General features: G+C 48.8%; 191 protein-coding genes, 4 tRNA genes and 5 pseudogenes (2 of these 200 only partly in view). 71 read left to right on the top strand and 129 right to left on the bottom strand.

All coding sequences use genetic code 11. The features are described 5' to 3' along the window. The 3 genes from nrfD (SHEWANA3_RS03350) to SHEWANA3_RS23875 all read left to right on the top strand — a co-directional run. A protein-coding gene (nrfD, locus tag SHEWANA3_RS03350) for an NrfD/PsrC family molybdoenzyme membrane anchor subunit (RefSeq protein WP_011715817.1) crosses the window boundary here: on the top strand, positions 1 to 839 show its 3' portion. It extends 256 nt beyond the left edge of the window; the window shows 839 of its 1,095 coding nt (coding positions 257-1,095); its start codon lies off the left edge, out of view; the stop codon is at positions 837 to 839. Between the two features lie 62 nt (positions 840 to 901). Further along, positions 902 to 4,009 (top strand): tetrathionate reductase subunit A, encoded by a 3,108-nt coding sequence (locus SHEWANA3_RS03345; RefSeq protein WP_011715816.1) that lies wholly within the window; start codon positions 902 to 904, stop codon positions 4,007 to 4,009. A gap of 291 nt (positions 4,010 to 4,300) precedes the next feature. Beyond that, complete coding sequence (locus SHEWANA3_RS23875) at positions 4,301 to 5,599, top strand: PAS domain-containing methyl-accepting chemotaxis protein (protein ID WP_011715815.1); 1,299 nt, start codon at positions 4,301 to 4,303, stop codon at positions 5,597 to 5,599. Between the two features lie 317 nt (positions 5,600 to 5,916). Here the strand turns inward: SHEWANA3_RS23875 and SHEWANA3_RS03335 are convergent, their stop codons facing one another. Next, a complete protein-coding gene (locus SHEWANA3_RS03335) occupies positions 5,917 to 6,618 on the bottom strand; it encodes a DUF3581 domain-containing protein (RefSeq protein WP_011715814.1) in 702 nt (233 codons plus the stop codon). Positions 6,619 to 6,877: 259 nt separating this feature from the next. Here SHEWANA3_RS03335 and SHEWANA3_RS03330 point away from each other — a divergent pair. Further along, positions 6,878 to 9,060, top strand: a pseudogene (locus SHEWANA3_RS03330) (TonB-dependent receptor). Between the two features lie 68 nt (positions 9,061 to 9,128). Here the strand turns inward: SHEWANA3_RS03330 and SHEWANA3_RS03325 are convergent. From SHEWANA3_RS03325 to SHEWANA3_RS03270, 11 genes and pseudogenes are all read right to left on the bottom strand, one after another. Beyond that, positions 9,129 to 9,359 (bottom strand): hypothetical protein, encoded by a 231-nt coding sequence (locus SHEWANA3_RS03325; RefSeq protein ID WP_011715813.1) that lies wholly within the window; start codon positions 9,357 to 9,359, stop codon positions 9,129 to 9,131. Between the two features lie 118 nt (positions 9,360 to 9,477). After that, on the bottom strand, positions 9,478 to 9,888 hold the full coding sequence (locus SHEWANA3_RS03320; RefSeq protein WP_011621427.1) for a DUF2391 family protein: 411 nt from the start codon (positions 9,886 to 9,888) through the stop codon (positions 9,478 to 9,480). Positions 9,889 to 10,438: 550 nt separating this feature from the next. Further along, positions 10,439 to 11,200, bottom strand: a complete 762-nt coding sequence (locus SHEWANA3_RS03315; protein WP_011715812.1) for a hypothetical protein — start codon at positions 11,198 to 11,200, stop codon at positions 10,439 to 10,441. Positions 11,201 to 11,290: 90 nt separating this feature from the next. Next, positions 11,291 to 12,781 carry an SIR2 family protein gene (locus SHEWANA3_RS03310; RefSeq protein WP_011715811.1) on the bottom strand — a complete coding sequence of 497 codons (1,491 nt, stop codon included), beginning with the start codon at positions 12,779 to 12,781 and terminating at the stop codon, positions 11,291 to 11,293. Positions 12,782 to 12,850: 69 nt separating this feature from the next. Continuing rightward, entirely contained in the window at positions 12,851 to 13,165 is a 315-nt protein-coding gene (locus tag SHEWANA3_RS03305) for a hypothetical protein (protein ID WP_244096595.1), read from the bottom strand. Positions 13,166 to 13,986: 821 nt separating this feature from the next. After that, on the bottom strand, positions 13,987 to 14,424 hold the full coding sequence (locus SHEWANA3_RS03295; RefSeq protein WP_011715810.1) for a hypothetical protein: 438 nt from the start codon (positions 14,422 to 14,424) through the stop codon (positions 13,987 to 13,989). A gap of 170 nt (positions 14,425 to 14,594) precedes the next feature. After that, positions 14,595 to 14,873 (bottom strand): peptidylprolyl isomerase, encoded by a 279-nt coding sequence (locus tag SHEWANA3_RS03290; protein WP_011627235.1) that lies wholly within the window; start codon positions 14,871 to 14,873, stop codon positions 14,595 to 14,597. Positions 14,874 to 14,950: 77 nt separating this feature from the next. After that, positions 14,951 to 17,245 (bottom strand): penicillin-binding protein 1B, encoded by a 2,295-nt coding sequence (mrcB, locus tag SHEWANA3_RS03285; RefSeq protein ID WP_011715809.1) that lies wholly within the window; start codon positions 17,243 to 17,245, stop codon positions 14,951 to 14,953. 77 nt (positions 17,246 to 17,322) lie between these two features. Continuing rightward, entirely contained in the window at positions 17,323 to 19,830 is a 2,508-nt protein-coding gene (gene hrpB / locus SHEWANA3_RS03280; RefSeq protein ID WP_011715808.1) for an ATP-dependent helicase HrpB, read from the bottom strand. Positions 19,831 to 20,214: 384 nt separating this feature from the next. Continuing rightward, positions 20,215 to 20,559: pseudogene (locus SHEWANA3_RS23945) on the bottom strand (TonB-dependent copper receptor); the annotation flags it as partial. Between the two features lie 205 nt (positions 20,560 to 20,764). Beyond that, positions 20,765 to 22,951, bottom strand: coding sequence for an EAL domain-containing protein (locus SHEWANA3_RS03270; protein ID WP_011715806.1), 2,187 nt, complete (start codon positions 22,949 to 22,951; stop codon positions 20,765 to 20,767). Between the two features lie 170 nt (positions 22,952 to 23,121). On the opposite strand from SHEWANA3_RS03270, the gene thpR reads away from it, so the two are divergent. Next, entirely contained in the window at positions 23,122 to 23,694 is a 573-nt protein-coding gene (gene thpR, locus SHEWANA3_RS03265) for an RNA 2',3'-cyclic phosphodiesterase (RefSeq protein ID WP_011715805.1), read from the top strand. Between the two features lie 120 nt (positions 23,695 to 23,814). Here thpR and SHEWANA3_RS03260 read toward each other — a convergent pair whose 3' ends face one another. Next, positions 23,815 to 24,594 carry a tetratricopeptide repeat protein gene (locus SHEWANA3_RS03260; protein WP_011715804.1) on the bottom strand — a complete coding sequence of 260 codons (780 nt, stop codon included), beginning with the start codon at positions 24,592 to 24,594 and terminating at the stop codon, positions 23,815 to 23,817. A 422-nt stretch (positions 24,595 to 25,016) separates the two neighbouring features. Between SHEWANA3_RS03260 and crp the strand changes: the two genes are divergently transcribed. The 4 genes from crp (at position 25,017) to SHEWANA3_RS03240 (ending at position 28,062) form a co-directional block, all read left to right on the top strand. Further along, positions 25,017 to 25,652 carry a cAMP-activated global transcriptional regulator CRP gene (crp, locus tag SHEWANA3_RS03255; RefSeq protein WP_011070954.1) on the top strand — a complete coding sequence of 212 codons (636 nt, stop codon included), beginning with the start codon at positions 25,017 to 25,019 and terminating at the stop codon, positions 25,650 to 25,652. 82 nt (positions 25,653 to 25,734) lie between these two features. Continuing rightward, a complete protein-coding gene (locus SHEWANA3_RS03250; protein WP_011621417.1) occupies positions 25,735 to 26,082 on the top strand; it encodes a hypothetical protein in 348 nt (115 codons plus the stop codon). Next, a complete protein-coding gene (locus SHEWANA3_RS03245) occupies positions 26,063 to 26,737 on the top strand; it encodes a response regulator transcription factor (RefSeq protein ID WP_011715803.1) in 675 nt (224 codons plus the stop codon). The genes SHEWANA3_RS03250 and SHEWANA3_RS03245 overlap by 20 nt, the downstream gene beginning before the upstream one ends. Further along, complete coding sequence (locus SHEWANA3_RS03240) at positions 26,734 to 28,062, top strand: ATP-binding protein (RefSeq protein WP_011715802.1); 1,329 nt, start codon at positions 26,734 to 26,736, stop codon at positions 28,060 to 28,062. Before SHEWANA3_RS03245 ends, SHEWANA3_RS03240 begins: the two co-directional genes overlap by 4 nt. Positions 28,063 to 28,201: 139 nt before the next feature. On the opposite strand, the gene SHEWANA3_RS03235 is transcribed toward SHEWANA3_RS03240, so the two are convergent. The 28 genes from SHEWANA3_RS03235 to orn all read right to left on the bottom strand — a co-directional run bounded on the left by SHEWANA3_RS03235 (position 28,202) and on the right by orn (position 55,849). Next, positions 28,202 to 29,005 (bottom strand): DUF1338 domain-containing protein, encoded by an 804-nt coding sequence (locus SHEWANA3_RS03235; protein ID WP_011715801.1) that lies wholly within the window; start codon positions 29,003 to 29,005, stop codon positions 28,202 to 28,204. A gap of 164 nt (positions 29,006 to 29,169) precedes the next feature. Next, on the bottom strand, positions 29,170 to 30,633 hold the full coding sequence (astD, locus tag SHEWANA3_RS03230) for a succinylglutamate-semialdehyde dehydrogenase (RefSeq protein WP_011715800.1): 1,464 nt from the start codon (positions 30,631 to 30,633) through the stop codon (positions 29,170 to 29,172). Positions 30,634 to 30,642: 9 nt separating this feature from the next. Beyond that, on the bottom strand, positions 30,643 to 31,662 hold the full coding sequence (gene astA / locus SHEWANA3_RS03225; protein WP_011621412.1) for an arginine N-succinyltransferase: 1,020 nt from the start codon (positions 31,660 to 31,662) through the stop codon (positions 30,643 to 30,645). A 127-nt stretch (positions 31,663 to 31,789) separates the two neighbouring features. Next, positions 31,790 to 33,007 (bottom strand): aspartate aminotransferase family protein, encoded by a 1,218-nt coding sequence (locus tag SHEWANA3_RS03220; RefSeq protein ID WP_011621411.1) that lies wholly within the window; start codon positions 33,005 to 33,007, stop codon positions 31,790 to 31,792. Positions 33,008 to 33,315: 308 nt separating this feature from the next. Then, complete coding sequence (locus tag SHEWANA3_RS03215; RefSeq protein WP_011715799.1) at positions 33,316 to 34,227, bottom strand: alpha/beta hydrolase; 912 nt, start codon at positions 34,225 to 34,227, stop codon at positions 33,316 to 33,318. Between the two features lie 55 nt (positions 34,228 to 34,282). Beyond that, entirely contained in the window at positions 34,283 to 35,428 is a 1,146-nt protein-coding gene (locus SHEWANA3_RS03210) for an HDOD domain-containing protein (RefSeq protein ID WP_011621409.1), read from the bottom strand. Between the two features lie 199 nt (positions 35,429 to 35,627). Further along, on the bottom strand, positions 35,628 to 38,108 hold the full coding sequence (locus SHEWANA3_RS03205; protein ID WP_011715798.1) for a prolyl oligopeptidase family serine peptidase: 2,481 nt from the start codon (positions 38,106 to 38,108) through the stop codon (positions 35,628 to 35,630). A gap of 455 nt (positions 38,109 to 38,563) precedes the next feature. Next, a complete protein-coding gene (locus SHEWANA3_RS03200; protein ID WP_011715797.1) occupies positions 38,564 to 39,139 on the bottom strand; it encodes an aminodeoxychorismate/anthranilate synthase component II in 576 nt (191 codons plus the stop codon). A 155-nt stretch (positions 39,140 to 39,294) separates the two neighbouring features. Continuing rightward, positions 39,295 to 39,732 (bottom strand): ClpXP protease specificity-enhancing factor, encoded by a 438-nt coding sequence (locus tag SHEWANA3_RS03195; RefSeq protein ID WP_011715796.1) that lies wholly within the window; start codon positions 39,730 to 39,732, stop codon positions 39,295 to 39,297. Continuing rightward, the gene (sspA, locus tag SHEWANA3_RS03190; RefSeq protein WP_011715795.1) at positions 39,732 to 40,361 is read right to left on the bottom strand and encodes a stringent starvation protein SspA; all 630 of its coding nucleotides are present in this window, start codon (positions 40,359 to 40,361) and stop codon (positions 39,732 to 39,734) included. The genes SHEWANA3_RS03195 and sspA overlap by 1 nt, the downstream gene beginning before the upstream one ends. A gap of 96 nt (positions 40,362 to 40,457) precedes the next feature. Continuing rightward, a complete protein-coding gene (locus tag SHEWANA3_RS03185) occupies positions 40,458 to 41,156 on the bottom strand; it encodes a cytochrome c1 (protein ID WP_011715794.1) in 699 nt (232 codons plus the stop codon). Continuing rightward, positions 41,156 to 42,370, bottom strand: coding sequence for a cytochrome bc complex cytochrome b subunit (locus SHEWANA3_RS03180; RefSeq protein WP_011715793.1), 1,215 nt, complete (start codon positions 42,368 to 42,370; stop codon positions 41,156 to 41,158). The genes SHEWANA3_RS03185 and SHEWANA3_RS03180 overlap by 1 nt, the downstream gene beginning before the upstream one ends. Beyond that, positions 42,370 to 42,960, bottom strand: a complete 591-nt coding sequence (gene petA, locus SHEWANA3_RS03175; RefSeq protein ID WP_011715792.1) for a ubiquinol-cytochrome c reductase iron-sulfur subunit — start codon at positions 42,958 to 42,960, stop codon at positions 42,370 to 42,372. The genes SHEWANA3_RS03180 and petA overlap by 1 nt, the downstream gene beginning before the upstream one ends. 368 nt (positions 42,961 to 43,328) lie before the next feature. Continuing rightward, positions 43,329 to 44,222, bottom strand: coding sequence for a protease modulator HflC (gene hflC, locus SHEWANA3_RS03170; RefSeq protein WP_011715791.1), 894 nt, complete (start codon positions 44,220 to 44,222; stop codon positions 43,329 to 43,331). A gap of 3 nt (positions 44,223 to 44,225) precedes the next feature. Next, on the bottom strand, positions 44,226 to 45,371 hold the full coding sequence (gene hflK / locus SHEWANA3_RS03165) for an FtsH protease activity modulator HflK (protein ID WP_011715790.1): 1,146 nt from the start codon (positions 45,369 to 45,371) through the stop codon (positions 44,226 to 44,228). A 36-nt stretch (positions 45,372 to 45,407) separates the two neighbouring features. Continuing rightward, positions 45,408 to 46,715: a ribosome rescue GTPase HflX gene (gene hflX / locus SHEWANA3_RS03160; RefSeq protein WP_011715789.1), complete on the bottom strand. Its 1,308-nt coding sequence runs from the start codon at positions 46,713 to 46,715 to the stop codon at positions 45,408 to 45,410. A gap of 23 nt (positions 46,716 to 46,738) precedes the next feature. Beyond that, positions 46,739 to 47,011, bottom strand: a complete 273-nt coding sequence (hfq, locus tag SHEWANA3_RS03155; RefSeq protein WP_011070934.1) for an RNA chaperone Hfq — start codon at positions 47,009 to 47,011, stop codon at positions 46,739 to 46,741. Positions 47,012 to 47,103: 92 nt separating this feature from the next. Further along, the gene (gene miaA / locus SHEWANA3_RS03150) at positions 47,104 to 48,030 is read right to left on the bottom strand and encodes a tRNA (adenosine(37)-N6)-dimethylallyltransferase MiaA (protein ID WP_041412536.1); all 927 of its coding nucleotides are present in this window, start codon (positions 48,028 to 48,030) and stop codon (positions 47,104 to 47,106) included. Continuing rightward, positions 48,023 to 49,969: a DNA mismatch repair endonuclease MutL gene (gene mutL, locus SHEWANA3_RS03145; protein ID WP_011715787.1), complete on the bottom strand. Its 1,947-nt coding sequence runs from the start codon at positions 49,967 to 49,969 to the stop codon at positions 48,023 to 48,025. Before mutL ends, miaA begins: the two co-directional genes overlap by 8 nt. Before the next feature lie 13 nt (positions 49,970 to 49,982). Continuing rightward, complete coding sequence (locus SHEWANA3_RS03140) at positions 49,983 to 51,374, bottom strand: N-acetylmuramoyl-L-alanine amidase (protein WP_011715786.1); 1,392 nt, start codon at positions 51,372 to 51,374, stop codon at positions 49,983 to 49,985. 8 nt (positions 51,375 to 51,382) lie between these two features. After that, positions 51,383 to 51,841 (bottom strand): tRNA (adenosine(37)-N6)-threonylcarbamoyltransferase complex ATPase subunit type 1 TsaE, encoded by a 459-nt coding sequence (tsaE, locus tag SHEWANA3_RS03135; RefSeq protein WP_011621395.1) that lies wholly within the window; start codon positions 51,839 to 51,841, stop codon positions 51,383 to 51,385. 79 nt (positions 51,842 to 51,920) lie between these two features. After that, positions 51,921 to 53,420 (bottom strand): bifunctional ADP-dependent NAD(P)H-hydrate dehydratase/NAD(P)H-hydrate epimerase, encoded by a 1,500-nt coding sequence (locus SHEWANA3_RS03130; RefSeq protein ID WP_011715785.1) that lies wholly within the window; start codon positions 53,418 to 53,420, stop codon positions 51,921 to 51,923. Between the two features lie 244 nt (positions 53,421 to 53,664). Then, on the bottom strand, positions 53,665 to 54,120 hold the full coding sequence (locus SHEWANA3_RS03125) for a hypothetical protein (RefSeq protein WP_011621393.1): 456 nt from the start codon (positions 54,118 to 54,120) through the stop codon (positions 53,665 to 53,667). A 562-nt stretch (positions 54,121 to 54,682) separates the two neighbouring features. Then, a tRNA-Gly gene (locus SHEWANA3_RS03115) sits at positions 54,683 to 54,758 on the bottom strand. Positions 54,759 to 54,802: 44 nt separating this feature from the next. Next, positions 54,803 to 54,878, bottom strand: a tRNA-Gly gene (locus SHEWANA3_RS03110). Between the two features lie 123 nt (positions 54,879 to 55,001). Continuing rightward, positions 55,002 to 55,077 (bottom strand) — tRNA-Gly (locus SHEWANA3_RS03105). A gap of 33 nt (positions 55,078 to 55,110) precedes the next feature. Beyond that, positions 55,111 to 55,186, bottom strand: a tRNA-Gly gene (locus SHEWANA3_RS03100). 117 nt (positions 55,187 to 55,303) lie between these two features. Continuing rightward, the gene (orn, locus tag SHEWANA3_RS03095) at positions 55,304 to 55,849 is read right to left on the bottom strand and encodes an oligoribonuclease (RefSeq protein ID WP_011715784.1); all 546 of its coding nucleotides are present in this window, start codon (positions 55,847 to 55,849) and stop codon (positions 55,304 to 55,306) included. 112 nt (positions 55,850 to 55,961) lie between these two features. Here orn and rsgA point away from each other — a divergent pair, with 112 nt between their 5' ends. The 5 genes from rsgA to SHEWANA3_RS03070 all read left to right on the top strand — a co-directional run bounded on the left by rsgA (position 55,962) and on the right by SHEWANA3_RS03070 (position 62,894). After that, the gene (gene rsgA, locus SHEWANA3_RS03090; protein ID WP_011715783.1) at positions 55,962 to 57,026 is read left to right on the top strand and encodes a small ribosomal subunit biogenesis GTPase RsgA; all 1,065 of its coding nucleotides are present in this window, start codon (positions 55,962 to 55,964) and stop codon (positions 57,024 to 57,026) included. Between the two features lie 80 nt (positions 57,027 to 57,106). Then, positions 57,107 to 57,985 (top strand): archaetidylserine decarboxylase, encoded by an 879-nt coding sequence (gene asd, locus SHEWANA3_RS03085; protein WP_011715782.1) that lies wholly within the window; start codon positions 57,107 to 57,109, stop codon positions 57,983 to 57,985. A 14-nt stretch (positions 57,986 to 57,999) separates the two neighbouring features. Further along, positions 58,000 to 58,884 (top strand): DMT family transporter, encoded by an 885-nt coding sequence (locus SHEWANA3_RS03080; protein ID WP_011715781.1) that lies wholly within the window; start codon positions 58,000 to 58,002, stop codon positions 58,882 to 58,884. 68 nt (positions 58,885 to 58,952) lie between these two features. Continuing rightward, entirely contained in the window at positions 58,953 to 62,156 is a 3,204-nt protein-coding gene (locus SHEWANA3_RS03075) for a mechanosensitive ion channel domain-containing protein (RefSeq protein ID WP_011715780.1), read from the top strand. Positions 62,157 to 62,171: 15 nt separating this feature from the next. Beyond that, positions 62,172 to 62,894, top strand: a complete 723-nt coding sequence (locus SHEWANA3_RS03070) for a glycerophosphodiester phosphodiesterase (RefSeq protein WP_011715779.1) — start codon at positions 62,172 to 62,174, stop codon at positions 62,892 to 62,894. 23 nt (positions 62,895 to 62,917) lie between these two features. On the opposite strand, the gene SHEWANA3_RS03065 is transcribed toward SHEWANA3_RS03070, so the two are convergent. Further along, the gene (locus SHEWANA3_RS03065) at positions 62,918 to 63,253 is read right to left on the bottom strand and encodes a DUF3392 domain-containing protein (protein WP_011621386.1); all 336 of its coding nucleotides are present in this window, start codon (positions 63,251 to 63,253) and stop codon (positions 62,918 to 62,920) included. A 90-nt stretch (positions 63,254 to 63,343) separates the two neighbouring features. On the opposite strand from SHEWANA3_RS03065, the gene SHEWANA3_RS03060 reads away from it, so the two are divergent. Further along, positions 63,344 to 64,276, top strand: a complete 933-nt coding sequence (locus tag SHEWANA3_RS03060; protein WP_011715778.1) for a D-2-hydroxyacid dehydrogenase — start codon at positions 63,344 to 63,346, stop codon at positions 64,274 to 64,276. A gap of 144 nt (positions 64,277 to 64,420) precedes the next feature. Here SHEWANA3_RS03060 and SHEWANA3_RS03055 read toward each other — a convergent pair whose 3' ends face one another. Then, positions 64,421 to 65,995 (bottom strand): PAS domain-containing methyl-accepting chemotaxis protein, encoded by a 1,575-nt coding sequence (locus SHEWANA3_RS03055; RefSeq protein WP_011715777.1) that lies wholly within the window; start codon positions 65,993 to 65,995, stop codon positions 64,421 to 64,423. A gap of 248 nt (positions 65,996 to 66,243) precedes the next feature. Here SHEWANA3_RS03055 and SHEWANA3_RS03050 point away from each other — a divergent pair, with 248 nt between their 5' ends. Further along, on the top strand, positions 66,244 to 66,435 hold the full coding sequence (locus tag SHEWANA3_RS03050) for a bacterioferritin-associated ferredoxin (protein ID WP_011715776.1): 192 nt from the start codon (positions 66,244 to 66,246) through the stop codon (positions 66,433 to 66,435). A gap of 199 nt (positions 66,436 to 66,634) precedes the next feature. On the opposite strand, the gene SHEWANA3_RS03045 is transcribed toward SHEWANA3_RS03050, so the two are convergent. Both SHEWANA3_RS03045 and SHEWANA3_RS03040 read right to left on the bottom strand, forming a co-directional pair. After that, positions 66,635 to 67,291, bottom strand: coding sequence for a thiopurine S-methyltransferase (locus SHEWANA3_RS03045; protein ID WP_011715775.1), 657 nt, complete (start codon positions 67,289 to 67,291; stop codon positions 66,635 to 66,637). Between the two features lie 107 nt (positions 67,292 to 67,398). Beyond that, positions 67,399 to 67,737, bottom strand: coding sequence for a hypothetical protein (locus SHEWANA3_RS03040; RefSeq protein WP_011715774.1), 339 nt, complete (start codon positions 67,735 to 67,737; stop codon positions 67,399 to 67,401). A gap of 247 nt (positions 67,738 to 67,984) precedes the next feature. Between SHEWANA3_RS03040 and SHEWANA3_RS03035 the strand changes: the two genes are divergently transcribed. Next, positions 67,985 to 69,793 (top strand): protein kinase, encoded by a 1,809-nt coding sequence (locus SHEWANA3_RS03035; protein ID WP_011715773.1) that lies wholly within the window; start codon positions 67,985 to 67,987, stop codon positions 69,791 to 69,793. A gap of 40 nt (positions 69,794 to 69,833) precedes the next feature. Here the strand turns inward: SHEWANA3_RS03035 and SHEWANA3_RS03030 are convergent, their stop codons facing one another. The 3 genes from SHEWANA3_RS03030 to SHEWANA3_RS03020 all read right to left on the bottom strand — a co-directional run bounded on the left by SHEWANA3_RS03030 (position 69,834) and on the right by SHEWANA3_RS03020 (position 77,644). Continuing rightward, positions 69,834 to 72,236, bottom strand: a complete 2,403-nt coding sequence (locus SHEWANA3_RS03030) for a zinc-dependent metalloprotease (protein WP_011715772.1) — start codon at positions 72,234 to 72,236, stop codon at positions 69,834 to 69,836. Positions 72,237 to 72,318: 82 nt separating this feature from the next. After that, positions 72,319 to 76,029 (bottom strand): response regulator, encoded by a 3,711-nt coding sequence (locus tag SHEWANA3_RS03025; RefSeq protein WP_011715771.1) that lies wholly within the window; start codon positions 76,027 to 76,029, stop codon positions 72,319 to 72,321. A 220-nt stretch (positions 76,030 to 76,249) separates the two neighbouring features. Next, positions 76,250 to 77,644: a PhoH family protein gene (locus SHEWANA3_RS03020; RefSeq protein WP_011627270.1), complete on the bottom strand. Its 1,395-nt coding sequence runs from the start codon at positions 77,642 to 77,644 to the stop codon at positions 76,250 to 76,252. A gap of 402 nt (positions 77,645 to 78,046) precedes the next feature. Here SHEWANA3_RS03020 and rapA point away from each other — a divergent pair, with 402 nt between their 5' ends. Next, positions 78,047 to 80,953 carry an RNA polymerase-associated protein RapA gene (gene rapA, locus SHEWANA3_RS03015; protein WP_011715770.1) on the top strand — a complete coding sequence of 969 codons (2,907 nt, stop codon included), beginning with the start codon at positions 78,047 to 78,049 and terminating at the stop codon, positions 80,951 to 80,953. Between the two features lie 238 nt (positions 80,954 to 81,191). Beyond that, positions 81,192 to 82,151 carry a DUF3530 family protein gene (locus SHEWANA3_RS03010; protein WP_011715769.1) on the top strand — a complete coding sequence of 320 codons (960 nt, stop codon included), beginning with the start codon at positions 81,192 to 81,194 and terminating at the stop codon, positions 82,149 to 82,151. Positions 82,152 to 82,216: 65 nt separating this feature from the next. On the opposite strand, the gene SHEWANA3_RS03005 is transcribed toward SHEWANA3_RS03010, so the two are convergent. Further along, a complete protein-coding gene (locus SHEWANA3_RS03005; RefSeq protein WP_011715768.1) occupies positions 82,217 to 83,023 on the bottom strand; it encodes a crotonase/enoyl-CoA hydratase family protein in 807 nt (268 codons plus the stop codon). A gap of 558 nt (positions 83,024 to 83,581) precedes the next feature. On the opposite strand from SHEWANA3_RS03005, the gene SHEWANA3_RS03000 reads away from it, so the two are divergent. Continuing rightward, positions 83,582 to 84,577, top strand: a complete 996-nt coding sequence (locus SHEWANA3_RS03000; protein ID WP_011715767.1) for a response regulator — start codon at positions 83,582 to 83,584, stop codon at positions 84,575 to 84,577. An 18-nt stretch (positions 84,578 to 84,595) separates the two neighbouring features. Then, positions 84,596 to 85,570: a sensor domain-containing diguanylate cyclase gene (locus SHEWANA3_RS02995; RefSeq protein WP_011621373.1), complete on the top strand. Its 975-nt coding sequence runs from the start codon at positions 84,596 to 84,598 to the stop codon at positions 85,568 to 85,570. Positions 85,571 to 85,627: 57 nt separating this feature from the next. Here the strand turns inward: SHEWANA3_RS02995 and rraB are convergent, their stop codons facing one another. The 6 genes from rraB to SHEWANA3_RS02965 form a co-directional block, all read right to left on the bottom strand. Next, complete coding sequence (gene rraB, locus SHEWANA3_RS02990; RefSeq protein WP_011715766.1) at positions 85,628 to 86,035, bottom strand: ribonuclease E inhibitor RraB; 408 nt, start codon at positions 86,033 to 86,035, stop codon at positions 85,628 to 85,630. Positions 86,036 to 86,078: 43 nt separating this feature from the next. Next, the gene (locus tag SHEWANA3_RS02985; protein ID WP_041412535.1) at positions 86,079 to 86,822 is read right to left on the bottom strand and encodes a 1-acylglycerol-3-phosphate O-acyltransferase; all 744 of its coding nucleotides are present in this window, start codon (positions 86,820 to 86,822) and stop codon (positions 86,079 to 86,081) included. 195 nt (positions 86,823 to 87,017) lie between these two features. Then, positions 87,018 to 87,785, bottom strand: a complete 768-nt coding sequence (locus SHEWANA3_RS02980; protein ID WP_011715764.1) for a metal ABC transporter permease — start codon at positions 87,783 to 87,785, stop codon at positions 87,018 to 87,020. Between the two features lie 4 nt (positions 87,786 to 87,789). Beyond that, entirely contained in the window at positions 87,790 to 88,698 is a 909-nt protein-coding gene (locus SHEWANA3_RS02975) for a zinc ABC transporter substrate-binding protein (RefSeq protein WP_011621369.1), read from the bottom strand. Further along, the gene (locus tag SHEWANA3_RS02970) at positions 88,682 to 89,863 is read right to left on the bottom strand and encodes a membrane protein (protein WP_011715763.1); all 1,182 of its coding nucleotides are present in this window, start codon (positions 89,861 to 89,863) and stop codon (positions 88,682 to 88,684) included. The genes SHEWANA3_RS02975 and SHEWANA3_RS02970 overlap by 17 nt, the downstream gene beginning before the upstream one ends. Before the next feature lie 81 nt (positions 89,864 to 89,944). After that, positions 89,945 to 90,235: a hypothetical protein gene (locus SHEWANA3_RS02965; protein WP_011715762.1), complete on the bottom strand. Its 291-nt coding sequence runs from the start codon at positions 90,233 to 90,235 to the stop codon at positions 89,945 to 89,947. 255 nt (positions 90,236 to 90,490) lie between these two features. Between SHEWANA3_RS02965 and SHEWANA3_RS23865 the strand changes: the two genes are divergently transcribed. Then, positions 90,491 to 90,616 carry a hypothetical protein gene (locus SHEWANA3_RS23865; RefSeq protein WP_011621366.1) on the top strand — a complete coding sequence of 42 codons (126 nt, stop codon included), beginning with the start codon at positions 90,491 to 90,493 and terminating at the stop codon, positions 90,614 to 90,616. Positions 90,617 to 90,696: 80 nt separating this feature from the next. On the opposite strand, the gene SHEWANA3_RS02955 is transcribed toward SHEWANA3_RS23865, so the two are convergent. Then, positions 90,697 to 91,026, bottom strand: a complete 330-nt coding sequence (locus tag SHEWANA3_RS02955; RefSeq protein WP_011621365.1) for a hypothetical protein — start codon at positions 91,024 to 91,026, stop codon at positions 90,697 to 90,699. A 221-nt stretch (positions 91,027 to 91,247) separates the two neighbouring features. On the opposite strand from SHEWANA3_RS02955, the gene SHEWANA3_RS02950 reads away from it, so the two are divergent. Continuing rightward, the gene (locus SHEWANA3_RS02950) at positions 91,248 to 92,903 is read left to right on the top strand and encodes a mechanosensitive ion channel family protein (RefSeq protein WP_011715761.1); all 1,656 of its coding nucleotides are present in this window, start codon (positions 91,248 to 91,250) and stop codon (positions 92,901 to 92,903) included. Positions 92,904 to 92,982: 79 nt separating this feature from the next. Here the strand turns inward: SHEWANA3_RS02950 and SHEWANA3_RS02945 are convergent, their stop codons facing one another. After that, positions 92,983 to 94,695: a formate--tetrahydrofolate ligase gene (locus tag SHEWANA3_RS02945; protein WP_011715760.1), complete on the bottom strand. Its 1,713-nt coding sequence runs from the start codon at positions 94,693 to 94,695 to the stop codon at positions 92,983 to 92,985. 240 nt (positions 94,696 to 94,935) lie between these two features. On the opposite strand from SHEWANA3_RS02945, the gene SHEWANA3_RS02940 reads away from it, so the two are divergent. Continuing rightward, complete coding sequence (locus SHEWANA3_RS02940) at positions 94,936 to 95,826, top strand: aldo/keto reductase family oxidoreductase (protein WP_011715759.1); 891 nt, start codon at positions 94,936 to 94,938, stop codon at positions 95,824 to 95,826. Between the two features lie 54 nt (positions 95,827 to 95,880). Here SHEWANA3_RS02940 and SHEWANA3_RS02935 read toward each other — a convergent pair whose 3' ends face one another. Beyond that, on the bottom strand, positions 95,881 to 96,711 hold the full coding sequence (locus SHEWANA3_RS02935) for a MaoC/PaaZ C-terminal domain-containing protein (protein ID WP_084796712.1): 831 nt from the start codon (positions 96,709 to 96,711) through the stop codon (positions 95,881 to 95,883). A gap of 397 nt (positions 96,712 to 97,108) precedes the next feature. Between SHEWANA3_RS02935 and SHEWANA3_RS02930 the strand changes: the two genes are divergently transcribed. Continuing rightward, on the top strand, positions 97,109 to 97,894 hold the full coding sequence (locus SHEWANA3_RS02930) for a methyltransferase domain-containing protein (RefSeq protein ID WP_011715757.1): 786 nt from the start codon (positions 97,109 to 97,111) through the stop codon (positions 97,892 to 97,894). Between the two features lie 142 nt (positions 97,895 to 98,036). Here SHEWANA3_RS02930 and SHEWANA3_RS02925 read toward each other — a convergent pair whose 3' ends face one another. After that, positions 98,037 to 98,933: a TraB/GumN family protein gene (locus SHEWANA3_RS02925; RefSeq protein ID WP_011715756.1), complete on the bottom strand. Its 897-nt coding sequence runs from the start codon at positions 98,931 to 98,933 to the stop codon at positions 98,037 to 98,039. Positions 98,934 to 98,981: 48 nt separating this feature from the next. Between SHEWANA3_RS02925 and SHEWANA3_RS02920 the strand changes: the two genes are divergently transcribed. After that, positions 98,982 to 99,290, top strand: coding sequence for a hypothetical protein (locus SHEWANA3_RS02920; RefSeq protein WP_011715755.1), 309 nt, complete (start codon positions 98,982 to 98,984; stop codon positions 99,288 to 99,290). A 138-nt stretch (positions 99,291 to 99,428) separates the two neighbouring features. Next, entirely contained in the window at positions 99,429 to 101,183 is a 1,755-nt protein-coding gene (locus tag SHEWANA3_RS02915) for a GGDEF domain-containing protein (protein ID WP_011715754.1), read from the top strand. Between the two features lie 15 nt (positions 101,184 to 101,198). On the opposite strand, the gene SHEWANA3_RS02910 is transcribed toward SHEWANA3_RS02915, so the two are convergent. Continuing rightward, positions 101,199 to 101,723, bottom strand: coding sequence for a DUF3016 domain-containing protein (locus SHEWANA3_RS02910; protein ID WP_011715753.1), 525 nt, complete (start codon positions 101,721 to 101,723; stop codon positions 101,199 to 101,201). A gap of 272 nt (positions 101,724 to 101,995) precedes the next feature. Here SHEWANA3_RS02910 and SHEWANA3_RS02905 point away from each other — a divergent pair, with 272 nt between their 5' ends. Beyond that, the gene (locus SHEWANA3_RS02905; RefSeq protein WP_011715752.1) at positions 101,996 to 102,304 is read left to right on the top strand and encodes a hypothetical protein; all 309 of its coding nucleotides are present in this window, start codon (positions 101,996 to 101,998) and stop codon (positions 102,302 to 102,304) included. Between the two features lie 149 nt (positions 102,305 to 102,453). Next, on the top strand, positions 102,454 to 102,768 hold the full coding sequence (locus SHEWANA3_RS02900; protein ID WP_011715751.1) for a hypothetical protein: 315 nt from the start codon (positions 102,454 to 102,456) through the stop codon (positions 102,766 to 102,768). A gap of 6 nt (positions 102,769 to 102,774) precedes the next feature. Here SHEWANA3_RS02900 and SHEWANA3_RS02895 read toward each other — a convergent pair whose 3' ends face one another. Beyond that, the gene (locus SHEWANA3_RS02895) at positions 102,775 to 103,284 is read right to left on the bottom strand and encodes a DUF4240 domain-containing protein (protein ID WP_011715750.1); all 510 of its coding nucleotides are present in this window, start codon (positions 103,282 to 103,284) and stop codon (positions 102,775 to 102,777) included. A 124-nt stretch (positions 103,285 to 103,408) separates the two neighbouring features. Here SHEWANA3_RS02895 and SHEWANA3_RS02890 point away from each other — a divergent pair, with 124 nt between their 5' ends. The 4 genes and pseudogenes from SHEWANA3_RS02890 (at position 103,409) to SHEWANA3_RS02875 (ending at position 106,065) form a co-directional block, all read left to right on the top strand. Beyond that, entirely contained in the window at positions 103,409 to 103,792 is a 384-nt protein-coding gene (locus tag SHEWANA3_RS02890) for a hypothetical protein (RefSeq protein ID WP_041412923.1), read from the top strand. A 74-nt stretch (positions 103,793 to 103,866) separates the two neighbouring features. Then, positions 103,867 to 104,664: pseudogene (locus SHEWANA3_RS02885) on the top strand (response regulator). A gap of 146 nt (positions 104,665 to 104,810) precedes the next feature. Next, complete coding sequence (locus SHEWANA3_RS02880; protein WP_011715748.1) at positions 104,811 to 105,083, top strand: HU family DNA-binding protein; 273 nt, start codon at positions 104,811 to 104,813, stop codon at positions 105,081 to 105,083. Between the two features lie 289 nt (positions 105,084 to 105,372). Then, entirely contained in the window at positions 105,373 to 106,065 is a 693-nt protein-coding gene (locus tag SHEWANA3_RS02875) for a TorF family putative porin (protein ID WP_011715747.1), read from the top strand. 62 nt (positions 106,066 to 106,127) lie between these two features. Here SHEWANA3_RS02875 and rimK read toward each other — a convergent pair whose 3' ends face one another. From rimK to SHEWANA3_RS02855, 4 genes are all read right to left on the bottom strand, one after another. Continuing rightward, positions 106,128 to 107,033, bottom strand: coding sequence for a 30S ribosomal protein S6--L-glutamate ligase (rimK, locus tag SHEWANA3_RS02870; protein WP_011715746.1), 906 nt, complete (start codon positions 107,031 to 107,033; stop codon positions 106,128 to 106,130). A 166-nt stretch (positions 107,034 to 107,199) separates the two neighbouring features. Continuing rightward, on the bottom strand, positions 107,200 to 108,918 hold the full coding sequence (locus SHEWANA3_RS02865; protein ID WP_011715745.1) for a GGDEF domain-containing response regulator: 1,719 nt from the start codon (positions 108,916 to 108,918) through the stop codon (positions 107,200 to 107,202). 9 nt (positions 108,919 to 108,927) lie between these two features. Next, the gene (locus SHEWANA3_RS02860) at positions 108,928 to 109,362 is read right to left on the bottom strand and encodes a response regulator (protein ID WP_011715744.1); all 435 of its coding nucleotides are present in this window, start codon (positions 109,360 to 109,362) and stop codon (positions 108,928 to 108,930) included. Continuing rightward, complete coding sequence (locus tag SHEWANA3_RS02855) at positions 109,359 to 111,518, bottom strand: CHASE domain-containing protein (RefSeq protein WP_011715743.1); 2,160 nt, start codon at positions 111,516 to 111,518, stop codon at positions 109,359 to 109,361. Before SHEWANA3_RS02855 ends, SHEWANA3_RS02860 begins: the two co-directional genes overlap by 4 nt. Positions 111,519 to 111,833: 315 nt before the next feature. Between SHEWANA3_RS02855 and SHEWANA3_RS23425 the strand changes: the two genes are divergently transcribed. After that, positions 111,834 to 112,010 (top strand): hypothetical protein, encoded by a 177-nt coding sequence (locus SHEWANA3_RS23425; protein ID WP_011070882.1) that lies wholly within the window; start codon positions 111,834 to 111,836, stop codon positions 112,008 to 112,010. Positions 112,011 to 112,114: 104 nt separating this feature from the next. On the opposite strand, the gene SHEWANA3_RS02845 is transcribed toward SHEWANA3_RS23425, so the two are convergent. Continuing rightward, a complete protein-coding gene (locus SHEWANA3_RS02845; protein WP_011715742.1) occupies positions 112,115 to 113,077 on the bottom strand; it encodes a PDC sensor domain-containing protein in 963 nt (320 codons plus the stop codon). 280 nt (positions 113,078 to 113,357) lie between these two features. Between SHEWANA3_RS02845 and SHEWANA3_RS02840 the strand changes: the two genes are divergently transcribed. Next, positions 113,358 to 114,713 carry a flavohemoglobin expression-modulating QEGLA motif protein gene (locus tag SHEWANA3_RS02840; RefSeq protein ID WP_011715741.1) on the top strand — a complete coding sequence of 452 codons (1,356 nt, stop codon included), beginning with the start codon at positions 113,358 to 113,360 and terminating at the stop codon, positions 114,711 to 114,713. Between the two features lie 67 nt (positions 114,714 to 114,780). Here the strand turns inward: SHEWANA3_RS02840 and SHEWANA3_RS02835 are convergent, their stop codons facing one another. The 8 genes from SHEWANA3_RS02835 to SHEWANA3_RS02800 all read right to left on the bottom strand — a co-directional run bounded on the left by SHEWANA3_RS02835 (position 114,781) and on the right by SHEWANA3_RS02800 (position 122,584). Next, a complete protein-coding gene (locus tag SHEWANA3_RS02835) occupies positions 114,781 to 115,152 on the bottom strand; it encodes a hypothetical protein (RefSeq protein WP_166485343.1) in 372 nt (123 codons plus the stop codon). Between the two features lie 129 nt (positions 115,153 to 115,281). Continuing rightward, a complete protein-coding gene (locus tag SHEWANA3_RS02830) occupies positions 115,282 to 116,724 on the bottom strand; it encodes an MBL fold metallo-hydrolase (protein ID WP_011715739.1) in 1,443 nt (480 codons plus the stop codon). 118 nt (positions 116,725 to 116,842) lie between these two features. After that, the gene (locus SHEWANA3_RS02825) at positions 116,843 to 117,706 is read right to left on the bottom strand and encodes a DUF2927 domain-containing protein (protein ID WP_011715738.1); all 864 of its coding nucleotides are present in this window, start codon (positions 117,704 to 117,706) and stop codon (positions 116,843 to 116,845) included. A 4-nt stretch (positions 117,707 to 117,710) separates the two neighbouring features. Next, positions 117,711 to 118,979 (bottom strand): organoarsenical effux MFS transporter ArsJ, encoded by a 1,269-nt coding sequence (gene arsJ / locus SHEWANA3_RS02820; RefSeq protein ID WP_011715737.1) that lies wholly within the window; start codon positions 118,977 to 118,979, stop codon positions 117,711 to 117,713. Between the two features lie 9 nt (positions 118,980 to 118,988). Beyond that, a complete protein-coding gene (locus SHEWANA3_RS02815) occupies positions 118,989 to 120,002 on the bottom strand; it encodes an ArsJ-associated glyceraldehyde-3-phosphate dehydrogenase (protein ID WP_011715736.1) in 1,014 nt (337 codons plus the stop codon). Between the two features lie 65 nt (positions 120,003 to 120,067). Then, entirely contained in the window at positions 120,068 to 121,087 is a 1,020-nt protein-coding gene (gene arsB / locus SHEWANA3_RS02810) for an ACR3 family arsenite efflux transporter (RefSeq protein ID WP_011715735.1), read from the bottom strand. Between the two features lie 40 nt (positions 121,088 to 121,127). After that, the gene (locus SHEWANA3_RS02805; protein ID WP_011715734.1) at positions 121,128 to 121,472 is read right to left on the bottom strand and encodes a metalloregulator ArsR/SmtB family transcription factor; all 345 of its coding nucleotides are present in this window, start codon (positions 121,470 to 121,472) and stop codon (positions 121,128 to 121,130) included. A 500-nt stretch (positions 121,473 to 121,972) separates the two neighbouring features. Further along, positions 121,973 to 122,584, bottom strand: coding sequence for a LysE family translocator (locus SHEWANA3_RS02800; protein WP_011715733.1), 612 nt, complete (start codon positions 122,582 to 122,584; stop codon positions 121,973 to 121,975). A 99-nt stretch (positions 122,585 to 122,683) separates the two neighbouring features. Here SHEWANA3_RS02800 and SHEWANA3_RS02795 point away from each other — a divergent pair, with 99 nt between their 5' ends. Further along, a complete protein-coding gene (locus tag SHEWANA3_RS02795; protein ID WP_011715732.1) occupies positions 122,684 to 123,550 on the top strand; it encodes a LysR family transcriptional regulator in 867 nt (288 codons plus the stop codon). A 234-nt stretch (positions 123,551 to 123,784) separates the two neighbouring features. On the opposite strand, the gene SHEWANA3_RS02790 is transcribed toward SHEWANA3_RS02795, so the two are convergent. Continuing rightward, positions 123,785 to 124,618: a hypothetical protein gene (locus SHEWANA3_RS02790; RefSeq protein ID WP_041412534.1), complete on the bottom strand. Its 834-nt coding sequence runs from the start codon at positions 124,616 to 124,618 to the stop codon at positions 123,785 to 123,787. Positions 124,619 to 124,868: 250 nt separating this feature from the next. Next, positions 124,869 to 124,961: pseudogene (locus SHEWANA3_RS23120) on the bottom strand (radical SAM protein); the annotation flags it as partial. A 704-nt stretch (positions 124,962 to 125,665) separates the two neighbouring features. Between SHEWANA3_RS23120 and SHEWANA3_RS02785 the strand changes: the two are divergent. Beyond that, entirely contained in the window at positions 125,666 to 127,627 is a 1,962-nt protein-coding gene (locus SHEWANA3_RS02785) for an Ig-like domain-containing protein (RefSeq protein WP_011715730.1), read from the top strand. 60 nt (positions 127,628 to 127,687) lie between these two features. Here the strand turns inward: SHEWANA3_RS02785 and SHEWANA3_RS02780 are convergent, their stop codons facing one another. From SHEWANA3_RS02780 to SHEWANA3_RS02755, 6 genes are all read right to left on the bottom strand, one after another. Then, positions 127,688 to 129,403, bottom strand: a complete 1,716-nt coding sequence (locus SHEWANA3_RS02780; protein ID WP_041412533.1) for a hypothetical protein — start codon at positions 129,401 to 129,403, stop codon at positions 127,688 to 127,690. A 199-nt stretch (positions 129,404 to 129,602) separates the two neighbouring features. Beyond that, complete coding sequence (locus SHEWANA3_RS02775; protein WP_244096594.1) at positions 129,603 to 130,916, bottom strand: sigma-54 dependent transcriptional regulator; 1,314 nt, start codon at positions 130,914 to 130,916, stop codon at positions 129,603 to 129,605. 431 nt (positions 130,917 to 131,347) lie between these two features. Then, positions 131,348 to 131,674 carry a putative quinol monooxygenase gene (locus SHEWANA3_RS02770; RefSeq protein ID WP_011715727.1) on the bottom strand — a complete coding sequence of 109 codons (327 nt, stop codon included), beginning with the start codon at positions 131,672 to 131,674 and terminating at the stop codon, positions 131,348 to 131,350. Between the two features lie 43 nt (positions 131,675 to 131,717). After that, positions 131,718 to 132,191, bottom strand: a complete 474-nt coding sequence (locus SHEWANA3_RS02765; protein ID WP_011715726.1) for a GNAT family N-acetyltransferase — start codon at positions 132,189 to 132,191, stop codon at positions 131,718 to 131,720. A gap of 126 nt (positions 132,192 to 132,317) precedes the next feature. Further along, a complete protein-coding gene (locus SHEWANA3_RS02760) occupies positions 132,318 to 133,925 on the bottom strand; it encodes a DHA2 family efflux MFS transporter permease subunit (protein ID WP_011715725.1) in 1,608 nt (535 codons plus the stop codon). Between the two features lie 13 nt (positions 133,926 to 133,938). Further along, positions 133,939 to 134,994 (bottom strand): HlyD family secretion protein, encoded by a 1,056-nt coding sequence (locus SHEWANA3_RS02755; RefSeq protein ID WP_011715724.1) that lies wholly within the window; start codon positions 134,992 to 134,994, stop codon positions 133,939 to 133,941. A gap of 97 nt (positions 134,995 to 135,091) precedes the next feature. Here SHEWANA3_RS02755 and SHEWANA3_RS02750 point away from each other — a divergent pair, with 97 nt between their 5' ends. Then, positions 135,092 to 136,045, top strand: coding sequence for a LysR family transcriptional regulator (locus tag SHEWANA3_RS02750; RefSeq protein ID WP_011715723.1), 954 nt, complete (start codon positions 135,092 to 135,094; stop codon positions 136,043 to 136,045). 184 nt (positions 136,046 to 136,229) lie between these two features. Continuing rightward, positions 136,230 to 136,640 (top strand): large-conductance mechanosensitive channel protein MscL, encoded by a 411-nt coding sequence (gene mscL / locus SHEWANA3_RS02745; RefSeq protein WP_011715722.1) that lies wholly within the window; start codon positions 136,230 to 136,232, stop codon positions 136,638 to 136,640. A gap of 82 nt (positions 136,641 to 136,722) precedes the next feature. Here the strand turns inward: mscL and SHEWANA3_RS02740 are convergent, their stop codons facing one another. The 7 genes from SHEWANA3_RS02740 to SHEWANA3_RS02710 form a co-directional block, all read right to left on the bottom strand. Further along, entirely contained in the window at positions 136,723 to 137,046 is a 324-nt protein-coding gene (locus SHEWANA3_RS02740) for an antibiotic biosynthesis monooxygenase (RefSeq protein WP_011627310.1), read from the bottom strand. 129 nt (positions 137,047 to 137,175) lie between these two features. Further along, the gene (locus SHEWANA3_RS02735) at positions 137,176 to 140,388 is read right to left on the bottom strand and encodes an efflux RND transporter permease subunit (RefSeq protein ID WP_011715721.1); all 3,213 of its coding nucleotides are present in this window, start codon (positions 140,386 to 140,388) and stop codon (positions 137,176 to 137,178) included. Between the two features lie 77 nt (positions 140,389 to 140,465). After that, positions 140,466 to 141,746, bottom strand: coding sequence for an efflux RND transporter periplasmic adaptor subunit (locus SHEWANA3_RS02730; RefSeq protein WP_011715720.1), 1,281 nt, complete (start codon positions 141,744 to 141,746; stop codon positions 140,466 to 140,468). A 15-nt stretch (positions 141,747 to 141,761) separates the two neighbouring features. Further along, positions 141,762 to 143,132 carry a TolC family protein gene (locus SHEWANA3_RS02725; protein ID WP_011715719.1) on the bottom strand — a complete coding sequence of 457 codons (1,371 nt, stop codon included), beginning with the start codon at positions 143,130 to 143,132 and terminating at the stop codon, positions 141,762 to 141,764. A 208-nt stretch (positions 143,133 to 143,340) separates the two neighbouring features. Beyond that, positions 143,341 to 143,790 (bottom strand): hypothetical protein, encoded by a 450-nt coding sequence (locus SHEWANA3_RS02720; protein ID WP_011715718.1) that lies wholly within the window; start codon positions 143,788 to 143,790, stop codon positions 143,341 to 143,343. A gap of 164 nt (positions 143,791 to 143,954) precedes the next feature. Further along, positions 143,955 to 144,158 carry a DUF3012 domain-containing protein gene (locus tag SHEWANA3_RS02715; protein WP_011715717.1) on the bottom strand — a complete coding sequence of 68 codons (204 nt, stop codon included), beginning with the start codon at positions 144,156 to 144,158 and terminating at the stop codon, positions 143,955 to 143,957. Positions 144,159 to 144,194: 36 nt separating this feature from the next. Next, positions 144,195 to 144,560, bottom strand: a complete 366-nt coding sequence (locus tag SHEWANA3_RS02710; RefSeq protein WP_011621315.1) for an STAS/SEC14 domain-containing protein — start codon at positions 144,558 to 144,560, stop codon at positions 144,195 to 144,197. A 148-nt stretch (positions 144,561 to 144,708) separates the two neighbouring features. On the opposite strand from SHEWANA3_RS02710, the gene arfB reads away from it, so the two are divergent. The 4 genes from arfB (at position 144,709) to SHEWANA3_RS02690 (ending at position 146,852) form a co-directional block, all read left to right on the top strand. Continuing rightward, positions 144,709 to 145,122, top strand: a complete 414-nt coding sequence (gene arfB, locus SHEWANA3_RS02705) for an alternative ribosome rescue aminoacyl-tRNA hydrolase ArfB (protein ID WP_011621314.1) — start codon at positions 144,709 to 144,711, stop codon at positions 145,120 to 145,122. 101 nt (positions 145,123 to 145,223) lie between these two features. Next, a complete protein-coding gene (gene aroQ / locus SHEWANA3_RS02700; protein ID WP_011715716.1) occupies positions 145,224 to 145,658 on the top strand; it encodes a type II 3-dehydroquinate dehydratase in 435 nt (144 codons plus the stop codon). 33 nt (positions 145,659 to 145,691) lie between these two features. Beyond that, positions 145,692 to 146,147 (top strand): acetyl-CoA carboxylase biotin carboxyl carrier protein, encoded by a 456-nt coding sequence (accB, locus tag SHEWANA3_RS02695; protein ID WP_011715715.1) that lies wholly within the window; start codon positions 145,692 to 145,694, stop codon positions 146,145 to 146,147. A 27-nt stretch (positions 146,148 to 146,174) separates the two neighbouring features. Continuing rightward, the gene (locus tag SHEWANA3_RS02690; protein ID WP_011715714.1) at positions 146,175 to 146,852 is read left to right on the top strand and encodes an SDR family NAD(P)-dependent oxidoreductase; all 678 of its coding nucleotides are present in this window, start codon (positions 146,175 to 146,177) and stop codon (positions 146,850 to 146,852) included. 86 nt (positions 146,853 to 146,938) lie between these two features. Here SHEWANA3_RS02690 and SHEWANA3_RS02685 read toward each other — a convergent pair whose 3' ends face one another. Together SHEWANA3_RS02685 and SHEWANA3_RS02680 are read right to left on the bottom strand one after the other, a co-directional pair. Further along, the gene (locus SHEWANA3_RS02685; protein ID WP_011715713.1) at positions 146,939 to 148,156 is read right to left on the bottom strand and encodes an MFS transporter; all 1,218 of its coding nucleotides are present in this window, start codon (positions 148,154 to 148,156) and stop codon (positions 146,939 to 146,941) included. Between the two features lie 91 nt (positions 148,157 to 148,247). Continuing rightward, positions 148,248 to 149,018, bottom strand: coding sequence for a hypothetical protein (locus SHEWANA3_RS02680; RefSeq protein WP_011715712.1), 771 nt, complete (start codon positions 149,016 to 149,018; stop codon positions 148,248 to 148,250). Between the two features lie 158 nt (positions 149,019 to 149,176). Here SHEWANA3_RS02680 and ubiD point away from each other — a divergent pair, with 158 nt between their 5' ends. Further along, positions 149,177 to 150,658, top strand: a complete 1,482-nt coding sequence (gene ubiD / locus SHEWANA3_RS02675; protein ID WP_011627318.1) for a 4-hydroxy-3-polyprenylbenzoate decarboxylase — start codon at positions 149,177 to 149,179, stop codon at positions 150,656 to 150,658. A gap of 110 nt (positions 150,659 to 150,768) precedes the next feature. Then, positions 150,769 to 151,467 carry an NAD(P)H-flavin reductase gene (gene fre / locus SHEWANA3_RS02670; RefSeq protein ID WP_011715711.1) on the top strand — a complete coding sequence of 233 codons (699 nt, stop codon included), beginning with the start codon at positions 150,769 to 150,771 and terminating at the stop codon, positions 151,465 to 151,467. 267 nt (positions 151,468 to 151,734) lie between these two features. Here the strand turns inward: fre and SHEWANA3_RS02665 are convergent, their stop codons facing one another. From SHEWANA3_RS02665 to SHEWANA3_RS02645, 4 genes are all read right to left on the bottom strand, one after another. Further along, on the bottom strand, positions 151,735 to 152,649 hold the full coding sequence (locus SHEWANA3_RS02665) for a hypothetical protein (protein WP_011715710.1): 915 nt from the start codon (positions 152,647 to 152,649) through the stop codon (positions 151,735 to 151,737). A gap of 172 nt (positions 152,650 to 152,821) precedes the next feature. Then, a complete protein-coding gene (locus SHEWANA3_RS02655; RefSeq protein WP_041412529.1) occupies positions 152,822 to 153,229 on the bottom strand; it encodes a hypothetical protein in 408 nt (135 codons plus the stop codon). 675 nt (positions 153,230 to 153,904) lie between these two features. Further along, a complete protein-coding gene (locus SHEWANA3_RS02650; RefSeq protein ID WP_011715709.1) occupies positions 153,905 to 154,531 on the bottom strand; it encodes a flavin reductase family protein in 627 nt (208 codons plus the stop codon). Positions 154,532 to 154,680: 149 nt separating this feature from the next. Beyond that, a complete protein-coding gene (locus SHEWANA3_RS02645) occupies positions 154,681 to 159,627 on the bottom strand; it encodes a S8 family serine peptidase (RefSeq protein WP_011715708.1) in 4,947 nt (1,648 codons plus the stop codon). A 260-nt stretch (positions 159,628 to 159,887) separates the two neighbouring features. Between SHEWANA3_RS02645 and SHEWANA3_RS02640 the strand changes: the two genes are divergently transcribed. Continuing rightward, a complete protein-coding gene (locus tag SHEWANA3_RS02640) occupies positions 159,888 to 162,281 on the top strand; it encodes a fatty acid cis/trans isomerase (protein ID WP_011715707.1) in 2,394 nt (797 codons plus the stop codon). 41 nt (positions 162,282 to 162,322) lie between these two features. On the opposite strand, the gene SHEWANA3_RS02635 is transcribed toward SHEWANA3_RS02640, so the two are convergent. From SHEWANA3_RS02635 to sirA, 12 genes and pseudogenes are all read right to left on the bottom strand, one after another. Continuing rightward, on the bottom strand, positions 162,323 to 164,455 hold the full coding sequence (locus SHEWANA3_RS02635) for a M13 family metallopeptidase (protein ID WP_011715706.1): 2,133 nt from the start codon (positions 164,453 to 164,455) through the stop codon (positions 162,323 to 162,325). A 249-nt stretch (positions 164,456 to 164,704) separates the two neighbouring features. After that, positions 164,705 to 165,988 (bottom strand): winged helix-turn-helix domain-containing protein, encoded by a 1,284-nt coding sequence (locus SHEWANA3_RS02630; RefSeq protein WP_011715705.1) that lies wholly within the window; start codon positions 165,986 to 165,988, stop codon positions 164,705 to 164,707. Positions 165,989 to 166,201: 213 nt separating this feature from the next. Continuing rightward, the gene (locus SHEWANA3_RS02625) at positions 166,202 to 167,089 is read right to left on the bottom strand and encodes an ABC transporter permease (RefSeq protein ID WP_011715704.1); all 888 of its coding nucleotides are present in this window, start codon (positions 167,087 to 167,089) and stop codon (positions 166,202 to 166,204) included. Next, complete coding sequence (locus tag SHEWANA3_RS02620) at positions 167,086 to 168,132, bottom strand: ABC transporter ATP-binding protein (protein ID WP_011715703.1); 1,047 nt, start codon at positions 168,130 to 168,132, stop codon at positions 167,086 to 167,088. Before SHEWANA3_RS02620 ends, SHEWANA3_RS02625 begins: the two co-directional genes overlap by 4 nt. Then, positions 168,129 to 169,403 (bottom strand): nitrous oxide reductase family maturation protein NosD, encoded by a 1,275-nt coding sequence (gene nosD, locus SHEWANA3_RS02615; RefSeq protein ID WP_011715702.1) that lies wholly within the window; start codon positions 169,401 to 169,403, stop codon positions 168,129 to 168,131. Before nosD ends, SHEWANA3_RS02620 begins: the two co-directional genes overlap by 4 nt. A 9-nt stretch (positions 169,404 to 169,412) precedes the next feature. Further along, positions 169,413 to 169,884: pseudogene (locus tag SHEWANA3_RS02610) on the bottom strand (nitrous oxide reductase accessory protein NosL). Positions 169,885 to 170,003: 119 nt separating this feature from the next. Continuing rightward, entirely contained in the window at positions 170,004 to 170,951 is a 948-nt protein-coding gene (gene nrfD, locus SHEWANA3_RS02605; protein WP_011715701.1) for an NrfD/PsrC family molybdoenzyme membrane anchor subunit, read from the bottom strand. 2 nt (positions 170,952 to 170,953) lie between these two features. Beyond that, positions 170,954 to 171,661 (bottom strand): 4Fe-4S dicluster domain-containing protein, encoded by a 708-nt coding sequence (locus tag SHEWANA3_RS02600; RefSeq protein WP_011627331.1) that lies wholly within the window; start codon positions 171,659 to 171,661, stop codon positions 170,954 to 170,956. Between the two features lie 86 nt (positions 171,662 to 171,747). Further along, positions 171,748 to 172,422, bottom strand: coding sequence for a nitrite reductase (locus SHEWANA3_RS02595; RefSeq protein WP_011715700.1), 675 nt, complete (start codon positions 172,420 to 172,422; stop codon positions 171,748 to 171,750). Between the two features lie 64 nt (positions 172,423 to 172,486). After that, positions 172,487 to 173,266 carry an FKBP-type peptidyl-prolyl cis-trans isomerase gene (locus SHEWANA3_RS02590; RefSeq protein WP_011715699.1) on the bottom strand — a complete coding sequence of 260 codons (780 nt, stop codon included), beginning with the start codon at positions 173,264 to 173,266 and terminating at the stop codon, positions 172,487 to 172,489. Positions 173,267 to 173,359: 93 nt separating this feature from the next. Next, positions 173,360 to 173,803: a rhodanese-like domain-containing protein gene (locus SHEWANA3_RS02585; protein WP_011715698.1), complete on the bottom strand. Its 444-nt coding sequence runs from the start codon at positions 173,801 to 173,803 to the stop codon at positions 173,360 to 173,362. Positions 173,804 to 173,861: 58 nt separating this feature from the next. Continuing rightward, the gene (gene sirA / locus SHEWANA3_RS02580; protein WP_011715697.1) at positions 173,862 to 175,991 is read right to left on the bottom strand and encodes a dissimilatory sulfite reductase SirA; all 2,130 of its coding nucleotides are present in this window, start codon (positions 175,989 to 175,991) and stop codon (positions 173,862 to 173,864) included. Between the two features lie 515 nt (positions 175,992 to 176,506). Here sirA and SHEWANA3_RS02575 point away from each other — a divergent pair. The 4 genes from SHEWANA3_RS02575 (at position 176,507) to SHEWANA3_RS02560 (ending at position 180,430) form a co-directional block, all read left to right on the top strand. After that, positions 176,507 to 178,546: a heme lyase CcmF/NrfE family subunit gene (locus tag SHEWANA3_RS02575; RefSeq protein WP_011715696.1), complete on the top strand. Its 2,040-nt coding sequence runs from the start codon at positions 176,507 to 176,509 to the stop codon at positions 178,544 to 178,546. Beyond that, a complete protein-coding gene (locus SHEWANA3_RS02570; RefSeq protein WP_011715695.1) occupies positions 178,543 to 178,962 on the top strand; it encodes a cytochrome c-type biogenesis protein in 420 nt (139 codons plus the stop codon). Before SHEWANA3_RS02575 ends, SHEWANA3_RS02570 begins: the two co-directional genes overlap by 4 nt. Before the next feature lie 49 nt (positions 178,963 to 179,011). Continuing rightward, the gene (locus SHEWANA3_RS02565) at positions 179,012 to 179,596 is read left to right on the top strand and encodes a TlpA disulfide reductase family protein (RefSeq protein WP_011715694.1); all 585 of its coding nucleotides are present in this window, start codon (positions 179,012 to 179,014) and stop codon (positions 179,594 to 179,596) included. 255 nt (positions 179,597 to 179,851) lie between these two features. Beyond that, the gene (locus SHEWANA3_RS02560; RefSeq protein WP_011715693.1) at positions 179,852 to 180,430 is read left to right on the top strand and encodes a nucleoside triphosphate pyrophosphohydrolase family protein; all 579 of its coding nucleotides are present in this window, start codon (positions 179,852 to 179,854) and stop codon (positions 180,428 to 180,430) included. Between the two features lie 44 nt (positions 180,431 to 180,474). Here the strand turns inward: SHEWANA3_RS02560 and SHEWANA3_RS02555 are convergent, their stop codons facing one another. Further along, complete coding sequence (locus tag SHEWANA3_RS02555) at positions 180,475 to 180,702, bottom strand: helix-turn-helix transcriptional regulator (protein WP_039978987.1); 228 nt, start codon at positions 180,700 to 180,702, stop codon at positions 180,475 to 180,477. A 2-nt stretch (positions 180,703 to 180,704) separates the two neighbouring features. Further along, positions 180,705 to 181,223 carry a DUF2975 domain-containing protein gene (locus tag SHEWANA3_RS02550; protein ID WP_011715691.1) on the bottom strand — a complete coding sequence of 173 codons (519 nt, stop codon included), beginning with the start codon at positions 181,221 to 181,223 and terminating at the stop codon, positions 180,705 to 180,707. Positions 181,224 to 181,380: 157 nt separating this feature from the next. Here SHEWANA3_RS02550 and SHEWANA3_RS02545 point away from each other — a divergent pair, with 157 nt between their 5' ends. After that, positions 181,381 to 183,441 (top strand): prolyl oligopeptidase family serine peptidase, encoded by a 2,061-nt coding sequence (locus SHEWANA3_RS02545; RefSeq protein ID WP_011715690.1) that lies wholly within the window; start codon positions 181,381 to 181,383, stop codon positions 183,439 to 183,441. Positions 183,442 to 183,486: 45 nt separating this feature from the next. Here the strand turns inward: SHEWANA3_RS02545 and SHEWANA3_RS02540 are convergent, their stop codons facing one another. Both SHEWANA3_RS02540 and SHEWANA3_RS02535 read right to left on the bottom strand, forming a co-directional pair. Continuing rightward, positions 183,487 to 185,058 (bottom strand): response regulator, encoded by a 1,572-nt coding sequence (locus tag SHEWANA3_RS02540; protein WP_011715689.1) that lies wholly within the window; start codon positions 185,056 to 185,058, stop codon positions 183,487 to 183,489. Continuing rightward, entirely contained in the window at positions 185,049 to 190,109 is a 5,061-nt protein-coding gene (locus tag SHEWANA3_RS02535; protein ID WP_011715688.1) for a transporter substrate-binding domain-containing protein, read from the bottom strand. The genes SHEWANA3_RS02540 and SHEWANA3_RS02535 overlap by 10 nt, the downstream gene beginning before the upstream one ends. Before the next feature lie 556 nt (positions 190,110 to 190,665). On the opposite strand from SHEWANA3_RS02535, the gene SHEWANA3_RS02530 reads away from it, so the two are divergent. Next, the gene (locus SHEWANA3_RS02530) at positions 190,666 to 191,718 is read left to right on the top strand and encodes an HD domain-containing phosphohydrolase (RefSeq protein ID WP_011715687.1); all 1,053 of its coding nucleotides are present in this window, start codon (positions 190,666 to 190,668) and stop codon (positions 191,716 to 191,718) included. A 66-nt stretch (positions 191,719 to 191,784) separates the two neighbouring features. Next, positions 191,785 to 192,075: a helix-hairpin-helix domain-containing protein gene (locus tag SHEWANA3_RS02525; protein ID WP_011715686.1), complete on the top strand. Its 291-nt coding sequence runs from the start codon at positions 191,785 to 191,787 to the stop codon at positions 192,073 to 192,075. On the opposite strand, the gene SHEWANA3_RS02520 is transcribed toward SHEWANA3_RS02525, so the two are convergent. The 4 genes from SHEWANA3_RS02520 to SHEWANA3_RS02505 all read right to left on the bottom strand — a co-directional run bounded on the left by SHEWANA3_RS02520 (position 192,072) and on the right by SHEWANA3_RS02505 (position 196,910). Continuing rightward, positions 192,072 to 193,178, bottom strand: coding sequence for an AI-2E family transporter (locus SHEWANA3_RS02520; RefSeq protein WP_011715685.1), 1,107 nt, complete (start codon positions 193,176 to 193,178; stop codon positions 192,072 to 192,074). The two genes, SHEWANA3_RS02525 and SHEWANA3_RS02520, sit on opposite strands and share 4 nt — an antisense overlap. Before the next feature lie 215 nt (positions 193,179 to 193,393). Continuing rightward, positions 193,394 to 194,314 carry a redoxin family protein gene (locus tag SHEWANA3_RS02515; RefSeq protein WP_011715684.1) on the bottom strand — a complete coding sequence of 307 codons (921 nt, stop codon included), beginning with the start codon at positions 194,312 to 194,314 and terminating at the stop codon, positions 193,394 to 193,396. Between the two features lie 242 nt (positions 194,315 to 194,556). Continuing rightward, entirely contained in the window at positions 194,557 to 195,702 is a 1,146-nt protein-coding gene (locus tag SHEWANA3_RS02510; RefSeq protein ID WP_011715683.1) for a hypothetical protein, read from the bottom strand. 146 nt (positions 195,703 to 195,848) lie between these two features. Continuing rightward, entirely contained in the window at positions 195,849 to 196,910 is a 1,062-nt protein-coding gene (locus SHEWANA3_RS02505; protein ID WP_011715682.1) for a nitronate monooxygenase, read from the bottom strand. A 373-nt stretch (positions 196,911 to 197,283) separates the two neighbouring features. Here SHEWANA3_RS02505 and SHEWANA3_RS02500 point away from each other — a divergent pair, with 373 nt between their 5' ends. The 3 genes from SHEWANA3_RS02500 (at position 197,284) to SHEWANA3_RS02490 (ending at position 199,910) form a co-directional block, all read left to right on the top strand. Beyond that, positions 197,284 to 197,700, top strand: a complete 417-nt coding sequence (locus SHEWANA3_RS02500) for a DUF2541 family protein (RefSeq protein WP_011715681.1) — start codon at positions 197,284 to 197,286, stop codon at positions 197,698 to 197,700. Positions 197,701 to 197,803: 103 nt separating this feature from the next. After that, on the top strand, positions 197,804 to 199,417 hold the full coding sequence (locus tag SHEWANA3_RS02495; RefSeq protein ID WP_011715680.1) for an IS1634-like element ISShes12 family transposase: 1,614 nt from the start codon (positions 197,804 to 197,806) through the stop codon (positions 199,415 to 199,417). A gap of 121 nt (positions 199,418 to 199,538) precedes the next feature. Then, complete coding sequence (locus SHEWANA3_RS02490; protein WP_244096593.1) at positions 199,539 to 199,910, top strand: DUF4156 domain-containing protein; 372 nt, start codon at positions 199,539 to 199,541, stop codon at positions 199,908 to 199,910. Between the two features lie 86 nt (positions 199,911 to 199,996). Here SHEWANA3_RS02490 and ubiA read toward each other — a convergent pair whose 3' ends face one another. Both ubiA and uvrD read right to left on the bottom strand, forming a co-directional pair. Continuing rightward, positions 199,997 to 200,857, bottom strand: coding sequence for a 4-hydroxybenzoate octaprenyltransferase (ubiA, locus tag SHEWANA3_RS02485; protein WP_011715678.1), 861 nt, complete (start codon positions 200,855 to 200,857; stop codon positions 199,997 to 199,999). Between the two features lie 125 nt (positions 200,858 to 200,982). Beyond that, entirely contained in the window at positions 200,983 to 203,151 is a 2,169-nt protein-coding gene (gene uvrD / locus SHEWANA3_RS02480) for a DNA helicase II (RefSeq protein WP_011715677.1), read from the bottom strand. 171 nt (positions 203,152 to 203,322) lie between these two features. On the opposite strand from uvrD, the gene SHEWANA3_RS02475 reads away from it, so the two are divergent. From SHEWANA3_RS02475 to SHEWANA3_RS02450, 5 genes are all read left to right on the top strand, one after another. Continuing rightward, the gene (locus SHEWANA3_RS02475; RefSeq protein ID WP_011715676.1) at positions 203,323 to 204,243 is read left to right on the top strand and encodes a response regulator; all 921 of its coding nucleotides are present in this window, start codon (positions 203,323 to 203,325) and stop codon (positions 204,241 to 204,243) included. 243 nt (positions 204,244 to 204,486) lie between these two features. Next, positions 204,487 to 206,454: a hypothetical protein gene (locus SHEWANA3_RS02470; RefSeq protein ID WP_011715675.1), complete on the top strand. Its 1,968-nt coding sequence runs from the start codon at positions 204,487 to 204,489 to the stop codon at positions 206,452 to 206,454. A 602-nt stretch (positions 206,455 to 207,056) separates the two neighbouring features. Further along, the gene (locus tag SHEWANA3_RS02465) at positions 207,057 to 207,392 is read left to right on the top strand and encodes a hypothetical protein (RefSeq protein WP_041412527.1); all 336 of its coding nucleotides are present in this window, start codon (positions 207,057 to 207,059) and stop codon (positions 207,390 to 207,392) included. A 491-nt stretch (positions 207,393 to 207,883) separates the two neighbouring features. Further along, positions 207,884 to 208,456 carry a hypothetical protein gene (locus SHEWANA3_RS02455; protein ID WP_041412525.1) on the top strand — a complete coding sequence of 191 codons (573 nt, stop codon included), beginning with the start codon at positions 207,884 to 207,886 and terminating at the stop codon, positions 208,454 to 208,456. 655 nt (positions 208,457 to 209,111) lie between these two features. Continuing rightward, positions 209,112 to 209,450, top strand: coding sequence for a DUF2314 domain-containing protein (locus tag SHEWANA3_RS02450; protein ID WP_011715673.1), 339 nt, complete (start codon positions 209,112 to 209,114; stop codon positions 209,448 to 209,450). A 291-nt stretch (positions 209,451 to 209,741) separates the two neighbouring features. On the opposite strand, the gene SHEWANA3_RS02445 is transcribed toward SHEWANA3_RS02450, so the two are convergent. Genes SHEWANA3_RS02445 through SHEWANA3_RS02430 form a run of 4 tightly spaced genes read right to left on the bottom strand, consistent with a single transcriptional unit; the run spans position 209,742 to position 211,776 of the window. Then, positions 209,742 to 210,149 (bottom strand): NUDIX domain-containing protein, encoded by a 408-nt coding sequence (locus tag SHEWANA3_RS02445; RefSeq protein WP_011715672.1) that lies wholly within the window; start codon positions 210,147 to 210,149, stop codon positions 209,742 to 209,744. Positions 210,150 to 210,179: 30 nt separating this feature from the next. Continuing rightward, positions 210,180 to 211,058 (bottom strand): neutral zinc metallopeptidase, encoded by an 879-nt coding sequence (locus SHEWANA3_RS02440; RefSeq protein WP_011715671.1) that lies wholly within the window; start codon positions 211,056 to 211,058, stop codon positions 210,180 to 210,182. A gap of 47 nt (positions 211,059 to 211,105) precedes the next feature. Beyond that, positions 211,106 to 211,531 (bottom strand): hypothetical protein, encoded by a 426-nt coding sequence (locus tag SHEWANA3_RS02435; protein ID WP_011715670.1) that lies wholly within the window; start codon positions 211,529 to 211,531, stop codon positions 211,106 to 211,108. An 11-nt stretch (positions 211,532 to 211,542) separates the two neighbouring features. Next, a complete protein-coding gene (locus SHEWANA3_RS02430) occupies positions 211,543 to 211,776 on the bottom strand; it encodes a hypothetical protein (protein ID WP_011715669.1) in 234 nt (77 codons plus the stop codon). Positions 211,777 to 211,969: 193 nt separating this feature from the next. Here SHEWANA3_RS02430 and SHEWANA3_RS02425 point away from each other — a divergent pair, with 193 nt between their 5' ends. The 5 genes from SHEWANA3_RS02425 to SHEWANA3_RS02405 all read left to right on the top strand — a co-directional run bounded on the left by SHEWANA3_RS02425 (position 211,970) and on the right by SHEWANA3_RS02405 (position 217,921). After that, entirely contained in the window at positions 211,970 to 213,463 is a 1,494-nt protein-coding gene (locus SHEWANA3_RS02425) for a helicase HerA-like domain-containing protein (RefSeq protein ID WP_011715668.1), read from the top strand. A gap of 312 nt (positions 213,464 to 213,775) precedes the next feature. Then, positions 213,776 to 213,898: a hypothetical protein gene (locus tag SHEWANA3_RS23860; protein WP_039978852.1), complete on the top strand. Its 123-nt coding sequence runs from the start codon at positions 213,776 to 213,778 to the stop codon at positions 213,896 to 213,898. A gap of 493 nt (positions 213,899 to 214,391) precedes the next feature. Further along, positions 214,392 to 215,348, top strand: a complete 957-nt coding sequence (locus SHEWANA3_RS02415; protein WP_011627359.1) for a TAXI family TRAP transporter solute-binding subunit — start codon at positions 214,392 to 214,394, stop codon at positions 215,346 to 215,348. 107 nt (positions 215,349 to 215,455) lie between these two features. Then, the gene (locus SHEWANA3_RS02410; protein ID WP_011715666.1) at positions 215,456 to 217,489 is read left to right on the top strand and encodes a TRAP transporter permease; all 2,034 of its coding nucleotides are present in this window, start codon (positions 215,456 to 215,458) and stop codon (positions 217,487 to 217,489) included. A 33-nt stretch (positions 217,490 to 217,522) separates the two neighbouring features. Further along, positions 217,523 to 217,921 (top strand): DUF1850 domain-containing protein, encoded by a 399-nt coding sequence (locus SHEWANA3_RS02405; RefSeq protein ID WP_011715665.1) that lies wholly within the window; start codon positions 217,523 to 217,525, stop codon positions 217,919 to 217,921. 49 nt (positions 217,922 to 217,970) lie between these two features. Here SHEWANA3_RS02405 and SHEWANA3_RS02400 read toward each other — a convergent pair whose 3' ends face one another. After that, the gene (locus tag SHEWANA3_RS02400; protein ID WP_011715664.1) at positions 217,971 to 218,957 is read right to left on the bottom strand and encodes a sensor domain-containing diguanylate cyclase; all 987 of its coding nucleotides are present in this window, start codon (positions 218,955 to 218,957) and stop codon (positions 217,971 to 217,973) included. A 164-nt stretch (positions 218,958 to 219,121) separates the two neighbouring features. Then, the gene (locus SHEWANA3_RS02395) at positions 219,122 to 219,457 is read right to left on the bottom strand and encodes an FKBP-type peptidyl-prolyl cis-trans isomerase (RefSeq protein WP_011621259.1); all 336 of its coding nucleotides are present in this window, start codon (positions 219,455 to 219,457) and stop codon (positions 219,122 to 219,124) included. A 189-nt stretch (positions 219,458 to 219,646) separates the two neighbouring features. Between SHEWANA3_RS02395 and trxC the strand changes: the two genes are divergently transcribed. Continuing rightward, entirely contained in the window at positions 219,647 to 220,069 is a 423-nt protein-coding gene (gene trxC, locus SHEWANA3_RS02390; protein WP_011715663.1) for a thioredoxin TrxC, read from the top strand. A gap of 63 nt (positions 220,070 to 220,132) precedes the next feature. Here trxC and SHEWANA3_RS02385 read toward each other — a convergent pair whose 3' ends face one another. Continuing rightward, complete coding sequence (locus SHEWANA3_RS02385) at positions 220,133 to 221,533, bottom strand: DASS family sodium-coupled anion symporter (RefSeq protein ID WP_011715662.1); 1,401 nt, start codon at positions 221,531 to 221,533, stop codon at positions 220,133 to 220,135. Positions 221,534 to 222,187: 654 nt separating this feature from the next. On the opposite strand from SHEWANA3_RS02385, the gene SHEWANA3_RS02375 reads away from it, so the two are divergent. Both SHEWANA3_RS02375 and SHEWANA3_RS02370 read left to right on the top strand, forming a co-directional pair. Continuing rightward, on the top strand, positions 222,188 to 223,231 hold the full coding sequence (locus SHEWANA3_RS02375; protein ID WP_011715661.1) for a diguanylate cyclase: 1,044 nt from the start codon (positions 222,188 to 222,190) through the stop codon (positions 223,229 to 223,231). 219 nt (positions 223,232 to 223,450) lie between these two features. Next, entirely contained in the window at positions 223,451 to 224,623 is a 1,173-nt protein-coding gene (locus tag SHEWANA3_RS02370) for an MFS transporter (protein WP_011715660.1), read from the top strand. A 52-nt stretch (positions 224,624 to 224,675) separates the two neighbouring features. Here the strand turns inward: SHEWANA3_RS02370 and SHEWANA3_RS02365 are convergent, their stop codons facing one another. Genes SHEWANA3_RS02365 through SHEWANA3_RS02355 form a run of 3 tightly spaced genes read right to left on the bottom strand, consistent with a single transcriptional unit; the run spans position 224,676 to position 226,850 of the window. After that, on the bottom strand, positions 224,676 to 226,295 hold the full coding sequence (locus tag SHEWANA3_RS02365) for a PepSY-associated TM helix domain-containing protein (protein WP_011715659.1): 1,620 nt from the start codon (positions 226,293 to 226,295) through the stop codon (positions 224,676 to 224,678). A 6-nt stretch (positions 226,296 to 226,301) separates the two neighbouring features. Further along, entirely contained in the window at positions 226,302 to 226,592 is a 291-nt protein-coding gene (locus tag SHEWANA3_RS02360) for a hypothetical protein (protein WP_011715658.1), read from the bottom strand. A 3-nt stretch (positions 226,593 to 226,595) separates the two neighbouring features. After that, on the bottom strand, positions 226,596 to 226,850 hold the full coding sequence (locus SHEWANA3_RS02355) for a hypothetical protein (protein ID WP_011715657.1): 255 nt from the start codon (positions 226,848 to 226,850) through the stop codon (positions 226,596 to 226,598). A gap of 346 nt (positions 226,851 to 227,196) precedes the next feature. On the opposite strand from SHEWANA3_RS02355, the gene SHEWANA3_RS02350 reads away from it, so the two are divergent. Then, a complete protein-coding gene (locus SHEWANA3_RS02350; protein WP_011715656.1) occupies positions 227,197 to 228,084 on the top strand; it encodes an SPFH domain-containing protein in 888 nt (295 codons plus the stop codon). 107 nt (positions 228,085 to 228,191) lie between these two features. On the opposite strand, the gene SHEWANA3_RS02345 is transcribed toward SHEWANA3_RS02350, so the two are convergent. Continuing rightward, entirely contained in the window at positions 228,192 to 229,685 is a 1,494-nt protein-coding gene (locus SHEWANA3_RS02345) for a permease (protein ID WP_011715655.1), read from the bottom strand. Between the two features lie 2 nt (positions 229,686 to 229,687). Continuing rightward, positions 229,688 to 230,161, bottom strand: coding sequence for a Zn(2+)-responsive transcriptional regulator (zntR, locus tag SHEWANA3_RS02340; RefSeq protein WP_011715654.1), 474 nt, complete (start codon positions 230,159 to 230,161; stop codon positions 229,688 to 229,690). 336 nt (positions 230,162 to 230,497) lie between these two features. Here zntR and purH point away from each other — a divergent pair, with 336 nt between their 5' ends. Then, positions 230,498 to 230,686 carry the 5' portion of a bifunctional phosphoribosylaminoimidazolecarboxamide formyltransferase/IMP cyclohydrolase gene (gene purH / locus SHEWANA3_RS02335; RefSeq protein ID WP_011715653.1) on the top strand. It continues 1,410 nt past the right edge of the window, so only the first 189 of its 1,599 coding nucleotides appear in the window; its start codon is at positions 230,498 to 230,500; the stop codon falls past the right edge of the window.

Raw genomic sequence — 230,686 nt, 5'->3', positions numbered from 1 at the left:
TCAGACCGCATTCGTGGATGTGGTACGGCGCCTTTTTACTGCCGCTATTTTCGGGCACGAGTCTAGTGTTTGCTTGGCTGTTACTGCGCCAATACTTGCCAACTAAAGCCTCGACACCAGGGGAATCGTCCCAAGATTGGGTAAGGCGTATTGCCCAACTTATCCGCCTAGGAGACTGGGATAGTGATAAATGGATCAAGCCAATCGCACTGATTGCTAGCCTAAGCGCCTGCAGTATCGCGCTTTATACCGGAATGGAAACCATGGCGATCAAAGCACGGCCGCTCTGGCACACCTATTGGTTACCCCCATTGATGGCGACCAGTGCCCTACTCGCCGCCTGCGGCACTCTCGCCCTGCTCAATCGTGTTTTGCACGGTTATCAAGCCAGCACCCAAGACAGGTTGCTGCAATGGGTCAGGGCAAGCTTTGGTCTCTTCACCCTGTGTCTTATCGGCTGGGCCTTATTCGATAAAGGTTCGGCGCACGAAGCGGCGCTGTTATTAGACACCAGCCCAAGCTGGCAACTCGCCGCCATCTGGGTATTGGTCACCCTCGCTTTGCTAGCATTGGTATTGGCAGTACGCCGCCTCCCCTCGGTATTGATGTTAGTCGTCAGTTTAACGGCGGTGCATCTGGCATGGGGATTTCGCTGGATTGTACTTATCCAAGCGCAAACTGACCCTAAATACGGCGCGGGCACTTATTTCTATCAATTGCCATGGGGGCCAGAGGGCCTATTGGGTATCGCTGGCACCTTCGGCCTCTGGCTCGCACTGATGGTACTAGTGTCTGAATTTATTCGCTATCACCCCAACTCTGCCCGTCAGGCCTTGTGAGCCACAGCACTTTAATTAAGAGCATTGGCATTAAGAAAAGTTACCGCATTAAGGAGTCCGTAATGGATAAGAGTAAACGTCGTTTTATCAAAGGCGCAGCTGTGACGGGTGGCGTGGGATTATTTGCCGCAGGTTACAGCCATACCTTAGCGCAAATGGGCAAGGGGGTGGTGAATGGCAGTTCGGGCAAGACCACCCAAGATCCCATCCATGGCAATTCGCTAGCCCCTGAATATAAAGTGGATTTAACCTCAGGCCAGCTGATTGGCAACGATGAGCAACGCATCGCCAATACCATGTGTCTCGGCTGTTGGACCAAGTGTGGCGTGCGCGCCCGTATCGATAATAAGACCGATAAGATCCTCCGCATCAGCGGCAATCCCTATCATCCGCTCTCGGCGCGGGAACATATCGACTTCGATACGCCGATCAAAACCGCCTTTGTGGGCTTGAGTGCCTATCAGGAGCAGGGCTTACAGGGACGCTCAACCGCCTGCGCTCGTGGTAATGCCATGTTAGAACAATTAGATAGTCCCTATCGCGTCACCCAATGCCTTAAACGGGTCGGGCCGCGTGGTAGTGGTCAATGGCAAAGCATCAGTTTCGAGCAACTGCTGACCGAGGTCGTCGATGGCGGTGACTTATTTGGCGAAGGCCAAGTCGAAGGCTTAAGAGCCATTCGCGATATCAGCACACCACTCGATGCCAATAATCCTGAATATGGCCCCAAGGCTAACCAGCTATTGGTGTCGAACGCTTCGGATGAGGGCCGCGATGTCATCATTAAACGCTTTACCTTCAATAGTTTCGGTACACGAAATTTTGCCAACCACGGCGCCTATTGCGGCTTTACCTATCGCGCAGGTGCGGGTGCCCTGCTCGACGATTTAAAGAAATACGCTCACCTTAAACCCGATTGGGACAATAGCGAGTTTCTGCTGTTTATCGGTACCTCGCCGCAGCAATCGGGCAATCCTTTTAAACGCCAAGCGCGGCAGTTGGCCAACGCTCGGGTCGATGGGCGAGAATTCAGTTATGTGGTGGTGTCGCCCATGTTGCCCAACACCTCGAACCAACCCTGCGCGGGTAACAATACTTGGCTGCCCATTCGCCCCGCAACCGACTCCGCCCTTGCCATGGGCATGCTGCGCTGGATTATCGATAACCAGCGCTATGCCAGTGCATTTTTAACCGCGCCCAATGTCGAGGCGGCGAAAGCTGCGGGTTATCGAGGCTTTAGTAATGCCAGCTTCTTAATCATCAGCACGCCAAATCACCCCAGATACGGCCAATATTTGTATGCCAGTGATCTCGGCCTGCCCTTCGAAGGTAAAGCTTACGGCGAGCAAGACTCACCTCTGGTTGTCGATGCCGCTACTGGGCAGATCCTACCCGCCGGACAATGCGCCAAGGCGCAACTTGAGGTGGAGCAAAGCGTGAATACGCCAAAGGGCGATCTGAGGGTGAAATCGAGTTTTCAACTGCTCAGTGAAGCCGCGCGCAGCGTCGAGATGGCGGACTATGCCAAGGAGTGCGATATTAGCGAGGCGCAAATTGCCGCCCTCGCCCACAAATTCACGGATCACGGCACTAAGGCGGCGGTGATTTCCCACGGCGGCACTATGAGCGCCAACGGTTTTTACAGCGCATGGGCGATCATGATGCTTAACGCCATGATTGGTAACCTAAATCTTAAGGGCGGCGCAATGGCTAAGGGCGGTACTTTCCCCGCCTTTGGGGCTGGCCCAAGGTACAATTTGCAGGAGTTTGACGGCATGGTCGAACCTAAGGGCGTATTCCTTTCCCGCTCTAAGTTCCCCTACGAGAAAACCTCTGAATACCGCCGTAAAGTCGAGGCGGGTGAGTCGCCCTATCCGTCAAAGGAGCCTTGGTTCCCCATCTCATCGCCCCTGCTCGGTGAGCATTTGACTGCGGCGGTGCACGGTTATCCCTATCAACTCAAGGCGTGGATCAACCATATGGGTAACCCGATTTATGGTCAGGCGGGTCTCGGCGAAGCTATTGGTGCACAATTAAAAGACCCCAAAGTATTGCCGCTATTTATCAGCATCGACAGCTTTATCAATGAGACCTCGGCGCTGTCGGACTACATAGTGCCCGACACTTTAACCTATGAATCTTGGGGCTGGAGCGCCGCGTGGCACGGCACGCTCACTAAAGAAGCCACCGGGCGCTGGCCGATTGTCGAGCCGAGGGTCGCCAAAACCGCCGATGGCGATGTGATTTGTATGGAATCCTTCCTTAGCCAAGTGGCGATAAAGCTCAATCTGCCCGGCTTTGGCGCCAATGTGGTCAAGGCCGCAGATGGCAGTTTGCATCCCCTGATCCGCGCGGCCGATTTCTCGCTCTACGGCGCGGCGAACGTGGCCTACCTTGGAAAACCCGTTGCCGATATCAATGCCGAAGATATGTACTTCAGTGGTGTTGGGCGCATTCAAGCGGAACTCAATGCCAGACTCAAACCCGAAGAGGTCAAAAAAGTCAGTTACTTATTTGCCCGTGGCGGCCGCTTTGAGAATATCAGCGCGGGACGCGATGAGGCGGGCAACCCCAGCAAGGTTTGGCCAAAACCTTTAATGCTGTGGAACCCAGAGGTCGGCAGTCGGCGCAATAGCTTAAGCGGTGAATATATGAGCGGCTGTCCACGGCGTTATCATCCTGCGCTCGCCAACGGCACACCCTTGGAGCAAGCATTCAATAAGTCACAGTGGCCGCTGCTGATCAGCAGTTATAAGTCGCATACCATGAGTTCGATGAGCATAGGTTCGGATCGTTTGCGCCAAGTGCACCCCAATAATCCGGTGCGCATCAATGAGCAAACCGCCGCACGCCTTGGCATCAAGACCGGAGATACGGTCAAGATCAGCACGCCAAATGGCAGTGTGGTGGCCTTGGTGGAATGTGTGGCGGGCGTGCATCCCGACTGCATTGCCATCGAGCACGGTTATGGCCATAAGGAGTTAGGCGCGCGGGACATAGTCATCGATGATAAAAAGATTGCCGCCAATCCGCTGATCCGCGTCGGAGTCAATATGAACGACTTGAATCTGTTCGACCCAAGCCGCCATGGGCGCTATCCGCTGGTGGACTGGGCCAGCGGTGCATCGGCGCGGCAAGGACTGCCCGCCAAGATAGAGAAAATCGCTTAACCTAGGCTCGCCATCCAAGGCGCTTGCAGCGGCGCCTTGGATAAATAACCGGTCTTTGAAGCGCGACACATGCCGTTCTTTTTTATCCTCAGCGTGATCTTATTTTGACGATAATTGGTATCTATCTCACAGCATTAAGTTTCGTTGAAATACCTCTTACGAGTAAAATCATGGCTATAGTTACACTATATTGCACTATGCCGAACGCTAAGAGCCTAATGCTATGTGCCTATTGCTCAGCTTAGGCTATTAACGCCGTCTTTGAGTTAACCCACTCATCAGGAGTATTCAGTGTTTAATTCTTCACTACGTAAAGACCTCGCAGAAAGCGAAACCAAACGCAGGGAAGCCGAGGCCGTTGTCGATTCAATCAAGGCGAGTATCGCGACGATTGAGTTTACCCCCGATGGCATCATCCTCGATGCCAATCCCCTGTTTTTGAAGGCTGTAGGCTACTCACTGGACGAGATTGTCGGTAAACACCATAAATTATTTTGCGCCGAATACTATGTAAATACCTCGGAATATCAACAGTTTTGGCGCGAATTAAAGCAAGGACAGGCGAAGGAAGGCAAATTCCCCCGCGTACACAAGAATGGTCAAGAGATCTGGCTCAGGGCGACCTATTTCCCCATCAAGCTGGATGGCAAAATCACTAAGATCATGAAAACTGCGGCGGTGATCACCGAGGATAAATATCAGCTAGATGCTCAGGCGGCGCTGTTTAGCGCCCTGCAAAAATCCCAGGCGATCATCGAGTTCAGCCCCGAGGGCAATATCCTCAATGCCAATGCTAACTTCCTCAGAACCATGGGATATAGCAAGGAGCAACTCCAAGGCAAGCATCACCGCCTGTTCTGCTTCGATAACTTCTATCAGGATAATCCCCATTTTTGGGATGACCTGCGACGTGGGCAATACAAGAAAGGCCTATTCCAACGTAAAAATGCCTATGGGGATTCGATTTGGCTTGAGGCCGTCTACAACCCTGTGATGGATGATCACGGCAAAGTGGTAAAGGTAATCAAGTTTGCCAGCGACATAACCCAGAGAATTATCAAGAGCCATGCGATTCGGGATGCGGCCAATATCGCCCATGCCACCTCGCAGAGCACGGTTGAACAGGCTAACCGCGGCGTGCAGTTACTCGATGCGACGGTAAACACCTCAAACGCGATTGCGGCGCAGACCCATAAAACCACAGAGTCTATGTTGAAACTCAACGAGCAATCTCAAAGTATTCAAGCAATTGTGGCAACAATCAGTGCCATTGCCGATCAAACCAATCTACTGGCCCTCAACGCCGCCATCGAAGCTGCCCGCGCGGGCGAACAAGGCCGAGGCTTTGCCGTAGTGGCCGATGAGGTGCGCCAATTAGCGGCGAGAACCAGTAAATCGACCGGCGAAATCGCCGCTGTGGTCGATAAGAACAGCCAACTGACGGCCAGTGCCACCAGCATGATGAATGAGGTTGAGCGCATCGCCGAGGAAGGCAAACAGCAATTAGCGGAAGTCACCGCCGTGATGGGCGATATTCGCACCGGCGCGGAGAATGTCGCCGAGACAGTCTCGCAACTTTCTATTGATTAACCCATTCTGACCAAGCGTTAAGGGATAAGCGTGACGCTTAAGCTAAAGGCTAAATTGCATGGCTGAGCGAATAATTGAAGTGGGAAAACTGCGAAAGAAAGCGAGGTTCGCAGGCTTAAGCGGTTAGAAGGTTAAGTTAGAGAGCCAGCTAAACCCTTGGGATAATAGGCTTTAAAGCAATTGTAATCCCAAATGGTTTGAATTGAGTCTTAGCCGTTATCGGCGCCTTGGTTTTCCCTCGGCGCCTTACTTACCAAATCACTCAAGTCTTACTTAAAACAGGTCTTACTCGAAACAGGTCTGGCTCAAAATACCGCTTAAAAATCGGTTTTGCGCCCTTCATAGGCGGCACACATTTGTTGCATTTGCGTCTCTTCGTAGGGGCGCAGGCCACTCATGACTAAGGTTTTAATCCCTGTGCCAACGAGGGTATCGCCGCTATGCAGTTCAAAGTGCAGCGTCACATCGCCACGCTTACCATCAATTTTAAGCTCTTGTTGTACAAGCGATAACTTCACTTCCACAAAATCGAGGCTGGTTAAGTCGAATGACATGCTCTCGTAGATCACTAAGGGACGCTCGGGGTTAATCATCACTTGATGCTGTTTCATCAAAGGCACCAAGATATCGATAAAATTGTGTCCCGAAAACGCCACATAGTTGCGAATAAAGGATTCGGTTTGCGCGTCGCAACGACTCACATCGCCCTGACGACTCACCTGCAAATAGGTTTTCTCGCGGTTATCGCAAATCGAAAAACTGTCACTCACCTGCTCGGGAAATTGCAGCTCGACGCCATCACCGACCATGCCAGCAAAGGTAAACTTCATGTTCTGGCTTAAACCGTACTGGGTTAAGACGAGGGCAAACAGCAAGTCGCCGGGCACACAAAAGCGCTTAGCACCCACATCGTGGATAGGGTTAAAGTCTTGGGCGATTTTCTTGGCGAAGTCACTGGCTTGTTGTGCAGAAACAGAAATTGATTGATTTTGCTTAGAAAAATACGGCGATAGGAACATATAAACTCGATCTTAACTGGCTCAATATTGGGCGAATAACAAAGGTGCAACGAGTCTACCTCAGTTTCGGCATTTCACTCACCCGATGACTTATCCTCTTAGGGTAACGAACAAAGTAACATCTGACTTACATTTGTAAAGATAAAGAATTTTAAGTTGGTTTTAAGTTAACAAAACTAAGCTCCGCGGCCGCAAACGAGAACAATTCCTGTTTGCAAAAAAAATAAAGACAAGCACCATGTCCGATTCGGAGAGCCCAATGACCCAACTTAGCCCAATGCGCCTTAGCTTATTGGCCTGCGCATTAACTACCGCCTTCAATGCCCAAGCCAATTCGCCCACCCAAGCCCCCGCAAAAATAGAACAGATCAGTATTTTCGGCAGTAAAAATCCCCTCGATACCACCCCAGGTAGCGCCCATCAAATTACCGAAGCCGAATTAGAAACCTTTAAATATTCCGATATTATGCGCACCTTGGCCTCTGTGCCCGGCGTTTATATTCAAGAAGAAGATGGTTATGGTCTGCGCCCGAACATTGGTATGCGTGGCACGGGGCAAAATCGTTCTGAAAAGATTACCGTGATGGAAGATGGTGTTCTCGCAGCTCCCGCCCCCTATGCCTCCCCAGCGGCTTACTACTTCCCTCCTCAGGCAGAATGCAATCGGTTGAAATCCTTAAGGGAAGCTCAACGGTAAAATATGGCCCCCGCACCACGGGAGGGGTGATTAACATGCTGTCTCGGCAAATTCCTCAAGAGGCATTAGCCGGCAAAATTGATCTGGCCTTAGGCCAAGATGGCTTCGGTAAATTACACACCTATGCGGGCGGACAAGGCGAGCGCATTGGCGCTGTGGCCGAGATTTATCGCTATCAAGCCGATGGATTTAGGGAGATAAACACGGTCGGCGGCGACACTGGCTTTACTAAAAATGATGCCTTAGCCAAGGTCAGAGTTAACACCGACCGCACGGCCACATACCAGCAATCCCTTGAACTCAAATTGAAATTTGCCGATGAGACCTCTAACGAAACCTATATGGGTCTAACCGATGCGGATTATCAGGCCTCGCCCTATAGTCGCTATTCGGCCTCGCAAAAAGATCAGATGACCACAGAGCATAAGCAAGTACAGCTCAACCATATTATCGATTTTAGCGACACGCTAAGCCTTAGCAGCATTGGCTATTACAATGATTTTCATCGAAATTGGTATAAGGCCGACAAGGTTGGTGGTGAATCATTAAGTGGCAAAGGGATCCAAAATGCTGCCGACTTTGATGCGGGTCTGCTCTCTGAGCTTGAGGTCAATGTCAAAGCCAATAATCGCAGTTACCTCGCCCAAGGGATACAAACGGAACTCAATTGGTTACTCGGGGATCACGACCTCGCCTTTGGTCTTCGTTACCATGAAGATGAAATGGACAGATACCAATGGGCCGACAGTTATGCAATGGACGCCAACAGTGTCATGTTACGCACTAAGAGTGGTGTCCCGGGCACCGACTCTAACCGTGTCGATAGCGCCACGGCATTTGCGGCCTATGTACAAGATAAAATCAGCCTAGACGCGCTCACCATTACCGCCGGCCTGCGCTGGGAAGATGTCGAAACCCAACGCCGCGATTGGGGTAAGAAGAATCCGGGCCGCGAGGGAAATCCCGATAAACAGGTTGAAAGCCAGTTCAATGCGCTGCTGCCTTCGTTATCAGCAACTTACCAGATTAATGAGCAAGTATTACTTCTGGCTGGAGTACAAAAAGGCTTCTCGCCCGCCGCGCCCGGCAATGCTAAGGGACAAGAAGAACAAAGCTGGAACTATGAGGCTGGCGTTCGCTACCATCAAGATGCATTTAATGCAGAGTTAATCGGTTTCTATAGCGATTACAGTAACATGCACGGCAACTGCACGGCGGCGCAAGGTTGTGATGACACTAAACTCGACAATCAGTACAACGCAGGCGAAGTAGAAGTCAAAGGCCTCGAACTCAGCCTCGCCCACGAGTTTAATCGCGCCGGAGCGATGAGTTTTCCAGTCAAACTCGCCTACACCTACACGGATGCCGAGTTTGGCAATAGTTTCGAATCTGAGTTTGAAACTTGGGATAAGGTTGAAGCGGGTTACCAATTAACCTATCTACCTGAAAACCAATTGTATATTTCAGCAGGTGTGCAATCGCAAGACTGGCAAATCACAGTGGCGGCACGTTATACCGATGAGATGCGAACAAAAGCAGGTGCAGGCGCCATTCCCGCAGATGAAGTGATTGAGGCCAAAACCTTAGTGGACTTGTCGGCGCGTTACTTTGTCACCCACAGTCAGGAAGTGTACTTAACCGTAGACAACCTCTTAGATGAAACCTATATGACGACGCGAGTACACGGCTCTATTTTTGCCGGAAAACCTCAAACGATCACACTCGGTTACAGCTATAAATTTTAATCCCTCGTAAAACGAACAAGGGCAAACCCAGTTTGCCCTTGTAAATCATCTGTCTGCAATCACTGCGACTAAACTCGCTTAAATTCGCGCTTTAACTGAAAACTCTCGTCGGTCACCAGTTGTTCTAACACCTCAACCCGCTCGCGCAGCTTATCAAGCTCAATTCGTAACAGTTGGTTTTCGGCCTGAAGCTTAGTACTGACCGAATTGCCGCGCTCGCGGATCTTCATAATCGCGACTGTATATCCGCCGACAATGGCAAAAATAGGGATAAGTAATGCAAGCGTTGCTGCGTTCATAACGGGTCCTTTTCGAATTTATCTCTTAATCCAGTATGTGCAACATAACCTAAATGCACCAGTGACAAAAGTCATGAGTTGTCACTAAGCAGTTGAGCGGCTCTTTATCAAGTCCACGCTATTCCTTATCGAAACTATCCACCACAATCGCCCCCATAGAAGCCGGCATAGTAATCACGATAATCCGCTTAATGGAGGTCAAAGGGTCATCAATAAAGGGCAGCTTATCGAGGCAAAGGAGCACCAAACTCACCACACAGGCACTAATCAGATAGGCCATAACAATCCGAAAAATAAATACCGGCAGGCGGTGACGAATGTTTTGTTGGAACACACTCTGGTAAGTAAATACCCCTAGAAACAGCAGCGACAAACTCAATAACATCAGCAGATTCAGTAGCGGCAAGGTCTCCCCGAGTTGCCATGCCTCCTCCGAAAACCCAATAGGCACGGCAAGCGCAAAGGCGCCGACACAGACTTGAATCGCATCTTCGGTATTAAAACGGTAGGTATCAAAGTTAAAGCTCATCGCGCCTCCCTGTGATTTCACGGCACATCATCGCCGCACATCGAATAAGCAAATCATAACCCGTAAAATATCACCCATTGTTGCTACTTTGGCTGCGTTTTTAATGCGTCGGATAGTATCTTAAAGGCTACGATAGCATGGCTGCCAGAAGCAGCCTTGAGGTGGACTGTCGTCTCGCTAATCACCATGGTTCTCCTGTTTGGCATCGATGTCGCCTGTTTGTTTTGAAGGAACATTAGTAACTCGTTTGTGGACAGAAGAGTGTTAAATATTGAAAGACTTATATCATTGCTTAGTTATTGAATGCAGACCTTATTAACGGCGATCCATGGTATTTGCTCAACGACACGCAGCAAGTCCTTCCTTGGATGCTCGACCGCCCCGTCCATGGGGCGGACGGTCGTCTCGCTAATCACCATGGCTCACCTGTTTAGCATTAGCGTAGTCTGTAAGTTTTAAAGAAATACGAAGCATGCTTTGGGACAAAAGCGTGATAGCTCCTTTGCTCTAACTTTTCAGTTTCGGATTAAAATTTCTATGGAGATAACGCTCAGCTAACAGGCGCAGCGCTTTTTGCTGCGTCCTCGTTGAGCTGTTTGTTAAGAGCTGGTTCGTTGTACCTTACCAATTTAAAGTCTTCGGATTTTGAAATACAGATACTATTATCCTTTGAGGATAGGCTAAATAGCCTACTGCCTAACACACCAATGTACCGAAATTTCTCTTTCTCGGTGGATGAGCAGTAACCACTGCTAACCACATAGTAACCTGGCGCATCATGGTCCATTGCCACCTCACCATTTGAATACCCTTTACTGAATGATGCAGTAGGCAAGAAACAAAATATCGAAACAACAAAAACCCTTAAGTTTACAGGTATGCTTAGTAAATACTTATTGCTGAAGATAATGTATAAAAACAGGATTAGAGATACTAATGGATAAAGACCCCTTAAGCGCATGTACCCTGTCTCGGTTATTGCGGTATATGCCGAGCTACCTAAGCCTAGAAGAATCATTGAAACGCAGTAAAACTTAAAGAAATAGGTGAAACCTTTAAAGAAACCACCAGCTTCCATGTACTCATCATGTTGTTTTTTTGACATTGAGTTAACCCCATCCATTGCAGAGTAAGCCGCAAGGATACCTATGGCTGGGAGAGCTGGATAAACAGAAGCTTTCACTATCTCAGTTAGAGCTACGTAGGAAAGTATATTGATGTCGTACTTAATCCAAAATCCCCAGAGATAAGAAATCCCTGAGAATAAAGCCAGTCCATAGACAACTAATGTGAGGTTGATTTTTGTGCTCATAGTTTCCTATTAACGCGGGCTCTTAACGTTTGGTTAAGGGGCGGGCTTTAGCCCGTCCCAGCGAGCGGAGCGAGTGATTTGAACCATTTGTTAGATGCCTTTCCCAATGCTGTGGAGTATCTTAGGTATCTCATCATAAGATTCATACCAAATTACATTAACGCCCAATTCACGCATTACTTCTTCATTGAGACTATGGTGTCTATCCAGAAATCTTTTTGAAACTCCAGTCGGCGCACGAACAACATTTTTCCCATCATCTTTAGTGAACTTTTCCAAGCTCACTCGTGGTAGGAATGCAAAATGTTTAGGTCGATCAGTTGACTTTGCTGCGATTTCGAGAAGCCTTCTTAGGTTAGGATCGGTCAATGACAGCCCCACCATTAGGCAAGTTGTTTCCTTTAGACTTGCTAGTTGGACTAAGTTGGACCAGTGGTAGGCTTCACTATATATTTGGTGGTAACCTTCTTCAGAAAAAACAAGCGTTGTTCGATCAAGGTTGGAGTAGTTGGTGCGGTTTTCTGGAAGAAATCCATGTACATGATAGATAGGTAATTCTTCAGGTGCTGCCAGCTCAACTTCTTCAAAAATGCTTCTTATTGAGAGATTCCTAGCTTCTAACTCTCGCTCCATAAGATCGTCAAAGTTGTATGTTATTACAGATCTAACCTTGGCTCCTGTCCGGGTCGGGGTGCAAAGGCTTGCGATCTCTTTAATTAGTGGCGAACTGAGTGAGTATTGTTTGTTTCGTAATGAATAGAGTCGAGTCGTAACTGCTTGTATAAATTCTTTTTGCTCTTTCTCAGAGCCTGCGGAAAGCCCTTTCCTTATATATCTCGCCAGCATTAAAGCCGAAGGGCCATCAATTTGTCTTAGGCGCTTGACGATGCTTGCAACATGTTCGTTATCATGTGATTTGTCACTAAGATCTTCGTCAGTGAGCATGGATACGAAGAGGGAGTTCAGAAGTGTGTCCCAGTCGGGCAAGCCTGCGCTGCTTGAAACACCTGCACCGAGGACAAGCGAGAATCTTCCTGAGCGGTAGCTTTCACTTACTTCCAAAACAACTTGATCCCTCTTTTCTTTCCAGTCTTCTGGGTTGCGGGATACAGCCATTTGTAATCTAAGTGAAAAGAGTTTGCTAGCGAGCTTGTCAGCCGCCTGACTGTGTTTTTCGATAAGTTGCTCAAGTTCACTTTCGCCCCAAATAATTAGGCGACCTGCTGCTTTCTGTGTTAAGTGCTTGACATAATCGCTTTCCTTCGCCAATTGACGCAGTGCAACAATTAAAATGCCTTCCTCTTCACTCCGTCGGTAATTGAAGTGAGTTTTAAGAATCGACTCAAGCTTCTTAGGAGTAAGCGTTCGTGTAACTTCAATTGACAATGGGTGTTGTATTTGGCCAAAGCCTTTTGGGGCATAGGCATCCATTGGCGAATGGGGCGAACTCTGATCGGTAAAGACGACCTGACCATTACTTTCAGCCTCAACCTTCAATAGCTGAAGAACGAATGCCTCCAGCAAAAAATAGCCCTGTGAGCCATAGTCTGCTAATCGCTCTTCTAGGGAAGCAAGGTTCATCTAATTTTCTCCGAGAAGCATCTAACGTTCAAAGCAAGCGCGCGGCACGCGTCGCTTTGCCTTTGTTTGTTAAGTGTTTTTGTATAACCTTGACCATGAATTCCAGTCGTCCTCATTCCGTAAGTACACTAACAAAGATAGATGCTCCATTTCTTCAGGATACGGAACGGCTAACATTTCTTCCTTATAACTCCGATGATTCTTGGAGTAATTTGAGAACAGATTAGTCAGTACAACGCTCGCAACTTCTTTAGCATCATCGCTTGGTTTTCCATCAAAAATAAAGCGTGCGACCAAATCTTCACCATCAGGAGATAGCTCGAAAGAGACTGCCCTAAACGATGGTGCCACCTCACCAAGCAGCGCACTTTGGGCGTATAGCATTAACTTTATTTCGTGCACTGTTCGCATAGACACTTAACATTTTATTCGTGCGCATGCGCGTTTACCTCGTTGGACCAGTGAAAACGCGCACGGTTAACTATCTGTATGCAAAGAACTTATCAGCTTTCTGCCAAATACACCATCTGGAAAAACGCGCATGCGCGTTTTCCAAACCTATTAACTAAAATTCAGTTACTATATTCACCTGATTTTATAGCGTTTTATTTATTGCGGATGGAATTAGTGCGCACTGATTTTGCCTCAAAATCATACCAAAACACCTAAATTTAAATACGACTGTATACCCATACATTGTTAGCCGATTTCTGGTAAGGCCAAATATAGGCAAATAGATAAGAATATATATGGCAGCAGGTGTGGGAGTTTTCGGTTGAGCTAGAAAGCCGAAACAAGGAATGGGGCGTTAGCTTTTTTGCCAAATGGACAGTGCAATGGCCGTCAAAATTGCCATTGTTGCAACAGTGACCGTTGGCGACATGGCCGCTCTTTCACATCCATGTGAACGCGGCATTTACACTTCCATGTGTAGCAGATGTCGCCGTCGAGCCTATAGGGACACTTTTTGTTAAATAGAGGGGCGGCGTGTCACTGGGGAAACAATGGCAATTCATCCTAAACACTTGACGACAAACTTATCTCGCTTTGGGGTAAAAACGCGTTAGTTTTTACTCTAAGTCGTTGGCTTTAGCTTTAGACTTTTATGGATAACATCCACACTTAGGGGTAAGAATATGAGCCGTATTCGCCAAGCGGCCCCATATTTTGTCCCTGCGTTCGAAGGGAGCGACTAGATCAGATTGTTAGCTTTTCGCTGGTCCCAAATAATCAAACAAGCGGTTCCTTTGCTCTTTATTTAACGCGTAGTAACTAAACTCTATATGTTCGCCGTTAGCCTCTAATAGCTGTATTTGCTTTGGATACTGCGAGGTAACTTTATAGCCACAATATGAAGCTTTATCTATCTTCTGGACTTCTTCATAGGTCGAAACAAGAATTTTCTGGTCGTCTATTGTGATTGAAAATGAATCAATTTTTGAATTCCCAGTGTTGAAGATAAGTAACCATACGGGAATGAGAATATTCAAAGCTAGAAAAACAATAAACATCAGCAAAAAAGTATATTGGTCACTTTTTGAACCAACGATGGTGAGTAATCCTAATTGTGGGAGGAGAAATGTCAACGCAGTCTTATAGAGCCTGTCGAGAATGCTCTGCAAATTTGTTTGTTTTAAATCCATTTATACATACCAGAAGCTAACGTCTTATTAGTGCGTATGCGCGTTTATCCAGTCAGAACACAGGATACGCGCACTGTGAACTATTTTTTGAAAATAAGCGTTTAGATTGGTGTTGAGATGCAGCTTAATGCGTCGATAAGTAGCTTATTGACTCAATCAACGCAACCTGATTAAGTGCGATACAACACCTTCACTACATGCCAACCAAACTTGGTTTTAACGAGATGTGGCACTAATAGCTCACCGGAAAAGGCGACTTTATCGAACTGCGGCACCATTTGCCCACGCTTGAATTCACCGAGATCGCCGCCCTTTTTCGCCGACGGACATGAGGAATAGCGCTTGGCTAACGCGCCAAAATTCGCGCCTTTATTCAATTGCTTAATAATATCTTCCGCCTGCTCTTTGTGTTTAACAAGGATATGCACTGCGGCTGCGGTTTTATACATCTGGTACTCTCTTTTTAAAAGACAGCGGTGCCATTTTGCTGCACCGCTGTTATCGCTTTACCTATCAAGAATAAGTATTACTGACCTAAAATCTTCTGCCACCACTGCAACGGCTCACCGCAGTTTTTCGCAGGATTATAGGTACCTCTAAGGGCTGGCAATGCCTCGGTATTGCGGCATCCCGCCTCCTTAGCTTCACCGGTATCACGGTCAAAGTAACCTTGGATCACGCCCGTTGGCGGAATCGAGCGTAGCCCAATCGGTGGACGCTCCTTCAAGAAGGCTTGATACACCGCCATGGCGCCACTGCTACCGTAGAGGCTGGTCTTGCCGTTATCGTCGCGTCCGACCCAAATCGCCGCGACGTTACGCTCGTCAAAACCGGCGAACCAAGAGTCGCGGCTATCGTTACTGGTACCGGTTTTACCCGCCAGAGCAACGCCTGGGAAGGCATTACCTAAACGTGTTGCAGTCCCCGAGCGCACCACTTGCTGCATGGCATATTGCACCAAGAAATCAGTATCCGGCGTAATAGCTTGCTCCTTCGGTGAGCGGGTCACAGGTAACGGCTGATTGTGACTGTCCAGCACCGCCGTCACTGTGGTGAGTTTGCGATAGGCACCATAATCGGCCAGCGTCTGATAAACCTGTGCTACCATTAAGGGCGAGCCATTCACGGCGCCCAGTAGCATAGACGGATATTCGTTAAGCGGCTCTTGCCAGCCCGACTTAGCCAAGGTGGTTGCCACCGCATCCACCCCCACGGCAATCCCGAGGTTCACCGTAGGTACGTTCATCGACTTTTTCAGCGCCGTTAATAACGAGACTTGTCCACTAAACTTCTTATCAAAGTTCTGCGGTGACCAGGTTTTGCCCTGCTCATTCTTTAGGGTAATCGGCTGATCTTTAAGTGGCGAAGCCAAGGTAAACTGGCTATTCGGTGCCAAAGCGGTGGCGTACACAAATGGTTTGATGAGCGAGCCTATGGGTCTGCGGATCTCAACCGCGCGGTTATAGCCATCAAAGCCAGGCGTCTTATCACCCACCATAGCTGCGATACCGCCAGTGTATTTGTCCGTCACGACCATACCAATCTGCAACGACTTATTGCCTTTATCTAAGCTCTTAAAGGTTTGAGTCACGGCGATTTCGGCGGCTTCCTGCGCCATTGGATCGAGTGTGGTGTAAATCTTCACCCCAGATTGCTTTAATAACGCATCGCCATAACGCTCGTTAAGCTCTTGTTTAACCAAGGCATAGAACGCAGGTAATTTTTGATGCACTGGTTTATTGGGATTACGCAAGCCTAGTGGCGACTCTACCGCAACCTTGTATTGCGCAGTGCTCAGCTCACCCGACTCCATCAAGAGACGCAGTACTAAATCGCGACGCTCTTGGCTGCGCTCAGGATAACGCCATGGGTTGTAATAGGAAGGCCCCTTAATCGCCGCCACTAAAAACGCTTGCTGCGCCGTGGTTAGCTCGCCGATGGGTCGACCAAAATAGAACTGTGAAGCCAGCCCCATACCATGCACGGCGCGGGATTTATCTTGCCCCATATACACTTCGTTGAGGTAGGCCTCGAGGATTTCTTCCTTGCTGTAACGAAAATCGATAATCACCGCCATTAAAGCTTCGCGAATTTTACGCAGCAAAGAGCGCTCGCTCGAGAGGAAGAAGTTTTTCGCCAACTGCTGGGTCAGTGTCGAGCCGCCCTGTACGGTACGACCCGCACTGATATTCACAAAAGCGGCACGCAGAATCGCGAAGGGATTAACCCCGTGATGTTCGTAAAAACTGCGGTCTTCCACCAGCAGCAAGGCTTTTACAATCGCCTTAGGCATTTCTTCTGTGGGAACAAACAATCTGTCTTCGCCGTCACCCGCAATAATGCGGTCGAGCAAGACGGGTTCTAAATGGAATACCGCCAACTGGCGCTTATCTGACATACGTGCAATCGAGCTGATCCCATCGCTGTCGAAGCTAATCATCACTCGCTGCTCGGCCTGATCGCCCTCAGGATGTAAGAAGGGACGACGCCATAATTCGATTTTGGTGCTGGATGCAGAGAACTCACCCACCTCACGGGGATTGGCGACTTTGCGATAACCTAAGAGTTTGAGTTCGGCCATTAACTGTGGATGACTCACGGCAGCGCCGGGATATAAGGCCATCGAGCGGCTAAATACCTGCGCGGGTAAGTGCCATTTTTGCCCCTCAAACTTGCGGGCAATAATTTGATCGAGGTAAATACTGTAGAAGGTCACAACGGCTAGGCCGATTAAGGCTAGTTTCCAAGTGAGCGACCAAATTTGCCCAAACAGGCCACGGCTGCGCTTCGCTTTCGCTTTTTTTGTCGTCTTAGTTGTCATATCTACTTCATCATTTATGCGTTAACGGCATCAGTCACAGGCACAACACAAGGTTGTAAATCAAAGCAGTCTAAAGGCTATGACTGAGATAAACCTAAGGTTTTCTTCTTGGTAAATTTTGTGGGCTGCGTATTGGCAGGGTCGTCCGGCCACAGGTGTTTAGGATAACGCCCACGCATTTCTTTTTTCACTTCCACATAGGGCCCTTGCCAAAAACTGGCGAGATCCGCTGTTAGAGCCAAGGGGCGCTGCGCCGGTGACAGCAATTCCATCGTCACCTTAAGCTTACCTTGAGCCAGTAGCGGGCTGTCTGCCATGCCAAAGGTTTCCTGCAAACGTACCCGCAGCAAGGCTCGCCCCGAGGCATCGTACAATATCGGCGCGAAGGTGCCCGTGGCTAACGGCCATGAGGTGGGCAGCAGCGCATCGAGTGCCTGTTGCTGTGACCAAGTTAATTGGTTTACCAGCAAACTAAAGCAATCGAGTTTTTGTAATTGCGGCAGATTATTCACATTTTCAAGGTAGGGCGCCAGCCATGTTTCAAGGTTTGCCAGCAGCGCGGTGTCGCTCATATCCGGCCAATCGGCATTCGGATCTAAATCGCGCGCTAACTGTAATCGAGCCTGAAACTGCGCTAAGTTATCGTGCCAATTGAGGATTTGTAACCCCTGCTGGCGAATGTAACTCAGTAATGCCGCCACAATTTGGCCGCGATTCGGATTAGCAATAGCCTCTGATTTCAGTAAAATCTGCCCGACTTTGGTTTGGCGCTCGGCCACAGCGCGGCCTTTAGCTTCATCCCAGCCGCATTGGTCATAACGCTCCACCAACTCGGCCAACTCCTCATCGAACAGACTTGGCAATAATGGACTGGCGAGATAAATCCGCCCGGCATTCTTGCCTTCGGTTTCTTGATAATCTGCCACCACCAACCAAGGCGTTTGCGCTAAGGCATCTTCGGCGCTAAGCACCACGCCCGTTCCATTGGCCAATTGATACCCCTCAACGCCACGGGATTTGGCAATCCGGTCAGGATAAGCCAGCGCCAACAGCAAACCGGCATCCTGATGATGGGCATGGGAGGCGATGGCCACTAAATCGGCCTGAGTAAATTGCTTATCTAGCGCCAGCTTTTTAAGCCATTGTTTGGCTTGCTGCCCCGCACTGCCTTGGGTGGCAAAGTGCAAATAATTCATGATATCGGCGCCTTTGCGTGGCAATCCCCGCGCCTCTAAAATCCCCGCCAGTAAACAGGCTAAGGCCGCCAGTTGATGTTCATCGCGAGATTTAGCCACCAATAACATATGTGCGAGGCGCGGATGACACCCCAGCTCATAGGCCGCTTTGCCATGCGCAGTCAGCTTGTTGTGTTCATCGACCATGCCTAAACGCTGAAGCAGTTGCCAAGCTAATGCCTCATTTACCGTGGGCGGTGCAGTCAATAACAGTAAGTCGCTGAAGGATTTCGCGCCCCAGTAGGCACAGTCATGGGCCATGGCGACTAAGTCGGCTTGGCTAATTTCGGGTTCATCGGCCTTGAGCAGACGCTGATGCTCCTCTTGGCCCCATAAACGGATACACTCGCCCGCCGCCAAACGCCCCGCACGGCCAGCACGCTGGGTTGCCGAGGCTTGGCTGATGCGCTTAAGGCTTAAACGTGTCACCCCAGTTTTAGGATTAAAACTGGCTTGGCGTTTATAACCGCTGTCGATAACAAGGCCAATGCCCTCGATGGTCAAGCTCGACTCGGCCACGTTGGTGGAGAGCACAATTTTGCGCCTGCTGCTGTCGGCCTTTATCGCCCTGTCCTGTTCCTGCGCCGATAGCTCGCCATAGAGTGGGCACACCGCCACGTGACTGCTATCGAGGCGCTCTTCTAGATACTGCGCCACTCGGAGGATTTCGGCTTTACCGGGCAAAAACACTAAAATATCCTGTGGCCCCTTATCGCCTACGGATATCGCGGCATCGAGCACAACGCGGCTCAGATGATCGAGCCAATGCTGCTGCCCAGCAACGGGACGATATCGAATGTCGACCGGGAAACTGCGCCCTTCACTCTGTAGCAGGGCGGCATCGGGCATCAACTCGGCCAATGTCAGGCCAGATAAGGTTGCCGACATGGCGAGGATTTTTAAGTCATCCCGCAGCGAGCTTTGCACTTCGAGCGCCAAGGCTAAACCGAGATCTGTGGTCAAATGCCGCTCGTGGATCTCGTCGAAAATGATCATCTCGATGCCTGTTAATTCAGGATCTTGCTGGATCATGCGAGTTAAAATCCCTTCGGTGACAATCTCAAGTCGAGTTTCACCACTGACCTTTGACTCGCCGCGCACGCGATAACCTACCTCTTGCCCTACCGCCTGCTGCCGACAACTGGCAATAAATTGCGCCACGCTACGGGCAGCCACACGCCTGGGTTCCAGCATTAAAATCCGCCCAGAAATCTCAGGCCAATCCAGCATGGCTAAGGGCAATGCGGTCGATTTACCCGCACCCGTTGGCGCTTCGAGGATCACTTGCGCATGTTTCGCAAAGGCATCGCGCAGGGATGGCAATAAGGAATGAATGGGTAGATTGTTCAATGCAACAGTATCAACAGGGAAAAATGATGGGGAAGTTTAACATAGGCCTTAGGCAGTGTCCCTCCCGCGGCCTTAGCTTTGATACGTCGCAGTTTGGCATTGGCTTGCCTTAAAAATAACATCGCCCCGACAGCAAGACTCTCGGGGCGCCAATAGTACAAATAAGCCGAGTTAGAACTGATAGGTCAACTTAGCCCAGAGATTACGGCCCGGCTCGTTGACCCTAAACATGGCCTCACTGCCAGGCAGATCGTTCCCCGTACCCGCCTTACTCACATGCTCGGCATAGGCGGTATCAAACAGGTTTTCGACACCCAAAATTAAGGATAAATCCTTGTTATATGACCAAGAAGCATTGAGTGCCAAGGTACCAAAACCACTGCTCGCGCCATACACATGCTGACCATCATCGACTATGTTTAAGCGCGAGCCGCCCAGCCCCCGAAACATGGGATCGCCACCGGAGCCGCCCTTGCGGGTGATGTTAAATCCGGGGATAGAACGTAAAAATCCCGAGCCATCATAGGCAGGCAATGGCAAACGGTTCTGTTTAGGATCGCTCACTAGATGAACAGGCTGACGCATCACATCGCCAGATACCCGCAGATAATCATTACATTTTTTATCTTCACCACAATCGCTCGCCTCAGAAGACCAGCCTAATTGAGGTACAGCGGTGCCCAGCACACCCGCTAAAATAACGGCTAATTTGATAGGTTGATACTGCACGATATTCCCCTACATATTGTTTTTAATGATTTTTGTGGGGGTATTGTTGTTACTGGATAGGGAAGCGCAATCAAAACTCGGCTGGGCGCGACAATCTGTCGCAGCCCAAATGGCGAGGGATCACAATTAGATAAATAGTGGTAAATGAGTCGCTTAGCCGTTAAGAATTGCAGATTTGCGAAAACTCAGCGCAAGATAACCTAAGTTAGCGTAGCCAAGGTTCGGCCAAGCCAGAGGTTAAGGTCAGTAACGGCATAGGCTTGTTGATGGCATAACCTTGGGCATAATCCACGCCTAGGCTTTTTAACTTAGTGGCAATTTCGGTGGATTCAACAAACTCCGCCACCACATCGAAGCCCATATCTTGTCCTAACTGACAAATGGCTTTGATGATGGCTTGGTCAGCCTCGTCTTCGCAGAGATTAATCACAAACTGGCCGTCGATTTTGACATAATCCACGTTCAAGCGTTTAAGGTAGGCAAAGCTTGAAAATCCCGCGCCAAAATCATCCAACGCGAGTTGGCAGTTTAATGGCCTCAGCACTTCAATCAATTTAGTGGCCTGATCTAATTGGCTCACCGCGGCGGTTTCGGTGATCTCAATGCAGAGCTTATCCACCAGCTCAGGTTCAGTCATCAGGCGCATTTCGAGCCAATTCATAAACTCGCTGTCACCTAACGAGGTCGCCGACAGATTGACCGAGACCAACTCCAGCTGTTGCCAAATATCCAAATGGCTACTGCCCCACTTCAGCAGATTATCGATCACCCACAGGTCGACCTTAGCCGCCAAGTTATAACGCTCCGCCGCAGGGAGAAAGATCGCCGGCGAAACAATAGTGCCATTGGCCTGCACCATCCGCAGTAGCACCTCTAAATGCAGGCCGGATTCTTCGCGACTTAACGGGGCAATGCTTTGGAAATACAGCTCAAATTGATTTAGCGCGAGAGCGCTGACGATATCGACCGAGGCCATCATCTCGGTATAGAGGCGGGTCATTTTAGGATCTTTGGCACTGTACAAGTGCCAGCCATTGCGGCCCTTATCCTTGGCGAGACGACAGGCCGCATCAGCATGGCTCATCACGGTATAAATATCAGAGGCCGACCTATCGAACTTAGCTATCCCCATACTGACGCTGACATTGTGGCAGCGGTTTTCCCAGATAAATTCGTGAGTTGCTAACTGAGTACAAATCCGCTTAGCGATATGCTGCGCCGAATCCACATTGCAATAATGCATTAAAATCCCAAACTCATCGCCGCCCAAACGCGCGACAATATCGCCCTTACGCACCAATTGCTTGAGACGTAATGCAAGCTGGCACAGTAATTTATCACCGGCCTGATGGCCGCTCACATTGTTGATCACCTGAAACTGATCGACATCGATAAAGGCAACGCAGGTGGGCATCTCATCTTTGGTTTGCAGCAGATTTTCGAGTAAGGCCTCAAAATGCAACCGATTCGGTAAGCCAGTCAAAGCATCATAATTGGCATGGAAGGACAGCTCATCGGCGAGGCGATATTTTTCACTAACATCCTCGGCAATCATCACTAGGGTGTCTTTATTGCCGTGAATTTGGCTAAAGCTCAGCCTCAGCCAATCCAACTGCAGGTTAGATTTTAAGGGTAACTCACACCAGGCTTGCCCCAATACGCCTTCGCGCACCATGTGCAGCGTGTCGGTGAGCATGGCATGCTCCTCTTCGCGCACCATGCTAAATAAATCGTATCCATGCTGCACCGGCAGGGTTTGCAACGCGACTTTGTTCAGCATGGTCAGTTGATTCTGTTTATCGAGCAGGGCGCAGGCTAAAGGCAATTGATTAAAAACTTCGCGATATTTGTGCTCACTGGCCAACATATCGTGGGCAATACGGGTCAGTTCCATCGCCGAGCCAATCATCACGGCGGCATGTTGAAACTCCCGAATAAACTCCGCACTCCATTCACAGCATTCCGAGCAATTGACTGCGCCAAGGGCGATACGGGTTTCGCCAAACACCACTGGCGGTAACACCAATAGGCTTTTAACGTTCCAATCACGAAGTAACGCCCGCTCCGCTTGAGCCTCTGCGGGCAAGGTATCGACATCGGGAAGATTCAGCAGTGTGGGGGTTCTCACTAAGGAGCGAAAAAACGGCATACGCGCAAGCGGCCAGACCCGTGCCTGTTGGCCCTGGCTAAATTGCGGTTTTAAGTACAGATTACGGGTACGCAGATGGTCTAGGGCTAAACTGCCCGTCAGCACAAATACGCCATCACAATGCAACTGCAGCGTGATGGCCTCTAGGGCTTGATCAACATTTTGCTCTAGGGTTTCTAGCGGCGTTTCGCTAAAAATCGTCACTAATGCCTGTTGGAGTGGATTTGCTAAACCATCTGACATGAAAAGGGATTTCCTTACCTACAATTCCATTTAAGGTATTATTTCTACGCTGACCTCGGATAAACTCAAGTCATCGAAGTCCATCATGGGGACTACCGCAGAAATGTCTGTATTACCAAACAAAAGCATAGCTTAAGTTTGGCATTTGAGCAGCTGATGGAGATAAACAGGTGTTACAACGACTCTTCCTTGGGTTTGCCCCCACAAGCATACAGCGGCAACAACTGCTGCAATTGCAGCAAAGCTTGGCGCCACATTTAGCGCCACATGCTAAACCCGTCATCCAAAGCAATTTACACTTAACCCTCGCGTTTTTAGGACTCGCCAATCCGACTCAAGTGGCGCAGTTACTCGACGGTGTCGATAAGCTGGCTAAACCGAAATTCAGTGTCACGCTGGATAACATCGCCGTGTGGCCTAAGGCGCAGATCTGTTGTTTAAAGGGCGATAGCATTAGTCCTGAGTTAGCCCTCTTAGCATCTCAGGCACAGGATTTAGCCCAACAGTTACAATTGCACCTGAGTGAGCATCCGTTTCGGCCCCATATCAGCTTGTTTAGAAAGGCAAAGCCGTCAGGCATCTTGGCGAGTGAGCGAACGCTTAAGGAGTTGGTCCAGCAGAACGTCATCCAAGCTTCGATGCTTGAACTCACGCTCGCACCCGAGGAGCTGCACTTATATCTTTCCGCCAGTGGCAGACGCTGTGTGGAATATCAAATCTTACATTCTTGGCCGCTCGCATAAGCCCAATCCGCTAACGCGAATAAACGATGCACTAGAAGTAATCAGTAAAAATAATCCTTAAAAAACAATCAGCCCGAGCATGGCTCGGGCTGATAACAAGACAAGCAACCACAGACGAGGTTAATCGAGTAAACGCAAGGTCTCACGGTAAGCGCGCTTTTGCTCATAGCTGTGCAGGCGCTGCTGAAACTCGTCAGTCTTAGTGGCTTCGGCCGTCATCTTTAAGGCAGCTATCGCTTTTTGCTGGGTCGATACCGCGGCGCCAAAATCACCGACTTCGGCATAGGCGGCCGCCAAGTTATCGAGGTTGGTGGGATCGTTCTCGTTCACTTTCAGCAGCTGCAAGGATAATTCGAGCGCTTTATTACCATCGCGATATTCGGCTTCGGGGCAAGTCGCTAAAATCCACGCCACATTGCCAAGGGCAACATCATCCCCCACGCGGGTAAATTGCTCCACGGCTTTACCACAGTTACGCGCAATGCCATCGCCACCCGAGGCATAAATAAAGCCTAAACGGAACTGCGCCCAGCGATTACCACGCTCGCCCATATCCTTATACCAACGTTCGGCCACGGCTAAGTCACGCTTTACTAGCTGCCCCTCAAAGGAGAGATCCGCTAAGGTTTGCTGCGCCTTTTCGTGTTGCTGCTCGGCGGCAAGGGTCATCCAATGCAATCCGGTCGGCACTTCTTGCTGTACATAACGTCCAGAGAGAAACATCAGCCCCAGTAAAAATTGTGCGTCGGCATCGCCCTGCTCGGCCTGCACTTGAATGTGCACAAATTTACTTGCCGCAACTTCATTGGCTGGCTGTGGAATAGAAAATGCGTGCGCGGCAGCACTCATCCCTAGGGATAAAGTGAATCCGGCGCCTAAAACCCATTGTCTGTATTTCACCTGGTAACCTCTTTACGAAAAACAACCGCGCCCTCAAGTTAGCCTGAATTATTCCCATAAGTCGAGCCTAAATCGGCGTAATCGAACCTATATTAAATAGAAATAACCCTTAAGGGGCAGCAATTATCCCATTCCTTTGATTCATTAGTCGCAATTGAGGTTATTTTCTTCGCAAAAAACCTTAAAAGCCTTTATAAGATGTGATTAACTCTACAGAGTTAAGTGAATCCAGTGAGTTTGGCACCGATTTAGTTGACTAATATCACTAAAGTAGCAAAATAAGCTCTAATTTTAGGTGGTTAATTGCATTTATTCACTCATTCTAAACTAAGAGGTGTATCAAGTTTTTATGAGTGTAATTGACGTAAAATGCTTATTTAGAATATTCTTACTTTCGTTTTAATCAATCGAGGAACATCGACATGGCTCTGATTGGTAAGCCAAAACCAGACCCAACTTTGGAATGGTTTTTATCACACTGTCACATTCACAAGTATCCCGCTAAAAGCACCTTGATCCATGCTGGTGAAGACTCAGATACCCTTTATTACATCGTAAAAGGTTCTGTAGCGGTATTGATTAAAGATGAAGAAGGTAAGGAGATGATCCTTTCTTATCTTAATCAAGGCGACTTTATCGGTGAGTTAGGATTGTTCGAAGAACAAGCTGAACGTACTGCTTGGGTTCGTGCGAAACAAGCATGTGAAATTGCTGAAATCTCTTACAAGAAGTTCAAGCAATTAATTCAAGTTAACCCCGAAATTCTGATGAAGCTATCGGCTCAAATGGCATACCGCCTACAAAGCACTAGCCAGAAAGTGGGTAATTTAGCGTTCCTCGATGTGGCTGGCCGTATTGCCCAGACATTGTTGCACTTAGCTAAACAACCCGATGCCATGACTCACCCAGACGGCATGCAAATTAAGATCACTCGCCAAGAAATTGGTCAGATCGTCGGTTGCTCCCGCGAAACTGTCGGTCGTATCTTAAAGATGCTTGAAGAGCAAAATTTGATCCAAGCACACGGTAAAACCATCGTGGTATATGGTACCCGTTAAGATAGACTTCAGCTTGATTTAAGCCTGTTTCATTAAAGTGGCCTAGCATAAAATCTAGGCCATTTTTTATTGGGGAGCATAAATGAAACGGCTGTTTTTTATCTGTTTTTTCAGTCTGTTTACGCTGGTGCATCCAACAATAATTCACGCCGAACCGATTGAATTAGAACATTATCAAGCCAAGGCTTTAGTCAATTCCGGGCAAATTTTATCCCTCAATGGCACCCTTGCCGTGGTGAATCAATTTTGCCAAGGCGAACTAATTGACGCCCATCTCTATCAAGAAGATCATAAATGGCGCTATGATTTACAAATCAAAGTGCAACGCGGCCAAATAGTGAATCTGAGTATTGATGCCACCAATGGTCAACTCGAACACTCCACCGCACTACCGAGCGAATGTCGAAAACATGAAACTGCTACTCGTTGAAGATAATCCGATGTTGGTCTCCGAACTGGAGAAACAACTCAAACAGGCTGGCTACGTTACCGATATTACTGACAAAGCACTTGAAGCCGATTACCTCGTTAAAGAAACCCAATATGACTGCGTGATCTTAGATATTGGCCTCCCCGACGGCAATGGACTGGAATTACTCGAAGGTTGGCGTAATCAAGGCATTAGCACACCGGTTATTATGCTGACGGCTCGCAGCCAATGGCATGAAAAGGTCGAAGGCTTTAATGCCGGCGCCGATGATTATTTGGGTAAACCCTTCCATGCACAGGAATTACTCGCGCGTATCCAGGCGCTTATTCACCGCGCGCACGGCCGATTAAATAATCCGAGTAAACAGTTGAGCTATGGCGGTGTCACCTTAGACGAGGCCGAGCAGACAGTAAGCGTTGGTGAGCATTTATATGAGTTGACCGCCATGGAGTTCAGGCTGTTAAAAATCTTCCTCATGTCGCCTAAGAAGCTGTTATCTAAGGCACAACTGACGGACAAGCTCTATCAGTTTGACGATGAGAAAGAGAGTAACGTGGTTGAAGTTTACGTGACTCACCTGCGTAAAAAACTCGGCAAAACCGCGATTGAAACCCGCCGCGGCCAAGGTTATATCTTCCACGGCCTGACTGCATGATCTCCATTCGCACTAAGCTCAGTTTATGGTTAACGGGCTTATTAGTGTTAGGCACAGTGATTGGACTCATATTGTTTGAGTCCATGCTGCGCCAAGCGTTTCACGACTCCATTATCAACCGCTTAGAAGAAGATCTTGAGCACATCATGTTGGCGACCCATATCAACAATGGGGAGATCCATATCGATCAGAGCCAACTGTCGAGCTTCTATCGCCCGGCCTATTCGGGGCGTTATTTCCAGCTCAACCTGCCTAATGAAGTGATCCGCTCCCGCTCCCTGTGGGACATGCAGCTCGATATCGAACCTTTAGCGCCAAACCAGACCCGCGTCTGGCAGGCAAAAGGGCCGAAAAACAATGATATGCAGCTATTATCCCTAGGGCTAAACTCCAGCAGCGCCAATGTCACCGCAACCCTAACGGTAGCGCAGGATTTGAGTATCGGCCGACGCGTGTTTAGTGAGGTCTATGGCACTAAGCTTGGGATTAACCTCGCCATGTTGGTGGCTATGATCGCGGGGATATTCTTGATCCTGCGTCAATCCTTTAAACCGGTAAAACAGATCCAACATGCACTCTCCCGTCTACAGGAGGGCGAGATTAACGCCTTAGAGCTGAATAACATTCCGCCCGAAGTGCAACCGCTGGCTAAGACCTACAATGAGTTATTGGAATACACCGCCAAGCAAATTGAGCGCAGTCGCAATAACTTAGGCAACTTAAGCCATGGGCTAAAAACCCCATTGGCGGTGATGCAGCAACAGGTTGAAGCCTTGGGGCTGAAAGATCCCGATACCGCCATGGCGCTGCAACAACAGCTCGACGCTATCCATAAAATGGTCGAGCGTAAACTTGCGGCGGCGCGGATCACCGGCGATATGTTACCTGCCGCCCAGTTAGTGGTACCGAGGGATCTTCACAGCCTCGCCAATACCCTCAACAAAGTGCATAGAAGCAAAAGCATCGACTGCGACTTTGAGCTTGACCCTAGTATCCAGCGCCTGCCCATCCATAGGGAAGATGGTATGGAGCTCTTAGGGAATCTGCTCGATAACGCCTTTAAATGGGCGGGCAGCCAAGTCACGGTAAAACTGTGGAAGGAACAAAACAAGCTCTGCCTCAGTATAGATGATGATGGTCCAGGGGTTGCCGATGACGAACTCGATAAACTCACCCAAAGAGGCACGCGCCTCGATGAATCAGTTATGGGCCATGGCCTAGGGTTATCGATAGTGAAAGAAATTGCCGAGCAATATGGCATTGAGCTTAAGTTTAAGCACAGCAGCCACTTATCAGGCCTCAGTATTGAACTGGTCTTTAGCTAACGAGTGCTTAGCTAAGAGTGCTTAGCGAACAAGTATTGAGCTAACTATTTGCTCTGAGTGTTGCTCTAGTGCCACCAATAAAAACGCCATCTATCGATGGCGTTTTTGTTTAAGATGACTCAACAACTACCTTAATTCATTAGCCCTTTTTCGCGTTGGTGCTCTCAAAAATCTTATCGGCTGATGCAGCCACGAACCCAGTGTACAGCTCGCCATTCGCCTTGGGATAACGCAGGGCAAATTCATAGAAGCAGCTTGGGATCTCAACCGTTGCATCGCTAAATGCCACTGCGATTTTATCAGCCATGGTCGATGATTGTTCCAATAACACCTCTGGCGAACCTTTGATCTCGCCACCTGCACTATTCAGCACAAAGCCCGCTTGCTTAAGCGCATCATTCACAGACTCTAATGTCTCGAAGCCCTCGAGGTGATTGATAGAGACAGTGAAATGGTTCGCACGATAGCCAAAGGCCGCTACCCAAGCCGCATATTCGCTCTCTTCGAGCAGCGTCTCATAGGTCTTAGCATCCAGTGACCAATGGCGACCCGAATAGATAAAGTTATCTGCTTTAGTCGCCTCTTCATCCACTTGAGCAATCAAACCTTGGATAGTGCTTTGCAATGATGGGCTAAACTCTTCCACCAATAACTCAGAAATAAACACCTTTGGCTGAGTCGCATCTGGGTGCTCAAAATGCTTAGCCACCAGTTTTTTCTGTTCAAACTTATAATCACCACAAGCCACATAACCTAAAGAGGTAAAGTGTTCGGCCAATACGGCTAAATTCACCTTAGCGATGTTAAAAGTACGCAGGGCGATATGGTCGTTGATAATTGGCTTGCCGTGTCCGAGTAGCTCGTGCACCTTGGCCGCAGATGGGGTCATTTGAATATAGTCTTGCCAGAGAGCGGCAAATAACGCATTGATATCTGTGTGCATAAAAACTCCTTTTATTGTGCTGCGACTATAGTGCGTATTGTTTTGCCGCTCGCACTCAATGTAACGACCCTAGCCACTTGCTGCACAACGGCGCTCAGTAGCAGCCCAAGTAACGTTACTGCTTGTGATGAAAAAGGAAGAACCTAGGTTCTTCCTCAATGATGTCACTCTAAACTTAACCCTGGGCTTAGGCTTGCGGGTAAACTCACCGCATCCGCCTCAACGGAGGCAACGGGATAAGCACAGTAGTCGGCGGCATAAAATGCACTTGCCCTGTGATTACCCGAAGCCCCTACGCCGCCAAAAGGCGCTGCGCCAGAAGCTCCGGTGATCTGCTTGTTCCAATTCACAATACCAGCACGAATGCGGGCGAGGAAATACTCATAATCATCACGGCTATCGGCCAAGATACCCGCGGATAAACCATAACGGGTTTGGTTAGCCAGCTTAATCGCTTGGTCAAAATCGCTGTAGCGTACTAATTGCAGCAGTGGTCCGAAGTATTCCTCATCGGGTAACTCGCCCACCGCAGTCACATCGATAAGTCCGGGTGAGACTAAGCCCGTTCCCGCTTGCAGGTGGGAGAGTTCAACCAGTGACACGCCGCCTAAGTTCTGCAGGTTAGCCTGCGCTGCGACCATGCCTTTCGCCGCGGCTTCGGAAATCATTGAACCCATAAATGGCTGTGGCTGCGCGTTCCAAGGACCGACTTTAATCTGCTTCACCGCTTCAACTAGCTTGGCGACTAAGGCATCGCCCTGCTCACCTTGCTCAACATAGAGCCTACGTGCACAGGTACAACGCTGGCCAGATGAAATATAGGCCGATTGCAGAATATCGTGCACAGCCGCTTTAATATCGGCGACGCCTTTAATAATCAGCGGGTTATTACCGCCCATTTCTAAGGCGAGGATCTTACCCGGATGACCCGCATATTGCTGGTGCAACAGATGACCAGTGCGAGAACTACCGGTAAAGAACAGGCCGTCGAGTTGTGGGTGCGACGCCAGCGCCTTACCCGTGTCGACTTCACCTTGCACTAAGTTGATAACACCCGCAGGCAGACCCGCCTTTTCCCACAGAGAGACCATCAACTCGGCCACTTTAGGCGTCAATTCAGAGGGCTTAAACACCACGGTATTGCCCGCGAGCAGCGCTGGCACTATATGACCATTGGGTAAATGCCCTGGGAAATTGTAAGGCCCAAACACAGCAACCACACCGTGAGGCTTATGGCGCAGTACCGCGCGCCCTGCTGGCGTATCATTGGCCTCTGTGCCAGTACGCTTGTTATAAGCCGTTGCCGACAGGCCAATCTTACCAATCATGGCAGCGACTTCTGTCGCCGTTTCCCATTGAGGTTTACCGGTTTCCTGAGCGATCGTTTCGGCTAATTCAGCTTTGTTCGCTTCGAGTTGGCTGCGATAGGCTTCGACTATCTTTAAACGCCCATCAAAACCTAACATAAACCAATCGAACTGAGCTTCACGGGCGGCATCGACGGCGGCGTTGACTTGCTCAGCCGTCGCCGTTTGGCCGCGCCAAATGATTTCGCTATTTGCTGGGTTGCTAGAGGTCACATCATGACCCTTGCCAGCTTGCCACTGGCCTTTAATAAAATGTGTCATTTGCTATTCCTACATTGCCAAAATACGGATTTGATCGCCTTTTGCGAGTAACAAACCCTCGGCGAGTTCTGGACTAATTACCACCTGCTCAGTTTTGTCATCGACAGCAAGACAAGCGGAGGTCGCACGGTAATTGGCTAATTGAGTGTTAGAGACAATAAATTGCTTATCGGATTCAGGCATTTCACCAATATCTACGGTCAGCAGACGGCTCTCTCGCACGGCGCGGATATCCGTGAGACGGCACTCCACCGTTGGACCCCCATCGAAAATATCCACATAACCACGGCATCTAAAGCCTTCCGCCTGCAACAGACTCAAGGCAGGGCGCGTATTGGTGTGCACTTCGCCAATTACTTTTTGCGCTTCTTCGGGCAGCAAGCAAACATACACTGGGTTGCGGGGCATCATCTCCGCCATAAAGGCTTTTTTGCCAAGACCCGACAGGTAATCTGCCTGAATAAAATCAATGCCTAAGAAGTTTTTCTGCAACCAGCAGTAGAAGGGAGAATTGCCATCGGAATCGCTCACGCCACGCATTTCGGCAATCACTGTCTCACCAAAGCGTTTAGCGTGCTGCGCCAAAAACAGAAAACGGCTGCGGGACAACATCCGGCCATTGTTCCCTTTGCGATAACCTTCACGCAAAAACAGGGTACAAAGCTCGGCGGCGCCAGTGTAATCGTGGCACAGGGTTAAGGTTTCCACCTCGTTGCGAACTTCGATTTGCTCAGAATGATAGACCTCGGTCCCGAGGCGGTAGTGGTAGAAGGCATCTTCCATACCCACGGCGGCTTCAATGGCACAGGTACCGACCACTTCGCGGGTCGCGGTATCCTCGAGCACCATCAAATAGCCTTCATCGAAGGGCTTATCAATCACCTTAACGAATGAGGCTTCTGCACGGGCAATTTTATGCCTAAGCAAATCGGCATTGACTGGCAATGAGGTAAAGCCATGGCCAGATTCTTCGGCGATTTGATATAGAGATTCAAAATCGCCTGCCTGAATAGGACGTATGATTAACATCTTAGTGTCTCCTCACTTAAGCTTGCTGTGCAACAAGGCGCCTATCTTGAAAAAGACAGGATGGATGCACGCAAGTATTCCCTGACAAAAAAGGAGTGCGAATAAGATTCAGCACTCCTTTGGTCGCTTAGGCAGCAGCGATGCTCGCCACAGCACGCTCAAAACGTGCTAGGCCTTCTGCAATATCTGCCTCAGGGATCACCAGTGAAGGAGCAAAACGTACCACGTTAGCACCCGCCATCAGGCTCATTAAGCCTTCTGCAACAGACGCTACTAAAAAGTCACGTGAACGACCTTGGTACTGTTCGTTTAGAACCGCCCCTAACAGCAAGCCTTTACCGCGAATTTCAGAGAAAACATGATATTTTTCATTAATTTTGTTCAGACCATCGCGTAATAACTGCTCGCGATGTTTCACACCGTTCAAGACTTCTGGTGTGTTAACCACGTCTAATACCGCGTTACCGATAGCACAAGCTAATGGGTTACCACCGTAGGTTGAACCGTGAGTACCCACTTTCAGGTGCTCAGCAATTTCAGCGGTCGTCAGCATAGCTGCGATCGGGAAACCGCCGCCCAGCGCTTTAGCCGTGGTCAGGATATCCGGCACTATGTCGGTACCCATGTAAGCGTAGAGTTCACCAGTACGGCCAACACCAGTTTGTACTTCGTCGAAAATCACTAGTGCGTTGTGCTTGTTGGCCAGTTCGCGAACCGCTTTTAAGAATGCAGGATCGGCATCGATAATACCGCCCTCACCCTGCAGTGGCTCAAGCATAATGGCGCAGGTTTTATCCGACACGGCCGCTTCTAATGCCGCAACATCGTTATAAGGTAAGTGGGTGATGCTTTGTGGTTTTGGACCAAAACCATCTGAATAAGCCGCTTGACCGCCAACGCTCACGGTGAAGAAAGTACGACCGTGGAAGGCTTTATCGAAGGCGATGATTTCATCTTTCTCTACGCCGAATTTTTCTAAGGCGTAACGACGAGCTAATTTCAGTGCCGCTTCGTTGGCTTCGGCACCAGAGTTAGCAAAATACACACGCTCAGCAAACGTGCTGTTAACCAACTTAGTTGCAAGCTCAAGCGCTGGCTCGTTGGTCATCACGTTAGACAGGTGCCATAATTTTTCGCCTTGCGTTTTTAAGGCATTTACTAAGGCGGGATGACAGTGACCTAAGCAATTTACCGCGATACCGCCGGCAAAATCGATAAATTCGTTACCCTCTTGATCCCATACTCGACTTCCTTCGCCACGTACAGGGATTACGGCAGCAGGCGCATAGTTAGGCACCATAACCGCATCAAACTGGGCACGATTCAACTTCATATCAACGCTCATTCTTCTTCATCCTTTGTTTAAATGTAACGGCCTCGGGAGCCGTCTGAGTCCCCAACGTATCTTTATCTTGAGTTAGTGATACAGGGTATGCTTGTGTCTATTAATAGCCATTATTAGCGAAATTGTGATCAAAATACCAGTTTTTCACAAACAACATTCGCCATGCTTTGGGTCAAAGTGCATAAAGATTGTAGTTTAAGAACTATACAAGCGTTTACACCAGAGGCCTTTAGCATATTTAGTCAGAAAAAAAGTTATTTACCCCTATTTTTGCTAGCTATTCACTGAATATGAATAACTACACAATTTTAACGAATCAGCTGTGAAAGCACAAAATCTGCAATTTGTTCCCTCGCCTCAATCGCTTCTGGCAACAGATGGAACAGGGGAAAAACATGGGGCATGTTGTGATAAAAACGCGATTCTACCACACCACCACAGGCCTTAATTTGCATAACCAGTCGTTCTGAGTCCTGTAAAAGCAACTCGCGCGTACCGGCAATCACTAAGAGTGGCGGCAAGTCAGCCAAGTTCCCCTGCAAAGGCGAAACCCGTTCAGACATAGGATCCGCCCCAGCAAGATAAGCGCCGCGCAGCCGCAAAAGCGACTCAATGGTAAAGAACGGATCGTCCGCCCCTAAAATCAGCTCGGTATCGCCGGTAATGGCTAAATCAAGCGCGGGTGACAACAACACACAGGCTTTAGGCATGGGCAGATGGCGCTTTTTCAGTTCGAGCAGCAGACTCAAGGCTAAATTGCCGCCGGCGGAATCGCCCATCAACACCAGATTATCGCTGCCTTTCAACTCAATTAAGTGCAGGTAAGCCTCGAGCACATCGTCACAGGGCGCGGGATACGGATGCTCCGGCGCTAAACGATAATCTGGGATAAACGTATCGAGGCGACAACGCTCACTGATATCGGCCACCAGTCTTGCGTGGGCATGGGGAGTTTTAAAACAAAATCCGCCGCCTCGAATGTAAAACAGATTGCCCAAACGCGGTGTGTCATTCAGCAGCACATAATGCAACAGGGTAGAATGTTGCAAGGGAATCGAGGCCGTAACGAGTTTTTCGGGCCACGGCAGCCAGCGCTTATCCAGCTCTAATAAGCGTTGCCGTACTTGATTAAGGGGGAGTTTAGCCTTGCCACGGCTGATGGATGGCCGTGCCACATAAGATAAAATAGTATTTAATACAGATGCTTGCCAGCTTGGCATTTCCCGTCCTCCACATCAGTGCCGCAATAGGACACCGATGGGAACGGCGTGCAGATCACAGCAGATCCAACTTCCGATAATTCTGTGCTTTTAGGCGCAGCACTTCCTGTTCGCTCAGCTCGTAATAATCGAACATTAAGCGTTTTTCCTGCGGCTCGATTTGGCGCATCTCCTCGAGCAACAGCACCTTAGCATAACAATTCGCCCGTGCCACTATGGCAGCTGGCATAGAGAGTTCGCGGTAAGTTAAGGTTTGGTCTAGTTCCTTTAACAACAGGGTTAAGGGGCTATGCTCAAACTTCAGTAACTCCAATAGCTGCCAATTGAGTTTGTGCCCGTGAGCCAGCACTTGCTCAAATACCGCCTTGGCCGGAAACTCAGTGGCAATCACCGCATCATACACTTCTTTATCGCGACTCGAGCTGGCCTCGCGGATCCAATTGCCCCAAGTTTTATCAAATAAACGCGCGCTCAAGCTAAGCACAACCGAGGTGCCTAACTGATTCATTAATGCACCACTATAAACTAAGGCTGAGTCAGTATTATGAAGCTGTGCTAACGCATTCGCTGCTATTCCACTGACGATGCTATAGCGCCACAGCTTGCGGGTGGTCCAGAGTAACTTAGCGTTGCCACTGGGCAGCCAATTACGTAGGCAAAAATAAGGAATAATGGTGCGCAGGTTTTCGATGCCAATGTAATTCATCACTAATTTGATATCAGTGACGCGCACATCTGAACTTTGCGGGCGCCGTGCCCGAAATGCCGGGCTATTGACCATATTGGTTAAATCGCGGCATAACCAGCTCAAATTACTGATTAAAGGTCTTAACCGCGTCGCATCTAGGTTTTTGGCCAGCAATAGCTCGAGCAACAGGATCTGTGACTCGTTAATCTCCGACTTAGCCAGCACTAACTCTGGGGATGCCAGTTGATGCTCAATGGCATTATTGACTGTTTCGGTGAGTTGATTTGAGATGGCCTCAAAGACTTCACGGGCCTGAATTTGTTTGAGTAGCCGCGACAGAATCGCCTCTCGCTCGACATCGAGCTTATTGGCATCGGCTTCAAGCTCTCGGTCTAAATCATCCAATAAGGTAGGACCGGCCTTTTGCTTACCGAGAATAAGTTGCTGATAGAGCCTATGTTCTATCTCTATAATTTTGCCGGGTCTAACGCCGCCCGCTACCGATATCGCCACAGTTTATCTTTCCTATCTCGCCCGTGCTAAGTGGCGCGCATACGCTAAAATCGTTAAAAACATGACAATTTCAGCATATAGGTTAAATCTTGGCAATAAGCAAACCGCTTACTATTTAACAGTCCAGATTGGATTCACAGACGCTGAAATTCACACAACAAAAAGGCCTCATATTGAGGCCTTCATATTGTCGCGAGATTTACTTAAGCTCTTGTTCAAACAGCTTATAAATACGGCGATATTCGTCCAACCAGCTCGATGGCTGACGGAAACCATGGGGCTCAACCGGATAAATAGCCGTTTCGAACATAGGTTTTTCCAGCTCGATAAGATGCTGCACCATGCGCACGCTATCTTGGAAGAACACGTTGTCATCCATCACGCCACTCATGATCAGTAGCGGCTTAGTCAGACCTTGGGCATGCTCGATAGGCGAGCTACGCTCGTAGGCGATAGGGTCAACATCCGGTGTGTTTAAAATGTTGGAGGTGTATGGCGCGTTGTAATGTGCCCAATCCGCCACAGGGCGCAATGCCGCACCAGCTTGGAATAATTCCGGCTCAGTAAACAAGGACATAAAGGTTAAGAAGCCACCGTAAGAACCGCCATAAGTACCAACTCGCTTAATATCCACGTTGGCATTTTGGCCCATCCAAGTTACACCGTCTTTTAAGTCTTCAACTTCAGGGTGACCCATGTTGCGATAAATCGCCGTGCGCCAGTCGCGGCCATAGCCTTTAGAACCACGGTAATCCATGTCCATCACCACATAACCTTGTTGAGTCAGTAGGTTGTGGAACATAAACTCACGGAAGTAACCACTGAAACCATAATCGGCATTCTGTAAGTAGCCCGCACCATGGTTGAAGATAACGGCGGGGTATTTCTCGGCGCGGGATTTGTCGTAACCCTGCGGCAAATAAACCCGCGCATACACTTGGCCAGCGCCATGGTTTGAAGGAACTGCAACCACTTCAGGCGCTTGCCATGGATATTGCTTAAAGGCATCGCTGGTGTATGACGTGAGCTGTTTTAACTCACCGCCAATCGGCTGAACATACAGCTCATTCGGCTCTGTACGGCGAGACGCATTCAGCAGCAGCTTAGTGCCATCGGGGCTTAAACTGTAATCTAAGTTACCGTCCCACTGGGTTAATTGCTCATTTTTGCCCGAAGCGATATTCACACGATGAACATTGTAAATGCCAGGGTGGCTTTGGTTAGCCTTGTAGTAGATGTAGTTTGCATCGGGCGATAGAGTAATATCGCTCACCACAAACTTACCTTGAGTCAAGGCGCGGGGCTTTTCGCCACGGGCCTTGATATAAAGCTGGGAATAGCCTGTTTCTTCAGAGAGATAATACAGGGCGTCTGTTCCAGGTAACCAACCAAATTGGTTATAGTCGTAGTTCACCCAAGCATCATCATGGAGGCGGTGCTCGGTGATAAACTTGCCCTTTGCCAGATCGACACTGGCAATCCAGCGATCTTTGTTATCGGTCGCTTCGACCATCACCGCCAGCTTGTCCTCAGACTCATGCCATTGAATCGCACTTTGAGTCCAGCCCCAATCCTGCATCAGCTGGATTTTACGGGGAGCCTTAGTGCTTTGATACGACTCACCTTTTGCCTTGGCGTTTTCAGTCTTCACCTTAGCTAAAACGTCCTCATCGAAGCCTGTTAAGCCTTCGATAGTCACATCGATCTGTTTATGCTCATTGAGATCGAGCACCACAAAGCGTTGTCCCGGAGGCGTATCTTCTGCAACACGGGCGCGGACTGGTACAGGGTCGATATAGCCTTCGCTACCGAGGTAGTTTGGCATGATGTCGTGTTCACTGCTGCCGGTGTAGTTTTTATCGGTTAAGGCCACAAACAGATAGCGACCGTCTGGCGACAGACTCAGCTCAGACACCACCTCGGCATCACCGAGATACCAAGTGTTGGCGGCGAGGGTCGGATCGCTCTTTTGCAGCTCGTTCTTAAACTGTTCTTTGGCTTTGGCATTTTCTTGCTGCAGAGCAACATATTGAATGAGTCTGTGCTGCTGCTTGGCTAAGTAGCTGCTCGGCTCTTTCACGCCCTCGGGCGCTTTCGCCATTTTGATTTCAGCCAACTGCTCCACTAATCCACTGTCTTGATGGATTTGGAAAACATTATCCCCTTGCCAATAGGCGATATCGCCATTGTTGAGGTAACGCAGGCCACTGATCGCCGTGCGCTGGCGGGTAAGCTGGGTGATTTTGCCTGAGCTTAAATGCTTAACAAAAATATTGCCTTGATAGAGATAGGCCTTGTTGGCCTTAGCACTGTCTAACACACCAAATTGTTGGTCCGCCGCGTGTAGTTTATCGATGGCCAGTTCAACGGCGCGGCTGTCATTAATACCCTGCTGATAGTAATTCCGTAGCGGCGACGCGCTGGGTTGACGGGCAAAGAAAACACTCTGACTGTCATCGCTCCAGTAGGCTTCCTTGGCGAAAATCCCCATCCAATCGGGGTTCGCCATAATTTGGTTCAGCGTAAGGGATTGTGAAACTTGGGGAGGCAGAGCTAAAGGGACTTGATATGCCTGTGGTGTGGTCGCGGGAGTCGCCGTTTCAGTTGAGGTGGCGGCGCAACTCGTCAATACCGCAACGGCTAACGCACTTAAACCCAAATTTCGCATTACGCTGTTCATTCGTCCTTCCTTTTATTGTTATCGCAGCCCTAGCAACACTATGGAGTAGCCTCCAACGCGAGTGGGCAAGCGTCGTTTTGCGGCAGTTATATCACACTTGGACGACATATTTGCTTAAAAGGAGGAGAAATCTTGTAACAAAGCTTAGGGCGTGTTGACGTTTCGAGGTTGAATTTTGTTCGTTCTGGCAAGCTCATGCTCGCGAAACGAGGAATGAAGTGTAGTTATTCTACTCAAATGACGAGCTCCTCTTATGACCGGAAGTAAGCTCAAGGGCTTGCCAGACGACCCCTTCGGGCAGCATTTGGCGGACGTTTCTGCCGCGTTATCGTCCGTTTATGTAGAATAACTACACTACACGGACTTTGCCTTGCATAAACGCCCACCAAATTGCTGCAAAAACACCCCTGAAACGTCAACACGCCCTAGAGCTGAATAGATCTTTTGGATTTAATCTAAGCCGATTGCGACAAGAAATTTGCCAACAATTCATGGCCTTGCTCGGTCAAAATTGATTCGGGGTGAAATTGCACGCCAAAGAGTGGCAGCTGCTTATGGCTCATGGCCATGATTTCGCGACCATGGGTTGGGTCGTCAAACCAAGCGTCCAGCACAAATCCCTCAGGGATAGCATCGACCAGCAGTGAATGGTAGCGGGTGACAGTTAATGGCTGATTTAAGCCTTTAAACAGGCGCTCGCCAGTATGGCCAATTGTACTGACTTTGCCATGCATCACACGCTGCGCTCGCACAACCTTGGCGCCAAACACCTGCGCCATAGCTTGATGCCCTAAACACACACCCAGGATGGGTAAACGATCGGCAAAATGCTCAATCGCCGCGAGGGAAATCCCCGCCTCATTAGGCGAACAGGGGCCAGGAGAGATGACTAAATGGCTCGGTGCCAGCGCCTCGATTTCCGCTAAGCTGATTTCATCATTGCGTTTAACCACGATCTCTTGCCCTAACTGCTGAAAATACTGCACTAAGTTAAAGGTGAAAGAGTCGTAATTGTCGATCATTAGCAACATACAAAATCCATTGGCTCAAATGGTAAGTCGATGCACTCCACGGCTGAAATGCGGCGCAAATGCTACCACAGGCCTTTGCGCGGATTAAACTTTTATCCAATAAAAAGCCAGTCGATAGACTGGCTTTCAAGAGTATAGAACAGGGTGCAAGTAACCTATTTAACTAAGGTTAAATGACTGCGACGCTTAGGCGGCTCATCCGTTGGTTCGGTTGGCTTCTCGTTTGTCTCGATAACAGACAAGGTCGATTCGGCTTCTTCTTCGACTAAGTACGCATCTTCAATATCGAAGACAGTCCCTGCACCATTTTCACGGGCGTAAATGGCCACAATCGAGGCCATTGGCAATAATACCTGTTGAGGTACACCACCGAAACGCGCATTGAACTCCACAAATTCATTACCAATTTGCAAATTGCCCACCGCGCTGGCCGCGATATTTAATACGATCTGGCCATCCTTCACGTACTGCTGTGGTACTTGGGTGCCTTTCACAAAGGCATCCACGACAACGTGAGGCGTTAATTGGTTGTCCATCAACCAATCGTAGTAAGCCCTGAGTAAATAAGGACGATTTGGAGTCAACGCTTTCATTACATTCCCATGCGCATTTCGCGTTCAGCTTCAGTCAACGAAGCTTTAAATGATTCACGCTCGAAAATACGTGTCATGTAGGCTTTGATGTCTTTCGCTACGCGGCTGTCTAACTCGATACCTAATACAGGTAAACGCCATAATAATGGGCCGAGGTAGCAATCCGCTAAACCGAATTCTTCGCTCATAAAGTAAGGCATTTCACCAAATACTGGCGCGATTGAAAGTAAGCTTTCAGTCAGTTCTTTACGGGCCGCTTCGGCGCGATCGCCTTTGCGAATACGGTCAACGAGTGAATACCAGTCAGTATCGATGCGGTGCATCATCAAACGGCTTTGGCCGCGAGATACTGGGTAAACAGGCATCAACGGCGGATGAGGGAAACGTTCATCCAAGTATTCCATGATGATACGTGATTCATACAGAACGAGTTCACGATCTAATAAGGTTGGCACTGAGTTATAAGGATTTACTTCAAGTAAATCTTCAGGCATTTCGTTTGGGTCGACCTGTAAAACATCAACAGTAACCCCTTTCTCAGCTAACACGATACGCACTTGATGGCTATACAGATCATCAGCACCTGAAAACAGTGTCATGACAGAGCGTTTGTTGGCAGCAACAGCCATTGATACCCTCCAGAGTCGAAATAAAACAAAAGTAAACGAGGGGCAAAGCCCCCCGTTTACACTATGCGGATACTATATTTTACCCGTTATTGGTGCCTAGTGTACATCTTTCCAGTACTCTTTCTTCAAGAGGTAGGCCACAATAAAGAAGATAAACAGGAATCCAAGTACCCACCAACCTAAAGCTTGACGCTCTAACTTAACAGGTTCAGCCGAATAGACTAAGAAGCCAGTGATATCACGAACTGCTTGGTCATACTCTTCTGCATTTAACTTACCACCAGAGACCACAATAGTGCCATCTTCTTGCTTAACAGGTGTGCCTTGCAGTTCTTCAAGAACGTGTGGCATACCCACAGATGGGAAGACAGTGTTGTTTACGCCGAATGGACGGCTTGGGTCTTTGTAGAAGCCCTTGAGGTATGAATACACCCAATCTTCGCCACGAACACGTGCGACTAAGGTTAAGTCTGGTGGTGTTGCACCGAACCACTTAGCTGCATCTTTGTGTGGAATTGCGTTTTGCATCAGTTCACCGATTTTGGCATCGGTAAACATGTACTTGCTACGCATATCATCGGCTGAAATACCGATATCGTTCGCCACACGCTCATAGCGTTGATACTGAGTGCTGTGACAACCAGAGCAATAGTGTTGGAACATGTCCAGACCACGCTCTAAAGAAGCCTTATCATGCAGATCAACATTGGCTTTTTCTAAATGTACATTGTGTCCACTCGCGGCCATTGCCAGCGTCGGGATCAATGTAACTAATGCAATCAGTAATTTTTTCATTAGTGTGTCAACCTCGCTGGAACAGGCTTAGTTTTCTCATTTTTGCTGTATAACCACAGTAATAAGAAGTAGCCGAAATACGTCACAGTGAAGATACGTGCAACAATAGTCAGCTCTGGTGTTGCAGGTACAGCGCCTAAGTAACCTAAGACGATGAACGATACAGCGAACTGAGCGATGTTCAATTTGTGCAGCGTGCTGCGGTAGCGAATTGACTTCACTTTACAACGGTCTAACCAAGGCAATACGAACAGTACTGCAATCGACAGACCCATCATTACCACACCGCCCAATTTATCGGGAACAGCACGTAAGATGGCGTAGAACGGAGTGAAGTACCACACAGGTGCAATGTGCTCTGGGGTCTTCATTGGGTTAGCCGCTTCAAAGTTTGGCTTCTCAAGGAAGTAACCGCCGCCTTCTGGGATGAAGAACAGCACGTAACAGAACACGATCAGGAAGCCCGCAACACCCATAATGTCTTTAACTGTGTAGTATGGGTGGAATGGAATACCATCAACTGGCCAGCCATTCTCGTCTTTGTTCTTCTTGATTTCGATACCGTCTGGGTTGTTTGAACCCACTTCGTGCAGCGCGATTAAGTGTAAGAACACTAAAACCACTAACACTAATGGCAGTGCGATAACGTGCAGAGCGAAGAAACGGTTCAGTGTCGCGCCAGAGATCACGTAGTCACCACGGATCCACAGGGTTAAGTCATCACCGATAACAGGGATAGCACCGAACAGAGAAATAATTACCTGCGCGCCCCAGTAAGACATTTGTCCCCATGGTAGCAAGTAACCCATAAAGGCTTCAGCCATCAGCACGAGGAAAATCAACATACCGAATAGCCACAGCAGTTCTCTAGGTTTTTGATATGAACCGTAAATCAGACCACGGAACATATGTAAGTAGATCACCACGAAGAATGCAGACGCACCCGTTGAGTGCATATAACGCAATAACCAGCCGTACTCTACGTCACGCATGATGTATTCAACAGAGGCGAACGCACCTTCTGCTGTTGGTACATAGTTCATGGTCAACCAAATACCCGTCAGTAATTGGTTAACCAATACCAACATGGCTAATGAACCGAAGAAGTACCAGAAGTTAAAGTTAGTTGGCGTCGCATACTGACCCACGTGACGGTTATAAGTCGCCGTCATTGGGATACGCGCATCGATCCAATTAATTAAATTCTTAACCATTACGCCACTCCTTTATCTACACCGATGATAACGGTGCCATCATCAACGTATTGATGTGGAGGGATAACTAGGTTCAATGGAGCTGGAACGCCTTGGAATACGCGGCCCGCCATATCGAACTTAGAACCATGACATGGACAGAAGAAACCAGAAGTCACGCCTTGAACTTGCTCACCAAATGAATCTGGTAAATAAGTTGGTGAACATCCTAGGTGGGTACAAATACCGACGGCAATAAAATACTCTGGCTTAATAGAACGCAGAGGATTTGTTGCATATTCAGGTTGTTGCATTTCTGCAGACGCTGGATCTCTTAGCTTATCGTCGTGTGTTGGCAGTTCATTAATCACTGCTTCTGTGCGACGGACAACCCATACAGGTTTACCACGCCATTCAACACGGATCAGCTGACCTGGCTCAATTTTACTGATATTTACTTCTACCGGCGCACCTGCAGCTTTCGCCTTGGCACTCGGATTCCATGACTTGATGAAAGGAACCGCTACAGCGACGGCACCAGCACCACCTACTACGGCGGTTGCGGCTGTCAGGAATCTGCGACGTCCGGTATCGACTGGCGCATTGCTCATCCACTTATCTCCCAGAGGGTGTTGGAATTTTTGTTTTTCAAAGACTTTCTGCCACCTAGTTATCACCATGGGCAAAAATCGAAGTTTGAAGCGGGGCTCATTATAGCTAAAAATTAGAAGCAGATCATAGTGAAAACACTCAACTAAGTTAGGGAGATTGCGTGTTTTTTAAAAAATGGACAAAAAAAGCACAATTATTAAGCGATTTTAATCGTTTTGATATACTTTTTGAGCAAATGGACTGTGAGGTCGGCATAATCCATGCATTGCTAATATAACTCCAACTCCCATTTTGTCACTTTACATTTTCCTGCAGATAAAAAAATGGGCCCTGTTTTCAGGACCCATTTCAATACACTATTGATTGCTTACTTCTTAGGTGAAGTGCTCTTCATATATTTGAAGAACTCGCTATCAGGTTCTAATACCATGACGTCAGAGTTACCGGAGAAACTCGCACGGTAAGCATCTAAGCTACGTAAGAAGCTGAAAAACTCGGGATCTTTACTGTAAGCATCAGAATAAATTTTCGCGGCTTGCGCATCACCTTCACCGCGGATGGTTAAGGCTTTACGCTCGGCTTCGGCAATCTTCACGGTCACGTTGGCATCAATGGTCGCACGGATAATTTCAGACTGCTCTTTACCCTGTGCTCTATGCTCTTTAGCAACCGCTTGACGCTCGGCACGCATACGTTGGTAAATACTGTTACTCACGTTTGCAGGTAGGTTGATTTGCTTCACACGCACATCAACCACTTCAATACCTAAGTCTTTAGCGCTTTCAGAGGCGTTTTCTAACGCATCATTTTGCAGCTCATCGCGTTTACCAGAAACGATTTCTTTGATAGTGCGGCGACCAAACTCGGTACGTAAGTCGTTGTTGATCTTACGTTGTAGTAAGGTCTCGGCATTCGACTTAATACCACCGTTAGTGGAGAGGTAGTATTTTTCGAAGTCGAAAATACGCCACTTCACATAGGAGTCGACCATCAAATCTTTCTTCTCAGAGGTGACGAAACGATCCGCTGCACCATCTAAGGTTTGGATACGCGCATCGAGTAACTTCACTTTATCGATCACCGGCACTTTAAAGTGTATGCCAGGGGCGAAAACGCGGGTCACTGGTTTGCCGTCAACCTTGTCTTTAACGATTTCACCGAAACGCGCCACAATCGCACGTTCGCCTTCGTTAACCACCATCACAGATGACAGACCTATGCCTAATACGATGGCAATCAGAACAATACTTAATCTACCCATGGATTACTCCCTCCCTTGGCGAGCACGGTCCTCGCGAGAAGGGCGTCCACTCAAAGGCTCACCAATGCGAGTCGTTGACATAGATGAAGAATTGACGTTCTGCTGAGCCTTATGCTCAACCTCTGGCGTAGTCACAGGCTTCTCTTTCATTAACTTGTCTAAAGGCAAATACATTAAATTGCCATTGTTCTTCGCGTCGATCAGTACCTTGTTGGTATCTGTCATCACCTGTTGCATTGCATCGAGATACAAACGCTTGCGGGTCACTTCAGGTGCCGCTTGGTACTCAGGCAACAGTAACTCGAAACGAGCCACTTTACCGCGAGCTTCAAGAATTTCACGCTCTTTATAGGCATTCGCTTGTTGCGCCATACGCTCAACTTCACCGCGCGCTTTAGGCTCAACTTCACGGGCATAAGCTTCGGCTTCACGGATAAAGCGTTGTTCGTCTTCTTGTGCCGCAATCGCATCGTCGAAAGCATCTTTCACTTCTTCAGGTGGACGCGCAGGCAAAAAGTTAACGTCAACAATGGCTAAGCCTAATTTGTACGGCTCAATGATGCGCTCGAGTTCTTTCCAAGTATCGCGACGAATCGCATCACGACCCGTGGTCAGAATATCGTCCATCTTGTTGTGGCCGATAACATAACGCAGCGCACTGTCTGTGGCTTCGCGTAAGCTGGCATTCGCATCAACGGCACTGAACAGATAAGAATACGCATCAAGAATACGATACTGTACGTCCAGCTCGACCTTCACGACGTTTTCATCTGAGGTCAACATGCTGCCAGAAGCAGGAATGGAGCGAACAGATTGCACATCAACGGGATAAATCTGGTCTATAAACGTAGCCTTCCAATGCAGACCAGGTCCCACCTCACCAATGTGCTGACCAAAACGCAGCGCAACACCACGCTCAGCTTCTTTAATGGTGTAAAAACCCGAGAGTCCCCAAACAACAAAAGCGATGGCAAGAATGATGATTAAGCTGAACGAACTAAAGCTCTGGCCTGATGAGCCATTGCCTTTGCCGCCAAAGCGTTTTGAAAGATTACGAAAAACCTCATCAAGGTCTGGTGGTCCTTTGTCGTTACCACCTTTATTTCCCCAAGGATCATTACCCTTGTTACCGGGCTCGTTCCAAGCCATTTAGCACTCCATAAGTGGATGAAATAAATTAGATTATTAACAAACAGCCTTTTCTGTCGACGGATCGAAGATAAAGGTTTCTAACTCACCCTGACTCTGTTTAGCTAATCGGCGCCAATCGGCATCCGATAAACGAACAGACAAAATACAGTTCCCCAGATCGTCGTACTCTTTCTGCTGTATCGCATCCAGTCGATAAAACTGGCCAAGATAATGTCCAGCAGTAGCCGGAATCTTAAGTGTAAACTCATGAATGACTTCACCAATCAACTCGGTGATTGCCTTCAGGAGCAGATCAAATCCCAAACGTTTTTGTGCCGAAAGCCAGACGCGCACGGGCTTACCGTGTTCATCGTATTCGATGCGCGGCGTGACATCCTCAAGCAGGTCGATTTTATTACAAACGACCAACTGCATCACTTCGGCTGCATCGATATCTTCGAGCACGTTTTGCACCTGCTCGAAGTTATCCGCCATGTTTTCATCAGCACAATCAACGATATGCAGCAATAAATCCGCTTGACGCGTTTCCTGCAGTGTTGCCTTGAACGCGGCAACCAGATCGTGTGGTAAATGGCGAATAAAACCTACAGTGTCCGCTAAAATCACGGCACCGTCGGGCAGATCTAACTTTCTCAATGTGGGATCGAGTGTGGCAAATAGCTGGTCGGCTGCATAAACATCAGATGAGGTTAAGGCATTAAACAGCGTTGACTTGCCCGCGTTGGTATAACCCACTAATGAGACTGTTGGCATGTCACTACGCTTACGGGCGCGGCGACTCTGCTCACGTTGTTTATCAACACGCTCTAAGCGTTTATTGATATTTTTAATACGGCCCCTGAGCAAACGTCTATCGGTTTCTAGCTGGGTTTCACCCGGACCGCGTAAACCGATACCACCTTTTTGGCGCTCAAGGTGAGTCCAACCACGCACAAGACGCGTCGACATGTGGCGCAATTGCGCTAGCTCCACCTGTAACTTACCTTCATGGGTCCGAGCACGTTGAGCGAAAATATCCAAGATCAGCGTGGTTCGGTCCAATACACGGCACTGACACACCTGTTCAAGGTTTCGCTCTTGAGCAGGACTCAAGGCGTGATTGAAAATAACCACATTCGCCTCGGTCGCAGCCACTAATGCAGCTAACTCCTCGGCTTTACCAGAACCAATAAAAAACTTACGGTCTGGTGAGCGTCGACTTCCAGTAATGACCCCGACTGAGCGTGCTCCAGCTGACTCGACTAATAGCTGTAACTCGACTAAGTCTTCCCGGCGTTCCTCATCGGAAAAGTCGATATGGACAAGAACCGCTGTTTCTCCCGCCTCATAACGATCAAACAAGAAGCAAACTCCTCAATTAAAACTTATTCGCCACTTGGCATATCATCTTGCGCGCCATAACCGCCCTGGGCATTTTGATGGCCAGCAACGTTAAATGGACGAGCAGGTACTACGGTAGAAATAGCGTGTTTGTAAACCATTTGGCTCACTGTGTTTTTCAACAGAATGACAAACTGATCAAACGACTCTACCTGTCCTTGGAGTTTAATGCCGTTTACCAAGTAAATTGATACAGGAACGCGCTCGCGGCGTAGTGCGTTCAAAAATGGGTCTTGTAAAGATTGCCCCTTAGCCATTTTATTATTTCCTTTTTAATTTATATAAAAATAAATCGTTATCAGTGAAGTTTTTTGTTTAGTTTTAGTATTATACAGCAAGGGCTAATAAGCTAGCGGCATTGACGCATAAGTGTAACTAAATTCCCCTCAGCACCACTTTCAAGCCAATTCAACTCTGGCCAACTACGCAACCATGTTAATTGACGCTTGGCTAATTGCCTAGTAGCGGCAACGGCTTTTTCGACCATAGTATCATAGTCAAATTCACCATCGAGATACTGCCAACATTGTCGATATCCCACGCAACGCATTGAGGGCAAATCTAAATGTAGGTCACCTCTCGCTTTCAGCTGGGCGACTTCATCAATAAAACCTTGCTCTAACATTATCCGAAAACGCTGCCCGATTAACTCATGCAGCACTTTGCGCTCACGGGGCGCAATGGCAAATTGCACCACATCGTAGGGTAAAGGAGCCGACTTGGTTTGAGTTAACTCGGTCAGACTCTTACCGCTTATTCTATATACTTCTATCGCTCTTGAAAGCCTTTGTGGATCATTAGGATGAATTCTTTCTGCCGATACGGGATCTATCTCCCTTAATTGCTCGTGCAGTGCTTCCCATCCGTTTGCGTCCGCTTCGGCTTGGATCTCGGCCCGAATCGCCTCATCGGCACTCGGTAGCGGCGATAATCCTTCTAAAAGCGCCTTAAAGTACATCATGGTCCCGCCCACTAATACGGGGGTCTTTCCCATGCTAATAATCTGTTCAATCTCGCGCAGCGCATCGGCTCTAAAATCGGCGGCGGAGTAGCTCTCTGCCGGATCGCGGATGTCGATCAGTCGATGTGGACCTCGCGCTAATTCCTCGGCAGAGGGTTTAGCACTGCCGATGTCCATCCCGCGATAGATCAATGCTGAATCAACCGAGATAATCTCGCAATTATGCTTTTCGGCTAATTCGAGTGCTAAAGCGGTTTTTCCGGACGCCGTTGGTCCCATCAAAAAAACCACTTTTGGCTGTAATTCTTTATTCACTTGCTTGCTCTTCTAGCCACGATTGCCAAGGTAAGGATACTGCTTTATCGGCAATTTGCTGTCTTTTCTCTTCAGTTAACTGACAATAGGCCGCCCAAATATCCGCGGCCGAGGTAAATCCAGTCAAACTCTGCTCTGCCAGCCACACAGCCAATGCATTAGGTGCTGGCGCTTCAAAACGTAGCGATTGCAACCACTCGGGGATCACCTTCGCTAACTGGCTATCCCTGAGATATGGGGGCACTTTTTTAATTATCAACTGCTGATAGCGAATTGTTAGTTCTAATCCTAATTGCCGGATAAGTGTCTCATGTTCTTCAAGTAATGCAGGCCAATCCGTATCGGCGGCAATCGACACTGGCATCAGTAATGGCTGACCTATCAAACCCGTTGCCAGCTTTGTTTCAACCTCATGGCTACGGGTCGCTAACGCCACAGATTGAATCGGCAATAGACTCAAGTTTTGCCCTTGAGCCAACACCCAGTATTGACCATTGAGTATGGCGGGCATTGCAAGCACGGGTTGATACGGCTTGTCCTGCACGCTGTAGGATGGCGTTTGCAATAATTCGCCGTAACTGGCGATAGCCACCTTAGAAGGAAGCTCGGCTCGTGCTCGACTTTCCCCTGCCGAACCACTGCGTGACTCCCGCGGAACGGCCATACTGCCGTAGGCATTGCTCTGCACGCCAGCGTAAGGACGCGCGCTAGCAATATCCCGAGTACGCTCACCTAGCGGCGAATCGATTCGGCTTTCCCGTGACGTCTCGGCACGGGAAGTATCAACACGTGAAGCTTCATTCCAAGTTGAATGAGTTTTAGATTCAGGCGATTGCAGCTCGAAGGCATGATGCTCAGTTTGTGTCTGCGCCCCAGTTTCAGAGAGAGAGGCTTCATCCCTAATCTGTGGCGAGCTCGGCTCGAAAGGACGCTCAAAACCCAGCTCACCCGCTTCTTCGAGTGCCGATTGCAGTGCCTGCAGAATATAATCATGCACATAACGGCTCTGATGAAAGCGCACTTCGTGTTTCGCCGGATGCACGTTCACATCTACCTGATGGGGATCGATATCCAGCATCAACACATAACCCGGCTGTTCGACCTCGGCTTTTTGGGCAAATGCTTGGCGCACCGCATGATTGACTAAACGGTCGCGCACTAAGCGGCCATTCACATAAAAGTAATGGGTGTCGGTTAACACCGTTGACCAAGGCGACTGTAAATAACCACTTAAACGCAGGTCATCGTGTTGGCATTCGACCCGCAACGCCTCATCGGCAAACTGGCGCCCAGCAACCTGAGTCAATCGCTGTAAATACTGCGGCTCGTTCATCGCCGGACGACAGTTGCGCACGATTTTACCATTGTGAGTCAAGGTAAAGTGAATATCCCCACGCACTAATGCAATGCGTTTTAACCATTCATCGATATGGGTAAATTCGGTTTTATCGCTTTTTAGAAAACGTCTGCGGGCGGGCGTATTAAAAAACAGATCGACAACTTCAATAGTTGAACCAACAGGATGCGCGGCTGGCATCACCTTAACCGCCATATCGGCACCTTCGGCATAAGCCTGCCAAGCTTCCGTTTGCTCGGCCGTGCGCGAGGTCAAGGTTAAGCGGGATACAGAACTGATACTCGCCAATGCCTCACCACGAAAACCAAAACTAAGAATCGCTTCAAGGTCGTCAAGAGAGTGCAATTTCGAGGTAGCATGGCGCGACAAAGCCAAGGCCAGCTCATCCTTTGGGATCCCCGAACCATTGTCGCGGATCTTAATCAGCTTGCTGCCGCCCTTATCGATTTCGATATCGATACGCGTCGCCCCAGCATCTAGGCTGTTCTCGACAAGTTCCTTCACCACGGAAGCGGGCCGTTCGACCACTTCACCAGCGGCGATTTGGTTGGCTAGTTGCGGCGGAAGGATCTGGATCCCCATAGACTTCATCCTATTAACTCTCAGGAATAACGAGTGTTTGCCCGAGTTGTACCACATCCGTCTTCATGCCATTGGCGCGCTTAATGCTAGCCATAGGCACTTGATAACGCTGAGCAATCGCCGAAAGTGACTCGCCGCGGCTCACCTTGTGCTTGATATTTCCCGAGGAGGATTTCGCGCTCGAGCTGGCCGTTGTGCCGCCGCTATTACGCTTCGCGAGCAAGGTATCTGCCGGCGGGTTATTGTGGAAATAACGGCTAACGCCCTTATAGATAGCGGTTGCGATACTTTCCTGATGGCGACTGCTATTAAGTAACCTTTCTTCCTTCGGATTCGAAATAAATCCTGTCTCCACCAGAATAGAGGGAATATCGGGGGATTTTAATACCGCAAGGCTCGCAGACTCAGGGCGACTCTTATGCAGCTCAGTCACTGAACCGAGATCCTTGAGAATATCCCCAGCAACTGAGTGACCAATAGCCATCGAACTGTTCATGGACATGTCGAGCAGAGTCATTGCAAGATACTGTTCATTATCGGTATTTTGAATAATTTCCCCTGCACCACCTAAGAGTTCTGAGTGTTTCTCTTTTTGCTCTAACCAACGACCAATTTCACTGTTCGCGCGGCGCATCGACAATACCCACACAGACGCTCCTTTTGGCTGAGGCGAGGTAAAAGCATCGGCGTGGATAGAAATCAGTAAATCGGCCTTACTGTTACGGGCGAGCTCGGAGCGCTTGTTCAAATTCACAAAGTAATCGCCGGTACGGATCATCACTGCCCGCATACCCGGCGTGTCGTTGATCTTACTGGCCACTCTTTTTGCTATCTCCAGTGCCACTTTTTTCTCGTAAACACCTGAAGGGCCAATAGAACCAGGATCGTCACCACCATGGCCCGCATCAATCGCTACCACAATATCACGGGAGGATTGCGCCGATTGAGTAACCGTTTTAACGGGAGTCGAACTCACCACAGCTGTTGCCGTCGTTAAGGTTTTATCCTCAAGATCCACCACCAAACGATTACCATAGGGCGCCGTCTCGGGAAGGGAAAACAAGTTAGCATTTAATGGCTTAACAAGATCGATCACCAAACGTAAATCACCTTTAGTGGGTGATTTGCTGACGCGAACCCCTTTAACCAATTTACTGTTGTTATCGATATTTTTCAGGCTCAGTTTTGTCGACGCCTTTTTAAGGTCGACCACTAAACGATTGGGCCCATCGAGGGAAAAATAAGTGTAGTTTGGCGCTTCACTCAAATCGAACACCACACGGGTCGACTCGGGGGCAGCCCAAATACGCACGCCCTCAAGCTGGTTAGCAGCATGAGCTGCTACAGCAAAAAAAGCGCACAGAAAAAGAGTAATAGTCTGAAAGTAATGCTTATTTTTAGTCATCTTTGTTTTTATTTTATTGCGGCTAATAGCTTTTTACCTGATTCTGTTAAGGCTCGAATTTGGATTTCACGTCCTTGGTTAACATAATTTAAATGCAGGTGAATATCGGCATCGGGCAAGAGTCCATGACCTTTGTCGGGCCATTCCACAATGCACAGGCTGCTATCGGTAAAGTAATCACGGATCCCCATGAACTCGAGTTCTTCTGGATCGTTTAAACGATACAAATCAAAATGATAAACTTCGACACCGTCTAGCTCATAAGGTTCAACTAAAGTGTAGGTCGGGCTCTTTACCGCTCCTTTATGCCCCAATCCTTGGATTAACCCGCGGCTCAGAGTGGTTTTACCCGCCCCTAAATCCCCCGTCAAATACAGAGTCAAAGGCGCTTGAATATGGCGGGCCAATTTTTGCCCAACCGCAATAGTCTCGTCTTCGTTATTTAATTGAAAGGTTAACTCTGTCATTTCCGCTTTTATCACTGCTGTTATGGATGGAGGAGGCAACTTAAGCGCGGGAATGTCCTGCGCTTAAGTTTTACAGCGCCTAGAGTAAATCACTATTTACTAATTGGCGAATAAAAGGCATCAAATCGCTGGCTAACATGCCCCGCTCACCCTGCACTGCAGCCAGATCCGCCGCGCAGCCATGAACGACAACCCCAACAACGGTCGCCTGCATGTTATCCATTCCTTGAGCCATAAGTGCGCCTATAATACCAGATAACACATCGCCGCACCCACCACTCGCAAGCCCCGGATTTCCAACAGGTGCCACGACCATCTGTTTTCCATCAAAAATGACAGTACCCGCACCTTTTAGCAGCACCACGCCACCATATTTTTGCTGCAGGGCACGCACGGCAGCGAATCTATCCTGCTCAATATCGGCGACACTGCATCCTAAGAGCCGTGCAGCTTCCCCAGGATGGGGCGTGAGTACCCAGTTAGTTTGCCTGCGCGGTTCTTGACTCAATAGATTTAGAGCATCGGCATCGAGCACACAGGGTTTATCGCTTAAGCCCGCGGCTTTAAACAAGTTATAACCCCAATCGTGTTTTCCTAAACCGGGGCCAAGTACCACCACCTGTGCCCAACCTAGGCGCAGATAGACTTCCATATCAACCAGTTCACAGCCCCAAAACATCAATTCGGGGCGCGAGACATTCACTGTTAATTGATGTTCAGGCCTACTGATCACAGTCACCAATCCGGCGCCCGCACGTAAACAGGCTTCACTAGCGAGGCGAATGGCTCCCGCCATACCAAAGTCACCACCGATCAGCGTTACCTTACCCGATTGCCCCTTGTGGCTGTCCCGTGCTCTTGCGGCAAAATGGCTTTTTAACATTTCACCGCCGACTCGCGTTGCATTCTCAGCATCGAAAAAAGGCGTTAATCCCAGATCGGCAAAGGTCAAATGGCCACAGTGGTGTCTCGCCTTACTGGTCAAAAGCCCCTGCTTTAACCCTCCAAAGCACAGAGTGACATCCGCCATCACGGCGACGTAAAGGGCAACGCCAGTATCGGCAACGATCCCCGAAGGCAGATCTAAACTCAGCACCCAAGCCTCACTCTGATTGACGGCATGGATCAGTGCAGCAATATCCTCACGCACGGCGCCCTTCACTCCCGTGCCCAGTAGCCCATCGATAATGACTGGCGCCTGCTGTATCGCTTCGATATTGGGGGAATCGATAACACCGCCCTGGTTAAGATAGGCAGAAAGTGCATGCTCGAACTCTGCAGTGCCTTGTGTCTTGAGCAAATAAACCTTGACCTGATGTCCTGCTTCTAAGGCTAGGCGCGCGCAAACAAGCGCATCGGCGCCATTATTGCCGCTACCCGCTAATACCAGTAAAGGCATTCCTTCAAGCTGAGGATGCCGTTCACGCTGTTGAGTAAAACACTCAAATGCCGCCCGCCCAGCACGTTCAACTAATTGATATAAAGTGGTTTCCCCTTCTGAAACAGCGAGCAGTTCGGCGGCTCTCACCTGCTGCTGCGTATAAAGCGCTGTGGGTAAACTCGATAAATCTTGTGCCATAGAGAATCTCCTGCGCGACAAATAATCAAAAGGACTGCTCACCTAACACACCCTGTTATTGGTGAGAACCAAGCATTACTAGGTCAAATCAACCAATGAGATCAAGAAAGTAGCAAAAACCGCCCCAAAAAATTATGACGTAAATCAGTTGCCATGCAAAAAGCGTCCAAAGTGAAAAAGACTCATCCGGTAAAGACAACAAAGCCAGCATTGCGCTGGCTTTGAAAGGTCATTCGGCATCGGATTAGATATCATCCATCCGAATAGTGCTATGCACTAGACGTTGCTGCTGAGTTTTCTCTACCCGAATCAGACCCTCAAGTGCGGTGCGGGCATCTTCGGCAGTCGTTGAGTTAACGGTTTTTTCCAATAAGCCAATTAGTCGATTTTCTAAATCGAGGTGCAGATTCAGAACATCATCTTCAGTCATATTGGCGGGCAACATAGTGTCTTGGCAGCGCTTGGTAAAATCTTCAAATACAAAGTCTTTATACCAAGTATCTAATACTCTAACCGGCGCCTCATCCATATAATCGCGCAATTTTTCAGCCACATGTTTTTGATGAGACTCAAAATATTCCAGCATCATCTTCACGCGGGCAGAATCGGCCTGATTGTTCAGTCGGCCATAGAGTTGCGCCATATCTAAGCGGCAGTTCGCCACATACTCAAGTAAATCACGCAATTGTTGAATACGCATATAATGCACTCCAGTGTTAAGCCAACTACTTGGCGCTATTAACTTTGTCTGGATTCATTATGTAAGTAAAAGCGTTGCGAATATTTGAACAAGGTCATAATTTAACTTTCGCAACGCCATCTAATTTAGGAAATCTTGAAGAAACAAGGCGCAGATCACGCATTAACCTTGCTGTTTTATTTTTTACAAAATAGAAAACATCAGCGACAACAGCCGCAGAGCAGGCAAAGTGTGCCCATACTTAACCGCATTAGCATTAAAAATAACCGTGCAAACTAAGATTAATAGATTACAGCGATGAAAGTGCTAAAAAAGCGCTTGGAACAACCAAGAACGGAACAGACATGCGAAGCAGACAGAAGAGCAAAATAGCGCTACGTAAGTTGTGATATATCAGTTTGAAATGGAGAAGATTTTATGGGGAGACTTACGAGAAAAATTGGAGCAACATATCGGGTTCGAACCGATGACCTATACCTTGAAAAAGAAAGGTATCGCAATATTAAAACCACAACTGAGCTAATGCTAATTGAGAACTTGATTATGGGGAGATTCAGAAAATTGGAGCGACATATCGGGTTCGAACCGATGACCTATACCTTGGCAAGGTATCGCTCTACCAACTGAGCTAATGTCGCATAATTTTGTATTTAATGACTTGGTGAATCACTAAATTTTTATTTGGAGCGACATATCGGGTTCGAACCGATGACCTATACCTTGGCAAGGTATCGCTCTACCAACTGAGCTAATGTCGCATAATTATCGCTGTTACATCCGCTTTCAACATTCACAAAGGTATCGTCTATCAACCTTTATCAACTGAGCTAATGTCGCATAATTCTGTATTTAATGACTTGGTGAATCACTAAATTTTTATTTGGAGCGACATATCGGGTTCGAACCGATGACCTATACCTTGGCAAGGTATCGCTCTACCAACTGAGCTAATGTCGCATTTACATTTTAAGACTGTAACCGTCTGAAATTTGGAGCGACATATCGGGTTCGAACCGATGACCTATACCTTGGCAAGGTATCGCTCTACCAACTGAGCTAATGTCGCAATCACTAAATCACTTATATGAGCAGCGCTTCGTGTCCGCATCAAAAAGTTGAGGCCGCATTATATGAAAAATTTATGCGGCTGCAACCCCTTCTTGCAGATTTATCTGCTGATCGGTCAAATTTTAAATACTTTGCTGCGGTAATACTGTAATTCCGCGATCGACTCTTGGATATCTTGCAGCGCTTGGTGGGTATTTTGCTTTTTGAAACCCGCCATGGTTTCAGGGCTCCAACGCTTCACTAACTCTTTTACCGTGCTAACGTCGAGATTGCGATAATGGAAGTAGTCCTCCAGTTCGCGCATATAACGATTTAAGAAACGACGGTCCTGGCCCACGCTGTTACCACACATAGGCGAGGCGCCCTTAGGCACATATTGCTCTAAAAATGCGATGGTTTGTGCAACCGCTTGTGCTTCATTCATTTGGCTAGCACGCACTCTATCAATCAGACCCGATTCACCGTGGTGTTTTTGGTTCCAATCATCCATGGCCGCCAGCACATCATCCGATTGATGAATAGCAATCACAGGCCCCTGACCGATAATATTGAGTTCTTGGTCTGTTACTAAGGTAGCAATTTCAATGACTCTATCGACATCGGGTTCTAACCCTGTCATTTCGAGATCGATCCAAATGAGATTATTCGCGTCCGCCGCCATAATTCAGCCTTATCATGTCAGTTAGCCTAAATTCAGGCTTTTTTATTCAAGAGCGTGTATCATACTGCTTTTTTCAGACACAAAAAATCATCTAATTGACGAAGACAAATCAGTGAGTAAAAAGAAACCCCTAAGCCAAGGCCAATTACGCCGTATGCGCGCCAATCACGAGAAACGCCTCAATCGTGACAATGGTGATAAAAATGCGCCTGAGTTACAGGATAGCTCACTCGGCCCAGAACAGAGCGGAACCGTGATCTCCCGCTTTGGCCAACATGCCGATATTGAAACCGAAGATGGCCAAATCGTGCGCTGCAATATTCGCCGCACCATTAAGAGCTTAGTCACCGGCGATAAAGTGATTGTACGCCTCGCCATTGAAACCCAAGCCAACAGTGGTATTGCCGGCATTGTTGAGGCGGTACACCCAAGACGCTCTTCCCTCTCGCGCCCCGACTTATACGATGGCGTGAAAATTATCGCCTCGAATATCGACCAAATTTTGATTGTGTCTTCGGTATTGCCTAGCTTTACCACCCAGATTATCGACCGCTACTTAGTCGCAGCCGAAGACACGGATATTCCGCCGATCATCATTTTGAATAAAATCGATCTGCTAACGCCAGAAGAAGCCCCCGCCATCGAAGCCGCCTTAAAGCGCTACGAAGCTATCGGTTATCCCGTGTATAAGGTCAGCAGTAAATTAGGCGAAGGCTTAGATACCATTAAAGCCCTGCTGAAAGATAAAGTGAGCGTATTTGCTGGCCAGTCCGGTGTGGGTAAATCTTCACTGGTCAATGCCTTACTGCCCGAAGCCGAATTACTGGTGGGCGATGTCTCCGACAACTCAGGGCTGGGTCAACACACGACCACCACGGCTAAATTGCTGCATTTACCCAGCGGTGGTGATTTAATTGATTCCCCCGGCGTGCGCGAATTTGCCCTCTGGCACTTACCCGCCCAACGTGTCGGTTGGTGTTTTATCGAATTTAGAGACTTTTTAGGTGGCTGCAAATTCCGCGATTGTAAGCATGGCGATGATCCGGGCTGTGCCTTAAAAGCCGCTGTCGATGCGGGTAAAATTAGCGAAGATCGCTTTAATAACTACCATCGAATTATCGCAAGCCTAGATGAGCAGCGCCATGCACGGCATTTTCGTGCCCAAAGCGATGAATAACGAACGCCATCGTTTTGCATAAAATTAACGTAAAACAAGTCTCAACCTAAGTTGAGCAACATAAAGGAAAGGAACATAAATTGGATAAAGTTAAAATTGCGCTGCAGTACATGCTGCCAAAGCACCTGTTATCTCGCTTAGTCGGTAAACTTGCCGCTTCCGAAGCTGGCGCATTAACGACTGCCGCGATTAAATGGTTTATCAAACAATATAAAATCGATATGAGCGAAGCGGCTCAGAGCGAACCCGAAGCCTATAAAAGCTTCAACGACTTTTTTACCCGCGCACTTAAGCCCGGTATTCGCCCAATTAATACTGCGACCAACATCATGGTGCACCCGGTTGATGGTGCCGTTAGCCAACTCGGCCCCATCAAGGATGGTCGTATTTTCCAAGCTAAAGGCCATCACTATTCTTCACTCACCCTACTGGGCGACCAAGCCGAAGATGCTAAACGCTTCGAAGGTGGGGATTTTGCGACCATTTATCTCGCTCCCAAGGATTATCACCGCATCCATATGCCGATAAAGGGCACACTGTCAAAGATGACCTATGTACCGGGCGAACTGTTTTCCGTTAACCCCTTAACGGCTCGCCATGTACCAGGCCTGTTTGCTCGCAACGAACGTGTCGTGGCGATTTTTGAAACCGAACTTGGCCCGCTAGCCATGGTATTAGTGGGTGCGACCATTGTGGCTAGCATCGAAACCGTTTGGGCAGGCACTATTACGCCGCCAACGGGCAAGCAAGTCTTCACGTGGGAATACCCAACGGTAGGACCAGACGCCATTACTTTAGATAAAGGCGAAGAAATGGGCCGCTTCAAGCTTGGCAGTACCGTCGTCATGCTGTTTGCTAAAGATGCTATCGACACCTTCGCCGAAGGCGTTGAACCCGAAGCCGTAACGCGTATGGGTCAAGCCTTTGCAAATCTGAAAAATCAGGCGTCAGCCGACTAATTACGGCGACCCAATTGAGCCAGACTGCTAAACCTTCGGGATTAATCGAATTACACTTAGCTGTGCTGATGTTTGGCGGCACAGCTTTGTTTTCAAAGTTAATCCCCTTAAGCGCACTCGATATCACCTTCTTACGATGTGTGGTTGCAGCCTTGGTGTTGGCATTACTCATCAAATTCCGTGGTAAATACATAAGCCTTGCTAGCAAACAGGATTATCTGGTTGCTATCGGCTTAGGTGTGATAGTCAGCTTACACTGGGTCACCTACTTTGCCGCGATGCAACTCTCATCGGTCGCCATCGGCATGATTGCCTTCTTCACCTATCCGGTGATGACTGTCATTGCCGAGCCGTTATTAACAGGCAATAAAATCAAGCTGATGGATATTATCAGCGGTGTTTTAGTGCTGATAGGCGTGGTGCTATTGATCCCCGAAGCTAATCTTGGCAACGATACAACCCTAGGGATTGCGGTCGGGATTGTCTCGGCGATGCTATTTACCGCCCGTAACCTGCTGCAAAAACGCTATTTTTCCCAATATAGCGGCCCCCACGCCATGTTTTATCAGACCTTAGTGGCGGCAGTGTTTCTTATGCCTTGGCATCAAACCGAGTTACAGACTATCTCCCTCGAGACTTGGGGCTTGATAATACTGCTCGGAGTGGTGTTTACCGCCGCGCCCCATGCACTCTTCACCTCGGCATTACGCCAATTAAGCGCTAAAACTGTGGGCTTAGTCTCCTGCCTACAACCCTTCTACGGAGCCATGTTGGCATTAGTGATCTTAGGCGAAGCGTTGAATCTCAATACTCTGATAGGCGGAACCATCATAGTCGCCACCGCCATCTTCGAAACCCATCAATCGCACCAGTCACAACGGCGAAAAAAGAACGCTTGAAACATACCAATCTTGGCCTAAGTTGGCTAAGATGAGTGCGTCTTCCGCCCCTAATTGCTTTTGCTTATATGCCACGTATTTTATTGTTCGTTATTGCTTTTTTGTCTTTTTCTCTCCATGCCAATTCGCCACTGCAATTGGACAAGCGCCTTGGCCTAAACAACCAAAATCAGCAACAAAATATTAGCATTGACGATCAAATTGTTGAGCTTAAAAACAACATCGACAGACTGGCAGCGAATGCGAACAGTTTTCAGCAGGCGCAGCTCGATTTTGAAGAAAACAAAAAGGTCATCGACCACGGCTTAAAAGAGGCCGCTAAGCCCTTAAAGCTGGATAAAGCCACGGATCTCAACCAGCAAGCCTCGATGGCTTATTTACGACTGTCGGAATTAAAAGAGAGCGAAACCGCTTTAGGTAATCAAGTCAGCGAACTGTTACAACGCCACAATCTGCTGCCCTCCGTCATCGCCAACGCTAGACAGAATGTGCTGCAAAATAAGAAAACCGAATTAGCCCCGCTGGACACGCCAGCTGGCGAGTTACAGCAAACGCAACGGGTTTTCTTCGAGCAAAGCCTCGCCACCAATGAGGCCGAACTTGCCAGTAGCCAAAAGCGCATCGAACTCACCCAGCTACAGTTACAGTTGGTTCGCCAACAATTAAGCCAGCAAGAAGCCTTTATTGAAACCATCAATAAGGCGATGAATAAACAGCGTCAGCAACAAACCGATGCAACCTTGGCGAAGAATTTAGTCGATACCGCCAAGGTCGTGGATCCAGTGACCCGTAACATTGCCGACACTAACCAGATCTACGGCCAAAAACTCCAAACCTTAACCTTGCAAATCAACAACGTGGTTGAGCAGCAAGAGCAGGCCGAGCTGCAATATCAATCCCAGGCCAAACAGCTGGCGAATATCCAAGAGCAAATCACTTGGGTCAAAATGAACTCCGCCTTTGGCGAGCGTTTTTTGCAGATGCTGCAATCTCTGCCTAAGCCGCCAAACCATGAGAAGCTGCAAACGCTGATCGCCGATGCTCGCCTCGATAGGTACCACCTCGAGCAACAACAGGCACTTAACGAGCAAGAGTTAGAGCAGACCAACCTCTACAACGAGGGACAGATTAAACTGCTACGCTCACAACAGGCGCTGCTGACACAGTTGATGCAGAGTTATGACCAATATTTGAGTGAACTAGGCAAACTCAAAGTCAATTATCAGCAACTAAGTCAGCAGCATCTGACCTTAAAAAACACCCTCAACGAGCACCTGTTTTGGGTGCCCAACGCCGCGAGCATAAACAAACTCTGGCTCACCGACTTGCAGCGCAGCGCCCTGTGGTTAGTGCAAGAAGCGCAGTGGGGACAATTGGGTAAAGCCTGGCAGGAGCAGAATGACTATTGGTCATGGTGGATCATTCTGCTAGTGCTCTGCTTAGTGATCCAAGATTTAATCCGGCCTAAGTTCAAACGCTTACTCACCCACTATGTCACCTACGTGGGTAATGTGACGCAGGATAAATTTATCTACACCTTTAAATCCTTAGTCCTCAGCCTAGGTTATGCCCTGATCAAACCGCTACCCATAGTCGCGGCAGGGTGGATTTTCTATCAATCTGAACGTAACTTTGTGCAGGCCGTCGGCATGGGAATTTTAGCAATAGGATTAGTTTACCTATTGTATCGCTTGATTTTTATCCTCGCCCTCGACAAGGGGGTCTTAGTCGGTCACTTCAAACGCCCCTCAAAACTCATCCAAGCAGGTCAACTCAGGCTCAAACACTTTGTGTTTGTCGCCAGCCCGCTGCTCGGCATTATGGGCTTTACCGAAGTCCTCGACGCATCCCTTATCCGCAATAGCATTGGCCGCGGTGCATTTATCTGTTTTTGCGTGGTGTTATTCTTGTTATACAAGGATATCTTGGTGCTAAGCCGCCAGAATAGCGACACCCAGAAAGACGGCAAAAACAAACGCCTTATTCAAAAAATGCTCTGGGCATTGCTGATTTCAGTCCCACTGCTGAGTGCCGTACTGGCCTTTAGGGGTTACTACTTCACCGCCTTCCAAATGCTGTTGCAGTTACAACTGTCCATCGTATTGGGATTAAGTTTCCTGCTGCTTTATCAATTAATTAAACGTTGGATGCTCATCGAGCGCCGCCGCATTGCCTTCGATCGCGCCAAGGCCAAGCGGGCCGAACGGTTAGCGCAGCGGGAAAAGGGTGAGACTCACCATGTTTCTAGCGATGGCCTAGATACCTACGAAGAACCTGTCGTCGATCTTGAAACTATTTCGAGCCAGTCCCTCGGCTTAGTGCGCTCCCTATTGCTATTGGCGTTTTTAGCCAGCTTGATTGGCCTGTGGACGCAAACCCATACGGCGCTATTTTCCTTCTTAGATGGCATCACCCTCTGGACGACAAATACCAGCGTTAATGGTGTCGAGCAGCAGCTGCCTATCACCATGAAATCGCTGTTATTGGGCTTAGTCATCGTTGGTTTCTCACTGATGATTGCGACCAATTTACCCGGTCTGCTCGAGCTGATGATTCTACAACGGCTCGATTTAACACCCGGCACCGGCTTTGCCATCACTACGGTAAGCCGTTATTTAGTGGTGTTTTTAGGCCTGCTGATTGGCTTTTCGAATCTCGGGATGGAATGGTCAAAACTACAATGGTTGATTGCCGCCTTGTCACTGGGTCTAGGTTTTGGTTTGCAGGAGATTTTTGCCAACTTTATCTCGGGCCTGATTATTCTGTTCGAAAAACCAGTGCGTATTGGCGATACAGTGACGATCCGTGACTTAACGGGAACCGTGAGTAAAATCCAGATCCGCGCCACCACCATTATCGACTGGGACAGAAAGGAAATTATCATTCCGAACAAGGCCTTTATTACCGAGCAATTGATTAACTGGTCACTGTCCGACCCCATCACGAGGGTGATAGTGCATGTGTCGGTTGCCCGCGATTCTGATCCCGCCAAAGTCGAAGCAACGCTGTATCAAGCGGTGCAGGAATGCGAAGATGCGCTGCCTAATCCAGAGCCTGAAGTCTGGTTTGCGGGCTTTGGTAAACATACCCAAGATTACGAAGTGCGTGCCTATGCAAAAGAGATGTCGGCCCGTTGGCCGCTGCGCCACGACCTGCATAAACGCATTACCCGTAAGCTTAAAGAAAACAATTTAGAACTCGCCTATCCGCAAATGGAAATCCATCTTAAAAATGGCCAAACTCGCGATCAGGTCGGCATAATCCGCAGTTAATAGGACGAAAATCAGATGCTTATTTTTGCTCACCGTGGTGCCAGCGGTTATGTGGCGGAAAATACCTTAGCCGCCATGGCTAAGGCCATAGAGTTAGGCGCCACAGCCATTGAGCTGGATGTGCATAATGTTGAAGGTGAGTTAGTGGTATTTCACGACCGCAGACTCGACAGTAAAAGCTCGGGCCAAGGCATCATCCATTTGGTCAACAAAGGATATCTGGACACAGTCACAGTCAAAGGCGAGCCCATTCCCACCCTTTGGCAAGTGCTCGAACTGGTTGCTGGCCGCGCCACAATCAACATCGAACTGAAAGGGGTGAATACGGTAGCGCCGCTACTCACGCTTTATCCTAAAGCTATTACCGAACTGGGGTTCAGCGCGGAGCAATTGTTGATCTCATCCTTCAATCATCCCTATTTACAACAAGTTAAACAGGCGCTGCCACAGGCATTGGTGGCCCCCTTACTTGCCAGTATTCCCCTCGATGGTGCTGCGGTCGTGAGCGAGCTAAACGCCTATTCCCTGCATTTAGACGTGAGTTTTATCAGCAAGGCCCTAGTGGATGATGCCCATCATAGAGGTGCTAAGGTATATGTTTACACCGTCGATTATAGCGATGATATCCATGCCCTTCAGCAGTTGGGTGTCGATGGGATCTTTAGCAATTTCCCCGACCGCGCCATGCAGGCGCTGTTGCAACCCACGAATACGGATTACAGCGGCTACTTCGAATAATCCCTTGGCGCGGATTTAGCGGCTTAGGCTTGGCTATTTCGCTGCGCCCAATAGCCGATAAAAATAAACATGGCGACGATCAGCAAGAACATCCAATGGGATGGCATGGCAACGATTTGCCTTGCCACCCAAGGCGTAGCTTTGACGATCAGCAGTCCGTAGCCAAAGGCATTCACAATAATAAAAACAAAGGTTCGCAGGATAAACGAATGGCCAAGTAAATGCCGTCTGAGGATACGATTCACATCGGCTGAAAACACTAAAATCAAACACACGACCATGGCCGTGGCGATATCGAAGGACCAAGGACGAAGCATATTTCCTAAATGGCCAATAATGGCGACTAACTGATCAAACATAATCACTCAACCTAAAATGACGCTGCAAAATCAAAACAACTACAGCAGCGTATTGAAAAATAACGACAACCAAGCATAAAGGGAGACGACATGGGGCACAAGTTACTCTTACTGACCAAGGCGAATGAGCAGTATCGCCAGCTCATTGAGGCGCAGCAGTTGCCAGGGCTTGAGTTGCTCGATGATAATCCCGCGAATATTGCAGAGGCTAACATTTGGCTTGCCGAACCTAAGCTTGCCGCACCACTGGTGCCCCATGCCAAACAGCTAAAATGGCTGCAATCCAGTTTTGCAGGCATTGATGCCCTGATGGGCCCAAGAGCGAGAAAAGATTATCAACTCACTAACATTAAAGGTATTTTCGGCCCCTTGATGAGTGAGTATCTATTTGGTTATCTGCTCGCCCATGTGCGAGGACATCAGTTTTATCAAGCGCAGCAAAGGCAAAAATCTTGGCAAGTGCAAAGTGCTACGCGCGGCAGCTTGCAAGGGATGCGATTATTACTCTTAGGCACAGGCTCTATCGCCCAGCACGTGGCCAAGACAGCTAAGCACTTCGGCATGCATATTACTGGAATAAACCGCAGCGGCCGTGAGGTCGACGGCTTTGATTTGATCCAGCCGCTCTCGCAGCTCGGGCAATGCTTAAGCCAAAGCGATGTGGTAACCAATTTACTGCCAAGCACCCCTGAGACACGTTTGCTGCTAAATGCAGACATGCTCGCCACGCTCAAAGCCGATGCCATTTTAGTGAATGTGGGCCGTGGTGATGTGCTCGACCTCGATGCCCTCAATACCCAGTTGATTGCGCGTCCTGAACAACATGCCGTTCTCGATGTGTTCACGCAGGAGCCACTCCCTGCGAGTCATCCGATTTGGGAAAGACCCAACGCCATCATCACGCCCCATATCTCCGCGCCGAGTCATCCAGAACAAATCGTGCGTATTTTTAGCGACAACTATCGCCGCTATATTGCAGCCGAGCCGCTGCAAAATCAGGTCGATTTTATTCAGGGCTACTAGTTGGGATGAATAGTTAAAGATAACGAATCCCTACGGTCACTCAGGCAAAAACAAAAGGCAATCAGAGTACTGATTGCCTTTCGATTAAGCCACTATCCTAATTAAGTCACTATCTACTTAAGCCACTAACGATTGCGACAAAGGTTAGACTTTAAAACTGCGCTTTAAAAACTGTCCGACTAGCACAGTATGGGAGTTCATCTCGCCTATCACTTCATCATTAAGGCTCACCATTTCGCAACCCAGTTGATGGCTAGAATGGGTAAATTGCGACACATTCACCACACTGCGGTTCATCTCGTTCGCTACGCTCGATTGCTCCTCCACCGCACTGGCAATATGGTGGGTCATATCGGTAATGGTAGTGATCGCTTCACGTATGGTACGCAGCGCCGCGCCCGCAAGATCCGCCGTCGTAATACATTCGCCAGCCGCATCCACACCCTCTTGCATGCTGCGCACCGCCTTGTGAGTTCCTTGTTGTAACAGGTTGATCATAGTGTGGATTTCTTTGGTGGCATCATGAGTACGCTGCGCTAACGCCCGCACCTCATCGGCAACCACGGCAAAGCCCCGCCCCTGTTCGCCCGCCCGCGCCGCTTCAATCGCAGCGTTGAGCGCCAGTAAGTTCGTTTGCTCGGCAATACCTTGGATCACATCCAGCACTCTGCCTATATCCCGGCTATGCCCTTCTAACTCAGTGATCACCTGCGAGGTTTCCTGCAACTGCTGCGCCATTGCCTGAATCGACTGAATAGTACTGACAACGGTTTTATCGCCGTTGATTGTCTGCAGTGACGCCATCTGTGACGCACTCGCCGCATCGGCGCAATTTGAGGACATATCCCCTAGAGTTGCCGTCATCTGCTGCATGGCCGTGGCGACTTGTTCAATCTCGGCCAGTTGTGACTGGCTTGTCCCTTGAATTTCTTCACCTTTAGCCGCAGAGATTTTCGCTTGCTGACTGACGTTATCACAGGAATCGCGCGCGCGGCCGAGCACGGATTTAAGCTCTGAATTTTGCATTTGCAGCGCGAGATCGATAGCCCCTAAATCGTCGGATTGCCCCGTATAAATGTGTGCCATCAAAGGGTTGTCGTAGATTTTCTTCGCTTTAGCGACCAACGTCCGATAGCGGCCTAGGATCAGATTGCCGCCGATAAACAGCGCGAGTGCACTAATGGCGAGTCCCACAAATCCCACCACTCCAATCTGCAGCGCCAAATACAACATGGGCAATAGAGCAACCAAGACGAGCAATGCCAACTTAGTCGGCATCTCTAAGGTGCGTTTTAGCGCCTTAACTTGACCGTTTTTATTTAACTCGGCGTAGGCCGCTTCAGCTCTGTTGATCTGTTCACGGCTGGGTTTAGTACGTACCGACTGAAACTCGGCCACCTGACCATTCACCACAATCGGCGACACATAGGCATCGACCCAATAATGGTCACCATTGGCGCAGCGGTTTTTGACTATGCCTTTCCAGGGCTCACCCTTACGGATTGTTTTCCAAAGATCTTCAAAAGCTTGGGGTGGCATATCAGGGTGACGCACCATATTGTGGGGCAGGCCCAACATGCCACTGAGTTCATATCCCGCAACGGTACAAAATGAGGGATTGGCATAGGTAATATGACTTTTGGTGTCGGTCGTCGACAACAAAATCCAATCCGCTGGATAATCGTATTCCCGCTGTGTGACTGGTAAATTCTTTCTCATGATAACCCTTGGATTTATTGTGAATTTATTATTCCATCGTCCATGAGTTATCCATCCTTGATCGTGTCCAATGATCCATTACCGCTAAAATCATCTCTCCTTTTCCCGCCTCCAGAACTCTGAGCATAGCCTAGAAAATGTGCGATGAGTAACAAAATAGATAACCAACACAACAAGTACACCATTAGGATTGCATTTGATAAGCGTTTTCATTTAGAATTAGTTCAATTCGTTTTGGAGTCGAAAAAATGTACGTTTGTCTCTGCCATGCCATCACAGATACGCAAATCAAAAACGCGGTAAGTCAGGGCGACTCTAGCCTTGCTGACGTTAAAAAGCGTTTAGGCGTTGCCGATCAATGCGGTAAGTGCGCCAGAATGGCCGTACAAATTATTCAGAACCAATTAGAAATTGAACCTAATTACTACGAAGTGGCTTAACTTCGAGCCTCCTGCTCTTTTTCTGTCAAACTAAACCTGTATTTCAATTCTTGTTCCTTGAGCGAGGCACTCGCCTTAAAGGGACTACCGCAAATCTCAGCGCATACCCCTATTTTGCGATAATCTTATAACCCCTTAATGACACATCCCACTCAGCCAAAAAGCATAAATGCTTTGAGCTCAATGGGATGCAATCTGATTATCTGCGTCTTAATAGATAAGCTGCTTCATTCAGCCAAGGAACTTCTTTCTTAACAAACCTTGGGTTGTCCGCAAGCACGTCCTGACAATCCAAGAGTTGGATGTCAAAATCGTCACTTAAATGTGTCTCCACCCAAGTTGGTGACACCGCAAAAGGCGGCCCACTTAAGGCCTCTTGCGGGTAATCGAGTGTCACTAATAAACCTACGCTGCCCTGGGGCAATAACTGCGCTAATTGCTTGGCGTATTGCGCCCGCATGCTCTCGGGCCAAGCAATCAAGGCGGCGCGATCATAAAAACCACTAACCTTGCCCGTAATAGACGCGGGCAAAGTAAAGATATCACCTTGATATAAACTCACCTGCTCGGTGTGATAATGCTGATGTTCACCCAGCGCGCTTTGCTGCATAGGTAATTGGTTATCTTCGAAAAACTGCTGCACTGCGAGTTCATTTAACTCACAACCAATCACTTGATGCCCCTGCTCGGCTAAAAAGCACATATCTAAAGATTTGCCACACAGGGGAACAAAGACTTGGGCCCCGGCGGGCAATGCCAAGGTATGCCAATACTTTACGAGAAAGGGATTGATATCTTGCTGGTGAAAACCAATCAGCTGTTGCTGCCACTTCTCATGCCAAAAACCGGGTTCCATAGGTATATCTCAAATGACTAAAGTTATCCTTACTCTAATGGCATTCACGGGTGGATGCAAAATCTCAGATACCGTAAGTTAATCATAGAGATGTAAACAGTTAATGACTAAGCCAATGCCGTTTGTACCCGGCGCAGCCAAACGCAATTGTCACACTGGCATTGGCGGCGCGACAAATGGTGTGGGCTTAAGGAAGAGTCGATAAAGTCGACGGCAATCAGCAACTGCTGCTTAAGTTCGGCGACGGATTTTTGCTCGACGGCTACCAGCTCATCGTTCTGGTTCATCCAAATACATTCCATGCCCTGGTGGCAAGTGAGACACTGCTCATCGCGATCATTAAAAAATACCGCATGTGGACAATGGGTCACCTCCATTGACTGCAAAATTCGCTTACGCGGAAACTCTAACAACTCGATCAATAAAGCCTTATCTGGGGCGGGCATATGCCCTCCTTTCATCCACTTTGTCCACGGGAAATTTAACAAAAATGTATCCCATCCAATGTGCTTAAGATTACCTAGACTCCATACGATTTAACTTGATATAAATCAAAGTCAGCGACGAAATGATGGGATAGGTAAGCCCTAAAAATCACAAGTTTATCGCAGGCAACACCAGTCACAGCATCCAACGCCGATTTGCTTATCTGCCTCGCTTACTGTTTAAATAACCAAAACAAGGAGTCGCGCATTGCAAACACCCCAACTACAACATTTTTACATTTCCGAAGAGCAATCTATTTACTTGCTCAAAGCCAACGATGCCCGTAAGCACAAGGCATGGATCCGTTTATGTAAACAACAGTTAAGTAAGTTGGGTTATCGCGACATTGAGTTTATCGGTAAGGGCGCTTATGGCTTTGTGTTTGCAGGAATCAACCAAGCCGACGAAGCCCACGTATTTAAATTCTCAAGAATTAATCTGCCGCAGCATATTCAAGACCGTTTAGAGGAAGAAGCCTTTATGCTGTCCTTGCTCAAACACCCCAACATTCCGGGGGCGATCAAATTTGAGCGGGTTGGTAAACAAGGGATCTTAGTGATGGAGCGCGCAAAGGGTGAAGATCTCGAGCAGCTTTGCCGCCGCTTAGGCGCCCTGCCCCCAGCCATGGTGATGAGCATTGCCCGCCAACTGGCCGATATTCTCTACTATCTGCGCACGGGTAAGCCCTTAGTGCATGGCGACATAAAACCTTCAAACCTTGTCTATGATATTGAAAGTCAGCACTTATCCCTTATCGATTGGGGCTCAGCGGTATTTGCGCAACGGGATGAACATAACAAGGCCGTTGAAGACAATGTGATGACGCTGATGTCGAGCGATCAGCAGCACACTAATGCCCGCATGGGAGACGTGTATTTTATCGGTGAAGAGCAGCTAAATGGCGCGCTCTCCAGCCCGCGTTTCGACGAGCAAGGCGTGGCGGCGACCTTGTATGCCTTGGCCTCTGGACAGGCGAGTCGCTTCGGCGCACAGGTGATCCCGCCCACCAGCATAGGCTTACCCATGGAGTTGGCGCGCACCTTGGAAGGCATGCTCAGTAGCGATGCCGTGCAACGCAATCTGGCGGGGGATTATTTTCTCAAAAGCATGCGCCACAGCCATAGAATCCATTTACCCGAGCTGCCCAAAACCGAACTGCTGGGCGAAATCCCCGTTTGGGTGCAATCCCGCGAGAAAGATGTCGAAACCGTCAGTTACAGCTCGCGTAAATCCTTTTTAAAGGAACATAACGCGCAGGATCCCATCGCTAAGATGGATGACATTCAACTCGAAAAATACTATCGCAATTTCTTAGCCGGCATGGGCGATACCGAAAAGGGCTTTATCGCCGCCGTGGGTCGCCTCGGCCAATACCCCATAGTGGGCGGCCTTGCCATCCATTGGCAAGAAACCGGCGTGTTTATCGACTCCAACCTCGCCATTTACGATGCTAAACAAAAGAGTGCGCTCATCATCGCCGTCAATAATATGGTGACGCTCGCGCGGGGAATTAAGCGTATCGGGGTGTTTAAGGCCTGCTTCTTTAACGCTAGGGATACACTGCATATCGAGCGCGAAAACACCAGCGAACCCTTTGTCGCCAGCGCTGATTTGCAACTGCCCTTCGAGGTGGGTGATGTGCCGACCCTCGAAGATAAATCGCGGCTGCACTCTTACTTTGAAGACGGTAAGGACCCGGATGAGAACCTCGAACTACCGAGTGAAATCATGGAAGAATTGGCGCGTATCAACCAGATCCATCACACGGGCTGCATCATTTTTGAGGCCCTGCCGAATCACTTAAAGATCCACAGTTACTTAAAACTGCTCAACCCGCGCAAACAGGCGGCGTTTCGCGCCAGCCTCGACCGCATTTTGCATTATGTGGGTAAAATTCAAGGCCATGGGGTCTCGGGCTTTATGAAACTGCCCTATAAAAATACTCGCCGCTTTACCCATATTGAGCGTAAAGCCGAACATTTTTATCCTAGAAACCCAAAAGAAATAGGCGCATAACGAATCACCTCGTTAGCGCCTATGATGCTGAAAACTAAGCCTAGATAGGTGAACCCGGTGGCAGTTTCAAGGGGTTAGGGATCAGTTTGCTGTTGGCGTCAGTCAGCCCCGCACTCAGCCCCTGTTGCAACCAAGTATAGTGGGAGGCCACCTTGGCATTCGCGCGATTGGCTTTGGCTTTAAGCTGTTTCATCAGGAATTGAGCGCGTTCGTAAATAGCCGCCTTCACCTCTGCCGAGGTTTGTGGATCGTGATAGGCAGACAAGAGTTCATCAATCACCACCGCATTCACCCGCATCCACACACCTTCAATCAGAGCGAGTTTATCTTCTTGATAAAGGGTCGCGGCAAACAACTTATTGAGTAAGGTTTCGACCGAGAGCTGCTCATTATCCGCCATCGCCCCTTGGCTTACGCGATTTAAGCGCTGCGGCATCAGCATCTGACCCACTGTATGACGCGCTAACACTTCCGCCATGCCGAGGGGATCGCTCACTACCCCAAGCCCTGATTCGAAGGACTCCCGCGTCGCTTGATAATTACCCGCTTTAGGCACCAGCGTATCGAGTAAGGTTTGCGGAACCGTTAAGCTGGCCGCATCTAAGGTGCTGAGCAACGCATCGAGGGCCGACAATTGTAACTGCGGCGCGATATAGCTCCAGCGAGCGCCCTCGCCGACGGATAGATAGTTGTAGTCTGTACCGCCAATAAACTTACTGACCGCATCAATTTGGTAACGGCTAAGTAAATAGATAGGCACAAAGGTATCGGCTAATTCACCCTGTGGCTCACCCGGCAACAGTGCCGTGCTGCTAAAACCTTCGATGGCCTTAGCGCGAATACGGTTCAAATCCAGTAGCTGCGCGATAGGGTCATCACCGCTATCCCATAGGCTGGCATAGGCTTGGCTGGCATCTTTCTGGCGCGAATCGGCTTCGCCAATATAGCGCAGCCCTTTGCGGGCCACTTCGGCAAGCAACTGATTTTGCAGCGCCTGCTGAGCGGTGGCATCGCCTTCATCGCTATAGCCGTACGCGATAGCAAAGTTATCCCATGGTCCGACACCTACGCCATAAGGTGCAGATATATCAATGTCATTACCTTTCAGCAGGATCTTAGGATGGGGATAATCCATCACAGAGGCATCCTGATTAGTCGAGGCGGCAAAGTTATGGTCTAAGCCTAAAGTATGACCGACCTCATGGGCGGCGAGTTGGCGAATACGCGCTAAGGCTAAGTCATTAGCCGCTTGCTCGGCGGCGCTTCTATCACGCCAACCTGCGGTTAAGCCTTTGGCAATTAAGTAATCTTGACGCACACGCAAGCTACCTAAGGTCACTTGGCCTTTGATGATTTCACCGGTACGCGGATCGGTTAGCGCCGCGCCGTAGGACCATCCACGCGTAGCGCGGTGTACCCACTGGATCATGTTGTAGCGAATATCCTGCGGATCGGCATCGGGCGGCAAGAGTTCAACCTTAAAGCCGTTGATAAATCCCGCTTGGGTGAAGGCCGTTTCCCACCAGCGTGCGCCATCGAGTAGGGCCGAGCGGATAGGCTCAGGCACACCTGGGTCGAGGTAATAGGTGATGGGCTTGACTACTTCGCTCGGTGCCGGGCCAGGATTCACCTTTTGCAGGCGGTGGCGCAAAATAAACCGCTGCACCAATGGCGCCGAAAACGGCGTGGCATAGTCGCGATATTCATCGGATAAATAGCCGCTCATAGGATGATAAGCGCGGGGTTGATAGCCCTCATCGGGCAGCTCGACAAAGGAGTAGCGCATCCGCACCGACATTAAGGTGCCATCCGGCGTGACCTTAGCCACTTGCTCACCCGCCGCATCGGCTTTGAAGGTAAGCTGCACATCCACATCACTATTCTTTTCAAAAGATTTCACCCCAGCGGGTAAAATCGCCGAGCGGGTTAAATCGAGGCGATAATTCCCTTGTCCGCGATGCAGGAGAGCATCTGCGACCCCGTGCAGATCATTGAGTACCAACTCACTAATAGCCACCATCTCTGGCTTACCATCGAGTAACTTACCCTGCCACAATACCGAATCGGCAAAGGCCTCATCCACGGCGCGCTTTTCGGCGGCGTCTTGGGTATTAGCGCGATATTGGGTGTTTAGTTGCTTAAGTTGGATGTAGGGACCTTGGCGCTCAAACTGCACCATGCGGGTTTGACCTAATTGACCACGGTCAAGACCGATATCGTTAGAACCGACCCCTTCAGGCAAGCTAGTCACCAATAAAAAAGGCTGATTTAAACGGCTCACCTCGAGGTATAACTCACCCTCGCTTGGCTCATAGTAAAGATTAAGAAATCCCTTCGCGGCTTGGCTCTGCTTAACGACTTTAGTGCTCGGCAGATCCGCGGCGACGCTCAGCGCGGGTAAACCTAAGAGTAGGATGGCGAGGGCTAGGCTATGGGGTTTCATCTTTCCTCCGATTAGGCTGTCTACGTGGTCATGTTACACAAAACTAAACCACGCGGGGCCATCATTGGCCCCGGGCAAACAATTAATGATGATTATTCTTGTGTTTTATCCAATGCGATAAGGTTTCAAACAGTTCAGTTAACACTATCGGCTTAGTGATATGGGCATTCATCCCTGCCGCAAGACTCTTTTCTCGATCGCCCGACATCGCATGGGCTGTCATGGCGATAATAGGTAGCACATCGGCACTAAAGCGTTCACGCAGTGCCCGCGCCGCGGTTAAACCATCCATCACAGGCATTTGAATATCCATTAATACCGCATCAAAGGGGCGCGAGTCGATAATATCGAGGGCAATTTGTCCATTTCCTGCAACAACGACTTCGTATCCTGCGCTCTTTAGCAGCTCAGTCGCCACCTGTTGGTTGATAAAGTTATCTTCCACCAAGAGCACAAGCCCTGTATGTTCACCCTCTTCTACCGGCAGTTCATCAATAGGCTGCACCACATTGAGCCTTGGCTCATCGGCAAAGGCGGCGATAATCTCATCGAACAGACTCGATGCCTTAAAGGGCTTTTGCAACACGGCAAACACATTGGCACTGTCGACTTCGTGCTGTAAAGGTTCCGCCGCGTAGGCGGTCATCATGATGATAATGGGGCGTTTCGCGATGCGGCCTTCGGCCACCATGGTATCGATGGCGCTGATCACATCGCCACCATCCATCTCTGGCATCATCCAATCGAGCAACAATAAATCGATAGGATCCCGCGACAACTTATACAGCGCCTCGGCGCCGCTTGCAGCAGTATCCACCTCGAAGTGGAAATCCCGCATCAACGCCGAATAAATTTGCAGCGCCGTCGGGTTATCATCCACCACAAGTGTGCGTAAATTATTGAGTTTTTCAGGCACCACTAAGGGCTCAACCTTAGCCTCTTCGGCAATCTCAAAGCTGATGGTAAAGCTGAAGGTACTGCCGACGCCTAACTCACTCTGCACCTGCATCTTGCCGCCCATCATGGAGACCAAATGCTTACTGATCGATAAACCTAATCCCGTGCCACCGTACTTACGGGTCGTCGAACCATCGGCCTGGGCAAAGGCATCGAACAGTTTTTCCTGCTGATCTTTACTGATCCCAATACCCGTATCCCGCACCCAAAATTTTAAGGTAATTCGATGGTCGCGCTCGCCGACATCTTCGCAGCCCAGTTCAATTTCACCGGATTGGGTAAACTTCACTGCGTTCGATAACAGGTTGATCAGCACTTGGCCTAGACGCAGCGGGTCGCCCTTAAGAATGAGGCCTGCCGTCACTGGCGCATACAGTAATAACTCAACGCCTTGCTCCTGCGCCTTAAGCGCGTTGAGATCGAGGGCATGGTCGAGCACTTTATCCAGTGGGAACGGCACCCGCTCCAGCTCTAATTTACCCGCCTCAATCTTAGAGAAGTCGAGAATATCGTTAATAATCCGCAGTAATGACTGCGCCGAGAAACCAGCTTTTTCGAGATAATCCTTCTGCTGTGCCGTCAACGAAGTGCGCTGCGCTAACTGCAACATACCGATAATGGCGTTCATTGGCGTGCGGATTTCATGGCTCATATTCGCCAAGAATTCACTCTTATACAGGTTCGCCAGTTCCGCGTCCTGCTTCGCTTCAAGCAGCGCCACTTCGTTACTCTTATGGCGCGTGATGTCCTTATGGGTACCGACCATACGCTTAGGCTGACCATCGGCGGTAAATTCCACCACCCGACCGCGGGAAAGCACCCAGTGATAACTGCCATTTTTGCCTAAAATCCTAAACTCGATTTCGTAGGCATCGACAGGGTTTTCAAGATACTGATTACGGTACTCTTCAACTCGAATTCTATCGTCGGGGTGCGTCAACTGATCAATTGCCGACACTAACGCTGGGAATTCATTGGGTTTATAGCCCAGCATCGAATAATAGGATGGGTTGCAAATAATATGCTCCGAATCCAGATACCAGTCCCACAGACCGTCTTCTACCGCGTCCATCGCTAAATGGTAACGCTCCTCCGACAGGCGTAACTGCTCGGCGGACTCGTACTCACGCGTCACATCGCGCCACACAGCAATCAAGCCTTGCAGCTCGCCACGACGGTTATAGAAAGGCAGTTTAAGGGTATCGAGCAACACAGGTTTGCCCGCTAACTCAACCTTCTCTTGATAACGCAGCGGCGTGCGATCTTTTAAGATCTGCTCATCCTCGGCGCGAATACGAATGCCCATCTCCGGCGAGGTTAAATCCTCCGACGACAGACCAATCATCTCGCTTTCGGTGTAACCCAGCATCCGCTCGGCAGCCTTGTTACAGCCGAGGTAATTGCCTTCTTTATCTTTAAAGACAATGGCTTCTGGGATGGAGTCGAGTAAGGAGCGCAACAACGCATATTCCCGCTCGCGCCGTTCGGTCGCATCTTTTAAGCGCTCGGTGCGGCGTGCGACCAATTTGTCGAGTCGCTTATTCTGCTCGGCCAAATGATGGGTGTATTGCTTGTTTTCCTCAAAGATACGGCTCACCAGCAGGAACCAAGGTTCCCACCCCGGAGTGATTTTTTCCGGCGGTTTACGCGGCTCTTGGGAACAGCCCTCTAAGTGCGACAACAGGCGCGATGCGGGGCTCACGAAGGAGCGGCGCGTTTGCCAGTGCACTATGGTCACCAGCACCGACAGGGCGATGACGACGAGGATAAAGGTCAGCTGCAGTTTTTCGACCGAATCTTGGAACAGGTCGTCTTCATTCTGCAGATACAACAAGCGCCACGGCGCGTTATGCAGCGCGACCGAGTGAATATAGTAACCGTTGCGAATAATGCCTTCGTGGGCATCGAACAATTCAGACTCGGGGAGCGAATGCAGCTCAGACGGAATACGCTGGCTGATGTGATACACCCGATTGATATCAGAGCCATCGAAGTCACTGTGGGACAAAATATTGTTCTGCTGATCGAGTAGGATCACAGTCCCAGGCATTTTGAAGTACACCCGAATTTGCCGCGCCAATGAGGCCAAGGTCATGTCGAGGTTGATCGAGCCCATAAACTCATCATCGAGATAAACGGGCACACCTAAGGTGGTCAGCAAGCCTTTGCCCGTCGAATCGACATAGGCCTCACTCCAAAACACGCTGCGCTGCGGGTTCATCGCCGGGGTAGCGTATTGGAATTGTTTCTTATTGAGCAGCTCATCCCTAAAACGCTGGTCACCGTTGGTCCACGGGAAGTAGGACATCATCCGTTGGCGCGATAAATAATAAATCGCCGAGGCTTTAGGTGCCGCTTCTTTGGCGACGGGGAAAGACAGCGACAACTCGAACAGCATTTCCAGCTCTTGGTAGAACTTATCACTGCGACCATCGAGGGAACCCGCGCCCGTGATCCGCCCCATGTTGGTAAAAGGTTTACCGCCCTTGGCGTAGTTAGGCTCTAAGGTAAAATACTGACCACTCTCGTTAAATTTGCCGTATTGCGGTAAACGCTCCTTACGCACTAGCTCACCTAAGCGCAGGTGATCCACGGCCACATCCCGCAGACTCTTGACCGCGCGGATGCTCGACTCCAACAGCAAGTCGATTTGCAATACGTGACGCTCAACCTGCTCTTCGCGCTGCTCCATTTGCTGGGTTTTCTGGCGATCGAAAAACATCCACGCCGTCAGCAACGACAGGACAATCACGCCGATATAGGTATAAAAAACGGCGCGGTTATAGTTCTTTTGGATCGGCGATTTTAATTGGAGATCCGGCTCACTCGATTTCATCCACTACCCTTGATTGCAGCGCTTGATTTTAGCCATCGGTGGCAAAAGTGACTGAGTACATTTATGGCTTCATATATTAGCAGGAAGAAACCCCGAGTCGCATCAAATAATTGCCGTACGAAGGCTGTCAAAGTCTATGATTAGTTGCTTGAAAAATCATAGAAATGCGTAAAAACAAAGGTCCCACGAGTGAGACCTTTTGTAACAATAAAGTAAATAGCTAGAGATGTTCTTCGGCGTATTCGGCCAAGCGTGAACGCACCACCCCATTCAAGTACAGGTTGGCGCTGCCTTCAAAGTCTTTAAAGCGTTCAACAATGTAGGTTAACCCCGAGGTTACCGCGGTGAGATAGTTCGAATCGATCTGCGCTAAGTTACCGCAACAAATCAATTTTGTGCCTTCTCCCATCCGAGTGATCATGGTTTTGATCTGCGACGCCGTCAGGTTTTGACATTCATCCAAGAGCACGATGGAGTTTTGAATTGAACGGCCGCGCATAAAGTTGATCGACTTAAATTGGATATTCGCCTTCTCCATGATGTAGTTCAAACTGCCAGTAGGATTCACATCATTCTTATGCAGCACTTCTAAGGTATCGGTAATCGCCGCCAGCCATGGCATCATCTTCTCTTCTTCGGTGCCGGGTAAAAAGCCGATGGACTCGGCAATTTCTGGCGTATTACGAGTCACAATTACCTTATCGTAACGATTACGCTCCACCACCAGCTCCAATGCCGCCGCCATTGCTAATAAGGTTTTACCGCAACCGGCTGGCCCCGTTAAGATCACCAGATCGATATCGGGATCGAGCAGCGCCTGCAACGCCATACCTTGGTAAACATTCTTAGGTTTAACGCCCCACGCCTCGAGGTTTTTTAAGCGTTCGCGGCCCAGATCTAAAATATGCAGATGGGTATCGCTACGCTCGGTGACGCGGCCACAAAAATCAGATTCGGTATCAATCAGATACTGGTTTATGTAGAAGGGTTCGTTATCTAAATCTTTCAGTGGGACTTCGTGAATCGTATGTCGACCATGGCGCTCGGTGGATACCTTGTTTAAATGCTCCCAAAAATTCCCTTCGAATTGATAAAAGCCCTTGCTGAGGAAACGAATATCATCGATCAGCTGGTCGGTTCGATAATCCTCAACCAATTGAATGCCCGCGCCCTTGGCCTTAAGACGCATATTGATATCTTTGGTAACTAACACCACGGTACGTGGATGGTGGAGGTTTTGCAGGTGCAGAGCGGTATTGATAATGCGGTTATCGTTGCCATCCCCCGGCAGGGCGCCTAGGGTAAAATCGACAAGATGGTCAGGGAAAATAGACAGCGCCCCTATCGCATCGGCATGCCCTTCTCGACTCGGTAAAGGGACACCATTAATGATTTGTTCCGGTGTTGTATCACCGCCTAGGGTATCTTCCAGCGCCCGTATGGCGACCCTAGCATCCCGACTCACATCACTCTTTCGATCTTTAATCTGGTCTAGCTCTTCTAGCACTGTCATCGGAATGACCACATCGTGCTCTTTAAACGAATAGATCGCCAAAGGTTCATGTAGTAACACATTGGTATCCAGTACAAACAACTTTCTGTCGTCTTGTTCCATGGCGCCTCCAGAGTGCTCGATTGTTTTTATGCTACATCTCTTTCCCGGTGAGTGGATATGGCTCCTATGTCAGTTGGCGAGCTAAAGAATGATCTTAAAGTTCAAGCCTCTACTTAATAAAGACGGCTAGCGGCTTAAACTAATATTGGCACCATTCTCCCTGAATGCCAACCGAACGAACCTGTGTTTAAGTCGGTGACTCGAGGGCAGTGTAGGTCCCTCGATATGACAGTAGCATGACAAATCATCGTACGACTACAGAGAATTTTCTTCACTGTTCAATTTGTAATCTAGTGTGTGGGGAATTAGGCTCTAACGGGTGAGAGGGCGATTCAAATATCCCTAGTATTGATATAACATACGCGCCCTTTGTTAGAGTCCGCCCAGAGATGAGAATTTAAGATGCCGTTTGCCTTAGGACAACGTTGGATAAGTGATACCGAGTCAGAGCTTGGTTTAGGAACAGTCGTACAAGTTGAAGGCCGTATGGTCACAGTGTTATTCCCTGCGACTGGTGAGAACCGTATGTTCTCACGCAACGAAGCCCCCCTGACCCGTGTCATATACAACCCTGGCGATACGGTTGAAAGCCACGAAGGCTGGAGCCTCTCGGTTGAAGAACTCACCGAAAAAGACGGCCTCGTCGTCTACCACGGAATCCACAGCGAAACAGGTGAGAAAGTCAGCCTGCGCGAGACCCTGTTAAACCACAACATTCGCTTTAACAAACCGCAGGATCGCCTGTTTGCCGGCCAGATTGACCGCCTCGACCGTTTCGGTATTCGTTATCAATGCCAGTTACTGCGTCATCAACTGGCGACCTCAGATTTACTCGGCTTACAAGGTCCACGCGTCGGCCTTATCCCCCACCAGATGTGGATTGCCCATGAAGTGGGTCGTCGTTATGCGCCGCGTGTATTGCTGGCGGACGAAGTAGGTTTGGGTAAAACCATCGAAGCGGGTCTGATTATCCATCAACAACTGCTCACTGGCCGCGCCGAGCGAGTGCTGATTATTGTGCCGGATACCCTGCGCCATCAGTGGTTAGTGGAAATGCTGCGCCGCTTTAACCTGCGCTTCTCAGTATTTGATGAAGACCGTTGTGTCGAAGCCTTTGCCGACCATGACAATCCTTTCTACACCGAGCAGTTAGTGATTTGTTCCCTCGAATTACTGCGTAAAAAGAAACGTCTCGACCAAGCACTCGATGCCGACTGGGATCTGCTGGTCGTCGACGAGGCTCACCACTTAGAGTGGACCGAAGAAGCCCCTAGCCGTGCCTACCAAGTGGTTGAAGCATTAAGCGAAGTAGTGCCTGGCGTATTGTTATTAACAGCAACGCCAGACCAACTCGGCCATGAGAGCCACTTTGCGCGCCTGCGCCTACTCGACCCAGATCGTTTCTACGACTACGATGCCTTCCTCGCCGAAGAAAACAGCTACAAAGATGTCGCCGTTGCCGCCGAAGCCTTAGCGGGCGACGCAAAATTATCCGATGCCGCCATCAACAGCCTCACCGAATTACTCAGCGAGAAAGACATAGCGCCGAGCATTCGTTTAATTCAAGCCGAAGATATCGATAGCGAACTGCAACAAGCGGCTCGCAGCGAACTGCTGCAAGAGTTGCTCGACCGCCACGGCACAGGTCGCGTGCTGTATCGCAACAGCCGCGCCTCGGTAAAAGGTTTCCCGAAACGTATTTTCAACGCCTATCCCCATGCAATGCCTGAGCAGTATCTTACCGCGGCCCGCGTAAATGAGATGATGGGTGGCCGTAAGAGCTTAGAAGCGCAAGCGGCTCAAGCCCTAAGTCCTGAAAAACTCTACCAAGAATTTGAAGATAACAGCGCCAGTTGGTGGAAGTTCGATCCTCGCGTGGATTGGTTAATCGAGTTCTTAAAGTCGCACCGCAGCAAGAAAGTGTTGATCATCGCCAGTGGCGCCGATACCGCCCTGAGCTTAGAAGAAGCCCTGCGTACCCGTGAAGGCATTCAAGCTACCGTATTCCACGAAGGCATGTCGATCATCGAGCGCGACAAGGCGGGAGCCTACTTCGCCCAAGAAGAAGGCGGCGCCCAAGCGCTGATCTGTTCTGAAATCGGCTCCGAAGGTCGTAACTTCCAGTTCGCCAGCCACTTAGTGCTGTTCGATCTGCCATTGAACCCAGATTTATTAGAGCAACGTATCGGCCGTTTAGACCGTATCGGTCAAAAGAACGATATCCAAATTCACCTGCCTTATCTGCAAGATACGGCGCAGGAACGTCTGCTCAACTGGTATCACCAAGGTCTGAATGCCTTCGAGCTGACCTGTCCAAGTGGCCATGTGCTGTACAGTGAATTTGCCGAAGATCTGTTGAATGTTCTCGTCGGCGGGGATGAAGATGAGCTAACCAATCTGCTCAACCACACCCAAAGCCGTTACAAAGAACTGAAACACGCTATGGAGCAAGGCCGCGATAAGCTGCTGGAAATCAACTCCCACGGTGGCGATAAGGCTAAGGCGATTGTCGAACGTTTAGCCCAAAGCGATCAGGACACTAAGCTGATTGGTTCGGTGATCCGCTTGTGGGACATTATCGGTGTCGATCAAGAAGATAAAGGTGAGAACTCTATCATCCTGCGTCCAAGCGAACACATGATGTTCCCAACCTATCCGGGTCTGCATGAGGATGGCGTGACGGTCACCTTCGACCGTGATACCGCACTCTCCCGTGACGATATCGCCCTGATCACCCAAGAGCACCCGTTGGTGCAAACAGGCTTAGATCTGATCACCGGCTCTGACACAGGCACGACGAGCGTCGCGATTTTGAAAAACAAAGCCTTGCCCGCCGGCACCCTGTTCTTAGAACTGATCTACATGGCGGATGCTTCGGCGCCTAAATCGAGCCAGTTATATCGTTATCTGCCACCAACGCCTATCCGCGTACTGCTGGATAAAAACGGTAACGATTTGTCAGCTAAGGTGGATTACACCAGCTTTGACAAACAGTTAAGCGCGGTTAACCGCCATATTGGCAGCAAGTTAGTCACAGCATCCCAACCGATTCTGCATCCGTTATTTGCTAAGGGTGAAGAATATGCCCAAACCGCGGTGAACGAGTTAGTGGCACAGGCGCGTGAGAAAATGACCAGCCAACTGACGGGCGAATTAGACCGTTTAGAGTCTTTGAAAGCGGTTAACCCGAATATCCGTGAGGAAGAGTTGGAATACCTGCGTAATCAAATGCAGGAACTGAGCACTTACCTCGACGCAAGTCAGCTACAGCTCGACGCGATTCGTATGGTTTTGGTTAGCCATGTCTAATCCTCAATGACGGTAAGCAAGAGCCTCCTTAGGTTCGCTTAAGCGAATATGCAAACGCCCAGCAAATGCTGGGCGTTTTTATTTTGTCTTCACGATAAGTATGGCTGTAGGCTGGGCCTAGACACTGCTGTGCGCGGTCGCCGTCACGAGCTCAAGCAAAAATTGCTTCTGCTACGCCGCTTCAGGTTATACTCTAGCTAATTGAATTTATGAGACTACACAGGTGGTTATCAATTCTATGGCGCGTATTATCCCCTCGGTATTGAGCCTAGCCTTAGCTCTCGCCAGTGCGAGCTTATTCGCCGCCGATCCCAGCTCTCAAGCGCCAGACCCCAATACTCAGGCGCCAGAGACAACTCCCCAAAACGCCGAGACGAACCAATCTAGCAAAGCGCCCAATGGGCAAGCTGCGGCGAAAAGAGCGAGCAGTTATTTACCCGCGAGTGAGATCAAGCAGATCACCATAGATGATCAACCGCTCGAACTCTTAGTCCGTTCATGGGAAGGCCGCAAAAAACTCGGCGCCGCGATTATCTTACCCGCCACCAATGGCACCGCCGATGCGCCCGGATTAATGGCCTTTGTCAGACGTAATATCAATGCGGCCGGCTGGGCCAGTTTAAGCCTTACCCCGCCCACAGAGCCGCCTGCGCCTAACTTCGCCACTCCGGCGACCGAAGTGACCTCTGCGGGTTCGGCGCAGTTAAGCAGCCCTTCGAATAAACCGAGCCAAAAAGTGAAACCCGAGCAGAGCAATAAGCATCTGCTTGAACAGGAAGACTTTTTAGTCAAAAGCATGTCACAGCTCGACAGTGTAGGCACCGACTTCCCCGGTAAACGAGTGCTGATCACCGCCGATCAAAGTGCGGGATTATTGATAAGCCTATTAAGCCAAAAGAAAATTGCCGATCCAGATGTCTTAATCGTCATCAATCCCTACAGTGAAGATGAGACGCGTAACCAAGCCATCGCCGAGAAACTGGCCAAGCTCACTATGCCAATACTCGATATTCAATCACCCGATGGTCACCCCGCGTCGTTAGAAACGGCAGAGCAACGCAAAAGCCTCGCCGTTACCTTAGAGTCACCGAATTATCGGCAAACGACATTGGCATTAAATCTAGATAACGAGAGTGCATGGCAGAATTGTTTAAGCGCCATTAGGGGATTCGCCGCCCGTATGAGCGGCGCCAATTGAGGTGCAAGCTTTTCTAAAGCTTAAGTAATCCGTTGTTATGGTGTTATCTAGATAGAATGATGCTACTACCAACCCGATTGGCGATCTTGATAGGCTTTGTTGGGATCCTTTAGCTGACGAGTGGCTGCAATCGCGCGATTTTTCCCGAGTAACAGTCTCACTTGGCTCCACGACTCACGGCATAGGAGTGCACGAATCGACGCCGTCCAACTGCGGTTGATGCTCAACTTGATCGCCGCTGCGGCATCGGGGGAGGTATTGAGAAGCTCCTGAGCCAATTGCTGCGCGCTTAACATGGGGTTATCACTTAACTGAGTCACTAATCCCAAGTTTTTAGCTTCTTCACCCGACAACACTTTGGCCGTAAGACTGAGTAACATCGCCTGATCCTTGGGCATAATTTGCCTCAGCGCCACTAAGCCCGCCATGTCCGGCACTAGCCCCCATTTGGCTTCCATAATAGATAACTTGCTGTCTGGGCTCGCAATTCTAAAATCCGCACCTAAGGCGATTTGCATGCCGCCACCATAGCAGCAGCCTTCCAACACCGCAATTACTGGCACGGGTAAACGCTGCCAGCCAAGGGAGACTCTCTGCGCTAAATTGGCATTGCCTGGCAACCATTTAAACAACAATTTAAATGCCTGCATCGGTGCCGACATCACACTCTTTACGTCCAGCCCCGAGCTAAAATGGCCTCCGGCTCCAGATAAAATCACCAATCGAATACGCGAATTTGATTTAATACGTTTGATCGCTTTATCCAACTCGCTAAACATTAAATAATTAATTGCATTATATTTTTCTGGTCGATTGAGCTGTACATAAGCAATGCCATTCTCAATCGTTACTTGCACACAAGGCTCACTCATGAAATATTCCGTTACTGGTCAGGCCAGAACAAATGTTAACACGTTTGGAATAATTCACCAAAGGATGTAACATAAGGCTAATTTTTGACATGAGTCAAAATATTGTCAGCTGTCATTAAGTATTAGTGAGTGATTATGTTAGGCTCAGGTTGAAGCCTAATAACTTCAGAAGTGTGAACCCTTTATGTTCAATCATGGATGCAATTTGCACCTACTTATGAGTATTCATCTCTGAACATCAATCGCATTGAAGCGGCTCTTATCTACAAATATGTCAAACCGACTGTAGCCATCCTTTGGGTGAATTAAGCGTATAAATACTCGCAAAAACATACATTCTGTTTGCGATAAATAAACGAAATTCGATTGGATTATCCAAGGTCTTTTACCCTCAACGCTTAGGGTTAATTGGGTAAACAGATGGGATTAGTAAATAAAATCTATAGCTTACATATAGATGATATAAATCAAACTTGCCCGAAGAGCTTAATTCGTCATTCAAAGATTAAGAATTAGTGTTATCTTCAATAAATGGGCAAATAAGGATCTGTAGTCAGCATGACAATCTCTGTACTCATCTGTGACGATTCCGCCATGGCGCGCAAGCAAATGGCTCGTACCCTACCAAAAGAATGGGATGTCGAGATCACCTACGCCACCAATGGTGCCGAAGGCTTAGATGCGATTCGCGCAGGTAAAGGCGAAGTCGTCTTCCTCGATCTCAATATGCCAGTCATGGATGGTTACGAAGTGCTGCAGACCGTGCAGCAAAACGATCTCCCTGCGCTGATTATTGTGGTCTCGGGGGATATTCAGATCAAAGCCCATGAAAGGGTTAAAGCCCTAGGCGCATTGGATTTTATTCAAAAGCCCGTCAGTGCCGATGCCATCAGTAATATCCTGCAGGAATACGGCATCCTCACCTTAACGCAAAAAGATCAGGCGGAAGACACGCCGATGATCAAAGTTGATATGCGTGACGCCTGCCAAGAGATCGCCAACGTCGCCATGGGGCGCGCCGCCGATCTGTTAGCCAAGCTCCTCGATGTTTTTGTCCTCTTGCCTATCCCAAATGTGAACGTACTCGAAGTCAGCGAGCTGACGATGGCACTCAAAGCGACGGAAGAAAGCTCAACAGTATCAGCCCTCTGCCAAGGATTTATTGGCGCAGGCGTGGCGGGAGAAGCCCTGCTGCTATTCCACGATTCGAGCTTTCAAGACATGGCAAAACTCATGGGGCTGGCCAATCCCGAGGACATCAGCACTGAGATAGAAGTGTTGATCGACACTGGCAACGTATTGATTGGCGCCTTCCTGAACGGGATCTCAGAGCAGCTCGATATGAAGTTCAGCCAGGCTCACCCTGTGGTATTGGGCCGCCACTGTACGGTGAACGATCTCATCCATGATAACTCGGAAAAATGGCACAGAACCTTAGCAATGGAGATTAACTATCGTATTGAAAACCATAATGTTCAATGCGATTTGTTACTGCTATTTACCGAAGACTCTATTCCGACGCTCAGTTATAAGCTCGGTTACTTACTCGATTAATCAGTTGGATTTTACCTTATGTCAAACGATCAAAGCGCAATGAACGAACTCCATTGGCTTATCGATATGGTGCAAACCATCGAAGTGGGTCTAGTGGTATTAGATCGCGATTATAATATCCAACTGTGGAACGGCTTTATGGAAAACCATAGCGGCGTATCCCCTAATTCGATTAAAGGGCAAAACCTGTTCACCCGTTTTCCTGAGCTACCAGCGACTTGGTTAAAGCAAAAGATGGAATCGGTTTTTATGCTGAAAAATCGAGCCTTTATCAGCTGGGAACAAAGACCCTACGTGTTTCAGTTTAAAAACTACCGCCCCATTACCGGACGGGCCGATTTTATGTACCAGAACGTGACACTGTTGCCTCTGGCCTCATTAACCGGAAAAATAACCCATATCAGCGTGATTATTTATGATGTCACCGACATCGCCGTCAACAAGCTACAGCTCAAGGCCGCCAACGAGCAGTTAGAACGCCTCAGCCAGACCGATGGCCTGACACAGCTCCATAATCGCCGCCATTGGCAACAATGTTTAGAGCATGAGTTTGACCTCCACGCCCGTTATTCGGGGATGTCGAGCTTGGTCATGATTGACATAGACCATTTCAAAAGAATCAACGATACCTACGGCCATGTCGCGGGTGATAAGGTGATTCAGCATATCGCCCATATCCTAAGCCATTCATTAAGGGAGACCGATTGTGTCGGCCGCTATGGTGGTGAGGAGTTCGCTGTGGTCATGCCCAATACTTGTGGCGCCGATGCCCTCAACTTTACCGAGCGTTTGCGGGAAAGAATTGCCGACTCCACCATAGTGTACGAAGGGCTGAAGATAAAAGTCACAGTAAGCCTAGGCGTGTGTGAAATCGGCAAACATATCACCAGCAGCTCTGGCTGGATTTCTTGCTCAGACAAAGCCTTATACGAAGCCAAGCAAAAAGGACGTAACTGTAGCGTCCTGCACACCGCACAAACCAGTGGTTACTGAAACCAAAAAGCCCATCGATGATGGGCTTTTTGTTACTGAAATCTCAATGGTCGCGAATTAGTGCGGGAAACCGTCATCTTCTTCGTCGTCACCTTCTTCGTCGTCGATATCGTCACCAACGAAGTAAGTGCCCCAACCGTCGTAATCCACTTTTTGCTTAGCTGCGAGTTGCAGTAACTGCTCGGTCGCTTTATCCAATAAAGCCACTTCCAGCTTGTGGTAAGCGATAGCATCAAAACAGAAAATGACAGAGCCATCTTCCAGCTCCATCTCTTCGGCGTCGTTGACTTCAAAACCGAGTTTGAATGCATCAACGGCGGCTTTTTCTAAGCGGTCGAAGTTGCTAGATGAGAAATGGTGCTCAATGGTGTATTCCGCATCTGGCTCTGAGCCATCGTCAAGCAGGGCTTGCACTATGTCACGATTCTCGGCAAGTTGGGCTTTTAATTGACTTTCAATAGACATGGATTTGTCTCCGTTAAGGTAAAACTGGCTCAAATTGGCGCTATTATACGTCATCGCCTTCGAGAGTTTTACCCATTAATGTTGCCGCTTCACGATTTATCTCGTTAAATTTGGCTGACATAGTCTCATACACTTGAGCAGAAAAGGCCTTCACATCGGCTTTATCTAACCCTTCGGTCGGGATAGGCGCCATCATCTCAATGATCACCACCCCGTTATCCCAACGGTTTAAATTAATATGGCTCTGACAAGAGGCAAGCACTGGCACTATCGGCACCCCTGCGGCAATCGCCGTATGGAAGGCGCCAGCCTTAAAGGGGAGCAAACCGCGGCCACGTGAGCGGGTACCCTCGGGGAAAATCCACACAGATAAACGGTTCTGTTTAATCTTTTCGGCGGTTTTAGCCATGGTATCGAAGGCACTGTTGCGATTTTTTCTATCGATCAGAATATTGCCCGATAACCAGTAGATCTGCCCGAATAGCGGGATCCACACTAAGCTCTTTTTGCCTAAGCTGACGGTGCTTTTCGGCACGGCTTTAGTATGAGTGAACAGATCGAAGTTATTTTGATGGTTCCCTAAAAAGATATAAGGGCCATCCTGAATTTCTTTATGCCGACGCACTATGACTTTAAGCCCTAGAATAGGGGCGACGGATGAGAAGATCTTGGCGAACATATGTACATTGTCACGGTGACGGGGCCGCAACAAGCAGACCAACCCACCAAAAATAAACGCGAGTAACAATGACACAGCCAACAACACAGATCTGACGAGTAACAGCACGACATACTCCAAGGATGAAAGTGGCGACAGTATAGCCACCCAGCCCTAGGGACTCAATATAATGTTTACATCTGTAAGCTGAGTTGCTAACAATCCAAACAAAAGCCCATCGGTACTCGCGCAATCATGCACGACGATGGGCTTTTAAATCAATATCTAAGCTTAAACGACTAAGCGAAAAACCTAGTTTGCGACCTAGCGCACTGCCGCGGTTTTACTTAGGCCTAAACGGAAGACCAAGGCACTAAGGGCCAAAGTCGCGACAATCGCCGCGCCGCTCGGTAAGTCCAACGTTGCCGAAAGCACCAGCCCCAGCAAGTAACCCATAAGGCCGACCAGATAAGCGTAAAATAGGCCGTTCTTACCTTGGTACTTGTTGAGCGCAAGTGCTGGCAAAATGAGTGTGCTAAACACTAGATAGACCCCAACCAGCTCTACCGACAAGGTGATTACCAGTGCAAATAGCAGATAGAATCCCGCACCATTTAAGATCTGTGGCCGCAGAAAAATCACTGCTAACACAGCCGCATAAACCACGGTCGGCAACACTAATTGCGACCAACTCACCCAAAGGATCTGGCCCGACATCAATTGCTTTAACAGCTCAGCCCCGTGGGGATCGTTCGCCAGCAATAGCATGGCCGCCACCGCCGACAACACGTAAAAGCAACCTATCATCGCCTCTAGCTCACCCGCCATCCGCTTAGATAACCAAGCGATAAAACCCGCCCCCGCAAGGGCGAATAAGGCCGGCATCCACACATTAGAAAATGGCATCTCTTCTAACCTATGGTCCATGTGCGCCACAATCGCCCCCAACGCGGCGACTTGAGCAATGGCTAAATCGATAAAGATGATCCCACGCTTAAGCACTTGTTTGCCAAGTACAATATGCGTTGAAAGCACTAAGATCCCCGCCGCCAGTGCTGGCAGCAGGATCGACATCAGTTCCAGATCCAACATAGGCTTATTTCACCCCGTTTAAGAGGGCAATCGCGCTGTCGTAGAGGCTGAAGAGATCTTGACTCGCATCGTTGCCACCAACCGACATTGGCAACATAAGCACAGGTAGATTAGCCTTTTCACCCAACCACTTAGCACCACGCTCATCCTGATAGGACGCCACAACTACCGCCAGAATATCGCCCTGCTCGGCGCGGCTCAGCAAACTGGCTAAATGGCCGCTAGTCGGTGCCAGACCGGGTTTAGGCTCAAGATCAGCAGCTTGTTCAATCCCCAACCAGTTGAACAGATATCTAAAACTGGTGTGATAGGCGATGACCTTTTTGCCTTTTAACGCTTTAGCCTGCTCTTCCCAGCGGGGGACCGCCGCCTGCCAACGAGTACTAAAGTCCGCTAATGCCTTTTGGTAATTCGCCGCCTCGCTCGGGTCGAGTTGGCTCATCTTAGCGCTGAGCGCATTCGCGACGCTTAGCAAACGCGTCGGATCGAAGTGGATATGCGGATTTCCCTGAGCATGCACATCCCCCATGCTACGGTCCACACTCGCTAACTTATCTAAGGTATCGATTTGATCGGCGGCGAAAAACAGCCCCTGATCGGTAGAGCGAACCTTAGCGTTAGCCGACTTCATTTGCAGCATTGGCAGCCAACCGATTTCTAAATCGGCGCCCGCACAGACCACCAGATCCGCTTGGCGCATTTTGGCGATTAAACTCGGACGCGCCTGCACTTGATGCGGATCCTGTAAGGCCGTGGTTGCCGAATAAATGCTGGCGTTTGGAGCCAACTCTTTTGCCAATGCGGCATATTCGGGTTCACAGGCAAACACATTCAGCTCTGCATGGGCAAAACCTGAACAGGCGAAAGACAGGGCCGCTGCGGCCGCTTTAACAAAATTAGAATTGATGCGCACCGTGAGCCCCCAGAGACATAATGTATTGAACAGTGAAAACATTGTCGTCTTCGATTCCATCGAAGTTAGTTCCCTTCTGATTGGTGTACTGGAAACGTACCGTCGAGAAATGGCTCGAATGCCACGCCAGACTCACCTCAGATTCCTTTAACTTCTGTCCATGGAAATGATCGCCATGGAGCTCTTGGGTATCCACCTCGCCGTAACGCACACCCGCAGACCAGCTAGGCGTGAATTGATATACGCTGCTCAGATACCAACCTTGATGATAATCCTTGCTCGGCGCATCTTCGGGATGAAGGTCGCTCGGCACAAAGTCCGTCACACGGTAATACTCGCCGCTCAGGGTCAGGTTTTGGTATTTATAGTTGCCATTTGGCGCCCATTTATACACAAAATCAGCACCATAGGTGTTTTTACCTGTGTAAGATGCCGCATGGCTGTGGTCATGGCCTTCCTCGGCGGTTTCGTCTTCGTGTTCATCGCCCTCTTCATGGGCTGTGACTTGGCCATTTTCGTTACGTAGGTAACTTAAGCCCGCCTGCCATGAACTGTTATCACCTATGTCACCACCGATTTTGGTGTAAAAGGTGTATACGCCCACATTTTTAAACTCACGTTCGCCGTGTTCATCGGCGGCGCGCATGCTGTCGCCCTTGAAGGCTTCGGCGCCTAAGGTCCAATACAGATCCGTTGGCGCCACAAAGTTTAAGCGCACACCGTCGTCAAAGTAATGGCCACCAAAAAAAGCGCGGTAAGCAATAGGACGGTCGGTGAATGAATCCGTGTGTAAATGCTGGTTATTTAAATAACCGATATCCGATAAGAAACGTCCGCCACGGATTGAGAACCCCGCTGGCATCGCCATGGTTTGGATAAAGGCTTCTTCGAGATTAAGCTCAGTTTCACCGTCGTGCATCTCAACGACGGCAGTGACTTTGCCGTAGAACATGTCGTCAATGTTGGCGCTCATCGCCAGCTCAGTTTCACCTAAACCAAATCCTTCGGCGGTTTCAGCCAATGGACGCTCGGCCGTTTGATAATAGCCATTCAGCACTGCGCTGATAGCCGGATTGGTTAAACTTGAGTCAGCGGCAAATAACGTCGGTGAAGCAAATGCGCACGCCAAAGCCACCAAAGAAATTCGGTTGTTAAAAACAGTCATGATATCTCCAAAATACAACTAGCGCTCGATGACTCATCCAAGTCATCAAGAAATACAATAAGTTAAAATGTAAAAGTTGATTTAGCGGAGAGTAGGTGGCGCGCGGCTTAGGTAAACACTGACGTGTGTGGAGAAGCTAACGGGTAAGACAAATTCACAGACATCGAACCGCTGTACCGCTAAATCGAGCTTAAGCGGTTGGGTGAGCAGAATTTTATTCAGCTGATGTTGATGGAAGCACAGGGTACAGTGCGTCTTTGCCCCATCATCAAGGTGGGTCACACTATGGGCTGAGGCAACAAAAGACAGCAACACCAATACGGCGGCAAGCCATATCGAAATTGTGCGTCTTATGTGACTGTGCAGTCTCACTCAGTCGTCCCCATAGTAAAAAAGTGGCACAAGTTTAAGTCAGGCCACTAGCAAGTTGCAATAAGGTAATAGGCGCCCAATGCGTTACAAGATATTTACCATTGCAACTTTAGGATGAAAAACGCACAACAAAAAACCGGCTCAAGTTGGCAAAAAGAGTTATTTAAGATTAGCTTAAGTCAGTAAAACTATGATGTGCCCAGTGTAATACTGGCTAATAAGTCATTCTATTCAACCCAGCAAAAGGCAACCCAAATGCTAGCATTCTTTCGTGAAAACTTAGGATTAATCTTAGGGATAGTGATTTTCGGCGCAGTAATTTTGGGCGGGATTTATTACGTAGAACACTCACTCGAGAGCCAAGAGCAGGTTATCCAATAACTCAGCCCTAGCCTAAACCAAGTTGAGCCTGTGCGATAACCCCTGCGCGGCTCGACTCGGTTAATCTAACGCCCTCACCTCTAGCGATACTTTTGCCGTTGATCGCTATCGTCTTGCTTCTCTGGCGCCTCAATCGTTTGTAGTTGATCCATAAAATGGCTCACCAGCAGCAACATCACACAGAAGATCATCACAGGGATCAAAAAATGCCGCGTCGAGGCATCGAAATAACTGTATAAACCCGTCAGCACACTCGCATAAAAGCCAAATAATTTTAACTTCAACAGTTTAGGATTGTGTCCCAGCCAAGCTGAACAATGGGGACATTGCACTTGAGCGTGAAAGCCCTTTCCGCGCTGTTGGGTAATTTGGGCAATTTTGATTGACTGATGGCAATGGGAGCACAGCATTTAGAGTAGGTTCCTCGACATGGGGCGCTAAGTTTATCAGAATTTCCCGCCACTCAGTCGAACTAATTAGCGCAGTGGTTTCAAAACCTCACTCCCATAGCGAAAGCTGCAAACCAGCGCACAAATTTTATACTCAGATAGCATTTTATGCGGTTCTAATTTTACAGTATTTAGCGCAGCTCCTATTATGTACCTACCTATTTTTATTGAAGATAACGCCTATGCGCCGCTCACTCATATTCATGTTCGCTCTCAGCTTTCCCCTGCTATTGAGTACCGAGGTTTTCGCGACGGATGCAGCCGAACCCGTTGCCGCCACTCAAACCGCTACCGTCCCTAACGAAGCCCAAAACGAATTAATTACGCTAAAGTCAGCGATTAAAGAGGATATTGCGCGCTTATCCCAATCCCAAGGTGAGTTGCGCACCATTGTTGAATATCGCATTCAAAACAAGACATTGCAGTTACGCAATAAGATTAAAGTGCTGTTAGAAGATGAGAACTACGATAAAGCCTTTATGTTGGCATTGGTGCAAGAGCAGCTGACATTTAATCTTAAAATCAACGACTACTTCAATGATATTGTGACCAAGTTGTCCCATAAACTCGGCTCGGCGGATGATGAGTCGACCTTACTCGAAATCTCTAAACGTGAGCTCGATAAGGACAACAACTACAAACAACGACTCGAGACCTTAAACTGGCTCGGCCAAATGGGCGAAGATGTCGCAGCGCAGAAAGCGGAGCTGACCCAAATTCTCTTAAGTCGCGCCGATAACTTCGATAGCTTTGTCACTTTTACCCAGCAGCAGTTACAAAATGCAGTTAACGCCGCCACTAATGCCGGTAAAGATGTGACCGCCGCGCAAACCAGTCGCGTCATGCAGCTAAAGGACAGATTGGCGCTCAATAGCCAGAGCCTTAGCATAGATATCGACTTACTCGATGCGCTCGAGCAAAACACCGCCTCACTGAAAAAGACCCTGTTCAGTATCTCAGGCGATATCACCCAGGATGTCTTGAGTATCGATGTGGCCTCAAGCTTAGTCGAACAATGGCTGCATACGGCCAAAGAACAGTCCATCAACCATGGCCCGACTTTAGTCTTTAAGCTATTTATCTTCTGTATGATCCTGTTTGTCGCAAGCCTTGCGGGCAAACTGGCGAAGAAGATTGTGAGTAATACCGTTAGTAACTCTAAGTTAAATTTTAGTAAGTTACTGCAAGACTTCTTTACCTCGCTCTCGGGAAAAGCGGTCTTCACTATCGGTGTACTGATAGCCCTGTCCCAGCTTGGCATAGAGTTAGGCCCGTTATTGGCAGGCTTTGGTATCGCCGGTGTGATCATAGGTTTCGCCCTGCAGGATTCACTCTCGAACTTTGCCTCGGGCATGATGATTTTGATCTATCGTCCCTACGATGTGGGTGACTTGATTAGCGCGGCTGGTGTAACTGGTCGAGTTAGCCATATGAGCCTAGTCTCCACCACAATTAAAACCTTAGATAACCAAAGGCTTATTATTCCAAACAACAAGATTTGGGGTGATACCATTAACAATATTACCGCCGAGCACCAACGCCGCGTCGACATGACCTTCGGCATTGGCTATGGCGACAATATTGAGCACGCCGAAGCCGTGCTTAAGTCGATTGTGGAAGCGCATCCTAAGGTGCAAAAAATCCCTGCACCGCTCATTAAGCTGCACGTTTTAGGGGAGTCCTCGGTCGACTTTATCGTCCGTCCTTGGGCTAAACCCGAAGATTATTGGGATGTGTATTGGGATATTACCCGCGAAGTGAAAATGCGCTTCGATGCCGAGGGCATCAGCATTCCTTTCCCGCAGCGCGATGTACATATTTACCAAACCAGTAAATAACGCTTCGCCAAGGCGAGAAGTAAACAAAAGGCGCAATCCTAGATTGCGCCTTTTTCATGATATTCGAACTGCTAATCGATTAACCTAAACCGGTAATCTCACCATCGGCGCCGATATCAACCTTTAAATAGCCCGGAACTAATCCAAGTCCCGGCATAGTCATCACATTCCCCACCAGCGCGGTAATAAATCCGGCTCCAGCATTTAACACTAACTCGCGCACTGGCACGATAAAACCTTGCGGTACGCCTTTAAGTTGAGGGTCATGGCTAATGGATAAGGGTGTTTTTGCCATGCAGACGGGTAAATCGGCGTAGCCAAGGGCACTGAGTTCTTGTAATTGCAACTTAGCCGCCTCGGATAAACTCACCCCAGTAGCGCCATAGCCAACTTCGGCCAAGGTCGATAATTTCGCCTCAAGCGCCATTTCATCGGGATATAGCAGGGTAAACTCGCTTGGCTGCTCACAGGCGCGCATGACGGTTTGCGCCAAGGTCAGCGCCCCCGCCTCACCTTGGCTGAAAGCCTCGCTAAGCTCGCAGCCAAAGGCGGCAGTGCCCGCAACGGCTTCAATCAACCAGTTAAGCTCGGCATCCGTATCGGTTGCAAAGCGATTAATAGCCACCACAACGGGAATACCGTAACGCGCCACATTGTTGATATGCCAGTTTAAGTTGGCAAATCCCGCCTCGAGACGGGCTTGGTCGGGCGCATTGATATCCGCATCCGACGTCAAGCCGCTATTTGCCTTCAATGCCTTTAAGGTGGTCACTAACACCGCAGCGCTCGGGGCTAATCCAGACTGGCGCGCCTTGATATTACAAAATTTCTCAAACCCCATATCGGAGCCAAAACCACCTTCCGTTACCACAAAATCGGCCAATTTTAAGGCGATATCGTCGGCAATCACCGACGAGTTACCATGGGCAATATTGGCAAATGGCCCTGCGTGGATAAGACAAGGCGCACCGTTTAAAGTCTGCATCAAGGTAGGTTTTACCGCATCCGCCATGATCGCCGTCATCGCGCCGGCAACCCCAAGGTCTTCCGCGCTAATAGCCGCACCTTGACGATTGACTGCCAGCACAAGCTTGCCAATACGCGCGCGCATATCCGCCAGATTACGACTGAGTGCAAGAATCGCCATTAACTCAGAGGCAGCGGTAATATCAAAGCCAGAGGTGTAAGCTGGGCCATTATTTTCACCCAGCCCAACCTCTATTTCACGTAAACAGCGATCGTTATGGTCGACCACCCTATGCCAACGGATGCCATTAGGCGCTATATCCAGGTAATTCTGCCCAGACTGCGACTCAAATTCGGCCTTGCCTAAACGTGTTTCATGGTACAGCCGAGAGGCTATCGCCGCCGCGCCAAGATTATGGGCACTGCTGACGGCATGAATATCACCCGTTAGATGCAGATTCAGCTCCTGCATGGGCACCACTTGGGCGTAACCGCCACCAGCAGCGCCACCTTTCACCCCAAAAACCGGGCCCATACTGGGCTGTCGAATACAGGCGCACACCTTGTTACCGAGCGCTTTGAGGGATTGGGTTAAGCCAATGGTGGTGACGGTTTTGCCTTCGCCGTGGGGCGTAGGTGTCACGGCGGTGACAATGATCAGTTTGCCCTGTTGCTGCTCGGCTAAGCGCTGCTGCGCACGTAAATCGACCTTGGCTTTAGTCTTGCCAAAGAGCTGCATCTCATCGGGCAATAACCCAAACTCGGCGCCAAGCGCTGCGATATCTTTTAGGTGCGCACGGCGCGAAATATCCATATCGGTTAGCATGGGTCATCTCTCCCTTGGGTATTTTGGTATCCCCGCTCGGCATGCGAGCAAGAAATACAAAATAGGTATGCAAAATCGGTAAGTATCAGCAACGGCTGATTGAATATGGCGGATATTAGGTGATTAGCTTTAAGATATATAGCCATCGAAAGGGTTAATGAGCGATTCCTTAATCTGCATCAAATAAATCGACTCGGGTCCTTTCCCCTACAAAATTCAGATTCCCAAAAGAGAAACAACATGAGCGGATCCCCTTTTAGTTTTTCAGAGTTTGTTGCCGGCTTTTGGCGAATGCACAGTTGGCAAATGTCACCCGCCGAACGGCTTAACCTGATAGAACAATATATAGACCTAGGTGTGACCACTATGGATCACGCCGATATTTATGGCCAATACCAGTGCGAAACCCTGTTTGGCGAGGCGTTAGCGCTAAAACCCGCCTTAAGACAGCAGATGCAATTGGTCAGCAAATGTGGCATTAAGCCCGCCTTCGATTGTCGCCCAGAGCGCTACGTAAACCACTACGACACCTCCAAGGCACATATTATTGCCAGTGTGGAGCAATCACTAAAGCAGCTGAAAACCGATTATTTAGATCTGCTGCTGATCCACAGACCCGATCCTTTAATGGACGCCGATCAAGTGGCCGAAGCTTTTGCTGACTTAAAACAGGCGGGCAAAGTGCAACACTTTGGTGTATCTAACTTCACCAACACGCAGTTTTCATTATTGCAGTCGAGATTAGCTGAGCCCTTAGTCACCAATCAAATCGAAATTTCACCGCTAATAATGGCGAGTTTGCACGATGGTACTCTCGATTTATGTCAGGAGCGGCGCATTCGGCCTATGGCTTGGTCATGTTTGGGCGGCGGTAAGATCTTTGATAATAACCATCCACAGGCCATTCGCCTGCAACAAACCTTAGCGGTCATCGCCGATGAGATTGGTGCCCAAGATATCAGCCAAGTGATTTATGCCTGGGTACGGATGTTACCGAGTCGGCCCGTGCCGATTATCGGCAGTGGCAATATCGCGAGGATAAAAACGGCGGTGGCCGCACAGTCACTCACCCTAGACAGGCAGCAATGGTTTAGTATCTGGCAAGCATCAACCGGACGCAGCGTGCCTTAGCGCTGCAAACAACACCAACAAAAACGGCGCCTTAGGCGCCGTTACTCATCATGCTTAAAGCTGCACTTCACCACTGAGGTGCGGTCTACGACCTTTACTGTCACGCAGCTCAAACACCCACTTGTCTTGTGATTTTTCGTAACCAAATCCCACTTCTGCGGGCATCAGTAACGGTAGCTTAAAGGCCACATCGACCACGAAGGGACGCTCACCAATCTCAGGCATTAATTCCGCTAAACAGCGCGCCTTAGACCACATACCGTGGGCCAGCACACGGTCAAAACCGAAACGTTTGGACAGCACGGGATGCAGGTGGATCAGGTTATAGTCGCCTGATGCTTTGGCATAACGACGACCTAAATCTTCACTCAATTCCCATGATTGGGGTGAGTCCCAAGCCATCTCGAGCGCCTTAGGAGGACGAACGCGGCGGCCAGCGGTCTCGATACGATAGAGGTAAGTCGACAACGATTCCCACACCAGCTCTTCGCCCACAAAGGCCTTAGAGACAAATTCAAACTCTAATCCTGAATCGGTTTCACGGCTGGTCGTTAACGCGCATTCGAGGGAGAACACTTCATCGACTGTCGTCGGACGATAGACTTGAATACGGTTCTTTAAATGGATCATCCCCAGCAGCGGGAAAGTAATACCATCGTGGGTAAAAATCACCGCGTGTAGGCGAAATGCCATCACATACAAATAGGTTGGCGGTAATATTTTACCGTCGAAATTAAAGCCACACACTTGGGCATATTGGCTAACTTTGGCCTCGGACACTTGCACATTGGGCGCCGACACCTTGATATAAGGTAAGGGCTGTTGATCCCAACCGGGCTTACGACCAAAGAAAATCTTGCGATAAAGAGAAAACAGCGAGGGCATCGCGTTCAATTCAACACAATATGCATTATTCAAGTCTGAGTACCTTTTAATTAACTATCCCTACGCACGAATAACCAGAAATACCCCGTACAGATGCATAACATCTGAAAAATCAAAAAGCTCACGAGTGTAAAACAGGCAAAACTGTGTCTAAAAAGGGCTGATGCTGACTCACCGAATGGACAGCTAAAGAGTCAGGTTTATCGAAAACGGCGTGATTATACCCCAGCGGATAGAGTTCTGGATATCCCCAACTTTACTGTGATTTTTTATCCCATTAAAAATCAATATATTATAAAAACATGGTCCTGTATGACTTTGCCTTATCCACACTACGAGTGCGAAAATATTACGCCTGTGCGACACTATCGCCCCCAGTCTTTAACTTAGTTAACCCGTGCAAGATAAGAATTTCGATAAACTCGCGCAAAAATTCGCGAAGAACATTTATGGCACCCCTAAAGGTGAAATCCGTGCCGCCGTGTTATGGCGCGATCTCGCTCCCGCCTTGGCGCAATTTGGCGATAAAAAACTGCGGATTTTAGATGCGGGCGGCGGCTTTGGTTATTTCAGCCAAAAGCTGGCACGTCTGGGCCATGAAGTGGTGCTGTGCGATATTTCCGCTGAAATGCTTGCCCAAGCGAAAACACAAATCGATGCCAGCGACACGCCATTTGCTATCCGTTTAGTGCACGCGCCGATTCAGGCCCTCTCCGTCGCCGAACATGGCAGATTCGATCTTATCCTTTGCCATGCCGTAGTCGAATGGCTGGCCGATGCGAAAACCACCATGGAAGGCTTGCTGACCATGCTTAAGCCCAATGGGCTGTTTTCGCTGATGTTTTACAATAAAGAAGCGATGCGCTTCCATGCATTAGTGTCGGGTAATTTCGACTATGTTGCCGCCGATCTTAAGGTGAAGAAGAAGGTGCGCCTCACGCCCACGCACCCGCTTTATATTCATGATGTTAAACAATGGTTTGCCGAATGGAATATGGATCTGCTGCGCGAGTCGGGTGTGCGAGTCATTCACGACTATTTGAAAAAACATCAGCCAGCGGATTTTGACTATCAAAAGCTGCTGACGATGGAGCTCGAGTATTCCCAACGCGAGCCCTATATTTCGCTCGGTCGTTATGTGCATTTTCTGGGGCAAAGCGCCGCAACCGACACATCCGCATAAGCTCGCGAAACAATAAAGGACGCCAAGGCGTCCTTTATTGTTTCATCACCAGATGATTCGACCCTAGTTCTGTGCACTAAGTGTATTCAACCCCAGTGCGTTCAAATCCAGAATCCCCCCAATCATCCGTCATATAGCTATATCAGTCACATTGATCACGCCAACAGGCGGTTACGGTTGCGCCCTTCTGTTTAAGCAGTTGCACCACGCTTTTATCACCCACCACATGGCCAGCGCCCACCACCACAAATAGCGGTTCACTGGTGGCTTCTGCGGTCATTAACCTCATCATGCCATCGGCCATGACTTTATTGCGCTGCCAGAGAATTTTATCCAGCATCAGGGTGTCGCCCTCCCCGCCGAGCTGCTCCTGCATCAAAGTATCCAGCGCAGTTTCATCACCGGAGCGCCACGCCTCAACCAGTGAGAGTAGTTCGGCATCAGAGGCATTAATGGCTTCGCGCACCATAGACCACTGAACTTGGCTATCGAAGGAGGACAGTAATTGGAACTGCGACTCAGCCGTCTCTAGCTGATACACAGGCTTACCCGCACGGCCAAGCAACTGCATATCGACACCATAGTCGGTGCTAAAACCTAAGCTATTGTAGCGCAGTAGATTAAGTTGAGATGCCTGCAACCAAGGCGCAAAGGCTTGAATCGACTGGCATAGGCTTGCTTTGTCTTCACAATAGTGGCGCATCACCTCTATCGTTTGTTTGTCCCGGCTCTGCCAATCTAGCCCCTGTGCGTGAGTCGCCATACCATACTTTTGCAATAGGGCACGGCTGTCGATTTTATTGGTATCGATTTCAACCACCAATCCCTTGGACTTGGTAAATGCCGCTTCCACTTGCGCCGGCATAGGATAAAAATCGGCACGGCCGATATGAATCGAGCCCAAAAGGTAAGCGGATTTCCCCTGCCATTGCACCTGATAAAACGGCGGTTTATCCGTCTGTGCCGCCCAACCCGACGCACTGGTAAACATTGCGACGCCGCACAGCGCCAGTAATAGTCGCCATCGACTTGTTGCCATATCCTTTGCCCCTTATAATTCCTGCAAATTTTGCAATGAGACGCTGTTATGCCACACACTAAGGTTATAGAGCAACTGAAAGAAAATCTTCAAATCGCCTATCGCCAAGCCATAGACGCTGACGCTAAGTTAGATGAATTGAAAAAAGCGGGCCATGGGAAATTCACTAGCATCTTCACCGCCGAACAGGGCTTTATCGTGTCGAGCAACCGCTTTTTGCCCTATGTGCAAGAATTGGTGGACGACCTCACTAAGCTGCAACAACAGAGCAGCCTAGATCCCGCCGCACTGGAAACCTTAGTGCGCCAACTGGCCACCCTTCTCAAAACCCTGCACGCCTTCAAAAAGCAAAGCTAATTCAATAAACGCTGAAATATCATCAATTTCAGCGTTTGCTCTCATTTCCTGTACACGGGTTTTCGGCAAACAAAATTGTCATCATTTTGTCATTTCTAAGTCATAGACTCCGCAAACATTGTCGTGGGGGCTGAAGTAATGACGAGTTTAGATCTGGCAAAAGAGCTTGATAAGATAATCGCAAAGGGGGCTATCAGCCCACTTTTTCAGCCCATATTCAATATCTTGGAACACAAGATCCACGGATTTGAAGCGCTCAGCCGTGGGCCTGAGCATAGCCCGCTCTACTCACCCATTCCACTGTTTAAAACCGCGGAACATCAGGGTAAATTGAGCGAACTCGAGACACTCTGCCGCCGCATTTCGCTGGAGCAATTCAAACTACGCCAGTTCCAAGGCCGTTTGTTTATTAATATTTCCCCTAAGGCCCTACTCGGTCCCACTCATCCAAAGGGCATGACGCTGCAACTGCTACAGCAGCTGGGTATTTCACCGTCACAGGTGGTGATTGAGTTATCGGAGCAATATCCCGCAGACGATATCGACTTACTGAAATCTTGCCTGAATCACTATCGTAGCCAAGGTTTTATGACCGCTATCGATGACTTGGGAGCGGGTTATTCGGGTTTACGGCTCTGGTCTGAGTTATCGCCCGACTATGTAAAAATCGATCGCCACTTTATTCACCAAATCGATTCGACCCCGGTTAAACAAGAATTTGTGCGCTCGATTGTCGAACTGTGCCAGAGCCTCACCTGCAAAGTGATTGCCGAAGGGATTGAAACCCAAGAGGAACTCGCAGTACTCAAACAGCTAGGCATAGTCTATTGCCAAGGCTATTTACTCGGACGCCCCGAGGCGCAGCCGAGCCGCGCGATGAAAGCGACCTTAGTGCCGAATAATACTCAAGTGCAGCCCAGATACAGTGAATCCGCCGAAAGCCTCTGCACCAGCGCCATAACAGTGGTGCCGACACTCAAGCTTAAGCACTTAAGCGATACCTTTAGCTCTCAACCCGCCTTACAGGCCGTGGTAGTGGTGCAAGATCAACTGCCGCTAGGGATTATTAGTAGAGCGACTTTGCTGGAGCTTTTTAGCACGCCCTATGGTCGAGCCCTGCATGAAAACCACGCCGTCAGTGAAGTGATGGACCCGCAAGTGTTGCAGATTGAAGCCAACGAGCCCCTGTCGATCGTGAGCCAATTACTGACCTCGGAGAGCGCCAATACCGTCGCCCAGCAATTTATCATTCTGCGCCGTGGCAAGTTGCTCGGCATTGGCCACACTAAAGATTTGCTACAGCGGATCACCGAGCACAGGATCAAGATGGCAAGGCATGCCAATCCGTTAACGGATTTACCCGGTAATGTGCCTATTCAGGAAGAACTCAAACGCCTCAGAAACCAACAAAAGCCCTTCTACTTGGCCTATTTTGATCTCTGTCAGTTCAAGCCCTATAACGATATTTACGGTTTCTGCCGCGGCGATGAGGTGATCTGCGAGGTCGCCAATCTGTTAGTGAAATACAAGACGGACAACTGCTTTATCGGCCATGTCGGTGGCGATGACTTTGTGGTGATCAGCACCTGCGAGCAACTCATCGAGCGCTGCCAACGGATATTGACCGATTTTGAGGCCAACAAGTCGCTCTTTTATAGTGCAGAGCATTGGCAAGCCCAAGAAATGCTCGCCGATGACAGGCAAGGACAAGCCTGTTATCACAAGTTAATCAGCCTGTGTGTCGGCGTACTTACTCCCGCCCATACCTATAACTGCAATGAACATAGCCTATCGACCTTGAGTGCCAAGGCAAAAAAACAGGCAAAATCCGCGAGTAACGGATTTTGCCTGTTAGAAGAGAGAGACATAAGCCCCCAAGCATTGAGTGCCTAGGCTGGAATTATCAGCCTAGAGTTTCGGTGCAACGGTCTTTTTTAACCAATCACTTAGCATTTTGGTTTCATAGTTAAATGGCTTGTCATTTAACGGCTGAATGCCCGTCATAAAGCCCATATCGGAGAGCTTTTCATCCCCGGCGATGATGACTTTGTCATTTTCAAGCACTTGATAACTAAAGGTCATGCGCGGCGGATAGATCTCTTTGATCACCCGTAAATCATCGGCGGTTGCCCCAAAGGTTGGACGCATATCCCCGGCGAGATCGACATCGGTCACCGTCATCTCTAACTTTTGATTCGGTTTTAAGACTTTTGCCGCTTCTTTATTGATATTCGTAGTTAAAGTATCAAATAAACGCTGTTCATAACGGGACTGAATTTCGCCCGATGACTTAATATCACGGAAATCTTTTGGGTTTTGCCAAACAATCTTAACCACCCCATCTTCTGTCACTGGGTCGGTTTTCGCCTCGTCTGCGGCCCATACAGCACTGCAACTCAACACACTGGCGAGTAATAGGAACTGAACTTTCATATTTGCCTCCTAGGCCTCATTGTTTCTGCCATATACCGTACAAAATCTAACCTGAACTTCAGCTTAATGCAAAATCGTATTTATGACAGCATAGACTAAGTAAGCTTTTGTATAGATTGGTAAATAACTTAAGTTAGTCGCTATCAATCCGTATCTTTTTGTATCTTAACGCACCAAACGAGTGCAAAGTTATTAATTTGTGATCATTTAACGCGCATCTTACTTAAAAAAGTATTATCCTTCGCTCAATCTTTTATGACCACGACTCAAAAATGAAATTCCCCGTTGTACCCGTGTTTGTGTTAATCCTCTTTACATGCTTTGCCAGCGCCATTTGGTTTATCTCCTCGGGAGAGAAAGACACGCGCCCCGAAACTTGGTCATCCTTTATTTATACCCATGGTTATGATTCTGGGAAGTATAAGAAAATGGATAATTTCGACAGCTATGAAGCCTGTCGTGACTATGCCAAAGAGCAATCTTCCTTTTACGATAATGTGCCTTGGGAATGTGGTCTAAAGTGCGGCTTCGATTCCCGTAAACAGGGTTTTCAATGCCAAGAGATGCGAAACGAGCAGTAAGATAGCGGTTCAGCCAAGGTTCAAGATCCCTCCAGTATGCTTAATTTCTCAGCAATACCTTTGGTTTTGTTTGTCATGGATGCACGATGAAAGCCAAACGACGATTTAAAGACTAACCGATTATCGGTAATTTAAATTTGGAGTGATCTATGAAACTAACAACCGCAAAGCTACAACAACCTATGATGGCAAAGCTTGCCTTACTGACACTGCTCACCCTAGGCACACTCATCAGTTTACCTAGCCATGCCACCACCCTCAGCGCTGCGCAGCAGCAAGTGGTGAAATCGCACTTTGATAAACTGGCTCAGTCACAACAGCAGGCAGAAGAGCGCATGACTGAGCAGCTCGACCAAGACTTTAGCCGCGAATTAGTGGAGCAAGAGCATCAACTGATGCGCCAGACTTGCCCTCGCTACGGCATGACCTTCGATATCAGCCGCAATGCCTGCTTACGCTCGTAAGCCAAATTAAAACGGAAAACGCGCACTAAGCTCAGGATATTGCTGCTTTAAATCTTTGGGCTTAGTGCTAAATTTTTTACCCGCAGGTGTCGCCTTACCCGATGGCATAAAAGGCAACTCCTTACCCGTTCTGTCTTCAAATAGTTGACCCGCGATCAAGTCGTAATCTTCGATAAAAGGATAGGCATAGCCGTCTTTCTCGGGCCATGCTGATAACTGCGCCAAAGTGTCGGGATTGGCAATCACCGCCTCATAACGGTCCTGCCCAAGTGAGATCAGAAACGCGCGAAATTCAGCAAAGGCATAATCGGAATCACAGCCCGTGATGATATAAGCCGCTCCCCACACCGACCATAAGTAGCTTCGGCGCATCTGTTGGCCAAACAATTTATCGAAGGCTTTTAACTCTTCGTCACTCAGCGCTGCCAACTTTTGCTTTAATGCCTGCGCTAAAGATTCCTGGGATTGCGCTGGCTCACTGCGGGTCACTAAGTCCCAAAATTCTACGTCTGTCATCACTTAACCTAATATTGAATGCCCAAGCAAAGGCGTATTCTACATGATAATACGGTTATGCTGGACTCAGTTCGGGGCTTTTCCTACACTTGCTCCACTTAAAATAACCAATAAACCCAAGTCAATGCCTAAACGCCTTATTCTACTGATTGCCCTCTACACCCTCTTTGCCGTAGTCGCGCTACTGCGTGCCGTTACCACAGGTTCGTTCGATCTCTTTAGCTTAGGCGTTTTGCCAGTTTTGTTTGGCATACTCACTCAGGCGCCTTGGTCTAGCTTAGTGCTGAAAATTTATATTGGATTACAAACCTTAGGCCTGTCGGCATTGGGGATTACTGCGATTATCGCCTATCAAATTACCCCGCAGGACGTAAAAGTGGTGGTTGAAGGCCACAACATCCCTATGTTGCCCTTAGTCTTAAGCATCATTGCCTTGTTATCTGTGCAGTATTGGATAGCCTTTTCCCGCGTCAGCCATAATTATTTAACCGCAAAGGTAAAAGCATAAGCCTGTTTATTGCTAAGCCCTTGTTTATAGCCTAAGTTAACGGCTCCCTAAAAGACCTGATAAAGCCAGCCACTATGACTCATTTATCGCCCAGCGAACTCTCGATTCTCATTGTTGAGCCATCGGAAACCCAGCGCCGGATTATCATCAAGCGCTTATAGCAAGAAGGCATTATCAGCATTCAAAATGCGGCTGATTTGGCTCAAGCGAAAGAACTGATAGCCCGCCACAAACCAGATCTCATCGCCAGCGCCATGTATTTTGAAGATGGTACCGCGACCGAGTTTTTAAGCTACCTGCGCACCAACAGTGAATACAAAGACATTCAATTTATGTTGGTTTCGAGCGAATGCCGCCGTGAGCAATTGGAGATTTTTCGTCAGTCTGGCGTGGTCGCTATTCTGCCAAAGCCCTTTAATGCCGAACACTTAGGCAAGGCGTTGAATGCAACTATCGATTTACTCAGCCATGATGAGCTCGACCTAAGCCACTTCGATGTGCATGACGTGCGTGTACTCGTGGTTGATGACAGCCGCATGGCGCGCAATGTGATTAAACGTACTATTGGCAACCTGGGGATCAAGCAGATCACCGAAGCGGAAGATGGTGCTCAAGCCATTGAGTTAATGCGTAATAATATGTTTGACCTGATTATTACCGATTACAATATGCCCAGTGTCGATGGTCTAGCGCTCACCCAATTTATCCGTAATGAAAGCCAGCAATCCCATGTGCCTATCCTCATGGTGTCTTCGGAGGCAAATGATGCTCACTTGAGCAATGTCTCGCAGGCGGGTGTCAATGCGCTGTGTGATAAACCCTTCGAACCCAAATTGGTGAAGCAGCTCCTATATCAGTTGCTCGAAGAATAAAACCTAAGTCACGAACGGGGCAAATATTCTGCATTTTTGTTACTTATAGGACACAAGCCCGCAGCAAAGGGCTTTCCAACGGCTAAACCTTGTGGCATGTTAGGCACGCTGACTTAATAAATCTACGGAAAGAAGAGACAATAAAGATGAACAAAACTGAACTTATTGCCAAGATTGCAGAAAATGCCGATATCACTAAAGCTGAAGCAGCACGTGCATTGAAATCTTTCGAAGCAGCTATTACTGAATCAATGAAAAACGGTGACAAGATCTCTATCGTTGGATTTGGCTCTTTTGAAACCACGACTCGCGCAGCTCGTACTGGCCGTAACCCACAGACAGGTAAAGAAATCCAGATCGCTGAAGCCACTGTGCCTAAGTTTAAAGCGGGTAAAACCTTACGTGATAGTGTGAACTAATTCGCTCGACATCATTCTATAAAACGCCTCCTTTGTGGGGCGTTTTTTTTGCCCAGCGAAAAGCATGAAAGATGATTTTTTGCACAAATACAGTGCGCACACCGCTCCATTTTTGAGCATTTTTAAACATTTAATTAACAATGATTTTGTAACCATTTGTTTTTAATGATGTTCAAATAATGGCATGTGATTAGCAATTCCCTTATCAGAAAAAACCATGATGCACCAATGTCACCCGCTCGGTGGTGACATGAGTGAATCGATAAATAAGTCAATCGAGGGGATGAGAATGAGAAAATCACTGTACAGCGTTTTGGCATTATCGACGGGATTGTTACTAACCACCAACGCCTTTGCGGCGGTGTCCGGCAATATTGGCGGCACGTCTAACTATCTATGGCGCGGGGTCACTCAAACCAATGACTCGGTCGCAATCCAAGGAGGCATAGACTATAGCCATGACTCTGGATTCTATGCCGGCACTTGGGCATCGAATGTCGACTTTGGCGACGATACCAGCTATGAGTTGGATCTCTACGCAGGCTACGGCGGCAACATCACCGAAGACCTCAGCTACGATATTGGCTACCTTTACTATGCCTATCCCGATGCCGAAGGCAGCATCGATTTTGGTGAACTGCATGGCGCTATCACCTGGAAATGGTTTGAACTCAGTTACTCACAGGTGATCAATGCGGGTGATGATGTCGCAGCCGAGCCATTAGATAACAAGGACATGAGTTACCTTGCGGCCACGGCATCTTTCCCGCTGACGGATAAACTCAGCCTGTCTTTGCACTACGGCTACTCCAGTGGCGATGTGGTTGAATCTTGGTTTGGCGAAGATAACTACGCAGATTACAACGTTACTCTGAGTGCCGATACCAGCATGGGAACCGTGTCATTTATGGTGTCGGATACAGATCTGCAGGGTGATGATGCCAAGGTAGTTTTAGGCTATTCCTACGGCTTTGATTTATAAGATTAAGCACTAAATTAAGCGCGAGTAAAACAAAAACGCCGCGATAATCGCGGCGTTTTTTATTAGGCAATCACGGCGCGATTCGATTTACGCGCCGATACCATCTTCTCAATGTACTCTACGATGGGTTCAGTGACCGAAATCCCCGTGGTCTGCTCAATCCCTTCGATACCGGGCGCCGAATTCACCTCAAGGATCAACGGACCGCGATTCGAGCGTAAAATATCGACCCCAGCCACCACTAAGCCCATGGCTTTCACTGCGGCAACCGCCATCTTGCGCTCCGCAGGGGTGATTTTCACTTTCTCACCACAGCCACCTAAGTGCAGGTTAGAGCGAAAATCTCCTTCGGGTCCTTGGCGCTTCATCGAAGCCACCACTTTATCGCCGACCACAAAACAGCGAATGTCGCTACCGTTGGATTCCTTAATATATTCCTGCACCATGATATTGGCTTTCAGCCCTAAAAAGGCTTCGATCACGCTCTCGGCAGCGGTTTTGGTCTCGGCCAACACCACGCCAATTCCTTGTGTGCCTTCCAGCAACTTAATCACTAAGGGCGCGCCGCCCACCATGTTAATCAAATCGGGAATATCATTGGGTTTATTGGCAAATCCAGTAATAGGCATGCCTATGCCTTTGCGGGAAAGCAATTGCAGCGCGCGTAACTTGTCCCGTGAACGCGCGATTGAAATAGAGTCATTGGCGGCAAATACCCCCATCATTTCGAACTGGCGCACTACCGCGCAGCCATAAAAGGTCACGCTGGCGTGAATGCGCGGGATAATGGCATCGAACCCCGTTAATTCTTGGCCTTGGTAATGAATGCTCGGCTTGATGGAGTTGATATTCATGTAGCAATTCAAGGTATTAATAACCACAGCCTCATGACCACGGCTCTCGCAGGCCGCCACTAAACGTCGGGTGGAATACAACTCAGGGAACTGGGATAAGATACCTATTTTCATTGCCAAATGACCAAATTAAACACTGTGATTGAAGCTCTGAGCACACTGCATCAGAAAGGGGCGCTGATATTTGTCTATTGCTGAGTGTAAAGCAAGAAAATATTCCTCACCAGACGAAAACCTCGGCACTAGCCAAACGTAAGATAATCTTCACAATTTAGGGTCATTATTTTGTAAGTAGTGGAGTAATGTACTTGGCCTCAAATTCGCTCGCTTCTAAGGGCCGCGAAAATAAATACCCTTGGAGCACATTGCAATTTCGTGCGGTGCAAAACTCGGCTTGTTCAGCCGTTTCAATGCCTTCGGCAACCGATGTCACGTTAAAACCATAGGCGAAATTGAGTAATGCCGCGAGCAACCGCGTATCTTTGTCATCCTTATCGTAGGAGGCAATAAAGCTCTTATCAATTTTTAATACACTGATTGGAAAGAGCTTTATATGTTCTAGGGATGAAAAGCCTGTGCCGAAGTCATCGAGTGCGAATCGTACTCCAAGTTGCGCAATTCTATCGAGCACCTTGGCATGTTCATGGGGTTCTTCAATCAAGCTGTTTTCGGTAATCTCAAGCTCTAGCGCTTTCGCATCTAATCCCGTGACCTCGAGGGCATGGACAATTTTTTCATATAGATCAATGTGTCCAATTTGCGATGCCGACAAATTCACCGCAATGGTAAAGCTATGTCCAACGGGGGTTAGCCGCGTGAGCCATTCCTGCGCTTGACGACAGGCTTCGATAAGCACCCAGTCACCGATTTCTTCCATCAGACCAATTTCCTCTGCAATGGATAGGAATTGATCCGGTGCAATCAAACCATCTTGCGGATGCAACCAACGGATTAACGCCTCCATCCCTATCACTTGATGGGTTTGAGAATCTACTTGTGCCTGATAATAAACCTTGAATTCATTCTGCTTTAGCGCCATGCGCAAGCTGGACTCGATATGATTACGGTAACGAACTTCTTTATCTAAGGCCTCAGAATAAAACTGAATTTGGTTGCGCCCCATTTTTTTGGCGCGATACATGGCAATATCGGCGCATTTCATCAACTCAGAGCTATCGGAGGCGGCCTCATTATAAAAAGCCACGCCGATACTGGCGCCAATCATCACATCGTTTTCACCCAGGCAGAAAACCTCCTCAAAGGCCTTAAGCAGGCGATTGGCGACTATCATAGGGAAATATTTGTAGTCATTGTCGGTCACGAGTACTACAAACTCATCCCCACCTAAGCGGGCGATCACATCACCATCTCGCAGCACTGAGCTTAATCGCGAGGCGACTTTGACGAGTAAGATATCGCCAGTTTGATGACCTAAAGTATCATTAATTGCTTTAAAATCATCTAGATCGAGCAAAATAACTGCAAGAAAGTCATTGCTGCGTTTTGCTCTTGCGATGGCACGATTTAGGCACAGTTCAAACCCGTAGCGGTTCACTAATTTGGTTAGAGAATCATGCTCAGCCAACTCTTTGAGTTTTTGATGGCTATTTCTTAGGGCCAAGGCCATGGAGGAACGTTGTTTGGCGTAACGAATCGCACGGCTTAAGATCCGTGAATTGACTTCATCTTTTAACAGAAAATCCTGCGCGCCCAGCTCAATACAACGCTGCGCCAGTTTCTCATCCTCATAACGACTCAGCATCACCACCACAGTTTGGTCTTGAGTCATCGAATTGAGTTTGATCAGCACCTCTAAACCATTGGCATCGGGTAATAGATAATCCAACAAAATACCGTCGAAATGCCTTTCGAGAGCCAAGTTAAGGCCATCGAAAGCACAATTTGCCTCAACCACATTGAAGGCTAATTTGGACTGTCGCAGTGCCCGAATAATCGCAGTTCTATCGACTTCATCATCATCGATCAGTAGTAAATCCATATACACACCCTATACGGTTGGAAGCTCCACTATGCGCCAATAACCTTCCAACATATTGAAAATGTTGTTGAAACCATCCTTAATATCCGTTTTCACCATATAGCCTGCGACATGGTGACTATAAGCCTTCATCCGATCCTCATCGGTACTCGAAGTCGTGAGCATAAATACCACGGAGGAAGACAGGGTTGGGTCGGAGCGAATATGTTCAAGGAATTCAAACCCATTCATTCTGGGCATATTAAGATCGAGCAAAATGAGGTAGGAACCTTTTATCGCTTCGCTGTGGGTCAAAATACTTAATGCTTCTAGGCCATCTCGTGCACGTACTAAGGGGTTGAGCAATCTCAGTTGCTTCATCGCCCGCTGCACCGCCATATAATCCACATCATCGTCATCGACCAACAAAATCGTCACTTGTTTGTAGTTATTGGTGCTGCTCATATCCCCTCCTTGTTGACTATGCGCATCGGCCAGCTAAATCGAAAACAACAACCACGTCCCTCTGATTCTAGTTGAATTTTTCCACCAAGACTTTCTACCGTCTTTTTGACTAGCGACAAACCTAAACCGCTCCCCTCCACTTCATCCCTCGGCCTAAGCGTTTGGAACATCTCAAATACCTTGCCATGGTATTTAGTGGATATGCCTGGACCATCATCGATAACACTAAACCAGTAATGGGTGTTGGAGGCACTACACACCACTTTAATCACACCTTCAGCCTGATCATGGTGTTTAATCGCATTACTGAATAAATTCCTTATCACTAATTCGAGCAGAGTTTTTACGGTTTTAAATTGTGGGAAATTTCCTTCGAGCTCGAGGGAAAAGCCCTGCGGCGGTGCGACTAAGGCGAACATATCCTCAATCAGTTGCCGTGAATCGACATCGACAATCTCCGCATCGACTCGCCCAATCCGCGAAAACATCAGCAAACCATCGAGTAGCAACACCATACGTTGGATACGACTTTGGATTAACCCTAAGTATTTTTGAACGTTTTCGTCCATGTTCTCAGACAAATCTTCACTTAACCAACTCGTTAGCTGTTCAATACCCCGCAGTGGCGACTTAAGATCGTGAGAAGCGATATAAGCAAACTGGTCGAGTTCCTTGTTGATGCGCTCAAGTTCAGCCGTATGCTCAATCCTTTGCGCTTCGATCCGTTTACGCTCCGACACATTGTTTATCGTTGCCAGAATCGACACGCCATTGCTGAAGTGAATCGGTGTTAGCCCAACTTCAATCGCCAAGCGAGTCCCATCTTTGCAACAACCGAACAAGTCGTCCCGCAGTGACATGTTTTTCGCAATCGGTTGGGCGAGGTAACTGCCCATATGTTGCTGATGTATTTCCCTTAACCCCTCGGGTAATAACATATTGATTGAACGCCCGAGTAACTCATCCCGTGCGTAACCAAAGAGGCGTTCGGCATGGGTGTTCACTAAGGTGATAATGCCTTTTCTATCCACCATAAAGAGCGCACTAGGTGAAGCTTCAATCACGAGGCGGAAGCGTTTTTCATTGGCAATTAACTCTGCGGTTAACCTCGACTCTTGATAACGATTTCGCGCCATCGTCAGCACTGAGTAAAACAAGGCTAAGATAAACGCACTCCCAATAACCTGAAGCCACACACTTTGGGTTTGTTCCGCGCTTGAGATAAAGCGTGATTCAGAGGACACCTCTAAACGCCAAACTTGGCCTTCCATGGTTTCTAGCTGGGATTGATAAAACACATCATTTGTAGAGGGCAAGGCTTTATGGCTGCTAAACATCAGGCTCTCGTTGTTGGCCTCCATACCATCGTAAATCGCCAGTTTTAATCCCGAAAAACGTTTCCCCATAATGCCTTGCATCAGATCATTCATACGGAATGGGGCGTACACCACGCCGATGGCCTGTTGCTTACGTTCTTCCTCCGTCATCGGCTGACCGCGGTATAACGGGACATACATTAAAATACCGGCTTGCGCATCATCAGGGGTTTCTTGCACTAGAGTCACTTTACCCGATGCGGTGGGGAGCCCTGTGGCAATGGCGTGTAAGATGGCAGCCCTGCGGGTTGATTCGGAGCACATATCGAAGCCAAATGCCCGTTGATTGCGCCAGTCAAATGGTTCTAAGTACTTAATCGCACAATAGAGATCTCTGTCCCCAACAGGGGTCACTCTATAGTCATCGAATCCTTCCTCTTGCACTTCTTGAGTAAAAGCCTCCACAGTTGCAGGCGTTAAGAGTTGCGCAAAGCCTAAGCCTTGAATCCCGGGGTAATATTCGGATAAACGAGCATTAGAAACATAGAGTTGCCATTCACGGCGAGACACTCCATCCGAGGCGAGAAATAGTCCTACGCCGCCTCGTAATACCTGCTCATAGGCAGTCATACGACTGCTGACGGCACCAATAAGATCTTGAACATTATTGTTAAAACGCTCATCACCCCGATCTCGTAAATATTCTTCAAGCACATACCAAGAGAGCCCCATAAAAAAGACGGCGGCGAGTAACATCAACCAACTGGAGCTGATCACACTGGCATAAAAGCTTTTAGAGCTGTTGAAGTTGAAAGAATCAGGGAAACTATCCTTGTCCATACCCGCTAAATCCCTAGCATTGAAGAAGATTAAACACTGATCCAAGTGTTGTTGGTGTTTTAGGCAAATTCAAGTCTATCCGACTATTTAAGTAGGAATTAACTTAGAAAATAAAAATAATGAGTTATGCGCTAAATCACAAAATTCAGCGGTTGCTGAATGAGTACTAAAATAGCGTGACAATATGACAAGCTTACAGGGTCAATACCCCGCTTTACGGGAAGAAAATTTTACGTTCAGTCGTAAAATTTTTTGCTTTTCTGCCACACTCTTTTTAGATAGAAAGGCGTTAGGAACAACAATGAGGAATTCGTTATGGCTCATATTACTGAAGTCGTGCCCAACGATACTGAAATTGAGGCAATGACCACTCCAAGAAACAGCAAAGCAGCCGAGGCAATGCAACATAAGCGTGAGATAAAGAAACGCTTAGAAGATTACCTCGAACGCGCCGAGTTAAGACGTGCATTAGGAGATGACGACTTATTCTAAGCTTCCCGTTCCCTTAAGGCGTTAGGTTACTCAAAACCTGCGTTTTTCTAAAAGCCTCACCCAGCTCCTAGGGGCTGGGTGTACAGTTTACTATTATTTTGATATTACTTTTTGCCACTCTTATAGGCCTGAGTTTTGATCAGCAGCCATTCCGCTTTTGCCCCAAGATACACATAAGCCCCTAATCCGACTAATAAACCCACTACAGCAAGCATCATCCAAATCGCCGGCTCGATATATTGTTTCTCCCCCAGTGACGCCTTAAACATGGTCAATAAGGCCTCAATTGAAATGGCGATCAAAATCGTTGATACAAAGCGAGTGATGGTTCGGCGGGTGGAGCTATGACGAAAAATATCCTTATGCATTAATACTTCTTCCTCCAGAATTGTTTTCCCGAGGTCGAAGATCGCTAACGCTAAGGTCATAAAGATAATGATCCCAAAGGGTTGCAATGGGTCTTGCCCGACTTGCTCCACCACAAATAACCCATAAATATCCCTGAGCGCCGTCCATAGTAGCACCATCACCAGCACAAAAAGCCCTGCGACTATCACGCCATACACGGCTTTAAAGGCTGGTGTGACCCGCCGACGAGCACTGTCGCCCATCATAAATTCAATCATTCGCGTCAAATCCACATCGACGACTAGATAGCCCAGCTTTTGCTCCTGCTGCACAATCGCTAAGGAGGCCGATAAACATAAGTTCCCGCTGGCATTGGATAAATAAGGGCGAGTGATATTAACCCCATCAGACTCATCCCTATTGGTAAAATAGGGCCGTTGACTACGGTCGCGATTACCGCCAAGGGGCACTAACTTGATCTGCTGATCGACCACTGCGATATTTTGGCTAATTTGCACCCCTTGGGTATCGAGCAAATACATCAGCTCGACAAAGGGATAACTACCCGCAATACCCTTCATGGCCTTGATATCGACTTTTGGTTGGTGAAATAAGTCCGCATCGGCAATGCCCGTTAAAATAGACTCCATCAGCTCATGCACTGTGGCCTCATACTCGTGATAACGCTCAATCACACTCAAATAGCTCATTGCAGCCATAACTCTCTCCCATTGACGTTATCCGATTGTTCACACACGAAAAGCAGCTTTGATGCCAGCAAAATAAGTTAATGTTTAACAATGAGTTATGAGATTAAACCAACGCAGTCTCGCGCCAAAATAAGTCGCATTGCACCAAAATGATTCATTAAACCGATAACTTGTCAGTAATTTAATCGACAATATTCAATTGCTTGAAGGGAGAAACCTATAAATGCAGCGGCTTTACCGCTATGATTAAGCTAATTTTTATCGTCCAAGTCGCAACAGGATTACGGGAATGTCAGAGTCGTTAGCCCAGTATCAAGAAGATTTACGCCGCCTTTCCGATGAGCTTATCCGCATCCAAACGCCGATTAAAATTTTAGATGCCATCAAATGGCCACGGGAAATGGAAGAGCGTTTTCTCTCCAGTAAAGGCACGGTTCTGCCAGCGATTAGCCAAGATTTTTATCAAAAAATTGCCTTGCCCTTCGATCCCGTTAAAACTCAAGCCGAGCTGCTTGACCTAAAACAAGAAATCCATCGCCGTTTAGGTAAAAAAGACAAGCTGGGTAAGATCTTAGTTGCTAACGTCGATCAATATCGCCTGGTTGTCGATATGCTAGGCCATCGAGGAACACCCGTCTTTGGTCAGCTGAGCCAAGAACTCTACGGCAGCGCCAGCCACAGACTACATGGCGATCGCCACACCCTACGCCAATTGGGCGATAAACTCAGCTATATCTTCTCCCTGCCCGCCGCAAGGCATATGAATAAGCATCATCCCAAAATCATTAGCGCCCCCGAAGCCGTGAATGTGCTGAGCCAGCGATTGGAAAAATACTTCCACAGTGATGATATGCGGGTGCGCTTGAGTGACGGGATTGTGTCCGATGCTGCCGTGGGTGGCGATACGGTCAAACTCAACAGCAAAGCCATGTTCAGCGAGTCAGATCTCAATGTGTACGAAGTCCATGAAGGTTGGGTGCATGTGGGCACCACCCTCAATGGCCGTGCTCAGCCCCATGCTACTTGGCTTAGCGTCGGGTCTCCCCGTGTCGCAGCCACCCAAGAAGGGCTTGCCGTGTTACTCGAAATGCTCACCCTGAGTTCAAACCCAGGTCGTGCCCGCCGGATTAGCGACCGTGTCGCTGCGGTAGATATGGCGGAAAAGGGGGCGAACTTTATTGAAGTATTCAACTATTTTAGGGAATTAAATCTTAGCGCTAAGGACAGTTATCGGGTCACGCAAAGGGTGTTTCGTGGCGGCATGGTCGAAGGTGGCAGCTTTTTTACCAAAGACATTTCCTATGTGCGCGGCTATGTCGAAAACATCAACTTTATCCGCAGCGCCATCACATCGGGTTTACCCGAACTGATCCCTATGCTGTTTTTAGGCAAGCTGGCCATCGAAGACATTCCTGTACTCTATCAAGCTTGCCAAGAAGGGATTCTCACGCCACCTAAGTATTTACCGCCGATGTTCGACAACTTCAGCGGCCTGTATGCTTGGTTTGGTTTCGCCTCAGGATTAGCAGGAATCGATCTGAAAGGGGTGCAACGTCACTTCACCCGCTTATTTAAAGACGTCCCCAGTATCGACCCAAGCCTAGAGTTACTCGACGACACTGAATTTGATAATAACTCAGATTAAAATCCCATTCACATTGAAGGCTCACAAACAATGTGAGCCTTCAATGTTAAGACTGAGTTTTTAACGCTTAGTTTTCGATTTCGAACCCTTCGCCATTACACTCTAAATACTGCTGGCAAGCAGGATAGATCCCCTTACCACACTCGTAGAAAATAATCGCATTTCCACCTAACTTCTGCACTTGAAGCTTTAAATCCTTTTTCAAATCATCAATATCAACTTTTACCGTTGGGTCGATATCGCTTTTACAATAGGTTGCAGACACATCCCCCAATCCTACGTATTTATGTCGTGATAACTCCGCCATTGTGTACACTTCCACCGTACCTGCAATCGCATTATTTAACGCCACAGATCCGACATTGGTTCTAAACGTAGCCCCACTACATCCACCAAGCAAAAGAATACATACGAGCAAATAGCTTTTTCGATTTATCATTATTTCATTCCATTGAGCCTGTCTATCATAGCGAGATACGATAGCCATGAGTAAAAGTGTTTAAAGGTGTAATCCAAGCATAATTCAATGTCAATAATGCAGCAAAATTAGCTAATTAAGTTATCTTAGCTAGTTAGTCACCCAAACTAATTTGGGTAAGGCATTTAAATCCAACATATCGCCACGGGTGGCAATAGCCAGCGCTTTAGGTTTGGTTTTCGAGTCTTGATTCATCACAGCGACTAATCCCTGCTGCGCTTCGGGTTCGCCGTGAACAAGCACCAGGGGCGGCTGCGATTCAAAATGTCGATACCAACGTAATAACTCCGCCTGATCCGCATGGGCCGATAAGCCACCGACAGTATGCAATTTAGCGGCAACTTTAATGCTATTACCATGGATAGTCAGCTCCTCGACGCCATCGACTAAGGCACGTCCCGGCGTACCAAGTGCTTGATAGCCGCAGATAATCACATCACATTCTGGACGCCATAGATTGTGCTCTAAATGACTGCGGATGCGGCCACCGTTACACATGCCGCTGCCCGCAATAATGATCAATCCTTTGTGCACATCGTTAAGGGCGATAGACTCCTCAGTCGTTTGGATAAATTCTACATTAGACAATAACGGATGTTGCCCCGGATGCTGGCGCGTAAAGCGCTTAAAATCATCATCCATTAAGGGGTAGTTATTGACATACACCCGCGTCGCCTCAATCGCCATAGGACTATCGAGGCAGACTTTCCAGCGGGAGAGATCCCACTCTTTGGCATATAAATGAAATAGATATAAGAGCTCCTGCGCACGCCCAACAGAGAACGCTGGCAACAGAATATTGCCGTGGCTCTCGGTCACCGCCTTGGCGAAAATCGCCTTTAACTCGGCAAGCGTATCGGTCCAGCTGCGGTGAAAGCGATTACCGTAGGTGCTTTCCATTAACACTAAATCGGCGGTGTCGACTAAGGTGGGATTACGTAATATCGGCATGCCAGCACGGCCAAGATCGCCACTAAATACCAGTTTTTTCTGCGCTTTCCCCTCACCTAACCAAAGCTCCACCAGTGCCGAGCCTAAAATATGCCCCGCATCCGATAAGCAAATATCCACATGGGGAATAACCCGGGTGACTTGGCCATATTCCAGCGACACAAACTGAGTAATGGCCTGCTCCGCATCTTCCACGGTAAATAGCGGTTCTAGGGGGTCCAACTCATGCTTCGCACGCTTCTTATTGGTTCTTTCGGTATCGCGCACCTGCAACATGGCGGCATCTTTCAGCATGATGGCACACAGTTCAGCCGTCGCTTTATGGGTAAAAATCGGCCCGGTATAACCCGCCTTAACCAACAGAGGTAAACGGCCCGAATGATCAATATGGGCGTGACTCAAGACAACGGCTGAAATAGCAAGGGGATCGAAGCTAAAAGGTTCGTGATTACGTAACTCATCGGCCTTGCCGCCTTGAATGAGGCCGCAATCGAGCAGCATTTGCTTACCTGCCACTGTGAGTAAGTGGCACGAGCCAGTCACTTCCTCGGTCGCGCCCAAAAACTGCAATGTCATCTGCATAGCTTGCCTCCAGCATGTTTATCTCTTTTAAAGATAGACTATGCCCTTATTCCTAAAAGAAAAAGGAATAATTGGTAAAGCATGATCAAAGCCAACTTTCGATGTAAAACCTTGGGGATCAATAACCTAACAGAGGGTACAACTGGCCCTGACGAACCGCTTTATCGGCTTGCGTCAGTGTGCCATCCCGCTGCCATTGTTCGAGTTGTTTTTGCAATATAGGCAGCACTTCGGCGGCCGTCATGCCGGCATGAATATCCGCACTGTAGAGCAGTTTCAGCAAAATATAATCCAGCCCAGTGAGTAAATCCTGCGGTGTTTTATCGTTAAAAATAGAAGGAAATACTTTTACCGAATCATTGGGTAGGCCCAACACTTGGGTGATTTCTTCCACCACGCAGGCCACCAATTTGCCATGCATTTGCGCTTGGTCGACCGGGATAACCACCCAAGCGCGCTCAATCTCATTCTGGGAATTAAGCGCAAATTTCCCCATACAAACAGAGCCATGTATATTACTGGCCGCACTTGCCCCCATAAGACGCCTCACCACATCGGCCCATTGGGATTGACGGGTAAAGACTAAGTGTAAATTGGCCTCTTCGAGCGAATCCACCTTGGCAATACTGTAGCCGGTGATTTGTGCCAGATGGCTTAAATGCATCTGCACCAATTGTGCATGCAACCCATTATCACTCACTTGATGCTCGACAAAGACGCGCACGGGCTGACGCCATTTCCGTACTCGATGTTTATCTTTATCGTATTCATTTTTAAGGGCTATCTCATCAAAGGCTTGAATAATATAGGCGGGATTTTTCCAATCTCGAATAGGCTTTGGCGCGAGATTTGGTTTCTCAGCCAATGCGGAATTTGAAGCAGGTGTAACCGATGCTAAGAGCGGCGAAACAGCGAATAGCGAAGCCATGCAGACAAGGCAAATAGTTCTAACGCCCGGTAAACGCTTTCGCCAGCTCAACATCTTGCTATCCTTTGACTTGTCGAGGCAGCTTGATAGAGATCAGTGCCGTTATTGCAATAAAGGCCGTCGAAATCCACAAACAGGCCACCAGTCCATAACTCTGATACACCCAGCCCGAAAGCACAGTTCCCACTAAACGCCCCATGGCATTAGCCATATAATAGAACCCAACATCGAGGGATACCGCCTCTTCACTGGCGTAACTCACAATTAAATAGCTGTGCAGTGACGAGTTAATCGCAAACAGTCCGCCAAATAACATCAGCCCCAAGATCAGACTGAGCTGTGGTGAGAAATCCAGATACAAACTGAGTGCAATTAACGCGGGAACAAAAGCTAATAATGTCGACCAAACTAAGGCGGTATAACCGTCTGGGATGCGCTGCGAAGTGTTAGCTTCTGCCCTGCTCGCACCAGTGATCTTCGGAGCTAAGGTTTGCACTATGCCGTAAGCTATCACCCAGAGCGCCAAAAAGCCGCCCACGGCCCAATGATCCCAGTCCCATTGGCTCGCCAGATACACGGGCAAAGCCACCACAAACCACACATCCCTTGCGGCAAACAAAAACAGGCGCGCCGCCGAGAGAATATTCACGCTGCGACTCTTAGAAAAAATCTCGGTAAACTTAGGTTTGTTCTTCGCTTTCCCCAAATCTTTTTTCAGCAAGACCAGGCTCATTAACCACACTAGCGCAAGCACGGCCATCATGGCGGCAATCGCCATATTGAAACCCAATCCCGCCAGCAAGGCGCCACCGAGGAAAAATCCCGCCCCTTTAAGGGCATTTTTAGACCCGGTTAACAGGGCAACCCAATGGTAAAGCCTGCCCTGCTCCCCCTTTGGAACCAGCAATTTAATCGCGCTTTTTGCGCTCATCTTATTGAGATCTTTAGCAATGCCCGAAAGCGCCTGCGCCGCCATCACCCAGGGCACGCCCGCAAGCCACAATGGTAAACTGGCCGCAGGCACCAATAACATCCCTAATGCCAATACCTGCATACCAAGGCCTAGATTCATAGTGCGATTAAGCCCCAAGCGAGCGCCGAGATAACCGCCCACCAGATTGGTCACGACACCAAAAATCTCATAGAACAAGAACAACATCGCAATCGCGAATGGCGTATAACCGAGATCGTGAAAATGCAGCACCACCAACATCCGCAGCGCACCATCGGTTAAGGTAAAACTCCAATAATTGAAGGTGATCAGCAAATATTGCCGCACGGCAGCGGGCAATTGCATCAGTTGCTCAAATAGCTTGGCAGCAGGCACAGTGCTCTCCTAACGCGGCAAATCAAGCTGGCCGACTAAGCGGGCAAGCTCTGCCGTACGGTTGGCATATCCCCACTCATTGTCGTACCACACGTAGAGTTTTAGCTGAGTACCATTCACCACCATGGTCGAAAGCGCATCGACAATGCTCGAACGGGGATCGGTTTTATAATCAACCGACACTAATGGCCGCTCTTCATAACCTAAAATGCCCTTGAGTTCGCCTTCGGCGGCGGTTTGTAGCAGCATATTCACTTCCGCTTCGGTCACGCTGCGCTCAAGCTCAAAAACACAGTCGGTAAGAGATGCGTTAGCGAGCGGCACTCGTACGGCATGGCCATTCAGCTTACCCTTAAGCTCAGGGAATATATGGGTAATTGCCGTCGCACTGCCCGTGGTGGTGGGAATTAAACTTAACCCACAAGCGCGGGCGCGGCGCAGATCCTTGTGCGGTGCATCCAGAATCGTCTGGGTGTTGGTAATATCATGGATAGTGGTCATAGAACCATGCTTGATGCCAATCTGCTCATGGATCACTTTCACCACAGGCGCAAGACAGTTGGTAGTGCAGGAAGCCGCGGTCACAATCGGATGAATCGCCGGATCGTATAACTGATGATTCACTCCCATCACCACATTTAACACACCTTCCTCTTTGACTGGCGCCGTCACTACCACCCGCTTTACACCTTGATCTAAATAAGCTTGCAGTAAGGCTTTGGTTTTCATCACCCCAGAGGCTTCAATCACCACATCGCATCCCGACCAATCGGTCTCGGCAATCGTCTTATTACGTGTGGTGCGAATGGTTTTGTCTTGGATTTGAATACCATCCTGATTCGCCGTGACCGGATAACGCCAGCGACCGTGAACTGAATCGAACTCAAGCAAATGAGCCAAGGTAGCCGCATCCCCAGCGGGATCGTTGATCTGCACAAACTCAACATCATCCCATTCCCACGCCGCACGTAGAGCCAAACGTCCCATGCGCCCAAATCCATTAATCCCGATTTTAATTGCCATGATTTATAACTACCTAGTTAACTTTCAATTTATTGATTTTTAATATTATTTATTTTAAAAACAGATTAAGTCGTAAACCAATGACGGGTGCGATTGGCAAAGTACACTAAAGACAACATCACAGGCACTTCAACCAACACGCCCACCACGGTCGCCAGCGCGGCCCCCGAATGTAAGCCAAAGAGCGAAATCGCCACGGCCACGGCTAACTCAAAGAAGTTAGAAGAACCTATCATGCTCGCGGGCGCGGCAATCGCATGGGTCAGTTTGAGCTTTAACGCCAGCCAGTAAGTCAAGATAAAGATGCCATAGCTCTGAATAATCAATGGGATAGCGATTAATAGAATGTTCTGCGGTTGGCTAAGGATGGTCTTGGCCTGAAAGCCGAACAGCAGCACAACCGTCGCGAGTAGTCCTATTACAGACCAAGGTTTGAGTTTAGCCAATAACTGCGGCACGGCAGTGGCGTCATGACGAGCCTCTAAACGTTTACGGGTGAGCACTCCTGCGACTAAGGGCAATAAGACATACAACACCACAGATAGCAGCAGGGTTCCCCATGGCACTTGAATATCACTCACCCCCAGCAACAACGCAGAGAGCGGCGCAAACAAAAACACCATAATGATATCGTTAACAGAGACTTGCACTAAAGTGTAGTTAGGATCGCCCTTCGTCAGTTGGCTCCAGACAAACACCATGGCGGTGCAAGGGGCGACACCAAGGAGAATCATCCCCGCAATATATTCACCCGCCGTTTGCGGGTCGACCCAATCGGCAAACACCAGTTTAAAGAATAACCAGCCAAGTAAGGCCATGGTAAAGGGTTTAATCAGCCAGTTAATCGTCAGCGTTAGCAGTAATCCCTTCGGAGTTTTACTGACATTCTTGACTGCCGAAAAGTCAATTTGCACCATCATGGGGTAGATCATCACCCAGATAAATAACGCAATAATCAAATTCACATGGGCAAATTCAATCGCCGCAACGGCAGCAAATACATTTGGTGCGAGATTACCAAGCACAACCCCAGCGAGAATACTCAAGCCAACCCAGACACTTAAATAACGTTCAAAGATCCCCATAACGACCTCTACTTATCTAATAGCGAATCCATTTCTTAACTTAACAGCAAGCTTTCGCACGTTCGGGACGAGCTCCCATGCTGCACAGGTTTTGCATACTCTCAGCTAAAAACGCGCTGTTGGCCTCACAACTTTGCGCCAATACTTGCTGGCACCAAGCATTAAGCTCTGGATTAATTTGATAAAACACCCATTGTCCTTGGCGCCTATCGACTAAGATCCCTGCTTTTTTTAACTGCGCTAAATGCCGGGAGATCTTAGGTTGGATCTCCGACAGCGCGGCCATTAATTCACAGACGCACAGCTCCCCTTCCCGCTGGATCAGCAATAAACATTTCAGCCGAGTCTCATCGGCAAGAGCTTTAAAAAATGCGACGGGTTGCATCGAGTGCTCCCAAAATGATCAGATTACATATGGAATAAAGCATATATGAAAAAACATATATGTTAAGTAATTTTTTTGCAGTATTTAGATGGAGAGGACTGATTGAGCTGATCTTGAAGTGAAACTTTGTAGCCTGATAAAAATTGGAGATATCACTTATAGGCATGGAGCGACAGCACTCTTATCTCAATCCCTTTTGGGCCCTTGTTTCGCTAGCCATTATTGCGCTGTCCATTGGGTGGCTAGGTTTTTTCCTAAGTTTTCGCTTAACTTTTCTCTTAACCTTCCATTAACTTTGGCATAGCCTGCAAGTGGCATGGATTGCCTCAATATTCAGAGCAATCCATCCACAGTAGACATGTGACGATGGCGTAAGAGAATCCTAGCGAATATATCTTCTTCCCCTTAGGCGATCTCAAATTAACTGTGAATTTAAGTCAACTTTAGACCGAGTTAAAAACAGGACAAAAACCTATCGCCGTAGAGGGAAGAAATCAGCTTCAAGCGTTAGTTGATAATATTGCCCCAAAGGTAATCAGACCCACACCACAGGCCTGATTAATCCTATGACCAAACCGTTTCAATACTCGAGTGGCTTTGGCTGATGTCACTAAGTATGCGACGATGCAAAACCAGACCCCGTGTAACACTGCGATATAGACACCATAGCTGATGACGAATGCTAAGCCGTCACTATGGGATGAAATCAGCTGGCTAAATACACTTAAGAAGAAAATCATCGTTTTAGGATTCAGTACATTACATAAAAATCCTTGCATAATGTACTTTCGATTTTCTACCGGTTTAATAAGCGTAGTCCCGTAATCGAAGGTTAGCTTGGCACTCAATAAACCAGTGATCCCAAGATAGATTAAATACGCTGCCCCCACATATTTCACTAGGCTAAATAACCCGGCATTGTTGGCAATTAACTGACTTATCCCAATGATTGAATAGCTAATATGGACACAAACTCCCGCGCCAATTCCAAGGGCCGTTAACATCCCCGCTTTTCTGCCATACATGGCACTATTTTTAAAGACCAACACAAAATCGGCACCAGGGCTAACCACAATCAACAGCCCAAATATCACAATACTCAATAACTCCATTTCCGCTCCTCAGGGTTCATTAGCAAGCGGTAATTGTATCGAGTCGCTGGTGAGTTATAATCGAAAAGAAGGCACCAAAACAGTGAGAAAAAGTCACATATGAGACACTTAAAAGCATTCTATGTATTTCACATTACGGCCGAGTCCTCGAGTTACAGTCAGGCCGCAGAGAAATTGCATATCACTCACGGTGCGGTCAGTAAGCAAATAAAACTCTTGGAAAACCACTTATCGCAAATACTGTTTTATAAGCAAGGCCGAGGGATGTGCCTCACTCAAGAGGGGGAATTGCTTAAGCGCTACACAGATATTGCCTTTAACACCTTAGATAGTGGGGTAAAGCAGCTGACTCGAGAGGGCCATCATTACCTTGAGGTTTCCTGTGAACCCACACTCACCATGCGCTGGTTAATGCCGCGGTTAGCCAGTTTTTTCCAGCTAACGGGTATAGACGTTCGATTATCAACGGCTGGCGGGCCAGTCAAACTGGCGGGATCAGGATTATCTTTGGCCATTCGGCGAGACGATTTTCATATCCCCCCTGAATACAGCAAGCACAATTTAGTTAATGAGTGGGTTGGCCCAGTGTTTTCGCCTGAATATTGGCGTCAAATTCAGCAAAACTGGGGCGATATTGTCCTGCTGCATAGTGACTCCCGGCCGTCGGCATGGTCGGATTGGTCGCAGCGTTCGGGACACAATTTCTCAGCCAATAAGTCAAAATCCTTCGAGCATTTCTATTTCTGCCTGCAGGCGGCGGTTGATGGACTCGGAGGCGCCATAGGCTCGTATCCCCTGATTGTTGACGATCTAACAAGCGGCAGGCTCGTCGCGCCATTTGGCTTTATCCCATCAGGGCATAATTATGTGTTGTTGAGTCATACGGAAAAGCTTGGCAACAATGAATTAGCCTTCTTCAACTGGTTAGAAGAGACCCTCTCCTTATGCCAACCCGAAACAGCCTAGGCCACGAGGCTCGTATAAAATGAACTTACCGCTCCGAGTGGGAAGCCTAACCAATAGCTGCATCTCGATTGATGAGCTAAACACCTTTTTAGTCAGATCAATTCACTAAAAAGTATTTCTAATCACTTGTACCAATAGATAGGTTAATGTTCTCTCAGTTTGAATAGGAAAAGTGTTTCCCAAGTATATTTACAAGATTTTTGAACATACTGATACCAGAATCAATACCTGCTATTAGCCCATATATATATTTGAATAAAAACAGTAAGCAGACTTGTTAGTGAATGGCTCGGATATTGGATACCAATCACATAGAGTTGTAACATGCAAGTGGTTGCGATTTAAAGAGTTATTTCTAATAGATAAATTCGTATCAGACTTATTATAAATAACGATAAAAAAGTCCAAACTGCCTACATCGTTAAGAGTAACTGTCTCTAATCCTAACGCTACAAAATAATGTTCGTTAATTTCAACATCCCAAAATTTAAACCCTCTATAATTTAACGTTTTACTTTGAAAGCACCCTATATCTTTAAGGCTGGCATTGACTCTTTTTATAGTAAATTTTTTAATTTCAGAATTCTTTTCAAAAACTTCAGAATGAATTTCGAATTCAATACCATTCTCTATTAAATCAGATTTTTTACTTGCATCTATACATTGTCTAAATTTGTTGAGGAAAGATAAGAATTCATTTTTGTTTTGGCATCTATCTTTAATAATAGCTGATTGTAAAGGGAAGCCTGCGAATTGATCCCAAACCTCTCCAGTTTGAGCAAATTTTAAATCTCCAATAGTTTTCAAACTTCGCAGAAACTCAGATTTATACGTCTTATAGCTGACTGATTCCATAGCATTCTGTTGCTGAACCCGCCCCCATTTCTCATAACTATCTAGACTATAATATGGAGTTGATTCCATACACTTTTGAACAAGCGCTGGAGTGTTCCATCCTTGTTCACAAAGCCATTTCCCCCTATTGAAAAAATCTTTACTCAAAGGAAATACTGTATGGGAAATATTTATAACGCTTTGTTCTGGTATACTATTACCTATAGCATTCATTTCCATTCTTCCATGTATAAAAACTACCCCACTGCTTAGACATTTTTATCAGCGTAAAAGCATATCCAGCTTTATATACCATAGATTACTTTAATACATCCTAAAAAATTACCTCACTAGACTAAAGAGAAAATCGGCAGAACTAGGAGTCTAGTTCATTTTAGGTTGCACACACTTGTATGTTTGCAATCTTACAACCCTGCTGTTACTTCCATTTTTATACAAGATAGGAATCAGCTCCCAAAGGGAACTGATTCCTACTACAACAGTTAGTCACTTGCAGTATTAACAACTGCCATTCTGATGGCTGTCTAAATACAGGTTCAATGTAGTTAATTAACACTGCAAACTCCTGTTAAGATAGATAAATTAGACAATGACTTGATGCTAAATTTTCACATGGAGAGATTTGCGTACAGTGTAACCCCTCAGTACCAAAACACTTAAATAACGTTCAAAGAGCCTCATAACGACCTCTACTCACAAATTACATACTTGAGATTCACGAACAGCTCTATCGCGTTTGTAATAGTAGTTAAGAGAGAAAACGCTAATTGCCACTAACCGTTCTGCTTCTGCCTTGGATGAAGATGACTCAGTGTCGCACCATCACTTCTATCTGGCAGGACTAAGGTTTGCCACTTTTATCGACTTCAGCCAAACATCGCTAGCGAGTGACAAAAAACAGGTGTCAAAATTTAGACATTGCCATTTTTATTTGACTCACACCAATAACTGGCTGTTTCTGTATCCAAAAACATTTTTAACAATAAACTAACTGCTAAATGAATGAAAAACAGTCAAAATTCAGTCTGGTTTAACCAGTATATTTTTTGAACAATTTTATTTCTTTCATTTCAACGATATCAGCTTAAACCCGCATTATTACTGGGTTTCAGCCTATATACATTCATTTTTCTCTATCCTAGAATGCCCCCGCGAAACAGCTCAAAAGCTGTTTGCCTTGTTAAATGGAACTTATGTCCCCTAATTGAACGTTAGTGCCCATAAGTTTCACGTTTTGCCCTAAACCTGAAGAGATAAACAATGAAATACTCTGCCATGATGCTAAGCAGTTTACTGCTCACCAACACTGTCCTCGCTGCAGATATGCGTCCTTTTGAAGGCACGCTGTCCCTCGAGGTGGAAGATTTTCCGGAGCATGCCATTGAAACGTTTCGTCTCCACGGTAAACAAGGCGAGGTACATGATTTAGCCTTAGGAGCGACCCCTCGTTGGTTAAAACCCGGTCAAAGCGTCCGTGTGTTTGGCCATGCTAATGGCAAACAATTGCAGGTGAGTGATAGCAGCGTCAGCTTACTGCAAACCAATGAAACGACTTCTTCGGCTCAAACCGTCAACTCGGCCATAACACCTATCAGTGGCAACAGAAGCGTATTAGTGGCGGAAGTCAACTTTGCGATCAATCCGATCGTAAAACTGACTGAAGCCGAGATCCAAGATCTGTTGTTTAATCAATCTTCGGCCTTCTACGAAGAAAACTCCTATGGCGCAGTTTCCCTCTCGGGCGACACTACCAGCCCAGTTACTGTCGATGTGGATGTCTCTGTATGTAACACAGACGCCGTCGCCTTAGCCGCTGACCAAGAACTCAGTGCCCGTGGCTTTAATCTCAATAATTACGACCATGTTATGTACTTGATCCCGACTCACCCTAAGTGTACTTGGTCTGGTAAGGCCAATGTGGCAGGCAAGCGTAGTTGGATCAAACGAGTACAGTTATCCACGATTAACCATGAATTGGGGCACAACCTTGGCTTATTCCATGCCAATAAAAAGGATTGTGGTGCCGTTACCACAGCTGACAGCAGCCAATGCACTATCACTGAATATGGCGACTATCTCAGTGCAATGAGTGGTACTAATACACCTAAGCATTTCAATGCATTCCATAAGGAGCAATTAGGTTGGCTGAGTGGCGATCGCATCAAAACCGTCACTGCCGATTCTCGGGTGACCCTATCTCCCGTAGAGGCTGAGGGTAACTTCCCCCTGCTGTTAAAAATTCCCAATGGCCAAGATTCTTCAGGTAACGAGCTGTTTTACTATGTTGAATATCGCCAGCCAACCGGATTTGATAGCTCACTGGCCACCGAAGCTGCCGCTATGCTCAATGGCGTAAGATTACGTGAAGGCGCTAGCAACAATGCCGCTAGCAGCTTTTTGCTGGACCCAACACCAAACAGCAGCAGCTATGATTGGGATGACATCAGCTTGGCTCCAGGACAATCCTTTGAACAGCAAGGTGTCCGTATCGATGTCGTCGCATCAGACTCTTCCTCTGTCACGTTAGATGTAGTCATGCAAAACAGTACTGCTCAGTGTATCCGTGGCACTAGCAGCTTGACGGTACAAGCGGCTGTCTCACAATTGCAACAGGGGCAACAAGGTTCAGTCGATTTGCTGCTCACCAACAATGACAGTAGCGCCTGCCCAGAAACCACTTACAGCCTGACAACCCAAGCCGATGCGGGTTTATACGCAAACTTAGCAAACAACAGTGTGACACTTGCGCCACAAAGCAATCTGCATCTGACACTGTCGTTAGAAGCGCTGCAAGCAAGCGGTAGCAATACTTGGAAAGTGATTAGCAGCAACCAAACTAGCTCACAGCAAGCGGTGAGTTCAGGTAGCGTACTGTTAACTGCGGCAACCAGTAATACTGCGCCACTCGCTGTGAATGATGATTTCAACGATATCAGCGCGAGCACTGTACTGAATGTGCTGGCCAATGACAGCGATTTAGATGGTGACAGCCTGTTTATCAGTGGCACTACTCAAGGACTGAATGGAAAAGTGACTGTCAACGCTAATAATACCCTGACCTATGTGCCCTCTAAGCGCTTTAAAGGCAGTGATAGCTTTAGCTACACCGTGAGTGATGGCAAACTGACCGCAGTCGCAACTGTCACTATCAGCCCTAGCACCACAAGCGGCGGCACGACGGATACCAGCACAAGTACTGGTGGCAAAGGTAAAAATAGATAATATGAGCAAATAAAAAGGGCCGTAATGACGGCCCTTTTTGCTAATACACAACTCAGTTAACTATTCTTGCACGGGTAATGGACACAAGTCGCAGCTCGCGGTATCCGAGTTACCAATTGTCGCTAAATCGCCCGTATCGACCACAGGAGAAGTCGCCCTCGCCGTTGCGGTGTTAGACAAAGTACCGTCGGCACCTGTGGGTAATGTGCTTGGGAAGTAATGGCTTTGGGTTAACTCACAAACATTTCCCCCAAAGTTACCTTCCACTTCACCCGCCGTATTAGTACACATTAGGCTGTTACCATCGCAGCTATAACCCGAGCCGCAATCGTTGTTGGTCAAGCACTGTTTCGCAAAATCCAAACTGAATGTGGCATTTAAACTACTGTCCACAGAGTCGGTCAGAGAGACATCCAACGGTGCGTCCCCCGTGTTACAGACGGTAATGTCGTAGTCTTTTCGCAGAGCGACCAAACCGCTGTTTTCTGCCAATGATACGCTACAGTTTTTCACAATGGACAACATAGGACTCAACGCCAACGAATCGCAGGTTGCAGTGTAGGGATCGGCGCTAATGCTAGCAGAGCCAAAGCTCACACTGGCATCGACAGTGTTAGTACCACCATTCACATCAGAGATGTAATACCCTGTATAGGTCAGCATTTCGTTAGGAGCCCAACCATCAGCACCATTAGCAAACGCGCTCAAGGCTTGGCTAATGCTAAAGGCGGTACCGTTGCTAGGTGTATCGTTGATGGTGACAGTTTCACCGGCACCAATGCTACCGACCCCAGTATTAGTGAGTTGCAAAGTGTAATCGATACGGAATTGATTACTACCGGTCAGCTCAGTCGCACTACAGGTTTTCGAAATCGCAATACTACAGAGAGGGAAATCGCCACCCAAAAAGTCCTTCAATTGGGCGGTTTCAGAACGAGACGACCGGGTTTCAATCAAGAAGCTGCTAAAACAAGGGATCTCATTCACACCCGCAGCCAAGAAGGCTTGGGTTACATTCAAACGACCTTCGAAGAAGGATTCATAGGGATAAGTGTTAGGTATGCCCGCTTTGTTTTCATAGGGCCACAAACCATTGGCCACGCCAGCAAGTTCGGAGTTTTCATTGGTAATGGCGCAGGCAACGCCAGTATCACCTGCGGATAAACATTTGGCTCCGGCGTCGCCAGAGGCATAGAGCAGTTCTAAATGTTCAGAGACATCACCACCCGAATTCACCCAGCGCATCACTTGTACAAAGGGCACAGAGTTCGAATCCTGAGGGTATTCCATGATGATAAATAAGTCGTTTTCTTGGTGTTGTCCGGTAAATTTATTACCTGGGCCAGGGCCGACTTTATCTTGGAAGAACCAAAATCCCATAATAGCGTCACCATTGTTGGCATAACGCTCAGCACCAAAGTAAAACACTAAGTCATCACTACCACTGCCGTTATTAATAAAATAGGCAGCTGCATATCCATTGCGCAGGTCATCCTTATCGGGTACGGCACCGTCTTTGTACCACCATTCGGTCACATCTAAGGTGTCTTTCGAGCCCCCTTTCCAAAAAATCGTTTGTGGTGGCAAGTCGGCAATCACTCCTGTGGTGACATTCGCTGTACTGCTACCTAAGTTAATCGTTTGCCAATCATCGAGTGTAGTCTGTTTGACAATATTACCATCCAGCTCGACCTTATCTACCGTAGCCTGTACACCGTATACCATCAATGTGCAGACCCAAAGTAGAAGGGTACGAAACAATAATTTGAGTTTCATAACATTCTCCTCATTTCCTGTGGACGGAATCCCGCTGCACCCACCAACCTCTGCATATGCGCATTCCGGATTGTGAACATCTGCACTAAGCAAGCCACAAGCCAAAATTTAATGCATTGATATATAAGAAATTAAAAGAGATGACTGGATAAGATGTGTCACAGCGGTGAAGCAGACTGTCGCAGGATAAATAGACGGACTAAGGCACCTTGATCTGACACTTTTTCAGGAGTCGATAGAAGGTCGCTCTGGAGATATTTAATGAGCGGGCGGCGGCGGAAATATTATGTTTATGGTCGCTAATGGCTTTCAGTAATACTTCTGCCTCATGCTCTGCGCGGCAGCGCGCGAGATCTTGGCTGGTACGGTTTGCCGTGAGTGAATCTAGCCCTAACAACTGCGCAGTAATAATGCAGTCATCGGTTAAGACCATAGCCCGGCGGATCCGGTTACGCAGCTCCCGCACATTGCCCGGCCAATTGTAGTGTTTCATCGCACAGCGGGCCTCGTCACTAAAATGAAACTGAGTACAGTTGTCCGAATGTTCTAACAAGAATTGTTCGGCGAGCAGCATGACCTCGTCGCTATACTGTCTCAAACTTGGCACATGCAGGCGTAACACATTGATACGGTGATATAAATCTTCACGAAAGCGGCCTTCGTCAATCGCGGCCTCTAAATCCTGGTGGGAGGCAAATAACAAACGGCAATCCACTTTTATGGGCGCATTGCCGCCAATTCGCATAATGTGTTTATCATCCAAAAAGTGCAGTAAGTTGACCTGTAAGTCTAAGGGGAGATCGGCAATTTCATCTAAAAACAGTGTCCCACCATGGGCCTGCTCTAAATGACCGATATACCGTTTATCGGCGTCGGTAAAGGCGCCTTTCTCATGGCCAAAGAGGGTGGAATGGATAAGCCCTGTAGGCAGCGCGCCACAATTGACTGTGATAAATGGCCCTTCGTGCCTTTTAGATAAACTATGTAAGGTTTTAGCACATAGTCCTTTGCCAGAGCCCGTTTCACCGCTCAGTAATACGGTTTCATCCGACTGACTAAATTTATGCAGCCGCTGACGCAGCTGTTGCAATAAGGGATGCTCCCCCTTAATGGTCGTTAAAACCTTTGCAGGTCCCTTCCCTCCTTTCGATGGCGTCAACTGCGCCATGCCCCAAGCGTGTCCAAGGGTATCGGCAAAGCGATTCCAATCAAATGGGCGATGGTAATAATCAACAAAATTAGCGGCGCTGAGCCAGCTGCAATGCTGCTCCAAGGCGCTATCGGTAACGGCAATCCAATGCAAGGAGGGATATTCGGCTTGAATAATGGCAATTTCTTTCGCCAGCGCAGTTTGGTTAGTGTCGCTGATAAAGGCAATGGCGACGCGCAACTCATATTTTTGCAGCAATACTAAGGCTTCGGCCGCCGACACTGCTTTTACACAGTTCCAAGCCGCTTGTTTCAGTTCTTCACTACACTCCGGCAGACATTGCTCGGGGTCGAGTACTAACAACCACCGTTTCCAACGTGTTTCTGCGGGAGCAGGCTTACCGATTTCATCCATAGGAAGGGGTGGGAGATGAACCTATTACTAATCAAGTTTAGAAGGACAATGGCCTCCCGACAAACCTGACCAGCATGAGTTAACCGGCCTAAACGCAGTAATTGGCGGCGTTAAGCAGTAAGCTTAGCGACTTGATAGGCACAAAGCATGGTATGGGATTGAAAGGATTAATAAACCGCGATGACACAATCGATAATGCAAGTTGTAGCGCGCTGATAACACTTGGCAGTGAATAGTTTTTATCGAATAGAGATTAAGCCATCACCCCCTCCCCAGAGCACTTATGATTAGCTTGCAGTATCAAATCCACCTCGAATAAATCAACAAATTAAGGTTTTTGCTACTGCAAGCCTCTGCCGCTACGCGACTTAACCAGTGAGTTAAGCAATCACTTGATGATAAGTTTCCACATGGAAAGACTCGACTAACTCGGGCATCACCTGATGGAAATAATGCTGAATGGCATCCTTAGCGCAGTGCTCATCGAACGCGGCGATATCGACAAACTTCTCCACAAAAGTCACACGGCGCGGTTCATCACGGCTGACGTTGAGCTCATAACGGATGCAGCCCGCTTCGCGGCGCGTATCGGGGATCAGCGAAGCGAGCGCCGCAATCAAGGCCTCGGTTTTACCTTCTTTTGCTAAAAAGCTCGCGACGCAAACGAGTTGTTGTTGATTGATTTTATAGTCCGTAACTGTCGTCATTTGATTTCCTTAATAAGAGTAAATTCAGCTAGTTAAAACCAGATCACTTAGGCTGGTAGCGCATATCAATATGGGGAATACCATCTTCCAAATACATTTCGGAACAGGCGCTAAACCCGAGTTTTTGATAGAAGCTTTTCAGATAATCCTGAGCACCAATTTGGATCCCCGCAGCAGGCCAAGTGCTGAGCACCGATTCAATCGCCCGTTGCATCAAAGGCATTGCCAATCCTTTGCCTCGTCCAGCAGGAGACACGACGACTCGGCCAATACTGGCCTCGGGATAACTCAGCCCCGGAGGTAAAATGCGGGCATAGGTGAGTAACTCACCAGCGGGCGATAGGCCGAATAAATGCAGGGTTTCAGGGTGTCTATCTTTATCGTCAAGCTCTGGATAAGCACAGGCTTGCTCGACCACAAACACATCGACTCTCAGTTTGAGAATCTCATACAAAGTGTTAGCAGTTAATTGATTAAATTTAAGATTTTGCCACTCGACTGAATCTTGTATCGACATAAAAAGGCTCTGCGTACAACCGAAAAGAGCCCGAGTCTATCACAGGTCTACACATAAAAAAGCGCCTTAATCCTAGGGGAATTAAGGCGCAAGGGTTACGCATTGCGAAAACGAAATGAGTCAGTCTTATTCGATCACCGCATCGTGGGCGACTGGCCCTTGAGGTTTACGGATAAGCAGCACAGCCACCACGGCAATTAATAACATGGCACCCATAATCAAAAACACATCGTTATAGGCTTGAATATAGGCCTGCTGACTCATGGTTTGCCCTAATAGCACCTTGGCCTGCATGGAGGCGGTATAGGGATCCGAGCCGCCCTGTTGCAACATACTGGCGCTCTGATTCAAATAATCCTGCGCCTGTGTGCTGACCGCAGGCAGAGACTCCTTCACATGGGCCAAATGACTACGGGCCAAGTTATCGGTTAAGGTCGCCACCAGCGCGATACCAAAGGCGCCGCCTAAGTTACGCATCACGTTCAGCACGGTCGAAGCCGAAGGATTCTCATGGGGCTTTAAATGGGCCGTTGCTAACATACCAATGGGCACTAAGATAAAGGGCTGGCCTAAGGCGCGCACCACTTGGGAGGCGATCATCTGCGGCCCGGCGTAATCGGCGGTCATTTGGCTATTCATGTAATAACTGAGGGCAAACATAAAAAAGCCGAAGGCGGCTAAATAACGCCCGTCGAAACGTTGCATTAAACGTGGCACTAATGGCAATACCAACAGCTGCGGGAAGCCCATCCACATAATGACTTCACCGATTTCCAGCGGAGTGTAATCATGCACTTGGGATAAATAAAGTGGGATCAAATAGATAGCGCCAAAGAGTGCCATTCCCAGTAAAAAGTAAGCTATGGTCGAAAGCACAAAATCGCGTTTACCGAGCAGGCGTAAATTCACTAAAGGGTCTTTGCGCTTAAGCTGGATCCACACAAACAGCACTAAATTCACTGCGGCAATAATGGCGAGATTGCGGATCAAATCCGAGCCAAACCAATCCTTGCGGTTGCCTTCCTCAAGCACAACTTCGAGACAGCCCATGCCCAGCGCCATAGTGACAATGCCCGCTAAGTCGGCATTTTTCAGTTTGTCCCACACCACAGGGCGCTTTTCGAGGCCATAGGCCAGCATCGCCATCACCAGCAATCCGGGCGGCACGTTGATATAAAACAGGTAATGCCAACTAAAATGCTCAGTTAACCAACCACCTAAGGTTGGGCCAATCGAGGGCGCAAACGTCGCCGTCACCCCGAATAACGCCATCCCCACTGCACGTTTATTCTCGGGTAAAAATTCTAAGATCAACCGAAACGCCAGCGGGATCAGCGCGCCACCAAAGAAGCCCTGCAACGCCCGAAAGGCTATCATAGCCTCAAGGTTCCACGAAATCGAACACAGGATAGAGGCAAAGATAAAGGCAGCAGTGGTCCACAGCAGATAACGTCTGACCGAAAGCCCTGTGCTTAACCAGCCCGAGAGCGGAATCGCAATCATCTCGGCAACCAGATAAGCCGTTGAAATCCAACTGCCTTCCTCCAGTGTTGCGCCGAGGCTGCCTTGGATTTCCTTCATCGAGGCATTGGTGATTTGAATATCGAGGATCGCCATAAAGGCGCCAATCAAACCACCGAAAACGGCAATCCACGAACGGCGACTACCGCGCTCATATTCGCTCGGTATAGCCCCCGCGACTATAGCCTCAGGTGCCGCAGCAATTGTGCTCATGTTAACGACCTACTTAGCGACCGACGTTAGCAGCGATGGCTGTCGTCGGATGCGACGCAGTATCGACCTTGACCACAGCACTTAAACCGGGGACGACACGCGCCTCTTCTGCTGAGAGATCTAAACGGATCCGCACAGGGATACGTTGCACGATTTTAGTGAAGTTACCCGTGGCATTTTCGGCGGGCAGCAGACTAAATTTGGCTCCGGACGCCGGCGACAGACTATCGATAACACCTGTAAAGGTTTTGTCGGGAAACGCATCGAGACTGACCTGCACCGACTGTCCAGGTTGCATATGTTGGATTTGGGTTTCTTTAAAGTTCGCCGTGATCCACACAGCCCCATCCGGAACCAAACTGTAGAGTGCCTGGCCGGGCTGTACATACTGCCCCACCATAGCGCCGCGTTTACCAATCACCCCAGAGAAAGGCGCGGTCACGCGGGTATCATTAAGCTGAATTTTAGCCAGCTCCAATGCCGCATTCGACTGTTCAACCACAGAACCAGCCTGATTCAGCTGGGCATTAAATACAGCGAGCTCACGCTCTTTAGCCACTAACAGTGCCTTGGCTTCATCTAGCCCAGCGGCAGCGGAATCAAAACCTGCTTGTAATTGGTCGACATCGTCCTGTGAGCTGTAGTTGCTGACTTTTAACTTTTTAGCTCGGCTTAACTGTTGCTCGGCACGCAGTTTGTCGGCCTGCGCCGCCACCACGCCCGCACTCGCTTGGCTGATCAACGCGTGCTGCAATTCCACCTTAGCGGCTAAGGTTTGCATATCGGCCTTAGCACTGGCGAGTAACGCCTCGGCTTGGCTGACTTTAGCGCTAAACTGATTATCTTCAAGTTGCGCTAATAACTCGCCCTTGCGCACATGTTGGTTATCGGTCACATCGGATAACACCACATAACCTGGGACTTTCACGCTCACATGGGAGATATCGGCCTCGACATAGGCGTTGTCAGTGGTTTCGATAAAACGTACTTGCGTCCACCAGTAATAACCGCCACCCGCAACGGCGGCGAGCAATAGTGGAACGGCGATGATGAGTTTACTTTTGGACATGAATGACTCCTTGATTAGTGAGTGCTAGTGTACTACTGTCTCATCACGTTTATTAGATATCTAAAAATCAACCCACTGTTTCACAGGTGTAACAATCATGGATCTCAATCGTGTGCAGATATTTGCCCAAGTGGTCGAGCAAGGCAGCTTCACTGGCGCCGCTAAGGCCCTTGGTTTAACTAAGGCCACTGTCAGCCGCAAGATTGCCGAACTGGAGTCAGATACTGGTACCCAGTTGTTATTCCGAACGACCCGCGCCCTCAAACTCACCGAGGCAGGATCGAGTTACTACAATCGGATCAATAAGATCTTGAGCGATCTGCAGAGCGCCGAAAATCAACTCAGCGCCCATCAGCAATTGATTAAAGGCAACCTAAAAATAGTGTGCCCCATCGAATTAGGCCAATTGTTCCTCGGGCCTATCTTCGCCCAGTTTTTAACCCTTTATCCCGATATCACCATTGAGGCTGAGCTCACTAACCGTAAGGTGGATGTGATAGAAGAAGGTATCGATTTGTTATTCCAAATCGCCGACTCGAGCGATACTCGTTTGCAGAGTTATTCCTTAGTTAACGCCTACAAATCCTTGATGGCCAGCCCAAGTTATTTAGCCGAACACGGCACGCCAAAAGTGCCGCAGGACTTAGCCAAGCATAAAGCGATTCGCTTACAGTCGGCCCATATTGAAGGTGCGTGGAAGCTGTTTGATGGCCAGTCTTGGGTGGTGATTGAACCCGTCACCCAACTGACGGTAAACAATGTCACTATTGCCCGCGAAGCCGCCATTGCGGGGCTTGGCATTACGGCCGTGCCGTCGATTATTGCGCAAGAGGCGATAGAGAAAGGTTATTTAGTGCCACTCCTCGACGATTATCCTATGGTACAAACTAAAGTGGTGCTCAGCTATCCCAAACGAGCGTATTTGCCCCGCAAATACCGTGTCTTTATCGAGTTTATTTATACCGCCCTGTTCAAACGCTGGGGATCACAGGTACTAGAAGTGCCGGAATTTATTGGCCAGCAAGAACCCAATAACTCTCGTTCGACTTAACAATTGTAACCTTGCTGAGCTGAAATTAGCCGATAAAGGATAAATCCAGAATGTCAGAATTGCCTTAATCCTTAAGCCCCTATAAGCTTGGCAAGGTAACAGGCAGCAAAAGACCCTTAGGTTTTCCTGATACAGTTAACACAATAAAATTTAACATTTCATTTTTAATTTCGGAGGAAACCTAATGAGCTTAATTAAAGAGTTCAAGGCTTTTGCGTCCCGTGGCAATGTGATCGATATGGCGGTGGGTATTATCATCGGTGCCGCTTTTGGCAAGATAGTCTCATCCTTTGTAGCCGATATCATTATGCCGCCAATTGGGATCATCTTAGGGGGCGTGAATTTCAGCGATCTGAGCATAGTGTTGCAAGCCGCCCAGGGCGATGCGCCAGCGGTAGTGATTGCTTACGGTAAATTCATTCAAACCATCATCGACTTTACCATTATCGCCTTCGCGATTTTTATGGGCTTAAAAGCCATTAACAGCCTAAAACGCAAACAGGAAGAAGCGCCGAAAGCCCCACCAGCGCCGACCAAAGATCAAGAGCTGTTATCTGAGATCCGCGATCTGCTTAAAGCGCAGCAAGAAAAGTAAGCTAACGCTATTTTTTATCTGATTGATTGCAATAAAAAACCCATCGACTTCGATGGGTTTTGTTTTTATATAAGCGCTTAGCTTACTCGGGCACGTCGTGCACTGTTTCACTATAGTCTTGCACCACTTCGGCAACGCGGATGCGATAAGAGTTAAATAAGCAAGGCACAATGCCGGATTGCTCAGCAATGCTGTGGGCCATTTGATTACGCCATTGGGTAATAGAGGCCATATCATCCCAAAACGACAGGCTCAGCACTTTGCCATCGTCGGTTAAGCTCTGAAACCGTTCAATTGAAATCAACCCCTGACGCCCTTCTAAATATTGGCGCATTTCAGCGGCCACGTGCAGATATTCTTCCTTGCCTTCTTTCGTGGGCACGACTTCAAAAATGACTGCGATCATAATGCTCTCCAAAGATAGTAATCCTTAATACCAGAGCTAAGCCTAGCCTAGATCGCGCACGATAGCTCACTGATTTTTAACTTTAACATTGAGCCTTGCCACAAAACGAGGCCAAGGCTCAGCATCCCACTAAGCTGACGACTTATCGTGGCGATATAACCAACGATACAGGGTCGGCAACACCAATAAGGTCAATGCCGTAGAGCTAAACAGCCCGCCGATAATCACCACCGCCAGTGGCTTTTGGATTTCACTGCCCACACCCGATGACACTAAGATGGGGATCAAACCCAAGGCCGAGGTCAAGGCCGTCATCAGTACGGGGCGTAAACGGCCAACCGTGCCTTCGTAAACCGAGTCATAGAGCGACTCGCCGCTCTGCCTGCGCTGGTTAATCGAGTCCACTAACACCACGCCATTGAGCACCGCTACCCCAAACAGAGTGATAAAACCGATGGAGCTCGGCACCGACAGATAAGTGCCGCTAACAAATAGCGCCACGATCCCGCCGATCAATGCCAGAGGAACGTTTGCCATGATCAATAAGACCTGCTTCACCGCGCCAAAGGAGAAGTACAACAGCAAGGCAATCAAAGCGATAGAGATAGGCACCACCAACATCAGCTTTTGTTGTGCCCTCTGCTGATTTTCATACTGACCGCCCACTATCACTGTATATCCCGCAGGCAAATCGGCCTGAGGCACTAGCGCATAGATATCTTTGACCACAGATCCCATGTCCCGCCCCGCTACGTTAGCTTGCACCACCACGCGGCGCTGCACATCATCACGGCGAATATTCGGCGGCGCCATTTCCACCTCAACACTGGCAACCTCGCCTAACCGCACTGTGGCGCCATTGCTGCCGCTAAGGAGTAAATCCTTAATCACATCCGGGCTGCTGCGATACTGCGCGGCGAGGCGCAAATTAATGTCGTATCTCGCGTTACCGTCGATCACTTGCCCAGCACTCGCGCCACCAATCCCTTGGCTCACCAGCGACATCACTTGGTCGACGCTAATACCATAGCGGGCAAGTTGTGCGCGGTCTGGCCGCACCACTAGCTGCGCCTCACCACTCACCTGCTCGAGGGACACATCCACAGCACCAGGGATTTTTGCCACCAGATCGGTGAGCACTTGTCCCTTTTCAGATAAGACGTCTAAATCGGGGCCGAAAAGCTTAATCGCCAACTGTGCCTTTACCCCAGAGAGCAACTCATCGACCCGCGTCGCAATCGGTTGTGAGAAGGTCAACAGCAGTCCGGGGAAGACACTAAGCTTTTCCTCCATCAGCCGTTGCAGCTCCAAACGCGAGCTAGCCGACTGCCATTCTTCGATGGGCTTAAGGCCGATATAGACTTCGATATTGCTGACAGGCTCAGGATCGCCGCCTAATTCGGGCGCACCGATACGGCTCAAGGCATATTCCACCTCGGGAAACTCCAGCAGCATAGCCTCAAGCTTTGGCGCCACATCTAAGGAAGTGCCAAGGCTCGCGGTCGGTGCCAGCGTCACCCTCAGGTTGATGGTGCCTTCCTCTAGTTCGGGCACAAACTCGGTACCCAGCCTAGGTAGCAATACCATACTCATTGCAAACATCAGCAGCGCGCTGGTCATCACCAGCTTTGGCCTAGCAAGCGTTGCACTCAGCAGCTTGCGATAGGCAGAGTCCAAAGGCGCTAAGACGACGCTCTCCTTAAGCACGACACCACGCTTAAACAGATAAACCGCCAGTGCAGGCACGGCAATCAAGGCCACCAGTAAGGCGGAAATCATCGCCAAAATAATGCTGACCGCCATAGGTTGGAACAGTTTGCCCTCAACCCCTTCCAGCGCAAATAGCGGCGCAAACACCACAATGATGATGGCGGTCGCGAAGAAGATCGGACTGCAAACCTCTTTCGCCGCCAGCATGATGCGCACGGCCATGTTGTTATCCGCTTCTACAGCGTGAGCACTACCATCCTCATCACCATGGTATGGGTCAACTTCGCCATCTGCGCGGCTTCTCGCCTGGGCTAAATGGCGGCGATCTGGCTGAGTTAAATGTTTGAAAATATTCTCAACCATCACCACAGAACCATCGACCAACATACCAATGGCCACCGCTAACCCACCGAGGGACATCAAGTTGGCTGACAGGCCATAGTAAGACATCACCATCAGCGCCAAACCGATGGATACGGGAATAGACAGCAGCACCAACAGGGTGGCGCGGATATTCACAAGGAACAGTGCCAAGATCACCACGATAAACACAAAGGCCATCAACAGCGCATCGCGCACAGTAGTAACGGCCTTATCCACTAAGTCCGCTTGGTCGTAAAACACTTCGAAGGACACGCCCTTGGGTAGCGCCTGCTCAATCAGATTAATCCGCGCATCGATATCATCAATCGTCGCCTTAGTGTTGGCGCCCATGCGCTTAAGCACCACGCCCGCCACCACTTCGCCCAAGTCTTGCGCCTGACCCGCCTCATCGCGGCGCGTCATAGTCACGGCCCCTACACGGATCTCACTGCCAAAATCGACCTGAGCAATATCACCCACTCGCACAGGCGTGCCACGCACTTCGGTCAGCGGGATTTGGGCGATTGCGGCAAGCCCTGCTTCACCTGCGGGTAACATGCCATAACCTCGCACCACCAATTGCTCTTGGCCTTGGTCCATAAACCAACCACCGGCGTTGCGGTTATTGCTCTCAAGCGCCTCGCTCACCTGCGCCATCGACAAACCATAGGCTCGCAACTTGTTAGGGTCGACCTGTACTTGATACTGACGCACCTCGCCGCCAAAGGATAAAACATCGGTCACGCCGCCCACGGGCATCATGATCAGTTTGACGAGGTAATCGTTAAGGCTTCGCAGCTCAGCGGCATTAATGCCTGAGCTAGGGTCGGCCCGCAGAATGTACTGATAAATCTGCCCCAAGCCTGAAGTGTTAGGGCCAATTTCTGGCACTCCCACTCCGCTTGGGATCATCTCCCGCGCCGCCTGTAACTGCTCAAACACTTGCTGGCGAGCAAAGTAAATATCCGTGCCCTCGGCAAATACCACGGTCACGATGGACAAGCCAGTACGGGATAACGAGCGCACCTCAGTCACCGCCGGCAAGGCATACATGGCCGATTCGACCGGATAACTGATGAGCTTTTCCACCTCTTCGGCGGCCAAGCCCTCGGCCGCGGTATTGATGGTCACCTGTACGTTGGTGACATCGGGAAAGGCATCCAGATTCAGTTTGGGCAACATGGCCACACTGGCGGCCACCACAGCAAGCAGTGCCAGCACTACTAATAGCCGATTTTTAATCGCGGCTTCGATTGCTTTTTGCAACATAAAAATTCCTCGCGCATTCGCCCTAAACCTTTAAAAAGGCAAAAAAATAGGGCTTGAGAAGGTTCGACTAAGCGGCATTAGTGGGCATGAATATCAAAGCCAGCTTTAGCCTGCTCCGACGCCAAGAAAAATGCGCCTCCCACCACCACTTTTAGTTGTGCCTGTCGTGCCTTATCTAACTTGTCGCCGCGCACTAAACTTAAGCCGCGCTGACGCTGCACTAGCTCCACCTCAATGGCTTCAAAACCATCTTCGTCTTGAATAAAGATCTGCCAATCGCCGTCACCACTGCGGGTTAGCGCCGCATCGGGTAAGACGATTCCAGAAGAGAAGCCTGATGATAAGTCGCTGCCCTTAGGCGCATCGGCAAAATACAGCTCGGCAAATTGCCCGGCGTGCAGCACATGCTCTGGGTTTGGCATGCTGACTAAAATCTGCTCGGTGCGGGTCACGCTATCCAGCTCATGGGAACGGCCAATAATCTTGCCCGCCAGCGTTTTATCACCCACTTGCACCAACGCCGGGCCACCGACATTCACATTGGCCGCCTGCGCCGGGGTTAATTGTGCTTCCACCCAAAGGTGCGACTCATCGGTCAACTGCATTAATGGTGTGCCAGCGGTGAACACTTGGCCTAGCATGGCGATATCCTGCTGCACACGGCCATCGATAGGCGCTAAAAGTTGATAGCTGCCGATAGCTTCTGGGGTCGACTCTAAGGTACGAATTTGTGCATCCGTCATCTTGATCGCCTCCAGAATTGCTCGCTTCAGTTCGGCATCGACCTGCGCCTGCATTCTGCGGCTGACACTCACTGCGCCCTCACTCATACGACGCACTCGACTCCACTCGGCAGCGGCATTGATATATTCCGCCTGCGCCTTGGCGACTTCTGCACCGCCTAAGGTCAGTAAGGGCTCACCTTTTTTCACCTCTTGGCCGGGCACCACATGGCGCGCCTGCACCCGCACATCCAGCTGCGGCGCTAAGGTCGCGGTTCTATCACGGTCAACGACTAGAGTGGCGGTCGCCATAGTATCGAGGTTGAGATTGCTAAAACTTAAGCTATCGCTGCTCAAGGGCAACAGGCGCACGCCAGCGAGTTCCAACTGCGCAGGCGTAAAAGTGAGTGCCTGCTCACCATGGTCATCTTCAGTCGCTGAAGCGCTTTTTTCTGCCTTATTGGTGACCTTTTCAGCGTCGTGATCATGGCCTTCACCCGCGAAGCTCGGCGTTAGGGTTAAGGAGGTCAGCATCAAGGCCAATACTAAACGGGAAGGAGTAAACAACGACCTTAAGCCCGCAGTAGACACTGTGCCCAACGTTTGGAAAGACGATTTTTGAGTAAATGAATTCATAGTATTACCTCACGATTACTTTGCTGGCACGGCATGTGTGGAAGAAGTGGACCTTGATTTACCGACGGATGTGTCGGCTAAGGTGTCAATCATGGGCAGCAGCTGACCGCTGTCCCCCATCCAAGTTAACCAACTCTGATAAATTGCCGTTTCGAGGTTTAAACCGACCAAATAACTGGCCGCGAGCTGGCGCCGACTCTGCAAATACTCGCTGGTACTCACATCACCCGAACGCCACAGCTCACTTAAGGATTTAGCAGCTTTACTCCCCGAGGCAGCGACTCGCTCGCGCCAATCTTGGTAGCGCGCCAGTAAACGGGGTAAAGCATTGGTAAATTGTGCCTGTTTGGCCGTAAGTACTCGCTCACGGGCTAAGTAGTTCTGCTCCGCGATTGCGATACCTTTGTCGGCAACCGCCTGTAACTCACTGTAGTTATTCCGCACCTGCAAAGGGATGGCCACGCCGACGCCAAACTTGTTGTCATCGCCTTCCTTTTCAACACCTAGGTTAATGGTGGGATCGGCCGCAGTGTCCGCCTTAACCTTCATGGCATTGGCCTTGGCCAGCTGCACCTGTTGATGGGCACTGGTCAATGCGGGTAAATCCACTTTCGGGGTCAATTGCGTCACCCATTGACCAATCTCGGGGATAAACTCCCTAAATCCCAGCTTATCGACGCCGAGTAATTCGATGACTTTGCCATCGGCCACTAACGCCGCTTGCTCGGCCAGCGCATAATCGGCGGTGTTACTCGCCAGTTCGAGCTTTAGCAGTTGCAACTCAACATCGGATAAATCCCCCGCCGCAAAGCGCTGCTCGGCAATATTGAGCTGTGCCTGCGTAAACCTTAATTGCTGCTCGGCAAAGGTCAGCGCCTTATTGCTTTGCGCCTGCTCGGCCAGTGCCAATAGCCGCTCGGCCAACATCTGACTGCGCTCTAGCTGTATATCCGCTAACAGGATTTGTGCCTCGAGCTGGGCAAGGCGAGTCGCGACGCCGCGCTTATCACCCCAATCTAGGGTTTGACTCAGCCCTAGGCTGTAGGTATCGGTGTCGGCGTTTTGATAATTGAGTCCAAGCTCAGGGTTATAGATGGCGCGATCCGCTGCCGCAATGGCGAGCTCTGCCTGTTGCTGCCGAGCAATTTGTGCCTGCACTTCGGGTAACTGATTAATTTGCTTGAGTAACTCTGGCATCCACTGCTTGAGGGAAGCTTGAGTTTCTTCGGTTAATAGCTCGCCTTGCGCTAATAAAGTGCCTTCGGCATTTAGCTCGTTCACTTCAAGGCCTGAGGTTGCTGCAACAGCAGAGTGAACCTGTCCGCCAACGAGCATGAGTGTGCTAAACAGGCCAAACAAGGTCTGGGCGATAATGGTTTTCTTCATCGCAATTCCTAACAATATCTAAATAGGACTGGCCCCACGCAAGAGACGTGTGAATACCAATCGAAAGCTCCCCCAAAGCGTAAAATGTCGAATAAGCTCAAAGCGCTAGCGCGAGCCAAGGCCGTGTAGACCAGTTATCGATGCGTTGGGGATAAATTAAGGGCTTATGGCGGCGCACAATAACGAAGCGATAAGCAGATATTGAAGGTTAAGCGATGGGAGGGCGGTACTTAGGTAATTGATCAGGTGGGAAATAGGCTAAATCCGTTGGTACATAAGCCGTTTCAAACGCGATCGACGTTTGGCTGTCGGAATGGGATAGCAGCGCCACATGACCGCCGTGACACTGGCAATCGAGGCAAAGATCAAAATTTTGAATTTCAGTGGTTTGCACTAAATGTGAATGGCCACTAGCACTGGCAGTCGATACACCCGCCTTGAATGCGGCTTCGCCAAACTGCTCGGCGCTGAATCCGGGAGTCTGCTCATTGGCACACACACAATCCACACATTGGGCTAAGGTGGTCACGGGAGCACTAAATTGGAGATGGGGATGATTTTCGGCTTCTTCGGCGCCATTACCCGCATGTAACTGATGCGCACCCAAATTCGCTCCCGCAAATTGCAGCACGATAATGGCTATCAGTAGGGTCACCATTCGGCTAAAGAATGGCTTGGCGGTCGAAATCAAATATCACCTTTGGACGATTCAGTAGGTTGTTAAGCAATAGCTTGTGCAAACTTCAGACAGGGATTTTAAGCATAAGTTCACAGCTTGCAACTAAAAATCAGCCAAGCTGTGACACTATTCGCTTGAAAAGCTTACTTAAACACACAGTGTTTAGCGTAATCGGCAGCTTCGTTCGCCGTCCAATCACCTGAAGGTTTATCCTTCATTTGCTTACACCAAGCATCACTACCGACCTCTGGCGCACAGGCACTTAAGCCTGCGGTAAAGGCCAATACTAAGGCGATAGCGCCTAATTTAGCGGTCGGTTTGGCAGTCATAGTTTTCAACAAAGACATAGTTAATTCCTTATAAGTAATACCCACCATGGGCCGTTAAAAAGTTGAACGTTTCGCAATCCAGTCGATAGCTTTGGCTTTTTGTTCTAAAGGGAACCAAGCCACTTCGCCCTGCATAAAGGGGCCGAGTAAACGCACAGCGTTACCCACCCAATCTGGGCCACCAACAAATACTAAGGCTTCAAAATTAGGGAGTTGGACTTCGCCGCTGCCCGTTAGCGACTCAAATTCCCAGCCTTCGAGTAAGACGTCCGCCTCGATATATAGGCAAACTTGTCCCCAATCCTTGCGGTAACTCTTAATGGCCGGCTGTAAACGGGTACGATAATCGGTTGATGAGAGTCGACCACTGGCGAAAAGACTGATAACACCCTTAGCAATATCGGGGATTTGGCATAACATAAAGGCACTCCGAAACGAGAACACTATTTTGCAAACGGGCAAACACGCCTGCCCAGCAAGAATGCGCCGATGATAACAAATCTATTGAAAAGCCATAAGCAGTTATTGCTCGCTTCTCAAAGCAATTGGACAAAACCCTAAGTCTGCCATGATAAAAATCTCAAACCGTGTGGAACTTCCGGAAAATGAAATCGAGTGGCAATTTATCCGCTCCAGCGGCGCTGGCGGGCAAAATGTCAATAAAGTCTCCACCGCCGCCCAATTGATTTTTGATATCAGAAACTCGTCATTACCCGAGTTTTATCAGCAGCGCCTGCTGCAAAAAGCCGATCATCGCATTACCGCCAGCGGCAAAATCATTATCAAATGTCAGGCGAGCCGCAGCCAAGAGGCGAATCGGCAAACCGCATTGGAGCAATTTATCGCTCTGGTTGCCAGCGTGGCCGAAGTGCCCAAAAAACGCATTCCAACCCGCGCGACCAAAAGCAGCCAAACCAAACGCTTAGATGCGAAAAAACAACGCGGCGCCACTAAGGCCATGCGACAGATTAAGTTTGATTAACCCCGCCGACAACGCGGTGACATTCATAATGCAAAATCCGCCCGAACAGGTTAAGTTAATGGCATTCAACCCGTTAAGGTATGTCGTAAAAGGAAAGCGTAATGAATCATAAAGTTCTGCTCATCAATGGCCCCAATTTAAACCTCCTTGGCCGCCGTGAGCCCAGTGTTTACGGTCATCAAACCTTAGCCGATATTGTTGCCCTTTTGAGTGAACAAGCTCAAGCAGCAGGTGTTGAACTTGAACATATTCAATCGAATGCCGAATTTGAGCTGATCAACGCTATCCATGCCACCGATGCGCAGATGATCATTATCAACCCCGCAGCCTTTACCCACACCAGTGTGGCCCTGCGTGACGCACTGCTTGGGGTGGACATCCCCTTCTTTGAAGTGCATTTATCCAATGTCCATGCCCGCGAGCCCTTCCGCCACCACTCCTATTTGTCCGATAAGGCCATTGGGGTGATTTGTGGTTTCGGCGCCCAAGGCTATGAGTTTGCCCTCGCAGCGGCGATTAAGAGATTGAAGGCATAAACGCGATTAGCGTGAGTACAGGAAGTCGCAGCGATGGCGGTTGACCTTCGAAAGATCAAAAAACTGATTGAATTAGTGCAGGAATCTGGGATTGCGGAACTCGCGATTATCGAAGGGGAAGAGTCTATTCGCATCACCCGCTACGGCCCGCATACCTCAAGCGCACCTGAGGGCGCGCACAATCCTGCGCCCTCTCCTGCACTGACGCCAAAGCCTGCTAAACCCCGTGACACCCTGCCTGTGATTGAAGGTTTTGTGCAGCTATCACCCATGGTGGGCACCTTCCATGCCTCGCAAGGCCAAACCGAGGCGCCCTTGGTGCGTGTGGGTCAAAGGGTGGTGCGCGGCGACACGCTTTGCATTATCGAAGCCATGCGGATGCAAAATCCCATCGAGGCTAAGCGTGACGGTATAGTTGGCGCCATTTGGGTGAAAGATGGGGACGAGGTCGCCTTCGACCAGCCGCTGTTCACTCTGATCGAAACTTAGACTTCGAAATAGAATTTAGAGGTAAAGATGATACTGATAACTGGCGCAAGTAGTGGCTTAGGCGCGGCATTAGCCGCCCTGTATGCCAAGGATAACCAAGCACTCACACTGACGGGACGCGATGCCAATCGCCTGCATACCGTGGCCAATGCCCTTAGCCCATTTTCAACCCAAAGCATCAGCGCCATTAGTGCCGATTTAGCGGACGAGGCGAGTGTCGAAGCCCTATTCGATGGCCTTACCGATACCCCCAACACGGTTATCCACTGCGCTGGCAGTGGTTACTTCGGCACGCTGGAAACCCAAGGTACGAGTGAAATCCAAGCGCTGCTGAATAACAATGTCACTTCAACCATTCTGTTGGTACGTGAATTGGTGAAACGCTATAAACAGCAAGCAGTTAAGGTCGTGATCGTGATGTCCACTGCCGCCCTTACCGCCAAAGCGGGAGAGTCGACCTACTGCGCCGCCAAATGGGCGGTGCGGGGCTTTATCGAATCGGTACGTTTGGAGCTCAAGCAGAGTCCGATGAAGTTGATTGCGGTTTATCCAGGCGGTATGGATACCGGCTTTTGGCCGAGCAGTGGTAAGAGTCTAGACACCTCAAGCTTTATGTCCGCCGATGAGGCCGCTGGCATGCTAAAACAAGCGTTGCTTGCCACCGAACATGGTTATATCGCCGATATCACCATTCAACGGGGATAACGGATTAAGACGACGAGTTAATGATAAACACATGGGCGGCCAGAGCATCAAGTTGCCTTAGCCGCCCATTCTTTTGAATCAATCCCTTAGTCGATGCAATTAGCGGTGCACAGTGCACTGCTTCGGCGGCTCTCCCTATGGGTTAACCACCACATAACTAAACCGCCGAGGGATAAAAGTGCTGCGGCATAACCCGTCGCTGCGATGCCTTGGCCAGATAAGATCACTAAGCTGCCCACCCAAGGGCCAATCGCATTGGCAAGGTTAAAGGCACATTGTACTAAAGCACCGGTCATGGCCTGCCCATCGGGGGCCACATCCATTAATCGCGCCTGCACTGTGGTGGCCAGACCAATCCCCGAACCCACAAAGAACACAATCGGCATCAACGCCCAATAAGATCCCGTCAAACTCGGATACAGCGCCAGCACTAAGGTGCTTAACACCAGCGACCAAAATGCCGCCGCCAGTGCCGACTTATCCGCCGCCCAGCCACAGACTAAGGTGCCTAAGGTGGCGCCAATCCCAAAGACTGCCATCATCACTGGGATTTTAAAGGGTTCGACCTGGGTGACTTGGATCAGCGTCTCGGCCAGATAGGTATACACACAGAAAATCCCACCAAAACCGATAGCCGCAATGCCGAGCGTGAGCCAAACTTCGCGATTCTTCAGGGTTTGCAGCTCTTTTTTCGGACTGGCATTTTGCGGTACGGCCACATTCGGCGCGAGAAAATACAGCATCACGGCGGTAACGGCGGCAATAATCGCCACTATGCCGATGCCAGAGCGCCAACCGACGGTTTGCCCCATCCAAGTCGCAAAGGGCACACCAACGATAGTGGCTAAGGTTAAGCCGATAATCACCCGAGAAACCGCCCTAGCCTTCATCTCTGGCGGCACTAAGGACGCCGCCAGTAACATAGCTACCCCAAAGTAAGCTCCATGGGGCAAGCCACTTAAAAAGCGGAAAAACACTAACCAATTCAAGCTGGGTGCCAAGGCGCTTAAGCCATTGGCAACCGCCATCATGGCGGCCAAGGCGATTAACAGCGTGCGCCGCTTAATCCTCACCCCCAGCACCATGATGATGGGCGAGCCTACCACCACCCCAAGGGCATAGGCGCTGATGGCATAACTCACATGGGCGACATCGACACTTAAATCGCTAGCGATATAAGGCACTAAGGTCATGGCGGCAAATTCTGTGGTGCCTAGGGCAAAGGTGCCTAATGCCAAGGCGAGTAACACCCAAAGCGCGCTGCTTTGAGCTGGGGGCTGAGAGTTGGGCTGAACTGCTTGCAAACGATTTCTCCGCGATTCTATAAAACGACAACTGGCTAAGAAAAAAATAGGAGCCCACTCGGGGCTCCCGTCGATAAGGCCTAAAACAACATTACTTCACTAACTGTTCTTGATAGGTTTGGCTATTCCAATCGAAGGCGTAAAGCGAACCTTGCCACTCATATAAGGTACGGCCATCCTGTTGCACTATTCTGGCATTGCTCGGCAGGCTCGACACACTACGCGCCGCCCGTGCACGGGGAACATTGGCCATTTGCTCCGCCGAAGCTGTTGATGCCCTAGTCGTTGATACACCAGTCTGTGATATCACAGTCGCGCTATTGGTTGGCATATTCGACACCATACGGCCTTCGCTGGGCGAATATTGCATACTCGTTGTGACTCGCACTGGGGGCGAAACCGCCACTGGCGTATCATCATAGGCCATAGGAATAGACAAGCCTATGCCCGAATAGGGTGAATTCCAATAGCGCGCGCTATTCCAGCCCCAATCGTTCCAGCCATTATCATTCCAACCATAACCAAGATTCCAACCCGTGCCCCACCCCGTCGCTAAGCCAATGCCTAAGCCCAGTCCCCAAGGATAATAAGGGCGATAATAGGGACGATAGTGGCGATGGCTATCACCATGTTTATGGTGATTATTGTAGTGATTGTCGTGTCGACCATGACTCTCGCTATGGCGGTCATTGCCGCGATCCCGCGCCGCCGCCAGATTCGGCACGACTAAGGTGCAAATCAGTAAGGCGCCCAGTAAGGACAAGGCGAAGCCTATTTTATGCCAAGGCTCAGCCGGCTTAGATAAGCAAACTGATTGAAGTTGAAGATATTTATCTTTAACAAGGCATGGAGAGAGTGTCATATAAACCTCGAAATACCGGGCACAGGTCAAATAAACATCGACCTAGGACAAGCATTTTACGCTTCCAAAGCTGGAAGATCACTGAATAGGTTAACCCTAAAACAGAAAAATGCTATAGTGCGCGCCACACGGATTTCCACTGCAGAGGCTATTTCCACATGAGTTTTAAGGATTTACGCAGCTTTATCGATCATCTGGAAGCCAATGGCGAACTCAAACGCATTAGCTACCCCGTTGATCCTCATTTAGAAATGACAGAGATCGCCGATCGCGTTCTACGCGCCAAAGGCCCTGCACTCCTATTCGAAAATCCAACCAATCATTCAATGCCTGTGCTGGCCAACCTCTTTGGAACTCCCAAACGTGTCGCCATGGCGCTGGGTAAAGAGGATCCACTCGCGCTGCGCGATGTGGGTGAGCTGCTGGCGTTTTTAAAAGAACCCGAGCCACCACGCGGCTTTAAAGACGCGATTTCAAAAATCCCCATGTTCAAGCAAGCCTTGAATATGCCGCCTAAGACGGTGCGTAATCCCGCCTGTCAGCAAGTAGTTAAAACCGGTGATGAGGTCGATTTAACTCAGCTGCCGATCCAGCATTGCTGGCCGGGCGATGTCGCGCCGCTGGTCACTTGGGGTTTAACTATCACCAAAGGGCCGCGTAAGAGTCGCCAAAACCTTGGGATCTACCGTCAGCAGTTGCTCGGCAAGAATAAACTCATTATGCGCTGGCTGTCTCACCGTGGTGGCGCGCTTGATTTTGCTGATTTTAAAGAGCAATTCCCCGGCGAGCGTTACCCTGTGGTGGTTGCCTTAGGCTCTGATCCTGTGACCATCTTAGGCGCAGTCACCCCAGTGCCCGATGCCATGAGCGAATACGCCTTCGCAGGATTGCTGCGCGGCGAGCGCACCGAAGTCTGCAAGGCCTTAAGCTGTGATTTAGAAGTACCCGCCAGCAGCGAGATCATCCTCGAAGGCTATATCGATCCCGACGAAATGGCCGAAGAAGGCCCCTACGGCGACCACACGGGTTACTACAACGAGACGGATAAATTCCCCGTCTTTACCGTGACCCACATTACCCACCGTAAGGATCCGATTTACCACAGCACCTACACTGGCCGTCCACCGGATGAACCCGCCATGTTAGGTGTGGCACTCAACGAAGTGTTTGTGCCGATTTTGCGTAAGCAATATCCTGAAATTATTGATTTTTACCTGCCTCCCGAAGGTTGCTCCTATCGGATGGCGGTGATCTCGATTCGTAAACAATATCCCGGCCATGCTAAACGGGTAATGATGGGTGCTTGGTCCTTCCTGCGCCAATTTATGTATACCAAGTTTATTGTGGTGGTCGACGACGATGTGAATTGCCGCGACTGGAACGATGTGATTTGGGCCATTACCACCCGTATGGATCCTAAGCGCGATACAGTGATGATCGATAACACGCCTATCGATTACCTCGACTTTGCCTCTCCAGTGGCGGGCCTAGGCTCCAAAATGGGTCTCGATGCCACTAATAAGTGGGAAGGTGAAACCAACCGCGAATGGGGCACGCCGATTGTGATGGATCCTAAGGTTAAGCAAAAGATCGACTCAATCTGGGATGAATTAGGCATAGACGACAGCCCAACCCTATAATTCAGCTTAAGCACGACTCTCGTACCCACTTAAGCCAAGAGAATAGGCCGCCAACGGCCTTAATGTGACACCTAACGATAACAAATGATGAAAGGTGCAAAGGAAGTTTGATGAAAACCATACGTTGTAAGATAGAGAAAGTAACCCCCTTTAACGACGCCGTATATCAGGTGTGGTTAAAGCCCGATACCCCCTTTGAGTTTCAAGCGGGACAATACCTGTGTGTTGTGATGGGTGAAAAAGATAAACGTCCCTTCTCTATCGCGTCCGCCCCTAATGCCGAAGTGATTGAGCTTCATATTGGTGCGGCCGTCAGCGAAAGTTATCCAATGCAAGTGGTTGAAAGATTGCGTAATAACACGCATATCGACATCGAAGCGCCAGGTGGCGACGCTCACCTACGCCACGACAGCCTGCGCCCACGTTTATTGATCGCCGGTGGCACAGGCTTCTCTTACATTAAGAGTATTGTCGAGCAACAAATCGCCCTCGGCCAACAGGTCGAAACCACCCTCTACTGGGGTTGCCGCACCCAAGATGCGATGTACTACGAAAGCATCGCCCGCCAATGGCACGACGCTCACCCTTGGTTACACTTTGTACCCGTTGTGGAAGAAGCTCCAGCTAACTGGCAAGGTAAAACCGCTAACCTGCTCGCGCAAATCAAGCAAGATTTTATCAGCCTAAACGGCTACGACATCTATATCGCAGGTCGTTTCGATATGGTTGGCGCCGCCCGCGAAATCTTCCGCGAAATGGGTGTCGATGAAGCCCATCTCTACGGCGATGCCTTCGCATTTATCAAATAACGCGTTGATTTGTCGCTTGGCTGGCCAACCTTTGCCAACCTAGACTCAAACAATAAACCCCAGTTTTCACTGGGGTTTTGTTTTATACGTCATGCCGTATTTCACATTTTGTGGATACACCCACTCAGTAAATCTGCTTATCCAAAGGTTATTTTTGCTTAAGCAAAAGATTAAAGTCGTGGGTCTTCAACCCACACCCGACCAAGAGGGGATCAACAGCAATCCCCTCTTGGATCTCCCTTGCCGCCCCTAGCGAAGTTACATGCATTAGAGTTCTGTATAAATTGCTACAGGCTCAATAATTACTTCATTATCACCTTTACTATGAAAGCTCTGCTCCAGTTGATATAGATTCTCAGCCATTCCGATCATATGTCCAATCATGCTAGTTCCATCAGGGATTTCTTTAACCTCAGGTATCTGAGTTCCATCACCATGACTAATAAAACCAATTACAACAAACTCTTTTGCGGTTTTTCGAGAATACTTGCGATAAATTGTCTTTAATGAATCACGTAAATGTTCTTGCGATAAACAAGTAGAGAAAATAACATCACCTATACACTGTTGAAATCTAACAATATCATCACCAAAATTATCTATAATCGTTTCAAAACCATTTACAGACCGTTTAGGCATTGAAGCACTTAATTCTGCAATATCTTTATTTAACTTCAGATCTAACTCAGACTGCATCCGCTTCACATCAGGGGAATTCTTGTTTATCGCTTTCATTTTTTCAAGTAACTGAAGATTTTCAGTATTTGGAAGAACTGCTAAAGCTTCACTAATTTGGCTAAAGTTACTAAACAGTGATTTTATTTCTATTAAATCAACAAATTTACCTTTAGCCCTTAGACGAACAAATGATTTTTCAGTTTCACAAAGTTCAATAAATGATGGTCTATCTTCTGCTACATCCAGCATTTTTCCACTTGAAATCAACTCTTTTTCAAATAAATTAAATGAATGGTCATGTAAAAATTTTTTTGTAGTAGAACTAGATGCTTCTCTAATTACATTTGCGATTACTCTACCGGATGCTATTGTTCCTTTTTGCTTATCATCTTCGGAGTTCTCAAGATATTCATTGTTTAAAACATATTCAGTAACACCTTCAAATAACTGTGAAGAGAATGAGTACAACTTAGGTTCATCGAGGTATATAAAATTTTTAATCATCGACCAATCCTTTTCTTATGTCTATATCGTTCATTTGCTGCATCCAGTTTCGCTTTACTCTCATTTTTAAACTTTTCACGCGAGCGAATACGATGCGTATCAATAAATGACCAAATTGCCACTATCAATCCTAAAATAATGAATATTGTACTTGAAGTATAAACAACAAACTCTATGAGCATGGAATGACTCCTGCTATTTTATTAGGCCGATAGAAAACACTCAAGCTAATAACAAATGATACTACTGCAGCTATCATAGCTGTACTCTTAAAAGCATCCAAATCAAACTCAGTATTTCCACTTTCACGTAGCATTAAAGCGCATGAAAATGCACCGTATACAAATATTGCAACTATCGAAATTCCATTCTGCATGGTTTTCCATACTTTTTGTTCTATTACATGCTCAATTTCGTTTAGTATTGATATATGTAAGACAAAACCAAAAGCTATAAAATCATTTATACTAAAGTATGGGATATTCAAACCTAAACGAATCAGAAGTAGCCTTAATGAAATTGGAAGTAATCCAATACAAACTGTGTACATCAACCACTTTATTCGTATTTCATCATTCATTATTATTGACCTTAATCTACAATTCAGACAGTAAGACCTGAAACTATAACTAAAACATAGAATTAGCTAATTACTAAGAATTTAAAGTTTAGTCTCACGAAAGCTCAAAGTTCTACAAATTTAAAGAAGAACATAATTCACTTTTAATCCAGATTCAAGTTATATTAAGTGAATATGACCTGGGAAGTAAACTTATCACGAATATGATTACAATAGCTTAAAAACCTATTTTATAAGCTATCAAGCTAATAAACTGATTCAACATTTACGGAATACATCCTTCTTGCTTAAAAAATAGGATCGGAATGACTCTTTTGGGATTAACCGCCGACACCGCTCCCACAGAAGTTCACCCTCCCCTCGGAGTTGCCGCAGGGGGAATAGGCAAATTGCGTGAGTCTCGCCATGGATGGCGAACTAGCTTTCGCAGGTGCAGGGACGCATCCTTCGGAAGCGATAGCAAATTTGGCAATGAGCACAAGGGGTTTTCAACTCCGTTAGGGGCGTCATGGAGCATCCAAGGAGGATAGGACGAGCAGTCCTCCTTGGTCGGGTGTGGGGTGAAGCCCCACGACTTTGATTTTTCTTTTAAAAAAGCTTAAATCATGAATTGCTCTGCCATGAGATACCAAAACTAATAAGTCAAAAACTCAAACGAAGTTTGAGTACCACCACCTACACTTGTGGTCTATGTAGATCGAAACGCAGATCTTCGGAGATCCCATAGTAGGCGGATGGGCCGCCAGCGCGCAGCACGGGTTCGGCGAGGGCCGTTTGATACACACCTTCACTATTGAGCAAATGCTTGGCGATATGCACGGCAACGACTTCACCTAAGACGAGCCAAGTATCAATCTTGTCCCCATTGGCGGCAGTTAATTGAATACATTGAGACAGCTTACATTCAAAGTTTACCGGACTTTCGGCCACCAGTTCGGCTTGGACGATAGTACCCGCCTTGGGGGTGAGTCCGGCAAAGGCAAACTCGTCCTCCCCGCGGGGCAGCATGGCGGATGTTTGATTCATTTTCTCGGCAAGGCTGCGGGTGGTGAGGTTCCAGACGAACTCGCCGCTGTCGACGATATTGGCGACACTGTCCTTCCAGCCCGTGCTGGCAAAGCCAATGATCGGTGGTTTGTAGTTGAAACAATTGAAAAAACTATAAGGCGCGAGATTGCGTTGCCCCAGGGCACTGCGCGAGGAGATCCAGCCTATGGGTCTAGGGGCGACAATCGCATTTAAGGGGTCGTGCGATAGTCCATGTCCCTTGTTCGGCTCGTAAAAATAGCGTTCTGTAGTCATCTTCTTCCCTTATCGATTTGTGCCCAATAAAGCTTAGCATTCACGCATGTCATTCATCTTAACCCGTGAACAGGTCGAATAACAGGAAGATATTAACCCAATAAAAAGAGGGACATGCGTCCCTCTTTTTGACTGGAGAATGAAGCTAATTAAGCACGAGTGGCTTTTTTAGCGCGGCGAATAAATGCCATAGAAAGCAAGCTGAGTAAGCTCCATCCTAAGGCACCGCCTGAGCTAGATTCTGGCTCTGGGGTCTCAGGAGTCACTGGGGTGACTGGCGTAGGTTCAACACCATCAGACTCTACCGTCAGCATAAAGCTAGTGCTGGCGGCATCGGAGCTGATTTCGTTATCACGCACAGTCACTGTGACTAAGGTGTCACCGTGGAAGTTCGCTTCTGGGATCAGGGTAAACTGACTACCTTTGATCTCGGCACTAATGTGCTCGCCCGTGACTTCAACCGTGTTCGGAACCTTGTTCGCATCCACATAGGATACACTCAGTCCTTCGAGACGGGTGTTTTCGGCCACGACTTGGTTAGCAATTGGCGCTAACTTGATATTGCCATTCACATTCACTGTATGCACTAACGTGGTAGGTGCTGCGCCTTCTAGGTCGTAGTTCAGCTCAACATTCAGCGTCTTGCCCGTAGCTTCCGGTTGAACGGCTACTTTAAAGCTGACTTCCATACGGCTCTGCTCAGGACCCACATAGTCATAACAGACCACCAGATCGTTTTGCAGTTTTTCGTCTAAGTCATCGAAACCTAAGACTTCGTAGAGGTTGCCATTTTTTGGACCTACGGTTCGTGACCATGGAGAGTCAAACCCTTCCACAAATACCGCGCCTTTCGCCACATTTGCACCTAAGTTGCTATAGGCGTAAATGATTTCGTATTGGCCAGGACGATCGTCGATACCGCTGCGTAAAATGGTTTCAAAGTCAAACTCTTCACCCGTTTTACTGTCGGTAACATTGTCGAACTCGAGGAACAGTAGATCACCCAAATCTGGACGGTCTTCAGCATACTGAGTCGCAATGGTTAAACCCCATGGCTCAGAAGGATCGCGACGATACTTGCTGGTGAAAGTGCCACGCCAGAATGGTGCCAAGGCTTCGTTCAAGAATCCTGGGCCACGGTGTTGTGACATGTACCAATAACCTGTGTTGAACTGCAACGCCCCCACGGTATGCATACGCATGTAGCCCGCGTTAGGTTGGTTGTAGACTTCAAACTTGGCGTTTTGTTTGTAGAACAGCCAATTGATAGGCACATCGAATGCGTTGTTAAAGTCACCGACAAACCAGTCTGCGTTAGGCTGGATGCGGAACTCGCCCCACAGGTCGATATAGCCGCCTTTCGAATATTCATCGATCAGCGGTGTATGGCACATCTTATCGGTTAAGCTGGTGCTGACCTTGTACTCACGTCCAACGTTGCGTGTCGACAACTGTAAACCACTCAGGGTTAGGTTGTGCTCATCGGCAACGATCGCTTTGGTCACATCATCGTTATTGGTTTTGATCGTTCCCGTCGCGAGACGCATACCTTCCGGCAGCTTCATCTCGAACTTGTAGTTACGATCCTGTGTCTCTAAGTTAGGCGCAATGTTGAGCTTAACGTCGATGACATCCATGCTACGGGCCTTGTCTTGGCTCACAGACCAAGTTACCGCATCGTCGGCACGACGAATATCCAGCGCGGTAAAGCCTAATGTGCCTTCGGCACCTGGCATATTGCCAAGGTCGAAACCACCGTAGTAAACATCGCCAGCTTTGGTTTCAGGAATGTTCCAGTGAAGACCAATCTCATAGTTACCATTACCGTCGTGGGATGCCGGGCCTGACATGTTCAGGTAGCCCTTGTCATCGTTTTCCATCACTAGGGCATAGCCAGTTTCAACAGCAACATCGCCTTGACCCGCACCATAGGCCATGGCGGTGGCTACCCAGTAAGTACCTGGGGTTGGATTCTCAAAGCTACAGTAGTTATGCTCAGACTGACTGCTCGAAATACACATTAACTCATCGATATATTCCGCACGAATCGCAGAACTCGTTGGGTTATCGCCCTCTGGTACGAAGGTATTGCTGCCGTTCTTATCTAGACCCACCATGATAAAGGGGTGCATCTCGGTATAGCGTGGGTTCAAGTTTTCCAGCGTCGAGACAAACTCTGCCTTTTGAACTTCTACCACGAAGCGTTTAGTGCCTTCAGGCACCACCACAGGGCGAATATCCCAACCCTTGTCTATGTTCGCTTTGCTTAAGATCGCGCTCACTGCGGTTAATTTATTTGAGCTGATCTCTGGCTTCACTGGGCCATAGAAACGTGGGGTCAGTTGGCTGTAGGAATCAGTGTTCACCACCAAAGACTCAGTGCCTTGATCGCGAGTGATTTCAAAACGGTGCGCGACAGGTAACTGATCGGCAACGCTCGCCACTACCACTGGCATATGCACATCCGGTGAGCTGCCATTGATTTCTTTCAGTAACACTTGGCCATTGAAGAAAGCATTCTTATTGAGCACTTCGCTCCAAGGCGCCGAAGCATCTGTTGGCTCCACCTTATGTTCGATAAGATTTGGCGTTTTCGCAGTGATAATAATGCTTTGCGATTCACCCGCCTTCAGGCTGAAGGACGCCGGCGATACAGAAACCTCAAAACCTTCTTCCTTACCAACACCTTCGACTGTCCAAGTGCCATCACGGGTCGCCTTAACGGTACGCATCCAGCTACAGGTTTTCTCGCATTCCATTTCCACCATAGAAGGCAAGTTCAACCAGTTCACTACACCGCCATTGGTCGGATCGGCATTACGGTAGTTGTCGATGGTTTCATCCATCACTAATCCCGTATCCGCTGCGCGCGCCACGTTGATCGCACCCGCACCCGCCATAAAGTTGTAGTAAGGTTCAACTAACTCATAACCGGTATTCAATACCACAGGACCTGCGGTCAGCATGAGTGCAGATTGGATTTCAGCAGGAGTCCAATCTGGGTGTAACTGGGTCAATAGCGTCATCGCACCAGTAACGTGCGGCGCGGCCATTGAGGTACCGCTCATAAAGGTCCAGTCAGACGCAGATGGGTTATTGGTAAATGGCTGATCGTCGGCGTTGGCCGCATAAATATCCACACCCGGCGCCGTTAAATCTGGCACTAAGGTGTTGTTGGTTTTACTTGGGCCTAGGGAGCTGAATGTCGCTAGGTTATTGCCCGCTGACGCGTCGAAGCTGTACTCGTTAGTAAAGTCGGTAATGGTCGCGCGCGCAGTACCTGGGTTTTTCAGTACCCAGTTACGGATCTTAAGGCGATCGGCATACTTCACTTGGATACCCGGGATCACGTACATATCCGCTTCGAGGTTATCCACTGAAGAGCTCATATTTTGCAGGATCACGCCACCAGCGCCGCCTGCTGCCACGTTTTTCGCTTTTTCGATACGGGCAATATCACCACGCTCACAAACGACGATTTGATCCGATGTAAAGGTGCCCGCAGGGAAAGGCACGTTACAGCTTGCCGCCGTGTAGCTATCTTTGGTGTTAGGATCGGCATATTTCTCCGCCAACACCACTTCACCGGTAATCGCGCCAGAGAAGCTAGTCCCTTGAATCGCCGTCGTTGGTTTACCCGTGCCTTCGAAGCCTGTGAGGCTCTTAATACCCGCCTTTAGCTTACGGTCATGGGTGGTTGCACCGACTGTGGTAACCCAAGGTGATGAGTGGTCAGCCGTCCAATAGGCGCCGCTGTTACCCGCCGCAGCGGCCACTGAAATACCCGCTTCACGGGCCGATAAGAAAGCCAGCTCCATTGGGTCACCCCAAGGCATGTTCTCCGCGCCGCCGATAGAGAAGTTAATCGCATCGACACCATCGGCAATCGCATCTTCAAAAGCCGATAAGATGGCCGACTCAGGACAACCCGCATAAGGGTCGCCACTGGTGCCTGGCCAGCAAACTTGGTAGGCAATAATGTGCGCGCGTGGGGCGACACCACTGGTCTGAGGGAAGGTGAAAGGTACATCCACACCATCACTGACCTTATCGCCGGTAAAACCTTGCAGTGGTGTATCTTTTAAAGTGTTACCCGCAACGGTACTCGCCGTGTGAGAGCCATGGCCAGCGTAGTCCTCTGCGTTGGCAGGGCGAATACGCTTTTTCGCGCCACTAGAAGTTTGGAACTCAGGGGCGGCATACACATCGGTGATTTCAGGGTAAGAATGCAGGCCCACTAACTTGTTGTTACACAGCTCAGGGAAGGCGCCACAATCGCCGATCGCCTGACCTTTGTATGGGTTTAAGCGTGCATATTCTTCATCATCGGCAAAGGCGACATGGTCGGTGTTGATACCGGTATCGATAATACCGACGACCATGCCTTCACCCTTCACGGGCAAACCGCCTTGCGTTGCAGTACCTTGCCACATTTGGTCGGCACCAATGAACTCTGGGCCGCGGTCGGTGCGCAGTTCAAAAATACGGTTAGGGGAAATACGCTTCACGCCAGCCTGATGCGACATGCGAATCGCATCTTCCTGCGTCATCTCAACGACTAAGGCGTTGCTGGCAATAGTGAATTGCTTGTTGATTTTCAGGTTAACGCCCGCTTGACGTACACTCGAAACAAACTTGTCCTGTTTGCCTAACAAGAAACTCTTATAGGACTGAGCCGCCGCCGTGTTTACGCTGACACGGCCCTTAGCGATAATAGAACGGTTAACCGGCGCCTTAGTCGCTGCGAACCCAGGGATATCACCCTCGTAGGTCGCCAGAGGTTCGGCCTCTAACTGCACTATGTAGGTCTGCACGCCCTGTGAATTGGCTTCAGGCTGGAAAATCTCTTGTGGGGAACGGGCTTTTTTAACGCGGTTGAGCTGTCCGGGCGTGCCGACATAAATGTCACCACTTAACTCAGCCTTGCGCTCATTGGTCACTTTTAAGACATCTTCGGCGGTGAAAGTGGGAGTATAAAAACTGCTCCCTGCAACCTTCTCCATTCCGGGGTCGGCCAATGCAAACGTACAAGCACCGCTAACATAGAGCGCAGTCAGGCTCGCGATAGCGGTACGTTTGAACTGCTGATTGTTCATAGCATTTCCTTCAGAATTATATAGTTATTTTTTTGCGCACAGAGGTGCGCTACTAGATATAACAAAACTCTGCAAAAAAATGCGTACCATTATGTAACCTGCGCAAAACACAAATTAAACATTTTAGATTTTGTTGGCGACGGCGATAATTCTAGAAAAAACATAAAAATACGCCGTAAATTCAACTTGTTCAGACTATTCTGCTAGAGTGTTGCAGATTAGGCATGGATAAAGCTCATCAGTCGGGCAAAGGAGTGGATATGAATCCGATAAATGCAGTCTGGAAACGTTGGCTATTGGCCCTAGTGTTAGCGGTCACGGGTTGTGCCAGCGTCGCTCAAGTGGATTTTGATAATCTTTACGGTAAAAGCTCGCCGCTGACGCGGGCCGATAATCAGCCAATCCAGAGTGAACTCACAGCACAAACAAAGACTTATCATTCGGCTGTTGAACCTATCATCAACGGTCGCTGCGTGGTTTGCCATGCCTGTTACGATGCGCCCTGCCAACTTAAAATGACTTCCAGTGAGGGGATTGAACGGGGCGCGAACAAGGAAAAAGTCTATCAGGGCACCCGCTTGATGGCGGCAACACCAAATCGGTTATTTGTCGATGCCCACACGCCTGAAGCTTGGCGCGAACGCGGTTTTTATCCCGTGCTCAATGAGCGCGCCCAGACCCCACAGGCCAATACTCAGGCCTCAGTGCTGGCGCGGATGCTAACGCTAAAACAGGCCCATCCCCTACCGGACACTAAACTGCTCGATAAAAGTTTCGACTTTAGCCTCGATCGGGTTCAGCAATGCGCCAGCATTGAGGAAATGGACAAATACGAGCAATACCAACCGCTTGCGGGCATGCCCTACGGCTTGCATGCGCTCAATCAGCAGGAACATAAGGTATTGATGCAATGGCTCGAACAGGGCGCAGTGTTGCCGACGCCACCCGCGCTCAGCGCCGAGTTTAATCAAGAAATTGCCCGCTGGGAGCAGTTCTTAAATGCCGACAGCCTCAAGGCGCAACTGAGCGCCCGTTATATTTACGAGCACTTATTTGCCTTTCACCTGTATTTTGAGTCATTAACCGCAGCCGATGCTCCCGCGGCTTACTTCGAGTTAGTGCGCTCACGCACGCCGCCGGGCAAACCGATTGATCTGATTGCCAGTCGTCGCCCCTTCGACGATCCGCAAGTGTCGCGGGTGTATTACCGCTTTCAGCCCTATCGCGCCACGATCGTCGATAAAACCCATATTCCCTACACCTTAAATAACACTGTGCTGCAAAACTGGCAGAAGTGGTTTATCGATGCTAAATACCAAGTCAGCTCGCTGCCTAGCTATAAACCTAGCGTGGCGGCCAATCCCTTCGAGGCCTTTATTCAGCTGCCCGCAGGCTCGCGTTATCGCTTTATGCTTACCCGCGCTCAAGACACCATTATGGGCTTTATCAAGGGACCAGTTTGCCGTGGTCAGGTCGCCCTCAATGTGATCAACGATAGATTTTGGGTCTACTTTGTCACCCCAGAATATATGGACGATAGCGACTTTACCGATTTCTATCAGGGCCAAATCGAGAACCTACGCATGCCCGCCGAGGAGGAAAGTACCGCCCTTGCCGTGACCTGGGTGAAATACGCCGCCAAACAGGGCGAGTATATGCGGGCGCGAAATCAGTTTTTAAATCATAAGTTTAAAAATGGTCGTCACCTCACCATCGACGGTCTATGGGATGGCAACGGCAATAATGACAATGCCAGCCTGACGGTATTTAGACATTTCGATAATGCCACTGTGGTCAAAGGGTTAGTGGGAGAATCCCCCAAAACGGCTTGGGTGATCGACTATGCCCTGCTGGAGCGCATTCACTATCTCTTGGTCGCGGGTTTCGATGTGTATGGTAACTATGGCCACCAGCTGCTCACTCGCCTGTATATGGATTTTTTACGCATGGAGGGCGAGTCTAACTTCTTGACCTTGTTGCCCCAAGAGGAGCGCCGTAAGCAGTTTAAGGATTGGTATCAGGATGCAGGTACCCAGCTGACCGCCTTTATCGCGGGGGACATTAATACCTTCAATCAACCCACAGGCGTGCTCTACTACACGGACGATCTTAAGGCCGAGCTCTACCAAAAGTTGGCCGCTAAGGTCGGCGAGGTTCAGCCCCAACGTTATCAAATCGCTCTCAGTCAGTTGCAACCCAATAGCAAGGCTTTGTTGCAGGCGCTAGGGCGAGTCAAAGGTACGCAAGCGACTCTTTTGCCCGAGCTGACGATGATCATGATTGAGCCGCAAACCCCAGGCAAAGCGGAAATCTTCACCTTAGTGCGTAACAGTGCCCATCGGAATATTTCGAGCCTATTCAATGAGGAAAGCAACCGCGAGCCCGCTAAGGATGATGTCACGCTAGTGCGCGGGCTTTTGGGCAGTTACCCCGAAGCCTTCTGGCATATCAAGGAGCAGGACTTAGCCAAAGTCGTGGCTAAGGTCGAAGGCATGCAAACCGAAAAAGACTACGAGGCGTTATTGGATTTGGCGGCGGTGCGCCGTACCGATCCGCGGTTCTGGGCCTTTAGTGACAAACTCAACCAAGCCTTTTTCGACAGTCATCCGATTGAAAGCGGTTGGCTGGACTACAATCGACTGCAAAATCGCTAACAAAAAAGGGAACCCTAGGGTTCCCTTTTTATCGACTTAACTTACCAGATCTTCACGCGATCCTCTGGGGCTAAGTACAGCTTGTCGCCGGGCTTCACATCGAAGGCTGTGTACCAAGCGTCTAAGTTACGCACGGTCAGCGCGCGGTACATGCCAGGGGCATGGCCATCGGTCGCCACGCGGGCACGTAGGGCTTCGTCACGCATCTTAGTCGCCCAAGTTTGCGCGAAGCCGATAAAGAAGCGTTGGTCGCCAGTAAAGCCATCGATAACCGGTGCAGGCTTACCGTTAAGTGAGGCATGGTAGGCATCGAGCGCGGCCGCTAAGCCCGCCACGTCGGCAATGTTTTCACCTAGGGTCAGCTTGCCGTTTACATGCAGATCTGGGAATGGTGCATAGGCATCAAACTGTTTCGCCAATGCCTCACCCTGCTTAGCAAACTGAGCAAAGTCCGCTGGCGTCCACCAGTTACGCATAGCGCCAGTCGAGTCGAACGCCGCACCATTGTTATCGAAGCTATGGCTGATCTCATGGCCAATCACAGCGCCAATCGCGCCATAGTTATAGGCGGCATCGGCCTTAGCATCGAAGAATGGTGGCTGCAAAATCCCCGCAGGGAAGTTAAGCGCGTTCTGCACCGGCAGGTTAACCGCGTTAACCACTTGCGGCGTCATCCACCACTCGCCCTTGTCCATTGGCTTACCAATTTTGGCGAGTTGATGGGCGTATTCCACCCTTTCACCATTGATAGCATTGGCATAGGCATTGGTTGGTGATACCGCATAGGCATCGTAATTACGCCATTTATCGGGATAACCCACGCCAACGGCAATGGTCGCAACCTTAGCTAGGGCTTCCTGCTTGGTGGAAGGGTCCATCCACTCGAGTTTTTCGACACGCTTACCAAAGGCACTGACGATGTTATCCACCATAGTGCTGACTTCGGCCTTGGCCGAAGCTGGGAAATAATGCTCGGCATAGGCGCGGCCTACGGCATCACCTAGGTATTCATCCAAGGCACTCAAGGCGCGTTTATCGCGGCTGCGCTGCTCAGGGGTGCCCGACAGCTTAGTGCCGTTAAAGGCAAAAGAGGCGTTATCGATAGCCGAGGGCAATACATCGGCGTGGCTATTGATATGGTGGAACACCAACCAGTCTTTCCACGCATCCAGCGGCTCAGAGGCCACCAGCGCCGACAGCCCAGTAATGGCACTGGCGTGGTAGGCGGCAAATCTGTCTTGCTTGCCAAGCTGGGCGGCATCTAAAAAGGCAGTCCAGTCGATACCCGGGGCTTTAGCGTCGAAGTCGGCACGGCTCCACACACCCGATGCCTTAGTGAAATCTTCACTGTCTTCACGGCTGGCGTGGGCGCTAGCAATTTTATGTTCGAGGGCAAAAATGCGATCTGCACGAGCCGATGCATCGCTGATGCCCGCATCGGTCAGCAGGGTCTCGATATAGGCACGGTAAGCGGTGCGGATTTCGACCATTTTAGGGTCGTCCGACAGATAATATTCGCGCTCGGGCAACCCTAAACCGCCTTGCAGAATATAAGGCAGCACTTCACCCGGCGTCGCCAGACCTTGAGTCACGAAAATCCCGAAGAGGTTTTCGGTGAAAAAGTCGGTGGCATTGAGTGGATCCACATCGGCACGCAGGTTAGCACCGAGCGCCGCCGACAGGGCGTGTTTGTCCGCAATGGCTTGATAACTGGCTAAATCGGCTTCCATTGGCTTCATGCCCGCAGCATCGATTGCCGCAGTGTTAGTGTAAGCCTTGTAGAAATCGGCAATGCGCGCATCATCGCTACCTGCGGCGTGTTCGGCCTTGACTAAGTCGGCGATCAGGCTGGTTTTATGCTTTTCAGTCTCTTGAAAAGCCACTAAAAAAGCACCCGTGCTTGAGCGATCGGCGGGGATCTCTGTGGTTTTCATCCACTCGCCATTGGCGTAGGTATAAAAATCATCGCCGGGTTTAACCTTGGGCGACATGGCCGCGAGGTTAATGCCAATCGGCGTGGCGGGTTGGCTGGCAGCAGGCGCTGCGCTGGTTTGTACTTTTGCTGCATTGTCGCTGGCGGCAGCGGCGGTTTCCTTGGTGTTATCACCACAGGCAGTTAACCCTGTCAGTACTGTCGTCGACAGTAATATGGCGGGGATCAGGCGGTCCGACATGAGAGACTCCTTCCGTTGTTATTCTTGTATTTTTGGTATTTTGGCTATTCGAATGCTTTCCAGCATGGCGAGGCAGTGTAACTGGCGATATGGTGGGATGTAAAAGAAACTCACGCTTTATGATAGAAAGTTAATGCAAAGTCTTTAATACACTCTATATATCTGCAAAGAGACATTTCTGGCAAACAGATGCTGCTAGCTAAAAGCCAAACAGCCGATGGCTATCGGCTGTTTGCATAACACACTAGGTTAGAGTTTGACTTGAGTGTACTGGGTCCAGGCCAGCAATTGCCCCATCTGTGGAACTATCCACACCGCAGTGCCCTTATTTTGATAAACCCGATAGTAAAACAGATCTTCATCGCGAATATCGTGCTTACGGATCGCGCGGTAAAACTGCATGGCAGAGCCACTCACCTCATCGGGTTTGGTGAGCTCCTTTTGCGACACTTTGACATGGAATACATCCACATTCAGATCATCAATTTGCGTTTGATACTGCTCAAACTCCCCACGGATAGTGTACTTAATCGGCGTGGTTAAACAGTCCTGATCGGTAATGCAGGAGGTGGAGTAAAACTTACCCCGATTCTCCCCTTCGTACACCAGCGACATGCTGAGATCCGTGCGCACCAGCAGCTCGCCCGCCACTGGAAAATAGATATCCGCGTGGTAGTTATGCTCCAGCAGCTCCCCCGCCCCCTTATCATCAATCGGCAGCACGATGCGGTTGTAGCGAATACGCTCCTCCATCGTCTTACTCAGCGGGATAAACTCGGCCATGTTAAGGCCCGCCGGCGTTGCATCAATCGAGGTGATATTGATGATGCCCTTGCCGTTACAATCCTTGGCATCGAGCGAGGGGCAAATAGCCATCGAATAGTTTTTACCATCCGTTGCGGCGAAGGCGCTGAAATAAGGCAAGCCGCTGATATGGTTACCTTCTGGCGCTAGATGCTTTTGCCACCACGAGGGATGTAAATGTTCTTCATCGTCGATATACAGCACCTGTGCCGTGCCCAAGGTGCCGCCAATATTGAGGCTGATATATTTATCGGCGTTCCATTTTGCGACCTGTTTGACCACGGCATGGTGATCGCTCCAGTACCACACAGAGATAAGGATTAACCCCAGCATGACGATGCCTGCCAGTTTCGTCCACGCCGAGACACCGACAATGGCATCGCGGATCGCATCGGCGTCGTTAATCGCCAACATCTTCACATGGGACTGTTCGGACACATGCAACTGATAACCGCGGCGCGCCACCGTTTTGAGCTGCACTTCGGTATAAGGCTCTAACTTTTTACGTAAGGTACTGATGCACTGGGTTAATGAGGTAGGCGCGACCACACGTTCTGGCCAGCCGACTTGCAGCAATTCTTCCTTGGTAAAAATGGCGTTCGGGGCAGATAACAGCAATACAAGTACGGCGGTTTCTGAAAAAGTCAGGCCGATCTGGGTTCCATGAACATGGTCAACAAGCTCTTTGGCCTGTTCATCTAACATTAGGTATGAAGTGATTTTATGCATGTTAAGCGCCCAAACTAAGCCAACACAATAGACTATGATTGCGCTAACAACGGGCAAACACAGTGAAACTCAGTCTCACCCGAGAGCAACCGTGATTCCTAGCTACTAAATCAAGAGGGTTTATTTTACTTCTTAACAACATAAAATACTGTGACCCTATACTCAGTTTACCCATTGTTTATAAAGCATAAATTTAAACTAATGCAGAAAAAACTAAACCTCTTGCCTCGCAAAAATCCAGCAGGCTAGTAATCCTAACAGCCCTATCCAAGCCGCCAGCATTGCGTACATCAGCACAGGCCCCATCCCCGTTTGGGCAATCAGGGCGAGACTACTCTTAGCCGACAGGGTATCGGCGGGATTGGCCAGCAGGTTCAAGGCACGGAAAAGATCGGTAGGATTAATTAAAATCAATAGGTTAAATAGCTGGCGATTGAACACTTCCGCCAGACTCACCAGCGCCGTGAGTAGCACTAAGTCATAGACTAAGACCAGCACAAACCACAGCAGCAGTAATATGCCTAGGGCTTTGGCCTTTTCGCGAACACACAGACTCACGCAATAACCCAAAAGCACAAACACCAGCGACAGCAAAATACCGCTGCTAATCAAGTGGATAAAACCGATAATTAAGGCGTGTCTAGATTGATTTTCAACAAAGGTAAGCAGTAACAATGCTGTCGCGCCAAACCCCATCATACAGGCTGCAATCATCACATAGGCATGGCCAAGTAACTTGCCACATACCAAGTGCCAACGGGCCAAGGGATAAGTGAGTAGCAGCAATAGCGTGCCCGACTCGCGCTCACCAACAAAGCTGTCGTAGCTGAGTAAAATCGCGCCCAAGGGCAAGATAAACACCGCGAGCGTGACTAAGCCCGAGAAGATTTGTGCGCTCTCGAGCAGCACTACAGTGCCCGACACGGCGCTGCCCATAAAGCTCACGCACAGGGACAAAATCAACAAGATACCCGCCATCAAACCTAGCCAACGGTTGCGTAAATTGTCCTTAAACTCTTTCACAGCAACGGCTTGAATCAGTGTTAGCGCCCGTGGAGGGCAATATTGGGCATTTCCTTGCTCGATACTTATCTGACTCATGCCACTAACTCCCTTTGATCTTGCTCGTCTTCAACCGCCGAGCGCACGGTTGACGCATTAGGGCGATTCAGCCCTGCCATAAAGTGATGGAAAATATCCTGCAAGCTCGGTGGCGCAATGGAAAACTCATGGATTTTAAGGAGATGTAATTGCTCGATAACCTTGGGCTTAAGCGCATCGGGCACACTAAAGCACACTCTGTTTGCGCTTGAGTGATTCCGCAGTGAGGCGAACAGTGGCAGAGCCATTAGCTGCTGATATTGCCAAGGCGAAACGCGGTGCAACTCAAGCTGACTTGGCAGCGCGCTGATTGCCCTAAGCTGCGATAAATCACCTGCGGCGAGCAGCCGACCTTGGCCTAAGATCAGCGCACTATCCATTTGATCTTGCACTAATCCTAACTCGTGGGTACTGATAATGATGGCGCAACCCTGCGCCTTCAGTTGCGCCATTTTCTGATATAAAAATGCCGATGCGAGCGGGTCTAAGCCCACAGTCGGTTCATCCAATAGCAGCACCTTAGGATCGGCCAATACCGCCTGAGCTAATCCCAAACGTTGACGCATGCCCTTGGAAAAGGTGCTTAGGCGTTTATCCTTAGCGGCCATCAGGCCAAATTCTTCCAGCAAAATGGATACGCGCTTGGGGGCTACCCCCTTAAGTTTGGCAAAATAGCTTAAGATTTCCTGCGCCGTCATATTGTCATAAAAGCTTACATTTTCAGGTAAATAGCCTAATGACAGATTGGCGTTGGCTCGCTTGGTATGCAGAGGTTGTCCCTGCACAAATAGCTCGCCCTGGCTTGGGGAGACAAGCCCTAAGATCATTTTAATCAGGGTCGATTTACCCGCGCCATTGTGGCCGAGTAGCGCTAAAGTTTGGCCGGCGTGCAGTTCAAAATGAAGATCCGTGAGCGCCTCAAACGTCGCATAACGCTTGCAAAGCCCAATGGCCTTAATCGCCACTTGTCCTTGGGATGAAGCCTCGTTTTTCATCAAGGTAAGCGCCTGTTTATGCCTTGCATCATTGCTAAAATGGCTCATTGCCCATCTCCCTCGGTTTTCCATCCCATTAAGGGAAAGCTGTCACTCACACCACTTGCAGCCGTTGGCTGAAACTGCCGCTCCACCCAACGCAGCAGTAAGACCACAGGGCTTTCCATCAGGAGTTTTGCCTCGGGATAGAGCCAAAAGAGTTTGTCTAAGCTGTCGTTGGGCCGATGGACTATATCCCCGACGCCATCGCCATTCGTGTCCCAACCCTGATATTCGGACCAGTAATTGCCCTGCCCCTGATAACTCCACTCGAGTTGCGCCTCGCCAACGTATTTGACTTGGGTTTGGTTGGCGACAATGCGGTTATGCCAGAGGCGGTTTGCTTCGCCGCCCATGGCCATGCTGATCCCTGTATCGCTATGGCTAAACTCATTCGCCTCGATGCGATTATTCTGCGCGGCGTAGATAAAAATGCCCTTGCCCTCATTGCCAAGCTCCACTGAACCTTGGGGATTGACCACCTCTGTCGCGACATTTGCCTGAACATGGGCATCGTTTGTGATATTGAGCAGAATGCCAAAGTCCCGTGCTTGGCTGACCTTGTTGTGGTGTAGAAAGATGTGCTGCGAGTTCATCAAGGCATAACCGCCATCGACGCTAATGGCTTGATTGTTTGAGGCTTCATCGCCTCGGGTGTACATGTAATGGATGCCGTATTGCAGCTTAGCGAATTGATTATGGTGGATTTGGCTGTCTGTCACCGACTCGAGATACACACCATCGCGGACAAAAATAAAATGGTTATCTTGCACTTGCGGCGCGCTCACATGCTTGAGGAAGACGCCATCGCCCCTATCCAAAACATAAATGGCGCCATTACCGCTGATACTGTTTTCCCTAATGCGGGGTGCACTCAGCTGCTCGCCATAGATACCAAAGCCATCACCCACCAGCCGATTGCCCTTAATGAGCACTTCGTCAGCCCCGGGTTGCAGCAAGATCCCCGCATTCTGGTAATAAAGATCCCGCCCCCAGTGACGGATATTCAGCCCTTCGACTATCACCTTGGGCGCAGCAATGGTTAAGGCGCTACCTTGACGCAAGGCATCTAGGGTTGCACCCGCTTCGCCCTTAAGATGAATCGTGCGGCTGACACTAAAATTACCTTCGTAAACGGCGGTGGCGAGCACAACAGTGTCGCCATCCTGCGCCCGCGCGAGGGCTTGGGTCAAAGCCGCAGTATCTGTGACCCTAAACTCCTGCGCCAACCCAACAAGGGATAAGCTACAGAGCCAACCGAGCAGCAAGCTGCGCCACATAGCAATCGCCTATTTATCGCCGGCCAGTAATTCGAGGGTGATCTCATCGAAACGAAGCACGCGGCCACCGTATTCTTGAGCAAAGGCCTCGGCGGCGGCTTTGGTGCTAAAAGGCGCTACAGCAGGCCCCATCACGGCTTTTTTACTGGTGCCGTAGACATAAAACGCGCTGGCGGCATCGATAAAGGCGCCATCGTCTGGTTGCTCCCAGTCGGTCGATGCGGCGTCATGCACCATCATGTACTGGCTGTAGGGCAAAGTTAAACATATCGCGGCTGGAGCAAAACTTAGGCACCATCTTCTCTGCCTTCAAATGCACTTGTCCCTTAGGCCCAGGGTATTTAGTGATCACCATGCCGCAGAGATGGCAACGGTCATGCTCGTGGATCATCTCGGCTTTATGTTGATGATCAGTGGCTTCACTCTTATTGCAGCCCAATAACAAAGGAGCGAGTAGTAGCAAACTTAAGTACTTTTTCATCCTGTTATTCCTTAAAAAATATCAACGCCTCGCCAAGGCACCTTGCAGGGACAGACCTCTTGCGACGAGGGTTGATACAAAAATGGTTCTTAGCTCAGGCTCTTGGCCTTAGCTCTGGATTAAATCGCGTAGTTTTGCCCCGCCAACAGGATGAAGAGTCGCAGGCACATCATGCCCACTACCGCACACATGCCCGACATATAAAACGCTTTGGCCGAATGGCTAAAATGCTTACCCGTGGCGAAGTTAAGGAGCAGCGGCGCACCAAAACCGATACCGACCACACCAATCCAGAATACGCTTGCCCAGATCCCTTCTTGGAAGGCGGCAAAGGCAAACTGGCCCCCGGCATTACCGGTTAACAGCGCGGTGGCGATCATAAAAATAAACAGGGCTTCGGCGAACATAATCGGCCACTCGGCGCCGTGTAGGATCTTCATCTCACCGCTGTGTAAAGGCTCTTTAAACAACCACACCGCCAGCATTTTGGCCGAGGCGCCGCCCGCTGAAAGCCCTGAGGCAATAAACAGTGCAGGCAATACCGAGGTGTTGATCAGCGGGAAGCGGATCAAGGCGGAGATTAAGAAGCCGGTGTAAGCACAGACGGATAACGCCAGTAATAACACCAGTGCTTCCATCGGGCGTCTAAAGCCCTTCAACTTAGTGATGATGGGGCCGAGGAACTGCAATTGCGGGATGGCCATCAGCTCTTTTTCGAGGGCCAATAGCGCGACCACAGCCACTAACGGGATATACACCGACAGGGCAATCACACCAATCGACATCACAGAATTTAAGTTGTAGAACACCAAAATTCGCCAGAAGAATAAGGGGTTAGTCAGGTCGAGCACCAGACACAACATCCCTAAACTGATAGTGACAAACGACAGCAGGGTCGCCGCTTTTAAGAAGGCGGTATTTTCAACCTGACCTAAGTAAAACCGCAGCGCCAGCGCAATGGTTAACGCCCCGCCCGAGATGCCCGCGAAGAACAAATACACCGCAATCGGCCAAGGCCAAGCGACGCCTTGGGAGAGGCCTAAGGTAAATTCCATACTGGTATCCATATTTACACTCCCAGTTTGACGATTGGTATGTAACGTAAGCTCGGCTCGGTGCCAAACTGCGGCTTAATGCGCACTGAGTCTTTTACCGCTAAGAGTTTGCTTACGTAGGATTGAGGATCGTTGGCATCACCGAAGATCAGCGCATCGTATTTACAGCTCTGCACACAGGCGGGTAATTCGCCCTTAGCTAACTTGCTGTTCAAACAGAAATCGCAGTTATCGGCCACATCCGTATCGCTGTTGATGTAACGGGCATTGTAAGGACAAGCACCAATGCAGTATTTACAGCCGGCGCATTTGCTCGCATCCATAGTCACAATGCCCGTTTTCGCGTCGCGGTGCGCCGCGCCAGTCGGACAAACTGTGACACAGGGGGCGTTCTTGCATTGCTGGCAGGAAACCCGCACAAACTTACGTTCACAGTCACAGCTCATCTTGCCGCAGTGCGGACAAGGCTGACCTTCGACACGGCCACTCTGCTGCTCGAGCAGCACCCGTGACTTGCCTTCGGGCAACTGGTTGGCTTGATTACAGGCGGTTTTACAGTCGCCACAGCCGACACACTTGTTTTGGTCAAAGACCATGACGTAATGGGGCTTATGGGCGCCGTCGGACTCTTCTTTGACCGAACACCCGGCTAAAGGCGTTAACATCAAAGAGCACATGCCAGCGCTTTTAAGGAACCTCCGTCTCTCTATATTTTCACTCACAACATCCTCCATCTATCGGTTTTATACCGACGCTTTTATTTATATCGTTATCGTTCCAACATGCCTGAAAATGGCTAGCGACTTGATTAATATCCACTTTCATTCAATTTGCTTTGGGCCTTGCCGATGGCGTTTAACAGGGCCTCACGATTAATTTCTGCCCTTGGCTGCGCCAGTAATGCTTGCCAATGGTCTATCGCCTCTTGGTAGCGCCCATGAAGATAGGCGTCGTTGGCCTGTAGCATCCGCGTCTGCGGCTCAAAGGGCGCAAGCGCCAAGATCTGTGCAATCAGTGCTTGGGTCTCTGCGGTCATTTGCCGACCATCGCGGTAATAGAGGGCATTTGCCTTAGCGCCGAGCACCTCAGCATCCTCCCCCACCAATGCGAGCAGTTGGTCTAGGGTCAGCACCGCATCGGCATATAAGCCACCCGCGCTGTAAGCCTCGGCAAGCGCCTGTAATGCCAACGGGTTTTGCGGTTGTTCATCCACGAGGCGCAGGGCTTTGGTGATGTCGGCAGCCACTAAATAGTCAATGTTTTCATCGAGCTTGCCTGTATCCCAATCCTGATAACGCCCCGTTTGGCTATAGATGGCGAGCGTGAGCAATAGCAGAAGCACACTGCACAGCACAGGCACGCCATGGGAGACTTGAGACTCTCCCACCAACGTTTGCCGCTGGTTTAAACGCGCGTGCTGCCAGAAAATCCAAGCCACAAATCCGCTTAACAGCAGTGCAATGGTGAATCCTAAACTTGCCATGCTTTACCTCAACGCTCGACTATCCAAGTTCATCACTCACTGAACCTAAGCCTATGCTTAGCCCTTAGTGGGCTGGCATCATACCCATCATGCGGGCTTCTTTTTTCTCACTGGGCTTTTCGATATTTTTCAGTTCGATTTCAAAAATTAAGGTGGATTGCGGTGGGATTTCACCGACAAATTCATTGCCATAGGCTAAGTTGGCTGGAATAACAAAACGGTATTTCGAGCCCATAGGCATGAGTTTTAAGCCCTCTTCCCAACCTGGGATCACGCTCATCAGAGCGAAACGTGTGGGTTCTTTACGACCAATGGTATTTTCAAACTCAGTACCATCGATAAGCTTGCCGACATACTCGACGGTGACCACATCTTCAGGGTTGGGCTTATTGCCCGAGCCTTGGGTTAATACTTCGTATTGCAGGCCTGATTCTGTAACGGTTACGCCTGATTTTTTCTTATTTTCAGCAAGATATGCTTCACCCGCCCGAGTATTTTCCGCGGCGAGTTTCTCAGCGTTCGCCTTTCTCACTTGGTTTAACTCTTCGGCGCGCTGATTAAGATAGGTCAGCACTTCTTCATCGGTTAATTGCTGCTGTTTTTTCAGCGCATCGACAAAGCCCTGCACCACTAAGTCCACATTCACTTCTGCGCCCAGTTCGACTTGGTTATAAATCTGGCCAGAAATGTAGTTACCTACGGAGGCGCCGATGCTGTAAGACGCTTTATCCGCATCGGTTTTAAGGCTAGGGGCAGCAAAGCTCGCCATAGAGACAAACAAAGCAGCGCAGGTCGCCACTGTGAGGTTTTTGGGGATAAAAGAAGTTGGCATAGATATTTTCATTTTATGTTCTCTACAATTTAGCCCTTGGGCATTAGTGCTTTAGCCGAAAACGTATGGGTAACCCCATAACAGATTAAAATATTTATTTGATTACTATGGTTTTTCTGTTGTTCTACCCGACATGCGCCAGCCGAAGATGCCATCGGCCATATGGCGCACACCTGTGTAACCTAGCTTCATGGTTTCCCGTGCGGCCATGTTGCTGGCGGTGCAAAGACGGTTAGCGCAATAGAACACCATCACAGCGTCTTTATTCTTTGGCAGTAGCTCTCGCCAATTTTGCACATTGAAAAAAACCGCTCCGGGGATAAAACCTTCCGCCCAAATTTCCAGTGTGTTTACATCGAAAAAATACACTCCTGGCTTGCCGACTAAGGTTTCGGCTTCCCGCATGGAAATCGGATTCAACTGAATTTCGTTATAGGGCGCCTCGGAGATCTCTGAGCCACCACCAGCCGTGACGGGTAAACTCATGCCACCTAGGCCCAGAGCCAGTAAGCCGCCTATCAGGCTGTGTCGAATCGCTTTATTCATCATTTGGCCTCGTATAGCCCCCGACACTCGCGTGCCGGGGACACGTTAGACTCGAGTCGAACTACATTTTCTGTGCGCTCAGGCCGTTGCCATCGATAATGGCTTGGGCTTGAGTGACATAGGTCAAGGCAGCGTCGAGACGTTTCAGTGAGTAACGTGGACCATGGACGCCCCATGAACCGTCAGCCTTGATTAGGCGAACAACGTCTTGGGCTTTGTCGGTCAACATCAGCACTTGAGTCTTGTCTTCTACCGACAGCTTGGTGACTTCTAACAGCTTGTCGATACGGGCAAGGGCTTGTTCTACTTGAGCAAAAGTATCCTTAACGGGTTTTTGCCACTTTTGAACTTCGCCGTAGATTTCCATCTGATCTTCGAAGTGCAGACCGACTTCCAGCTCAGATTGGAACTGGCTATGACAGCCTTTGTTATCCACTACATCGTGGTCTGAGGCCGACGTGCGGGCACAAGTCCACATCAGGTCGAGGTAGTTGTAGCCGTTCTCGTCTTTCGCCACAGTCCAGCCCTTAGTGGTTGCATCGCGAGACTTGCCTTCAGGTGGGTTGAGGGTCTTACGCAGTGGGTCGACATCAATCTTCCACATGTGTGACTTACGCACGTTGTCGAAGCCCGCCATATCTGGGAATTGGATCGCAGTGAAGTTTTCACAACTTCCCATGTTTGGCATATGACAGCTTTGACAGGTTTGGTTGCTGTGGGTGTTAGTGTTCTTGGCGATCTCGGCTTGAGCCGTGTGACAGTCAGTACACTGTTTGATGATTTTTGGCTTAGTGATACCTGAGGTCCAATCGCCATCGGTCACTTCATGCGGATCGTGACAGGTTGAACAACGCATACCTTTGTCATAGTGCGCAGAGGCAAACATTTGCGAACCTTCAGTACCACAGGATGGGCAAGAAGACTTCATCTTCACGTTGAAGGCATATTCCAGCTTCTCTTTACCCTGTGGCGTTTCGGCTAGCTCTTCAACAAAGTTAAAGCGTTGGTGACAACGTTCACAGTTAGATGGCATGCCACCACCGATACCACCGTCTAAGTGACCGCCGGCGCCGTGACACTCTTCACAGGTAATCCCTTTGGCGATAGTGTGCTTTTGCAGCTCTTTCGGGTTACCTAAAGCCGCGAAGAATTCATCCTTGGTTTGGAAATCAAACTTAAAGGTGTGGCACATTTCACAATAGGAGCTAGCAGGTTGGAACAGGAATTCCTTCTCATACTTAGCACCGTAAGAGCTCATGCCCCATTGGTGTGAACCGCTGGTACCGAAGTCTTCCATTTTGACGGGGAAGCTTGGGATGGCTTTATTGATTTTTGCCGCCATTTCAGGGGTTAACCACTCAGCCCAACCACGGGAGAATTGGTTACCACCGGCGACCATAGTCCCTGTGCCGTCCTTCAACAGACCGTCTTTAACGTGGTAAGTACCGCGCACTAAATAAGCGTCGATAAAGCCATACTTGGTACGTGGTGTACCGACAGTGGCATAGATAGCATCTGGCGTAATACCCGATGGCAGAATCGAAGTATCTTTAGTGCCATACATGGTTTTTTTCAGGTCGTTATCGACCTCTGGATGCTCGCCAGGGAAACGAATGGTTTTAGAGTGGCGTGAACGTCTCCACTTCTCGTATTGCGGGCCATGACACTCACCGCATTTTTCTGGGCCAACAAACTTGTTAGGGAAATCGAGGATAGATTTAGCCCCTAAGCGATATTGCAGCGCCTTTGGACGTTGACCATCGTTGTAGGAACTGTAACGCACCGCTGTGCCATCCGTCGGGTTCACTTCTTTACTGTGTTTGCTGTAAGCAACACTGTCACCACCGTGCAAATATTCTTCACCACGGTCACTGACTTTATAAGTACCCTTTAATCGACCTTCTGCGTCATATTTAAAAACTGGGTGATTTTCAAATAGAAAATCAAACAATTCTTGCTCTTGAACAATATAATCCTGCAATGTTTTCACACCGCGGGATTTTTCCATTAAGTTTTCATTTAAATTGGGGTTAGCCAAAATATCTTGAGTATAGTGGGATTGCTGCTTATTCCCCACACCAGGCACCACTTTACCCTCCGACTTAGCATCGGAGGCGACTGTGGTAACGCTTACGGCAGAACCTAAACAAAATAGCACGCCTAATGCTACTTTGGATTTCCATCGCTTCATCATTCACTCCTAATTTATCATTAGTTTTATATTTTCCACTGAACCTAACTGTTCACTGAACGACATAAACAATTGACCAGTGGCGGCATGATGAAGCAGCTAAACGCCTAAAAACCTGCGCTAGTGCACATTAAATTTTGATTCAAAAATCAATAGAAATAAAAAGGCACAAATAAAATAAAACCAATAATTTAGCTAAAAATAAGTGAAAATATTTTAGAAATAAACCGTGGCTTTTTAGATCTAAAAAGAGCTAAAAAATGGTTTTATTTTTCAAAAATAGCCAAAGGGAAAAGTGACGATTTTAATGCCGAGACAGATCACATTCCTGCCCGAAAAACTCCGCTACCCTGCCAGTCAATCCTAGATAGGTGAAATGCGCGATTTGTTCAAAGACACTCAAAAAACAATACAAATGCAGACGAGACAATCTAAATAGGCTTTAAGTGAATTAAAAATAATCTCACACCAATACACGCCATAAATAAATTAACCATGCAACACAGGAATGAGTAATGATAAATATGACTCCAGAAATAGGACATATATTGCTAATCATCAGCACTGTGTTGGCATTACTCTCCGCCATTATTCATTTTTTTAGCATTCATCAGTCACAACTTTATTTAATCGAGTTCGGCAATAAATTATTTAACGCCATGTTTATAAGCTTATTGAGCGCACTCTTATGCCTTATTTACAGCTTTATTAGCGATGACTTTTCGGTTGCCTATGTGGCGAACCATTCCAATAGCCAGCTTGCCCTCGGCTATAAAATTGCCGCTGTGTGGGGCAGCCATGAAGGCTCGATGCTATTTTGGGTTTTCGCCATCGCGTTATGGGGTGCCATTATCAATTGCCGCCAAGCGGGCAAATTCGCTGGCTTAGGTAATGCCGATGTGCAGACAGATAAAGCCTACTTTGCACGGCTACTGGCGATTCTCGCCTTAGTTATCCTTGGCTTTAATCTGTTTTTACTCTTTACCTCCAATCCCTTTGCCCGATTACTGCCCAATATTCCGATTGCGGGGCGTGACCTCAATCCGATATTGCAAGACATTGGCTTAATACTGCACCCGCCGATGCTGTTTTTAGGTTATGTCGGGCTAACCGTTTGCTTTGCCGCAGCGCTAGCATCCCTGCTGGGTGGCGCATTAGTGCATCGCCACCTCGAATACTTGCGGCCTTGGGTATTATTGGCGTGGATTTTCCTCACGGGAGGCAATGCCTTTGGTTCTTGGTGGGCCTATAACGAGCTCGGCTGGGGCGGTTGGTGGTTTTGGGATCCCGTTGAAAATGCTTCTTTTATTCCTTGGCTAGTCGCCACTGCACTGGTGCATTCTTTAGTGCTGACCAGAAAGACCCAAGGCTTTGCCCTGACCACGCTATTTTTGTGTATCTTGGCATTTTCACTGAGCTTACTCGGCAGCTTTTTGGTGCGCTCCGGCATAGTACAATCGGTACATGCCTTCGCGGCAGATCCCACCAGAGGCATGTCAATACTCTGTCTTTTGGTGCTTTTTGTCGGTGCTGCGCTATTAATCTTTGCAATCAAAGCGCCAACATTGAAACGAGAAGTCAGCCATAACCTATTGAGCAAAGAGACACTGTTACTCCTTGGAGCCATTGTATTAGTAGTTGCAGCCTTTTCCGTTCTGCTGGGCACCTTTTATCCCCTGATCTACGAGCTGCTAGGCTTAGGCACGTTGTCGGTCGGCGCACCTTACTTTAATGCGATTTTTGTCCCATTGACCTTTATCGCAGTGATCTTAATGGGCATCGCGCCGTTAATCGCTTGGAAGGCGTCAACTCGCAAGCCACTCAAAGTATTAGCCTTGCCCTCTGTCGTCATTGTGATTATCGCGGCACTGATGAGTGTTCGAACCCAAACCGATGGAGCCTTATTCCTATTCCTTGGCTGCACCAGCGCGCTGTTTTTGCTCTGCTGTCTTGGAATGAGTGTGTGTATGAAATCCCAAGCAATGACGCCTCCCAAGCCCGTCAAGCCTTCAGCGTCAAAACGCGCAAAACTAGCCATGCTAGTCGGTCATTTTGGCGTGGCAGTCAGCATTATCGGCGCGACAGCAGTATCATTTTTTGAGCAGGAAGCCCTGCTGCGTATGGGGCCTGGGCAAGGTAAACCACTTGCCGATTATGTGCTGGTGTACGAAAGCACAGAACCAGTAGAAACCCCAAGTTTTACAGCGATTCAGGCCAATATCAGTATCCGCGATGCCAAGCAGGATGATCTTGTGCTGGGTTATCTGCATCCACAGCGGCAAACCTTTAATAGTAATGGCATGGAAGTATCCCATGCGGGCATAGACCACGGTTTTTGGCGGGATCTCTATGTCTCTATGGGACTACAACTGAGCGACACCGAATACCTGATCCGCATTAGTTATAAACCCTTAGCCACTTGGATCTGGCTGGGTGCTTTATTGATGATGCTCGCTGGCGCGATTGCCGCTTGGCCAATCAAACAACCCCATAGAGTCCCACAAACAAAGGCGTTGAATGTAACCAATTCACCAAGGGAGACAATGTCGTTATGAACCCGCTGTTTCGCTCGCCCTATTTGAGCCTCTTATTTTGGTTGCTGTCACTGAGCCTCTGCTTTGGCGGCGCGACATTTCTCGCCACGGCGCAGGAGGCCCCCAACCTTGGCGCCTCCTACCAACAGCAAGCCATAGAGATCAGTAAAGTGCTGCGCTGCCCTATGGCAACCAATCAAACCTTATTTGAGTCGCAAGCGCCGATTGCCCATGAGCTTAAAGGGCAAATCTTTTCACTGTTGGAACAAGGCTATAAGCGGGACGAGATCCTCGATTTTATGGTGCAGCGCTACGGCGAAAAAATCCGTTATCAGCCCGAATTTAAGCCCGCCACACTGGCACTCTGGCTCGGCCCGATCGTGCTGCTGGTCGTGGGGTTGGGTTTAGGGCTAGCCCTAATAAAACGCAGGCCATAGCCCTTAAACCACAGCCCCGATTACTCAGTTTGAATAGAAGGATAACCCCATGAAACCTTACATCGCCAAGCTCACTCTCCTTTGCGCCGCATGGCTACTGAACTGCACCGTTCAAGCTCATTCACTGCAAAACAAACTCTATGAAACAGGTGAGCCCATCCCTAAACCCAGAGTCATGACTGGCTTTATCGAGATGCAGCATGCCCGCGGCGTGCCTGAAGTCCCGTTTGTCGATGAAGCCGGGCAAACACACACCCTAAAGCAATACCAAGGTAAATTGACCTTAGTAAACCTTTGGGCAACTTGGTGCACGCCCTGCTTACGGGAAATCCCAGAGCTGCAAAAACTCCAGCAGCAATATGCCAATAAGAATATCGCCATAGTGCCCATCTCGATTGATGAAGAAGTAACAGAGGTGCGACCTTTTCTTAATCAGCATGGCTTTAGCAACTACCGCACTTGGCTCGATCCTGACAAAAACATCGAGCAGATTATCCCTGCTAACGTAGTGCCTGCGACCTATGCTTTTGATGCGAAAGGTAATCTGGTCGGTTTTGTCCGTGGCTATCTCGATTGGACAGACAAAGATGTCGCGCCCTATTTAGATAAACTTATTGCCAAATATGCCCAGTAATTGCACTCGGCACTCATTACGAAAGGGCTAAGTTGGTTTTGACTTAGCCAATGCTTGAATCAAATCTCCGTTCGGTACCCCACCCTAAATCTTTGCCGAAGCCCGCTGCTCCCCGATTTGGCAGCGGGTATTTTTAGCTTATCGCCAGCGCGCTTTGTATTCTGCGCCACCTTTCTTTAGAATTGCCGCTGTTATCCATGAATCGATTTTGCAAATCTATTCGTAAAACCCATTGATAAAAACTAAGGCTTCCCAATGAAACTCACTTGTTTAACTCAACCCATTTATGACCACTTATACCGTGATATCAGTGAGTTTCGCAGCACCTTCGACCTCGCCGTCAACGAGGCTAGCTCCTTGGATGAAAAGGCCGACACGCTACATACTTCACTGATTATTGAAGAATTAACCGAACTTGCCGAAGCCGATAGCCGTATCGAGCAGGCCGATGCCATTGTCGATTCAGTGTATGTATTGATGGGGCGCTTAGTGCATTTAGGCGCGGCCCAAATGAATGACCGCCTAGAGATCAGCTACCTTATCGACTTGCTGCTGTGTGTAGCTAAAAACCGTGAAATCGACTTTATCGCCTGCTGGGATGAAGTGCATTCGAGCAACATGAGCAAAGTTTGCCGCAATGAGCAGGAACTGACAGAGACTATCGCCTTCTATGCCGAGCAAGGCGTTGAAATCGTTGGCAGCAAAAAGGGCGAGTTTATCATCGCCAAATGCGCTAAGGATGTAGAAATGGCGGGTAAAGTCGTGCGCCAAGGCAAGGTATTAAAGTCAGTTTACTACCGCCCTGCGGATTTAACTCAGTTAGTAAAAGCGTAAAACCGCAAGCCTAGGCTGCACAGCATGCAGCCTAGGCCTCTTCCTTAGTCCGACGTGTCTTGCTCGGCATCCTTGCGGTATTCCAAAATATCCCCCGGCTGACAGGCTAAGTATTCACAGATACTCGCCAAGGTATCAAAACGCACCCCTTTGACTTTGCCCCGCTTAAGCAAGGACAAGTTAGCCTCGGTAATGCCCACCGCTTTGGCCAGCTCCTTAGAACTCACCTTTCGCATCGCCATCATGACGTCTAAATTAACAATAATATTCAAAATCAAACAAACTCTTGGTTTTCCGCCTCGTAATCACGGGCGGCTTTAAGCAAATACACGATCAGCAACATCAATAAAATCGTGGTGATATTGCCAAAATCGAGCACTAATTCGATGCGACCATCCTCAAAAAATGACTGATGATAGTAGCCTACGCCTAGGTTTTGTAGCATTTCAAACACTAAGGCGGCCGCTTTCAGCCAAACGAGCCACAAGTAACATTTCATGCTCTCATCACTGAAAAACAACCCCCGCTGATAGCAGGATAACAGCCGTTGCAGCCAATACACACCGACTAAAAATGAGATAAATAAAGGTGTTAGCATGGCGAGTAACAGGTTTCGGCTAGCGTTCGGCAAGTTCCACAGTTCGAGGAACTGGGAATTACTGGTATTAAAGCGGATCTCATCATAGGCCCAATAGCTATAAAGTAGATGGGCGATAATCGCCACCGCAGATAACAGCACCAGCCAGCGACAAAAACCACTGATTTTTATTAATTTTTCAAAATTTTGATTCATCCACTCACCCAAACATCATCCCAAGCCGTTCATAGCGAACGAGCACCAGTATAATCCTTCGACAAAAAATATTACAAAGAAATATAATTTTATTGTTTTACGATAATTAATCTTCGTATTAGCATAATATCAATTTTCCTAAACTAAGGTTACGACAATGCAAAAATTTCCATTTACGAGTCAGTTATGCAGTGCTGCCATTGCCGCCGCACTGCTGCTGACGGGTTGCACTACGGCGGATGTTCGCAACGAACAGCCTCAAGTTGCCGCGACGCAGCAAACCGAGGCGCCGCTCATTCCCATCGAAAACTTCTTTAACGAGCAAAGTATTCGCCATCTAAAAATGTCCGACGATGGCAAATGGCTCGCCTTTGTAAAGGAATACCAAGGGGCCAGCAATATCTATCTGATGGCGGATAAGAGTGACCTCGCTAGCGCCACGCCATTGACCACATCGGTAGAACCTATCCGCGCCTTCGAATGGTCCGCCAAGGGCAATGACTTATTCTTTATGAAGGACAAAGGCGGTAATGAGAACACCCAGATTTACAAGCTGAGCTTTGAAGAACACGCGGGTAAAATCACCGCCAAAGAGCAGCGCTTAACCCATAAGGACGACGTGCAATACAGCGTGCTCGAGCAGGTAAAAGACAATCCTGATTTACTGGTTGTTCAAGCCAACCACGACGATTCGAGCCGCATGGATATTTATCTGCTCAATATCAACGATGGCAAGTTAACCCCAATCCTGAAGAACGAGCTGAGCTTTACTCAGGTGAAGTTTAATAAACAGGGGCAACCTGTAATTGCCAGCAGCAGTAATCTCGATAACACCAATGCCTTATATGTACAGATCGACGGCAACTGGCGCAAGATCATTCAAAGTGCCAAGGGCGAGAGCATCGATATTCTAAAAGTGAACGATGATAAGAAGCTCGCCTATATCAGCGCCAATATCGGCGATCGCGATAAACAGGAATTGCTGAAAGTCGATCTGATGACGGGTAAATATGAAACCATTCACAGGGATCCCGACAACGAGGCCGACGTATTTGCGGTACAGTTTAGCGATGCGGGTGAGCCCTTGGCAGTTGGTTACTACGGTGGACGTTTACGGGTTTATCCCTTAGATGCCGAGTTTACCCGCCATTGGGATGTGATTAATCGTCATTTTAATCAAGATGTTGAAATCACAATTGGCGAGATGAACGAGAAAACCAATCTGTGGCAAATTCATGTCGCCAGCGACAGAGCCGCAGGCGCTGACTATCAATACAATGCCGCCACTGGGGATATCCATCTATTAGTGGACATTCCAGCCAGCATTCCTGCGGATCAACTCTCGCCACGCCAATCTATCGTGTATACCGCGCGGGATGGGGTGAAAATCCAAGCCTATTTAACGCTACCGAAAGGTAAACAGACTCAGCTACCGACCATTATCCTGCCCCATGGCGGCCCTTGGGCACGGGATTTTTGGACACTCGACTCGGGTTATTTCCACGCGATTGCCCAGTTCTATGCCAACCGTGGTTATGCCGTGTTGCAACCTAACTTCCGCGCCTCGACGGGTTTTGGTAAGAAATTCTTAAACCTAGGTAACAATAACTGGGGGATTGGCAGCATGCAGCACGATCTCACCGACGGGGCCAATTACTTAGTCGAACAAGGTATTGCCGATAAACAACGTTTAGGGATCTTCGGCGCCTCCTACGGTGGTTATGCGGCACTGTCTGGTGCGACCTTTACACCTGACTTGTACCAAGCGGTGATCGCTTACGTGGGGCCATCGAGCCTAGTGACGCTGATGAATTCCTTCCCCGACTACTGGCGCCCCTACTTAGGCCAATGGTTTGAGTCGGTGGGCGATCCGCAAATTGCCGAGCAGAAGCAAGATATGGAAAAGCGCTCGCCAATTAACTATGTCGATAATATCAAGGCGCCATTGATGCTGATCCAAGGGGCGAACGATCCACGCGTCACCCAAATTGAGTCGGATAATATCGCCAAGAAGATGTATCAAAAGTCTTTGCCCGTTAAGTACGTACTAGCAAAAGATGAAGGACATGGCTTTAGTAAACGTGCCAACAAACTGGCATCGATTGTCGCCACCGAACAGTTTTTTGCTGAGCATTTAGGCGGGCGTGTCGATACGAATGTGAACCCCGACATTCTAAAACACTTAGACAGCCTGAACGTCGATATCAGTAAACTCTAACGCGCTAAGGGCAAGCTAAGGCTTGCCCTTTTTGTTGTGTCTTTATCACTCTGCGACCACGGCATCGATAGCCGCGGGTAAGCGGATCTCAACTCGAGTCAGTAACTTAGCATCATCCACCACGAGATTGGCCTCGCCCTTTTGCGCCAGAGCAAATAAGCGCGCCGCATAGGTGCCAATGCCTAATCCTTCAGCCTTACCTTGCGTGACATATTTTTCCCAAAACTGTTCACGGATATCGGCGGGCACGGCGCCCGTGTTTTCGATAGCGATCAGTACATCACCTTCGTGGCGCGATAGCGAAATTGCCACTTTTGTCTTAGGGCGCGCCGCCTCGAAGGCATTTTTAATCAGGTTGAATAACATAGGGTGACACAATTTAGGATCGCCCATTACATCGAAGCTACTGCAGGGATCTTCATCAGGAGACAAGTAAGCCACTAATTGTTTGCTGTGAAAGTTGACCTGCGCCGCCTGTAGCAACTGCTTTAGCATCTCATGCACCGAAAACCACTCGGCATCCAAGGCATATTGCCCCGCCTCGATACGCAGGACCTCCGAGGTTAAATTCACGGTATTAATCGACTGTAGTGCCAACTCATCGACCAAATTGATCTTGGACAGCCACTCCTTAGGGAAGTTTTTATCCTGCGCGAGTTTTTGCGCCAAGGCGCTTATTGTCGCCAGCGGATTTTTAAGATCGTGGCTTATGATGCTATCGGCATTGTCTTTAAGTTGTGCCAGACGCAACAGCTCGTCGCACTCTTGCTGTAATGCCCGTTGACGCTGCACTTGCGCCAGCACATTTGCCAGCTTGAGCTTTAAGATCTCCGGCTGCACGGGCTTAGTGAGATAGTCGATTGCGCCGCCTCTTAGCCCCTGCAGATGATGCTCAACTTCACCGAGGGCACTGACAAAGATTACCGGGATCTCGGCCGATCGCGGCTCAGTTCTTAAGGCTTGTAACACTTGATGCCCGTCCATTTCGGGCATCATTACATCTAACAACACCACATCGGGCGGCGTCGCCGACTGGCAAATTTTTAGCCCTGCCTTACCGTCCTTGGCAAACAGCACCTTATAGTCGTCGTTTAACAGCCCCGCCATAAAGGCCAGATTGTCCGGCATATCATCGACCACCAGCACCACATTCAAGGCGGGCGCAGTTTCCGTTGTCGCCGTCGCGTCTATTTTGGCCGCCATCGCTGAAGATGGCGTAACTTGAGTGCGCTTATGGCGACGCGTAAGTGCCTGTAACACTCTGGCCTGCAAGGTTTTGGAGTTAAAGGGCTTGGCGATAATATCCAACACCCCATATTTCATCGCCACTTCCACTAAACTGCGATGGGCGTTGGCGGTCACTATGATAATGGGCAAATCTTGCCATTTATCCTGCTGGCGCAGGCTCTCGAGTAACTCTTGCCCATGGCCGTCCGGCATACTCCAATCCAGTAACAGGAGATCGATATGCATTCGCTGCAACATATCCAAGGCTTGGCGACCACAATCGGCTTGCAACACTTGACCGAAGCCGAGTTGGCGCAGCTGCTCGGCCATAATCTTACGCAGGGCATCCATATCCTCGACTATCAAGCACTGCATTTGAGTTAACTGCATGTCGTCGCCCTCGCCTGTTGCGCCTGTTTAAGGGTTAGTAGTCGCACTAATGCCTGTTCAAAATCAAACAGTTCAACGTCCATTTTTAACTGTTTGAGCAGGCCTGACTCCCCCTGTAACTGCGGCGCATGGGTCAGCTTATTCACCCACTCCAAGGCATTGGTGTTGTATTCCAGCAGGCTTTGCTCTAACTGCGGCCACATGGCCGCGAGCGCTTCATCGCTGAACGAGGCTTCCGGCTTGATGCTATTGTTCTGCTGATACCAGATCTCTAAGCCACTGACTAAACACTGTAACTCAGTTTGTAACGCCAATAACTGCTCATGCAGCTCGACCGTAAAACTCCGCTTCGCAGTCAGGCATTGCAGCTCGAGTTCACTGGCAAGGCGGCTGATCTCCATCGCCCCGACGTTGGCGGCAACGCCCTTTAAGGTGTGCAAGCTTAAGCGCAGCTCATCGGCGTTTTCCTCCTGCCAGGCACGTTGCTGCTGCCCCAATAAGGTCTTACTGGTGTTGATAAATAAGCCCAACAAATGGCTATAGAGTGATTCGTTGTGATCACAGTGCGACAAACCATTTTGAATACTTAAACCCTCGAGCTGCGGTAAATCCTGAGCATGGGTCGAGCGTTTCAATACTAAGGGCACTGATTTTCGCTGCTTGGGTGTGATCCAGCGCGCCATCACAGTGTAGAGATCCTTCACATGCACAGGCTTAGTGATCTGATCATTCATCCCCACCGCCAGTGCCTTTTCAATATCGCCGGACATGGCATTGGCCGTCATCGCCAAGATCGGTAAGTTGGCAAATTGGGGCAATTCGCGGATGCGACGCGTCGCCTCGTAACCATCGAGCACAGGCATCTGGCAATCCATTAATACGCAATCGAAGTACTGCTGCTCAACTCTCTCAATGGCCTCAAGCCCATGATTTGCCACAGTGACATTGATGCCCGCCTGACGTAATAGCTCCACCGCCAACTCTTGATTGAGCTGGTTATCCTCCACTAACAACACCTCTGCGCCCGCCAGTTGGGTCTTAAGGGCATGCAGCGAATGATCCTGCTGTACTTGCCTGCCATCCTCACTCTGATGTCCCAGCAGGGATAACAGCGCATTACCTATGGCAATCGGCGTAAGCGGTTTAGTCTGCGATATGACTCTGTCATTATTTTCAATGAGTTGTCTAAGAGAGTCCTGATCGCTTAGCTGACCAATCAGTAACATTCGCGATGCTTGATTAACCGCCAATGCTTCCAATAATTCAGGCACAAATGCACTGTAATCGCAGATCAGCAATTGCCTTGTGGACGACTGTTTAAGTTGGGCGATCACTGTACCCACATCGGCACTCTCGACCTGCATGTTTGCCGAAACACCATGTATGGTCAGCAGTTTATCTAACCTAGGGTGTAAACCGATCAGCTTAGCGGTTTCTCCCGCTAAGGGATCAAACAAAGCATTAGGATCGTAGGTATCGGCACAATCGAGAGTGAGTCTGACATAAAAACGACTGCCGACGCCTAATTCGCTCTCACACCAGACCTCGCCGCCCATCAGATGAGCGAGGCGCTTACAGATAGCTAAACCTAAGCCTGTGCCGCCATATTCCCGAGAAGTAGAGGCATCCACCTGCTCGAAGGAGCCAAAAAGAACCCCTTGTTTTTGCTCCGGAATACCAATGCCAAAATCTTCCACACAGAAGGTCAGCTCAACCTGCTCACCATGCACTTTACTCTCGCAGCTCAATACCACATTGCTGTCGTTATGGGAGAATTTGACCGCATTATTGCAGTAGTTGATCAGGATCTGCCCCAAGCGCAGGCCATCACCATGGTAGTAGCGGGGCAATTCGGGCGGCAGATCGAAGATAAACGCCATGTTCTTCTCTTCGACCTTATAACTCACCACATTGGCCAAATTAGACAGCACATCATCGAGATCGAACACAGCGCATTCGATATCCATCTTCTCGGCCTCAATTTTGGAAAAATCCAAAATATCGTTGAGAATACCCAGCAGCGAGCCCGCCGCCTGATGCACTTTGCCCACATAATCCCGCTGTTTACTGCTTAACTCTGTCTGCAACACCAAATACGACATACCGAGGATCGCATTCATCGGCGTGCGGATCTCATGGGACATATTCGCTAAAAAGTCAGACTTAGCACGGTTTGCCGCCTCGGCGGCGTCCTTAGCGATGGCCAGCTCATCCTGAATCGACTTAGTGTCGGTAATATCCAAGGCCCAGCAGAGGTTAGCATTCTGGCCATCCTGCACTGTGTGGTACGCCGTTAACAACACATCACGGCGCTGCCCTTTGCAATCAAATAGTTGAGTTTCAAAGACGGTACTGTCTTGACTTAAATCCAATTCACTAATATGGCAACGGTAGTCATCGGGCTGCGCAAAAATCGGGTAAACGGATTGGCCCACTTGTAACCCTGTCATCTCGGTAATTTGCTCGTTCACATAGCGGCAGACGCCTTCGATACAGATCCAAACGCCAATCGGGCTTCTACCTAACACGTGTTTGAGCAGATCCCGCTCGCGTTCAAGCAAGGCATTCATCAGCTTTCGTTCCGACAGATCGTGATAGGTGCCCAATACAAACAGCGAGCCATTGAGCTCGATGCGCTTAAGCGTGACCTCAACATTGACAATTTCCGCCATTGAGGTCACAAAATCGGCTTCGAATCGCAACTGCCCCTGCTCCAGCACAGTCTGTAGACGTTGCTCGAACAGGGTCTCGCTGTCGGTTTCGCCCAAGTGCGGTGGATAATAAACTAGAGTGCGACGACCAATAAGCTGATGTTTATGCTGATATTTAAGTAGTGATAACAGGGCTGAGTTACATTCAATAATCACCCCTTGCCTATCGGTAATCACACAGGCGTCGACCGCCGAGTCGAATAAGGCTTGGAATTTATTCATACTCAGGCTGAGCTGCTCCTCGGTGTGGATCCGCTGTGCGATATCTTTATTTAACCTTCTGTTTCGCAAGCTAAACATCAGCAGAACAAGCACGACGGCCACGGCAATTCGCACCGCCCAGTCAAATACTTGCTGCTTCTTGAGTCCCAGTTCATATTGCACGTTTACCCAGCGGTGCTGAATTTCACGTACTTTATCCTGGGGGATTTGAGCCAGAGCCTTATTTAAAATGCTCTGTAGCTCAGGCCAATCCTTACGCACCCCCATAGAGATACCAAAGCGGTAGTCACTGGCAGACACAATTTGCAGTCGATTAAACTGTGGCGATTGCAATAAGTAAGCTGTGCTCGGGAAATTCACAAAGGCAGCATCGACTTGGTGTTGCTTCACCGCCATTAACGCTTGCTCAAGATTTTCAAAGGGGATAAGGACGATTTCAGGATAATCTTCAAGCAGTTGCGTTTGTGTCACATCGCCCGAAACCACACTGACTGACTTGCCCTTAAGCTGCTCTAAACTGCTGGGATGTTCTCCATCGACATGGGTGACTATCACAGGCGGATATTGATTGATGGCATCGGTAAATAACATCCATTGTTCACGGCCAGCATTGGCCGAGGCCAGCGATAACATATCCACATCGTGCCGCTTAAATTCATCGATGGCTTGCTGCCAAGAACCTTCGTTATAGGTCTGGAAGATCAGCGGTACGACGCGGCTGATCTCGGCGAGATAATCCGCCATCATGCCACGGTGGATGCCGTTTTCATCAATAAAATCAATGGGAGCGGAATGAGGATCAATCCCAACCTTGACGATAGGATTGTTGTTGATAAAGGCCCTTTCCTCCACGCTTAGCTGAGTCATAAAGCGGTGAACATCCATATTAGGGATCAAGCTGCCTAAGCGAAAATCCACCAAAAACAGATTCGTATTTAGCGCAAGAGACACCCGAGAAAAGTCAGGTTGCAGTGAGTCAAAATCGAGTAACTCATAGTAATCGTTATAGTTATTGGGGCTGATGATCAAAGGCAACACCTGAAACTCGAAGCCCTTAGCGCGAGTATCCACCCCGTTTAAATAATCAAATAGCAACACAAGGCCAAAGGCGCCTTGAAACTCCACCCCGCCGACACCCGCAGCGACAGTGCCCTTTTGGATCCCTTGTGCCAATTGATGATTCCAACTTAGCGAACCAATATGGGGCATAGGGCGCGAAGTATCGGCTTCGGCCTCATGGGTCACCGCCATGGCCATAGTGGTGTTCATTGCAATCACGGTATTAATATTAGGATCTTGCTGTATCGCCTTAAGGTAAGCGGCACGCGCCGCCGAGGCGCTCCAATCGGTATTAACGACCTTGAATTTGGCATTGGCAAATTGCCTGCTCACGGCATTTTTGAGTTCAGCGGTACGCTTTTGCACATCGAGATTGTCCTTACTTCCCGCGAGTAGCAACAGGTTCATCTGCTCGGAGCTGGCTTCCTCCTCAAACATTTTTTCGAGCAGATTTTGCCCCAGATTACTGCTATTCATCGTCACCTTACCAACCCAGTTAGGATTTTGGGTTCTTAAGGCCAATGAGCTTTGGGCAAATTCGGAGTTAATGGTCACGACGGGGATATTGTTGCGTTTGGCCTCCACTAAGAGGTCCTGTCCCATACCTAAGATAGGGACAAAAATAATCCCAGCAACGGCGTTATCTATCGCCTCATGTCCCAGAGCGAGTAAGGTTTCCGGCGTGCCATCGCCGTAGACGATGTCGAGCTGGATATTAAGATCCATGGCCGCAATCTTGGCAAACTTAGCGACTTGATTCCAAAAGGGTCTATCCGCCTCCAAAATCATACTCACCCTATGGCTATGGGCGAGTTTTTGCGCCGGCGTCAATTGGGATAAAGCCTGACGATGTTCTTGCAGTGACATCTCATTGGCCGCAATCGTATTCGGCCATAACCACAGTAAAGACGCCGACAGACTCAAGAGACAGGCAAAATACCCCAGCGAGGAGATAACACGCACGCTAGGTTTTACGCTTTGACGCTGGCCGCCAATGGTCGTAAAGATGTGTCGAATGGCCTTATCTAAACGACCCGAAAGAATGCCAAAAACGGCCATAACTTTTCCTCTTAGGTTAAGTTTCTTACCGTCCCGCTGGTATGAATGGTGTACTTAAGAATGAGAACAGACGAAATGCGAACAGCTAAAACACTGTGGATTCAATTGAACCCGAGGTAATGGATGGAACAGGCTTGGCCATTTGATCCATGAGGCCAATGGCACCTTAGCTCATAAAACAGGCAGTAATTGTAGAAAAAACCACTCACACTAAAAAGCATTAATCCCTAAAAGTGTGAACAAAACAAACCAAAAGATACAACATGATACATTTTTTTGGGTTATTATCTGGTCAGAACAAGATTTAACCAGCTGTTAAATCCGTTATCTTATTTTCCGTCAAGCTCATAGCTACCGCCATCATATAACCTGAACGATGAAAACATAGCCATCATAATTTTATGATGATTTTCATATTGTTATAAAACTCTTTCATGGAATTAAGCAGCACTACCCGCCTAGTTTGGCACTGGCATTAACGGGGACGAATTGGGGTTTTCTCAGTCTCGCCACCGGATTAATACGGGAAACAAACCGACTCAGTAGAGGCGAAACCATGACTTCACTTGTCACTAAACCCATATTATTAGTGGTGGATGATACACCCGATAATATTCAGATTATTCACGGGATCTTGTCAGATCAATACACAATCCGCGCCGCAACCTCAGGTGAAAAGGCGCTTAAACTGGCCAGCACCCATCCCCTCCCAGAGCTTATCTTACTCGATGTGATGATGCCTGAGATGGATGGCTTCGAGACCTGTCGTAGGCTTAAGCGAGACCCCATCACCAGCAAGATCCCTGTGATCTTTGTGACCGCCAAAACCGATACCATAGATGAGCAAACAGGCTTTGAACTCGGTGCAGTGGACTATATTTCCAAACCCATTAGCCCTGCGGTACTCAAGGTGCGCACTCAAACCCATTTAGCCTTGAGTAATCAGGCAAGGCAGCTAGAAGCCCTAGTACAGCAACGGACACAAGAGTTGGAATTGACTCGCCATAAAATTATCCAAAAACTGGGGCTGGCGGCGGAGTATCGCGATAACGAAACGGGCCTACATATTACTAGAATGAGCCACTACGGCCGCATTTTGGCCCAATATGTGTGTGATTCCCAAGCTTGGTGTGAGATGTATTTTACCGCGCTCCCGATGCACGATATTGGCAAAATCGGCATCCCAGATTCGATCCTGTCTAAGCCGGGAAAATTAACCGATGATGAGCGACGCCAAATGCAGCAACACGCTTCCTTTGGCGCGCAGATCCTCGGTGATGACGATGACCCGCTGTTATCCCTCGCCAAGGAGATCGCGCTCTATCATCACGAACGTTGGGACGGAACAGGTTATCCCCACAGGCTAGCAGGCGAGCAAATTCCATTAAGTGCCCGCATTGCCGCCATCGCCGATGTCTTCGATGCACTCACCTCAGACCGCCCCTATAAAGTGGCTTGGAGCACACAAAAGGCATTTGATTATATTGAAGAAAATGCTGGCACTCAGTTTGATCCTAAACTCACTCGCGCCTTTATCGAGTGCAAAGCGCAGGTACTAGAAGTACAGCAACGCTTTGCAGAACCCAAAACAACCAGTGTTGTCGCTTGAATGCCTGACTAAAGCGGGAGCAAGAGGTAGACTCATAGTCATAGGGGCTAGATATGGGGCTAATAGATGAATCCAGCAAAGGTAGTGCGCAACGAGGTAAAGCGATTAACGGATTTACCCAATATTGGTAAGGCCTGCGCAGCAGATTTACGATTACTCGGCATCGAGAGCCCAGAACAACTGTTAGGGCAAGATCCCTACGAAATGTACTCGCGTATCAATCGATTAACAGGGCAAATCCAGGATCCCTGCATGCTGGATGTGTTTATATCTGTCACCCGCTTTATGGCGGGTGACGACCCTAAACCTTGGTGGTATTACACCGAAGAGCGTAAACAAGCGCTCACTCAGCTCTAGCTTGACTGACCTTGCTCCCTTGGGGATTCAAGGGATTCGGTTACCAGCGTATGATCAGGCTCATCCCTTAACCACTCGCGCCAGATAGCAATCAGCAACGCCATCAATACCGGGCCGACAAACAGGCCAACGAACCCCATGGTTTTCACTCCGCCAATCAAACCGAAAAAGGTCGGCAGGAAAGGTAATTTGATTGGCCCGCCAACCAGATTAGGTCTTAGGGTTTTATCGACAATAAACAGCTCGATACTGCCCCAGAGGAATAAGCCCACTCCCGCAGTCATATCGCCGGTGCCAACTAAATACAGTGAGATCAAAGTGAACATGGTTGGCGCGCCGCCGGGCACTAAGGCCATAAACGCGGTCAACACCCCAAAGGCCACGGCCGAAGGCACGCCAGCAATCCAGTAAGCAATCCCCAGCACTATGCCCTCGCCGATGGCGATAAGCGTCATGCCGATAACGGTTGAACTCACAGTCGCAGGCACCACACGGGAGAATCGATGCCAGCGTGCAGGAAGAATGCGCTCGCCGACAATATCCAGCTGTTTGGCGACCGACTCGCCATCTTTATATAAGAAAAACAAGGTGATCAGCATAAAGAGAAGAGTCAGCAACAGGCCTAAGGTATTCCAGCCCAATTGCAGTACCCAGCGAGAAATACCACTCAGATTCTGACCGCTAATGGCGCTGACTATCTTGCCTAGCTCATGGGGTTCACCGATAAACTGCTGCCATTGCAGGGTAAGCCACTCACCAATCCAAGGTAAATCCTTAATCCACAGCGGCACGGGAGCGCCATGCTGGTTGGCATACACCAGCCACTCCACCCAGGCTCGAATCTCTTGTAATGCATAGGAAAATACAAAAATAAGCGGCGTGATAAGCCCAACAATAATCAAGACCAACGCGATTGTGGCAGACAGCGCCGAGCGACCACCGCATTTAGCCATTAATTTTTGGTACAACGGCCAACTGGAGAAGCAGACGATCAGGGCGGCCAAGGCGGGAACTAAAAAATCGATAAAAAAGAAAACACCAGCACACAGCAATAAAATCAATAGGGTACGACCCACCGCAGCATTACTGATAATCTGTGCCATCCACATACTCCCACAATAGAATCCAACAACAAGGTGGAAAACTCGGCAGAGTGCCAAGCAACAACCAGCCTTTGGGTGTTCCCCATTCTGTGAGCCAGTTTATTGCGCAGTGCTTTCCATGGGCAACGACATTTAACTAAAGCGTGAGTAGTGTATCAGTGCTGCTGGCATCGCCAAAGGCCTTCGAATGTCTCGAAGGCCAAATGGTTGAATCCCTATGGCGCGGCCTTGAGCCTAGCGACAATTTTATCTGGCTGGCTAAAATCGGTAATACGCTCAATGACTTCACCGTCTTTCACCCAAAGTAATGTCGGGATATTGCGGATACTAAAATGATTAAATAGCACGCCTAATTCATCGATACTGAAATCGACGCGTGAAGGATAGAGCTGTTTAAAATCGGCGAGGGCTTTATCGTCGGTCCACAGATGATTCACCACCCCATGCCAGGCTTTATTCGGCAGCTGTTGCGCTAGCTTGTCTAAATCTTTCTGGGCGGCAACACAGGCCTTAGACATTTCAGGACGGCTCTCTGCCAAATACCAATCACACCAAGTGGCGGTGAAAAACAGTAAATGCTCACCTTGCTCCCAAGGTTTCAGCAACTTAGCCGCTTGTTTAAGGCTTGGCGCATCAGTGGTTTGTGCACTGAGCTCTTGGCCATTGGCCAACATATCGATAAATTTATCGAGGTTCGCATCCGACTCATGGCTAGTGTAAACCACCTCGCCAGCGCGATTGATTAACACGCTATAGGGCGTCCCGACCAAGCCTAGGGCCACACCCAATTCGCCCTCGTTATCCAGCCAGACTGGCATAGTCAGACCGAAACGGGAGATCACTTCGGCAATCTTAGGTTGTTCTTCGTTGATATTGATATTCAGGGCGAGGAAATTGACCTTGTCCTGATACTTTTTCTGCAATTCCTCAAAATGCGGCATCTGCTCCATACAGGGCTGACACCAGGTTGCCCAAAACTTAAGGTAAATCGGTTTATCGCCCGCGATGTTTTTTAAGGAGGTTTGCTGTTGATCTGGATAGGTTTTTAGCACTATATCTTGATAACTTTTATCGGCAGCAAAGGTGGAAAAACTGATAAGGGCGAGGCAGGTAACTATGATTCGACGTAACAACATTAGCGTTATCCTTTCAGGTAGAGATCGCTCGCAACCACAGGGGTTGGTCGTGATATTCAGCCAGTGACATAAGCAATTACTGAGAACAAATACCAAGTGAAACTGAGCGGCATGGAAAGACTGAGCCGCCCGGCCGCCAGTATAAATGAATAGGCTTATATTTTAGCCATGTAAAATATAAGCCTATTTGAGCAGAATCGATTCACTGATTGCACCGAGATAGCGAACTTATATTCTTCTCGCTACGACGCCTTATCTAACACAACGCTTAAGGTTAAGGTATCGGCTAACGCTTGAGGGTCCTCGACGACTAAGTTCACCACAGTCAATGACTCAGGTAATTGCCCCATGGCGCCGTAATAAACTTGAGGCTGCTTAAATATCAGCTGCGCATTCGCCTCACCACGACCTAGGGTTAATATTTCAGGCGCGTCACTAGGCGTAGTGTCATCCTGCGACACCTGACAGTTAAAGTGTCCTAATTTCAGTTCACTAATCTGCGTGAAATCAACGGCCATAAAGCCCCACATACCGTTATTAATGATGAGCTTATCTGTCCTTTGGTAGAGCGAGTAATAACGACTGATCCGATAATTCGCCGCCATTAATAGGATGGAATACAAAAGCAAACCTGAAACAAATAGAGCCGCTATATGGCTTATCCCATCGAGTAAACTGTAGCTCACCGCAGAAGCAGCCATTAACCCCACGATGACAACTAAGGCATGCCAAAGCTTAGCGCTGAGCAAGTTGAGTGAGCCAATGGCCTCTGGGTGACGACGGGAAAAGTAGGGAATGGCGTAATACCAACTGGCGGGCTCAGTGGCGAGGATCAAACCCAATGTTAGCCTCTTCTCATCGGGTATGGGCGGCAAGTCCGACTCTGACGGCTTGTTGGGATTAATTGACTCTCTTTTTACCGTTTCAGCACTAGGCTCTGGCTGCGCCATTGCAGCAAACTGCTCAACGATAGTTAATCTTGGATCCCCCGATGCCTTTCTCGCCTGCCATAACCCCTTAATAATGCTCACCATCAAGTACAGCTCGATAAGGAGTAATACCGCAATAATGGGGTAACGTAGCCAAGCGATAAACTCGAAATACTCAGCCACTTCATGCGGATAGCTAAGCCTCGCCATCAGGCTACTCAAACTTAACACAACCAACATCTTCCAGGGCTTTTGCGCACCTATTTTGATAATCCAATACCAATAAAGCACTGGCAACAACACAAAATAGAGCGCCGTTACTACGGCTAAGGATAAGGCTTCACGCGTGTTTGTAAGCTGCTCAGGCAGCAAATGAAAGCCTAGGACATATACCGCAATCATCAGCACCAGAAAGGCAATGCGGTATTTAACTTGGCGTCTAAGTCGGATTTTTAGCATTTAACATCCCTATCAACGAGCATATTCAACTTAGGGATGTGACTCGATAACCCTCATCCCCATGATAATGAACACCAAACTCCTCAATTGGCTTAGTGGTGATATGGGGAGCGACGGCCATGGAGACAAGGTTGAATTAAAAATAATCAGCCAGATAATGACCCCATCAAGCCTAAAGCTAACTGCCGCGTCAACTCGGCTGCGGGAATGTTTTGGCAACCACTGGCATTTTGTCCGCACCATAGCGGGCTAAAATCTCCAAATCCTTGCCTCTCCGCTGCCGTTCTTAAGCCTGCAACCGCCGAGGATGCCAAGGGGAAATCTGGCACGGCCTCATTTATCGGCCCCATTTCGGCCATAAAGCGGTTCACTATGCCGCGGGCGGGTCGACCAGAAAATAAGTTCGTCAGTGCCGTATGCTGCGCAGCGTCGCTTTGCAGCGCCTCACGATGAATGCTGCTGGTGTTGCACTCGGGGCAGAGTAAATAAGCTGTCCCCACCTGCACCGCCGAAGCCCCCATTGCCATGGCAGCGCGCACTGTGGTGGCATCGACAATGCCACCTGCGGCAATCACCGGAATATCGACAGCCGCAATCACCTGCGGTAATAAACTAAAGGTCCCCTGCTGCTCGGTTAAATCCTCGGATAAAAAGTGCCCTCTATGCCCACCCGCCTCCAAGCCTTGGGCAATAATCGCATCGGCGCCGCGAGCCTCGAGCCAGAGCGCCTCCTCGACTGTGGTCGCCGCGGAGATAACTTTTGAGCCCCAGGATTTGATTTCCAGCAGCAATTCTTCATCGGGCAGCCCAAAATGAAAACTCACCACCTCGGGCTTAAATTTGGCTAACACCTCAGCCTGCGCCTTGCTGTAGGGTGTGCGCTGGGCGCCAGCAGGCTGCGCATTTGGGTCGAGATTAAATTCCGCAAAATAGGGTGCTAACTGTTCGAGCCAAGCCGCTTGCTTGGCCGCTTGCGGTAAAGGCTCGCTATGGCAAAAGAAATTCACATTGATAGATTTAGTGGTGTTGGCTCGGATTTCGGTTAACTCAGCTTCTAGTGCCTCGAGGGATAACATAGCGCAGGGCAAGGAGCCCAATCCGCCCGCCTGCGATACTTCAATCGCCAGTGCACTGCCCTGCACGCCCGCCATCGGCGCTTGAATAATCGGAAACTGGATCCCAAACAATTGTGTTAGTCGGCACGGCATACTTCACCTCCATTGAATAAATCCTGTAGCGACTCGTGCTTGTTTGCTTACAGCTAATGCGGCGATAAGCGACCGAGCCGAGTGCGAGTTGTTACAATCTACCAGAAAAATGCATCCCAATTACAGCATTTAGCCAAGCAGCAAAACTTGGCAGTGTTAAGCAGATGATAAAATGTCATCATTTAATGGATATTTCAGCCTAATTAAAAACAAAAATAATATCGTCAAAATTGAAATTACATTTGTATCAAGATAAAAAACACTTACCGACTATTTATAAAAAATCCCGTGATATTCGCCGCATTAGCTAATTAAAAAACTATTTCAGCATATTTAAATCACTTATGATCCGGCCCCATTTTTTGGAGGCTATATGTTATTAAAAACCCGTCTATTTTCGACAAAAATAATCAACCAACTTATTATCTGTTTACTACTGATGTTTACCACGTCAGTTGCCTATGCAAAAAATGATGATAAGGACGATAAGATCACCTTAGGCCGCACCCTATTACTCGGAATTGGTGACCACCCAGCAATCATCCCACTTATCATCTGTCGCCAAGCCAAACACATTAGAATCAAAGCAGAAAGAGATGTGAGCATAGATCGCGTCGTGGTGACCTATGGGGATGATAAAACTCGCACCGTCCGCTTTGATACTGAGCTCGAAAAGGATGAGCACAGCGAATGGAAATCCCTCGGAGCACGTCGCTGCGTTAAAAAAATTGAAGTTTATGGTAATTCCGACCGCAGTAAAGCGGGTATTAAAGTATTAGGTCGCAAGTAAGACTTACCTATTTAACCGTCATTCCGCACCTAATTTTCGATTTAAAAAACTTGACGGCGATCGGTCATTCTGATCTATTACTCTCTTTTGCAGGTAATTCATCATGGCCGCTCCCGCTATCTCTATCCGTAACCTCGACCACCTTGGTTTGGTCGCTGCACTTTGCCAAGAACTCGGCATTGCTCGCATGATTGATGCGGTGCTACCCAAAACGCCGCCCTACAAAGTCTCACATGGTGAAGCGTTGGTGGCGATGATACTGAACGGTCTTGGCTTTCATAGTTCGACCTTGCACATGTTCCCGCAATTCTTTGCCAACAAGCCTGTAGAACGCCTGATTGGCCCGGGGATCTGTGCCGATGACCTCAATGATGATGTGCTCGGCCGCTGCCTTGATGCCCTCTTTGAGGCCGATGTCAGCACGCTTTATCAGGTGATGGCGGAGCAGGTCGTTGAACGATTGGGGCTCAAAAGTACTGCAGTACACCTCGATATCACCAGCTTCCACGTCGATGGCGCCTATGACCAAGCCGATGGCGAGCAGCTCGGTAAGTTGCAATTGGTACGGGGCTATAGCCGCGACCATCGGCCAGAGCTAAACCAGGTTATCCTGGAGCTTATCTGTGAAAATCAGGCCGGCCTGCCCATCTACATGCAAGCCTTGAGTGGTAATATTAATGATACCAAGGCCTTTGCCCAGACGGTACGGCGCCACTTGAGCAGTCTCAAGGCCGCGCAGGAGAGTCGTTATCTGGTCGGCGATGCGGCGCTGTATTGCGCCGACACCTTGCAACTACTGGCACAACAGCAACAGTTGTTCGTGACTCGTGTGCCTGTCACCCTCAATGAAGCCAAGCGAGCCGTGGCAACCATTGGCACCCAGTCGCTGGTTGCGCTGGGCAATGGCTATCATGGCTGTTGGCAAAGCGCCAATTATGCCGACGTCGCGCAGCGTTGGTTGCTGGTGCGCAGCGAACAGGCCAGCCACCGTGAGCAGCAAACATTAGCCAAAAACCTACTGAAAGACAGCACGCGTGAACTGAAAGCCTTCAACAAATTATGTGCCCAGCGTTTTGCCTGCGAGACCGATGCGCAGGCTGAATTAGCCCGTTTTGCTGTCAGCTTAAATCTGCTGCAACTAGAAGCAGAAGTCGTGAGTGAACCTATCTATGCAGGGCGCGGAAGGCCCCAAAAGGGTGAAATGCCGGTGAACTACCAATTTCACATCAAGGGGTTAGCCGCAAGTAGCTTGGCGCGGGTGGCTGAGGCGCGCAACCAGACAGGGGTGTTCATCCTCGCGACCAATGATCACAGTGAAACGCTCACCATGGCTGAGCTGTTGGCTACCTATAAAGCCCAGCAGAATGTCGAGCGTGGTTTTAGGTTTCTGAAAAGTCCCGAATTTTTAACCTCCTCGTTATATCTTAAAAAACCGGAACGTATCGAAGCGTTGCTGATGGTGATGACCTGTAGCCTGATGATTTATGCGGCGCTGGAGCACCGGATCCGGCAGGGCTTAGTAGAGCAGAACCGGAGTGTGGCGGACATGAAAAAGAAACCCACGCAAAAACCGACTGCGCGGTGGATTTTTTTACGCTTTGGCGGGGTGCACGAGTACCAGTTGGGAGAGGCGCCACCTCAAGTCACAGGACTCACAGTGGACCAGCAGATCATTCTCGACGTGTTAGGCGAACGGTATCGGCAAATTTATTCCTAAATCAGGTGCGGAAAGTCGGATTTAATTATTCCATTTTTATTCAATTGTGGAATTGAGCAATATATCAATGAATTTTCGTGCAATACTATTGTTATTACTCGGTATAAATTTGACCGCATGTGTGACTTTTCCAACCGAGGAGTCGGCACAGGTTAAAATATTATGGGAAAACTCTGCCGCCATCGAAAACTGTACCTATAAAGGCACAGTCATTGGCTCACAGGGACATTTCTATGACTATTGGTTACACAGTGATAGGGATATGGTGTGGGGCACACTCAACGAGCTACGCATTAAAAGCCATGCACTCGGTGCCGATACAGTTTATCTCTATCAACCGCTTAAGTTTTTAGGCTCAGTGACCATGATGGGCAATGCTTACCAATGTGCTGAGACTCATGCTTCTGAGGCCAAAGCTTCTGAGACCAAAGCTTCTGAAGCTCTAGATTCGACGAGTCTGCCGCCGCAGATAAAGACCGCATCGAGTCAATGAGTTGAATGTTGAGCAGGTTTTTTATGAGTTTTGAGCGGCTATCAGGCGACACGCCTGATAGCACTCATACAAACGGAGAGGGAAACTTAAAACAGGTAATCGGCGCCTAAACCAACAAACAGTGCTAATCCCGCCCAGTTATTGTTGAGGAAGGCTTTAAAGCAAGGAGCTCTTTCGCGGCCAAAAATTAACATCTGTTGGTAAGTGCTAAAACCAACAAAGGTAAGCAGTCCTAGACCATAGAGCAGGCCACGGTCGGCGCTCCAACCCGCGGCGATAAAACACAGCAGCGCAGCAAGTTGGAATAATCCAATGATTTGGCGGTCGTACTTGCCAAAAAGAATGGCGGTCGATTTGATACCGACCTTTAAATCATCATCCCTATCGACCATGGCGTACATGGTGTCGTAAGCCACAGTCCAGAACCAATTGGCGGCAAATAACCACCAGGCTTCGATGGGCACTTCACCGGTTTGCGCCGCATAGGCCATGGGAATCGACCAGCTCCACACCACGCCTAAAAACATCTGCGGCATGTTCGTTACCCGCTTTGTAAAGGGGTAGATAATGGTGAGGATAATGCCGACAACAGAGAGCTTAACCACTAAACCATTGAGCAGTAAGACTAAACCAAACGCGGCCAACCCTAAGATCACAAACAGCAATAGCGCTTCTTTGGTGCTGATTTCACCGCTGGCGAGGGGACGGGATTTAGTGCGTTCAACGTGGGAGTCGAGGTCGCGGTCGGCATAGTCGTTAATAATGCAGCCACAGGCACGCATGATCACCACACCGATAATAAAGATAATCAACACTTTAATATCGGGCATTCCCCCCGCTGCTAATACCAGCGCCATTAAACAGGGCCAGAGCAATAACAAAGTGCCGATAGGACGGTCGAGTCGAGTCAGGCGGGAATACACGTCCCACTTCTGCTTTAGATTCATTAACTAGCTACTCCCAAACCTAATTTTTTATCTCGGTTGCTAGGGTAAGCATCATATACCCTAGCCCCCTTTTAAGCGAATTTGCGCAGGCTGAAGCTGTCACAAAATCATGACATTGATGCCAATCAACGCGCCTCTAAACGCGCGTAGGCCACCACCAACCACTTACTGCCAAAATCACTAAAATTCACCTGCACCCGCGCCTGCGCACCACTGCCTTCAAAGTTAGTCACTTTGCCGTCACCAAACTTGGGATGATGTACTCTTTGGCCGACGCTAAAGCCGGTATCATTGGCGACCGCCGACTTTTGCGCACTGAAGCGATTATTCGCCATCGGCGTCGACACCTGCGCCTTTAAGCGAATTTCGTCCACATATTGCGGCGGAATTTCCTTAATAAAGCGCGATGGGCGGGCATAATCTTCGCGGCCATAAATACGACGGGATTCGGCATAGGTGATATAGAGTTTTTCCATCGCGCGGGTCATGCCCACGTAACAGAGGCGGCGTTCCTCATCGAGTCTATCGCCCTCTTCGAGCGCCATCTTACTCGGGAAAATGCCCTCCTCGACACCCGCCATAAACACCATAGTAAACTCCAGCCCCTTGGCCGAGTGCAGTGTCATTAACTGTACGGCATCGGTAAAGGCATCGGCCTGACCTTCGCCCGCCTCTAGGGCCGCATGGGATAGGAAGGCGTTAAGCTCGCCCATATCCTCAAGCTCCTCTGGCATTTCGAAGGTGCGCGCCGCGGTAACGAGTTCCTCTAAGTTTTCGATACGGGCGTGGGCCTTTTCGCCTTTCTCCGCCTCGTACATGGCCTTAAGCCCAGAGGCTTGGATCACTGTGTCCGTCATCCGGTACAGCGCCATGTCCTGAGTTTCTTCCTGCAGGGTGACGATAAGATCCATAAAGCCACGCACCGCAGAGGCGGCGCGGCCTGCGAGCACCTTTTCATCCAGCAAACGTAAACAAGCCTGCCACAGGGTGAGTTCCTGCTGACGGGCGGTCGAACGCAGAATATCTAAGGTGCGATCGCCAATGCCGCGGGGCGGTGTATTAACCACGCGCTCGAAGGCGGCATCGTCATTTTTATTGCTGATAAGACGCATATAACCCATAGCGTCTTTAATCTCTTGGCGTTCGAAGAAGCGCAGGCCACCGTAAATACGATAGGCTAAACCTTTGTGTAATAAGGCTTCTTCGAGCACACGCGACTGAGCGTTTGAGCGATATAAAATCGCGCAGTCACTTAAATTGCCGCCTTTTTCGTACCAATCATTGATACGGCCGACAATAAAGCGCGCCTCGTCCATTTCGTTAAAGGCGCAGTAGAGCGAAATCGGCTCACCATCGGCTTCGTCGGTCCACAACTCTTTACCTAAACGCTCGGGGTTATTGGCGATAAGGGCGTTCGACGCCTTCAAAATATTGCCCTTGGAGCGATAATTTTGCTCGAGGCGAATCGTAGTAGCCGTCGGGAAATCCCGCAGGAAGCGGTGCAGGTTTTCAACCTGAGCGCCGCGCCAACCGTAAATAGATTGGTCGTCATCGCCCACTATCATCACGTTAGCGGTTTGGCCAGCCAACACGCGGATCCAAGCATATTGAATGGCGTTGGTATCTTGGAACTCGTCCACCAGAATATGCTTAAAACGCTCCTGATAATGCGCCAGCAGATGCGGTTTATTGAGCCACAGCTCGTGGGCACGCAGCAGGATTTCGGCAAAGTCGACTAAGCCTGCGCGGTCGCAAGACTCTTGATAAACCTGATAAATCTTCAGCAGGTTTTGCTCAATCGGAAAACCACCCGCATCGATATGCTTGGGCCGTAATCCTTGGTCTTTCTTGCCATTGATATAGGCCTGCGCCTGACGGGGGGGATATTGTTTTTCATCCAGATTCAAACTTTTAAGGATGCGTTTCAGCAAGCGCACCTGATCGTCCGAATCGAGAATTTGGAAGCTCTGCGGCAATCCCGCATCTTGGAAGTGAGTGCGTAACAGACGATGCGCTAACCCGTGGAAGGTACCAATCCACATCCGCCCCATATTGGTGCCAGCGACCTTCTCCACCCGCTCACGCATCTCGGCTGCGGCTTTATTGGTAAACGTCACGGCTAAAATTGAGTAAGGGCTCTGCTGTTCGACCTGCATTAACCACGCGATACGGTGGGTTAATACTCGCGTTTTGCCACTGCCTGCGCCCGCAAGCACTAACATGCTGGATTGCGGTGCCGCGACAGCCTCGCGCTGTTTATCATTCAGGCCGTCTAGTAAAGAAGATACGTCCATTCTCGCCTCCAAAAAATCGAGGGGGCAGTATAACAGAAGAAGCGCCCAAGGCATGCCACGAGTTTGAGCTCAATCACAGACAATTCATTTGACTCGAGGGCCAAGTTTGGCTTGAATTGATTGATACAATTAATTAACAACTAAAGTATGACTCGATGCCAAGGGACCTGAATGCATTATTGTTTTAACGCTTTTGTGTTGGATACCCAGAACCGAACCCTGTTCTGCAACAACCAAAGGCTCCACTGCGACGAGCGCGTTATCCTGTTACTCGCAAAGCTAATCGACGCCTATCCCGCCCATTGCGATCAGGCCTGCTTGCTCGAACATATTTGGCCCAATACCGTGGTGAGTAGTTGGTCCGTCGCAAGATTAATCTCAGATACCCGCAAATTATTCGAGGTGGAGGGCCTTAAGGTACCCATTATTCAAACCTTGCATGGCCGAGGGTATCGGCTCTCCCCCGATGTCGCCGCCATTATTCGCTCCGATGCCGTCGCTAACAGTTTTGCCGCTCAAGACCACTCACTCGTAATAACAGATAACGCCACCAGCGCAGCCAACTCGAATACACTTCAACCCGCGCAAAAAAAGCCCTATTTCACCCTGCCGGGATTAATCTTGATTGGTATCTTGTCGAGCGCTGTGCTTGCCCTGCTCTATCACAATCAAGCTGAACGTAACGGCCAATTAGTGTTGGCCGAGCCGCAAAACGTAAAAGCACGCATATTGTGGGTCGATGATCACCCAGAAAATAATCAGGCCGAGCGCCAGTTTTTAGAGCAAAAAAAGATTGGGGTTTACACCACCAAAACCAGCAGCGATGCACTCACACTGCTGAGTTTGTATAGCTACGATGCCATTATTACCGACATGGGCCGAGGCACCGATCCCCTCGCCGGTCTGAAACTGATGCAGGCAATCCGCGAGCGCGGCATCAGCACGCCCATTTACCTCTACACCATCATGCCCTCTGAGGCGCTAAGGCAAAAAGCCCGGGAACATGGCGCGCAGGACATCGCCGTCGAAGCCGAAGACTTATATCAACACTTGATGCCACTCATCCGTTATGCCGACGAAGGCGTGGAGTAAAGCCGCGCTCAACCTCAGCAAATTTTGCTTCAATCTATTGATATTATTCACTTTCAAAAACATTCAATAAGTTTCAAAGACAAAATCCCTCCCGAGGATTTATATCTTGTTCAGGGTTCAGCACCTGAACCCTTCTGCCGATCGCTATCGCCCGAGCCCCAATGATGACTAACGACCATCCCGCTATGTGGGATAGCGAGTTGTTGCTGATATTTGCTCAGTAGCCTAAAAGGAATTTACATAATGAAGCCAATCTATCGACTCACGGTTCCCATTCTCTTAGGTCTCACGCTCGGCGCCTGTGGCGGCAGTGATGATGACGATGAAGATCCTAGCCCCATTGAATCCCAGCAATTTGCCATTAAAGGGACAGTAAAAGGGCTGACCAACACCCTAAAACTCACCCTACAAACCAATGGCCAGACAGTAGAAACGCTTTCTGTTCAAAGTGATGGCACAGATAAGGCCTTTGCATTTTCGAATATGCAGAATGAAGGCGTTAGCTTTGCCATTACCGTCAATACGCAGCCAACGGCACAAACCTGTACCGTCGCTAATGGCAGCGGCACCTTAAGCCAGAGCAATGCCGAAACCGCCCTCGTCACCTGTGAAACCAATGCTAATGCCGAATTAACCGGGATCTTTAGGGATAGCCCAGTTGCCGGGATCCATTATCAAACCGACAGCCAAACCGATGGCACCACCAGCGATATTGGTGAGTTTCAATACTTACAGGGGGAACAAGTCACCTTTTCGGTCGGCGCGATTCAGTTTCCCAGCACAGCTGCCAGCGCACTCGTCACTCCCACCGAAATTGCAGCGGGCAATGAGGTCACAAAGGTAAATATCCTGCAATTGCTGCAGACTTTAGATCAGGACTGCGATGTCGAAAATGGCATTCAGATCAAAAGCTCACACCATGATCTGCTCGCCAATACCGTACTGGATATCAGCAGTGCCGATTTTGACTCCCAACTCAACACCGCCTTTGCCAGCCTCGGTTCGGGTTTGAGTCTGATCAGCGAAGCCCAAGCCCTTAACCATTTCGATACCTCCAATCGTAATCTGCTGCTAGGTAGCTGGCTGCTGTCGGAAGGAGAAGGTCAAAGCAACATACTGACCTTTATCGACCATAGCCGTTATATATTGATCCACGAGCATGCGGGTGATGGCGATCAGGGTGCAGCCTCGGTCGAATACGGAAATTACACTTGGGATAGCGTGACGGGTAGTTTCAGCGTGAGTCTCATCGCTCAATCCGATGGTTCCGGTGGCCTGTACGATGAAAGTAGTGTCGTTAACAAGGCGATGGTAAGCCTCAATACCCTCACACTGAGCCTCACAGACAATGGTTCGTCAAGCATCACACTCACGCGTATCGAAGATGCTAGCGATGCGTTAATCGGCACCTGGCATGTGTACGATCCCGAAACCGATAACGACAGCTTTGTGACTTTCCTGCCCAATCAAGCCTATGCCATTGTGCATACCGCCAATTCCGACAGCTATGAGGGGCAATCACCCCAAGCGCAATCGGGGGAATTTGGTCATTACGTCAAAGATGCCAGTGGCTATAAGTTTACCGCCAGTGTCGAGTCCGACGGCCCTAATGGCCTCTATGATGCCCAGTCAGCCGACGCCCATCAGTTTTCGTCCATCAGCACCAGCCAATGGGGCGAGATGATGGCCACAGAAAATGGCCCAGACGGCGGTACTTTCACCTTAGATAAGGTCGGCAGTTTTGTGACAGAGTTAGTCGATAAGCCTTCCGCCGCAGGTACCAGCCTTGGACGCATCACCTCGGTGCGGGATATCGAAGGCTTTAGCTACGACGCCACAGTCAATCGCCTGCTGCAATTTGACGTAACCTTTGCCACGGACACGCAAAACCGCTGCACCACAGAGTTCGCCAATGGCCAATGCGGCGCGCGTTACAACATGCTGGTGCAGAATGTATCCGAGAATGATATGGGGGATGTGATTGGCGAAATCAGCCTGAACGAAGTCACTAGCAATGCCCAAGTAAACAGCGATTTTTATATGACGACCGCTGGCACACTGCACTTTGCCTTTAGTGGCAGTCAGACGATGACCATCAGTCCTTTGTTAGGCAAATCTTGCCAAGGTAATCAACGCGCTTTAGTGAGCTTAACCGATACCAGCAGTAACCAATCGCTTTGGTTAGTCGAGTTAACCCCAGCCGCCCTATAGCTAACGCTATCTTCCCTTTGCCGGGCTATGTTCTTCCGTAGTCCGGCATTTTTTTATTCTAAAAAACCAATAAGTCCAGCGAACACAGCTATTGCCTATAGAACAGCGAGAAATCGAACAACTGAAAACGAGCCATATATGGCTGATTTAATTTCAATTTATTACCTTCAATAATGATTAAGCACTGTCATTCCAGTGACACGCCGTGAATATGTCCCTATAGGCTCGACGACGGCATCCATGCCGTCAACGGTCACTTACATGCCAGTGCTTAATCTTGCCAACCCGACAGTAATCTGAACCCTTTCTTACAAGCTTAGACTCTGAAAATTTAACAATTGGTGGCTCGTTAACTCCTTTCATTTCAAATAAAGAACATTAAAATTAGTCACTTATATAATTCATTAGGTAGATAATAGGTTTGGAAACGCGCATGCGCGTTTTTCCAGATGGCGTATTTGATAGAAAGCTGATAAGTTCTTTACATACAGATAGTTAGCCGTGCTCGTTTTCACTAGTCTAGCGAGGTAAACGCGCATGCCCACGAATAAAATGTTATGTCATCAATGTAGTGAACATTTTTATCCTAAAAGGGACTTTTAATGAAATTTTACCCATACTCAAGATTGAAATCTGAGAATTTGAAACCCTTGCTTTTCGCTACCAGATTGTTGGGAATATTTAGTTACCTGTTGTTTTTAAAAACATTTATTCTAATTATAGCTATTCCATTTCTCGGTTCAGAAGCAATAACGAAAGATTTAGGCGGAGGGATAACAATGTCTTTTAGTACTCCAGATACTAGTGGCGCAGCCATAATTGGGAGTATTTGGAGCCTGGTTAGTGCTATTTCTTTGCTTGCTTTTAGCGGTTTGTGCGGCGCTGTTGTTTCATGTGAATACAAGTATACGAAGCAAATTGACATAACCAAAGATTGAAGACGGACAAAAAAGTGGTTTTTGTCGCTTAATCAAGCGTTAAATGTTCACAAGTCTACGAGCTCGAAATCGAAACTGTAGAAAATGATGCTCTCACCGTGGCAGTTCAGAGGTGTAACGGTGAGTTCGTCCTTTGGCAAAGGAGGCTTACCGCAGAGGTAGGTCCAGACGATGACGTTTATTTTGAGTGTGACGACCAAATCAATGATGGCAACAACAACGTTAAAGAATGACTTGTCACCACAGAGAGAATCCAGATTGTTCTGAAAAATGGACGATCGGCTCATTTTTATTTTCCCAAGGACTTCAATAAGTACGGTGAGCTTAGATCGGGGTTAAAAGATGTCCATCAAGGTCGGGACCATGTGCTTACGCTCAACATTTAACAAGGCCATCAAATTCGTTACAGCCACAAAAAGCGTGGCTTCCATCGGACTGCCTATCCGTTGCTTCGGCAGCCGCAAATGCGAGCGTTAAATGGATATCATAAAATGCGTAAGCTTATATTTTCTTTAGTAATCCTATTCTCTTCCTGCGTGAAGGCTAATATTACTCCATGTGATGTTGATAGTTACCCAATAAAAGGCAAAAAAATGTTGCATCATGCGAACTCATTTTCGCGACCAGCCATTTATTACAAGCAAGGTAACACTCGAGTCATTATTTCTAAGGAAATGGCTATTGCCTTTGTAAAGAAAAATATGTCTGACAGTAAAGACTATTTAGCTAAAGCCAAAAGTCACATTATTCACTCATTAATGGAAATAAGTGGCGCCGAAATAATTGACCAGTCAAATTTACAAATTCCATTGAAGGCATTGGTCTCCGAAGAGTTAAATGTAGCAATCCATGTCATGGCTGGTTACCAAGGGCTTTTCGAAGGTGTGCTGTTTAATAATGAGGCCGCTGTAGAAGTAGATGGAAAGTTAATTCCTGAAACAACAGCAACTTATATGATTGGAGAAGATCCCCACCCAATTGATGAGTTTAAAGTGGTTCACAAGCTTAATGTTGTTTATAAAAATAGTTCTGTATTCAACAAGTGTTGGCTTGATGTAAAGTAGCCATTTTACAAGCCAAGTCAATGGGAAAATTTGAGGGTGAAACAAGACATCCACAATCCCTCAATGCATTAATTGACCAACAGACAACTCAACAATCAAAGGAATACGCCATCCCCTCGGAGTTGCCGCAGGGCAAATAGACAAATTGCGTGAGTCTCGCCATGGATGGCGAGCTAGCTTTCGCAGGTGCAGGGACGCATCCTTCGGAAGCGATAGCAAATTTGGCTATGAGCACAAGGGGCTTTCAACTCCGTTGGGGCGTCATGGAGCATCCAAGGAGGATAGGACGAGCAGTCCTCCTTGGTCGGGGGTGGGGTGAAGCCCCACGACTTTGATTTTGATTTAGGTTTTATTTTTATTAAAGAAATCAAACAGGATTAGGGCTGTCCCCCTCCAACAAGCAGAAACTGGAGATCCGCAACTCTTCAATGCTTTAAGTCCCCCAAAACAACCCAACAGTCAGTGGAATACACCATCCCTAGGAATTGCAGCATGGATAATTGAGTAATTGTGTAAGTCTTCCCATATATGGCAAGCTAGCTTTCGACTATAAAACTCAAACAATTTAGGGGACTGTGGCATATTTAGACTGGCATAAGAACCCTTACAAACTCGCACCGTGCGTTTGCTTTAAACGTTAGATTACTGAGGCACTATGGAAGACAAATTTGCCCGCATAGAAATTGATGGATGGGAACTCAATGATGGGGAGGCCATTCATCATCAGCATTCAGACACTTTCTGGATTCCTTCCTTTGAGGCTAGGAACAACCTTAAAACAGGACAATTGGTAAAGCTCATCTTCCAGATAGTTACTGAGAATGACGCTGGCGTGGAAGAGGTAAATGTAGAGCGTATGTGGGTTATCGTTAAAGGCCGCATCGATAACATTTATAGAGGGCAACTTGATAATGACCCATACTGCACGGAAGAAATACGATCTGGTATGGAAGTATGGTTTCAGCCAAAGCACGTAATAGATATTTACGAATAACAGTAATCTAACAATGCCCCCTTGCCGCTAATTTGATCATCTTTATCAAAAATTATTAAGATTGCTTTTGTTAAGTTCGGAGATATGGGAGTTTATCAAGACAGCCTTTGTTAAATTTTACAAGGTAGCGCGAATTAAACCATTTGATTTTATTACTAAAAAGCAAGTGACAGAGAAAGCCTAACTGAAAGGTTTTACATAGATGAAAATCTAGGCTTAAAAGGTGAATTGATTAAAAAAATAAGCACACAAACCTAAGCCGATTAGCAACCCAATCTTACTGACAAAGCCTTAAAACTTCCCACTTATCACAACACCGTTGAAATTAAGACAATCTCTAACTCTTTGCTGCTGAACCGCGCTAAGGGTGTCGATATCATGGAAGGCAAACTCTGAGTGTTCATGGCTTAAGCGAATCACCGCATCGGCAGATGCAAACTCACAACGAAAGATAAAGGCTTGGGATTGATAAGCACTGTGATAATACACGCCGCTCAGGTAGTGGACGTTCACCTCTAGCCCCAACTCCTCTTGGCATTCACGCAGCAGCGCTTCGTGAATTGTTTCGCCAGGCTCTAAGGCGCCGCCGGGTAAGCCCCAGGCGCAATTGCCGTAATTAGCCTTAAGGAGTAACACTTGGCCCGCATCGTTAATGATTACTGCATGGCTACTGAGCCGAAACCTATCTTCAAATGCCATGTCTCAATCCCACGCTAAGGCTGTGTATCACTAGTTGCGATTAAAGGTATTACAACTGGCAAGCTTGCCAGAGGCAAAACCCGTCTTAAACCATTTTACCCTGTCCGCCGAACTGCCATGGGTAAAGGCTTCGGGTTGCACAGCGCGCCCCGCCATTTTTTGCAGACGGTCATCCCCCACGGCACTTGCTGCGGCAATGCCTTCTTCTACGTCACCAGCTTCGAGCAGATTGAGCTGTCTGTCGACATAATGCCCCCACACGCCAGCATAACAGTCGGCTTGCAATTCGAGGGCAACACTCAGTTGATTGGCCTGCGCCTTGCCAGCGGCTTGCTGCGCCTGACGCACTTTAGTGCTGGTGCCGAGTAGGTTCTGCACATGGTGGCCCACCTCGTGGGCAATCACATAGGCAAAGGCGAAATCTCCCGGCGCCCCGAGTTTTTTCAGCTCCTCGAGAAAACTTAAGTCGATATAAACTTTGCTATCTGCGGGGCAATAAAAAGGCCCAGATTGCGCCTGCCCCATACCGCATCCCGTCGAGGTCATATTGCGATAAAGCACCAGTTTGGGCTCGACATATCGCCCTTGTAGCAATTGATTCCAGACAGTTTCGGTTGTGCCGAGGATCGCCGCCACAAACTGGGCATTTTCATCTTGAGCCGCGGTATTGCTGGCCGATTGTGACTGGCTAAACCCCGCTTGATTGCTCGGGTCTAGGGATAATCCGCCAGTAAAATATTGAAACGCAAAATATAGCCCGCCCAGTAGCAATATCACTCGGCCGATTTTGGTGCGAAGCAGAAAAGGCAGCAAGCGCAGCAGGAGCGCACTGGGCACACCCGCCGACGCCATCTGTTGGTCACGTCTGTCTTCGATATTGGAGCTACGGTCACTGTCACGCCAACGCATTGGATTTCCTAGGCTATGGGTATGGGAACTAGATTTCAGTGTAGCCGTTATTTAGGATCATTCTGCTCGGCGGGCGTCGCTTTTAACGAGCGTAAAAACAACCCGAGCCCACCAAAGGCCAACACTAAAATCACGATCAAATCGAAGGCCGACATGGCCCTAAAGTGAAACTGAATCGAGCTTATCACCCCGACAATTAAGGCGACTAATGAGCCTAAGGTAAGCAGCCAACCGAGCTTAGTCTTGGCATCAAAAAACACCATCACTATCCCGAGGATAAACGGCAGCATCACCATACCTGTGGTGATAGAAAATCCCTGCCCAAAGGCATTCATGCGGTAGAGACCATAGCCCAAGCCAAAACTGGAACTGACCTGTATCGCATTGAATAACAGATAAAATCCTGCACACATCATGGCAAGTCCAATAAAAAATTGGCCAATACCGCCCTGTGTTCCTCCCGCTCCCTTCATACCAATCCTTTCTATTGACGTTGTTGAATCGCTCTGTCGACAGCTTCTTTAAGCTGTTGGTCCTCTGCAGCCTTTTTAGCCTTTTCGTGGGCTGCCAACTGTTTATCCGCCTCGGTCACGCAGCGCTGTTTATCTAGCATAGGCTCGTAGGGGTCGACATCCGTCCGGGCAGAACAGGCTAACTCGGCGCAGGCAGAGGTCAACAGTGATGCGGACAAGACTAACATAATCAAAGGGGTTTTCATCTTCGGCTCCTCAACAAAATAGCTACACTTAACCAAGCTAACATTGGCAAGCTTTACTTGAGCTGTATCGATTATGTGCTCAACCATGTTGACACAGATCCACGAAAGGCAAACACTGAGTGATGTTTTTTTATCCACCCATGACCGACGCCCCATTGGTTCATCACGGGGCTAATTAAGACAAGGACTGCGCTTGAATACTCTACTCTTAGGTAAAGGTGAGCAACAGGTTCACTTAAATCTTAAATATGCCAACCGCCACGGACTGATCGCCGGCGCCACAGGGACGGGGAAAACCGTTTCGCTGATGACCCTTGCCGAAGGTTTCTCCCGCCAAGGTGTGCCAGTATTTATTACCGACATTAAAGGCGATATCTCTGGGCTTGGCGTTGCCGGCACACCAAACGACAAGCTATTGCAGCGGGCGGCCGAAATCGGCATTGAAGATTATCAAACCGAGGCAAATCCCGTGGTTTGCTGGGATCTCGCAGGAGAGCAAGGGCACCCATTACGCACAACCGTGAGTGAGATGGGGCCGACTTTACTCGGGCGTATTCTCGAACTCAATGACACCCAAAGCAGTATTCTAGATATCGTCTTTCAACTGGCTGATGACCAAGGTTTATTGTTACTCGATCTCGACGATCTTCGCGCCATGCTCAACTTAGTCGCCGATGAACGCAAAGAGGTCTCCGCCAAATACGGGCTTATCAGCGCCCAGTCCCTCGCCGCGATTCAACGTTCGGTCCTCGGCTTAGAGCGCGATGGTGGCAAAGATTTTTTCGGCGAGCCAGCCCTACAACTCGAAGACTTGATGCGCACTAACTTACAAGGGCGTGGCATTATCAACCTGTTAGCCGCCAATAAGTTAATCCTGACCCCTAGCCTCTACTCCAGCTTCTTGCTCTGGCTGCTATCAGAACTGTTTGAAAACCTGCCCGAAGTCGGCGATCTCGATAAACCCAAGTTAGTCTTCTTCATCGATGAGGCGCATTTATTGTTTGAAGGCTGCCCAGCAAGTTTGCTTAAACGCATAGAACAAATTATGCGGCTTATTCGCTCCAAGGGCGTTGGAGTGTATTTTTGCTCGCAATTCCCTGACGATATTCCCAATGAGATCTTAGGTCAGCTCGGTAATCGCATTCAGCATGCCCTTCGGGCGTATACCCCAAGGGATCAAAAAGCCGTTAAAACCGCGGCAGAGACCTTTGTGCCCAACCCTAAATTGGTGGTCAGTGAGGTGATATCACAACTCGCCGTGGGGGAAGCTTTAGTCTCGACACTCGCCGAGAAAGGCGTGCCCACTATGGTGGAACGCGCCCTAATTGCGCCGCCTCGCTGTCGTATGGGGCCCGCAAGCCCAGAGGAGTTAAGCGCCATTAGGGCCAAGAGTCCCATTGGTGGCAAGTACGATACCTTAATCAACCGAGAGTCCGCCTACGAGCGACTCAATCAGCGGCACGCCGAAGTGGCCAATGGCGCCAATAGCACCAAAACGGCGAGTACGCCCGCCGCCCAAGAGGCGGAGCAAGGCTGGTTTAGCGAACTGATCTTTGGCAATAAACGCCGCCAAGGGTTAGCCGAAACACTCTCTAAACAAGCGGCTCGAACCGTGGGTAATCAACTGGGCAAACAAATATTGCGCGGACTACTCGGCGGCATACTCGGCAAGTCGACCCGCAGGTAACGGCCTAGGCTAAAACCGTGCGCCAAACCGCATATTTTATATACACATTGGCACTACCATTAGCGTGAATTATTCTAAGTAGTGAGTGGATCTTAGTTAGGATTTAGGTGATAAGATTATTTTGCGAGTACCGCTCAGAGAGGCAAATAAATTCAAGTAATTTACCAATAGTTTTAAATAGTTGTGATTTAAAAATGGTGTAATTCGAGTTTAATCGTTTCGTTTTAATCAGGACATCATGGAACAGGTTTTACGCAAATGGCTTACATGATTAGCCTGATGAACAACCACTGAAAGTACATGGAGTTAGCTATGAGTAAAGAGCAAAAAAATCGCAAAGAGGCCAAGAAAAAGCCGTTAATGACGATGAAGGAAAAACGTGCCGCAAAACACGCCAAAAATGCGTCTAAAGGTCTCCTCGATAACGTTAAATAATATTGTGGCACTTTAGGGTGCGCCTCCAATATCGACAATTAAGGGTTAACTGCGGTTAGCCCTTTTTATTGGCTCGCTCTCGGTTATTGGTTATTAATCCCGCAAACAACACAGATTCAGTTATCAATAAGATGATGATTTAATTGGCCTAAGCCCTTAACTGAAAATGTCACCTAGACTAAAGCAACATGCACATCGCTTGAGTCTTTTGCTAAGGTTTTATTTACCTAGATCACCCTGAACCACAATCGCAGCTAAGTTACCGATTTATCAGCTTATTCCATTTTAGCCATCACAGCACCCGACGCTCGCTAGCCCTAGTGGAATATTGACGATAAGCCTCAAAAGTCACGCTTTAGACTGCATATAAACTCGTGTCAAAGCCTGTATTTTGAGCAGATTTGGGTATATAAGTAGTGATACTAAAGTAGCAATCAAACAGTCCGATTTACCTTACCCTATATAACACAATAAAAAATAAGGATATTTCAGCATGAAAATCAACAAACGCTTTATCGCCGTTGGCGCAGCATTAACACTCTCGCTCAGCGCTGCCTCAATGGCGGCCGCACCTGCCTTTATCAATATCTTAACTGGCGGCACCAGTGGCGTGTATTACCCCATTGGTGTGGCACTGTCGCAGCTCTATGGCTCAGGCATTGAAGGCGCTAAAACCTCAGTGCAAGCCACTAAAGCCTCGGTTGAAAACCTCAACTTGCTGCAAGCGGGTCGTGGTGAATTGGCCTTAGCCTTAGGCGACTCGGTCGCTGCAGCCTATCAAGGCGATGCCGATGCCGGCTTTAAAAAACCATTAGACAAAGTGCGCGTGCTCGCAGCCGCTTATCCTAACTACATTCAAATTGTGGCCAATAAAGAATCTGGCATCAAAACCTTAGCCGATTTGAAAGGTAAACGTATTTCTGTTGGTGCGCCTAAGTCGGGTACTGAACTCAACGCGCGCGCAATTTTTAAAGCCGCGGGATTAAGCTACGAAGACATGGGCAAAGTGGAATTTTTACCCTATGCCGAATCGGTCGAGCTGATTAAAAACCGTCAGTTAGACGCGACCCTACAATCCTCGGGCTTAGGTATGGCGGCGATCCGCGATTTAGCCGCGACTATGCCAATCAACTTTGTGGAAATTCCCGAAGATGTGATCGGCAAAATCAATAACCCAGCCTATCAACATGGGGTGATCCCAGCAGCCACCTACGAAGGCCAAACCGCCGATGTCTCTACGGTTGCGATTCAAAACCTCTTTGTGACTCAAGCGGGTGTGTCTGACGATTTAGCCTATCAAATGACTAAACTGATGTTTGAACATTTAGACCGCCTCGGCAACGCCCACTCAGCGGCGAAAGCCATTCAATTAGACAAGGCCACCAAAAACCTGCCTGCGCCACTGCACCCAGGTGCTGAGCGTTATTTCAAAGAAGTTGGCGCACTCTAAGGGTGTAACCTCAATCTGTGCGACCCATTTTTCACCTAAGCACTTGAGTGATAGCGTCACTCAAGTGCTGCGTCGCCCTCTGTAGTCTAATGCTGTGAGGCATAAATATGAGCGATTCCGAACAAGGACTAGGCGCTAAGACCAGTGACTGGCCCAAGGCACTGTTTTATACGGCGCTAGTTTTCTCCATTTTTCAAATCATTACCGCCGCCTTTCATCCCGTATCGACCCAAGTATTGCGGGCAACCCATGTGGGCTTTTTACTGTTAATCGTATTTTTAAGTTATCCGGCGGTGGGTAAGTCTCGCCCTTGGCAACCCTTAGGCTGGGTGCTTGGCCTTGCGGGCATGGCAACAGCCGCCTACCAATGGTTTTTTGAGGCCGACCTGATCCAGCGCTCCGGTGAACTCACCGATGCCGATATGGTGATAGGCGTAGTGTTGATTGTTTTAGTGTTTGAAGCCGCGCGGCGGGTGATGGGCTGGGCACTGCCAATTATCTGCTGTATTTTCTTGGCCTACGGCTTATTCGGCCAATATCTCCCCGGTGACTTAATGCACCGTGGCTACGGCGTTGACCAAATTATCAATCAGTTATCCTTCGGTACCGAAGGGCTCTACGGCACACCAACCTATGTGTCGGCCACCTATATCTTTCTGTTTATCTTGTTTGGCGCCTTTTTAGAGCAGGCGGGGATGATCCGTCTGTTTACCGATTTTGCGATGGGATTATTCGGCCATAAACTCGGCGGCCCGGCGAAAGTGGCCGTGGTTTCCTCGGCGATGATGGGCACAATCACAGGCTCAGGAGTAGCCAACGTGGTGACCACGGGGCAATTTACCATTCCCTTGATGAAACGCTTTGGCTACCGCCCCGCCTTTGCTGGCGGTGTAGAAGCCACCTCCAGTATGGGTAGCCAGATTATGCCACCCATCATGGGCGCGGTGGCCTTTATCATGGCCGAAACCATTAACGTGCCGTTTATTGAAATCGCCAAAGCGGCGTTAATCCCCGCATTATTGTATTTCAGCTCAGTGTTCTGGATGGTGCATCTGGAGGCAAAACGCGCCAATCTCTGCGGCTTACCCAAGGATCAATGTCCCGATCCCTGGGCGGCAGTGAAGGAGCGCTGGTATCTGCTGATCCCGCTGTTTATTTTGATTTACTTGCTGTTTTCGGGTCGTACGCCGCTGTTCTCTGGCATGGTCGGTTTAGCACTGACCTCGATAGTGATCTTAGGCTCTGCGATTGTGCTGCGCCTGCCTTCTAATGCCATGCGCTTCGCCTTTTGGATCGCCCTTGGGGTGTTGTGTGCTGGCTTCTTCCAGATGGGTATCGCCGTCGTCTTTGGGGTTATCGCCTTACTGGTTGCTGTCTGCTGGTTTATCAAAGGGGGCAAAGATACCCTGACCATCTGCCTACACGCCTTAGTCGATGGCGCTCGCCATGCGGTGCCTGTGGGGATAGCCTGCGCCCTGGTTGGGGTGATTATCGGTATCGTCTCGCTGACGGGCATTGCCTCAACCTTCGCCAGTTACATCCTCGCAGTGGGTCAAGATAACCTCTTCCTCTCGCTGGTGTTAACTATGCTGACTTGTATGGTGTTAGGTATGGGGATCCCGAGTATTCCTAACTACATCATTACCAGCTCGATTGCCGCACCTGCCCTGCTGGACTTAGGTGTACCGCTGATCGTCTCCCATATGTTTGTGTTTTACTTTGGGATTATGGCCGACCTCACGCCTCCCGTCGCCTTGGCCTGCTTTGCCGCAGCGCCAATAGCAAAAGAATCGGGGCTAAAGATCAGTCTATGGGCGATTCGCATCGCCATCGCAGGCTTTGTGATCCCCTTTATGGCGGTTTACGAACCAGCGCTTATGCTACAAAGTGATAGCTGGCTTGCCATCGGCTTTGTGATGTTAAAAGCCACCGTAGGCATAGGTATCTGGGGCGTGATCTTCACCGGTTTCTTACTGCAAAAACTCTATTGGTGGGAACGCGTTATCGGCTTCCTCGCAGGAGCCAGTTTAATCCTTGCGACACCGCTCAGTGATGAAATCGGTTTTGGACTGGCGCTACTCTTTATCGTGCAGCACAGCCTAAGAGTGCGCAAACTGAAACGTCTTGCGGAGCAGGGGTAAGGTTTTGAACTTATGCAAAGGTAAGGCAATAAGATGCTAGGTCTATGTTTAGGCCTAGCCGGCACACTGTGGGCACAAGTGCCTACAGAGCAGTTCACCCTAGCGTGGAACCACAGCATAGAAAAAATCCGCTGGGAAGAAGACTATCGAGTTACCTCACAAGGATTACGGCTCATAGAAGCCAGAGTCAAAGGTACGGGGGCGGGAATGGAAATCCCCGATAATGCAGTGTTTAGTAATGGCAGTTGGCATTATCAACCTAAGCTGCCCGTGCTGCCGAGATTACGCTTAGGGCGCACCCCCGAGGCGGGGGATTTTGAGCTGTGCTTCACTCAGGCTTCAGGAGAGACGCAATGCCAAGCCATGAGTCATTGGATTGGTCAGCCGAACAAACAAGATGCCGCCGTTGAGGTGTGGGGCTGTCAGCTGTGAATATCACTGTAGGAAGGAGGACGCGCAAGCACGGCGCGTCCGCCGCCCATTAGCGGTTAATACTGCTCTCATTCCGAGAGAAGCTGTAGCCGTTTTTCCCTTGGTGTTTAATACGATACATAGCCGCATCGGCGCGATCGCAGCTTTGAGTAAAACGATCGCCGTACTCAAAAATATCGATACCGATACTCAAGCTAATCGCCACTTCACAACCATCGAGCAAGAAACGCTGTCGATAAACATCCAGTAAGGATTGCGCGAGCATGCCTAGGGCTTCTATATCCGAAGATAGCAGGACAATCACAAACTCGTCCCCACCGAGCCGCGCGATCTTTGCCTGCGCCCCCGAATGCTCTACTAATGAATGCGCCACATGCACCAATAAGTTATCGCCAAATTTGTGGCCATGGTGATCATTTAAGGCTTTAAAACCATCAAGATCGATAAAGAATAACGCCCCGCGCTGGCCGGGTTGTAATAACTCATCGAAGGCCTTGGCGATGGCTTGGCGGTTCATTAAGTTGGTGAGTGGATCGCTATGGGCTAGTCGGGCTAAATCCAGCTCGTAGCGCTTTTCTTGAGTGATATCGATATGGCTGCCCATCATCCGCAGTGGCGTGCCATCAGGTAAACGCTCAACAATGCGGCCACGATCCGACACCCAAGTAATGCTGCCATCTTTGTGCAGCATACGGTGCACGACCTGATAATAATCGGCCTTGCCATTCACATGGTCTTCAAAGGCTTTGATTACCCAGTCTTTATCCTCTGGATGAAGTTTACTTTTCCAACTGTCGACATGGGCACGAAGCTCCTCGCGGCTAAAGCCGAGCAGTTCGCCCCACTTCACATTGAACAGGGTGAGATTGCCACTGGGAACATGCTGCTCCCACAAACACAAGCCATTGCCATCGAGGGCGGCAAAGAGTTTTTCTTCGGCGCGATTATTGAGCGCCGTTAACCGCGCATTTTCACGTTTAAGCTCGGCGATTTCGGCCTGAAGTTGCTTTATTTGTGCTGCAGAATCCGCTACCACGAAAAATCTCTGTCATTAAATTGGGGAATTTTCGTCCAGTGTAAAACAGTTCATGCCGAAGGGACATAGTCAAAAGGATAAAGCCAAAAGGACGTAGCAAAAGGGAGAGCAAGCAATTCAAGAGGAGTCAGCCAAATGCTGACCCCATCTTCAACCCGTTACGCTTAATCGCGGGTTAGCACTTCAAGCAATTCAATCTCAAAGGTGAGGTCTGAATTTGGCTTGATATGGGCACCAATTTGTCGCTCGCCATAGGCTAAATGCGCGGGAACGAATAACTTACGTTTACCGCCAACCTTCATGCCCATTAGTCCTTGATCCCAGCCTTTAATTACGCGGCCAGTACCGATCACGCATTGAAATGCCTGACCACGGTCATAGGAGGAATCGAACTGAGTGCCATCTTGCAAAAAACCGCGGTATTGAGTGGTGATCAACGCGCCTTTTACGGCCTCTTTTCCTTCGCCGATAACCAGATCGACAACTTCTAATTCAGTCATTTAATTAATCTCTTCGCCGTCACTTACATTCAAGTGATTCATCAAAGTGCCTATTCTAACATCGCCAGCCGAGCTTGTCGGTGCAGCTCATCCATTTTGTGGCGCAGGTTTAGATACGCCTTTACCTCCCTTTAAATTTGCCGCAGCGCCCCCATATCTACAGCATGCATTGAGCTAAGGAGCCATTCCATGATTATTGCCTGCCCCCACTGTGACACCTTAAACCGCGTGCCCCAAGAGCGGTTAACTGAGCAGCCGACCTGCGGCAAATGTAAACAAAATCTGTTTGCGGCGGCGCCCATTGAGCTCACGAGCGCCAATTTTATCAATCATGCTCACAAGTCAGAGTTGCCACTCGTTGTCGATTTTTGGGCGAGCTGGTGCGGCCCCTGCAAAAGCTTTGCGCCCACCTTTTCGGCGGCGGCAAAAGCATGGGAACCACAATTTCGCTTTGGCAAGATTAATACCGAGGAGCAACAGGCACTGGCGGCACAATTTGGGATCCGCTCTATCCCTACGCTGATGATTTTCAAACAGGGGCATGTTATCGCCCAGCAAGCGGGCGCCTTACCCAAGCCGGCACTCGACCAATGGCTGCATAGTTATTGTTAAAGTCTTTCGCCCATAAAAATACCCAGCTTTGCTGGGTATTTTATTTGAATGGTTCAGAGGCGTTTACACTTCCCAGAAGGTGTGGGCAATAATGCCCAGTACTATCATGCTGAGGAAGTTAATTATCATGCCCACTCGCACCATTTCCGACTGCTTGATATGGCCAGAGCCATAAACAATGGCATTAGGCGGCGTCGCCACTGGCAACATAAAGGCGCAGGAAGCCGCAATACCAATCAGCACGGATAGCATCACAGGCGATACCCCTAATGCTTCGGCAATCGCCGCAAATACTGGCACTAACAGCGCCGCGCTCGCGGTATTACTGGCAAACTCGGTCAGCATCACCACGAAAGCGATCACCGCAAACACGAACAGCGACATATGGGTGCTGCCAAAAATATCCGTCATCCAGTGTGCGAGGAACACGCTGGTACCAGTGCTTTTGAGCACAGCACTTAAGGTCAAACCGCCACCGAAGAGGATCAACACGCCCCAATCTGTAGTCGATTCAATCTTCTTCCAACCCACCAGTCCTAAACCCGCCAGCAGCACGACCGCACCGAGTGCAACAACGGTATCAAATTGCGTAATTCCGCCGAGCGCTTTGGCCAGTGGCACACTGAAAATCCAGCAACAAACGGTTGCGAGGAAGATAACTAAGGTCAGTTTGCCTTGGAAGGTCAGTTTTTGATCTTCAACCGCCAACTCGCACTTAGCCGATAAATCCGGCTTAAAGTACCAATAAAGCGCCAGCAGCATCATAGGCAACATCAAGATCACGGTTGGGATCCCAAACTTCAGCCAATCGCTAAAGCTCAGCCCCACCTGTGCCGCCGCAATCGCGTTTGGCGGGCTGCCGACTAAGGTACCAATGCCGCCGATGTTCGCGGAATAGGCAATCCCCAATAACAGGAACACATAAGTGCTGTGGTACAGCTTACGATCCAGCTGCTGCAAAATCCCCAGCGCGAGTGGCAACATCATCGCCGTGGTGGCAGTGTTACTGATCCACATAGACAACAGCGCCGTTACCCCAAATAGCATTAAACAGGCAATGCTGAGTTTACCTTTGGAGGCCAGCAGGAGTTTTTGCGCGATCAAAGTATCGATCTTTTGATGGTGCAGCGCCGCCGCAAGTACAAAGCCACCGAAAAACAAATAGATAATCGGATTGGCAAAGTTACTCATGGCTTCTTTGGTTTCAAACACCCCAAAGAATACCGCCAAAATAGGCACTAAAATCGCCGTGATACTGATGTGAATCGCTTCGGTTAACCACAAGATGGCGGCGAACACTAAGATAGCCAAACCCGTATTGACCCCTTGGTCAAAGGGTAAACCGTAATATAGCGCGAATAGCAGAAAAATATCCGCGACTAAGATCAGCATTTTTTTCTTTTCAAGCCCGACATTCGCGGACGAATGATTGGGGGGAACAGACTTTGATTGCTCTAAGGACATGGTGACAACCTTCATACCATTATTTTTTTAGGCAAATTTAGGGCATAGGTCACACTAGTCAAAGCAGTTTATTTTGTTGTTTTGCTACCCAGCAACCACAAATACTGCTGACAAAAGGCGCACAAACGCCATTTTCGAGATAAAAATCACCTGTTTTTGATCTGAACTTATGTACATAATTTTCAAACGAATAAAATTTGAGCAAAAGACAGATAAAGCTGTAACTGAATAAATGTTTAAAACTGTGACCCATGTCAAACTTCAGTTTTACATCAAGTGATAAAGGCTGAATTTAATCTTAATAACAGTAGTTAAAACCACAATATCAGCCGCAATAACGAAGTTACAGATAAACATATCGACAAACCATTAACAGCATCACCCTCGATTTAATTACATTCAAACAACATGCATCGTTTGTCGTGCATTTGTTCGGGTCGCCACCAATTACTTTGCAACAAAACTATGGTGAGTAAATCACCCATAGCGATATTCAACTCAGGCTCGCACACAGCGCATAACAACTGGCCAAGATTTAACCAACTCTCAACAAAGATTGCAGAGGTTGCCAACTCCACTTATATTTCAGCTAGAACCTCAATTGGGTATTTAAAATATCGCTTTAGATAGCCAAAGGCTTTAAGGGGCATAAGTATGGAAAGAAGATTCAACCCTTTAGACTTATCTGATAACGCTCAAGGACATCAGATCTGCCTTCCTGTCGAGTTTGTGCAAGCGCTCGCAGTGGCGAATTCACTTCAAGAAGTACTCGATACCGTTTCCCAATGGCTCTACCAACTGTTTGATGCTGAAAGGGCCAGCATTACCTTGAGGGACGACGCCGACTTTCTCAAAATCTATTCCATCCGGGGTAACAAAGCGATCCCGCTCGATTTCAGGGTACCTATCGCCAATACCCTTGTGGGTCGCGCCTTCACGGAAAAGACGGTACTCATCTGCGATGAATTAGATAAATCCACCGAACTGGACTGCATCATGCTGGCGCAACACGGCATGCAAACCTGTATGGATGCACCGCTGCTTTATGGCGATGTCTGCCTAGGCACGCTCAATGTCGCCCATAAGAAATCATCTTATTACAGTGAGTTACATGCCATAGAGTTGCAATGCTTAGCCAATTGGATTGGGCTTAATATTAGCCTGCGACTACAACTGAAAGAACTCGAATACCTTGCCTCAACGGATCATTTAACAGGCGCGGCAAATCGACGGGTGTTTACCCAAAAAATTCGCCAAGCCATGACTGAGTTCCATGAAAATGGCCAGTCGTTTTTCTTTGGCTTGATGGATATTGACCATTTTAAGATGTTGAATGACCAATTTGGTCATAGTGCAGGCGACTATGTGTTGCAGCGTATCGTCGCCATTTCCGAAACTATGATGACCAGTCCGGGGAAATTCTTTCGCATTGGTGGTGAGGAGTTTGCGATTATCTTCCCCGAGCAAAGCGAGTATGAGCCCTTGCGGTTTTTTAACGATATCAGGGAAGCGATCGCCCTTGCCGCGATGGATTACGATGGCATACCAATCAGTGTTAGCGTGAGCATTGGGTTTACCGCAATGCACATTCATGACAACACCCCAGAATCCTTGCTGAGGCGCTCGGATAAGGCGCTCTACCAAGCCAAACTCGCTGGCAGAAATCGCGTGCTCATGTTTAACAGTGCGCAGGCATAAGGGTAAATAACAGGGACGTTATAAATCCTTTGCAGAAAAAATGCACAATAAAACTGCAAGTTGGCAACATTTAAAACTCATTATCTCTATGAATAATAAACACAAATATTATTCACCATCTCAGTCAATCTAACTCACTTTACCCTGCACCACATTCGGCCTAAAGTCGCGCCCGTAATCTCGCCTTCTGTTTATTTTTTACCTGTTTTGGTACCGCCAGTGGAAAATATCGCGTTAACGCCATCGACTCAAAAGCCTGGGCTGTTTGTGCCTGTAGCAGGCTTAAGCCTATTTGCCCTCGCCTCGGGCTATTTGATGAGTTTGATCCCACTCTCCCTCAGTTATTTTGAGCTCAGTCTCGATCTCGCACCATGGCTGGCGAGTATTTTCTACCTAGGCTTATTACTGGGCGCACCTTGTATCGCCCCCATAGTGGCGCGCATCGGCCACAGTAAAGCCTTTATTCTGTTTTTGAATGTCTTATTGTGCAGCGTTGTGGTGATGGTTTTGCTACCACAGAGCAGCGTTTGGTTAGCCGCCCGTTTGATCGCAGGCCTCGCCGTGGCGGGGATTTTTGTGGTTGTCGAGTCTTGGTTGCTAATGGCCGATACCCAAAAACAGCGGGCCAAACGCTTAGGACTTTATATGACCGCCCTCTACGGTGGTACGGCAATTGGACAACTCGCGGTCGATTATTTAGGTACCACGGGCAACCTCCCCTATTTAGTGGTGATAGGTTTACTGGCCGCCGCCAGTTTGCCCGCGTTATTAGTTAAGCGTGGTCAGCCGCAATCGAGCGAGCAACACTCGATTGCTCTGTCAGATCTTAAAAACCTGAGTAAACCCGCCGTGGTCGGTTGTTTAGTCTCGGGATTATTACTCGGCCCCATCTACGGCCTATTGCCTGTGTATGTGTCGCAGGACATGGGATTTGCCCAGCAGACGGGGCAATTTATGGCGTTAATCATTATGGGCGGCATGATAGTTCAGCCCTTAGTGAGCTATTTATCTCCACGCTTCCAGAAGAGTGCCTTAATGGCCGCCTTCTGCTTAATTGGCGCTGCGGCACTCTTCTTACTGACGCAAAAATCCCTTGTTGGACTCTGGCTAGGCTTTGTGTTGCTGGGCGCCTGCGCCTTTGCCCTCTACCCTATCGCCATCAGTCTGGCCTGCGATCATCTGCCCAGCAGTCAAATTGTGTCTGCAACCCAGATTATGTTGCTCAGTTATTCCGTCGGTTCGGTTATCGGCCCGGTTGCCGCCAGTCGCTTTAATCATATCGAACATGGCTTGCTACTCTACTTAGCCGCAAGCTTTGTGCTGACCTTTGGTTATCTTGGCGCGCACTTACTGCTACGGAGCAAACCCCGCTTACCGACGGCAAAAGCTTAGTGCTGGTTGGCCGAGTGAATAAAAATGGGCGCCGATAAGGGCGCCCATTTTGTTAGGAAGTTTGTTGCCTTAACTCAGCTACAGGCTCAACGCTGGGAATGGCCCAGACACTGTCCTGCGGGCCATTGAACACGCGCTGACGCGTGAGTCGATATCCATAATAGAACACACAGCTAAAGCCGAACGCCACCAGATCGACTCCAAGCGTTGCCACCGAATGGGGCGCCCATACCCCTAAACTTGGCACTAACACCCCAATTACAGAGGTAATAGGCATGGCCAAAGTCGCCAAGGCGCACAGGGGTAAAATCAGCAGCGCCGCCCTAGCCGCGCCGCGCCAGAAGGCATAAGCCACTAAAGCAGCAAACACCAGATAATACAGCCACAGGTAGAGATGATTAATATTACTCACATGCGCGTAAAACCATTTGCCCAGCAGCATGCTCACCGCCAGAGCGGCAACCGAACCCAAGCAAATCCCCACGGTGGCGCTCGCCATTAACCGACTGGCACGGGTCTGATCACTCGCCTGTTTTTTACGTCGCTTTTCCAGCCACAGCAAATTACCGCTATAAAATAAGAAGGCGCCGCTCAAGCCTAAAAAGAAATATACCCAACGCCCGAGGTCGCCCCCATAACTGCCAAAGTGCAGCCCAAAGAATACCGCGACCGATCTGGCCCAAATACCATTTTCACTCGCATCAATCGTGCTATTCGACACTTTAAGACTATAAGGGTGCATGTATAAGTAGTCGGTGACTGGCCCACGCATAAAACCATCAGGGTTATATAAGCCTAAACGCAAGGTCGCACGGGGATTATTCAAGTTCATAAAGGTCATTTCATGCACTTGATACTCGGGCGCCAACTCCTGCACCTTTGCTAGAACGGTTGTGATCTTAGGTAAATCGGCAAGTGTGTAAGGCGTTCTGTCGGGCGCTGGCTGGGCAAATAATGGTTTTTCACCATAAACCATATGCTTAAGCCCATCATAAAGCTGATCATGGAAGGCAAACACTATCACGCTCAGACTGATCACTAGATGGAATGGTAGACTGGTAATACCGACTAAGTTATGGGCATCGAGCCAGAAACGGCTCTCACCCTTATCTTTACGCAGGGCAAAAAAGCTCTTGGTTAAGGTGGGCAATAAAAAGATCACCCCTGAAACGAGTGCCAAGAAGTATAAGAAGGCGGCAACACCCAGCACATAGACACCCGCCTGATCGTGGCCGACCTCACCAGCAATCCCCGCAGTGCGGTGTAATTGGTCAATCAACTCAGCCAACTCGCTTGGCGTGCTGAGTTGGGTGACTAATTGTCCCTGCTCGTCGAGGCTAGCATGCCAAAGCTGATTACTCATGCTGAGTTCACGCTCCGAGCCCTGCTGATACCAGGTCATAGGCGACTGATGCTCATCATTCAAATGCAAACTAAAGCCGTTTTTCGCCTTATCGTCCTGCGCTAACACCTGCGACACTAACTCATCGAGCCTGTCGCTTGAGACTTGCGGCAAAGTCACAGAAGGCGGCATTGACCAAGCGTCAATCGCCCCCTTAAACATAGTGAGCGAGCCAGCATAAAAGCCGATAAACAATACGATTCCGGCGATGATCCCTGTCCAAATATGGATAGACTGATACACCCGTAACACATCACTGCGAACTTTCATCCCTTATCACCTAAAGGTATATAACACTATATAAGTCAAAATGTTAAACAGGCCCAAATAGCCGATGGCCCTGAGTCCAGTTTTAAACAAATAGCTAAAACTTAAGATCAGTAACCAAATGGGCGTAATCAACCACATATTGAACTGCACCTTAGTGTCGGCATCGATTCCGCCCGGGCCAAACCAAGCAAATAATCCCACTAGGCCCAAGGCTAAGGTGAAGCCTAAAATCAACCCTGCCAGTGACTTAGTCCACCAGTCTGGCTGTAATTTGTCATGCTCAGCTAAACGCGCCATGGCTTATTTCCGCCCGATAAGTGAGATAAAAGGCACTAGCCCAATCAACAACATCAACAGGGCTAACCAAATAAAAATCGCGGCGCTAAGGGTAAAAAGGCTGAGCCAGCCAATAAGGCTAGCGACAGCCATGCCATAGGCGAGTAAACGCCAAGGCCGCTTAGGAAGGGAGCTTGCCAAGAGTTTTTGCTGCTTGTTGGTCAAATAAAATAACAAGCAGGCTACAAGCGTCGACAACAAAAAGACGAGTTGCAACACGGGATCGTATCCTCTCACCACAAAGTGTTAGCGTATTAGCTGTCATGTTTCTTGGTCACACCCTGCGACCAGTGCCAAATAACACAATGAAAGCCATAGAAAAACTGACTAAATTTGCGGGACTCTAGCTTTGATGAGAACAGTTCGCAATAAGATTTACACTGTAAGTATGGAGAATAGGATCAGAGTCACGTGACAACGACTTTGCTTAGGGATGATTGCTATGCATTAACCATTAAGTTACATTTTGCGGCAAAATGTAATCTAAATGATTAAAAAACAAACCGTATTCTACCCCGATAAATATAAATTCCACCTATCGCAACACATCAGCAAAGGAAGCTACATGATTAAAAATGAACTCAATCTGCCGAGCTCCATCGGCCTCTCTAAAATCATCCCTGTGGTGATTTTATTGATCCTGTTTATCTCATTATTTGGTAGTTGGTATACGGTCGACCAAGGTGAACGCGGGGTGATCCTGCGTAACGGTAAGATCATCGGCACCGCCGAGCCAGGACTGGGCTTTAAACTGCCGCTGTTTGATACAGTCGTAAAAATCTCAACCCAAACCCACACCACCAGCTACAGCTCATTGCAGGCCTATAGCCGCGATCAGCAACCCGCGACCCTTAATGCATCGGTGACCTTCAACGTGCCGCCGGATCGCGTCGAAGAAGTCTATGCCAATTTTAAGAGTATCGATGCCATGGTGGCACGACTACTCGACCGCCAAGTACCGACGCAAGTCGAAAACATTTTTGGTAAATACACTGCAATTTCGGTCGTGCAGGAGCGGATTAAATTCGGTATCGATGTCACCAGCGCCATCACCAACTCGGTCAAAGGCCCCATCGAAATCACTTCAGTACAGATTGAAAATATCGACTTCTCTAACGCCTATGAAAAGTCCGTAGAAGACAGAATGCGCGCCGAGGTTGAGGTACAGACTCAACTGCAAAACCTAGAGAAAGAAAGAGTTAGCGCCCAAATCGCCGTGACTCAAGCTCAGGCGGAAGCCGACTCGCAGCTTGCCCGCGCTAAGGCTGAGGCCGAAAGTATTAGGATTAAAGGGGATGCAGAAGCCTCTGCCATTAAGAGCCGCGCCGAGGCACTGGCACAAAACCAAAACCTAGTCGAACTGACCAAGGCCGAGAAATGGGACGGCAAGCTGCCAACCACAGTCCTCCCCACGGGCACCCTGCCCTTTATCGATGCTAAAAAGTCGAACTAATAAACGACTAAGCATCGCTAGTAAGCTATTTGCCACTAGCGATGCGTATTAGGCTTTACCATAAAAAATCCCCAGTCATTGCTGGGGATTTTTATTTAGCGTCAGCGCTATGAACAGCAGTCACTGCGACGCAGCCAACTACGAGGGATTTTCTCGAACACCACTTTCGCCATCAGCAAGGCGAGCACTATGCCAGAGGCAGCGACTAACCACTCGGGCAACATTTGGTGCTGCTCACCAATCTGTGGCATCACCTCAAAACCAAAGTTGGCCACTAGATAATTCACTAAGGCTCCAGCAACTAAGGCAACACCTAACACACCGCCAAGATAACCGTAGAGCGCACGCTTACCCAGCTCCTTAGTCACTACGCCTAAGGTGGCAATATTGGTCGCAGGGCCTGCCATCATAAACACCAGCACGGCACCGGGGGACACGCCTGCGAGCAACAAGCCCGCCGCAATCGGCGTCGAAGCCGTGGCGCAGATATACATAGGTACAGACACTAGCACCATCACCAGCATGGCCAATAATCCATCGCCCCACTTAGCTAAAAAGTCAGCAGGAACATAGGTTTGTACTAATGCCGCGAAGAATAAGCCCACCAGCAACCAGAGGGTCGTATCACGCACCAGATCCGTCGCCGCATATTTAAGCCCAAGTCCGATACGCGCAATCACAGATTCTGACTTAAGCTCAGTCGCCATATCCTGCGTAGACGCACAGCAGCTCTCGCCTTCTGCTTGATGGCTATCAGTCGCCTTCGAACTAGTGCCACAACAGGCGCCTTTCTTCACCACCACGATTTTTTCGGGCGCAGCGGTTTGAGTGCCACAGCATGAACCTGCGCTTTCCACCTTAACAGGATTAGCCTTAGCTCCATCACCCTTAGCGACATTAACCATACCGACTGTTGGGCCACCAGTTGCCATTAAGCTTGGCGCCGCCATAGGTGTCATTTTGATTTTGGGCTCAGTTGCTGGTGCTTTCGCATCATCACTGCTGCAGCAGGAAGACTTAACTGGCGTAATTGCAGGCGCCTTAGTCGATGCGCAGCAGCTTTTTACCGCTTCGGCTTTTACCACTGTCTCCGCCGACGAAGATTTTGAAGCACAGCATGAAGCAACAGGAGCAGCGCTAGCTAATGCCTTACCTGACTGGGCCTTGTCTAACTGGGCCTCGGCCTTAGCCGCTGGCTTGCCATCGTCATCATCACGCCCGACTAAAAGACCCGCGACAATAGCGCTAGTGATCGCCGCAATCGGCCGCACTATCGCCATAAACGGGCCGAGTAAGACATAGGAAACGGTCACAGAGTCGACCCCAGTCTCAGGTGTCGAGACTAAAAAGGAAGTGGTTGCCGCTTTCGACGCGCCTGAGCGGCGCAGCCCAACGGCGGCAGGGATCACACCGCAGGAACACAGAGGTAAAGGCGCGCCCAATAACGCCGCCTTAACCACGGTTTTAAAGCCATGTCCGCCGAGCTGCTTTTGCATCCACGCCATAGGCACAAACACTTTGAGTAAGCCCGCCAGAATCAAGCCGAGCAATAGCCAAGGGGCGGAATCTAAAAACAGATCGATAAAATTCTTCAATAACATAATTAATTCCCTGACTTATCTAGGGTTGTGGTGCAATCTGTAGCGCCATGGTCATGCTCAACGCGTACTTGTTCGGTACTCGACTCTAGCGCTTCTAAAATCGAGCAATGTTCGGCGCTACGCGGCCCGCCGCAGCAGGCATCCGACAGACTCTGTAAACTGGTTTGAAAATGCAATAACTCGGCAATTTTGGCTTGCACCTGCGCCAGCTTGAGATCGACCATGCCCTTAACATCGGCACAGGCCCAGTTGGATTTGTCGAGGTCGATAGACAACAACTCACTGATTTCACTTAAGGTAAAACCCACCGCCTTCGCCCGCAGAATAAAACGCAGCCGCGCCGCGTCGGCATCGGTATAGACCCGATAGCCAGAGTCGGTACGGCTCGAAGGCGAAAGCAGGCCGTGTTTCTCATAGAATCTGAGGGTGTCGGCCTTAACCTCGCATAAATCGGCTAACTCACCAATTCGGTACATAGTTAATCCTTTGCAGTTTTACTCGAATCATCTCAAGCAACACTGACAATCAATATGATGAAGCGAGTATAAACCTTAGAGCCTACTCCAAGGTCAAGGGCTATTTTGAAATTTACACCTCGCCCAAAAATCATTCCACTTTGTTCTGATATCAATATTGTGAAATCGCGCAGAAAAAACACCCGTAAATCCAGTTTTACGGTAGAATACGCGCGCCTGACGCTGGGACAAAAAATATAAGTAGGACCAAGGGGCTTTTGGAAAGCAGAACCCGATAGAAGTTGTTCTGTTTTCCGAAAGATCCTTGAAACTAAAATAACTGGACCCTGTACCCAAATGACTGTTGCAAATAATGCCAGACCCATTCGTCGCGCGCTGTTAAGCGTTTCAGATAAAACCGGAATTCTCGAATTCGCCAAAGCATTACACGCCCAAGGCGTTGAACTGCTGTCAACGGGCGGCACCGCTCGCTTGTTAGCGGATAACGGCGTGCCTGTTATCGAAGTATCTGACTATACAGGACAC

It is taken from the genome of Shewanella sp. ANA-3, from assembly GCF_000203935.1.
In the GTDB taxonomy this organism is placed as follows: Bacteria; Pseudomonadota; Gammaproteobacteria; order Enterobacterales; family Shewanellaceae; genus Shewanella.
The sequence above is the reverse complement of the archived record's forward strand: the minus strand, read 5'-3'. Positions and strand labels throughout refer to the sequence as shown.

What these genes read in the sequence shown, in the direction of transcription:
- SHEWANA3_RS03345 (WP_011715816.1), top strand. Translation starts at nt 902, where the DNA reads ATGGATAAGAGTAAACGTCGTTTTATCAAAGGCGCAGCTGTGACGGGT.
- SHEWANA3_RS03335 (WP_011715814.1), bottom strand. Translation starts at nt 6,618, where the DNA reads ATGTTCCTATCGCCGTATTTTTCTAAGCAAAATCAATCAATTTCTGTT.
- SHEWANA3_RS03325 (WP_011715813.1), bottom strand. Translation starts at nt 9,359, where the DNA reads ATGAACGCAGCAACGCTTGCATTACTTATCCCTATTTTTGCCATTGTC.
- SHEWANA3_RS03320 (WP_011621427.1), bottom strand. Translation starts at nt 9,888, where the DNA reads ATGAGCTTTAACTTTGATACCTACCGTTTTAATACCGAAGATGCGATT.
- SHEWANA3_RS03315 (WP_011715812.1), bottom strand. Translation starts at nt 11,200, where the DNA reads ATGAGCACAAAAATCAACCTCACATTAGTTGTCTATGGACTGGCTTTA.
- SHEWANA3_RS03310 (WP_011715811.1), bottom strand. Translation starts at nt 12,781, where the DNA reads ATGAACCTTGCTTCCCTAGAAGAGCGATTAGCAGACTATGGCTCACAG.
- SHEWANA3_RS03305 (WP_244096595.1), bottom strand. Translation starts at nt 13,165, where the DNA reads ATGCTATACGCCCAAAGTGCGCTGCTTGGTGAGGTGGCACCATCGTTT.
- SHEWANA3_RS03295 (WP_011715810.1), bottom strand. Translation starts at nt 14,424, where the DNA reads ATGGATTTAAAACAAACAAATTTGCAGAGCATTCTCGACAGGCTCTAT.
- SHEWANA3_RS03290 (WP_011627235.1), bottom strand. Translation starts at nt 14,873, where the DNA reads ATGTATAAAACCGCAGCCGCAGTGCATATCCTTGTTAAACACAAAGAG.
- mrcB (WP_011715809.1), bottom strand. Translation starts at nt 17,245, where the DNA reads ATGACAACTAAGACGACAAAAAAAGCGAAAGCGAAGCGCAGCCGTGGC.
- SHEWANA3_RS03270 (WP_011715806.1), bottom strand. Translation starts at nt 22,951, where the DNA reads ATGTCAGATGGTTTAGCAAATCCACTCCAACAGGCATTAGTGACGATT.
- crp (WP_011070954.1), top strand. Translation starts at nt 25,017, where the DNA reads ATGGCTCTGATTGGTAAGCCAAAACCAGACCCAACTTTGGAATGGTTT.
- SHEWANA3_RS03250 (WP_011621417.1), top strand. Translation starts at nt 25,735, where the DNA reads ATGAAACGGCTGTTTTTTATCTGTTTTTTCAGTCTGTTTACGCTGGTG.
- SHEWANA3_RS03245 (WP_011715803.1), top strand. Translation starts at nt 26,063, where the DNA reads ATGAAACTGCTACTCGTTGAAGATAATCCGATGTTGGTCTCCGAACTG.
- SHEWANA3_RS03240 (WP_011715802.1), top strand. Translation starts at nt 26,734, where the DNA reads ATGATCTCCATTCGCACTAAGCTCAGTTTATGGTTAACGGGCTTATTA.
- SHEWANA3_RS03235 (WP_011715801.1), bottom strand. Translation starts at nt 29,005, where the DNA reads ATGCACACAGATATCAATGCGTTATTTGCCGCTCTCTGGCAAGACTAT.
- astD (WP_011715800.1), bottom strand. Translation starts at nt 30,633, where the DNA reads ATGACACATTTTATTAAAGGCCAGTGGCAAGCTGGCAAGGGTCATGAT.
- astA (WP_011621412.1), bottom strand. Translation starts at nt 31,662, where the DNA reads ATGTTAATCATACGTCCTATTCAGGCAGGCGATTTTGAATCTCTATAT.
- SHEWANA3_RS03220 (WP_011621411.1), bottom strand. Translation starts at nt 33,007, where the DNA reads ATGAGCGTTGATATGAAGTTGAATCGTGCCCAGTTTGATGCGGTTATG.
- SHEWANA3_RS03215 (WP_011715799.1), bottom strand. Translation starts at nt 34,227, where the DNA reads ATGCCAAGCTGGCAAGCATCTGTATTAAATACTATTTTATCTTATGTG.
- SHEWANA3_RS03205 (WP_011715798.1), bottom strand. Translation starts at nt 38,108, where the DNA reads ATGAACAGCGTAATGCGAAATTTGGGTTTAAGTGCGTTAGCCGTTGCG.
- SHEWANA3_RS03200 (WP_011715797.1), bottom strand. Translation starts at nt 39,139, where the DNA reads ATGTTGCTAATGATCGACAATTACGACTCTTTCACCTTTAACTTAGTG.
- SHEWANA3_RS03195 (WP_011715796.1), bottom strand. Translation starts at nt 39,732, where the DNA reads ATGAAAGCGTTGACTCCAAATCGTCCTTATTTACTCAGGGCTTACTAC.
- sspA (WP_011715795.1), bottom strand. Translation starts at nt 40,361, where the DNA reads ATGGCTGTTGCTGCCAACAAACGCTCTGTCATGACACTGTTTTCAGGT.
- SHEWANA3_RS03185 (WP_011715794.1), bottom strand. Translation starts at nt 41,156, where the DNA reads ATGAAAAAATTACTGATTGCATTAGTTACATTGATCCCGACGCTGGCA.
- SHEWANA3_RS03180 (WP_011715793.1), bottom strand. Translation starts at nt 42,370, where the DNA reads ATGGTTAAGAATTTAATTAATTGGATCGATGCGCGTATCCCAATGACG.
- petA (WP_011715792.1), bottom strand. Translation starts at nt 42,960, where the DNA reads ATGAGCAATGCGCCAGTCGATACCGGACGTCGCAGATTCCTGACAGCC.
- hflC (WP_011715791.1), bottom strand. Translation starts at nt 44,222, where the DNA reads ATGGGTAGATTAAGTATTGTTCTGATTGCCATCGTATTAGGCATAGGT.
- hflK (WP_011715790.1), bottom strand. Translation starts at nt 45,371, where the DNA reads ATGGCTTGGAACGAGCCCGGTAACAAGGGTAATGATCCTTGGGGAAAT.
- hfq (WP_011070934.1), bottom strand. Translation starts at nt 47,011, where the DNA reads ATGGCTAAGGGGCAATCTTTACAAGACCCATTTTTGAACGCACTACGC.
- mutL (WP_011715787.1), bottom strand. Translation starts at nt 49,969, where the DNA reads ATGGGGATCCAGATCCTTCCGCCGCAACTAGCCAACCAAATCGCCGCT.
- SHEWANA3_RS03140 (WP_011715786.1), bottom strand. Translation starts at nt 51,374, where the DNA reads ATGACTAAAAATAAGCATTACTTTCAGACTATTACTCTTTTTCTGTGC.
- tsaE (WP_011621395.1), bottom strand. Translation starts at nt 51,841, where the DNA reads ATGACAGAGTTAACCTTTCAATTAAATAACGAAGACGAGACTATTGCG.
- SHEWANA3_RS03130 (WP_011715785.1), bottom strand. Translation starts at nt 53,420, where the DNA reads ATGGCACAAGATTTATCGAGTTTACCCACAGCGCTTTATACGCAGCAG.
- SHEWANA3_RS03125 (WP_011621393.1), bottom strand. Translation starts at nt 54,120, where the DNA reads ATGCGTATTCAACAATTGCGTGATTTACTTGAGTATGTGGCGAACTGC.
- orn (WP_011715784.1), bottom strand. Translation starts at nt 55,849, where the DNA reads ATGGCGGCGGACGCGAATAATCTCATTTGGATCGATCTCGAAATGACA.
- SHEWANA3_RS03075 (WP_011715780.1), top strand. Translation starts at nt 58,953, where the DNA reads ATGCCACGTATTTTATTGTTCGTTATTGCTTTTTTGTCTTTTTCTCTC.
- SHEWANA3_RS03070 (WP_011715779.1), top strand. Translation starts at nt 62,172, where the DNA reads ATGCTTATTTTTGCTCACCGTGGTGCCAGCGGTTATGTGGCGGAAAAT.
- SHEWANA3_RS03065 (WP_011621386.1), bottom strand. Translation starts at nt 63,253, where the DNA reads ATGTTTGATCAGTTAGTCGCCATTATTGGCCATTTAGGAAATATGCTT.
- SHEWANA3_RS03060 (WP_011715778.1), top strand. Translation starts at nt 63,344, where the DNA reads ATGGGGCACAAGTTACTCTTACTGACCAAGGCGAATGAGCAGTATCGC.
- SHEWANA3_RS03055 (WP_011715777.1), bottom strand. Translation starts at nt 65,995, where the DNA reads ATGAGAAAGAATTTACCAGTCACACAGCGGGAATACGATTATCCAGCG.
- SHEWANA3_RS03050 (WP_011715776.1), top strand. Translation starts at nt 66,244, where the DNA reads ATGTACGTTTGTCTCTGCCATGCCATCACAGATACGCAAATCAAAAAC.
- SHEWANA3_RS03045 (WP_011715775.1), bottom strand. Translation starts at nt 67,291, where the DNA reads ATGGAACCCGGTTTTTGGCATGAGAAGTGGCAGCAACAGCTGATTGGT.
- SHEWANA3_RS03040 (WP_011715774.1), bottom strand. Translation starts at nt 67,737, where the DNA reads ATGCCCGCCCCAGATAAGGCTTTATTGATCGAGTTGTTAGAGTTTCCG.
- SHEWANA3_RS03030 (WP_011715772.1), bottom strand. Translation starts at nt 72,236, where the DNA reads ATGAAACCCCATAGCCTAGCCCTCGCCATCCTACTCTTAGGTTTACCC.
- SHEWANA3_RS03025 (WP_011715771.1), bottom strand. Translation starts at nt 76,029, where the DNA reads ATGAAATCGAGTGAGCCGGATCTCCAATTAAAATCGCCGATCCAAAAG.
- SHEWANA3_RS03020 (WP_011627270.1), bottom strand. Translation starts at nt 77,644, where the DNA reads ATGGAACAAGACGACAGAAAGTTGTTTGTACTGGATACCAATGTGTTA.
- rapA (WP_011715770.1), top strand. Translation starts at nt 78,047, where the DNA reads ATGCCGTTTGCCTTAGGACAACGTTGGATAAGTGATACCGAGTCAGAG.
- SHEWANA3_RS03010 (WP_011715769.1), top strand. Translation starts at nt 81,192, where the DNA reads ATGGCGCGTATTATCCCCTCGGTATTGAGCCTAGCCTTAGCTCTCGCC.
- SHEWANA3_RS03005 (WP_011715768.1), bottom strand. Translation starts at nt 83,023, where the DNA reads ATGAGTGAGCCTTGTGTGCAAGTAACGATTGAGAATGGCATTGCTTAT.
- SHEWANA3_RS03000 (WP_011715767.1), top strand. Translation starts at nt 83,582, where the DNA reads ATGACAATCTCTGTACTCATCTGTGACGATTCCGCCATGGCGCGCAAG.
- SHEWANA3_RS02995 (WP_011621373.1), top strand. Translation starts at nt 84,596, where the DNA reads ATGTCAAACGATCAAAGCGCAATGAACGAACTCCATTGGCTTATCGAT.
- rraB (WP_011715766.1), bottom strand. Translation starts at nt 86,035, where the DNA reads ATGTCTATTGAAAGTCAATTAAAAGCCCAACTTGCCGAGAATCGTGAC.
- SHEWANA3_RS02980 (WP_011715764.1), bottom strand. Translation starts at nt 87,785, where the DNA reads ATGTTGGATCTGGAACTGATGTCGATCCTGCTGCCAGCACTGGCGGCG.
- SHEWANA3_RS02970 (WP_011715763.1), bottom strand. Translation starts at nt 89,863, where the DNA reads ATGACTGTTTTTAACAACCGAATTTCTTTGGTGGCTTTGGCGTGCGCA.
- SHEWANA3_RS23865 (WP_011621366.1), top strand. Translation starts at nt 90,491, where the DNA reads ATGCTAGCATTCTTTCGTGAAAACTTAGGATTAATCTTAGGGATAGTG.
- SHEWANA3_RS02955 (WP_011621365.1), bottom strand. Translation starts at nt 91,026, where the DNA reads ATGCTGTGCTCCCATTGCCATCAGTCAATCAAAATTGCCCAAATTACC.
- SHEWANA3_RS02950 (WP_011715761.1), top strand. Translation starts at nt 91,248, where the DNA reads ATGCGCCGCTCACTCATATTCATGTTCGCTCTCAGCTTTCCCCTGCTA.
- SHEWANA3_RS02945 (WP_011715760.1), bottom strand. Translation starts at nt 94,695, where the DNA reads ATGCTAACCGATATGGATATTTCGCGCCGTGCGCACCTAAAAGATATC.
- SHEWANA3_RS02940 (WP_011715759.1), top strand. Translation starts at nt 94,936, where the DNA reads ATGAGCGGATCCCCTTTTAGTTTTTCAGAGTTTGTTGCCGGCTTTTGG.
- SHEWANA3_RS02935 (WP_084796712.1), bottom strand. Translation starts at nt 96,711, where the DNA reads ATGCCCTCGCTGTTTTCTCTTTATCGCAAGATTTTCTTTGGTCGTAAG.
- SHEWANA3_RS02925 (WP_011715756.1), bottom strand. Translation starts at nt 98,933, where the DNA reads ATGGCAACAAGTCGATGGCGACTATTACTGGCGCTGTGCGGCGTCGCA.
- SHEWANA3_RS02920 (WP_011715755.1), top strand. Translation starts at nt 98,982, where the DNA reads ATGCCACACACTAAGGTTATAGAGCAACTGAAAGAAAATCTTCAAATC.
- SHEWANA3_RS02915 (WP_011715754.1), top strand. Translation starts at nt 99,429, where the DNA reads ATGACGAGTTTAGATCTGGCAAAAGAGCTTGATAAGATAATCGCAAAG.
- SHEWANA3_RS02910 (WP_011715753.1), bottom strand. Translation starts at nt 101,723, where the DNA reads ATGAAAGTTCAGTTCCTATTACTCGCCAGTGTGTTGAGTTGCAGTGCT.
- SHEWANA3_RS02905 (WP_011715752.1), top strand. Translation starts at nt 101,996, where the DNA reads ATGAAATTCCCCGTTGTACCCGTGTTTGTGTTAATCCTCTTTACATGC.
- SHEWANA3_RS02900 (WP_011715751.1), top strand. Translation starts at nt 102,454, where the DNA reads ATGAAACTAACAACCGCAAAGCTACAACAACCTATGATGGCAAAGCTT.
- SHEWANA3_RS02895 (WP_011715750.1), bottom strand. Translation starts at nt 103,284, where the DNA reads ATGACAGACGTAGAATTTTGGGACTTAGTGACCCGCAGTGAGCCAGCG.
- SHEWANA3_RS02890 (WP_041412923.1), top strand. Translation starts at nt 103,409, where the DNA reads ATGCCTAAACGCCTTATTCTACTGATTGCCCTCTACACCCTCTTTGCC.
- SHEWANA3_RS02880 (WP_011715748.1), top strand. Translation starts at nt 104,811, where the DNA reads ATGAACAAAACTGAACTTATTGCCAAGATTGCAGAAAATGCCGATATC.
- SHEWANA3_RS02875 (WP_011715747.1), top strand. Translation starts at nt 105,373, where the DNA reads ATGAGAAAATCACTGTACAGCGTTTTGGCATTATCGACGGGATTGTTA.
- rimK (WP_011715746.1), bottom strand. Translation starts at nt 107,033, where the DNA reads ATGAAAATAGGTATCTTATCCCAGTTCCCTGAGTTGTATTCCACCCGA.
- SHEWANA3_RS02865 (WP_011715745.1), bottom strand. Translation starts at nt 108,918, where the DNA reads ATGGATTTACTACTGATCGATGATGATGAAGTCGATAGAACTGCGATT.
- SHEWANA3_RS02860 (WP_011715744.1), bottom strand. Translation starts at nt 109,362, where the DNA reads ATGAGCAGCACCAATAACTACAAACAAGTGACGATTTTGTTGGTCGAT.
- SHEWANA3_RS02855 (WP_011715743.1), bottom strand. Translation starts at nt 111,518, where the DNA reads ATGGACAAGGATAGTTTCCCTGATTCTTTCAACTTCAACAGCTCTAAA.
- SHEWANA3_RS23425 (WP_011070882.1), top strand. Translation starts at nt 111,834, where the DNA reads ATGGCTCATATTACTGAAGTCGTGCCCAACGATACTGAAATTGAGGCA.
- SHEWANA3_RS02845 (WP_011715742.1), bottom strand. Translation starts at nt 113,077, where the DNA reads ATGGCTGCAATGAGCTATTTGAGTGTGATTGAGCGTTATCACGAGTAT.
- SHEWANA3_RS02840 (WP_011715741.1), top strand. Translation starts at nt 113,358, where the DNA reads ATGTCAGAGTCGTTAGCCCAGTATCAAGAAGATTTACGCCGCCTTTCC.
- SHEWANA3_RS02835 (WP_166485343.1), bottom strand. Translation starts at nt 115,152, where the DNA reads ATGATAAATCGAAAAAGCTATTTGCTCGTATGTATTCTTTTGCTTGGT.
- SHEWANA3_RS02830 (WP_011715739.1), bottom strand. Translation starts at nt 116,724, where the DNA reads ATGCAGATGACATTGCAGTTTTTGGGCGCGACCGAGGAAGTGACTGGC.
- SHEWANA3_RS02825 (WP_011715738.1), bottom strand. Translation starts at nt 117,706, where the DNA reads ATGTTGAGCTGGCGAAAGCGTTTACCGGGCGTTAGAACTATTTGCCTT.
- SHEWANA3_RS02815 (WP_011715736.1), bottom strand. Translation starts at nt 120,002, where the DNA reads ATGGCAATTAAAATCGGGATTAATGGATTTGGGCGCATGGGACGTTTG.
- arsB (WP_011715735.1), bottom strand. Translation starts at nt 121,087, where the DNA reads ATGGGGATCTTTGAACGTTATTTAAGTGTCTGGGTTGGCTTGAGTATT.
- SHEWANA3_RS02805 (WP_011715734.1), bottom strand. Translation starts at nt 121,472, where the DNA reads ATGCAACCCGTCGCATTTTTTAAAGCTCTTGCCGATGAGACTCGGCTG.
- SHEWANA3_RS02800 (WP_011715733.1), bottom strand. Translation starts at nt 122,584, where the DNA reads ATGGAGTTATTGAGTATTGTGATATTTGGGCTGTTGATTGTGGTTAGC.
- SHEWANA3_RS02795 (WP_011715732.1), top strand. Translation starts at nt 122,684, where the DNA reads ATGAGACACTTAAAAGCATTCTATGTATTTCACATTACGGCCGAGTCC.
- SHEWANA3_RS02790 (WP_041412534.1), bottom strand. Translation starts at nt 124,618, where the DNA reads ATGAATGCTATAGGTAATAGTATACCAGAACAAAGCGTTATAAATATT.
- SHEWANA3_RS02785 (WP_011715730.1), top strand. Translation starts at nt 125,666, where the DNA reads ATGAAATACTCTGCCATGATGCTAAGCAGTTTACTGCTCACCAACACT.
- SHEWANA3_RS02780 (WP_041412533.1), bottom strand. Translation starts at nt 129,403, where the DNA reads ATGAAACTCAAATTATTGTTTCGTACCCTTCTACTTTGGGTCTGCACA.
- SHEWANA3_RS02770 (WP_011715727.1), bottom strand. Translation starts at nt 131,674, where the DNA reads ATGACGACAGTTACGGACTATAAAATCAATCAACAACAACTCGTTTGC.
- SHEWANA3_RS02765 (WP_011715726.1), bottom strand. Translation starts at nt 132,191, where the DNA reads ATGTCGATACAAGATTCAGTCGAGTGGCAAAATCTTAAATTTAATCAA.
- SHEWANA3_RS02760 (WP_011715725.1), bottom strand. Translation starts at nt 133,925, where the DNA reads ATGAGCACAATTGCTGCGGCACCTGAGGCTATAGTCGCGGGGGCTATA.
- SHEWANA3_RS02755 (WP_011715724.1), bottom strand. Translation starts at nt 134,994, where the DNA reads ATGTCCAAAAGTAAACTCATCATCGCCGTTCCACTATTGCTCGCCGCC.
- SHEWANA3_RS02750 (WP_011715723.1), top strand. Translation starts at nt 135,092, where the DNA reads ATGGATCTCAATCGTGTGCAGATATTTGCCCAAGTGGTCGAGCAAGGC.
- mscL (WP_011715722.1), top strand. Translation starts at nt 136,230, where the DNA reads ATGAGCTTAATTAAAGAGTTCAAGGCTTTTGCGTCCCGTGGCAATGTG.
- SHEWANA3_RS02740 (WP_011627310.1), bottom strand. Translation starts at nt 137,046, where the DNA reads ATGATCGCAGTCATTTTTGAAGTCGTGCCCACGAAAGAAGGCAAGGAA.
- SHEWANA3_RS02735 (WP_011715721.1), bottom strand. Translation starts at nt 140,388, where the DNA reads ATGTTGCAAAAAGCAATCGAAGCCGCGATTAAAAATCGGCTATTAGTA.
- SHEWANA3_RS02730 (WP_011715720.1), bottom strand. Translation starts at nt 141,746, where the DNA reads ATGAATTCATTTACTCAAAAATCGTCTTTCCAAACGTTGGGCACAGTG.
- SHEWANA3_RS02725 (WP_011715719.1), bottom strand. Translation starts at nt 143,132, where the DNA reads ATGAAGAAAACCATTATCGCCCAGACCTTGTTTGGCCTGTTTAGCACA.
- SHEWANA3_RS02720 (WP_011715718.1), bottom strand. Translation starts at nt 143,790, where the DNA reads ATGGTGACCCTACTGATAGCCATTATCGTGCTGCAATTTGCGGGAGCG.
- SHEWANA3_RS02715 (WP_011715717.1), bottom strand. Translation starts at nt 144,158, where the DNA reads ATGTCTTTGTTGAAAACTATGACTGCCAAACCGACCGCTAAATTAGGC.
- SHEWANA3_RS02710 (WP_011621315.1), bottom strand. Translation starts at nt 144,560, where the DNA reads ATGTTATGCCAAATCCCCGATATTGCTAAGGGTGTTATCAGTCTTTTC.
- arfB (WP_011621314.1), top strand. Translation starts at nt 144,709, where the DNA reads ATGATAAAAATCTCAAACCGTGTGGAACTTCCGGAAAATGAAATCGAG.
- aroQ (WP_011715716.1), top strand. Translation starts at nt 145,224, where the DNA reads ATGAATCATAAAGTTCTGCTCATCAATGGCCCCAATTTAAACCTCCTT.
- accB (WP_011715715.1), top strand. Translation starts at nt 145,692, where the DNA reads ATGGCGGTTGACCTTCGAAAGATCAAAAAACTGATTGAATTAGTGCAG.
- SHEWANA3_RS02690 (WP_011715714.1), top strand. Translation starts at nt 146,175, where the DNA reads ATGATACTGATAACTGGCGCAAGTAGTGGCTTAGGCGCGGCATTAGCC.
- SHEWANA3_RS02680 (WP_011715712.1), bottom strand. Translation starts at nt 149,018, where the DNA reads ATGACACTCTCTCCATGCCTTGTTAAAGATAAATATCTTCAACTTCAA.
- ubiD (WP_011627318.1), top strand. Translation starts at nt 149,177, where the DNA reads ATGAGTTTTAAGGATTTACGCAGCTTTATCGATCATCTGGAAGCCAAT.
- fre (WP_011715711.1), top strand. Translation starts at nt 150,769, where the DNA reads ATGAAAACCATACGTTGTAAGATAGAGAAAGTAACCCCCTTTAACGAC.
- SHEWANA3_RS02665 (WP_011715710.1), bottom strand. Translation starts at nt 152,649, where the DNA reads ATGATTAAAAATTTTATATACCTCGATGAACCTAAGTTGTACTCATTC.
- SHEWANA3_RS02655 (WP_041412529.1), bottom strand. Translation starts at nt 153,229, where the DNA reads ATGAATGATGAAATACGAATAAAGTGGTTGATGTACACAGTTTGTATT.
- SHEWANA3_RS02650 (WP_011715709.1), bottom strand. Translation starts at nt 154,531, where the DNA reads ATGACTACAGAACGCTATTTTTACGAGCCGAACAAGGGACATGGACTA.
- SHEWANA3_RS02645 (WP_011715708.1), bottom strand. Translation starts at nt 159,627, where the DNA reads ATGAACAATCAGCAGTTCAAACGTACCGCTATCGCGAGCCTGACTGCG.
- SHEWANA3_RS02640 (WP_011715707.1), top strand. Translation starts at nt 159,888, where the DNA reads ATGAATCCGATAAATGCAGTCTGGAAACGTTGGCTATTGGCCCTAGTG.
- SHEWANA3_RS02635 (WP_011715706.1), bottom strand. Translation starts at nt 164,455, where the DNA reads ATGTCGGACCGCCTGATCCCCGCCATATTACTGTCGACGACAGTACTG.
- SHEWANA3_RS02630 (WP_011715705.1), bottom strand. Translation starts at nt 165,988, where the DNA reads ATGCATAAAATCACTTCATACCTAATGTTAGATGAACAGGCCAAAGAG.
- SHEWANA3_RS02625 (WP_011715704.1), bottom strand. Translation starts at nt 167,089, where the DNA reads ATGAGTCAGATAAGTATCGAGCAAGGAAATGCCCAATATTGCCCTCCA.
- SHEWANA3_RS02620 (WP_011715703.1), bottom strand. Translation starts at nt 168,132, where the DNA reads ATGAGCCATTTTAGCAATGATGCAAGGCATAAACAGGCGCTTACCTTG.
- nosD (WP_011715702.1), bottom strand. Translation starts at nt 169,403, where the DNA reads ATGTGGCGCAGCTTGCTGCTCGGTTGGCTCTGTAGCTTATCCCTTGTT.
- nrfD (WP_011715701.1), bottom strand. Translation starts at nt 170,951, where the DNA reads ATGGATACCAGTATGGAATTTACCTTAGGCCTCTCCCAAGGCGTCGCT.
- SHEWANA3_RS02595 (WP_011715700.1), bottom strand. Translation starts at nt 172,422, where the DNA reads ATGGCAAGTTTAGGATTCACCATTGCACTGCTGTTAAGCGGATTTGTG.
- SHEWANA3_RS02590 (WP_011715699.1), bottom strand. Translation starts at nt 173,266, where the DNA reads ATGAAAATATCTATGCCAACTTCTTTTATCCCCAAAAACCTCACAGTG.
- SHEWANA3_RS02585 (WP_011715698.1), bottom strand. Translation starts at nt 173,803, where the DNA reads ATGATGAATAAAGCGATTCGACACAGCCTGATAGGCGGCTTACTGGCT.
- sirA (WP_011715697.1), bottom strand. Translation starts at nt 175,991, where the DNA reads ATGAAGCGATGGAAATCCAAAGTAGCATTAGGCGTGCTATTTTGTTTA.
- SHEWANA3_RS02575 (WP_011715696.1), top strand. Translation starts at nt 176,507, where the DNA reads ATGATAAATATGACTCCAGAAATAGGACATATATTGCTAATCATCAGC.
- SHEWANA3_RS02570 (WP_011715695.1), top strand. Translation starts at nt 178,543, where the DNA reads ATGAACCCGCTGTTTCGCTCGCCCTATTTGAGCCTCTTATTTTGGTTG.
- SHEWANA3_RS02565 (WP_011715694.1), top strand. Translation starts at nt 179,012, where the DNA reads ATGAAACCTTACATCGCCAAGCTCACTCTCCTTTGCGCCGCATGGCTA.
- SHEWANA3_RS02560 (WP_011715693.1), top strand. Translation starts at nt 179,852, where the DNA reads ATGAAACTCACTTGTTTAACTCAACCCATTTATGACCACTTATACCGT.
- SHEWANA3_RS02550 (WP_011715691.1), bottom strand. Translation starts at nt 181,223, where the DNA reads ATGAATCAAAATTTTGAAAAATTAATAAAAATCAGTGGTTTTTGTCGC.
- SHEWANA3_RS02545 (WP_011715690.1), top strand. Translation starts at nt 181,381, where the DNA reads ATGCAAAAATTTCCATTTACGAGTCAGTTATGCAGTGCTGCCATTGCC.
- SHEWANA3_RS02540 (WP_011715689.1), bottom strand. Translation starts at nt 185,058, where the DNA reads ATGCAGTTAACTCAAATGCAGTGCTTGATAGTCGAGGATATGGATGCC.
- SHEWANA3_RS02535 (WP_011715688.1), bottom strand. Translation starts at nt 190,109, where the DNA reads ATGGCCGTTTTTGGCATTCTTTCGGGTCGTTTAGATAAGGCCATTCGA.
- SHEWANA3_RS02530 (WP_011715687.1), top strand. Translation starts at nt 190,666, where the DNA reads ATGACTTCACTTGTCACTAAACCCATATTATTAGTGGTGGATGATACA.
- SHEWANA3_RS02525 (WP_011715686.1), top strand. Translation starts at nt 191,785, where the DNA reads ATGAATCCAGCAAAGGTAGTGCGCAACGAGGTAAAGCGATTAACGGAT.
- SHEWANA3_RS02520 (WP_011715685.1), bottom strand. Translation starts at nt 193,178, where the DNA reads ATGGCACAGATTATCAGTAATGCTGCGGTGGGTCGTACCCTATTGATT.
- SHEWANA3_RS02515 (WP_011715684.1), bottom strand. Translation starts at nt 194,314, where the DNA reads ATGTTGTTACGTCGAATCATAGTTACCTGCCTCGCCCTTATCAGTTTT.
- SHEWANA3_RS02510 (WP_011715683.1), bottom strand. Translation starts at nt 195,702, where the DNA reads ATGCTAAAAATCCGACTTAGACGCCAAGTTAAATACCGCATTGCCTTT.
- SHEWANA3_RS02505 (WP_011715682.1), bottom strand. Translation starts at nt 196,910, where the DNA reads ATGCCGTGCCGACTAACACAATTGTTTGGGATCCAGTTTCCGATTATT.
- SHEWANA3_RS02500 (WP_011715681.1), top strand. Translation starts at nt 197,284, where the DNA reads ATGTTATTAAAAACCCGTCTATTTTCGACAAAAATAATCAACCAACTT.
- SHEWANA3_RS02495 (WP_011715680.1), top strand. Translation starts at nt 197,804, where the DNA reads ATGGCCGCTCCCGCTATCTCTATCCGTAACCTCGACCACCTTGGTTTG.
- ubiA (WP_011715678.1), bottom strand. Translation starts at nt 200,857, where the DNA reads ATGAATCTAAAGCAGAAGTGGGACGTGTATTCCCGCCTGACTCGACTC.
- uvrD (WP_011715677.1), bottom strand. Translation starts at nt 203,151, where the DNA reads ATGGACGTATCTTCTTTACTAGACGGCCTGAATGATAAACAGCGCGAG.
- SHEWANA3_RS02475 (WP_011715676.1), top strand. Translation starts at nt 203,323, where the DNA reads ATGCATTATTGTTTTAACGCTTTTGTGTTGGATACCCAGAACCGAACC.
- SHEWANA3_RS02470 (WP_011715675.1), top strand. Translation starts at nt 204,487, where the DNA reads ATGAAGCCAATCTATCGACTCACGGTTCCCATTCTCTTAGGTCTCACG.
- SHEWANA3_RS02465 (WP_041412527.1), top strand. Translation starts at nt 207,057, where the DNA reads ATGAAATTTTACCCATACTCAAGATTGAAATCTGAGAATTTGAAACCC.
- SHEWANA3_RS02455 (WP_041412525.1), top strand. Translation starts at nt 207,884, where the DNA reads ATGCGTAAGCTTATATTTTCTTTAGTAATCCTATTCTCTTCCTGCGTG.
- SHEWANA3_RS02450 (WP_011715673.1), top strand. Translation starts at nt 209,112, where the DNA reads ATGGAAGACAAATTTGCCCGCATAGAAATTGATGGATGGGAACTCAAT.
- SHEWANA3_RS02445 (WP_011715672.1), bottom strand. Translation starts at nt 210,149, where the DNA reads ATGGCATTTGAAGATAGGTTTCGGCTCAGTAGCCATGCAGTAATCATT.
- SHEWANA3_RS02440 (WP_011715671.1), bottom strand. Translation starts at nt 211,058, where the DNA reads ATGCGTTGGCGTGACAGTGACCGTAGCTCCAATATCGAAGACAGACGT.
- SHEWANA3_RS02435 (WP_011715670.1), bottom strand. Translation starts at nt 211,531, where the DNA reads ATGAAGGGAGCGGGAGGAACACAGGGCGGTATTGGCCAATTTTTTATT.
- SHEWANA3_RS02430 (WP_011715669.1), bottom strand. Translation starts at nt 211,776, where the DNA reads ATGAAAACCCCTTTGATTATGTTAGTCTTGTCCGCATCACTGTTGACC.
- SHEWANA3_RS23860 (WP_039978852.1), top strand. Translation starts at nt 213,776, where the DNA reads ATGAGTAAAGAGCAAAAAAATCGCAAAGAGGCCAAGAAAAAGCCGTTA.
- SHEWANA3_RS02415 (WP_011627359.1), top strand. Translation starts at nt 214,392, where the DNA reads ATGAAAATCAACAAACGCTTTATCGCCGTTGGCGCAGCATTAACACTC.
- SHEWANA3_RS02410 (WP_011715666.1), top strand. Translation starts at nt 215,456, where the DNA reads ATGAGCGATTCCGAACAAGGACTAGGCGCTAAGACCAGTGACTGGCCC.
- SHEWANA3_RS02405 (WP_011715665.1), top strand. Translation starts at nt 217,523, where the DNA reads ATGCTAGGTCTATGTTTAGGCCTAGCCGGCACACTGTGGGCACAAGTG.
- SHEWANA3_RS02395 (WP_011621259.1), bottom strand. Translation starts at nt 219,457, where the DNA reads ATGACTGAATTAGAAGTTGTCGATCTGGTTATCGGCGAAGGAAAAGAG.
- trxC (WP_011715663.1), top strand. Translation starts at nt 219,647, where the DNA reads ATGATTATTGCCTGCCCCCACTGTGACACCTTAAACCGCGTGCCCCAA.
- SHEWANA3_RS02385 (WP_011715662.1), bottom strand. Translation starts at nt 221,533, where the DNA reads ATGTCCTTAGAGCAATCAAAGTCTGTTCCCCCCAATCATTCGTCCGCG.
- SHEWANA3_RS02375 (WP_011715661.1), top strand. Translation starts at nt 222,188, where the DNA reads ATGGAAAGAAGATTCAACCCTTTAGACTTATCTGATAACGCTCAAGGA.
- SHEWANA3_RS02365 (WP_011715659.1), bottom strand. Translation starts at nt 226,295, where the DNA reads ATGAAAGTTCGCAGTGATGTGTTACGGGTGTATCAGTCTATCCATATT.
- SHEWANA3_RS02360 (WP_011715658.1), bottom strand. Translation starts at nt 226,592, where the DNA reads ATGGCGCGTTTAGCTGAGCATGACAAATTACAGCCAGACTGGTGGACT.
- SHEWANA3_RS02350 (WP_011715656.1), top strand. Translation starts at nt 227,197, where the DNA reads ATGATTAAAAATGAACTCAATCTGCCGAGCTCCATCGGCCTCTCTAAA.
- SHEWANA3_RS02345 (WP_011715655.1), bottom strand. Translation starts at nt 229,685, where the DNA reads ATGTTATTGAAGAATTTTATCGATCTGTTTTTAGATTCCGCCCCTTGG.
- zntR (WP_011715654.1), bottom strand. Translation starts at nt 230,161, where the DNA reads ATGTACCGAATTGGTGAGTTAGCCGATTTATGCGAGGTTAAGGCCGAC.